Origin of the sequence: Enterococcus sp. FZMF, from assembly GCF_030263915.1 — a bacterium.
In the GTDB taxonomy this organism is placed as follows: domain Bacteria; phylum Bacillota; class Bacilli; order Lactobacillales; family Enterococcaceae; genus Enterococcus_D; species Enterococcus_D casseliflavus.
In genome coordinates this window covers 865,073-1,095,758 of sequence record NZ_CP127160.1, presented here as the reverse complement: position 1 = coordinate 1,095,758, position 230,686 = coordinate 865,073, and the positions used below count along the sequence as shown (strand labels likewise).

204 protein-coding genes, 1 tRNA gene, 3 pseudogenes and 2 other annotated features (2 of these 210 cut by a window edge) are annotated in these 230,686 nt (G+C 44.4%); of the genes and pseudogenes, 53 read left to right on the top strand and 155 right to left on the bottom strand.

Annotated features, from left to right (window positions below; translation table 11 throughout):
- The 6 genes from QN079_RS05265 to QN079_RS05240 all read right to left on the bottom strand — a co-directional run.
- Positions 1–919 carry the 5' portion of a homoserine O-succinyltransferase gene (locus QN079_RS05265; protein WP_010747802.1) on the bottom strand. It extends 50 nt beyond the left edge of the window, so the window shows 919 of its 969 coding nt (coding positions 1–919); it begins with the start codon at positions 917–919; its stop codon lies off the left edge, out of view.
- A 399-nt stretch (positions 920–1,318) separates the two neighbouring features.
- A complete protein-coding gene (locus QN079_RS05260) occupies positions 1,319–2,089 on the bottom strand; it encodes a C39 family peptidase (protein ID WP_010747801.1) in 771 nt (256 codons plus the stop codon).
- A 138-nt stretch (positions 2,090–2,227) separates the two neighbouring features.
- Positions 2,228–2,839 carry a hypothetical protein gene (locus QN079_RS05255; RefSeq protein ID WP_005225537.1) on the bottom strand — a complete coding sequence of 204 codons (612 nt, stop codon included), beginning with the start codon at positions 2,837–2,839 and terminating at the stop codon, positions 2,228–2,230.
- A gap of 118 nt (positions 2,840–2,957) precedes the next feature.
- Entirely contained in the window at positions 2,958–3,845 is an 888-nt protein-coding gene (gene rsmA / locus QN079_RS05250; RefSeq protein ID WP_005225536.1) for a 16S rRNA (adenine(1518)-N(6)/adenine(1519)-N(6))-dimethyltransferase RsmA, read from the bottom strand.
- A complete protein-coding gene (rnmV, locus tag QN079_RS05245) occupies positions 3,842–4,414 on the bottom strand; it encodes a ribonuclease M5 (RefSeq protein WP_034695433.1) in 573 nt (190 codons plus the stop codon). The genes rsmA and rnmV overlap by 4 nt, the downstream gene beginning before the upstream one ends.
- A complete protein-coding gene (locus QN079_RS05240; protein WP_010747799.1) occupies positions 4,407–5,177 on the bottom strand; it encodes a TatD family hydrolase in 771 nt (256 codons plus the stop codon). The genes rnmV and QN079_RS05240 overlap by 8 nt, the downstream gene beginning before the upstream one ends.
- Before the next feature lie 185 nt (positions 5,178–5,362).
- Between QN079_RS05240 and QN079_RS05235 the strand changes: the two genes are divergently transcribed.
- The 3 genes from QN079_RS05235 to QN079_RS05225 all read left to right on the top strand — a co-directional run bounded on the left by QN079_RS05235 (position 5,363) and on the right by QN079_RS05225 (position 7,421).
- On the top strand, positions 5,363–6,079 hold the full coding sequence (locus tag QN079_RS05235) for a hypothetical protein (RefSeq protein ID WP_010747798.1): 717 nt from the start codon (positions 5,363–5,365) through the stop codon (positions 6,077–6,079).
- Between the two features lie 173 nt (positions 6,080–6,252).
- The gene (locus QN079_RS05230) at positions 6,253–7,113 is read left to right on the top strand and encodes a metallophosphoesterase (RefSeq protein ID WP_010747797.1); all 861 of its coding nucleotides are present in this window, start codon (positions 6,253–6,255) and stop codon (positions 7,111–7,113) included.
- Positions 7,114–7,247: 134 nt separating this feature from the next.
- On the top strand, positions 7,248–7,421 hold the full coding sequence (locus QN079_RS05225; protein ID WP_010747796.1) for a hypothetical protein: 174 nt from the start codon (positions 7,248–7,250) through the stop codon (positions 7,419–7,421).
- 28 nt (positions 7,422–7,449) lie between these two features.
- Here QN079_RS05225 and QN079_RS05220 read toward each other — a convergent pair whose 3' ends face one another.
- Together QN079_RS05220 and QN079_RS05215 are read right to left on the bottom strand one after the other, a co-directional pair.
- Complete coding sequence (locus QN079_RS05220) at positions 7,450–9,207, bottom strand: metal ABC transporter permease subunit (protein WP_005225531.1); 1,758 nt, start codon at positions 9,205–9,207, stop codon at positions 7,450–7,452.
- 1 nt (position 9,208) lies between these two features.
- Positions 9,209–9,931 carry a metal ABC transporter ATP-binding protein gene (locus QN079_RS05215; RefSeq protein ID WP_010747795.1) on the bottom strand — a complete coding sequence of 241 codons (723 nt, stop codon included), beginning with the start codon at positions 9,929–9,931 and terminating at the stop codon, positions 9,209–9,211.
- Positions 9,932–10,505: 574 nt separating this feature from the next.
- Between QN079_RS05215 and QN079_RS05210 the strand changes: the two genes are divergently transcribed.
- Complete coding sequence (locus tag QN079_RS05210) at positions 10,506–12,014, top strand: flavocytochrome c (protein WP_289230486.1); 1,509 nt, start codon at positions 10,506–10,508, stop codon at positions 12,012–12,014.
- Between the two features lie 89 nt (positions 12,015–12,103).
- On the opposite strand, the gene QN079_RS05205 is transcribed toward QN079_RS05210, so the two are convergent.
- The 4 genes from QN079_RS05205 to ganS all read right to left on the bottom strand — a co-directional run bounded on the left by QN079_RS05205 (position 12,104) and on the right by ganS (position 17,684).
- Complete coding sequence (locus QN079_RS05205; RefSeq protein WP_010747792.1) at positions 12,104–14,170, bottom strand: beta-galactosidase; 2,067 nt, start codon at positions 14,168–14,170, stop codon at positions 12,104–12,106.
- A gap of 9 nt (positions 14,171–14,179) precedes the next feature.
- Entirely contained in the window at positions 14,180–15,034 is an 855-nt protein-coding gene (gene ganQ, locus QN079_RS05200) for a galactooligosaccharide ABC transporter permease GanQ (protein ID WP_010747791.1), read from the bottom strand.
- A 3-nt stretch (positions 15,035–15,037) separates the two neighbouring features.
- Positions 15,038–16,273: a carbohydrate ABC transporter permease gene (locus QN079_RS05195; protein ID WP_016608233.1), complete on the bottom strand. Its 1,236-nt coding sequence runs from the start codon at positions 16,271–16,273 to the stop codon at positions 15,038–15,040.
- 139 nt (positions 16,274–16,412) lie between these two features.
- Positions 16,413–17,684: a galactooligosaccharide ABC transporter substrate-binding protein GanS gene (gene ganS / locus QN079_RS05190; RefSeq protein ID WP_080646955.1), complete on the bottom strand. Its 1,272-nt coding sequence runs from the start codon at positions 17,682–17,684 to the stop codon at positions 16,413–16,415.
- A gap of 254 nt (positions 17,685–17,938) precedes the next feature.
- On the opposite strand from ganS, the gene QN079_RS05185 reads away from it, so the two are divergent.
- A complete protein-coding gene (locus tag QN079_RS05185) occupies positions 17,939–18,937 on the top strand; it encodes a LacI family DNA-binding transcriptional regulator (protein WP_010747788.1) in 999 nt (332 codons plus the stop codon).
- An 82-nt stretch (positions 18,938–19,019) separates the two neighbouring features.
- On the opposite strand, the gene QN079_RS05180 is transcribed toward QN079_RS05185, so the two are convergent.
- The 17 genes from QN079_RS05180 to QN079_RS05100 all read right to left on the bottom strand — a co-directional run bounded on the left by QN079_RS05180 (position 19,020) and on the right by QN079_RS05100 (position 40,018).
- A complete protein-coding gene (locus QN079_RS05180; protein ID WP_010747787.1) occupies positions 19,020–19,541 on the bottom strand; it encodes a GNAT family N-acetyltransferase in 522 nt (173 codons plus the stop codon).
- 17 nt (positions 19,542–19,558) lie between these two features.
- Positions 19,559–20,320 carry a YibE/F family protein gene (locus tag QN079_RS05175; protein ID WP_010747786.1) on the bottom strand — a complete coding sequence of 254 codons (762 nt, stop codon included), beginning with the start codon at positions 20,318–20,320 and terminating at the stop codon, positions 19,559–19,561.
- The gene (locus tag QN079_RS05170; protein WP_010747785.1) at positions 20,317–21,348 is read right to left on the bottom strand and encodes a YibE/F family protein; all 1,032 of its coding nucleotides are present in this window, start codon (positions 21,346–21,348) and stop codon (positions 20,317–20,319) included. Before QN079_RS05170 ends, QN079_RS05175 begins: the two co-directional genes overlap by 4 nt.
- Before the next feature lie 168 nt (positions 21,349–21,516).
- A complete protein-coding gene (locus QN079_RS05165; protein WP_010747784.1) occupies positions 21,517–22,476 on the bottom strand; it encodes a D-2-hydroxyacid dehydrogenase in 960 nt (319 codons plus the stop codon).
- Positions 22,473–23,804, bottom strand: coding sequence for an APC family permease (locus tag QN079_RS05160; RefSeq protein WP_010747783.1), 1,332 nt, complete (start codon positions 23,802–23,804; stop codon positions 22,473–22,475). Before QN079_RS05160 ends, QN079_RS05165 begins: the two co-directional genes overlap by 4 nt.
- Before the next feature lie 123 nt (positions 23,805–23,927).
- Positions 23,928–25,148, bottom strand: coding sequence for an MFS transporter (locus QN079_RS05155; RefSeq protein WP_289230485.1), 1,221 nt, complete (start codon positions 25,146–25,148; stop codon positions 23,928–23,930).
- Positions 25,149–25,336: 188 nt separating this feature from the next.
- A complete protein-coding gene (locus QN079_RS05150; protein ID WP_005225521.1) occupies positions 25,337–25,936 on the bottom strand; it encodes a YczE/YyaS/YitT family protein in 600 nt (199 codons plus the stop codon).
- A 107-nt stretch (positions 25,937–26,043) separates the two neighbouring features.
- Positions 26,044–27,528 (bottom strand): response regulator transcription factor, encoded by a 1,485-nt coding sequence (locus QN079_RS05145; RefSeq protein WP_005225520.1) that lies wholly within the window; start codon positions 27,526–27,528, stop codon positions 26,044–26,046.
- Entirely contained in the window at positions 27,521–29,269 is a 1,749-nt protein-coding gene (locus QN079_RS05140; RefSeq protein WP_289230484.1) for a sensor histidine kinase, read from the bottom strand. The genes QN079_RS05145 and QN079_RS05140 overlap by 8 nt, the downstream gene beginning before the upstream one ends.
- Positions 29,262–29,882: a DUF624 domain-containing protein gene (locus tag QN079_RS05135; RefSeq protein ID WP_010747780.1), complete on the bottom strand. Its 621-nt coding sequence runs from the start codon at positions 29,880–29,882 to the stop codon at positions 29,262–29,264. The genes QN079_RS05140 and QN079_RS05135 overlap by 8 nt, the downstream gene beginning before the upstream one ends.
- A gap of 278 nt (positions 29,883–30,160) precedes the next feature.
- The gene (locus tag QN079_RS05130; RefSeq protein WP_005225517.1) at positions 30,161–31,630 is read right to left on the bottom strand and encodes an ABC transporter substrate-binding protein; all 1,470 of its coding nucleotides are present in this window, start codon (positions 31,628–31,630) and stop codon (positions 30,161–30,163) included.
- Between the two features lie 27 nt (positions 31,631–31,657).
- Positions 31,658–32,578, bottom strand: a complete 921-nt coding sequence (locus QN079_RS05125; RefSeq protein WP_005225516.1) for a carbohydrate ABC transporter permease — start codon at positions 32,576–32,578, stop codon at positions 31,658–31,660.
- Positions 32,579–32,591: 13 nt separating this feature from the next.
- Complete coding sequence (locus tag QN079_RS05120) at positions 32,592–33,473, bottom strand: ABC transporter permease (protein WP_086294872.1); 882 nt, start codon at positions 33,471–33,473, stop codon at positions 32,592–32,594.
- A gap of 240 nt (positions 33,474–33,713) precedes the next feature.
- Positions 33,714–35,105, bottom strand: coding sequence for a 6-phospho-beta-glucosidase GmuD (gmuD, locus tag QN079_RS05115; protein ID WP_289230483.1), 1,392 nt, complete (start codon positions 35,103–35,105; stop codon positions 33,714–33,716).
- On the bottom strand, positions 35,098–35,973 hold the full coding sequence (locus QN079_RS05110; protein ID WP_005225513.1) for an ROK family protein: 876 nt from the start codon (positions 35,971–35,973) through the stop codon (positions 35,098–35,100). The genes gmuD and QN079_RS05110 overlap by 8 nt, the downstream gene beginning before the upstream one ends.
- A gap of 3 nt (positions 35,974–35,976) precedes the next feature.
- Positions 35,977–38,655, bottom strand: coding sequence for an alpha-mannosidase (locus QN079_RS05105; RefSeq protein WP_194185455.1), 2,679 nt, complete (start codon positions 38,653–38,655; stop codon positions 35,977–35,979).
- A 73-nt stretch (positions 38,656–38,728) separates the two neighbouring features.
- Positions 38,729–40,018, bottom strand: coding sequence for a glycoside hydrolase family 125 protein (locus QN079_RS05100; RefSeq protein ID WP_015509307.1), 1,290 nt, complete (start codon positions 40,016–40,018; stop codon positions 38,729–38,731).
- Between the two features lie 155 nt (positions 40,019–40,173).
- Here QN079_RS05100 and QN079_RS05095 point away from each other — a divergent pair, with 155 nt between their 5' ends.
- Positions 40,174–41,226: a GntR family transcriptional regulator gene (locus QN079_RS05095; protein WP_096741437.1), complete on the top strand. Its 1,053-nt coding sequence runs from the start codon at positions 40,174–40,176 to the stop codon at positions 41,224–41,226.
- A 5-nt stretch (positions 41,227–41,231) separates the two neighbouring features.
- A complete protein-coding gene (locus tag QN079_RS05090; RefSeq protein WP_096741438.1) occupies positions 41,232–43,382 on the top strand; it encodes a GH92 family glycosyl hydrolase in 2,151 nt (716 codons plus the stop codon).
- Positions 43,383–43,467: 85 nt separating this feature from the next.
- Here QN079_RS05090 and QN079_RS05085 read toward each other — a convergent pair whose 3' ends face one another.
- Positions 43,468–44,274 (bottom strand): Cof-type HAD-IIB family hydrolase, encoded by an 807-nt coding sequence (locus QN079_RS05085; protein ID WP_096741439.1) that lies wholly within the window; start codon positions 44,272–44,274, stop codon positions 43,468–43,470.
- Between the two features lie 172 nt (positions 44,275–44,446).
- On the opposite strand from QN079_RS05085, the gene QN079_RS05080 reads away from it, so the two are divergent.
- The 5 genes from QN079_RS05080 (at position 44,447) to QN079_RS05060 (ending at position 51,632) form a co-directional block, all read left to right on the top strand.
- Positions 44,447–45,442 (top strand): ROK family protein, encoded by a 996-nt coding sequence (locus tag QN079_RS05080; protein WP_096741440.1) that lies wholly within the window; start codon positions 44,447–44,449, stop codon positions 45,440–45,442.
- 37 nt (positions 45,443–45,479) lie between these two features.
- Complete coding sequence (locus QN079_RS05075; protein WP_289230482.1) at positions 45,480–47,321, top strand: FAD/NAD(P)-binding protein; 1,842 nt, start codon at positions 45,480–45,482, stop codon at positions 47,319–47,321.
- A gap of 191 nt (positions 47,322–47,512) precedes the next feature.
- The gene (locus tag QN079_RS05070) at positions 47,513–48,451 is read left to right on the top strand and encodes an AAA family ATPase (RefSeq protein ID WP_005225502.1); all 939 of its coding nucleotides are present in this window, start codon (positions 47,513–47,515) and stop codon (positions 48,449–48,451) included.
- Between the two features lie 2 nt (positions 48,452–48,453).
- Positions 48,454–49,497, top strand: a complete 1,044-nt coding sequence (locus tag QN079_RS05065; RefSeq protein WP_010747771.1) for a DUF58 domain-containing protein — start codon at positions 48,454–48,456, stop codon at positions 49,495–49,497.
- Positions 49,494–51,632 (top strand): transglutaminase-like domain-containing protein, encoded by a 2,139-nt coding sequence (locus QN079_RS05060; RefSeq protein ID WP_289230481.1) that lies wholly within the window; start codon positions 49,494–49,496, stop codon positions 51,630–51,632. Before QN079_RS05065 ends, QN079_RS05060 begins: the two co-directional genes overlap by 4 nt.
- A gap of 58 nt (positions 51,633–51,690) precedes the next feature.
- Here the strand turns inward: QN079_RS05060 and QN079_RS05055 are convergent, their stop codons facing one another.
- On the bottom strand, positions 51,691–54,342 hold the full coding sequence (locus QN079_RS05055; RefSeq protein WP_016608271.1) for a cation-translocating P-type ATPase: 2,652 nt from the start codon (positions 54,340–54,342) through the stop codon (positions 51,691–51,693).
- Between the two features lie 349 nt (positions 54,343–54,691).
- Here QN079_RS05055 and QN079_RS05050 point away from each other — a divergent pair, with 349 nt between their 5' ends.
- Positions 54,692–55,435: an NADPH-dependent oxidoreductase gene (locus tag QN079_RS05050; RefSeq protein ID WP_289230480.1), complete on the top strand. Its 744-nt coding sequence runs from the start codon at positions 54,692–54,694 to the stop codon at positions 55,433–55,435.
- Positions 55,436–55,554: 119 nt separating this feature from the next.
- Here the strand turns inward: QN079_RS05050 and QN079_RS05045 are convergent, their stop codons facing one another.
- On the bottom strand, positions 55,555–55,905 hold the full coding sequence (locus QN079_RS05045; protein WP_005225497.1) for a hypothetical protein: 351 nt from the start codon (positions 55,903–55,905) through the stop codon (positions 55,555–55,557).
- Positions 55,906–56,065: 160 nt separating this feature from the next.
- On the opposite strand from QN079_RS05045, the gene QN079_RS05040 reads away from it, so the two are divergent.
- Entirely contained in the window at positions 56,066–56,374 is a 309-nt protein-coding gene (locus QN079_RS05040; protein WP_008378984.1) for a DUF5960 family protein, read from the top strand.
- A 128-nt stretch (positions 56,375–56,502) separates the two neighbouring features.
- Positions 56,503–56,709 carry a glycine zipper domain-containing protein gene (locus QN079_RS05035; protein WP_015509297.1) on the top strand — a complete coding sequence of 69 codons (207 nt, stop codon included), beginning with the start codon at positions 56,503–56,505 and terminating at the stop codon, positions 56,707–56,709.
- A gap of 143 nt (positions 56,710–56,852) precedes the next feature.
- On the opposite strand, the gene QN079_RS05030 is transcribed toward QN079_RS05035, so the two are convergent.
- Entirely contained in the window at positions 56,853–57,146 is a 294-nt protein-coding gene (locus tag QN079_RS05030; RefSeq protein ID WP_005234725.1) for a hypothetical protein, read from the bottom strand.
- Between the two features lie 310 nt (positions 57,147–57,456).
- On the opposite strand from QN079_RS05030, the gene QN079_RS05025 reads away from it, so the two are divergent.
- The gene (locus tag QN079_RS05025) at positions 57,457–57,912 is read left to right on the top strand and encodes a type II toxin-antitoxin system HicB family antitoxin (RefSeq protein ID WP_081116579.1); all 456 of its coding nucleotides are present in this window, start codon (positions 57,457–57,459) and stop codon (positions 57,910–57,912) included.
- Positions 57,913–58,074: 162 nt separating this feature from the next.
- Here the strand turns inward: QN079_RS05025 and pepV are convergent, their stop codons facing one another.
- The gene (gene pepV / locus QN079_RS05020) at positions 58,075–59,499 is read right to left on the bottom strand and encodes a dipeptidase PepV (RefSeq protein WP_005225493.1); all 1,425 of its coding nucleotides are present in this window, start codon (positions 59,497–59,499) and stop codon (positions 58,075–58,077) included.
- 159 nt (positions 59,500–59,658) lie between these two features.
- On the opposite strand from pepV, the gene QN079_RS05015 reads away from it, so the two are divergent.
- A complete protein-coding gene (locus tag QN079_RS05015) occupies positions 59,659–60,495 on the top strand; it encodes an NAD(P)H-hydrate dehydratase (protein WP_034857687.1) in 837 nt (278 codons plus the stop codon).
- 74 nt (positions 60,496–60,569) lie between these two features.
- Here QN079_RS05015 and QN079_RS05010 read toward each other — a convergent pair whose 3' ends face one another.
- The 9 genes and pseudogenes from QN079_RS05010 to QN079_RS04970 all read right to left on the bottom strand — a co-directional run bounded on the left by QN079_RS05010 (position 60,570) and on the right by QN079_RS04970 (position 71,817).
- Complete coding sequence (locus QN079_RS05010) at positions 60,570–62,624, bottom strand: beta-galactosidase (RefSeq protein WP_225000974.1); 2,055 nt, start codon at positions 62,622–62,624, stop codon at positions 60,570–60,572.
- Position 62,625: 1 nt separating this feature from the next.
- Positions 62,626–64,857, bottom strand: a complete 2,232-nt coding sequence (locus tag QN079_RS05005) for an alpha-galactosidase (RefSeq protein WP_289230479.1) — start codon at positions 64,855–64,857, stop codon at positions 62,626–62,628.
- Positions 64,858–64,865: 8 nt separating this feature from the next.
- Positions 64,866–65,333 (bottom strand): annotated as a pseudogene (locus tag QN079_RS05000) (hypothetical protein).
- A gap of 52 nt (positions 65,334–65,385) precedes the next feature.
- A complete protein-coding gene (locus QN079_RS04995; protein ID WP_005234719.1) occupies positions 65,386–66,720 on the bottom strand; it encodes a PTS sugar transporter subunit IIC in 1,335 nt (444 codons plus the stop codon).
- 100 nt (positions 66,721–66,820) lie between these two features.
- Complete coding sequence (locus QN079_RS04990) at positions 66,821–67,855, bottom strand: LacI family DNA-binding transcriptional regulator (RefSeq protein WP_289230478.1); 1,035 nt, start codon at positions 67,853–67,855, stop codon at positions 66,821–66,823.
- A gap of 141 nt (positions 67,856–67,996) precedes the next feature.
- Positions 67,997–68,599, bottom strand: a complete 603-nt coding sequence (locus QN079_RS04985; protein WP_005225485.1) for a hypothetical protein — start codon at positions 68,597–68,599, stop codon at positions 67,997–67,999.
- Complete coding sequence (locus tag QN079_RS04980) at positions 68,596–69,456, bottom strand: carbohydrate ABC transporter permease (RefSeq protein ID WP_289230477.1); 861 nt, start codon at positions 69,454–69,456, stop codon at positions 68,596–68,598. The genes QN079_RS04985 and QN079_RS04980 overlap by 4 nt, the downstream gene beginning before the upstream one ends.
- Positions 69,456–70,367 carry a carbohydrate ABC transporter permease gene (locus QN079_RS04975; protein ID WP_005234717.1) on the bottom strand — a complete coding sequence of 304 codons (912 nt, stop codon included), beginning with the start codon at positions 70,365–70,367 and terminating at the stop codon, positions 69,456–69,458. Before QN079_RS04975 ends, QN079_RS04980 begins: the two co-directional genes overlap by 1 nt.
- 133 nt (positions 70,368–70,500) lie before the next feature.
- On the bottom strand, positions 70,501–71,817 hold the full coding sequence (locus QN079_RS04970) for an ABC transporter substrate-binding protein (protein ID WP_289230476.1): 1,317 nt from the start codon (positions 71,815–71,817) through the stop codon (positions 70,501–70,503).
- 243 nt (positions 71,818–72,060) lie between these two features.
- Here QN079_RS04970 and QN079_RS04965 point away from each other — a divergent pair, with 243 nt between their 5' ends.
- Positions 72,061–72,579: a cysteine hydrolase family protein gene (locus QN079_RS04965; protein WP_005225481.1), complete on the top strand. Its 519-nt coding sequence runs from the start codon at positions 72,061–72,063 to the stop codon at positions 72,577–72,579.
- Positions 72,580–72,634: 55 nt separating this feature from the next.
- Here the strand turns inward: QN079_RS04965 and QN079_RS04960 are convergent, their stop codons facing one another.
- Positions 72,635–72,919: a hypothetical protein gene (locus QN079_RS04960; protein WP_005225480.1), complete on the bottom strand. Its 285-nt coding sequence runs from the start codon at positions 72,917–72,919 to the stop codon at positions 72,635–72,637.
- A gap of 287 nt (positions 72,920–73,206) precedes the next feature.
- Between QN079_RS04960 and QN079_RS04955 the strand changes: the two genes are divergently transcribed.
- From QN079_RS04955 to QN079_RS04940, 4 genes are all read left to right on the top strand, one after another.
- Positions 73,207–74,340 (top strand): alcohol dehydrogenase catalytic domain-containing protein, encoded by a 1,134-nt coding sequence (locus tag QN079_RS04955; RefSeq protein ID WP_074534994.1) that lies wholly within the window; start codon positions 73,207–73,209, stop codon positions 74,338–74,340.
- Positions 74,341–74,359: 19 nt separating this feature from the next.
- Positions 74,360–74,704, top strand: coding sequence for a YrhK family protein (locus QN079_RS04950; RefSeq protein WP_034868385.1), 345 nt, complete (start codon positions 74,360–74,362; stop codon positions 74,702–74,704).
- Positions 74,694–74,948, top strand: a complete 255-nt coding sequence (locus QN079_RS04945) for a DUF378 domain-containing protein (RefSeq protein ID WP_016608286.1) — start codon at positions 74,694–74,696, stop codon at positions 74,946–74,948. Before QN079_RS04950 ends, QN079_RS04945 begins: the two co-directional genes overlap by 11 nt.
- 182 nt (positions 74,949–75,130) lie before the next feature.
- Complete coding sequence (locus QN079_RS04940; RefSeq protein WP_005225476.1) at positions 75,131–75,973, top strand: hypothetical protein; 843 nt, start codon at positions 75,131–75,133, stop codon at positions 75,971–75,973.
- 63 nt (positions 75,974–76,036) lie between these two features.
- On the opposite strand, the gene QN079_RS04935 is transcribed toward QN079_RS04940, so the two are convergent.
- The 3 genes from QN079_RS04935 to QN079_RS04925 form a co-directional block, all read right to left on the bottom strand.
- Complete coding sequence (locus QN079_RS04935) at positions 76,037–76,816, bottom strand: sulfite exporter TauE/SafE family protein (RefSeq protein WP_005225475.1); 780 nt, start codon at positions 76,814–76,816, stop codon at positions 76,037–76,039.
- Positions 76,817–76,915: 99 nt separating this feature from the next.
- Complete coding sequence (locus tag QN079_RS04930; protein ID WP_289230475.1) at positions 76,916–77,650, bottom strand: ABC transporter permease; 735 nt, start codon at positions 77,648–77,650, stop codon at positions 76,916–76,918.
- Positions 77,647–78,366 (bottom strand): ABC transporter ATP-binding protein, encoded by a 720-nt coding sequence (locus QN079_RS04925; protein WP_034868383.1) that lies wholly within the window; start codon positions 78,364–78,366, stop codon positions 77,647–77,649. The genes QN079_RS04930 and QN079_RS04925 overlap by 4 nt, the downstream gene beginning before the upstream one ends.
- Before the next feature lie 96 nt (positions 78,367–78,462).
- Here QN079_RS04925 and QN079_RS04920 point away from each other — a divergent pair, with 96 nt between their 5' ends.
- The 3 genes from QN079_RS04920 (at position 78,463) to QN079_RS04910 (ending at position 80,645) form a co-directional block, all read left to right on the top strand.
- The gene (locus tag QN079_RS04920) at positions 78,463–79,215 is read left to right on the top strand and encodes a polysaccharide deacetylase family protein (protein WP_301994509.1); all 753 of its coding nucleotides are present in this window, start codon (positions 78,463–78,465) and stop codon (positions 79,213–79,215) included.
- Positions 79,212–80,189 carry an ABC transporter substrate-binding protein gene (locus QN079_RS04915; protein ID WP_005225471.1) on the top strand — a complete coding sequence of 326 codons (978 nt, stop codon included), beginning with the start codon at positions 79,212–79,214 and terminating at the stop codon, positions 80,187–80,189. The genes QN079_RS04920 and QN079_RS04915 overlap by 4 nt, the downstream gene beginning before the upstream one ends.
- A gap of 111 nt (positions 80,190–80,300) precedes the next feature.
- Positions 80,301–80,645: an arsenic metallochaperone ArsD family protein gene (locus QN079_RS04910; RefSeq protein WP_231472398.1), complete on the top strand. Its 345-nt coding sequence runs from the start codon at positions 80,301–80,303 to the stop codon at positions 80,643–80,645.
- 56 nt (positions 80,646–80,701) lie between these two features.
- Here the strand turns inward: QN079_RS04910 and QN079_RS04905 are convergent, their stop codons facing one another.
- Positions 80,702–81,964 carry a PTS sugar transporter subunit IIC gene (locus tag QN079_RS04905; RefSeq protein WP_010747740.1) on the bottom strand — a complete coding sequence of 421 codons (1,263 nt, stop codon included), beginning with the start codon at positions 81,962–81,964 and terminating at the stop codon, positions 80,702–80,704.
- A 109-nt stretch (positions 81,965–82,073) separates the two neighbouring features.
- Entirely contained in the window at positions 82,074–82,730 is a 657-nt protein-coding gene (locus tag QN079_RS04900; RefSeq protein ID WP_034868378.1) for a YczE/YyaS/YitT family protein, read from the bottom strand.
- A 92-nt stretch (positions 82,731–82,822) separates the two neighbouring features.
- On the opposite strand from QN079_RS04900, the gene QN079_RS04895 reads away from it, so the two are divergent.
- Positions 82,823–83,494 (top strand): cyclic nucleotide-binding domain-containing protein, encoded by a 672-nt coding sequence (locus QN079_RS04895; protein WP_005225467.1) that lies wholly within the window; start codon positions 82,823–82,825, stop codon positions 83,492–83,494.
- Between the two features lie 121 nt (positions 83,495–83,615).
- On the opposite strand, the gene QN079_RS04890 is transcribed toward QN079_RS04895, so the two are convergent.
- The 3 genes from QN079_RS04890 to QN079_RS04880 form a co-directional block, all read right to left on the bottom strand.
- Positions 83,616–85,058: a glycoside hydrolase family 32 protein gene (locus QN079_RS04890; RefSeq protein WP_289230473.1), complete on the bottom strand. Its 1,443-nt coding sequence runs from the start codon at positions 85,056–85,058 to the stop codon at positions 83,616–83,618.
- A gap of 43 nt (positions 85,059–85,101) precedes the next feature.
- Positions 85,102–86,478: a PTS transporter subunit EIIC gene (locus QN079_RS04885; RefSeq protein WP_289230472.1), complete on the bottom strand. Its 1,377-nt coding sequence runs from the start codon at positions 86,476–86,478 to the stop codon at positions 85,102–85,104.
- Positions 86,479–86,624: 146 nt separating this feature from the next.
- Complete coding sequence (locus QN079_RS04880; protein ID WP_005225464.1) at positions 86,625–87,620, bottom strand: LacI family DNA-binding transcriptional regulator; 996 nt, start codon at positions 87,618–87,620, stop codon at positions 86,625–86,627.
- A 363-nt stretch (positions 87,621–87,983) separates the two neighbouring features.
- Between QN079_RS04880 and mazE the strand changes: the two genes are divergently transcribed.
- Positions 87,984–88,214 carry a type II toxin-antitoxin system PemI/MazE family antitoxin gene (gene mazE / locus QN079_RS04875; RefSeq protein ID WP_005225463.1) on the top strand — a complete coding sequence of 77 codons (231 nt, stop codon included), beginning with the start codon at positions 87,984–87,986 and terminating at the stop codon, positions 88,212–88,214.
- Positions 88,215–88,445: 231 nt separating this feature from the next.
- Here the strand turns inward: mazE and QN079_RS04870 are convergent, their stop codons facing one another.
- On the bottom strand, positions 88,446–89,756 hold the full coding sequence (locus QN079_RS04870; protein ID WP_081116571.1) for an NCS2 family permease: 1,311 nt from the start codon (positions 89,754–89,756) through the stop codon (positions 88,446–88,448).
- A gap of 160 nt (positions 89,757–89,916) precedes the next feature.
- A complete protein-coding gene (locus tag QN079_RS04865) occupies positions 89,917–90,516 on the bottom strand; it encodes an NUDIX hydrolase N-terminal domain-containing protein (RefSeq protein ID WP_005225461.1) in 600 nt (199 codons plus the stop codon).
- Between the two features lie 189 nt (positions 90,517–90,705).
- Between QN079_RS04865 and QN079_RS04860 the strand changes: the two genes are divergently transcribed.
- Positions 90,706–91,710: a DUF389 domain-containing protein gene (locus QN079_RS04860; protein ID WP_289230471.1), complete on the top strand. Its 1,005-nt coding sequence runs from the start codon at positions 90,706–90,708 to the stop codon at positions 91,708–91,710.
- A 43-nt stretch (positions 91,711–91,753) separates the two neighbouring features.
- Here QN079_RS04860 and QN079_RS04855 read toward each other — a convergent pair whose 3' ends face one another.
- From QN079_RS04855 to QN079_RS04765, 19 genes are all read right to left on the bottom strand, one after another.
- Positions 91,754–92,380, bottom strand: a complete 627-nt coding sequence (locus tag QN079_RS04855; RefSeq protein WP_081116570.1) for a P-loop nucleotide/nucleoside kinase family protein — start codon at positions 92,378–92,380, stop codon at positions 91,754–91,756.
- The gene (locus QN079_RS04850; RefSeq protein ID WP_005225458.1) at positions 92,381–93,247 is read right to left on the bottom strand and encodes a class II fructose-bisphosphate aldolase; all 867 of its coding nucleotides are present in this window, start codon (positions 93,245–93,247) and stop codon (positions 92,381–92,383) included.
- A 22-nt stretch (positions 93,248–93,269) separates the two neighbouring features.
- Entirely contained in the window at positions 93,270–93,662 is a 393-nt protein-coding gene (locus QN079_RS04845; protein WP_289230470.1) for a tetratricopeptide repeat protein, read from the bottom strand.
- 18 nt (positions 93,663–93,680) lie between these two features.
- Positions 93,681–94,970 (bottom strand): PTS sugar transporter subunit IIC, encoded by a 1,290-nt coding sequence (locus QN079_RS04840; RefSeq protein ID WP_005225456.1) that lies wholly within the window; start codon positions 94,968–94,970, stop codon positions 93,681–93,683.
- A gap of 31 nt (positions 94,971–95,001) precedes the next feature.
- On the bottom strand, positions 95,002–95,304 hold the full coding sequence (locus QN079_RS04835; protein ID WP_005225455.1) for a PTS sugar transporter subunit IIB: 303 nt from the start codon (positions 95,302–95,304) through the stop codon (positions 95,002–95,004).
- Between the two features lie 24 nt (positions 95,305–95,328).
- Positions 95,329–97,398: a BglG family transcription antiterminator gene (locus tag QN079_RS04830; RefSeq protein WP_289230469.1), complete on the bottom strand. Its 2,070-nt coding sequence runs from the start codon at positions 97,396–97,398 to the stop codon at positions 95,329–95,331.
- A gap of 236 nt (positions 97,399–97,634) precedes the next feature.
- The gene (locus tag QN079_RS04825; RefSeq protein WP_005225453.1) at positions 97,635–98,684 is read right to left on the bottom strand and encodes an FUSC family protein; all 1,050 of its coding nucleotides are present in this window, start codon (positions 98,682–98,684) and stop codon (positions 97,635–97,637) included.
- Between the two features lie 261 nt (positions 98,685–98,945).
- A complete protein-coding gene (locus QN079_RS04820; RefSeq protein WP_010747727.1) occupies positions 98,946–100,166 on the bottom strand; it encodes an NAD(P)H-dependent oxidoreductase in 1,221 nt (406 codons plus the stop codon).
- A 26-nt stretch (positions 100,167–100,192) separates the two neighbouring features.
- On the bottom strand, positions 100,193–100,798 hold the full coding sequence (locus tag QN079_RS04815) for an NADPH-dependent FMN reductase (protein WP_005225450.1): 606 nt from the start codon (positions 100,796–100,798) through the stop codon (positions 100,193–100,195).
- Between the two features lie 24 nt (positions 100,799–100,822).
- Entirely contained in the window at positions 100,823–101,761 is a 939-nt protein-coding gene (locus tag QN079_RS04810) for an FAD:protein FMN transferase (protein ID WP_010747726.1), read from the bottom strand.
- A gap of 201 nt (positions 101,762–101,962) precedes the next feature.
- On the bottom strand, positions 101,963–102,814 hold the full coding sequence (locus QN079_RS04805) for a helix-turn-helix domain-containing protein (RefSeq protein WP_010747725.1): 852 nt from the start codon (positions 102,812–102,814) through the stop codon (positions 101,963–101,965).
- Positions 102,815–102,880: 66 nt separating this feature from the next.
- On the bottom strand, positions 102,881–103,603 hold the full coding sequence (locus QN079_RS04800) for a deoxynucleoside kinase (protein WP_005225447.1): 723 nt from the start codon (positions 103,601–103,603) through the stop codon (positions 102,881–102,883).
- 15 nt (positions 103,604–103,618) lie between these two features.
- The gene (locus tag QN079_RS04795) at positions 103,619–104,059 is read right to left on the bottom strand and encodes a nucleoside 2-deoxyribosyltransferase (RefSeq protein ID WP_289230468.1); all 441 of its coding nucleotides are present in this window, start codon (positions 104,057–104,059) and stop codon (positions 103,619–103,621) included.
- Positions 104,056–104,634 (bottom strand): LOG family protein, encoded by a 579-nt coding sequence (locus tag QN079_RS04790; RefSeq protein ID WP_010747723.1) that lies wholly within the window; start codon positions 104,632–104,634, stop codon positions 104,056–104,058. Before QN079_RS04790 ends, QN079_RS04795 begins: the two co-directional genes overlap by 4 nt.
- A 323-nt stretch (positions 104,635–104,957) precedes the next feature.
- Positions 104,958–105,365: a helix-turn-helix domain-containing protein gene (locus QN079_RS04785; protein WP_005225444.1), complete on the bottom strand. Its 408-nt coding sequence runs from the start codon at positions 105,363–105,365 to the stop codon at positions 104,958–104,960.
- A 245-nt stretch (positions 105,366–105,610) separates the two neighbouring features.
- Entirely contained in the window at positions 105,611–106,834 is a 1,224-nt protein-coding gene (locus QN079_RS04780) for an amidohydrolase family protein (RefSeq protein ID WP_005225443.1), read from the bottom strand.
- A gap of 16 nt (positions 106,835–106,850) precedes the next feature.
- On the bottom strand, positions 106,851–108,212 hold the full coding sequence (locus QN079_RS04775; protein WP_005225442.1) for a hypothetical protein: 1,362 nt from the start codon (positions 108,210–108,212) through the stop codon (positions 106,851–106,853).
- A 349-nt stretch (positions 108,213–108,561) separates the two neighbouring features.
- Positions 108,562–109,485 (bottom strand): peptide-methionine (S)-S-oxide reductase MsrA, encoded by a 924-nt coding sequence (gene msrA, locus QN079_RS04770; protein WP_010747721.1) that lies wholly within the window; start codon positions 109,483–109,485, stop codon positions 108,562–108,564.
- Between the two features lie 324 nt (positions 109,486–109,809).
- Positions 109,810–110,355, bottom strand: coding sequence for a cysteine hydrolase family protein (locus QN079_RS04765; protein ID WP_005225439.1), 546 nt, complete (start codon positions 110,353–110,355; stop codon positions 109,810–109,812).
- Between the two features lie 120 nt (positions 110,356–110,475).
- On the opposite strand from QN079_RS04765, the gene QN079_RS04760 reads away from it, so the two are divergent.
- The gene (locus QN079_RS04760) at positions 110,476–110,883 is read left to right on the top strand and encodes an Lrp/AsnC family transcriptional regulator (RefSeq protein WP_010747719.1); all 408 of its coding nucleotides are present in this window, start codon (positions 110,476–110,478) and stop codon (positions 110,881–110,883) included.
- A gap of 224 nt (positions 110,884–111,107) precedes the next feature.
- Here the strand turns inward: QN079_RS04760 and QN079_RS04755 are convergent, their stop codons facing one another.
- From QN079_RS04755 to rlmH, 4 genes are all read right to left on the bottom strand, one after another.
- Entirely contained in the window at positions 111,108–112,481 is a 1,374-nt protein-coding gene (locus tag QN079_RS04755; protein WP_230209433.1) for a C40 family peptidase, read from the bottom strand.
- 569 nt (positions 112,482–113,050) lie between these two features.
- Positions 113,051–113,809: a type I methionyl aminopeptidase gene (gene map, locus QN079_RS04750; protein ID WP_005225436.1), complete on the bottom strand. Its 759-nt coding sequence runs from the start codon at positions 113,807–113,809 to the stop codon at positions 113,051–113,053.
- Positions 113,810–113,851: 42 nt separating this feature from the next.
- A complete protein-coding gene (gene truA, locus QN079_RS04745) occupies positions 113,852–114,589 on the bottom strand; it encodes a tRNA pseudouridine(38-40) synthase TruA (RefSeq protein WP_005225435.1) in 738 nt (245 codons plus the stop codon).
- A gap of 65 nt (positions 114,590–114,654) precedes the next feature.
- The gene (rlmH, locus tag QN079_RS04740; protein WP_010747717.1) at positions 114,655–115,134 is read right to left on the bottom strand and encodes a 23S rRNA (pseudouridine(1915)-N(3))-methyltransferase RlmH; all 480 of its coding nucleotides are present in this window, start codon (positions 115,132–115,134) and stop codon (positions 114,655–114,657) included.
- Positions 115,135–115,508: 374 nt separating this feature from the next.
- Here rlmH and QN079_RS04735 point away from each other — a divergent pair, with 374 nt between their 5' ends.
- Positions 115,509–116,813 (top strand): S1C family serine protease, encoded by a 1,305-nt coding sequence (locus QN079_RS04735; protein ID WP_010747716.1) that lies wholly within the window; start codon positions 115,509–115,511, stop codon positions 116,811–116,813.
- Between the two features lie 69 nt (positions 116,814–116,882).
- Here QN079_RS04735 and ytpR read toward each other — a convergent pair whose 3' ends face one another.
- The 4 genes from ytpR to pepA all read right to left on the bottom strand — a co-directional run bounded on the left by ytpR (position 116,883) and on the right by pepA (position 120,079).
- Positions 116,883–117,497, bottom strand: a complete 615-nt coding sequence (gene ytpR, locus QN079_RS04730) for a YtpR family tRNA-binding protein (protein ID WP_005225431.1) — start codon at positions 117,495–117,497, stop codon at positions 116,883–116,885.
- A 577-nt stretch (positions 117,498–118,074) separates the two neighbouring features.
- Positions 118,075–118,536, bottom strand: coding sequence for a universal stress protein (locus QN079_RS04725; RefSeq protein ID WP_005225429.1), 462 nt, complete (start codon positions 118,534–118,536; stop codon positions 118,075–118,077).
- 12 nt (positions 118,537–118,548) lie between these two features.
- A complete protein-coding gene (locus tag QN079_RS04720; protein ID WP_034857755.1) occupies positions 118,549–118,869 on the bottom strand; it encodes a thioredoxin family protein in 321 nt (106 codons plus the stop codon).
- Between the two features lie 133 nt (positions 118,870–119,002).
- Positions 119,003–120,079 (bottom strand): glutamyl aminopeptidase, encoded by a 1,077-nt coding sequence (gene pepA / locus QN079_RS04715; protein ID WP_060791847.1) that lies wholly within the window; start codon positions 120,077–120,079, stop codon positions 119,003–119,005.
- A 292-nt stretch (positions 120,080–120,371) separates the two neighbouring features.
- On the opposite strand from pepA, the gene QN079_RS04710 reads away from it, so the two are divergent.
- Entirely contained in the window at positions 120,372–120,716 is a 345-nt protein-coding gene (locus tag QN079_RS04710; RefSeq protein ID WP_005225425.1) for a peptidase, read from the top strand.
- 60 nt (positions 120,717–120,776) lie between these two features.
- On the opposite strand, the gene QN079_RS04705 is transcribed toward QN079_RS04710, so the two are convergent.
- The 3 genes from QN079_RS04705 to QN079_RS04695 form a co-directional block, all read right to left on the bottom strand.
- A complete protein-coding gene (locus QN079_RS04705; protein ID WP_289230467.1) occupies positions 120,777–121,811 on the bottom strand; it encodes a hypothetical protein in 1,035 nt (344 codons plus the stop codon).
- Positions 121,812–121,888: 77 nt separating this feature from the next.
- Positions 121,889–122,290: an Ohr family peroxiredoxin gene (locus QN079_RS04700; protein ID WP_005225423.1), complete on the bottom strand. Its 402-nt coding sequence runs from the start codon at positions 122,288–122,290 to the stop codon at positions 121,889–121,891.
- Between the two features lie 184 nt (positions 122,291–122,474).
- Positions 122,475–122,723 carry a GlsB/YeaQ/YmgE family stress response membrane protein gene (locus QN079_RS04695; RefSeq protein WP_005225422.1) on the bottom strand — a complete coding sequence of 83 codons (249 nt, stop codon included), beginning with the start codon at positions 122,721–122,723 and terminating at the stop codon, positions 122,475–122,477.
- Between the two features lie 406 nt (positions 122,724–123,129).
- Here QN079_RS04695 and QN079_RS04690 point away from each other — a divergent pair, with 406 nt between their 5' ends.
- The 3 genes from QN079_RS04690 (at position 123,130) to QN079_RS04680 (ending at position 126,195) form a co-directional block, all read left to right on the top strand.
- Positions 123,130–124,389, top strand: coding sequence for an ABC transporter substrate-binding protein (locus tag QN079_RS04690; protein ID WP_118214780.1), 1,260 nt, complete (start codon positions 123,130–123,132; stop codon positions 124,387–124,389).
- A gap of 92 nt (positions 124,390–124,481) precedes the next feature.
- Positions 124,482–125,354 carry a carbohydrate ABC transporter permease gene (locus QN079_RS04685; RefSeq protein WP_010747712.1) on the top strand — a complete coding sequence of 291 codons (873 nt, stop codon included), beginning with the start codon at positions 124,482–124,484 and terminating at the stop codon, positions 125,352–125,354.
- The gene (locus QN079_RS04680; RefSeq protein WP_010747711.1) at positions 125,344–126,195 is read left to right on the top strand and encodes a carbohydrate ABC transporter permease; all 852 of its coding nucleotides are present in this window, start codon (positions 125,344–125,346) and stop codon (positions 126,193–126,195) included. The genes QN079_RS04685 and QN079_RS04680 overlap by 11 nt, the downstream gene beginning before the upstream one ends.
- A 72-nt stretch (positions 126,196–126,267) precedes the next feature.
- Here the strand turns inward: QN079_RS04680 and QN079_RS04675 are convergent, their stop codons facing one another.
- Positions 126,268–127,209, bottom strand: a complete 942-nt coding sequence (locus QN079_RS04675) for a magnesium transporter CorA family protein (protein ID WP_060791764.1) — start codon at positions 127,207–127,209, stop codon at positions 126,268–126,270.
- 185 nt (positions 127,210–127,394) lie between these two features.
- Between QN079_RS04675 and QN079_RS04670 the strand changes: the two genes are divergently transcribed.
- Together QN079_RS04670 and QN079_RS04665 are read left to right on the top strand one after the other, a co-directional pair.
- The gene (locus QN079_RS04670) at positions 127,395–128,222 is read left to right on the top strand and encodes a manganese catalase (RefSeq protein WP_015509233.1); all 828 of its coding nucleotides are present in this window, start codon (positions 127,395–127,397) and stop codon (positions 128,220–128,222) included.
- 135 nt (positions 128,223–128,357) lie between these two features.
- Positions 128,358–129,197, top strand: coding sequence for an aldo/keto reductase (locus QN079_RS04665; RefSeq protein ID WP_289230466.1), 840 nt, complete (start codon positions 128,358–128,360; stop codon positions 129,195–129,197).
- A 349-nt stretch (positions 129,198–129,546) separates the two neighbouring features.
- On the opposite strand, the gene QN079_RS04660 is transcribed toward QN079_RS04665, so the two are convergent.
- The 7 genes from QN079_RS04660 to QN079_RS04630 all read right to left on the bottom strand — a co-directional run bounded on the left by QN079_RS04660 (position 129,547) and on the right by QN079_RS04630 (position 137,555).
- On the bottom strand, positions 129,547–131,076 hold the full coding sequence (locus QN079_RS04660; RefSeq protein WP_213337162.1) for a hypothetical protein: 1,530 nt from the start codon (positions 131,074–131,076) through the stop codon (positions 129,547–129,549).
- Positions 131,077–131,143: 67 nt separating this feature from the next.
- Complete coding sequence (locus QN079_RS04655) at positions 131,144–132,679, bottom strand: hypothetical protein (protein WP_289230465.1); 1,536 nt, start codon at positions 132,677–132,679, stop codon at positions 131,144–131,146.
- A 525-nt stretch (positions 132,680–133,204) separates the two neighbouring features.
- Positions 133,205–133,942 carry an SIS domain-containing protein gene (locus QN079_RS04650; RefSeq protein WP_005225415.1) on the bottom strand — a complete coding sequence of 246 codons (738 nt, stop codon included), beginning with the start codon at positions 133,940–133,942 and terminating at the stop codon, positions 133,205–133,207.
- The gene (gene ulaA / locus QN079_RS04645) at positions 133,943–135,193 is read right to left on the bottom strand and encodes a PTS ascorbate transporter subunit IIC (RefSeq protein ID WP_060791761.1); all 1,251 of its coding nucleotides are present in this window, start codon (positions 135,191–135,193) and stop codon (positions 133,943–133,945) included.
- 2 nt (positions 135,194–135,195) lie between these two features.
- Positions 135,196–135,477, bottom strand: coding sequence for a PTS sugar transporter subunit IIB (locus QN079_RS04640; RefSeq protein ID WP_005225413.1), 282 nt, complete (start codon positions 135,475–135,477; stop codon positions 135,196–135,198).
- Between the two features lie 12 nt (positions 135,478–135,489).
- Positions 135,490–135,918, bottom strand: coding sequence for a PTS sugar transporter subunit IIA (locus tag QN079_RS04635; protein WP_010747707.1), 429 nt, complete (start codon positions 135,916–135,918; stop codon positions 135,490–135,492).
- Positions 135,915–137,555 carry a BglG family transcription antiterminator gene (locus tag QN079_RS04630; protein WP_289230464.1) on the bottom strand — a complete coding sequence of 547 codons (1,641 nt, stop codon included), beginning with the start codon at positions 137,553–137,555 and terminating at the stop codon, positions 135,915–135,917. Before QN079_RS04630 ends, QN079_RS04635 begins: the two co-directional genes overlap by 4 nt.
- Positions 137,556–137,756: 201 nt before the next feature.
- On the opposite strand from QN079_RS04630, the gene ypfJ reads away from it, so the two are divergent.
- Positions 137,757–138,647: a KPN_02809 family neutral zinc metallopeptidase gene (gene ypfJ, locus QN079_RS04625; RefSeq protein WP_010747705.1), complete on the top strand. Its 891-nt coding sequence runs from the start codon at positions 137,757–137,759 to the stop codon at positions 138,645–138,647.
- A 284-nt stretch (positions 138,648–138,931) separates the two neighbouring features.
- Here the strand turns inward: ypfJ and QN079_RS04620 are convergent, their stop codons facing one another.
- The 6 genes and pseudogenes from QN079_RS04620 to QN079_RS04595 form a co-directional block, all read right to left on the bottom strand.
- Positions 138,932–139,747 (bottom strand): DUF2705 family protein, encoded by an 816-nt coding sequence (locus QN079_RS04620; RefSeq protein WP_016610651.1) that lies wholly within the window; start codon positions 139,745–139,747, stop codon positions 138,932–138,934.
- Entirely contained in the window at positions 139,744–140,628 is an 885-nt protein-coding gene (locus QN079_RS04615; protein WP_081116807.1) for an ABC transporter ATP-binding protein, read from the bottom strand. Before QN079_RS04615 ends, QN079_RS04620 begins: the two co-directional genes overlap by 4 nt.
- 442 nt (positions 140,629–141,070) lie before the next feature.
- Entirely contained in the window at positions 141,071–141,901 is an 831-nt protein-coding gene (locus QN079_RS04610; RefSeq protein ID WP_005225404.1) for an energy-coupling factor transporter transmembrane component T family protein, read from the bottom strand.
- A pseudogene (locus QN079_RS04605) lies at positions 141,891–143,601 on the bottom strand (ABC transporter ATP-binding protein). Before QN079_RS04605 ends, QN079_RS04610 begins: the two are co-directional and overlap by 11 nt.
- Positions 143,602–143,626: 25 nt before the next feature.
- Positions 143,627–144,181 carry an ECF-type riboflavin transporter substrate-binding protein gene (locus tag QN079_RS04600; protein ID WP_005225401.1) on the bottom strand — a complete coding sequence of 185 codons (555 nt, stop codon included), beginning with the start codon at positions 144,179–144,181 and terminating at the stop codon, positions 143,627–143,629.
- Entirely contained in the window at positions 144,178–145,026 is an 849-nt protein-coding gene (locus QN079_RS04595) for an SAM hydrolase/SAM-dependent halogenase family protein (RefSeq protein ID WP_005225399.1), read from the bottom strand. Before QN079_RS04595 ends, QN079_RS04600 begins: the two co-directional genes overlap by 4 nt.
- Before the next feature lie 91 nt (positions 145,027–145,117).
- Positions 145,118–145,357, bottom strand: a binding site (T-box leader).
- Positions 145,358–145,987: 630 nt separating this feature from the next.
- Between QN079_RS04595 and QN079_RS04590 the strand changes: the two genes are divergently transcribed.
- A tRNA-Leu gene (locus QN079_RS04590) sits at positions 145,988–146,069 on the top strand.
- Between the two features lie 93 nt (positions 146,070–146,162).
- Here the strand turns inward: QN079_RS04590 and QN079_RS04585 are convergent.
- Positions 146,163–147,815 carry a peptide ABC transporter substrate-binding protein gene (locus tag QN079_RS04585; protein ID WP_060791756.1) on the bottom strand — a complete coding sequence of 551 codons (1,653 nt, stop codon included), beginning with the start codon at positions 147,813–147,815 and terminating at the stop codon, positions 146,163–146,165.
- A gap of 561 nt (positions 147,816–148,376) precedes the next feature.
- Between QN079_RS04585 and QN079_RS04580 the strand changes: the two genes are divergently transcribed.
- A complete protein-coding gene (locus QN079_RS04580) occupies positions 148,377–148,829 on the top strand; it encodes a DIP1984 family protein (protein WP_289230463.1) in 453 nt (150 codons plus the stop codon).
- A 236-nt stretch (positions 148,830–149,065) separates the two neighbouring features.
- On the opposite strand, the gene QN079_RS04575 is transcribed toward QN079_RS04580, so the two are convergent.
- The 4 genes from QN079_RS04575 to QN079_RS04560 all read right to left on the bottom strand — a co-directional run bounded on the left by QN079_RS04575 (position 149,066) and on the right by QN079_RS04560 (position 152,334).
- Positions 149,066–149,782, bottom strand: coding sequence for an NADPH-dependent F420 reductase (locus QN079_RS04575; RefSeq protein ID WP_289230462.1), 717 nt, complete (start codon positions 149,780–149,782; stop codon positions 149,066–149,068).
- Positions 149,775–150,836: an LLM class flavin-dependent oxidoreductase gene (locus QN079_RS04570; RefSeq protein WP_289230723.1), complete on the bottom strand. Its 1,062-nt coding sequence runs from the start codon at positions 150,834–150,836 to the stop codon at positions 149,775–149,777. Before QN079_RS04570 ends, QN079_RS04575 begins: the two co-directional genes overlap by 8 nt.
- Before the next feature lie 152 nt (positions 150,837–150,988).
- Positions 150,989–151,351, bottom strand: a complete 363-nt coding sequence (locus tag QN079_RS04565; protein ID WP_010747697.1) for a TIGR02328 family protein — start codon at positions 151,349–151,351, stop codon at positions 150,989–150,991.
- Between the two features lie 14 nt (positions 151,352–151,365).
- Positions 151,366–152,334, bottom strand: a complete 969-nt coding sequence (locus QN079_RS04560; protein WP_060791754.1) for an NADP-dependent oxidoreductase — start codon at positions 152,332–152,334, stop codon at positions 151,366–151,368.
- Positions 152,335–152,601: 267 nt separating this feature from the next.
- On the opposite strand from QN079_RS04560, the gene QN079_RS04555 reads away from it, so the two are divergent.
- Complete coding sequence (locus QN079_RS04555; RefSeq protein ID WP_115232034.1) at positions 152,602–153,681, top strand: ABC transporter substrate-binding protein; 1,080 nt, start codon at positions 152,602–152,604, stop codon at positions 153,679–153,681.
- Positions 153,682–155,286 (top strand): amidohydrolase, encoded by a 1,605-nt coding sequence (locus tag QN079_RS04550; protein ID WP_289230461.1) that lies wholly within the window; start codon positions 153,682–153,684, stop codon positions 155,284–155,286. It abuts the gene before it with no gap.
- Positions 155,287–155,403: 117 nt separating this feature from the next.
- Here QN079_RS04550 and QN079_RS04545 read toward each other — a convergent pair whose 3' ends face one another.
- The 3 genes from QN079_RS04545 to QN079_RS04535 are packed head-to-tail and all read right to left on the bottom strand — an operon-like array spanning position 155,404 to position 157,799.
- Complete coding sequence (locus QN079_RS04545; RefSeq protein ID WP_289230460.1) at positions 155,404–156,834, bottom strand: glycoside hydrolase family 1 protein; 1,431 nt, start codon at positions 156,832–156,834, stop codon at positions 155,404–155,406.
- A gap of 28 nt (positions 156,835–156,862) precedes the next feature.
- Positions 156,863–157,525 carry a PTS sugar transporter subunit IIA gene (locus tag QN079_RS04540; protein ID WP_289230459.1) on the bottom strand — a complete coding sequence of 221 codons (663 nt, stop codon included), beginning with the start codon at positions 157,523–157,525 and terminating at the stop codon, positions 156,863–156,865.
- The gene (locus QN079_RS04535; RefSeq protein ID WP_289230458.1) at positions 157,413–157,799 is read right to left on the bottom strand and encodes a CAT RNA binding domain-containing protein; all 387 of its coding nucleotides are present in this window, start codon (positions 157,797–157,799) and stop codon (positions 157,413–157,415) included. Before QN079_RS04535 ends, QN079_RS04540 begins: the two co-directional genes overlap by 113 nt.
- Before the next feature lie 722 nt (positions 157,800–158,521).
- On the opposite strand from QN079_RS04535, the gene QN079_RS04530 reads away from it, so the two are divergent.
- Positions 158,522–158,668: a hypothetical protein gene (locus QN079_RS04530; protein ID WP_005234527.1), complete on the top strand. Its 147-nt coding sequence runs from the start codon at positions 158,522–158,524 to the stop codon at positions 158,666–158,668.
- A 218-nt stretch (positions 158,669–158,886) separates the two neighbouring features.
- Positions 158,887–159,471: an SOS response-associated peptidase gene (locus QN079_RS04525; protein WP_289230457.1), complete on the top strand. Its 585-nt coding sequence runs from the start codon at positions 158,887–158,889 to the stop codon at positions 159,469–159,471.
- A gap of 81 nt (positions 159,472–159,552) precedes the next feature.
- Here QN079_RS04525 and QN079_RS04520 read toward each other — a convergent pair whose 3' ends face one another.
- Positions 159,553–160,158: a short chain dehydrogenase gene (locus QN079_RS04520; protein ID WP_167823417.1), complete on the bottom strand. Its 606-nt coding sequence runs from the start codon at positions 160,156–160,158 to the stop codon at positions 159,553–159,555.
- Between the two features lie 201 nt (positions 160,159–160,359).
- Positions 160,360–160,591, top strand: a binding site (T-box leader).
- 49 nt (positions 160,592–160,640) lie between these two features.
- Here QN079_RS04520 and QN079_RS04515 point away from each other — a divergent pair.
- Positions 160,641–161,480 (top strand): MetQ/NlpA family ABC transporter substrate-binding protein, encoded by an 840-nt coding sequence (locus QN079_RS04515; RefSeq protein WP_289230456.1) that lies wholly within the window; start codon positions 160,641–160,643, stop codon positions 161,478–161,480.
- A gap of 135 nt (positions 161,481–161,615) precedes the next feature.
- Positions 161,616–162,527 (top strand): LysR family transcriptional regulator, encoded by a 912-nt coding sequence (locus QN079_RS04510; protein ID WP_289230455.1) that lies wholly within the window; start codon positions 161,616–161,618, stop codon positions 162,525–162,527.
- 137 nt (positions 162,528–162,664) lie between these two features.
- Here QN079_RS04510 and QN079_RS04505 read toward each other — a convergent pair whose 3' ends face one another.
- The 11 genes from QN079_RS04505 to QN079_RS04455 form a co-directional block, all read right to left on the bottom strand.
- Complete coding sequence (locus QN079_RS04505) at positions 162,665–164,413, bottom strand: ABC transporter ATP-binding protein (RefSeq protein WP_005225384.1); 1,749 nt, start codon at positions 164,411–164,413, stop codon at positions 162,665–162,667.
- Positions 164,397–166,151 (bottom strand): ABC transporter ATP-binding protein, encoded by a 1,755-nt coding sequence (locus QN079_RS04500; RefSeq protein ID WP_289230454.1) that lies wholly within the window; start codon positions 166,149–166,151, stop codon positions 164,397–164,399. Before QN079_RS04500 ends, QN079_RS04505 begins: the two co-directional genes overlap by 17 nt.
- Positions 166,152–166,613: 462 nt before the next feature.
- Complete coding sequence (locus tag QN079_RS04495; protein WP_223597431.1) at positions 166,614–168,257, bottom strand: peptide ABC transporter substrate-binding protein; 1,644 nt, start codon at positions 168,255–168,257, stop codon at positions 166,614–166,616.
- Positions 168,258–168,285: 28 nt separating this feature from the next.
- Positions 168,286–168,999: a gamma-glutamyl-gamma-aminobutyrate hydrolase family protein gene (locus QN079_RS04490; protein WP_289230453.1), complete on the bottom strand. Its 714-nt coding sequence runs from the start codon at positions 168,997–168,999 to the stop codon at positions 168,286–168,288.
- Positions 169,000–169,292: 293 nt separating this feature from the next.
- Positions 169,293–169,775, bottom strand: coding sequence for a single-stranded DNA-binding protein (ssb, locus tag QN079_RS04485; protein WP_034695396.1), 483 nt, complete (start codon positions 169,773–169,775; stop codon positions 169,293–169,295).
- 227 nt (positions 169,776–170,002) lie between these two features.
- Positions 170,003–171,064, bottom strand: coding sequence for an ureidoglycolate dehydrogenase (allD, locus tag QN079_RS04480; protein WP_289230452.1), 1,062 nt, complete (start codon positions 171,062–171,064; stop codon positions 170,003–170,005).
- A 48-nt stretch (positions 171,065–171,112) separates the two neighbouring features.
- Positions 171,113–172,330 (bottom strand): dicarboxylate/amino acid:cation symporter, encoded by a 1,218-nt coding sequence (locus QN079_RS04475; protein WP_015509197.1) that lies wholly within the window; start codon positions 172,328–172,330, stop codon positions 171,113–171,115.
- A 13-nt stretch (positions 172,331–172,343) separates the two neighbouring features.
- On the bottom strand, positions 172,344–173,276 hold the full coding sequence (gene arcC / locus QN079_RS04470; protein ID WP_289230451.1) for a carbamate kinase: 933 nt from the start codon (positions 173,274–173,276) through the stop codon (positions 172,344–172,346).
- Positions 173,273–174,523: an MFS transporter gene (locus QN079_RS04465; RefSeq protein ID WP_005225376.1), complete on the bottom strand. Its 1,251-nt coding sequence runs from the start codon at positions 174,521–174,523 to the stop codon at positions 173,273–173,275. The genes arcC (QN079_RS04470) and QN079_RS04465 overlap by 4 nt, the downstream gene beginning before the upstream one ends.
- A gap of 15 nt (positions 174,524–174,538) precedes the next feature.
- A complete protein-coding gene (locus QN079_RS04460; RefSeq protein WP_289230450.1) occupies positions 174,539–175,360 on the bottom strand; it encodes an oxamate carbamoyltransferase subunit AllH family protein in 822 nt (273 codons plus the stop codon).
- Positions 175,350–178,358 (bottom strand): bifunctional FdrA/YlbE family protein, encoded by a 3,009-nt coding sequence (locus tag QN079_RS04455; RefSeq protein ID WP_289230449.1) that lies wholly within the window; start codon positions 178,356–178,358, stop codon positions 175,350–175,352. Before QN079_RS04455 ends, QN079_RS04460 begins: the two co-directional genes overlap by 11 nt.
- A gap of 116 nt (positions 178,359–178,474) precedes the next feature.
- Here QN079_RS04455 and QN079_RS04450 point away from each other — a divergent pair, with 116 nt between their 5' ends.
- The 3 genes from QN079_RS04450 (at position 178,475) to QN079_RS04440 (ending at position 182,196) form a co-directional block, all read left to right on the top strand.
- Positions 178,475–180,052 (top strand): PucR family transcriptional regulator, encoded by a 1,578-nt coding sequence (locus tag QN079_RS04450; protein ID WP_005225373.1) that lies wholly within the window; start codon positions 178,475–178,477, stop codon positions 180,050–180,052.
- Positions 180,049–180,846 (top strand): alpha/beta hydrolase, encoded by a 798-nt coding sequence (locus tag QN079_RS04445; RefSeq protein ID WP_289230448.1) that lies wholly within the window; start codon positions 180,049–180,051, stop codon positions 180,844–180,846. The genes QN079_RS04450 and QN079_RS04445 overlap by 4 nt, the downstream gene beginning before the upstream one ends.
- Before the next feature lie 204 nt (positions 180,847–181,050).
- Positions 181,051–182,196 carry a cation:proton antiporter gene (locus tag QN079_RS04440; protein ID WP_060791741.1) on the top strand — a complete coding sequence of 382 codons (1,146 nt, stop codon included), beginning with the start codon at positions 181,051–181,053 and terminating at the stop codon, positions 182,194–182,196.
- Between the two features lie 156 nt (positions 182,197–182,352).
- On the opposite strand, the gene abc-f is transcribed toward QN079_RS04440, so the two are convergent.
- The 4 genes from abc-f to QN079_RS04420 all read right to left on the bottom strand — a co-directional run bounded on the left by abc-f (position 182,353) and on the right by QN079_RS04420 (position 188,085).
- A complete protein-coding gene (gene abc-f / locus QN079_RS04435; protein ID WP_289230447.1) occupies positions 182,353–183,822 on the bottom strand; it encodes a ribosomal protection-like ABC-F family protein in 1,470 nt (489 codons plus the stop codon).
- 359 nt (positions 183,823–184,181) lie between these two features.
- Positions 184,182–185,450 (bottom strand): dicarboxylate/amino acid:cation symporter, encoded by a 1,269-nt coding sequence (locus QN079_RS04430; RefSeq protein ID WP_289230446.1) that lies wholly within the window; start codon positions 185,448–185,450, stop codon positions 184,182–184,184.
- A gap of 18 nt (positions 185,451–185,468) precedes the next feature.
- Positions 185,469–186,719, bottom strand: coding sequence for an MFS transporter (locus QN079_RS04425; RefSeq protein ID WP_005225368.1), 1,251 nt, complete (start codon positions 186,717–186,719; stop codon positions 185,469–185,471).
- 151 nt (positions 186,720–186,870) lie between these two features.
- Positions 186,871–188,085 (bottom strand): pyridoxal-phosphate-dependent aminotransferase family protein, encoded by a 1,215-nt coding sequence (locus QN079_RS04420; protein WP_289230445.1) that lies wholly within the window; start codon positions 188,083–188,085, stop codon positions 186,871–186,873.
- Between the two features lie 130 nt (positions 188,086–188,215).
- On the opposite strand from QN079_RS04420, the gene QN079_RS04415 reads away from it, so the two are divergent.
- On the top strand, positions 188,216–189,847 hold the full coding sequence (locus QN079_RS04415) for a PucR family transcriptional regulator (RefSeq protein WP_289230444.1): 1,632 nt from the start codon (positions 188,216–188,218) through the stop codon (positions 189,845–189,847).
- 30 nt (positions 189,848–189,877) lie between these two features.
- On the opposite strand, the gene arcC (QN079_RS04410) is transcribed toward QN079_RS04415, so the two are convergent.
- The 7 genes from arcC (QN079_RS04410) to allC are packed head-to-tail and all read right to left on the bottom strand — an operon-like array spanning position 189,878 to position 197,846.
- Positions 189,878–190,813 carry a carbamate kinase gene (gene arcC / locus QN079_RS04410; RefSeq protein WP_289230443.1) on the bottom strand — a complete coding sequence of 312 codons (936 nt, stop codon included), beginning with the start codon at positions 190,811–190,813 and terminating at the stop codon, positions 189,878–189,880.
- A complete protein-coding gene (locus QN079_RS04405) occupies positions 190,786–191,649 on the bottom strand; it encodes an oxamate carbamoyltransferase subunit AllH family protein (RefSeq protein WP_289230442.1) in 864 nt (287 codons plus the stop codon). Before QN079_RS04405 ends, arcC (QN079_RS04410) begins: the two co-directional genes overlap by 28 nt.
- A 38-nt stretch (positions 191,650–191,687) precedes the next feature.
- Positions 191,688–192,950 (bottom strand): YlbE family protein, encoded by a 1,263-nt coding sequence (locus QN079_RS04400; protein ID WP_289230441.1) that lies wholly within the window; start codon positions 192,948–192,950, stop codon positions 191,688–191,690.
- Positions 192,951–192,962: 12 nt separating this feature from the next.
- Positions 192,963–194,717 (bottom strand): acyl-CoA synthetase FdrA, encoded by a 1,755-nt coding sequence (gene fdrA, locus QN079_RS04395; RefSeq protein ID WP_289230440.1) that lies wholly within the window; start codon positions 194,715–194,717, stop codon positions 192,963–192,965.
- Positions 194,718–194,725: 8 nt separating this feature from the next.
- Positions 194,726–195,802, bottom strand: a complete 1,077-nt coding sequence (allD, locus tag QN079_RS04390) for an ureidoglycolate dehydrogenase (RefSeq protein ID WP_270787767.1) — start codon at positions 195,800–195,802, stop codon at positions 194,726–194,728.
- A gap of 13 nt (positions 195,803–195,815) precedes the next feature.
- Positions 195,816–196,601: a (S)-ureidoglycine aminohydrolase gene (gene allE, locus QN079_RS04385; protein ID WP_289230439.1), complete on the bottom strand. Its 786-nt coding sequence runs from the start codon at positions 196,599–196,601 to the stop codon at positions 195,816–195,818.
- A 15-nt stretch (positions 196,602–196,616) separates the two neighbouring features.
- Complete coding sequence (gene allC / locus QN079_RS04380) at positions 196,617–197,846, bottom strand: allantoate deiminase (protein ID WP_005225359.1); 1,230 nt, start codon at positions 197,844–197,846, stop codon at positions 196,617–196,619.
- Between the two features lie 169 nt (positions 197,847–198,015).
- On the opposite strand from allC, the gene QN079_RS04375 reads away from it, so the two are divergent.
- Entirely contained in the window at positions 198,016–198,879 is an 864-nt protein-coding gene (locus QN079_RS04375) for an alpha/beta hydrolase (protein WP_289230438.1), read from the top strand.
- Between the two features lie 323 nt (positions 198,880–199,202).
- On the opposite strand, the gene fucO is transcribed toward QN079_RS04375, so the two are convergent.
- The 4 genes and pseudogenes from fucO to rhaB all read right to left on the bottom strand — a co-directional run bounded on the left by fucO (position 199,203) and on the right by rhaB (position 203,936).
- Positions 199,203–200,354, bottom strand: coding sequence for a lactaldehyde reductase (fucO, locus tag QN079_RS04370; RefSeq protein ID WP_156236000.1), 1,152 nt, complete (start codon positions 200,352–200,354; stop codon positions 199,203–199,205).
- Positions 200,355–200,438: 84 nt separating this feature from the next.
- A complete protein-coding gene (gene rhaD / locus QN079_RS04365; RefSeq protein ID WP_005234418.1) occupies positions 200,439–201,263 on the bottom strand; it encodes a rhamnulose-1-phosphate aldolase in 825 nt (274 codons plus the stop codon).
- A gap of 7 nt (positions 201,264–201,270) precedes the next feature.
- A pseudogene (gene rhaA, locus QN079_RS04360) lies at positions 201,271–202,524 on the bottom strand (L-rhamnose isomerase).
- Positions 202,521–203,936 carry a rhamnulokinase gene (rhaB, locus tag QN079_RS04355; RefSeq protein WP_416378619.1) on the bottom strand — a complete coding sequence of 472 codons (1,416 nt, stop codon included), beginning with the start codon at positions 203,934–203,936 and terminating at the stop codon, positions 202,521–202,523. The pseudogene rhaA and the gene rhaB overlap by 4 nt, the downstream one beginning before the upstream one ends.
- A 199-nt stretch (positions 203,937–204,135) precedes the next feature.
- On the opposite strand from rhaB, the gene QN079_RS04350 reads away from it, so the two are divergent.
- Complete coding sequence (locus tag QN079_RS04350) at positions 204,136–205,017, top strand: AraC family transcriptional regulator (RefSeq protein ID WP_289230437.1); 882 nt, start codon at positions 204,136–204,138, stop codon at positions 205,015–205,017.
- 192 nt (positions 205,018–205,209) lie between these two features.
- Here QN079_RS04350 and QN079_RS04345 read toward each other — a convergent pair whose 3' ends face one another.
- The 21 genes from QN079_RS04345 to QN079_RS04245 all read right to left on the bottom strand — a co-directional run bounded on the left by QN079_RS04345 (position 205,210) and on the right by QN079_RS04245 (position 225,289).
- On the bottom strand, positions 205,210–207,039 hold the full coding sequence (locus QN079_RS04345) for a glycosyltransferase family protein (RefSeq protein ID WP_289230436.1): 1,830 nt from the start codon (positions 207,037–207,039) through the stop codon (positions 205,210–205,212).
- A complete protein-coding gene (locus tag QN079_RS04340) occupies positions 207,014–209,278 on the bottom strand; it encodes a glycosyltransferase family 2 protein (RefSeq protein WP_087627056.1) in 2,265 nt (754 codons plus the stop codon). The genes QN079_RS04345 and QN079_RS04340 overlap by 26 nt, the downstream gene beginning before the upstream one ends.
- Positions 209,275–210,315 (bottom strand): bifunctional glycosyltransferase family 2/GtrA family protein, encoded by a 1,041-nt coding sequence (locus QN079_RS04335; RefSeq protein WP_289230435.1) that lies wholly within the window; start codon positions 210,313–210,315, stop codon positions 209,275–209,277. The genes QN079_RS04340 and QN079_RS04335 overlap by 4 nt, the downstream gene beginning before the upstream one ends.
- Before the next feature lie 59 nt (positions 210,316–210,374).
- Positions 210,375–211,427 (bottom strand): GGDEF domain-containing protein, encoded by a 1,053-nt coding sequence (locus QN079_RS04330; protein WP_289230434.1) that lies wholly within the window; start codon positions 211,425–211,427, stop codon positions 210,375–210,377.
- Positions 211,428–211,758: 331 nt separating this feature from the next.
- Positions 211,759–212,868 carry a GGDEF domain-containing protein gene (locus QN079_RS04325; RefSeq protein WP_015509170.1) on the bottom strand — a complete coding sequence of 370 codons (1,110 nt, stop codon included), beginning with the start codon at positions 212,866–212,868 and terminating at the stop codon, positions 211,759–211,761.
- A gap of 4 nt (positions 212,869–212,872) precedes the next feature.
- Positions 212,873–213,562: an EAL domain-containing protein gene (locus tag QN079_RS04320; protein ID WP_289230433.1), complete on the bottom strand. Its 690-nt coding sequence runs from the start codon at positions 213,560–213,562 to the stop codon at positions 212,873–212,875.
- 391 nt (positions 213,563–213,953) lie between these two features.
- Complete coding sequence (locus QN079_RS04315) at positions 213,954–214,361, bottom strand: NusG domain II-containing protein (protein ID WP_005237322.1); 408 nt, start codon at positions 214,359–214,361, stop codon at positions 213,954–213,956.
- Positions 214,362–214,386: 25 nt separating this feature from the next.
- Entirely contained in the window at positions 214,387–214,782 is a 396-nt protein-coding gene (locus QN079_RS04310; protein ID WP_015509167.1) for a hypothetical protein, read from the bottom strand.
- Positions 214,783–214,819: 37 nt separating this feature from the next.
- Complete coding sequence (gene rpmF / locus QN079_RS04305) at positions 214,820–214,990, bottom strand: 50S ribosomal protein L32 (protein ID WP_289230432.1); 171 nt, start codon at positions 214,988–214,990, stop codon at positions 214,820–214,822.
- Positions 214,991–215,019: 29 nt separating this feature from the next.
- Positions 215,020–215,154 (bottom strand): putative metal homeostasis protein, encoded by a 135-nt coding sequence (locus tag QN079_RS04300; RefSeq protein WP_005237325.1) that lies wholly within the window; start codon positions 215,152–215,154, stop codon positions 215,020–215,022.
- Between the two features lie 15 nt (positions 215,155–215,169).
- A complete protein-coding gene (rpsN, locus tag QN079_RS04295; protein WP_005225340.1) occupies positions 215,170–215,439 on the bottom strand; it encodes a 30S ribosomal protein S14 in 270 nt (89 codons plus the stop codon).
- A 16-nt stretch (positions 215,440–215,455) separates the two neighbouring features.
- Positions 215,456–215,608, bottom strand: coding sequence for a 50S ribosomal protein L33 (gene rpmG, locus QN079_RS04290; RefSeq protein WP_005225339.1), 153 nt, complete (start codon positions 215,606–215,608; stop codon positions 215,456–215,458).
- A gap of 300 nt (positions 215,609–215,908) precedes the next feature.
- Positions 215,909–217,888, bottom strand: coding sequence for a S9 family peptidase (locus QN079_RS04285; RefSeq protein WP_289230431.1), 1,980 nt, complete (start codon positions 217,886–217,888; stop codon positions 215,909–215,911).
- A gap of 90 nt (positions 217,889–217,978) precedes the next feature.
- Entirely contained in the window at positions 217,979–218,923 is a 945-nt protein-coding gene (locus QN079_RS04280) for a tocopherol cyclase family protein (RefSeq protein WP_289230430.1), read from the bottom strand.
- 241 nt (positions 218,924–219,164) lie between these two features.
- Positions 219,165–219,875 (bottom strand): DUF1129 domain-containing protein, encoded by a 711-nt coding sequence (locus tag QN079_RS04275; protein WP_289230429.1) that lies wholly within the window; start codon positions 219,873–219,875, stop codon positions 219,165–219,167.
- 6 nt (positions 219,876–219,881) lie between these two features.
- Positions 219,882–220,199 carry a PadR family transcriptional regulator gene (locus QN079_RS04270; protein WP_008377296.1) on the bottom strand — a complete coding sequence of 106 codons (318 nt, stop codon included), beginning with the start codon at positions 220,197–220,199 and terminating at the stop codon, positions 219,882–219,884.
- Positions 220,200–220,355: 156 nt separating this feature from the next.
- Positions 220,356–221,060, bottom strand: a complete 705-nt coding sequence (locus tag QN079_RS04265; RefSeq protein WP_289230428.1) for a DeoR/GlpR family DNA-binding transcription regulator — start codon at positions 221,058–221,060, stop codon at positions 220,356–220,358.
- 67 nt (positions 221,061–221,127) lie between these two features.
- Complete coding sequence (locus tag QN079_RS04260; protein WP_289230427.1) at positions 221,128–221,994, bottom strand: ketose-bisphosphate aldolase; 867 nt, start codon at positions 221,992–221,994, stop codon at positions 221,128–221,130.
- Between the two features lie 53 nt (positions 221,995–222,047).
- Positions 222,048–223,451, bottom strand: a complete 1,404-nt coding sequence (locus QN079_RS04255; protein ID WP_289230426.1) for a PTS fructose transporter subunit IIC — start codon at positions 223,449–223,451, stop codon at positions 222,048–222,050.
- Complete coding sequence (locus QN079_RS04250) at positions 223,448–223,930, bottom strand: PTS sugar transporter subunit IIA (protein WP_289230722.1); 483 nt, start codon at positions 223,928–223,930, stop codon at positions 223,448–223,450. The genes QN079_RS04255 and QN079_RS04250 overlap by 4 nt, the downstream gene beginning before the upstream one ends.
- A gap of 321 nt (positions 223,931–224,251) precedes the next feature.
- Positions 224,252–225,289 carry an NADH:flavin oxidoreductase/NADH oxidase gene (locus tag QN079_RS04245; protein ID WP_128488063.1) on the bottom strand — a complete coding sequence of 346 codons (1,038 nt, stop codon included), beginning with the start codon at positions 225,287–225,289 and terminating at the stop codon, positions 224,252–224,254.
- 262 nt (positions 225,290–225,551) lie between these two features.
- On the opposite strand from QN079_RS04245, the gene QN079_RS04240 reads away from it, so the two are divergent.
- Positions 225,552–227,693 (top strand): HelD family protein, encoded by a 2,142-nt coding sequence (locus QN079_RS04240; RefSeq protein ID WP_289230425.1) that lies wholly within the window; start codon positions 225,552–225,554, stop codon positions 227,691–227,693.
- A 160-nt stretch (positions 227,694–227,853) separates the two neighbouring features.
- Here QN079_RS04240 and QN079_RS04235 read toward each other — a convergent pair whose 3' ends face one another.
- Positions 227,854–229,230, bottom strand: a complete 1,377-nt coding sequence (locus QN079_RS04235) for a CHAP domain-containing protein (protein WP_060792881.1) — start codon at positions 229,228–229,230, stop codon at positions 227,854–227,856.
- Positions 229,231–229,621: 391 nt separating this feature from the next.
- Between QN079_RS04235 and QN079_RS04230 the strand changes: the two genes are divergently transcribed.
- A protein-coding gene (locus tag QN079_RS04230; protein ID WP_289230424.1) for a metallophosphoesterase crosses the window boundary here: on the top strand, positions 229,622–230,686 show its 5' portion. Its footprint extends 336 nt past the window's final position; only the first 1,065 of its 1,401 coding nucleotides appear in the window; its start codon is at positions 229,622–229,624; its stop codon lies off the right edge, out of view.

The window sequence follows — 230,686 nt, the reverse complement described above, 5'->3', positions numbered from 1 at the left end:
ATCCTTCTTTCGTCGGCGTGACGGACAGGTCATACGGCGTTCGCAAATAGGTTTCATTGATCCAATTGCTGAAAAACAAAGAGGCATGTCCCCGCCAACGGTTGGTAATCTTTCCGCCTAAACGGTCATAGGCAAAGTAATTTTTGGGCAATGCGGTAGCTAAGCCCCGTTCCATGTCTCGCAAGTACTCTTCATTCAAGGTCGTTGTGTGGTATTCAAAATGCCCTAGCAAGAAGGCATTTTTATGATCTTCTGATACGAAGATGGAAGGCCCTGTTTCAACACCCGCTGCCAATATTTCTAAAGGCGCTTGGGCGAGCTGGCCTTCATCGATGCCAGTATAGCGCGAATGGGGCGTATAAAAGACGTCGTCAAAACCGCGAACGAGCGGATGAAAATGCGTGACTGCTTGTTCGAAGACGCCGAACAACTTGCTTGGGTACAACACTTTGTCGATACCATAATGGTAATAAAGACCAGCTTGTGCCCCCCAACAAATATGCAGGACTGAAGTGCAATTCGTCTGGCTCCAATCCATGATCTCTTGCAGTTCTTGCCAATAATCAATGGCTTCAAAGGCCATTTTTTCAACAGGGGCACCAGTGATGATCAAGCCGTCGAATCGTTGGGACTGGATCACTGAGAATTCTTGATAGAACTTTTCCATGTGATCGACAGACGTGTTTTTACTTTCGTGGTACTTCATTTTCAGTAAAGTTACTTCAATTTGCAGCGGACTTTGGGAAAGCAGGCGCAGCAATTGATTTTCTGTGGCGATCTTTTTCGGCATTAGATTGACGATTGCGATCTTCAAGGGACGAATCTCTTGTTTCGCCGCTTTATGCTGCAGTAAGGCAAAGACATTTTCTTTTTGCAGGACCGCTGCAGCGGGTAGTTCTTTGGGAATAATGATCGGCATTGCTTCAACTCCTTACAGATAAATTTCTTGTTGAAAAGAAGGCGAATAGTTTCGGCTGTGAGAAACAAAAAAAGCCGCCCTTTTATCCTTACGGATAAAAGGGACGACTTGATGCGCGTTACCACCCTAATTCGTGCTATTCTCACAAATAACACCTCAACAGTACACTATGATACTTGGCGCTGTAACGGGCGCATGCCGTTTTGCTGGCGTGAACCAACAAAAAAACTCAGAGCTCATCTTCACTGATCACCGCATGTCTCCTTTTTCACCAACCGGAGTCTCTGTACCTTTGTTGATCTGCTACTCTTCTCTTCAACGTTATCGATTTCTTTGTTTAATTTTAAAAAATTATAATTGTTTTTTCATTTACTGTCAACGGCAAGTTAGGGGTTTTTCTTAGATTTCTTCTAAATATAAGTATTGCTGACCCATTTTTTCATAGATCGCTGCTAAGTCTTCTTTGCTGACTTCACGATCCTTATGTCCATAAGGGTCGTTGACATACATCGTCTCCCCATCGATGCCTGTGATCACCACCGAATGGATCAATGCCGTCACAAGGATTTCGCCATTTTGGGTATTCCATTGAAAGAAATCCGCATCGGTAGGTACTTGTAATTCTAACGTCGCAATCATCCAAACTGGTTTCCCAGATTGAAGTACTTTGACGATCTCATCAAAGCTTTTGTCTCGTCCACTAACAACTTCGTATTGCTCTTTTACAATCCTTTCGGCGACATCGGTGATCGGTTCTACGTCAACCCCCATCGCGCTATCACCGTCATAGATGTTTCCAACAAAGCCTTCTCGCGGATCTCCATGGTGATAATAATCCTCATAAAGCGGGACATACGCTAATTCTTCCGCCAATTGATTTTTATTGGTATCAAATCCGTAAAAATTCAAGAGCATCGATAAAGCCGTTACCTCACAGCCATTCCCTAACGCCACTTCATCGAATTGATTTTCTAACGGAACATCCAATTGAATAACCTCACTGTATTCAGGCTCTGGTGTTTGTTCTTCATCCGAAAGTGCTAGTGTCAATTCATCCTCTATCTTTTCAAAGGGGGACTGCCCGTTCTTACTGTCATAAAAAATCAGCAGAAAGAAGAGCATCAAGACGAACATACCTAAAAGTAACCGTTTTAACTTTTTCTTCTTCATCTACTTCCTCCTCTTGTATATTATAACTTATTTCTGTTTATTATTTCACTATAATAAACTTTTTAGGAAGGAGTATTTTCTTAATCTAAACACAAAAAAATAGACCCGTTTAGGCAGCGGGTCTATTCAAACTGGCGCTTATGCCGCTTTCTTCTGTTTCTGAATAAAGCGTCCTTTTGCTTTTGAAAACGAACGAATATCAAATTGTTTGCTTAAGGCACCTGCAACAAAATAAGCCAAATTGAAATCGATCAAGCTATGGATCAAACCGCCGATCCCCATCAAAACGAACAAGAAATAGTAGAAATTACCATCGAATGCGGTCCCTGGTACATTTCCTGTGAAGTAAAAGGCGGCAACGACTGCCATTTCTACGGCAGAATGGATCAATCCGATAATCAAGTTAAAGCTCTGAAATTTGATATTCAATAAAGAGGGTTTGCCATTTTTCAGTAAAATATCTGGGTGCTTCTGTAAATAAAAGGCACCGATGACGGCAAAAACAACATGGGACAATGCCCGTAAAGCAATGATTGGTGGCAGTGTTAAGAAAAAGCCAAAGGTCGTTCCTAAAGCTACCGCGATCGCCATCGCAGGTGAAAAGAACATCGCCACAAAGACGGGCACATGGCTAGCTAAGGTAAAAGATGCTGGTCCGATGACGATTTTGGGCATTACCATGGGAATGACGATCCCCATGCCGATCAACAATGCAGCGATCGTTAAATGGCGAATGGAATGATTTTTCATTTATACTCTCTCCTTCAATGTGTCATGACAGTTCTGTCTTGCTTATTCTACTGGTATTTCCACGAGGTGTCAAGACACAAAAAAACGAATGTTTATTCAACATCCGTTTTTATTGAAGTTATCCTTTACGCGCTTGCATTTCATTGCTTAATTTGGCAAATTCCGCTAACGACAGCGTTTCTCCACGTCGTTTCGGATCGATCCCACTTGCTTCTAAGCTGTCTGCCAACCACTGTTTGGTTGTTTCATCTTTTCCATAGCTATTTTGCAAATTGTTCCAAAGGGTTTTACGACGCAGCTGAAAGGCTGCTTTCGTTAATTTGAAAAACTCTTTTTCATCGGTGACTGCGACTGCTGGTTGTGATCGACGCGTCAATTTCAAAATAGCCGAATCAACATTCGGTTGGGGCACAAAAACGGTTTTCGGGACGATGAATGCCAGTTTTGCTTCCATGTAGTATTGCACAGCGATCGACAACGAGCCATAGGCTTTAGTCCCGGGAACTGCTGAGATTCGATCTGCCACTTCTTTTTGCATCATCACGACCATTTCATCTACTTTTACCTGAGACTCTAAAAAGTGCATCATAATTGGCGTAGTGATGTAGTAGGGCAAATTTGCGACAACTTTTAATGAAGCAGCCGTATCGCTGAATGCTGACTGAATGGTCGTTGCCAGATCTGCTTGCAAGACATCTTGATGAATGATTTTCACATTTTGATATGGCTGCATTGTGTCGGCTAACACTGGGATCAACCGATCATCAATTTCAAACGCCAACACTTGCTTGGCATGTTTTGCCAACTGTTCGGTCAGCGCACCGATTCCAGGACCAACCTCAATGACGTTTGTCGTCTCGTCGATGCCTGCAGTTTCTACGATTTTCCGTAAAATATTCGGTTCTGTTAAGAAGTTTTGCCCTAAACTTTTTTTAAAGGTAAAGCCATGTTTCGCTAAAATCTCTTTGGTTCTTGAGGGGGTTGCTATATCCCGTTCTTCCTTCACAATTCTTCCTCCACTATTTTCATTGCTTCTGCCAATTCTGCATCGGTGATACGAAACATTGCCAGCCGCTTCTCTAATTGTTTGCCGTTCGTATAGCCGATGCGTAAAAGATCCCCCAACCGCTCTCGTTTCTCTTTCGCTCCAGCCCCTGCGATCAAGCCATACGCTAACAACTGTTGCCGATCAATGGTCCCCTCATTGACTTCATTTGAAGCAATCGGGGTTACGACTTTTCGCAAGGCTTCTTTCAACGCTTCATGGCTGGCGTGTTCCACGCCTAAACTGCCCTTGCTTTTCGGTGCTGCCTGACTGCGCGGTAAAAAGGCATGCTTGGCATCAGGAACGACTTCCATAATGATTTTGCGGATCTTTTCTCCCGAAAAATCGGGATCGGTAAACACGATGACCCCTCGTGTCTCTTGGGCGTGCTCGATTTGATCAAGGATCGTGTCATCGATCGCCGAACCGATCGTCTCGATGGTATCTACATCGAACACTTCTTGCAATCGGCGGGTGTCGTCTTTGCCTTCGACGACAATGATTTCTTCGATTTTCGGTTTACTAGTCATTGATCCTAAACAAGCGATGGGCATTTTTTGTCGTGTAGGCCGCAACATCAGCCACCGCTTCTTGCCGCAGCTCCGCGATTTTATCCACTACATAATGAGTATAGCCCGGTTCATTGCGCTTGCCACGATAAGGAACAGGGGCTAAATACGGCGCGTCAGTCTCAACGAGCAGCCGATCTTGTGGCACGACTTGCGCAGCTTCTTGTACCTCCTTCGCCTTTTTGAAGGTCACGACACCACTAAAGGAAATATACATTCCTAGGTCCAAGAACTTTTTCGCCCATTCGCCGTCCCCACTAAAGCTGTGCATGATGCCGCCGATCGTTTGGACTTTTTCATCCTTTAAAATCGCATAGGTATCTTCTAAGGCTTCACGGGTATGAATACTGATGGGCAGCTGATGTTCACGGGCGATCGCCATTTGCCGACGAAAGACCTTTTCTTGAACTTCCTTCGGATCCTCCATCCAGTGATAGTCTAAACCGATTTCACCTAGGGCAACGACTTTTGGTTGTTCCAAGCGCTCTTGCAAATAGGTTTCCACTTGTGGGGTATAAGAACCAGCTTCGGTTGGGTGCCAACCGATAATACTGTAAATGCCAGGATATTCTTTGCTTAATGCTAACGATTTTTCAATCGTTGGCTGATCGAAACCGACGACCGCCATCTCCGTTACTCCTAGTTCTTGCGCACGGGCGACCGTTTCGGGAATGTCTTCGTTAAACTGTTCTGCATTCAAATGTGTATGAGAATCAAAAATCATGAAATCTCCTCCTTAGTCCTTCTATACTCTAGCATATTTTGACGGTTTAAGAAACGAATCCTCTTCGCTTTTTTCAGCAGTTTAAGAAAACTTTCAGCAAGCAAAAAAAATCCGCCCAAAGTTGGAGGACGCCGAAGCTGATTTTCTCTATACTGAGGGTAACGAAATCGTATGGAGGTGGAAATATGGAACGATCAAAAATTGATCCCGGCCGCTTTTTTTCTGGCCAAAAAGCAGCCACGAAAGGCACGTTAAAACATCAATATCATTACTATCGGCAGCAAAATGCCCATCAAGCATTCAACAGCGATTTTCAGCGAAATTTCCAGCATGATTTCCCGAATTTTGCTACCTGGCTAAAATTGCAGCAGCAGACACCACAAAAGAATCAAACAGCGACTTTTTCTCACTGGTTATTGGTTGGTTTCTTCGGACTTTTGACAGCAGCAAGTTTTTCGCAACAGCTCTTATTCCTACTTTTTGTCTTTGTCTTAGCCGCTCTCGTCAAAGGACCTGGCATGATCGTATGGGGCATCGTGTATTCCTTCTTAGTTAGTCTGTTCCCGCCATTGGGTATCGTTCTTTCTGGCTTATTTTTCTTACTGACCCTGCGTCAATTAACCAAAAACGTCACTTTCGTTTTGACTGCATTGTACTTTTACGGCTATCCCTTTATCATCACAGCCCTCCAACACTTTACGAATTGGGACCCTCAATGGCTGTGGGTCGGCAGTATCGGTTTTGCCTTGATCAGTGGCCATTTTGTCTTAAAGCAAAACTATCCCTTTGCTTCAAGTAAAAGTCTCGCATGGGCGATCATCTCCGTCCCTTATGATTGTGTCATGGCTTTGATCCCCGTCAAACACAAAGCACGCTTTAAACGTTTGGTGAAAATCAAATAATTACGATCTAGGATACAAAAGTCGGCTATTACAGCCTCTTTTGTATCTTTTTTTTATGGAAGAAACAAACGAAATACGATGGATATTTTTTGTTATTTTTGCTTTCGCATGATTGCTTTTTTTGTAAGAATCTACTATGCTAGAAACTAGCAAATCAAAAAAGGAGCCACGCCATGTACACCCTCATTCTTATTGCATTCCTCCTTACGGGCTTGCTAGTTTACTCCTTTATTATTGAACCGCATCTTCTCAAACAACGGCACTACCTCATAAAAAAAGACAAGCGCACCGTCTTAGATATTTCAAAGGCTTACGATCTTTATCAAGCAGAAAGCAATCTCGTGATCGCCCATATCAGCGACCTTCATTTTTCTCGTTGGTACAAACCACGGCGAATGAATCGCATCATTCGATCAACGATCCAAAACAAGCCGGATCTGATCATCATCACGGGGGATCTGATCGATAATTATAAAAAATGGCCGCATCGTTCAACCAAGCGACTGATCGAAAAGCTGAAAAAATTGCAAGCGCCTCTGGGTAAGATCGCAGTTATGGGGAACCATGACCATTTGAATGACGGGCATTACTTTGTTAAGGAAATATACCAGCATGCAGGGTTTACCTTACTTGATAATGAGTCGGTTTTTGGTTCTGATGACAAGACGTCGATGAATATTGTCGGTATCGATATAGAAAGTCCGAAAGTCAGTTTTACCTATGAAGCAACCTTAGCAGAATGGCAGCTGCTTTTGCTCCATGAACCCGATTATGTTTCTCGGATCACCAATCTGCCAAACTTCGACTTGATTCTTTCTGGCCATAGCCATGGCGGGCAGATTCGCTTGCCTTTTTATTATGCGAAAACCAAGGGCGCGTTGAAATATACCGATGGGCTCTACCTTTTAGGCAATGAGACCTTATTAAGTGTTTCCAGCGGGGTTGGTATGACCAAGATTCCCGCCCGACTCGGTGTCCCACCTGAGATCCTTTATTACCATTTAGAACCGCAACAGCAATTGAACGTTTCTTAACTGTTCATCGGTGCAATTGGGAAAAAATCAGCGACTCGTTTCAGCAAACGTTCGATTCGCTGATTTTCTTTTTTCGCCTACCGTGTTAAAATATACTAAATAAACACTTTTCAACAATTAGGAGGAACCAAAAAATGCTCATCTCGGGAACGCTTTGGTTTTTGATCGCCTTCTTCGCTTATACAGCCTATGTATACGGTCAGGGGTTGTACTTTCCTGTCATCGCTTTTCTTGCTGCTTTGATGGGCTGCGGATTTTATCTCTTTGCCTTTCTCCAGCACAAAAATACGACGAAAAAACATCCTTAGCCAGAACGAGCTAAGGATGTTTTTTGCATTATTGATTCAAGCCTTGATAAATCGTATCGAGATTCCACTTCATCATGTTATAGTAGCTGTCGCCTTCTTCTCCCGGCTCTGCAATCGAATCGGTAAAGACGGTTCCGAATATCGGAATACCTGCATCACGAGAAACACTTTGCATCGGACGAGTATTGACGCTGCTTTCGACAAACAAGGAAGCGACGGCTGAATTTTGCAGCTGATCCACTAAGTTCTTGATTTGCGCAGGGGTTCCTTCTTCTTCGGTATTGATTTCCCAGATATAGGCAGACGGTACACCGTAGGCTTTGGAGAAGTATTTGAAGGCTCCCTCACTGGTGACGATCAATTTCTTCTCTTCGGGAATCGATTGGAAGTTTTCCTTCGCTTGCTGATCCAGTTCTTCTAATGAAGCCAAGTAGCGTTCAAGGTTTTCTTCATAGAAAGAGCGATTGTCAGGGTCCTTTTCGCTCAAGCGTTGAGCAATGTTGCGGGCATAGATCATACCGTTTTCTAGATTTAACCAGGCATGAGGATCGGCTTTGCTGTGGTCTTCATCGTCAGAAAGATAAAGCACATCCACGCCATCACTGACGGCAAAGTAATCTTCATTTTCTACCTTATTGGCATTGTTCATCAATTTGGTAAACCAGCCATTGCCGCCAGTTTCTAGATTCAAGCCGTTGTAAAGGATAAGATCGGCATCGGTCGCTTTTCGAACATCTTCCACTAAAGGTTCATATTCATGGGGATCACGCCCCACTGGTACGATACTGTGAAGATCGATTCGATCACCGGCAATGTTTTCCGTAATATCAGCAATGATCGAATTGGTCGCTACTACTGAAAGTTTCCCTTCTGTTTGGGCCATCTGTCCGTTTTGCTGTGCCAAAAAGAAGCCACCAGCTACAGCTGCCGTTGCTAAAACCGCTGTCGCTGACCAGCGTTTGACTGGACTGGTCTTTTGTTTTGGTGAGAACAAAAAACCGATCACGAAAAAGGCTCCTGCGGTCAAAACGATACTTGATCCTGCGGCAATATTAAAGCTGTACCCGATAAACAAGCCAATAAATGAGGCGAAACCACCTAAAACCCCTGCGATGACCATCATATGCTTCAATTGTTTTGTATAAAGATAAGCTGTTGCTGCTGGAGTGACTAACAGAGCCACGATCAAGATCGTTCCGACGCTTTGCATCGCTGTCACTGAAACCAAAGTCAACAAGAACATCAATAAATAGTGATAGGCTTGCACTTTCATCCCAAAGGCCTTTGCCATCATCGGATCAAAAGACGTGATCAACAGTGGACGGAAGAAGAGGATGATCACTGCCAGCACAAGGATAGCGATAGCGATCGTCAGCCATTTGTCGCTGTCTTGCACCGCTAGCACATTCCCAAACAAAATGTGAAACAAATCAGTCGAACTATTTGCTACTCCAATCAAGATAACCCCTAAAGCTAGAAACGAACTAAAGGTGATACCGATCGCCGTATCGCTTTTGATCAAGCTGTTATTGGCGATATAGGTAATGATCATGGAAGCCAAGATCCCAAAGAAGATCGCCCCGACAAAAAAATGAACGCCGAAGATATAAGACAAGGCTACCCCTGGTAAGACCGCATGAGAGATTGCATCCCCCATCAAGGACATCCCTCGTAAGATAATAAAACAACCGATCACCCCTGCGACGATCCCGATCGCGACTGCCGTGATCAAGGCATTTTGCAAGAAATGATAGTTACTTAAACTCGTAAAAAAGCTTGTCAACATGTTAAACGCCTCCTTTCACGATGATCGCATCGCCAAATGTTTGCTTCAAATTGCTCTCGGTAAAGACTTCACTGACTGGTCCCGCAGCGATCAGGGTTTGATTGAGCAGAACCAAGTAATCAAAGTATTCGGTGATTTTCCCCAGATCATGGTGAACGATAAAAATCGTCTTGCCAGCATCTCGCAAGTTACGCAACAGGCCGACGATGATCGCTTCACTGGTGGCATCGATCCCTACAAAGGGCTCATCGAGGAAAATATAGTTGGCATCTTGCACCAACGTTCGAGCAATCAAGACCCGCTGAAACTGCCCGCCGGACAATTCCCCAATCTGACGTTCCGCAAAGGATTCCATTTCTACCGCTGCCAGAGCGGCTGTCACTTTCTGCCAATCGTTTGCCGACATCCTTTGGAACATGCCCATCTTAGGATACAACCCTAAAGATACGACTTCTTTGACTGTGATCGGAAACGTGTAATCAACCGCGGTCTTTTGTTCGACATAGGCAATTTCCTTTTGAAAGTCTTTTAACGCTTTTTTGTCGACACTCATGTTCCCACTGGAAGGGATCAATTTCAACGCCGCTTTAATCAGCGTCGACTTCCCCGCCCCATTTGGACCAATGATCCCTACGATCGACGGTTTTTCTACTTGAAACGACAAATCCGAGATCACTTGATGATCGCCATCATAGGCTGCGGATATTTCTGAAAAAGTAATCATTATTTCCACTCCATTTCCATAGTTAAGGATAGTTTATTTATTTTTTTAGGTAGACCTAACTTATTTTTATTATACAAGAAAGGATTTGTTTTGCAAGACAGTTCTCTTGATTTTTTTAAGAAACACCGCAGTTTCTTGGCAATGACTCTTGAAAACTAAGATTCTATCTTTATTTATTGAGTAAAAGTTGGTGCCCACAAACACGGATGCCATCAATTTCTCTCTATCTTTTGAGCGCAAAGCATTCGATTTATTCTTAATAAAAGAGATCATTCCTCGGCACCTCAGTGACGTACGTTTTTTCAATAACAGAAGAGAGGCGAATCAAAGCCTCTTCGCTTTCTCCCTTCATGATGAATACCAAACAAATCAAAGAATCAATAATTCTTCTATTTCCACAAATTCACGAATTCACTCTTTTTTATGATGACCAAGAAACCCTTTCATCTCGACTAAAACGCTTTATAAATTAAACTTTTCTAATTATTATGTGATTTTTCGAACAAAAGCTAAAAATAACATGACAACTATGTTAGTCTTTGATTTGGAAAAAGTTTTAGGAGGAATAAAAACAATGAAGAAAATTTTCCAAACACTATTAGTCCTAACCTCGTTAGCAACTTTGAGTGCTTGTGGCGCTGATTCACAAACAAGCAGCAGCTCAAGTACTGGTTCATCTGCTAATGAAGAAACAGATGCAACTTCTGCTGCATCTGGTCAAGAATACACAGACCCTAGCGAACTTGCAGACAGCTACGATGTCGTTATCGTCGGTGCAGGTGGCGCTGGAATGGCCGCTGCGATCCAAGCAAAAGAAGCTGGCGCAAACCCAGTTATTTTAGAAAAAATGCCAATTTCTGGTGGGAATACATTGAAATCTTCTGCAGGAATGAACGCTTCAGAAACCAAATTCCAAGAAGCAGAAGGCATCGAAGATTCAAACGATTTATTTTATGAAGAAACATTAGCTGGTGGTCACAACACCAATGATGAAGAATTGTTGCGCTACTTTGTGGATCATTCAGCAGAAGCAATCGATTGGTTAGATTCCATGGGTATCACTTTAGACAACTTAACAACGACTGGCGGGATGAGTGAAAAAAGGACGCACCGTCCATCGGATGGTTCTGCTGTTGGGGAATACTTAGTTGATGGCTTGATGCGCAACATCCATGAATTGGAAATCCCAATTTTTGTGAATGCCGATGTCAAAGAAATCAATGAAGAAGATGGTCAAGTCAACGGGGTGACCGTTGAAGTAGAAGGAACCGAACAAACCATTGATGCCAAAGCAGTTGTCGTTACAACAGGCGGTTTCGGTGCCAATTTCGACATGATCACCGAATACAAACCAGAATTGGCAGACTACGTGACAACGAACCAAGAGGGTTCGACTGGTGATGGGATCAAAATGATCGAAGCATTAGGTGGACAAACGGTTGATTTAGAGCAAATCCAAATCCACCCAACAGTGGATCAGTCTAAATCACTGTTGATCACTGAAGCTGTCCGTGGAGAAGGCGCGATCTTGGTCAATCAAGAAGGCGAACGGTTCTTCAATGAAATGGAAACACGAGACAAAGTCTCTGAAGCGATCATTGCCCTACCTGAAAAATCAGCAACGTTAGTTTTTGATGCAGGTGTCAAAGAACGCGTGACAGCCATTGATTTTTACGAGCAACAAGGGTTAGTCAAATCCGCTGACACGATCGAAGAATTAGCAAAAGAATTGGACATGCCAGAAGCAGCGCTTGCTGAAACGATCGCTACGTGGAACAGCAGTGTAGCTGCTGGTGAAGACGAAGCCTTTGGACGCAGCACAGCAATGGACAACGATTTGTCAACAGGACCTTACTATGCCATTGCCATCGCACCTGGTATCCACCACACGATGGGCGGCGTGAAGATCAACACCAACACAGAAGTGATCGCTACGGATAACGAGATCATTCCAGGTCTTTTTGCAGCCGGTGAAGTAACTGGTGGGTTGCATGGTGAAAACCGAATTGGCGGTAATGCCGTTGCCGATATCATCATCTTCGGACGCCAAGCAGGAACAAAAGCTGCCGAATTTGCGCAATAAAATTAAAACACTCTCTATAAAAAAGAAGTACTTACGTTTTTTTCATCAACGTAAGTACTTCTTTTTTCATATAATTGACACAATAGTTTTTATTGTTCTGGTGCTGTCACTTTGATAATCTGCACCTCATAAGGCGCCAACTGAAGCTTTTGGTTTGTCGTTTTTCCAGTAAGCAAATCGATTCCTGAAGTTGCTACCTCTACTTCTTGATTTTCTTCGGAAAAATTCATCACAAAATAATAGGTGGTCGGAGCGAGCTGCTCTTGCTGACTTTCTCTACTTTGAATCGACACGTTCGTTGAACCTTGACGGACCCACTCATTTTGTATGCGAAGCTGTTGTGTTACTTCTTGATAGAAGTCTTCCAAAAAGGCTTGATCCGTCCGTCCCCCAAGATAGTAGGCACTTCCTTCACCATAATCATTTACGGTCACTGCAGCTTGACCTTGATAAAAATCAGCACCGTAGACCCCTAACGTTTGGGCAGTGTTTGTTTGAACAACACTACAATAATCATGAATTTGGTACTGCTGCTCCTTCATTAAAAGCAGATTTTTTTGTTTCGGATATAACGTATCGATTTCTTTCACAGACACACCAAACAGTTCTTCTAACTCTTGGGGCCAGCCCCCTAAATAGGTCAAGTCCGTTTCATTTACGATCCCCGTCAAATAAGTGGAAACCAGCGTCCCGCCATTTTTCGTATACTGTTGAAACTTTTTCATAGTTTCTTTTGGTAAAAGGTAAAGCATCGGAGCGATGATCAATTGGTAAGAGTCAAAGTCATGGTCTTTCGTGATGACATCAACCGCGATGTCATGATCCCAAAAATAGCGATAATGCTCTTGCAACGTTTGTGGGTAGCGTTTGCTCTCCAAACCAAAACCTTGCGCATCATTGAGCGCCCAATTGTTATCCCAATCATAGATGATCGCCACTTTGGCTTTTTTGTGCAATCCTTTGATTTCTTTGATTTCTTCTAAGGCTTTTCCCACTTCTGCTACATCTTGAAAAACACGATTCTGTTCGTCGTTGTCATGGTCCACGACGGCCCCATGGAACTTCTCAGATGAGCCTCGAGATTTTCGCCATTGGAAATAAAGATTACTATCTGAACCGTGAGCAATAAATTGCATAGAAGACAACAGATGCATCCCAGGGCGTTTCGTGCGATTGACTGGATGCCAATTCACACCACTAGGGGTTGATTCCATGATCAAAAAGGGTTGCTTTTTCAAGCTACGGTACTGATCAGTGATAAACCCAACCTTACTTGCCAAATCAGCGGTCGTTCCCCAATCATTATGCCAAGCAGGATAACAATCCCAACTAATGACATCTACATGCTGGGCAAATTTTCCATAATCAAGGCTATAAAAGGGAATCAAATCTCGGGTATCTGCCATGAAATTCGTTGTGATCGGCACATCTGGAGACAAACGACGAATGTCTTTGATCTCATGTTCATAGAAATCAATGGTCTGATCGGTCACAAAACGATGCCAGTCTAGATTTAGTCCATGAACTTGCATTTCGCCGATCGGTGAAGGAGATTCGATTTGCGACCAATCGGTGATCGTATGGCTCCAGAAAGGTCCCCACCAGGCCTCATTCAAGGCTGCTAATGTTTGGTACTTCTGCTTGACCCACTGACGAAAGTTTTCTTGGCAAATGGGACAATGACAATCTCCAGAATACTCATTGGAAATATGCCACATCAATAGTGCTGGGTGATCGTGGTAGCGTTCAGCTAATTTCCGATTGATGATCGCCACTTTCTCACGATAGATCAGTGAAGAAAAGCAGTGATTGTGACGCCCGCCGTGTAACATTTTTTCCCGTTTTTCATTGGTCCGTAGAACTTCAGGGTATGCTTTAGACAACCAGGCAGGACGCGCGCCGCTTGGCGTCGCTAAAATGACGTTGCTGTTTCGTTCGGCGAGCTCATCCATGATTTTGTCTAACCATTCAAATTGAAACACCCCTTCTGCTGGCTCTAAGGCACTCCAAGCAAAAATACCAAGGGAAAATGTATTAGCATGAGCTTTTTCCATTAGTTCTAAATCTTTAGCTAAGATCTCGGGATAATTTAGCCACTGGTCAGGATTATAATCCCCACCATGTAAAAAGCGTTCTTCTAAGTTATATCTTGTCATCTTCTCTTCCTATCCTTTTGTGCCACCAGCGGTCAAACCGGAGACAAAATGTTTTTGTAATGCAATAAAGACGAGCGCGATCGGAATACTGATCAAAATAGCCCCTGCCGCAAAAGTTGTATAGCTGGCTCCCATTTTATCCGTGACTAATTTGTATAACCCGATGGGTAATGTATAGTACTCAGGATTACGTAAAATCACAGAAGACAGGGCAAAGTCTCCAAGTGGTCCAGTAAAGCCATTCATGGCAACGACTGCCAGCATTGGTCGTGATAAAGGAATCAAAATTTGCCAGAATATTCGCGTATTGCTTGCGCCATCTATCTTGGCACTCTCGTCTAAATCTAACGGGATCGAGTCAAAATACCCTTTCAATAAGTACGTGTTCATGGGAATCTGGCCCCCAACGTAAATCAAGATCAGCAACCAATGGCTATTGATCAAGCCGAGCATTTGCGCCAATACAAAAATTGCGATCAAGGCAGAGAACTGCGGAATCATTTGTAGTAGTAAGAACAGCATCAACCCATTTTTACGGCCTGTAAAACGAAATCGTGAAAAGGAATACGCCGTCATGGAGACAAAAATCAGTGACAAGAACATGGTGCATACACTGATTTTTAATGAATTCAAATACCATTGACTATAATAAAGCGAGTTGTCACCAGCAAACAATTTCGTGTAGTGACTTAATGTCGGACTCGTCGGAATCAAACTCGTACTTACTAAACTGTTCCCAGGATTAAAACTAGCACCGATCGTCCAAAGTAAAGGGTAGACGATCACTACTACCGTAAAAATCAGTACGAGATACGTCAAGGATAGGCGGACAAATTTTTGTTTCTTCATACTTGCTGCCTTCATATCTTATCCAACCTCCTTGAATGAATTTGTTCGGCGGAATTGCCATAAAGCAATCGCGATCACGACGATCGATAAGAGAATCGTCAACGCTGCTGCCAGTGCATATTGACTATTTTGCATCGTTAGCTTATAGATCCACGAAACCAAAATATCGGTACCACCAGCGGTCGAACCAGGAACTGCTGGTCCACCAGAATTAAACAGATAAATAATATTGAAATTGTTGAAGTTAAACGTATATTGCGTAATCAAAATCGGTGCCATTGCATAAAGCAGTAATGGCAATGTGATTCGGCGAAATTTTTGTAAAGCTGAAGCACCATCGATGGTCGCCGCCTCATACAAATCATCAGGAATGGATTGCAGCGTCCCTGTAGTCACGATAAAAATATACGGAAAGCCTAGCCAGCCTTGAATCAGTAGCAAAGCTAAGCGGGTCCAATTCGCACTCGTTAGCCAAGGAATCGGTGAAATCTGGAAGAAATTCAAAATCGAATGATTGATCGCACCAAAGGAATCATTGAACATTCCTGAAAACACCAAGATCGTAACAAATCCCGGAACTGCCCATGGGAGGATCAAAATCGTTCGAAAGAACTTTTTGAGTCGTAATTCTTTTTGATGCACCAGCACCGCTAAAAATATTCCGATAGAAACTTGTAACGTTGAGGCGATCAATGTCCAGATAACTGTCCAGCCCAGAACATTGAAGAAGGTACTACGCCAAATATCGACAGTAAAAATCTTCTTAAAGGTCTCTAATCCCACCCAATCTGCTAAATTGGCAGGTGCAGAATGATACAGATCATAGTTTGTAAAAGCTAACGCGATACTAAAGAGAATCGGAAAAATAACAGAAAACACGAGTAAGAAAAATGCTGGGCTACTCATTAAATAAGGATAGCCTTCTCTTAATAGTGCCTGGTAGCTTTCACGGATAGAGTTGACTGGTAGCTCATTGTCTCTTAATTCACCGTTTTTATAGGCATCACGGATGTTTAAATAATAGAACAACAGACCAAAACCGATGACGATCAAGGCAACTAATCCTTCTGCTAATAAAAAGATGGAATTGTCTCTCGGCACTTCCACGCCTAATGTCACGATGCCCCAAAGTCCCATATTAAATAAATCTTTAAAGACGACAAGATACATAGCAAAAAAGAAGAAAAATAAAGCGCCTTTGATTTTTTGCCGATTATAAAATTGACCGAATCCTGGTATGATCGAGAATAGCATTGCTCGTTTTGCATACGACTGCGTGTTTTTCACATTTTCGCCCCCTGTAAGAAAAAGCCGCTGACAAACGTTTCGTTCGGCCTTACTTGATTCCTAGTGATGAATGACCACCCGAAACGTTTGTCCTTAAGACGACTTTCTAGTTTTGAATTGCCGCAATGGCTGATTTGATCTGATCGACTGCTTGTGGTAAAGCTGTTTTCGGTTCAGCCTTTCCAGTAGCAATAGTTTGCAATGCGGCATCCATTGGTTCCCATACTGAATTCATTTCAGTGATCCCAGGCGTTAGTTCTGCGTGTTGGGACTGAGCGGCAATGGCTGCAGCACTTTCACTTTCTTGAACTGCTGGATCATCTGCCAATGAAGCAACCGCTGGTACTTCCTGTGTTTTTTCATAACGAACTTTTGAATTTTCTTCATTGCTGATAAATTTGACGAATGCTTCAGCTAATTCAGGGTTTTGGGAATAGCTACTTACGTTGTAGCTTTTGACACCGATAAAGGAGCCCATATGTTCACCATTGCCTAATAATGGCAATTCTTTCACACCATAGTCGATGCCCGCTTCTTTATATGGAGACAAGTTCCATGGTCCCGAGATGACAGCGGCAGCTTTTCCTTCCGTAAATAAAGAGTCCAACACATTGATTCCTTGTTCGCCGACCAATCCCGATGGAAAAACACCTGCATCATAAAACTGTTGGATATAGTCTGCCCCTTCGATCGCGCCTTCATTAGCTAATCCAATATCTTCAGGGTCATAGGATCCATCGGCATTCTCGCCAAAAACATAACCGCCATAACCGCTCAATACACCTTGTGCGTAATAAATTTGATCCCATAATGCCAGTAACCCATAACTGTCAGCATCTAAGACAGACTTGGAATACTCCAGCCACTCATCCGTTGTCTGTGGCAAGTCTTCTTCGGAAATTAGTTCTTTGTTATAATACAAAATTTGTGTTTCAACCGCTTTTGGTAAGCCGTAGACTTTTCCGTCAACGATTTGCGATTGCATTGCTGATTCTGTATACAGATCTTGTAGCGTTTGATCGACTGTTAATTCTTTCAACAAACCTTCAGTAACGGCTGTACCGATTTGATCGCCAGGAATCGTGATGACATCCGCACCTGTACCAGCGGGTCCATCCAATCGTAAATCTTCGATCTGTCCACCATAGGCTTTTTCGACCACTTTGATCGTCACATCGTGTTCTTCTTCAAATTGTTTGACTGCCTCTTCAATCCCAGCTGATTTTGCTTGGTCTTCCCAGACCAATAGATCATAGTCCTTATCGCTGCCACTATTTGCTGCAGTACTATCTGTCCCTTCACTTTGTGGACCGCAAGCACCCAATCCTAAAGCTGCTACACTTAAAAAAAGAACTCGAGACATTTTTTTCATCATCATTTCTCCACCTTTTCTTTATTTTGCAAACGCTATCTTCTCGTTTATAATAAATTATTTTACTTAATATGTAAATAGTTTTACTAAATTAATTTCTTCAACGGAGTAAATAAACGAATAAAATCAAGGTTTATCTCACAAATATTTTTTCAAAATACCACCACGCTCTGAACTTTCACTATGCAGTAAATATATTTAGTAAATTCATTTACTTGGTAAAGCTGTTAGCGTATACTAGAAGAAAGAGGTGAACAAGATTGGTTACAATAAAAAAAATTGCCGAGCAATCAGGCTTTTCACAAGCGACTGTTTCCCGATTATTGAAAGGCGACGAATCGTTGTCGATCGCAGCCGATACGCGTCAAAAAATTATTCATACCGCTTTATCACTAGGTTATGATCGCTCAAAAATAAAGACAACACTAGAAAAAATCGCCGTCCTTTTCTGGCTGACAGAACAAGAAGAGCTGCAAGATGTCTATTTTCGACAATTGCGTATCTCTTTAGAAAAATATGCGAAAATCAACAATTTGGAAATTCAACTGATCACCCATGAAGATGATGTTTTAGAAATACTGCAAGAAGTCGCCGGATTTATTGGGATTGGCTCTTTCACTGAGAAAGAAACGCAGCAGTTCAAATCCGTTTGCCCCTATGGCGTCCTTTTGGAAATCAACCCCTGTCCAGAGCTGTTCGATACGGTCAAACCTGATACTGATCGAATGACGCAACTGGCGATCGATCTATTTTTAACAAAAGGATACCGAAAGATCGGCTTTATTGGTGGTGCTTATCTAAATCCTGATACCCAACGTGCAGAAATGGATAGTCGCGAGGTCATCTTCCGTCAAACGCTGGCTCGTCGAGATGCGCTCGATGAGGCGTTCTTATTTAGTGGTGGCAATTTTTCCGTTGAAACCGGCTATCGTTTGGCGAAAAAAATGGTGGAATCCCTTGGTGACAATTTGCCAGAGGCGCTCTTTGTGGCTTCTGACACCATCGCAGTTGGTGTGCTCCAAGCGTTAAATGAACGATCCATCATCATTCCTGATCGCTTGGAATTAATCAGTATCAACGACAATGAGATCGCAAAATTTGTGGCTCCCCCTCTAACAACGTTTAAAATTGATGTGGAGGAAATCGCCAAAACCGCGATCGATTTATTGGTGGATCAGATCGTTCATCCTCGAGCGATCACCAAAACAGTCCTTTTAGGGGCTGAACTCATCGAACGAAAAAGCTTTACGCAAGCATAAAAAACGCCCCTAGAAAGTTTGAAAAAGCTAACTTTCTAAGGGCGTTTCATTGTCTAAATCGAAAAAAGCATTCTTTCGTTTTTCACATCTCTTTCGCCACAGCATACACAAGATGCGGCATGTCAACTTGCCGATAGTGTTTGACAAAGCGATCCACCAGCTTCATTCCATTGCGCAATGCCACATTCATGGAGGCTTGATTGGTCTCACGAATGATCGAATAAACAATGGCGGCATTCAGCGTTGCAAAAGCATAGTCTTTACAAGCCTGGGCGGCTTCTGTGGCAAACCCATGATGCCAGAAGTTCTTTTGAAACAAGTACCCAATTTCTAAAACGGCTTCTCCCTTGACGTCTTGCCATGTCAACCCGCATTGACCGATCGCTTGCCCGGATGCTTTCTCAATCACTAGCCACAAGCCAATGTGATCGTTCTGATAGTGTTGCAGCTGTTTGTCGATCCAACCAGTGACTTCTTGTTCACTGAAGGGTCCTTCATAGGCAATCATGACTTCTGGATCTTGCAAAATCTTTTCAATCGCTGGTCGATCGTCATGACTCATTTCTCGCAGCATTAATCGCTTAGTTTCAATTAGTGGTTCCATGGTGGTTGCGCTCCTTCCTATTCCATTCGGTTTCTTTTCAAAAAATACCAACTTGCTGCCCATGCGGTGATGGGTAAAATAATCACCGCTGCCAGACCCGTGACCAAACAAACGACCAATTCTGAGACGAACGCCTTCGAATTGAGCATTTCACCAAAGGAGATCGACAAATCTTGAAACCACGCAATCAACGCCAGATTACTTCCCATAAAGGCAAACAATAAGGTATTGATCGTTGAAGACAATACGTCTGATACCACGGTCATACTACTTTTACTTAATGCCTTGATCGAGACTTGCGGGTTTGCTTGAAAAAGTTCATAGGTCGCAGTGCTGATTGCCATACTCCCATCTGCCACCGCCCCCGAAAAACTCATCAAAATGATCGCAGCCATCAATGCCTTAAAATCGATGGCTACATCAAAGGAATACATCGCCAACTCATCCAGTTCCTCTGCCGAAAACCCATGCAGATTCATTGCAGAGAGCACAAGCGGAAATAGTAGTAGAAAAAGCCCTAGAAAGACCAACACACAGACAAAGGCAATTTTGGTTTTCTGATTGACGCCATTCACGAAAAACAAGGTGATCGCCGCCACGGCTAAAAAGGCAACACAAGCCGCTGGTATGATCGGTGCCCCTCGGTCAATCAGGACCAGAAGCGCTAGAAAGACAGCCACATTCATAAACAGACCAGTGACTTGAAACAGCCCTTCGATCCGAAAAACAGCGAAAGTCAGCAAGAGAAAAAGCAAGATCAACACAAACAAAACATTCATCCTGCTTTCCTCCTTTGTAGTTCAAAGCAAAGGAGCGTCAACGGTACCGATAAAACCAGCGCAAAGCCGCCGCATAATGTACGCACTATTTCTAAAGAAAGATGCATCGGCAATGCTTGCGACAGCAGCCAGCCATTTGCTAGGTAAAACAATAGCGCTGGCATACTCCCACTTAAATAAGCAAACAACAAGACATTGATCATCGAAGAAGTCGTATCTTGCGCGATGGACCGACCGATCGCTAATCGTTCCTTGCGGCTAGTCTGGGGATTGATGCGCTGGATCTCATCTAGACTGGCAATCAGCATGACAATATTGTCCATGCTGGCACCAATCGCGCCAATCAGCAGACTCCCTAGATAGACACTGCGATACGGACGGGTCAGAAACGACATTTCTTCATAGCGCAACCCATGATCTTGCAAAAGATCCATGGCGAACCGACAGAGAAAAAACGCCAAGAGGACGCTGGCTAACGAGGCAATGATTTTGCGGCTGTCGATCGTACGAAAGCCATAGGAAATCCCCATCGTCAAAACCAATGAGACGATCGTAAAAACGATCATCAAAAAGACCAATGAAAAGGAGCTGTTGCCTTTGTGAAACCAAAGAAAAAGGAGCAGCAAGCCAGTATTCACAAAGATACTAAGTAAAGCCCGCAAGCCCTTTTTGCCACCAATTGCGACTACTGCCATCAGGAATAAGGCAAGAAAGAAAAAGAGATACCCATCCCTTTTTTGTGCTTGTACCTGCCAGCCATCCCCTTCTTTTTGCAAAAGCAGCTGTTGTCCGGTCTGATACAACGGATGAATCGCACCGTTGGGGGTGTATTGCGTAGTGACTGTCCGTAGTACCCCAGCTTCTTCTCCGTTACGAACGATCCCTTGGATCTGCTGCTGGTCGGCGGTGACTTGAACCGTTTGTACTTCTATGATCGGCTGTGCATAAAAGCGGCTGCTTTGGGTTTGGATCAGCCAGCTCAAGACCAGCACGCTAACAAAGGCCGCTAGATAATAATACTTTTTCAAGATCGTCTCCTTTCATTTTCAGCAAAAAAAGACTTAGACAACCCCCCAGTCCTACGACCGATCACCTTGTAAGGCTGGATGACTGGTCGAAATGGTTACTGTGTCGGCGAGACTAACTGCTTTGCTAGTCGCCTGTTTTGTCAAAGTCCTTTTACTTGCTCGTTTTGCTTACACGACATTTTGCGGTGTACCTGCTTTAAAGCCGCTTAAGTTCGCCACAGCAATCCCCATCAAACGACGCCGCGTTTCGACGGGTGCCCAAGCGATATGCGGTGTCAAATAGCAATTTGGCGCCTGTAATAAGGGATTGTCAGCTGCGATCGGTTCTTTTGAAACGACATCTGCCGCCAAGGCTGCGATCTGCCCTGTTTGCAGCGCTTCAGCAACTGCCGCTTCATCGATCAAGCCGCCACGGGCGGTATTGATCAGGATCGCAGAAGATTTCATTTGTGCCAATGCTGTGCGATCGATCATTTTTTCTGTCTCAGGAAACTGCGGAACATGAAGGCTGATGATATCTGCTTCTTGATACAATTCCGCCAGCGAAACTTGTTTTGCCCAATTTGCTTGTGCTGGTTTTGGTCGATGATTAAAGTAGATCACCTTCAGCTGAAACGCATGAGCGATCGTGGCAACTGCTTGAGCAATCGCACCATATCCAATCAGCCCAATCGTTTTGCCTGCCAATTCCATCAATGGTGTCTGCCAATAAGAAAAATCTTTGCTGGTTTGCCAGTCGCCCTGATGCACGGAACAATTATGGTGTCCCACTTGATTCGTCACTTCCAGCAGCAAAGCAAAGGTCGCTTGTGCTACTGCATTGGTACTGTAGCTAGGAATATTGGTCACGGTGATTCCCTGTTCCTTCGCTGCTGCCAAATCAACGACATTGTATCCAGTTGCCAAGACCCCAATGTAGGTCAATTGCGGACATGCTTTGAGCACATCTGCGGTGATCGGTGTTTTATTTGTCAAAATTGCTTCGGCATCGCCGATTCGCTCAATAATTTCTTGTTTATCTGTATACGAGGTACGATCATACACCGTCACCTCTCCTAATTCTTCAAACCCTTGCCAAGACAAATCTCCTGGATTCAACGCATAGCCATCAAGTACAACGATCTTCATTCTTTCGCTCCTCTCGCTTTTCCTTTTGCTTTTCCATAAAAAACGGGAATTCCTAGTAGCGTCACGCCAATTCCCACGACTGCTAACCACGTGTCAGTGATCAAGGTCATAATCAAGATAAAACAGCCACCTAAGATCGCAATCAAGGGAATGATTGGATAGAAGGGAACTTTATACGGACGCTTCATCTGCGGTTCTGTTTTTCGCAAACGAAAAACTCCTACAAACAATAATACACTAAAGAACCACATAACAAAAACCAGCATATCGGTCAAGAGATCAAAGGTGCCTAAAAGCATCATGATACATGCGATCCCCAACTGTAAAAAGGCCGCCGCATAAGGTGCATTGGTGGTTTTACTTAAGGTCGCAAAGGTCTTGCTGAAAGGAATCTCATCTTCCAACGCCATGGCATACGGGACCCGCAAGCCAGTCATTGTATAGCCGTTCAATGCGCCATACACAGAGATCAGGATACCGATCGTGACCAGTTTTCCGCCAAAGCTACCAAACAAGGCCATCGCAGTTTCTGAAGCACTGTTCAAATTACCAGCGATTTGATCGATCGGCAATGTTTTTAAAAAGGCAACATTGATCAACACATACACCAAGGTAACAAAACTCAACCCAAAGATGATGGCTTTTGGTAAATCTTTTTCGGGTCGCTTCATTTCCCCAGCGACATTACCGACTCCCATCCAGCCGTCATAAGCAAAAAGGGTTGCTAAGAGGGCACTACTGATGCCAGCTGCAAGCGATCCTTGAGTATTGGAAGAAAAATCCACCAATGAGACCGATACTTGCCCTGGTGTCAACAGGCCCGCCACGATGATCACCGCAATCGGAATCAGCTTGACTGCTAACGTGACGGACTGGACTTGAGCAGCGGCTTTTGTTCCCAAAAGATTGATCAAGGTCACACTCGTTCCGGTCAAAATCGATAAAGGAAGCAAATAATTGCTGGGTAGATGAAATAAGTTCAAACACTGGGTCGCAAAAATAATACTTAAAGCCGCCACGTTTGCTGGAAAGTAAATGATACTTTGTGCCCAGCCTAATAAAAAGGAGGGTAATTTCCCATAAATTCTTTCAATATATCGAATGGGTCCGCCAGTCTCAGGAATCGCCGTCGCTAACTCCGCCACCGTCAAACCGCCGCAAATCGTTAGAAAGCCGGCAAGCAGCCAGACCAACAAGGTCAAACCGGTGGATTGGGTCTGCTGGACCACAGCCGCTGCTTTGAAAAACACGCCGGCGCCGATCACCGTTCCCATTACTGTCGATAATGCCCCAAAAAAACTGATTTCTTTTTTCAATTGACTTTTCACAACATCACTTCCTTTTTAAATGAATAAGTCAAAGTATAGCGGATAGAAACTATATTGACTAGAGGAATTTCAGAAAACAAAAAGCAAATACCATGAAAAGACGGCATTTGCTCCAAAATTTTTTTATTCTTTTGTGGATTCTTGAAAAACCAGCAACGGAAGCTGTCGTTTTTTGTGCATTTGTTGAACCAAATAAATTCCTGCCAGCAAGATGATCGGGAAAACGATCGCCCCTAAAATCCCAACCTGTAACTGTTGTCCCGTCCATTCGACGATACTGCCGACGACAGCGGGTCCGATTGAACACCCTAAATCTCCTGCTAATGCCAAATAAGCAAATAGCGCCGTTCCGCCGTTGCGAATGTATTGCGCAGAAAGACTAAAGACCCCTGGCCACATGATCCCTACGGCAAAACCGCTTAAGCCGCAGCCAAGGAACCCGATCAATGGCAATGAAGCAAAGCCGATCATCATATACGCCAGTAGGCAAAGCAAAACACTCAAAAACATAAAGCGTTTCAAATCGATGCGTTCCCCAAACTTGCCGTAAAGCAAGCGGGAGATCCCCATCATCAAGGCAAAAACCATTGGCCCTGCTAAATCGCCTAGCGTCTTACTAACGCCTAAGCCCTGTTCGGCAAAGGTCGATGCCCATTGGCTGACTGCTTGTTCGCTGGCTCCAGCACAGACCATCATCACCAGAAACAGCCAAAAGCTTTTCAAGGAAAAGAGCTGCCGAGTGGTCAACCCTCGTTCTCCTTCGGCAACGATTGGCGCCAACGGGACTTTGGTAAAGAAAAACAAATTGACCAACGGGATCAGTGCCCAGATGATCGCCAAAATCGGCCACTGTTGAATACCGAACACCATGAAGAACGCCGTTGAGAACAAAACGACCCCCACGTACCCCCAGCAATAAAACGAGTGCAGCATGCTCATCGTTTTTTCCTTATGTTCCGTTGGACAGGCTTCAACGATGGGACTGACTAAGACTTCCAGCAAGCCACCGCCAATGGCATACAACAAAACCGCTGCTAACAATCCGCTAAACGGGGTCGGAAACCATAAGGGAAAAACGGCTAGACCAATCAAGCCGATCGCTGCAAAAAAATGCGCGGCTACGATCGACACTCGATAGCCGATGCGGTCTACAAAAAAGATTGCTGCAAAATCGACGGCTAACTGGATCAAAAAGTTAAAACTAACCAGCAAAGTAATCTGGCTGATCGGTAGCTGGTATTGGCTTTGAAAGGTCAAAAATAATAAGGGGGCAAAATTATTGATGACGGCTTGAACGATGTACCCTACAAAGCAAGCCGCAATCGTCGAACGATAACTTTTCATTTTCACTTCTCCTTTACTCGTCTTATCAGTATACCAAGTCCAATAGGACAGTAACCATGGAGAAAACACTTTTTTTACCCAGAGAATCTTAAGGAAATCAGGATTTTTCTTCCCTCAGATAATTCCCTTAAATGGTAGCAGCAAAAAAGCTGTCCTTACAGACAGCTTTTTCCGACTTATTTTCAAGGCTAGGCGTTTTTCTTCCGAGCAGCGATGGTTTTCATGGTGGCTTCAAAGATTGGGCCAATAAAGACGATACACAAGAGAGTACCTAACCCAACACTGGCGCCTAGCGCAAAACCGATCAAGACCATGGCTGCATCCAAGCCGATACGGATCGTTTTTTGCGTCAATTTGCTTCGTTTGTAGATCAAGGCAGTCAAGGCTTCTAACGCCGCTGATCCTTTGTTGGAAGAAACGTAGATACCAGCGCCGATCCCAAATAAGATCGGTGCAGCGAAAATAGCGATCCAAGGATAAAAAGGCAAATGAATCGATACTTTGTCCATCACTGGTTCAAAGATCCCGATCAACAGGCCTAAGCCGATCCCGTTGATAAAACTGCCAATGCCTAATTCGGCACGATCAAAGACTGCAACAATCAACAAAACAATAATATTAAAACACAAACTGGCAATCCAAAAAGGGACATCGACGAAATTCAAAATTCCTAGTAAAAACGTACTGATCGTATCATATCCTTGATGGGCGGTGATCAATAAGGAAATGGCCAACGCAATCAGCCCGGTACCTATCAAAACTTGTGCAAATTTTTTGGTTTCTTTCACAACATCACGCTCTCTTCTTTATTTTTCCTCTCTTAGTTTACCGTGAAAGCGTCACAATTACTATCATTTAATCACAAAAACCAGATTTTTTTTGAAGAAATCTAAATTCAATCAAGAGATTCATAATGCTGTTCATAGGTATCGCGAAACTCTTTGGGGGTCAGACCATTCAATTTCTTAAACATTTTGGAAAAATAATTGGTATTGTTGTAACCAATACGATCGCCGATCTCACTGATCGTGGCTTTCGAATGAAGCAGCAGCTGCTGGGCTTGCTTGATCCGCACCAGATTGACGTACTGATTAAAACTCATTTCCGTTTCTTTCTTAAAGAGCTGCCCTAAATAAACGACACTGACATGCAGTTCTTCAGCCGCTGATTTGACCGTCAAATCATGGGTATAGCCTTCTTCGATCAACTGGATCGTCTTTTGAACGATCTCTGAATAGCGTTTTTGCGGCGGCTGCGATTTCGCCAACTCCAGCACATCATCAAAGAGCTGCCGCAAATCTGCCAGTGTATTAGACTCACGAATCCGCGCCAAAATTTGTTCATGGTTTTCATGAGAAAGTACTGGTAACTGCCGATAAATATCATTGAACAACAAGAACGAAACATAGCGAACATGCTCAGGGTCTGCTTGGGTTTGTTCCAAAATAGCGAACATTTTATCCAGCTCATGTTGGATCGTTTTGACATCCCCAATGGTCAGTGCTTTGTTAAAAGACAGAAACGGGAGTTCTTCGTTTCGCTCTAAAATATCCACGTGGATCGTCTGTTCTTGTAAGAACAGATCTGGGTAGAAGGCTTGCAGTGACTGAACCTGCTTGATTTTTTCATAGGCTTTATACAAATTCTCCCACTCGTTGATGGTCTCGCTCATAATCAACTGCCAGTCAGTACTATTGAGCTGCTGTGCCAGTGCTTTTAGATCAGCGTTGATTTGCTGCCTTGGTCCAGCAGCAGTAATGATCACTTGGTTTTCATCTAATCGCCCTGGTAAGATCAATGGCTGATCGTGTTGCTGAAAAAACGTCGTGATTTTTTGTAAGATCTCAGCAGTCCCATTGAACTGCAAAACGGTAAAGGGTGCTGCTAGTGGCACCCGCTGTTGCGCCAGCAAATGGAGGTACTCGCTTTCGTTCAATTCATCATTCAACCAAAGCAGCAGGCTTGATTCTTGATACAGTTCTTTTTCTGCCAACAGTTTTTGCTGCTCCTCTAACTCAGCTGCAATCGCTTGTACACTGCTGCGTAGTTCTTCTTTGTTAACAGGTTTGACGAGATAATTACGCACACCTAACGCCATGCCTTGTTTGACAAAGGCAAACTCCTGATAGCCTGACAGAATGATCGAGAAAAATCGATTCCCAAACGCTTGTGCTTGACGGATCATATCGATGCCGTTCATTTCTGGCATCCGAATATCCGTGATCAGCAAATCAACGGAATGCTCTTGCAAGTACTCGAGGGCTTCACTAGCACTTTTCGCTGTATGCACCACTTCAAAGCCCAATTCTTGCCAAGGCAAGATCATTTGCAGCCCCTGCAAGATCATGTATTCATCATCAACGAACATTGCTTTATACATCTGTCTCATGCCCCCTTTGCAAACGTTTCTCATCTAAGCGGATCTTGACCGTAAACCCAGCACCTGCCTGAGACGTAACGTCCATTTGATAGGCGCCGTTGAACATGCCCCGCAACCGTTCGTGAACATTTTTGATCCCGATCGAGGTTTGGGCTCCGATCTCCTGATTTTGCAGTTCTTCTTGGATCATCGCCAACTGCTGTGCATCTGCGCCTTTGCCGTTGTCTTTGACCTCAATCACGATCTGTTCGACTTCTTTATAAGCCTTGATACTGATGGCATTATCATTGCGCTGATAATCGATGCCGTGAACAAAATAGTTTTCGACAAGCGGCTGCAGCGTGAACTTCGGCAATTCCAACTGTTCTAATGCCGAATCGATGGTTACATGATAGGCGATCTTATCTGGGTAGCGCATCTGAAACAAGTAGACATATTTTTCACAAAAATCGATTTCTTCTTTTAAGGTCTTCGTCTTTTCTTGCGTCGTATTGTTCCGTAGCAGTGCCGAAAAGGCATAGACGACATCCGCCAGCTCTTCTTGGTTGCGACTCAAGGCATACATTCGAATGTATTCTAACGTATTATACAGAAAATGCGGATTGATCTGTGCTTGCAGCGCCCGCATATCGGCGTCTTGCTGCTTGATCTCTAACGTGTAGATGTCTTTGATATACTCGTTGATACTGTAAGTCATTTGATTGATGGCTTCTGCGATTTCTTTCAGCTCTTGTTGGACATTGGCGGTATCGATCCGCTTATCAAAATTTCCTTGACTGACTTCTTTCGTCGCATAGACGATCTGCTGTACTTGCGAGGTATAGCGCTTGAAGGTCCGATGGAGCACCCATAGAACCAATAAGAGAATCCCAATCCCAAAGCTAAAAATCCAAATGGCGCTGGAAAAAATATCCCGCCAGATCACACCTTTTGACAACAAGATCAGTGACAACTCTCCGCTGACGGTCGTTTGTTTTTTGATATAAAAGTCTTTCGACAGAGTGTCGTGAATAGTTCCATGAGCCACCGCCTGATCAATTTTCGCTAAGGTCTGCTTGCTAAGGTTTGCGGCATCCTTGTATAGCCGCTGACCATTGGAGGTATACAAAAAACTGTTGATACCATGCGCTTGGTTGTCTTCTTGTCGATTGGCTAAGACATCGTCTGAGTGAAAAATCACGTAGACTTGCCCTAACGGTTGCGCATAATTACTTGGTTGGGCGATCGAACGAACAAAAAACAGACGATTTTTCAAATCGATCTGCTTGCCGCTGCGTTTTTCTCCATAAGGGGTATCTGGGGTTGCCACTAGTGTCTCATTGCTTTCATCTAGTTGAATAATGATCTCTTCGATACTAGGATGATTACGGATCAAGCGATAGAGGATGTTTGGCAAATACACACTTTGTCCCGTCTGGCGAAAAATATCATTACTATAGGAAAAATAGTCTGGCAATGAAAGCTGTAAATAATTGCGCAGCGATTCAAAAGCAGTATCCGAACTGGTAAATTCGCCTAATACCGCTGAGACGACCGCGTTTTGATCCTGCACGTATGCATCCAGCTGCATACTGGTTGCTTCCACGAGGCGTTCGCTGCTATTGAAGCGGTCTGCCCCAGTATATGCCGTCAGAACCAGCATGATAATAATCGAGATGATCACCAAAAGGACGCTATACAACTGCATCAACTGATTGATCAAAAAGTCATGTTTAAACAAACGAAAGCGCTGCTTAGTCATGTGCCAAGTCCCGATCAATGACGGTTTTTTCCTGACTGATCGCCACGTGGCACCACAAAATCAATAGACTGAAGGTTCCAAAGAGCAAGAGCCCTTTCATCATCCAAGTAAAAGCGAAAATACTGGCAATCCCCACTAACAATTTTAGAAAGGTCGCCATATGAAGAAACAGACACACGAAGGACAATTTCAGGTTATTCCACAGGGAAATCTCATAGGATGTGTCAAAAACCACACTTAGTAAGTACAGTAAGATACTCAATCCGCTGACGACAACTAAAACAAAAGAGATCATCAGCCAAATCAAGCCTTGGATCTGGGTAGCTAAATACAAGTTATACACTAAGAAACCTGACAGTAGGAAGAAAAGATAAAACTGTTTATTGGCTTTGACAAAGACGCTGCGCCAAATGCGCCATGCGCTGCGAAAGCTTTGATGCTCATAATTTAGTCCGTCTTCATGGATCAAGGTACTAATGGTATGAAACGCTGGACCGATCCCTAAGATTCCGCCACCTGCCAATGTCAATACGACGAAAAACAAATTCAACTTCACGATCGCCCAAATCAAGCGAAAGCCCTTGACCAACCCACTATTTGCTGTTTCTTCCATTTAAAATTCCTCCCTTATTTGTTCCCTATCGAAAATGTAGCATGATTTTAGCTTCCTACTCAAGCTACCTGAGAATCTTTTAATGCTATGTACGTTTTAGAGGCACTATGCTTGCTGCTTGAAGGTTAAAAAACAAAAGTAACGTTATTTTTTCATCAAAGATTTCGCTACTTACTTTAAAGAAAAAGCAGCCAGAAGCTAGACGTGGGAACCATTGGTCCTGATGCGTTTAGCCTCCGGCTTACTTGATCTATTGATTGGTGAGCGGCGCCTGTTGCTTATTCTTGGCTTGCACGATACTCATCAAATTGTTTTTGCATTTCATCGCGGACCTTCTCCCAGCCAGCGGTTTTTAATTCTTCGTTTAGTTTCGGAACATTTTCTTCTGGATCGATCGTTCCCGTTGCTAAACTTGCTTTGTAACGGTTCATGACATTGGCGATATTCGTGATTTCTGTTTTCACATTATCAGTCTTGAAGTTGAACCCTAAGATTGGTGATGCTTCAGCGTTAGCAATATTTTCATCACGCTCTTTGATCATATCGTCTGTGATGGATTCTTGTGTATAAAGGATCATGTTGTTCCCAGTGTTCCAAGCAGCCATCCGGGTATTTGGCAAGTAGCCATCAAGGAGACGGATTTTGTTATCTTCGCCCTCGATTTTTTCCCATGCTTCGCCTTCGACACCCCAAACCAATCCATTCAACAATTCAGGATCGCTGTTCAACAAGCCCAACACTTCCACTGCTTTTTCTTTGTTTTTCGAAACATTCGCTACGACAAAGTTTGCCATTTGCGCTTGGCCTGTTGATTTCAATTGTTTCGTGATTGGACGTGAAACCAATTCATGACCTGCGGCATTGCTTAAGATCGTATCGCCGTAATCCATTGGTCCTTGGGTTTCTTCACGCATGAACCATGTGTTGCCTTCTAATGGGTAACCAGTCGTATTAGTGGCTGCATCAGTTGGGATCAAGCCTTCGTTATACCATTTGTGCATCAATTTCAAGTTTTCCATTTGTTCATCATCTTCGTATTGATTGATGATCTTCGTTGTATCGCCGTCCAATTTAACAGCAAATGGGTAATCTTTCCCGATTACATAATCATAGTTTCCAGAAACATTAAAGGTTTGTCCGATCGCAAACGGTGCGATGTTTGGTTCTTCTTCTTTAAACTTCTTCAACACGTCTTCGGCATCTGCATAAGATTCGATCCCGCTAATATCCAAATCATATTTATCTAAATACTCTTTATTGAAGGTCAAGACTTGTTGGGCATAAATATTGCCGTTGACTGGAAAGGCATATAATTTTCCGTCGATCGTATTGCCTTTGATATAAGATTCGTCTAATTGATCATACGCTTCTTTGGCATATTTTGGTGCTAACTCCGTCAAATCTGCATACGCGCCTTTTTGCGCATTCGCAACATAGTTTGAGGCAAAGGAAATATCGTAGTTTTCACCCGATGAAATGATGGTACTCATTTTTTGATCCCAATCACCCCAGCCGATATACTGCAGATCGATGCGAGCGTTGGTTTTTTCTTCAATGCGTTTATTGGCGATCTCCATTAATTGATCAAAGTTTTCTGGCTTGTCCCCGACTTGATACATCAATAAAGTCGTTACGCCGTCTGCATTGTTTTCTGAATCGGATGTTGCGCCGTTCGACCCACAGGCAGCCATTCCCAAAGTTGCCGCTGCGGCCATCCCAGCAAAAGCTGTTTTTTTCCACAAATTCATTTTTGTTTCCTCCCTATACTTATTTGATTATTCTTTGACGCCACCAATTGTCAGACCACCGACAAAATACCGTTGGAAGAATGGATAGGTGATCGCAATCGGTAAGGTTGCAACAACAACGATTGCCATGCGAGCAGTTTCGCTTGGCAAAGCGGCCAAACCACCTTGGATCTGGGCAGCCATACCAGAGCTTTTGGCTAGATAGTCCAAGTTGCTTTGAATCCGCATCAAAAGTGCTTGTAACGGAACTAAAGAGTCTTTTTGAATATACAACAATGCATTGAACCAGTCATTCCAATAGCCAAGAGCGGCAAATAGACTGATCGTTGCGATCCCTGGAACGGCTAACGGCAACACGATGGACAGAAAAATCTTCATTTCGCTGGCACCGTCGATGCGCGCAGATTCTATAATACTATCTGGTACCGTCTTTTTAAAGAAGGTCCGCATAACAAGGATATTAAAAGGCCCTAAGGCAAGGGGTAAAATCAACGCCCAAATCGTGTCTTTCAATTGGATCAAGTTGACCATCACTAAGTAATTGGCAACCATCCCTGGCGCAAACAACATGGTGATCAAAGCGAAGATCGTAAAGAAACGACGGAATGGAAAATTTGAGCGAGAGATGACATAGGCATATAGCGAAGTCATCGTTGCATTGACGAAGGTACCAAAAACAGTGATAAAAATAGATACGCCAAATGCTTGGAAAATTTTGCTGCTCATTTGTCCGCTAAACAGGTAGGTATACGCTGCGAACGAAAATTCTTGTGGCCAAAAGCGATAGCCGTTTTCTGCCAAAGAGGTTTCACTGGTCAATGAGATCGCGATCACAAAGAGAAACGGCAAGACACAGGAAATCGCGAACAGACCGATCACGATATTAAAAATCAGGTTGACCGTTGGGTTAAAGGAGCGGATCTCGACTTTCGTTACTTTTTTCTTCATTTATCCATCCTCCTTAGAATAATGCTGAATCTGGTTCTAGTTTACGAACAACCAAATTCGCTGTTAGTAATAGTAATGCCCCAACCACTGACTGATAAAGGCCGGCAGCTGCGGTCATCCCGAAGTCGCCTGTGGCAGTCAGTCCATTATAAATGTACGTATCTAAAACGGAGGTGACTTGGTACAACGCCCCAGAGTTTCGTGGGACTTGATAGAAAAGTCCGAAGTCGGCACGGAAGATCCCACCGATGTTCAAAATCAACAAAACAGAAATCATTGGAATCAGCTGTGGCAACGTCACATTTTTGATCTGCTGCCATTTGCTGGCGCCATCGACCATCGCGGCTTCGTAATACGTCTGATCGATCCCGACCACTGACGCATAATAGATGATGCTGTTGTAGCCTAAGCTCTTCCAGACATTCATAAAGACGAAAATAAACGGCCACCATTTCGGATCAGCATACCAGTTGATTCCTTCACCGCCCATACCCGTGATCCATTGGTTAATGATCCCTTTGTCTGGACTCAAAAAGGCATAGACAAAGTACGAAATAACCACCCAAGAAAGGAAGTACGGCAACAGGGACATCGTGTGATACACTTTTACCAAGCGCTTATTGCGCAGCTCACTCATAATAATGGCAAAGGCAATCGCAAAGAATAGGTTGAATGCTAAAAATACGATATTGTAGAGTAGGGTATTTCTAGTGATCAGCCAAGCATCATTGGATGCAAATAAAAATTTAAAGTTATCAAAGCCGACCCATGGGCTTTGTTTCAAACTGGCAAAAAAGCCGTCTGGTGAAATGTGGAAATCTTTGAACGCCACCACATTTGCGAATACAGGTATATAGAAAAAAAAGATAAACCAGACAACACCTGGCAAAGCCATCAATATCAATGCTTTGTATTGCCAGACATTCCTCCAAAACCCCTTTTTCTTCACATCTCATCATCTCCTTCATGCTACTAGAATAACGCTTTCATCCCTAAAAAATAAGGAACAAACTAAAGATAAAATGAAACAAATTAAAGGTCTTTGTTTATATTTTGTTTTTATTCTCTAAAAACCTGAAAAACGTCCTACCTTTTGCAAGATAGGACGCTTCATTGATTTGTTTTTTATGAATGATCAGTCGACAAAGCCGTTTTGTAGAATCACTTCGTGGAACCACTCACCAGACTTTTTGATGGTCCGTTTTTGGGTAGCCAAATCGACAGCAATAAACCCGTAACGATTTTTGAATTCATTCAGCCAAGACCAATTGTCCATGCAGGTCCACATGTGATACCCGCGGCACTGGCTGCCTTCTTGGATCGCTTGGTGAACATACCGCAAATGATCTTTGATAAAGGTGATACGGTACTCATCTTGGATCTGACCGCTGGCATCGATAAAGCGTGTTTCATCTTCGACCCCCATGCCGTTTTCTGAAATATAACAGGGGATATTGCCGTAGTTGTCTCGTAGGTTGATCAAGGTATCATAGATGCCTCGTTCATAGATCTCCCAGCCTCGATGGGGATTGATTTTCTTTTCTGGCCAATCATACACATCGAAGTAATCTTCTGGCATTGGTGTGTCCGCTGTTTTGGCAGAACGCTTTTGCTGCACCCGCCGTGGCTGATAATAGTTGACCCCCAAGAGATCGACCGTGTTTTCTTTAATGATCTGCAAATCTTCTGCTCTGGTTTCTGGCATGATCGCCAACTCGTTTAAGACAGCGATCAATTCTACAGGAAAGGTGCCTTTGACCGCTGGATCTAAGAAGGATCGGTTAAAAAAGGCATCTGCCAGTTGCGCCGCTTGGACATCTTTTTCATCGTTCGGATCTTTCGGATAAGTCGGTGTCAAATTCAAGATGATGCCGATTTCGCCTGATTGCTGAGATTGACGGAAGCGTTGGATCGCTAAGGCGCTGGTGAGTGCTTCATGGTAGCCGACTTGCACCGCATGTGCCAAGTTGATTTCTGCTGGGTAATGCTGTTGATACAAATACCCCATCTCCACTGGCACGATCGGTTCATTTTGCGTGAACCAATGACGGACTTGATCACCGAACAACTCAAAACACAAAGCAGCATAATCTGCAAATGCTGTGACAGTCTCGCGATTGAGCCAGCCGCCTTCTTTTTGCAGTGCCATCGGCATATCAAAATGATACAAATTGATGAAGGGTTCGATGCCATTTTCGATCAAAGTGGCGAAGTACTCGCGATAAAACGCCACCGCTTGTTGATTGACCGCCCCTCTTCCTTCTGGCAGCAAGCGACTCCACTGGATCGAGGTTCGAAAAGAATTAAAGCCGATCTCTTTCATCAACGCCACATCTTCTGGGTAACGCTGCAGCAGCTGGACGGTATCTTTTGGTCCCCGTTTTTGATAAAAACGTTCTGGCTCCGTTGCGTACCAATAGTCCCAAATCGAATCACCTTTGCCATCATCGGCCGTTCGTCCTTCAGTTTGCGGACCGCTGGCAGCAGCTCCCCACCAAAAATCTTTAGGAAAATACAGGTTAGTCATGGGCAGTCACCTGCTCTTTGCCTAACAAGAGACAGCCGATAATCCCGCTTTTGTTCGGCAAGCCCCAAGTGACGATGTAGTCTTCCACTGGTGGTGTCTCCATATAGCCTGCCATTTGTTTTTGGAAGGCTTGTTGGATTTGAGCGAGTAGATGCGGCTGATTCATGACCCCACCGCCTAAAATGATTTTCTCAGGTGCTAAGGTCAACGTGATATTGACCAGCGCTTGCCCTAGATAAAAGGCCTGCAACCCCCAAATCTCGTGCGCTTGCGGCAAGTCTTGTCCTTTGATCCCCGTACGTCCTTCTAAAGAAGGCCCTGCGGCTAATCCTTCCAGACAGTCGCCGTGATACGGGCATGTACCAGCATACGTATCTTCACTGTGACGTTTGACATAGGTATGACCGATTTCTGGATGACCGATCCCCTCGAAAATCTTTCCTTCACGAACGACTCCTGCGCCAATGCCGGTTCCTACTGTCAAATAGACACAGCTGTCTTTGCCTTGCGCCGCTCCTTGGCGTAATTCCCCATAAGCGGCAGCATTGACATCTGTTGTCCAAGCAAATGCTGTCTCTGGGTAGCGCTTCTTCAATGCACCGAGAAAATCGAACTGCTGCCAGCCCTGTTTCGGCGTCGCTAGTATGTGGCCATAGGTCGCTTGGGTTGGATCGATCCCGATCGGACCAAAGGAACCGACCCCTAATGACACGAGATCGTAGGGATCGAAAAAGGCAAAGATCGCCGCTAACGTTTCCTCCGGTGTTGTCGTTGGGATCGACTCTTGGGCGATGATCGTCAACTGTTCATCGGCAACGGCACAAATCATTTTTGTGCCGCCGGCTTCAATTCCTCCATAAACCATCATTTCTCACTCCTTTACTCCAATGGTACGAATTTCATATGGGTGTAATTGCTGATTGACGGTCGATGCTTGTTCTTCCTCTAAAAGGTTCAACAGACAGAGCGTCGCCTGCTCTTTTTGCACGTGAAAGGCAGTGGCTCGATCCGCCAAATTATAGCCCCGCAAAACGATCTGCTGGTCTTGGCGATTGCGTTTTAAAGCGGTGATAGCTACCGTCGTTCCATGAGCTTCCATGTATTGGTTGCTGCTGGCTAGCTTGCCTTGATGCTTGTCGGTCTGACTTGCCGTCCAAGGAACTTGGGCAGCTTGTGCTTGGCGATACGTTTCATAACGTTCTTCAGGAGCCCCATGACAGGCTACACCGTATTCAAAGGTGTGGCTGCCTAAGCATTGCGCTTCTGGTGTTGGGAAGTAGCCCCAATCGCCTAGCTCTCCCGTACAGCGCAACAAGGTCAAGCAGATCTGATCCTTCACGATTTCATATTCGTTCAAACCAAAATTAGAAACCGTCATGCCGCCAGTTTCATCATGCAAGTTGACAAAGGCGTGCTGATGCTGCGGATTTGTTGGGTTTTCCCAATGACTGGAAACCTGATTCGGCCGTTTTACGACTTCATAAATGCTGTCAGCTTCATGGAAATCCGTGATGATCCCTGTTGGGAATAACACCCGCAGTCGGTGATCTTTGCTTTGGTTGTTGACGGTGGTTTTAAATGCCAGGCGGTTGCTGGTTCGTTCTAAGCGAATCTCCGTCTCGATCTTGAATGCAACCAATTCTTGACTCCGCTGTGCCTTACGGAAACGGAAATCGACAACTGCTTTTTGTTCTTCTAACAAACGGTCATCTGCTGAAACGGGAATCTGCAATTCTTGCGTCAGTCGCACGATCCCCACCAGTGGATCGTTTTGTTCGATCGTCACGTGATGCGGAAATTGTGTCGATAAGATTGCTTGATCCCCTTCTGGTTGTTTGAAGATGTACTCATTGGCGATATCCCCCACATCCTCGAAAACCAGTAAATTGCGATACGTTTTTTGGGTTGCTTTGTCTGTAATCGTCAAGCTGCCGTTTTCAGTAATGACGGCTTCCAAATGTGCGTTGGCAAGTTTGCGCCCTCCTTCTGAAACGATCGGGGCGCTCTCTACTGGCGTAGCGGCTTTTTCTACTAGGGCAAAGGTCTGCCATGAAAATTCTGGCAACTGGTTTGCTTCAACTTGGACCTTGACAAAGCGTTTCATGAAAGGAATCCGAAAAGCATCTTTAGGCAATTCATAGTCAAAAAGGACCTCTTCTTCACTGATAATCGCAGCAACAGGGTTCCCCTGTTCATCGATCACCGAATAAGAACCTTTTGGCTTCGCCAACAATTCGTGGTAAAGCTTGCTTGGCAATCCTTCACGGAATGTTTTACGCTCAAGTTCGATCACGACTTCCACTAAACCAGAACGGGTGCTGCCAGTGGTGTTGAAGACCACGAAAGGGCGACTCTCCTCAGGAAACTGGCTCGTGTCGATGGCGGCTACTAAATTGCGTAACGCTTCATCTGCCACGAACTTGCCGATTTCATTGGCTTTTTCAAAGCGCGGCATCATTTCTCGGTGTACTTCGTCCACTGAACAGCCGCAGATACTGTCGTGAGGATGATTTTGCATCAGGGTTTTCCACGCATGATCCAACATATCGTGAGGATAGCTGCCGTTTGCTTCATAAGCCATAGTTGCTAATGGCTCCGCAACATTTTCTAATTGGCGGGAAACCTTTGTATTCCATTGTTTTAGATAAACTCGGGAAGAGGCGGTATTGGCTAAAGTATACCAACCATCGGTTTCTTGACTGGTCAATTCACCTGTGACAGTTCCTAGGTCATCTGGCAGATCTGCTTGCACCGCTTCAAGGTATTCGGTAAAGCTGGCGTGTTTGAATTCATACTCTGGGAATAGCTCGTTGGCTGTACGAATCGCTGCCGAAATGTCTTTTTGGACGGGTTGATGATCGACCCCATTCATCATTAAGTAATGATTGGTGGCACCAAATTTTTCTACATCTTGCAGTTTTTGTGTCCAAAAAGCTTTGGCTTCTGCTTTATCCACTGGAATCTCATTGCCATTGGAGTACCAGTTGGCAAAAAGTAGACCAAAGATTTGACTGCCATCTGGACCTTCCCAATGCATTTCAGAATATTGGGAAGTAAATTGATCATCGGGTAAAACTTCGTTGTCAAAGCCGATCGGTTTGACGCCACGCCCAAATGCAGCACTTTCAAGATTGGCTTGCAGCATCATTTGCGGAGTTTGTCCCATATTGCCGAAAGTATCTGGGAAATACCCCAACATAACGGGGGTGCCCCACTTTTTGCTTTCTGCCATTCCAATCAGCATATTACGGGTATTTGATTCGGCACTGATCAAAAAGTCATCTTGCAAAATATAAAACGGACCGATCTGTAATTTCCCTTGTTTGATGGCCGCTTTGACCGCCTCGCGTTTTTCAGGCCGCACTTCTAAATAGTCATCCAAGATGATCGTCTGTCCATCTAGATGGAAGCTGTGGAACTCAGGGTCATTTTCAATTAATTCTAAAAGATCATCCATCAATTCCACTAGCCGCATGTGATGCTGTTCGTAAGGCATGTACCATTCCCGATCCCAGTGGCTGTGTGAGATGATATAAACTTGTTTCTTCATTGATTTTTACTCCTCGCTGTTTGCGTCGTTGGACTGCTTTTTGTGTCACTCGAATGGTGATGGGTCGTGCTGCTTATTTTTCCACTCGGATATCGAAATAATCCATAACCAATTCACAAAACATCATGTTCGCCCACGAGAACCATTCTCTCGTGTATTGCGAAGGATCATCGACATCGAACCCTTCATGCATCAAATTTGTACCCGCATCTGTCGCCACTAACTGATCCAAAATTCGTTTCTTTTCTTCTTTGTCAGTGGTGGTCATCCCTTCCATTGCCATGGCGATCGGCCACACATAATTTTCTGGCGTATGAGAGCTACCAATGCCTTTGGCGTATTTCCCTTCATAGAAATACGGATTTTCACTGCTCAACAACGTTTTACGGGTTTGAAGATAAAGGGGATCTTCCATGCTGCCATACCCCAAGTAAGGGGCGGCGATCAAATTCGGCACATTGCTGTCATCCATCAGGGTGCCATTGCCGAATCCATCCACTTCATAGGCGTAGACTTCTTCGCCAGCTTGGTTCGTGGTCAACCCATATGCTTTAATCCCTGCTTCGATATCTGCTTGCAATTTTTTCGCTTGTGCCACGATCGCTGCATCTTCTAAAACCGTCGTAAAGATTTCTTGGATATAGCCTAAGACCACCACCGCAAACATATTGGAGGGAATCAAATAGCCGTATTTGCAGGCATCATCACTTGGTCGAAAGCCTGACCAAGTCAAGCCGACGGGTTTCACTGGTGCGCCTTTGCCGTCATGAGTCAAGGTATCTTCTTTTCGCCAGGTATCCCGTTCAAAGCGATATGGAGACTCCTCATGGTTTTGTTCTGTCACAAACACCTCCAAGGCTTTTTTGATGCCTGTTACAAAATCATCATTGAACTGATCGGTTCTGCCTGTGTTTTTATATAGCAGATAGGCCAGTTGGATCGGATAACACAAAGAGTCGATCTCATATTTGCGTTCCCAGATCCAATCGTTCATTTCTGTATCGTCTGTTTGGTGGCCAGCGCCATTGGCTGATTCGTTAAAGGCATTTGCGTAAGGATCGATCGTAATATAGTAGAATTGCTTTTTAACTAACCCGCTGATCATGCTTGCTAAGTCTTCATCTTCTTTGGCGATCACCAAATACGGACGAACTTGTGCAGTGGAATCTCGCAGCCACATGGCTGGAATGTCCCCCGTCAGTAAAAAGGTCGTGCCATCCTCATGACGCTTGACCGTCGTTAATAGTGTATTGGCAAAGGCTGCGTTAAAATTTTTCGCCCAATCGGCATGCGTTTCTCCGCATAGATCCGTAATCGTTTCCATAAATGTTGCTACTGAAGTTGGTATTTCTTTATAAACCATTCCATCACCTTCCCTGATTTGATATATCAATTTACGAACCTAGTATATCATGAATTAATTGAATGTCTAGCGCTTTTTCAAAATAATTAAAGGGTTTTCATTTTTATTGGTTTATGGTATGCTAACAAATATGATATATCAAAAGGGGTTTTCTTATGAAACAACCATTATATAAAAAAATTTACGCGGAGCTTCACGAAGCCATCGTTGAAGGGCGATTAGCGCCTGGCAGTCGTGTCCCTACTGAAAAAGAACTATCTGAACAATACCAAGTCAGTCGGATCACCTCTAAAAGAGCCTTGACGGAACTGGAACAAAATCAGCTGATCTATCGCGTGCAAGGCAGCGGCAGCTTTGTCCGAGAATTGAAGGAAAAAAAAGCGACTGGACGAATTTTGTTTGTCTTGCCCTTTGCCAATGATCTCTCTTTAGGAAACTTTACCGAAGGCATTTACCCCGTGATGCAAGAACACGGCTTTGAACTTTTGATGACACCAGTGGATTATTTGGAAAAAACGACGGCAGCTGAGCTGATGCAAGAATTCGACGGCCTGATCTATTACGCCAGCAATACGTTTTCTTACTATGACTTGCTGTTCGAATGTGCTGAAAAGCACTTTCCTATCGTGACCTTAGATAAAAAGCTGCATGAGTTTGATTTTCCAGCGGTGATGCCAGATAACTTTCAAGGCGGACAGCTAGCCACGGAGCATTTACTTGCGTTGGGGCATCAACGGATCGCTTATATTTTTGGTGATACCCATCATCCGCAATCCGTCCGTCAGCGTTATCTAGGTTACATCGATGCGCTGAAAAAAGCCCAAAGAACCTTTCGCACCAAGCTCGACGACACGGCTGCCAGCATCGCGAATGCGCTTGCCTACTTGGAAGAACATCAGGTCACGGCAGCCGTCTGTGAAAATGACTTGATCGCCATTGAATTGATGCGTGCTTTGCGCCAAGCAGATTTGCACGTCCCTGCCAACATTTCCCTAGTTGGTTTCGATAATATCCAAGCCGCAGCCCTCGTTGATCCAGCACTAACGACTATCGGGCAGAATTTTGCCGAGATGGGGCGCTTGGCAGGAAACCAAGTGATTGAGAAAATCAACGCTGCGAAGGCAGCAACCCCAGTACCAACGGAGACGACCACCCATCTAGTGGCGGTTTCTTTGATCAAAAGAGAATCAACCCAATTAAAGGAGTGAACCAAGTGAACGTATCAATGATCGACACACGACACGGAACAGACAACCAATATAGTTTTTCCCACGGCAACTGCCTGCCTTATACAGGGGTTCCTTTTGGCATGAACTACTTTGCCCCGCAAACCAGCGATCAACGCGGCAGTTGGTGGTTTCATCCAGAAGATCGAACCTTTCAGGGCTTTCGCCTCACCCATCAGCCTAGCCCATGGATGGGGGATTTCAGCCATCTGACGATGCTGCCGATAAACGGCACGCTTTCTGAAAATACCCTTTTCCATGCGCAAAGCTCGTATCGTCCCGAAGAAAGCACCTTTAATCCAGCCTTTCTTAAAATCAAGACGCAGCGGTATTTAACAACAACGACTTTGATCCCCAGTATGTATGGCGGTGTGCTGACTATTGAAAACTGCGGGGATCAGCCAGGTCTTGGCTTGTCACTGCCGGGTGACTATGTCTTAGAACAGGTGGATGAACAAACAGTGGCTGGTCAACTGATCGTATTTTCAGGGTGCGAAGATGAACGCTTCACCTTCCATTTCGTCTATCGTTTTGAAACACCCACCACGGCGATCGAAGGTGCCTTGACAGGCAAAGAAGCCTTCGTCGTTCTCCGCTTTGATGATTGCCAAACACAGACGATCCGTTTTGCGACCTCGTTTCTCAGTCGCGAACAAGCTTGTTTGAACTTGCAACGGGAACAGCAATGGGCTCCTGACGATTATCTGGCTTCTGTCCAACAGCAATGGAATCATTTTTTGCAAAAAATCGAGATTGAGCATCACGATCAAACACAAGTTTCTACTTTTTATCATAATTTTTATCGCTTATTCTTGTTTCCTCAAACCTTCTTCGAAATCGACCAAGAGGGCTGCAAAATGCATTGGGATACCTTGGCAAAAGCAATCAAACCAGGACCACTGTATACAAACAACGGCTTTTGGGATACGTATAAAACTGTCTACCCGCTCTTTTCACTCTTGGCTGTCGAACAATTGGAAGACATGCTGGAAGGCTTTTTGAACAGTTATCGCGAAAGCGGCTTTTTACCAAAATGGCTATCGCCAGATGAGCGTGGATTGATGCCAGGGACGCTGATCGATGCCGTGATCGCTGATGCCGCAGTAAAAGGCATTCGTCCTGATTTGATGCCCGAATTTTTAGCAGCGATGAAAAAAGGCGCCACCGTCCAAAGTGAAAATCCCAATTATGGTCGGCGCGGCACGACGGACTATTTGACTTATGGGTATGTGCCATTGACGCATCATGAATCGGTCAATCACACCCTTGATTATTGTTACAGTGATTTTTGTATTTCACAAGTCGCGCAACAGCTGGGTGACGAGCAAGCAGACTATTATCAGCAGCAATCGCAAAACTACCGCAACATTTTCGATCAGGAAACTGGCTTTATGCGGGCAAAAGATCCCGATGGTGCCTTTCGTCCAGAATTCAGTGACATACGCTGGGGCTTAGACTATGCAGAAGGCAGTGCGTGGCAAAGCAGTTTTGCTGTTTACCATGATTTCGCTGGCTTGATCGCCGAACACGGCGGCAAAGCGGCCTTTGAAGCAAAACTGATCGACTTGTGCAATCAAGAACCTCGCTATACGACAGAAGGCTACGGCTTTGAGATCCATGAAATGAGCGAGATGGCTGCACTCGATTTTGGTCAGCTGGCGATCTCCAATCAACCAAGCTTCCACTATCCGTATCTATTCAGCTATTTGGGCAAACCAGAAATGGCACAGCCCTTGATCAAGCAGCTATTGACACAATGCTTCAATTACTCGCCCAAAGGCTTTCCTGGCGATGAAGACAACGGTAGCATGGCTGGTTGGTACATTTTCAACTCCTTGGGCTTTTATCCAGTCACACCAGGGACGGGGGAATATGTCATCGGCATGCCATTATTTGATCAAGCAACACTACATCTTGCTTCAGGCAAAGACTTAGTGATCAAGAGCACGCCCAATGCGCCGCAACAGCTCTTCGTGGATAAAATCACATTGAACGAAGAACCCTTCGAGCGATTGTTTTTCACCCACCAAGAATTGACTGCCGGTGGTACATTGAACTTCCAGCTAGGTATCGTCCCTCGCAGCAAAGAGTGGTCAGCCGATGCCTATCCTTATAGCGTCAGTCAACCACATGCATAACGAAAAAACCGCGCCTTAGCAACAGGCAGCACTCTACTTTCAGTCAAATGAAAGTACGTGCTATCCCTGCTAGGGAGCGGTTTTTTTATTGGTTCATTTGTAGCGGTAACAGACGTTCGATGGTTTTCAGCACGCCATTTTCATCGTTTGACTTGGTCACAAACGCTGCCGCTGCCTTGACTTCCTCAAAGGCATTGCTCATGGCGAAACTAAACGTGCCAGCTGCCATCAACTCCAAATCGTTCAAGCCATCGCCGAAGACCATAGTCTCTTCTGGTGTGACGTGCAGCAATTCTTGCAAGTGTGCCACAGTCGTTCCTTTGTGGACGCCTTGATTGGTGATATCGATCCAAGCGGCTTCCGAAGCCACGATGTAGGCGTCGTTTGTAAACTCACCTAACTGTTGGACATGCTTAAAGCAACGTAGTTTGGGATCAAAAATAGTGAGCTTCACAAAATCTTCGGTGATGGTTTGATAATCCGTCACCGTTTTGACCACCCGATAAGAGCCGCGAACTTTCTGGGCATCTGCTTCATTGGTCGTTTCCGCAATGTATGCCGCAGTCGGTGTACAGGCGATGATCACATGATCTTGCGCAATCGCAGCGAGCTTCGCAATGATCCGCCGCCCTAATTCGTTTGGCAGCAGTGATTCAAAGATGTATTCGCCTTGATGTTTGATGCGGGTCGCGCTATCCCCAAGAATCCAAACATCCGCTGCTGCTTCACCAAACAGTTCTTCCACTCGTTCACACTGTTTGCCGGTACACGCAGCAAAAGCAACACCCGCTTCTTTCATTTGTTGGCTGACTTGTTCATAATAAGGCCGATCAAAACTGCCTTGGCTGTTCAAAAATGTACCGTCTAAATCTGTGATGACTAATTTGATCATACGTTTCTCTTCCCCTCTACCTCGTGTCCTCTTTATGGCGAACCACTTAATTAACATTGTTAATTAAGTATACTTATTTTCAAGTTTTCCGTCAAGTCAGTCTTTTAAAAACTTTACATCGTTCCATCCCGTCGGTATACTTAATTAAATCACTTCATTAAGGAGAACACCTATGGCTTCTACCACCCATTCCATTCGCCAGCAAAACAAACAGCTGGTTTTAAAAACCTTATTTCAAAACGGGGCATTATTCGCCTCCGATTTAGTAAAGAAAACCGGCATCAGCATGGTCACCACTAACTCATTATTAAAAGAATTGTTGGCAGAGGGGGAAATCACTAAAGGTCCGCTGGAGCAAAAAGAGCTAGGGCGCCCTGCTGTGACCTATCAGCTCAACCAAGACCGAGGTCATTCTCTTTTGCTTAGCTTTATTGATCACGATGGTTCCTTGGCTCTTTGGTCCATGCTGATCGACCGCAAGGGGAAGGTTTTGGCAAAACACGACCAGCCGTTTCCTGATGTTGCCCCTCATCGCTTTCAAGAATGTGTAACGAACGAGCTAGCATTATTTCCCTCTGTGGAACAGATCGCCCTCTTTTTACCAGGAAAAATCAGTGGAGGAACCGTGACTTCCAGCTGGTATGAAAAATTCAATGGCTGGCACCTGGCAGCCCTCGTGGCAGAGGTCACTGCACTGCCCTTCTACTGTCAAAACGATGCCCATATTTTAACGATCGGCTATTGCATCGCCCAACAGATCTCTTTGCAGCAAACCATCGTCGGCATGTACAATCCCGAAAAAAGCATGCCTGGTATCACGCTCCTGGTCAATGGTGCACTTTTAGAAGGAAAAGACGCCCTAGCGGGAGAGGCAAAGTTTTTGCCCGGCTACTTGGATCAAGGGGCACCGCAAGACCGCACGGCTTTGGTTCAGCGCCTGACAAGCTTACTGCCATTTTACAATGCAGCTTTTGCCCCCCACTGTATTATTTTAGCCAGCAGTGATGCAGTAAAAACCGATCTCTTAGACGCGATCCAAAAAAATCCATTGCTGCAGCAACAACCCAATCAGCCTGCTTTCCATTATATCGATGCCATCGAGGAAGCCATGGTGCTAGGCATGCACTGGCTGATTTTCCGCAAGACACCTTTTGACTTAGCCCGTTGATGACACAAAGACCATAGAATAATTGAGGCGGTGTGATATGAAAATAGCTATCATTGGTGCTGGTCCTCGTGGACTTTCACTTTCAGAACGACTGATCGCTCATAGCAAACAAAACAAACAAGCCATCGACTTGCTGCTGTTTGATCCCTTTCTTCCTGGGGCAGTTTGGCGCACGGACCAATCGGCGGATCTGCTATTGAATTCTGTAACCAGTCAAGTCACCCTTTTCACGGATGACACATTAAGCACCGGCGGTCCCGTGGTCAAAGGACCTACCTTATACGAATGGGCAGTGACAGAAGGGAAACATTTCGCAGCCACGCATGCTCCTGAGCTCGTTACGGAATGCACAGCACTTGATTCACTTGATCCTAACGGGCATTGCTCGCGGGCGTTATATGGCCTCTATCAGCAGTGGTTTTATCAGCAGCTATTAAAAGAGCTGCCTGAATCCATTACCGTCAACCATCTGTCAGACAATGTCAGCTCCTTGACCCCTCTTTCCAAAAATCGCTACCAGTTGACGACGGCTCACCAAACATTTCTTGTTGATGCCGTCGTCTTAGCTACAGGCCATTCACAAGCCCAACTGTCAGCAGCAGAACAACGATTGGCGGCGGCCGCAGAAAATAATGGCTGGTTTTATGCACCGCCAGCCAATGCGGCAGATACGGATCTAACGGCGGTGAAAGCTGGCGAACCTGTGATTTTACGGGGACTAGGACTTGCCTTTTACGATTACGTCACCCGCTTGACCAGCGGTCGGGGCGGCACCTTCGTCAAAGTCAATGGATCCCTCGTCTATCAACCTTCTGGTGAAGAACCACAAATCATCGCAGGTTCTCGTCGGGGTGTCCCATATCATCCTCGTGGCCGCAATCAAAAAACACCGACGCAGCAGCGAAAGCCCGTTTTTTTGACCCCTGAACGCCTCGCTGCTTGGCAAGCAGCCAAAACGGTTGCTGGCAAGACCCTACTCTTCTATTTAAAAAAAGAGGCAGAACTCGTCTATTATCAGACGCTGCTTTTAGAAAAACAGCTGCTGGACAAAGATCAGCTTGCCGCTTTTACCGCCGCCTTTGTTGCCTCTGAAGGAGCTGAAGACTTGCTGAAAAAATGGCAGCTTCCTACGACGGAGTGGTGGTCATGGCAACAACTAGCCGACCCCTTTGCTCAGAAAAAGCAACAGTCGTTGCAAGACTTTTTCATTGCACTATTACGTACCCAAATCCAAGATGCCGAAAAAGGCAATCTAACAGGACCTATCAGCAGTGCCTTGGAAGTCTTTAAAGATCTGCGGGACCCGATTCGGTTTGTTCTCGATCATCAGCTAATGCCAGTACAAGACTTGAAAACACTCTTTTGGCAGTCTTTCGTTCCCTTGAACAGCTTTTTATCGATCGGACCGCCAGTTCAGCGACTGCAGGAACTGGTGGCATTGATGGAAGCGGGAGTGGTGACCTTACTAGGTCCTGACATGACTGTTGAGATCGAGGAGGCTTACTGTACGTATTCAAAGCGATTTGACGACACACGCTATCACGCGACGCAACTAATTGAGGCTCGCATTCCATCGACAGCGATTCGTCGAACCAACAATTCCTTGTTGCGGCAACTGCTAAACGATCGGATTATTCACCCGCACCAGTTGGCGATCCCCAATGAGGTGCCTTTTGAGACGGGTGCGATCGCCATCGATCCTGAGACCAATCAGATCCTCGGACCAGATGACCGCCCTTACCCTACCCTCTATTGTTTTGGGATTCCCACAGAAGGCATCCACTGGCTGACGGCTGCCACTGCTCAGCCAGGAACCGATGCTTGGAATTTACGGCAGGCGGACCAGATCGCCGCTGACCTCTTGCACCACACCTTCTAGTCGCTTCTGTTCTATCAAACGCAAACTTCCGAGGAAACGCTTCGGAAGTTTTTTGTTTTTCTTTCGCAAATCCGCAGAAAGGATTTCTCTTTTTTGAATATTCTTGAAATTTTCTTTAATTGTTACACGAAAATTGCGACAGTCCTAGAAAACCGTTACAATGGAAGAAACGAACGTAGGGAGGTTATCAGATGACCGCTGAATTACAAAAAATAGATGCCTTGATCGCAGAAGTGGAAAAAGTGATTTTAGGCAAACGAGATGTGATCCAATTTACCGTGGCTGCGCTGCTTGCTGGCGGACACGTTTTATTCGAAGATATCCCTGGTGTTGGGAAAACGATGTTGGTCAAATCGTTAGCCAAAGCCATTCAAAGTGACTACAAACGGGTACAGTTTACCCCAGACCTTTTACCTAACGATGTGTTAGGTGTGTCGATTTTTAATTCCCAAAGCCACCAGTTCGAGTTTCGTCCTGGCCCGATCTTCACCTCCGTCCTCTTGGCAGATGAGATCAACCGAACCACACCAAGGACGCAAGCCTCACTCTTAGAAGCCATGTCAGAAAATCATGTCACCATCGACAATCAAACGTACCCATTGAGTCCCCACTTTTTTGTTTTAGCCACGCAAAATCCAATCGAGTATGAAGGAACGTATCCTTTGCCTGAAGCCCAATTGGATCGTTTTTTGTTCCGCCTGCATATCGGTTACCCAGATTTTCAAGATGAGCTCGCCCTCTTGACTGGAAAACGACAGCAAAGCTTGGATCAGATCCAAACCATTTTACATGCTGATGAAGTGACTGCTTTAAAAGCGATGGTCGATGACGTGTATGTCGATGAGCGGGTCGCCCGTTACGCATTGCAGCTGGTTCAAGCGAGCCGTCAGCATAATGCCATTGACCTTGGTATCAGCCCTCGTGGTGGGATCGCCTTCTTAAAAGGGGCAAAAGCGTTAGCGTTGACGGAAGGTCGGACCTTTGTCACGCCGCAAGACTTGCAGCGAATTTTACCAGCAGTCTTCGGTCATCGTTTATTACTGAAAGGTGGCGTTCATGCCAGCACGGAGACCCTTTCAGACTTGATGAAACAGATGATCCAACGAGTGCCTGTCCCAACGAGGAGATAGCGATGAAGAAAAAGAAGCTTGAACGCCTGCTGCGCCTCCTGTTGTTTAGCGCTGCCTATTTTCTGCTGCTGGCTTATTGTGTGATCTTCAATAATAATGCTGGCTGGAGCCTTTGGTTTTTACTGACTTTGTTATTGTTGCTTGATGCAGTATTCTTGCTCCCCTCCCTCAAGAAGGTCCAAATCATTTTAGAAGAATCGATCCAAGCTGAAACACACACAGCGATCACCTTACCGCTGCAAGTCTTCAAGTATCGCCCGACGCTGCTGCCGCTGGTCGATTTCACCTTAAAATTTGACGATCGTTTCAAGGAAAGTCATCACAGCGCCTTTTATCGAGGCAATCTGATTCGGCTGCAGCTGCCTTGGACCCCAAAGGAGCGAGGCATCTATGAAGAATTGCCCGTTCAATTGTACAGCCATGATCTCTTTGGCTTTTTTGAAAAAAGCTACGCTGCAGTTGCGAAACAATCGATTTTGATCCTGCCTAAATTGGCGCCAGAAGCCGTTACCCTGCTGCCATTTTTTAAACAGCAAGTCCGCAGCCAAACCCACGGGGAACCCAATTTTTCTATTCGACAGTTCCGTCAATACCAGTTAGGGGATTCCTTAAAAAATATCGATTGGAAATTATCCAGCAAACAACAGGAATTGATCTATCGCGAACGAGAACATGAAGAAGAACAAGACATCGTTCTGCTCTTTTGGGGAGAAGATCATCCTGCTTTTGAAGAGACTTTATCACTGTTTTATTCGATCCACCATTTCTCGCAAAATCAACGACTTTTTCAGCCGCTCTTGATTGGTGACGGATTGACTTCTCCTTACCAAACGGATGCCGCTGCCTATGCCCAGATCCTTCCCTTCGAGAAAGTTCCTGAAGGGGTACCGCTTTTGACTGGCAGCCATCTTGTCTTCATTACCCCGGTTTTTACCCCACAACTGGAAGACTACCTCAGTCAGTTGGAAGCAAAAAACAGCTGCCAAGTGTTTACCTACGCTGATTTAATGAGGCAGTTGAATAAACTTGAGGAGGCGGTAGGATGAGATTTATTAAGAAAGCGCTGATTGGTCTTCTGACCTTTCTCAGTCTATCACTGGTGATCTTGCCGTTTATCGCAGTTTATGACCTTGGCAATCAGTTCACCCTTTTAACTTATGCCTTTAGTGTCTGTTTGATTTTGACCGTGGTGCCGAAAGTCCGTTACAGTTTGCCTTTGCTGGCAGCCGCTTGGCTGATCGTCTTGTATCGGATCTTTCCTTATGGGACTGCCTTTTCTTTTGATTGGCTGCTGCGTTTTTGGCTAGACCTGCACCGTGCCTTTCAAGAGATCCTCAGCGGTGAAGTCGGCTATATCACCGAACTGGCGGCGGTGACATTGATTGTTAGTTGGGTTTTGTTTTTAGCGATCTTACCGATCGCTTATCAACGCTTTTTCTTGATTTACGCTACCATGATCGGCTACTTGCTAACAGTCGTGATTTTTAATCAATTTGATCTGACGTGGCATTTGATGGGTATTTTTCTTTGTGCCTTGGCTTCTTCACTGATCCAGCGCAGCGTCTTTCAATCCAGTCAAACGATCGCTCCCTGGTTCGCTGTGATGCTATTGATTGGTGGACTAGCCGTCACTGCTGTCTACTTGCCGCAAACGAGCCTGCGGGAACAGTTGGCAGCCCGTTCCACGCCTATACGGACAAATCTGAATCAGCTGGGTTTTTATCAATTTATTGAAGAACATGGCACGCCCAGCGGCTCTCGCACTGGATTCAGTGAAAACGACCGTCAATTAGGCGGACCACTACTGGATGATGCGACGATTTTATTTGAAGCGCAACAAGAAACCCCGCATTACTGGCGGGTGGAAAGCAAAGATTTTTATTCTGGTAAGGGCTGGATCAGTACGAGCCGCGAAGAGGCTCGCTTAGAAGCAGAGGGCGTCACGATCGCGGATCAAAGCTATCAGCAAGCCTATCTTGAGAACGAATCCGTTCGGGTCCAATTTCAAAACCATGGAGACTATGTCCCATTGCCCTATGGACGCAGCACGTTGTCCCTTGAAAACGGTGCTCGCGGATTTCAGATCAGCGACGCCATCCAGCGGGTCGATCTCATTGATCCACTCCCAGACACCACCTTGACCCTCGATTGGGACCATCCAGACTTTGCCGCAGAAAATCTCCAAAATCTGCCTTTGATCTATCCGGATTCTCTGATCGATTATATCCAGTTACCCGATTCTTTGCCGCAGCGGGTACGAGATCTCGCAGCTGAGATCACCACTGAAAGCAACAGTCTGTTTGATCAAGTCACGGCGGTTGAAAGCTATTTGAAAGATCCGCTCGTATTCCGCTATTCCAAAACCGATGCCGTCGTGCCTGCAGAAGAGCAAGATTATGTTGATCAATTTTTATTTGAATCACAAGTCGGCTACTGCGACAATTTTTCCACGGCAATGGTCGTGCTACTACGGAGTTTAGAGATCCCTGCTCGCTGGGCAAAAGGCTTTTCTCCTGGATCTCCTGCAACAGAAAACGGCATTACTACCTATACCGTTCGCAACTTGAATGCCCACTCATGGGTGGAAGTCTACTTTGACGGCTACGGTTGGGTACCTTTTGAACCGACCCCTAGTTTCCAAAATCCAGATCGTCCCGTGTTGACTCAAGAATCTACTAAATCCGAAGAAACACCGACCGCTAGCAGCGAAACAACACCATCGAGCAGCAGGGAAACAGAAAGCAGCGAAACCACGACCAGCAGTTCTGCAACAGCCGCGGTTTCCGATGACGTTTGGTTGACTGAGGAGTTGAAACAAACGCTGCGCAATGGCTTCTTTGGAGGCTTAGCTATCCTAGGACTTGGCCTACTTTTCTATTTCCGCCATTCGTTTTTCCGTATTCATTTATGGTTGATCTGCCGCTTTACCAAACAGCCGCTAGTTGCTGCCTATCCTTTGTTTTTACGGCAAACGACGAAAGTTCTGTACCGTAACGAGGCGGAGCCGTTGATCGATTATGCCCAACGACTCGAAGCATTCTATCCACTGTTCCATGGTGATTTTATCCGCTTGACGCAGCAATACGAAGCCTACCTTTACAGCCAAGAACAGCCGGCTGGTCAAGAAGCCTTCTTGAAGCAAGTCGCTGCCCAAATCAGTCAGCTGAAAAAAATCAACTAAGCAGTGAGGATAAACGACAAAAAAACGTATCGATCAAACGATCGATACGTTTTTTGCTTTAGGCGTTTCCTTGACGTTTTTGAACGGCAATAATAATCAGTTTCGTGATTTCCATCAAAACAACTGCCACAGCAGCCATTGCGATACATAGACCGACATGTCCTAAAGTGAAGGTTGCTGGAATCGCAAAGACTTCACGGATGCCAGGAATCAAGGTAATGCTGTATAGTCCACCACAAACGACGATCGCCAACCACACCATTTTATTGGCAAAAAGGCCAGCTTGCCAAGCAGTCTCAGTGTTTGAGCGTGCTGGTAATGTTTGCAATGTTCGGCTCCAGATAAGTGTTGAGAAGGCCATCGCTACACCTAATTCAGGTGATTGGTTCATTCCTAACCATTGTGCCAAAATCACGACAGCGGCAATCAAAATACCACGATACGTTACTGAGATCAATGTTTTTCCAGTGAAGATACCAGCATTTGGATCTCTTGGCTGGCGCTGCATGATCGTTGGTTCGGCTTTTTCCATTCCTAGAGCAATCGCTGGTAATGAGTCGTTGACTAGGTTGATAAAGAGCAGCTGCAAGGCAGTAAATGGATTGTCCCAACCCATCACTAAGGCAAAGACGATCGCAATGATCGCACCTAAGTTTCCAGCAAACAAATACGAAATAGCTTTTTTGATGTTGTCAAAGACGTTTCGGCCAACTTCTACGGCACGAATGATCGAGGCAAAGTTGTCATCCGTCAAGACCATCGCCGCTGCGTCTTTGGCAACGTCCGTTCCGGTTCCCATTGCGATCCCGATATCCGCTTGTTTCAAGGCGGGTGCATCATTGACCCCATCCCCGGTCATGGCAGAGATCTTGCCTTTGTCTTGCCAAGCCCGCACGATACGGATTTTGTTTTCTGGCGAAACACGAGCATAGACTGTGATTTTGTCTAATTGATCCGCTAGTTCGGTTTCAGAAAGAGCATCCAATTCCGTACCGGTCAAGGCTAAGTCGCCCTCGGCTGAAATACCGATCTCTTGTGCAATCGCCACGGCTGTCGTTTTGTGGTCCCCTGTGATCATTACTGTTTTGATACCAGCAGATTTAGCATCCGCTACGGCTTGTTTGACTTCTTTACGAGGAGGATCGATCATCGCCATCAAACCAACCAAAATCAGCTCGTTTTCATCTTCAAGTGTCAATTCTCGTGATTGGGCATCGGTCAATGGACGGTAAGCAAACGCCAAGACCCGTAATGCCCGTTTTGAGAATTCTTCGTTTTGATGTTGTAATTTCTGCTTGATTTCATCTGTTAAAGGCACGACTTGATCATCGATCAAGACTTTGGTACTGCGCCCAAAGACGATGTCTGGCCCACCTTTGGTCAACAATAAATGTTCGCCATCGATCTCATGTAAGGTAGACATCAATTTACGATCAGAATCGAAAGGCAATTCTTGCAAACGAGGAAACTGTTGACGAATTGCCCGATAAGGCTGATTTAGTTTCTCACTGTAATCCAGAAAAGCAATTTCAGTAGGGTCTCCTAGCTTCGCCCCATCTTCACTGATGGCAGCATCATTGGCCAAGACACTGATCTCTACTAAGCGTTTTTCAGGCAATGTCCAGGTGGTTGGCTCATCGGAGAACGTGCCCGTTTGCCCATTTGGTAAATAGTAGTCAACAACGGTCATTTTGTTTTGGGTCAAAGTCCCGGTCTTATCGGTACAAACGATACTCGTTGAACCCAATGTTTCAACCGCTGGTAGTTTTCGAATGATGGCATGACGCTTCGCCATTTGTTTTGTTCCGATCGAAAGAACGATCGTCACGATCGATTGCAAGGCTTCTGGAATCGCTGCAACGGCTACGGCTACCGCAAACATAAAGGCGTTGACTAAGTCTTGTGTCATATCACCTGTTCCGTCACCTAAGAACAACCGTGCGACTTGAACCCCTAAAATAATCAATGAAAGGACTAAGATCGCCAAGCTCAGTTTTTTACTGAAGCTGTCTAATCCTCTTTGCAATGGTGTTTTGTGTTCAACTGTACTTTCCAATAAGCCAGCCACTTGACCGATTTCCGTCACATTACCAGTCGCAGTTACGATAAACCGACCACGTCCATAAGTGACGATCGTTCCACTGAAGACCATGTTGTCACGGTCGCCGATCGGTGCGGTACGATCGATCACCCCTAATTCTTTTTCCGCTGGCGTTGATTCCCCAGTCAGCATTCCTTCATCGACCTTCAAAGAACCCTCTTCGATCAATCGACCATCTGCTGGTACATAGTCCCCAGCTTCTAAAATAACGATATCGCCGACAACCAATTCTTTCGCCAGCACACTTTGTTCTTTGCCATCCCGAATGACGTTAGCATCTGGTGCCGACAGGCTTTTCAAAGCGTCTAACGACCCTTCGGCTTTTTTCGTTTGAATCACACTGACGACGGAATTCAACAAGAGTACTGCGAAGATAACGATCGACTCAACGTGGGCACCCATAACCATTTGGATGATTGCCACGATCAGCAAGACGATCACCATCGCATCTTTGAAGGTATCTAAGAATAAGGCAAAGCTAGATTTCTTAGGTGCTTCCTTCAGCTGGTTCAAGCCATTTTCTAACCGCTTGGCTGCCTCTTGCTGCGTCAACCCCTCTGGACTGCTCTGGACCTCTGCCATAATTTCCGAGATTTCTTTTTGATACATTTCTTTCGCCAATTTTTTTGCCCCTTTTAATTTTATTTTCCTTAGGCACTCTGCTAGAAAAAAAGAGACCTAAGACAAGTATACGCTTGTCTTAGGTCTCACCATTTCAAATAATACCAGAAAGCTGTCGCCAGCTTACTTACTGTTGATATTATCGCAGCTTGCGCCACCGGTTACTCCCCTAAGGAATAATAATAAGAATGTATCATTATCATAACGGAAACTTTTGTGCTTGGCAACTATAAAACATCAATTTGAAAATTTTTTGAAAACATTCTTTTTGTTCCCATTCCTTTTTTTCTGTTACACTAAGGAAGAAAGAAATTTGTACGTTACAGGAGGAAAAACGATGGATCTTTTTGATACTTTTACCCGCCACAGCTCTGTCCGAGATTTTCAACCCCGCCCACTATCAAAGGAACTCAAGCAAAAATTAGTAACGGTTGCCCAGAGCGGTTCCAGTTCGAACTTTGTTCAAGCCTATTCGATCATTGAGGTCAGTGATCCTGAAAAACTGGCTGCCATCGAAGAAATTGCCGGTGCCCCAAATTACATCACTCGAACGGGCGTCTTCTATCTTTTTGTCGCCGACTTACATAAACACCAGCAGCTGCTGACCCAAGCAGGGGTGCCTGATACCCACTTAACCACGATGGAACCATTTATTGTGTCTGTCGTTGATACGACCATCGCTACCCAAAACATGGTAGCTTCCGCTGAAGCGCAAGACTTAGGAATTTGTTACATCGGCGGCATCCGCAATGATTTGCCTCGTATCGCAGAACTTGTCGGCTTACCAAAATTGACGTTTCCGTTATTCGGTTTAACGATCGGCTATCCGCAACACAGAAATGAGCCGAAAGTCCGCTTGCCCCAAGAAGCGATCGTAAGTGTCGATCAGTATCAACCGCTGACGCAGGAGCAAACAGCCCAGTACAATCAAACGACAGAAGCCTATTATGCACAGCGCAGCAGCAATCAACAGCAAACCAATTGGCAAACGAAAATGACGGAATTTTTCCGTGAACCGCGACGTCCAGATGTTGCGGCCTTTATGAAACAACAAGGCTTCTCAGACCACTTCGGCGAATGAGGACACTAATTACCACGGGAAAATAAAAAACGATCTTTGGCAAGGAATCTTGTCAGGATCGTTTTTTGCTTAGTGTAAAAAATCAGGTTCAGGCGGCTCTTGTATCTTTGTCATGCTAATCAACGTGCGGCTTCTTGTGCGGCTTCGTTGACGGCAACTGCCTGCTCACATTTTTCCATTAATGCTACTAACGCTTTATCTAACACTGCTTCATTTTCGGAGGTTCGCTGACTGATTTGCGTCATAGGCTGCGCCGCAAGATCCAGCAAATAGGTAGGGATTGCTTCTTTTTCAGCAAAAGTGCCCTTGATCAGCGGCTGGTAGACAGACTCGCCACAGGGTCCGGTTTTGATAAAGGCTAGTTCGAACTGCGCCTTCCCTGACAAACGCAACCGATAGACCCCTTCTTTGGTCAGCAGTTTTTCATCGGCAAAGCGTGCCTGTAATCGTGCGAAACGTTCGTAATCCATGGTATCTGCTCCTTTTTGATTCCTTCTTTTCTCTAGTGTAGCAAATTTCTTGTTAGCATAACATCTTTTTCATAGAGAACGCCTCCTTTTTCCTCGCTTGGTAATTTTTCACTTTACAAACAGAACAAACGTTCGTATAATTCGAGTGAGGTGAATGTGTATGCCAGCTGCAAAAATTGCTTATGCAAAACAAGAAACCTATGCATTTGAAAAACACTATTATGAATTGGTAAACTTTCCCACACCAGTGGCGCTTTTGTTTGATGAATTCGCACTGACGATGGAGCGCAATCAAAAATCGTATATTGCGATCCCCGCGCGCTATTCCGTCTTAAAGGTTCCGCTCGTCTTTGTTTTTCGACTAGAGACTAAGGATGCGCCTGTTTATTATTATGAGCACGTACTCGCTGAAAATAAGATCATTCGCCGCTACAACCCCGAGCGTAACTATTTGCCCGGCGGAAGATAGACCAATGGTTCAACCCGTTTGCCATACTTAGCGGTTGCACTCTCCTGATGCATATCACTGAGCAGCAGTTCGAATATTTGTCATCCAAACGAAACCCCTCTATACTAAAAAGAAAGGGGTTTTTCACAATGACGAAAAAACCGCCGCAAACGTCTGAAGAAAAGGAAGCCGCTTCTAACAATATGGGACTGGGGATCGGTGTCGGAATGGCATTAGGTGCTGCGTTTGGGATGCTGTTTTTTGACAATCTAGCATTAGGCATGGGTTTAGGCATCGCACTAGGTGTAGCGATCGGTGCGGGCATGGATCAAAAAAGCAGTAAAGACAAGAAATAGCTGCAGCAAGGAGCTGTGTTTATCTGTCACAGCTTGCTGCCCAGTAAATACCAAAAAAGCCTAGGTTCTGCACTTGTTGTGCAGGACCTAGGCTTTTTTGCTACTTCGAGCAATATTCTCGAAAGCAGCTGCTTCACAGTTGGTTACAACAGATTTCTTTTCGCCATTTCTGCGCGATACAGTTCATAGACCGCATCACTTTGCTTTGCATGGCTGCGGTAAAAGAGCCCATAAGAGAAAATCGCTTGGAAATTGCTTCCTTGATTTGCTCGTGCTACAGCGTGGTACAAATTCGCCAACTGCTGATCAGACATCTTCCCGCTTTTGATTCGTTTGGCAACTGCTTTTTGGGAAAGGGTAAATAAAATCGTCGTAAATACTTGATAAACCACCCAAATCGCCAGAATAACCAAAATAAATTTCACTAAATCAGGCATCACTTTTCAACTCCTTACAAAAAGTAAATCATTCGGATGATTTGATGTCAATAACAAAATATAACATTTTCATTAATAATAGACACAAAGATTTTTAAATTACCACAAAAGATGATGTTCTTTCAATCATCAGAATTTCTGAATTGATACTCTCCTCTTAAAAAAATATTGCCTATTGTTCAGTATTTATGACACTGGTACAATAAAAAAGCAACAACTCTTGCTTAAGACTACTAGGTACTAGTGAAAAATAAGAGCGCTACCATTGCAATCAGATCTGTAGAGAATCGCGAAAAAGGAGTTGTACACTATGTTAGCAAGTTACCCTGCATTGTTTTATTACACCGATACAGACGAAAGCGAAGTGAAGTATTTTATTTCTTTTCCTGATTTTCCTGAGCAAGTCGGCACTCAAGGCTTAGACATCGCCGATGCTTTATTCATGGCATCCGATTGGCTCGGAATCGTTTTGGCAGATTGTATTGAAAATAATCGGGAGATTCCGCTCTCTACCCCCATTAATTGTTTATCACTGGAAGCGAATAATCCGTTTATAGACGATTTAGATTTTGAATTCGATTACGACAAAGAAAAATCATTTCTATCGATGGTCCTTGTTGATGTTTCAGAATATTTAGAGAATCAAACCTTCGTCGAGAAAAAACTGGCGATTCCTCAATGGGCGGATAAACTAGGACGAACTATGCATTTAGATTTTTCAGAAATCCTCACTGACGCAATCCTAAAGAAAAAATGTAAAGACTAATTGCTTCTACACCTCATCACTATGAGGTGTTTTTTACTACTCATCCCCCTGTTCCATACTAAAAAAGTGCGGCATTCTCTCACATGAAAAAGATACGAGAATGCCGCACGAAACGTTCAATTGTATTTATTTAGCGAGTGAACAGACCCAATCAATCTCTCTTTATTTCGCCAAACGGTAGATAGCATCTGCATAGATCACCGCTGCGTTGAATAGGTCATCCAAGCTCATGAATTCATTGGCTTGGTGCATGGTGTCAACATAGCCAGGGAACATTGCGCCATAAGCAACGCCGCGTTTCAATAGACGGCCGTATGTGCCGCCGCCGATGATTTGTTCGAAGCCTTTTTCGCCAGTATGTTCTTCATAAACCGCCAATAAAGTTTCTACCAATGGATCATCTGCTGGCACGTAGTGAGGTTCCATGTTGCGGTCATTGCGGGTAACGGTTGCCCCTTCCATACCGACGGTGCGTTCCACACCGATTTCAAGTCCTTCCGCAGTTACGCCTTTAGGATAACGGAAGTTCAATGCGATAAAGTTGTCTGCTTGCGTTCCTGCTTGGTTCGCTTTAAAAGCAAATAAACCAGCATTCATAGTCAATTTACCCATTTTTTCATCTTCGTACGCCACACCTAATTTTTCACCGTAGAAATCTTCATGGACATAGGCTGCTGCTGCATGGATGAATTGTTTTGCGCCGCCGCCAAAGGCATAGTTATCTAAGAAGACTGCTAAGAAAGTCCCCGCATTGATTCCTGATTGTGGGCTGGCACCATGAGCACCTTTACCGACTAATTCGATCGTCACTTGTTCATTTTCTGTTTCAATCGTCCCCGTCACTGGATTGGCTTCAACGTAATCGAAAAAGGCTTTTTCGATCGCTAATGCTTCTTCTGTTGATGGAGCAATGAAGCTTGCTGTTGCCGTTCCTGGTACCATATTTTCTCGCAAGCCAGCAGTAAAGCTTTGCAGCGTGAAGTCTCCTTCATTGTTGCCTTGGAAATGGATCCCTAATGTCACATTTCCTTTTTCTCCATTAATGATTGGGAAATTGGCATCTGGTGAGAAGCCAAAATCAGGCTTTTCTTCATGCTCAAAGTAGTAATCCATATCTGCCCAGCCGCTTTCTTCATCAGAACCAACGACAAAACGGATTTTTTTCGATAATGGCAAGCCCAATTCTTTGATGATCTTCATCCCATAATAGGCAGCCATTGAAGGACCTTTATCATCAGAAGAACCACGAGCATAGATTTTGTTGTCATTGATGACTGGATCATAAGGATCGGTTGACCAGCCGTCACCTGCAGGAACAACATCCATGTGGCCGAAGATCCCTAATGTTTCGTCTCCTTCACCAAATTCGATGTGACCAGCGTAGTTATCGACGTTTTTGACTGTGAAGCCATCACGTTCGCCATAAGCTAGCATGTGTAGCAACGCATCACGAGGTCCAGGACCAAATGGCGCATCCGCAGTCGCTTTATCATCTTCTCTTTCACTTTTCACTTTCAATAGATCAATCAAGTCGTTCAGCAAATCGTCTTTGCGGGCTTCGACCTCTTTTTTCCAATCGATTGTCATAGTGTTCCCTCCATTTCTGTTCTCGCTATTTATGATAACACTCTTAAACCAAAAAAGGAAAAAAAATTGCGCCTTTTTCCATGGGTCTTTTCTATGAAATTTCTAGGAAACAGGTATAATAAATATAACTCGATTTTGATTAACGAAAGGAGTCATTGCATGGAGCAACTTGATTCTGCAATTTTATCCAAAGTGATCCAACAGCGCCCGACAAAAAGCCACAAAGGCACTTTTGGCCGAGCCGTTTTAGTAGGGGGCAACCGCCAATTCGGTGGGGCGATCTTAATGGCTGCGCAAGCCTGTGTGTATGGGGGAACTGGTTTGACCACCGTGATCTCCGATGGCGTCAACCGAACCGCCCTGCACGCCCGCTTGCCTGAAGCGATGTTTGTCGATTGGCAGCAAACAGAACTGATCGATACGGTCACCGAATCGGCGGACGTCCTACTGATTGGTCCTGGATTAGGCGAAGGAAAAAGCAATTTTGATCTGCTGCAGCGGATCGTTTCTGCCCAAAAAGAACACCAATGGTTGGTGATCGATGGTTCGGCGATCAATTTGGCTGCCAAATATCCGCTGATCATCCCCTTTCCTGAACAAGTCGTCTTCACGCCGCATCAGATGGAATGGCAACGGCTCAGCGGACTGGCAATTGCCGACCAGACAGAAGAAAACAACCAGCAAGCCCAACAAAAACTCGGAAGTCTGGTAGTCTTAAAAAGCCATCGCACACAAATTTACGGCAGCAACATCGCCCAAAATCCCCTCGGAACACCCGCAATGGCGACTGGTGGGATGGGTGATACGCTGGCAGGCATGATCACCAGCTTTTTGGCACAGTTTGAAAAAACAGAGGAAACGATCCAAGCGGCTGTCTATCTCCATAGCCTGATTGGCGAAGCATTGGCAAAAGAGCACTATGTCGTTTTGCCGACACAAATCAGTGCCGCATTGCCTCAATGGATGAAAAAGCACCAAGCATCCGATCCAGAATGATTTCTGATAAACCATTCATCAAAAAAACGTCCCTTTCTGCATTTGTCGAAAGGGACGTTTTTTCCAATGGTCAGCTAATTGTTAAAATAAACCACTCGCACTTCATACGGCGCCAAGGTTGCTGTTTGAGGGACTGCTTGATTGGTCTCTAAATCAACGACTTCTTTGATCAAGTGTAGTGTCTGCTCTTTCTCAGAAAAATTCATGATGAAAAAGTACGTTCGTTCTGGACTGATCCTGCCTTGGATCGAGACTGCAGGATTGGCATGCGCGATCCTTTCCTCTGCCAAGGACAGCTCACGGACCAAAGAGGCATAAAACTGTTCGAAAAAGTCATAGTTGGTGCGAGCCGCCAGATAGTAGGCGGTGCCGGCACCAAAGGTATGTTTGGTGATCGCAGGTGTTCCTTGGTAAAAATCCGCTTGATACTCCCCTAGTACCTCCGCTGTTTCGGCTTCGATGATTGCAGAATAGTCCCGTGTTTCAAAGGGCTGTCCTTGAAAAACCAACTGATTGTGTTCAGTGTCAAAAAGAGTTTCCAGCTCCAACACGTTGATGCCTAATAATGCTCGCAACGGCTGTGGCAAGCCCCCCAGATACAACAAGTCGGTTTCATTGACCATGCCGCTAAAGTAACTGGAAATCAAGGTACCACCGGCTTGTGTATACTGGCAAAGTTTTGCCATCGTCTCTGATGTCATCAAGTAAAGCATTGGAGCGATCACCAACTGATAGTCAGAAAAATCTTGCTCTGGCGTCAAAATATCGACAGCGATGTCTTGTTCCCAGAAATAACGATAATGCTCCTGCAACGTTTGCGGATACCGTCTGGTTGGTCGACCAAACCCGCCGCCTCGCTTCAATGCCCAGTTGCTTTCCCAGTCAAAAAGGATCGCCACTGCTTTTTTTCTTGTGGTTCCTTGAATCTCTTTGATTTTTTCCAAGCGCTTGCCGTAAGCCGCAACTTCTTTGAAGACCCGATTCTCCGTGGAATCATCATGTCCCACGACTGCTCCATGGAATTTTTCTGAATTGCCGCGGGATTGGCGCCATTGAAAATACAAGGTACTATCTGAGCCGTGAGCGATCTGCTGCATGGCACTCAACTGATGGACACCAGGCTTTTTCGCTTTATTAAAGGAATGCCAGTTAACAAAACTCGGCGTGCATTCCATCACTAAAAAGGGCTGTTTCTTCAATGACCAGTATTGATCATGTACATAGGCGGATTTCATCGCTGTCGCTGCCAAGGATTCAAAGTTGTTGTTCCAATCAGGGTAACTATCCCAGCTAACGATGTCCACATGACGAGCGAACTTGCTGTAGTCAATGCCTTCTAAAGGAATAAAATCTTGGGTAGCATGTCCTTCCGCCATAAAATTCGTCGTCACAGGAATGTCCGGTGTCAGCTGACGGATCGGCGCACATTCATGCAAATAAAAATCGATCGTCCTATCTGTGACAAATCGTTTCCAATCAAGATCCATGCCATGCACTTTGTGTTCCCCTAAAGGTGAAGGCGGTAAAACCTGCGACCAATCAGAGTACGTACCGCCCCAAAAAGAAGTCCACCAGGCATGATTCAACGTGGCTAAATCACCATATTTTTTTTGCAGCCAGCTGCGCCAGTTTTCCTGACAATAGGAGCAAAAGCATTCCCCAGAGTACTCATTGGAAATATGCCACATGGCTAATGCCGGATGCTTGCCGTACCGTTTTGCCAACTGCTGATTGATTTGCGTCACCTTTTCCCGATAGATCGGTGAAGAGTAACAGTGATTGTGGCGAAACCCATGGGTATGTTTTTGCCCTTGGGCGTTGGTCCGATTGACTTCGGGATACTTTTGGCTCAGCCATTGAGGACGCCCACCGCTAGGAGTGGCCAAAATGACTTTGCCGCCGATGCCATGGATCTGATCAAACACACGATCCAACCAGTCAAACTGATAAACGCCTTCTTGCGGCTCTAAGGCACTCCAAGCAAACACCCCTAATGTGACAGTGTTGACATGGGCTTGCTGCATATAAGCAAGGTCCTTTTGCAAGATTTCTGGATAAGCCAGCCATTGATCGGGGTTGTAATCCCCGCCATGCATAAACTGCTGATCAAACAATTGATTGCTCATCATTCTACTCCTTTTTAGCTTGTAACTGGTAGACAAATGATTGAAAATCGCCAGTGACTTGCGCTGTTCCATGGTTGACGGCATTAAACTGATAGGGTTTACGCAACCCTAATTGCCTTAACAGCTGACCAGAGACAGTTTCGCCATTGACCTGATACACCTGTTGGGCATTAAGAAAGGCTGCGGGCAAAAAGTCTTCCGCCGTCGGATTGGCTTGTGCCAACACGCGAAAGAAAGCAATCAATGCTTCTTCGTTTTGCGGATCATACACTGCCCAAGTCGTTTCATTGGCATGGTCCAACTGCTGCAGCTGGTAAAAAGTGCCAAAGGTCAGCAATTGCCGCTGTTTTTTATAAAAGACGATTTGGGATTTGATTGCCTGCTTTTCAGCGTCAGACAAATGAAAGAGATCGAGTTCATACCCCAAAGGCCCAAACATTGCGACGGTTTGCCGAAAGTCTAAAGACGTTGCCCGGCCGACTTGGTGGTTTGGTGCCGCCGACACGTGATTGCTGAAGGAGGACAAAGGATACCCTAACAACGTTCCGCTTTGGATGGCTAAACGTTCCACTGCATCACTATCATCACTAGGCCAAATCTGCGGACTGTAAAATAAGATCCCTAAATCGTATCTGCCCCCGCCGCCAGCACAGCCTTCAATCAAAAGGGTCGGAAACGCCGCTAAGATTTTTTCATATAAGCGATAAAGACCTAAAATGTAGCGATGATAAAACTCCGTCTGAGAAATTCCCTGTTCCGCTAAATAGGGAGAGTAAGCTTCCGTGATATTGCGGTTCATATCCCATTTGATGTAATCCAGCTTGGTTTCAAGGATCACTTTTTGCATCGCTTCGAAAATCGCCTCGACCACTGCTGGATTGGCAAAATCCAACACGTATTGCCCGCGCCCCACAGAGATCCGCTCATAAGGATGCTTGACTACCCACTCAGGGTGCTCTTGGTACAACTGACTATCTGGCGAAACCATTTCTGGTTCAAACCAAATCCCCAGTTGCAGCTGCATGGCATGAATTTTCTCAGCAAAAGAACCGATTCCTTTTGGAAATTTGGCAGGGTCCGCCACCCAATCGCCTAATGAACTGCGGTCGTCGTTGCGTTTTCCAAACCAACCATCATCCAGCACAAAGCACTCCATCCCTAACGCCTTGCTTTCTAGGGCTAAGGTCAACAGCTTTTCTTCATTAAAATCAAAATAAGTCGCTTCCCAATTATTAAAGACGATCGGCCGCTGCCGCTTTTGCCAATAAGGGGCAATCACATGCTTTTCGATAAATTGGGCGGATTCTTGACTCAAGCCATTCAGACCAGCAGCGGTGAAGGTGAAGAGGCATTCTGGGGCTTCAAAAGTTTCTCCTTGTGAAAGCTGCCAGCTGAAATGCTCAGGATGTATCCCCAACATCAATCGAACGTTGTCCCACTCATCCATTTCCGCTTGCGCTAAAAAGTTGCCAGAATAAATCAGGTTGGCACCATAGACGTGACCAGTGTCATTGGTGGCTTGCTGTTCTTTTAAGGCGACAAAAGGATTGTGCTGATGACCAGACGCTCCTTTTAACGAGCCGACACTGATCGTCCCTTGGGTCAAAGGGACCGTCTTGATATGCCGTTCTTTCAGCCATGCGCCTGAAAGATGCAGCAGTTCAAAATCGCGATTTTTCAGCTCCAAGACACCACTCAAAAAGCGCTGGATGGTTCTCGGCTTGCTCCCCGTATTGGTCAGTGTTTGCTGCCGCGTGATGGTTCCTGATCCTTTGAAGATCGTATAGGTGAGCGCCATTTCCAGCTGTCGCTCTTGATCTACTAATTCAAAGACGATGCTTTGGCTTTCATCGGCAGAAGCAAAGCTGGCTGGTTGCGCCAGCTTTCGTTCTTTGCCCTCAAAACAGTGAAAAGCCACAAGTTTAAAATCAACATAAAGAGGGGTTTCTTCCTCAAAAACCGACACTGCCCCTTCTCGAAAATCAGAAGTCCCATACGTTGGCAATTCTTGAAAACGGTCCGCCAAAGTAAAAAGATTGTCTGCTTCAAAAAATTTGACGGTTCCTGCCGATTTATTCTCTTTTTTCTCAAGGTACGCTTGATCAAACGGCGCCAGTGTGCCTAGAGATGGCCCAAAATAGACATGACCCAGTTGCTGATTTGGTAACACATTTATGATATAACTGATTTTTTCATTGTATAAGTGAAAGAGTTGTTCATTCCTAATTTCTATCATTGCTATCCTCAATTTTCCTCATTTTTTTCATTTGTCCCTGCTCGTTGACAAGCTGCTTCAAGATAACGCAAGCGTTTTTTGACGCCGCGATTGAAAAAGAATTTGTAAAACAGCGCCGCCAGCATAAAACTTTAGGTTGTTTTCTGCTGCTCAAAACGGCTTTGTTCCGAATACGTGACTTGCAGCTTCCCTTTTCGTCCTGGTGCAAAACTGTACCGTTGATCGATCACTCCTTCTTCATGGGTCGTACGAAGCCACAGCTCATCCGCGGCAATTTTTTTGACCGTCATGACGGCAGGTACCAACCGCGGGGCGGTTTTGGTTTGGATCATCGTTTCAATACGGCAGCCTTCCCCGAACGGTTCTTGGGCTTGTTTGGCTAGAAAGAATTTCTCTTGTTCCGCCAATAACACACGGGAAAAGTCCGTAGGTGTGGTATTCATTTGATAACTGCAAGACAATGTATCGGTTCTCATCACAAATTCCTTTCTAAAGGGTGCGCTATTGCATTCCTTTCCGTTTCTGGGCTTATCTTTCTTCTACTCTTTGATTGATCATTTCAGATGCCGCTTGTTCATTTAATGCCGCTTCTGCTTTTTCTTCTTTCAAGTACCCGCGATCCATTACGATCAAGAATGGCACCCAAATCAAGGTCATTACGGCAACCGTCACTAACTGTAAGATTGCGCCGGCAACAGAACCCGTGCCTAACCAACCAGATAAGAAAACAGGGGTCGTCCAAACCACCGTTGCTCCAATTGGTCGTGGCACCAAGCCTGCGGCGATCGCAAAGTAAGAAATCGTCGTACTGGCTAATGGCGCTAAGATCCATGGGACAAAAGCGATCGGGTTCAAGACGATCGGCAAACCAAAGGTCATCGGTTCAGATACGTTGAAAACAGATGGAGCGATCACCGTCTTCATTAATTTTTTCATCCGAATCGAACGAGCGATAAAGAATGCCATCGTAATCGAGATCCCCAGCTGCATTCCTTGATTGACGAACACGCCCATAAACGTAGTGTTAATGATATGGGGCAATTGTTCCGCCCCTGCTTTGTAAGCTTCATAGTTTTCGATCGCTAACGCATTCATGATTGGATCGATCACCGCATTGACCACTAGTGTTCCGTGAATCCCAAACCACCAGAAGAATTGGGTGAACAAGACGGCGATCAGTACTGCTGGCAACGTACCGCCTAAGCCCATTAATGGTTTTTGCAAAATCTCATAAACGAAATCAACGGCATTGCCCCATGAAGTAAAGGTGAACAAGTAGCGAATCAAATTGAAAAGGAACAACGGTGCCGCACCAGGAATGATGGCGACAAAGGATTCTGCGATCATTGGCGGAACCGAATCTGGCATTTTGATCGTCAGCCCAGCCGCACTGATTTTGCAATAGATCTGCGTAGCGATAATGGCCGTGATGATTCCGACAAACATTCCCTCAGCCCCTAATTTCGACAAGGGGATCACTGTACCTAACTCTTCGGATGAGCCAAAAGGCAGCAGCATCAAAAACGAAGACAGTGAGATGGCACCCGCAAATAATTTGGCTTGTCCATACTTGCCAGCCAACTGATAGCCGATCCCAAAAACAACGAAAATAGCGGTGATACTCATGGTTGCATTTCCGATAGGACCAAAAAAGTCGTTTAGAAACGTGATGAATCCCTCTGGAAGTTTTTCCGAGAGTCCGAAAGTAGCAGGCAGATTTTGAATAATAATCATAATTGACGCAAACATTGTTGCAGGAAAAGCGACCATAAACCCATCACGAAGACTTAACAAGTATTTGTTGTTGGCAATGATCTGAGCAAAAGGCACCATCTTTTCGGCTAATTTATCAATAAACTTCATTTCGTTTTCTCCTTTATTTTCAACTGTAAACGTTTACTACAATCAGTATAGTTGTTTAGTTAATGTTTACACAACCCCTAAAATAAAAAAAGATCAGACGTCACTGATCTTTTTCGGCAATCGATTCTCTAATGATCAATTCACTGCCACAAACGACGCGAACAGGCATCGTTCGCACCCCAAGGATTTTATTTTTCGCTAATTCGACACTCATCTGCCCCATCTCTTCAGCTTTCATCTTGACGGAAGACAGTGCGGGCGTCATAAATTGCGCCATTTCGATATCATCAAAACTAACGACTGACACATCTTTAGGAATCGATAGCCCCGCTTCAGCGAGTGCCTTGTAAACCCCGACAGCCATAGGATCGCTGGCAACGACGATCGCTGTGGGGCGAGGATTCATTTGCGCGATCTGCTGACCAAAATGCAAACCAGTCTCTGGTGACCATTTCCCCTGCAGCACGGTTGTGAACTTTTCCAATTTATTGAGCAGCATCCATTGGCGGTAGTTTTCTGCTCGAATCTCTTGTTCATCGTAAACGACTTCGCCAGAAATCGTCACTCGGCTGGCAACACCGCCCACAAAGGCAATATTCTCATGGCCCTTCTCTTTTAACAACGTGAGGATCTGGTGAGTCTTTTGGGCAAAATCGGTTTGGATGCAATCGTAGCTGGGTGCTTCACTATAATTATCCACCAGGATAATATTGGCATTTTGCTGACTGATCTCTGCCAAAGCATCGCTGGTCATCTCTCCAATAATAATGACTGCGCCATACTTCGCCAATTGTACCAAATCTTTTTGAGGCTCCCGCATGGAAAAGGCCCGAATCGTTTTTAAGCGCCACTTCGCCGCTTCCTTTTCGATCCCCTTGCGGATCATCATAAAATACGGATCGTTTCTTTCCGACTCTCGATCGTGGCGGGTAATGATGGCAATCGTGTTTTGGTCGCCGACTTCACGGGAATGGGGTTGATTTTTTTCTTTTGAATAATTCATTTGGTTGGCGATCTCAATGACTCGCTGACGCGTGTGTTCATTGATACTGAAGGTTTCATCATTGTTAAGGATTCTAGAAACACTTGCTACCGACACCCCGGCTAATTTCGCGATATCTCTCATACTTGCCATAGCTGCACCTCATCTGTTTACTGTTTACTAAATTTACATTCAGCATAGGCATAATTTTTGACCCTGTCAACCTTCTTTTCACAAAAAAACCGAAACTCCTTAGCTTTTCACTAAGGAAGTTTCGGGATACCCATTTGTTTTCTATTTGAGCGCTTGGTCACAGAGCACGACATTGACCAAATACAAGGTGCTGATCCCTAAGACCAATAAGTAGACAGGACCAAACAGCAAAAAGGTCAAGACAAGCGTCACTGTTGCTAAAAGATGCGCCAGTACTCGTTTGGGTGAACGAGCAAACTGATAAAAACTATAAAACAATGAGCTGGGCTGCTGCGGATAGGTGTGAAGCAGCCTCGTTTGATAAAGTAAGACCAAGCAAAACAAGCCAAAGGTGAACGCTAACGCGTAACTAGCGATCTGAAACAGCGGGTGCTGCAAACGGCTAAAGATAAAGCTGTCCGCCAAAAGCAGCAGGAAGAATAGACTGAGCAAACGGTCTTGCCCTTTTCTTGTTGTCCACTGTTGATGAAATGCCTGCTGAAAACGAGCTTTGCTGCTTGCCTCCAAGCCATCGTTACGCAGTTCCGTCAACGTCTCGATCAATGCTCGACTAGCGGTGGTACTCGTGATCAAAGGCAAGGAATACAACAGCCACATGCCTTGTAAAACCAGTAAATGCGGAAGCCAGTTGATGCCAGTCAACAGCGCTTGGTTTAAGCGTTGCGGGGTAACTTTTGTTCTCATCCTTTGGAACCTCTCGTCAGATCCATTCCCTCAATAAAGTAACGTTGAGCGAGGAAGAACAGCAAGATCGTCGGCAATAGCACAAGCGTTGCTCCTGCCATCAAGTAGTTCCACTGGGTCGTTGATTGGTTTTGGAAAACTTGCAGGCCAATCTGCAGCGTGTACTTTTCTTGGTTTTGAATATACAGTAATGGTCCTAAGAAATCATTCCACGCCCCATTGAAGGAGTTGATGGCAATCGTGATCAGCGCGGGTTTCGTCAATGGGATCATTAGATGGCTCCAAATATAAAGATGATTGGCGCCATCGATCTTAGCGGCTTCGATCAATTCATTGTTGACGGACAAGTAAAACTGCCGCATCAAGAAAATGTTAAAGGCGTTGCCGAAAAACGCTGGAACGATCAGCGGCAGATAGGTGCCGACCCAGCCGATTTTGGAAAACAAGACATATTGCGGGATCATCGTCACAAAGCCAGGAATCATCATGGTAGACAAGACGAGGGCAAAGATCAGATTTTTTCCTGGAAAGGCCAATTTTGCAAACCCATAAGCAATGAAGGAATTTGATAAGACATTCCCGAAGACTACTAAGACAGTAATGAATAAGGTGTTTTTTGCATACTGCCAAAAAGGAAAGGCGTTGATGGTCTCCAAATAATTGCCAAGATTGATTTCTTCTGGGAAAAAGGTCGGCGGGTAACGCACGATCTCCTCCATCGGTTTCAATGACGTAAAGACCATCCACAGCAAAGGAATCAGCAGCACGATCCCGATGATCGACATCACCACATAGCTGATGATTTTCTTGACTCGCTGTTGGCTTGATTTGCTTCGCGTTTTTGTCGTCATTTCCATTAGCTGCCACCTCCGGTATAGTGAACCCAGCGTGGTGCCAGCTTGAGATTGATAAAGGTCAAGACTAAGACGATCAAGAACAAGATCATCGACATTGCCATCGCATAACCCATATCAAAGGCAACAAATGCTTTGTTCCACATATGCAAATTATAGAATAGCAGCGAATTCGCCGGACCGCCGGTACCATTTTTGGTCATCACGTATGCTTCTTGGAAAATTTGAAAAGAACCGATCGTTGAAGTAATCACATCATAGAAGATGATCGGCGTGATCAAAGGAATCGTAATATTTTTGAATTTCGCCCAAACCCCCGCTCCATCGATCTCAGCCGATTCGTACAGCGTCGGCGAAATATTTTGCAAAGTAGCTAGATACAAGAGCATCGCGCCCCCTGAACTCCAAATCTTCATCAAAATCAACGCTGGTTTCGTCCATTCTGGATCAAACAGCCATGCCGGACCTTTGATATTGAACCAGCTCAAGAAGGTATTGATCAATCCTGCGGAAGGAGATAATAATTGCATCCATAAGACGTAGACGGCAACCCCTGAAAGGATCGCTGGTAAGTAAAAGGTCGTTCGGAAAAAACTGATTCCGCGGATTTTTTGATTCAGTAAAGTGGCTAGAAAAACACTGAATAACGTTGTTAAGGGAACATTGAAGAGTACAAAATACGCCGTGTTATAAAGAGATTTCCAAAACAGGGTATCTTGCGTAAACATGCGGGTAAAGTTCTTAAAGCCGATAAAATTCATTTTTGAAGTCAGATTGTAATCGGTAAAGCTTCCTACGAAGGAAAACAGCATGGGCCCTAACATAAACACCACGAACCCAAGCAAAAATGGTGCTACGAAGAAGTAGCCCCAAAGAGCTTCTTGCCGTTTACTTTTTGAACGCTTCTTTGGCATTCCTTCCACTCCATTCTATTTTTACTCATTGTTTGTTCAAGAAAACATGTCCGCTTCGCAAAGCAGAAAGCAAAGCCCAGTCTGCTAACCGACTGGACTTTCCTTCTTTTTTTAAAAACGCTCGTTTTGAGGTTTATTTGTTTTGCTCAACAAGATCTTCCACCGCTTTTTGCGCATCTGCCAACCCTTCAGCCGGTGTTTTGCTGCCTAGCATGATTTGGTCGATCTGTTCATTGACAAGACTACTGAAGTCAGGCGCTGTCAATGGCACAGGCGTGATCACCCTATTGGCAAAGTTTTCATCCGCCATTTGGTAGATCATTTGGCCGTTTTCATCTAGATTGTCGTTGTTGACCAAGTTTTCGTTGGCTGTCCGATTCGCCATGATATCAAAGCTCTTCTCACCAAATTTCTCTTGAACTTCTGGTGTCGACAAGTATTTGATAAACTCATAGGACGCTTCAGGATCTTTGGCACCGTATGGCACTTCTAGGACGAACCCGCCGCCCCATGACCAGTGACCAGAGCCGCTTTCTTTTTCAGGAATTTGAATGACCCCAAATTCAAAGTCATCTGGTGCATTTTCCGCCAAACTTGAGTAGTAGTTGATGTTTTGCGCACGCATCGCCACTAATCCAGAAATGAATGGATCGGCAACCCCTGAACCAAATTCAGCTTCTAAGCGATTGATGGTATCTTGACCATAATACTCTTGCCAGTCTAAGATCCATTCCAACGCTTCCACTTTGTTGTCTGTATCGATTTTGACGTTCTCATCCTTGTCAAACCAGCTGACGCCATCGTCGGCATTCAACGCCCACACGTCAGCGCCTAGATTCCACAATGGGTAAAAGCCGATCCGCTCAAAGTCATCACCGTTTTTGACATCTAATTTACGAGCAACTGTTTCTAACTCCTCCCACGTTTGTGGCAGTTGCTCTTCACTGATACCAGCCTCTTTAAAGAGTGTCTTATTGTAGAAAATCACTTGCGTATCTGTATTGAAAGGAACGGCATAGGCATCCCCTTCGTATTCCACTGTATCCCATAATTGCGGATAAAATTCATCAGAAAAGCCCTCTTCGATATACTCACTTAAATTCGTTGCTTGCTGCGCTTCTGCCCGCTGAGCAACAGAATTGATATCTTGTACAATAACATCAGGCGGATTGCCAGCAGTGATCGACGACAGTGATTTTGTCCAAATATCGCCCCAAGGCTGGTAGCTGTATTTGACCTCGATTTTATCTTGTGACGCATTAAAATCATCAATAATTTCTTCAATTACTTCTTGTCTTGCACCAGACCCCCAGAAGGACCAAAAGTCCAACGTCGTTTTGCCATCTGCTGACTCATTCCCCGAGGAAACAGCGGTTTCACTGTTGCCGCATCCTGCCGCCAGTACACCAACTGAAAAAAGCAAAGTCCCCATATAAAATAACTTTCTCATTTAACCTAACCTACTTTCATTTATTTTTAATGTACTATATTAAAAGCTATCACTACTTCTTCTTTTCAGAAAACAAAAAGCATCGTGATTCGAATAAAAAAATAACGTTTTTACCGTTTCTCGACAAGAAGAGCGTTTTCTTTGAAAATATAAAAAAAGTGGGGCATCATAGAAATAGCACCTATTTTTCAACCTCACGTCAGACCATTTGAAAAACGATGTTTATAGAAAGGGAGTAACCACATGCTAGTCATTGTCGATATGCAAAACCAAATTCTCGATGAAGAGAACGAAGCGTATGTACCAGATGGCGCCGCTCTCGTCAAACGAATCGCCAAGCGCCTAGAACAAGCGCGGGCGAATGGGGAGTACATTTTACACACCCGCGACATTCCAATCGAAGTCAAAGGAACGCCTGATGAAGAAGCAGATGCCCTGCAGCTGATCCCAGAACTTAAGCCTCTCGAAAATGAAAAAGTCGTCAAGAAATACTATTACAGTATTCCACCTGAGGTCTTGATCGACATTAAGAAAAATCTATTTGAACCTGGAGAAGAAAAGAAAATCGAAATCACTGGTGTTGAAACCAACATCTGTGTCCTTTCCAATACCATCGAGATCCAAAGCGCCTTTCCTGACGCTGATTTTACTATCAATAAAACATTAGTCGCTGGTAAAAACCACGAGTCACAAGGACTCGACATCTTACGAGACTTCAATGTCGAAATCATTGATGGCACAAAACAAACCAATGACCAATAGGTAACGAAAGCTCCCTGTTCAAGGAACAGAGAGCTTTTTCAATTTGATTATTCATTTAATTCATTGAGCCATCTAATAGCTCGGTCGGAATTTCAATCCGAACCTCATTTTCAGTCTGACAGTTTGGACATATGAAGGTTCCTTCGATGGCTTCCTTCACTTCCCCGTAAGCATAATGAATAGCGATTTCATCTTCTGCCAATTCATTCGTTTCCAACGGTGGTACCATGGTTAATTGCCCCTCGCTGTCTTCTTGTAAATGAACGACCAGCTTCCCATCAAAGTTTTCATTGCAATTGGTGCAGGAAGCCTTTCCTCGAATCGTTAGATCCATGATCATCCCTCCTCATTTCTTGTCACTGGTTGATGCAGGTTTCGTTAGATACTCGTAACGCATGCACGCTTCACTTTAATAGTGTCACGCTTTCACTTTTTTAGCAAATCATCTGTTTTTCTTTTTTTAAACCATTGATGAAGAAAAAACAAATCAACCGTTTTGAGCGTTTTCGTTGTAAAATCGTTAAAATCCTTGCAGAATTAAATTATCTGTTACTAAAAAGTAAAAACGTGTTGTTGAAAAAATTAGTGATTGTCCGAACTTATCTGAACAAACAAGGAGGAAAAATGATGCAAGCAGTAACCTGGCAAGGAAATCAAAAAATGGACGTTCGTCGTGTAGAAGATCCAACGATTTTAGAACCGACGGATGCGATCATCCGAATCACCGCAACCGCAATCTGCGGCTCTGATCTCCACCTTTACCACCATGGCGGCTCGGTCTTGGAAGAAGGCTATGTCGTTGGTCACGAACCAATGGGTATTGTTGAAGAAGTTGGCAGTCAAGTACAGAAACTAAAAAAAGGCGACCGTGTCGTCATCCCCTTCAATATCGGGTGCGGCCATTGCCACTTTTGTCAAAATGAAATGGAAAGTCAATGCGACAATTCTTCAGAAGATACATTGTATGGCGGCTTATTCGGTTTCGGAAAAATGAACGGTAACCACTGGGGCGGTCAAGCCGAATTCTTGCGCGTACCTTTCGCAGATTTCACCTCGTTTATCGTACCTGAATCAACGATCCCTGATGAAAAAGTATTGTTTTTATCTGACATCTTACCTACAGCGTATTGGAGTGTCCAAAATGCTGGCGTCAAAAAGGATGATACCGTGATCGTCTTAGGCTCAGGCCCAGTTGGGTTGTTTGCCCAAAAATTTGCCGTGATGGCAGGCGCTAAGCGGGTGATTGCCGTGGACCCTGTTGCTCATCGCTTAGAAAAAGCCAGCAGCTACAATCAAGTCGAAACATTCCAATTGGATGATTTGGCTACTAGTGCTGATGAACTGTATGAGCTGACCAAAGGTGGCGCTGATGTGATCATCGACTGTGTTGGGATGGATGGTTTAGAACCCGTCAAAGAAAAAGCCAAAAACTTAGTCAGCTTGCAAAGTGGAACGATCTCACCGATCCAGATGGCCGCCAAAGCAGTCAAAAAATTTGGTACCGTCCAAATTACTGGTGTTTACATGACACCAGCTTCTTCTTATCCATTGCAAGAATTCTTTATGCGCAACATCGATGTCAAACACGGGCAAGCACCTGTGATCCATTTGATGCCAAAAATTTATGACATGATTGCGGACGGCTTGTTTGACCCGTCACAGATCATCACCCACACGATGCCTTTAGCAGATGCTGCCAAAGCGTATGAGATTTTTGACAAAAAAGAAGACAAGAACATCAAAGTTGTCTTGAAACCTTAGCACAAATAAAGGAGCAGTGATGGCACCTATGCCAAAAATCAAACGGAGTGAACATCAATTCGATCCGGGAAAAGAAGAAGATGTGATCATCAAGGCAAGTCGCTTTCGCATCTATTTTCAAAATCGCTACATGTTGATCTCACTTACGAATGATATTTTGACGGGCTTGTTTTATATTTTCGGGAGTATCGTTTCATTAACTAGTTTGCCTGCGATATACGGAACGATCGCCTATTTGATCGGCGGAGTCTTTTTGACCATTCGCCCGCTGATTAAAATCGTTCGCCATGTCTATATTTATAATGAGCGCAATCAAGACGGCGAGAAAGAAAAAGATGTCACCATCACCGACGATGAACGTTGATGGGACGACAACTAGAGAGGAGTTTCCTATGTTAAAAACATTTGATGGGATCGCACTGACCTTATTGATCATCGGCGGTATCAATTGGCTGCTGGTCGGCGCCTTCGAGTTTGACCTTGTCGCAGCGATCACCGGCGGCAGCACGTCGATCATTGCCCGCGTCATTTATATTCTAGTTGGGATCAGTGCATTGTATAGCCTGAAATTCTTTCCAGCTATCGCCCGCCAACAAACCCTCGACTAAATGAAAATAAAACCTGCATCTGCGATGTCCTGACCCCAAAAAAGTTAGATTTTTGGTCTAACGTTTTGAGGTCGCATCTGTGGATGCAGTTTTTTTGTCTACAATCATTGAAAAAAAACACCAGTTGTACTACTCTTGTATTTAACCTACTATTTTCAAAAAAAATAAAAAGGACGTGACTCATGACCCCACCTACTAGACCCTCGCTGATACGTCGGATACTCGGTCGGATGCTTTTGCTATTGATTTTCTTATTTATTTTAAGTATTATTGGCGGAATCATTGTTTTAAATAACCTCACCATCGCGGAAAATTGGTTTGGTCTGAATGAATACCAAGTCGTTGAAACCAGGCATCAGATCATTCGTTTGTTCCCCTATTTTTGGGTAGCAGGGATCCTGCTGGTCTTTTTGATCGGTCTGATCATCGGCATCAAGAAACGCAAAAAATCGCCATTCTATTGGTTATTCTCATTGCTCTTGCTGCCAGTGATTCTCTTTTGTATTGGCGTAGTTTCCACCTTTTTACCTGTAGACCGCCAACTCTTTCGAGAAGAAGCCAGTGCCAAAGAAATTATGGCTGCGCTGCCGAATCAATCCTCACTCAAGGACAAAGAGCTGCAACTGGTCAGCTATAGTTTTCACATCCGCAATGTCCCGCTAAAAAGCGGCATTTATGCAGTTGCGCGAGTGATCAATCCAAACACAGGCCTGCAAGACGAGTATTGGTATTACCCAGAAAATCTGTTGACCAAATGGAAAAAAGACGACGATACGATCGAGCTTTCGATGGAAGATACCATTGCCTTTGATGCCATCGATTGGGGCGTCATTCCCAAGATCATCAAGGATTCTGAGGCACGAGCAGCTCAGCTGGATCACTATGTTCCTGGCGTCAGCATCGTCATTTTAAACGGCTTCCAAGGCGAATGGACTTGGACCGTTGGTTTAAATGGGATTCGTAATCGCACCGAGATCAATTATGTTTATGATCTCAAAGGAAATTATCAATCCGAATGGCAATAAAACAAGCGGTACCTATCTTCGTGGATAGGTGCCGCTTTTTCATAGTTAAGCAAGCCGATTGAATTAGAAAAATAGTTGCATGCCATTGTAAATATTGATCAGCAAAACCAAAACGATCACTGTTTGAAAAACCAGTGTCACCCGCTGGGGCGAAAGGACATTGCTAGCCTTTGCCCCGATGAGTCCCCCAACAATGGCTGCCGGAATGACAAACCATAAAACCTTGAGGTCATATAGACCAAAACCTGTCGAAAAAGCGATCGTCAAAATTTTTGCCAGCTGTGAGAAAAAAATCGTACAAATGGAATAAATCGTCGCCTCTTTGATCGGCATGGCAAACAGCAGCATCAATAAAGAAACATTGATGGGTCCGCCGCCGATCCCCAGCAAACTGGCTAGAAAGCCAAGAATCAAGCCGCAAGCTGCATACCAGCCGACTTTTTTCAACGCAAACCCGCGCCAGTTATATTTTGTATACAAAAAAGCAAACAATAGTGTCAGCACAGTCACAAGGATTTGGATCAGCTGAACCATCTTGTCGTCTCGAAAGACCAGCAATAACCGTTCAAAGGCAACATTTCCTAAGATACCACCTAACACAGCGCCGCCAGAAACCCACAAGGCAATCGACCAATTGATTTTCCGTCCACTGGCTAATTGTCTAGCTGTCGAAACGATGGACATCGTGAAGACCGCTGTCGCCGAGTAAAAAGAGATCGCAGCAACAGAATGGGCACCGATAAAATCGAAAATCGGTTTGATCAATACACCACCACCCATACCCGAAACAGCGCCTACTGCATTCGCCAAAACAATGACAATAAAATAGATAAACCCTATCACTCGCTCACTCCTTAGTATTGCGATCAACTTCGTTTTTCTTGCTCGATCGCTCTTTCTTATCAATAAATACTATCATACAATGGAGCAACCATTCATTTTCTAAGATTGTCGGTAACGGCACACCACTTTTTCCAACCAATCGATACTGGCAAAAAGCAGATAGCCCATCAAAGCAATCAGGAGGATACCCGAAAGCATTTGTGGGTAGTCCATTTTTGACCACGCACTTAAGATCAGGTAGCCGACACCATACGTCGTGTTATAGTTTTCGGCAAAAAAGAGGGAAGCCAACGCGATCCCGATACTGACCCGCACACTGGCAAAAAGCGCGGGCATGAGCGCGGGCAAAATAACGAAGCGCAAGACATGGCGCCATTGATTGGTATAATTTTTCATGACTTGAAAATACGCTGGCTGGATCTTTGTGACTGCATCACGAATCGAGACAATCACTTGAATGACGATCACCGCAAAAATCAAGAGAATTTTTGAGAGATTGCCTAAGCCAAAGAAAATCATAAAGACGGGTAAAAACGCAACTTTAGGAATCGGATATAAAAAGTAAAGCAGTGGACCAAGCCGCCGATCCACTCTTTGGGATCGCCCAATCAAGATTCCTAACGGCACACCGACTAGCAACGCCCCGCTCAACGCCGCAAATACCCGCAGCAAACTGGCACCTGTGTGGATCAGTAAGACTTCTCGCAGTGCCCAAAAACGTTCGGCCGTTTCTAAAGGATTAGGCAGTGAGCGATTGTTGGTCACCCAGCTTACACCCCACCAAACCACGACAAACGAACAGAAGCCCCAAGCAAAAGATTTGATGGTTTTCATTGCCTCGCCTCCCTCATTTGTTCTTTCAACTGCAAGACGACTTCATAAAATGCCAATGAGTCTCGTTCTTGCTGGCTGCCGTAAAAAGGATTACTGATCGGCGTAACCCCCTGATCTTTTAGCAGTAAAATCGTCTGCCCCAAAAACACTGCCTCTTCTGGATCGTGGGTCACCACGATCAAGCTGTTTTGTCTGCGCTGCTGTTGGGCAGCGATCATGGCTTGGGCGTTTGCTTTGGTTTCTTGGTCCAGCGAAGCAGTCGGCTCATCCAATAATAAAACATCGGGCTGTGTGATCAGTCCCCGCCCCATGGCGGTCCGCTGTTTTTGACCGCCGCTAAGCTGATGCGGATAGCGGTCCTGCACCTGCGTCAATCCCAACTCAGCCAAACAGCTGGCGACCCGTTTTTTACGGCGCTCACTAGGGGTTTGGTTGATAATCAGCGGCATTTCCAGTGCTTGGTAGACTGTTTGCCAAGGAAACAAATGCAGTTCTTGGAAAACGACCTCGATGTTGTCAGGGGAACAGCCTTGGTAAGTGATCGTGCCCGATTGCGGTCGCTGCAACCCTTTGACCAAGGATAAAAGCGTGCTTTTGCCAATGCCCGATTCTCCCAGCAGCACATAGGTCACGCCTTGTTCAAAACAAAACGAAAGGTTTTTAAAAATGGCGGTATCTCCATAGGTAAAGGAAACGGAATCGAATAGAATACTCATCAGAGAATAAACTTCTTTCTTCAAATTATTTGTGTTGGTTTTCACATTTTATGCTATACTATTTTTTGCGTGATTGACAAGAAAGGATGGTTTATGATGTTTCAGACCCTCGTATTTCATGAAATACGTCCCGAAGCAGAACTTTATGATCAGGTCCGCCCGATCAAAGTCGCAGACGGGTATCAAGATGCCTTGCCTCTGCCCTTATTCAATAGCACTTCTCATTTTAAACAACAAATCGACTTTTTGAAAGCAGAAAATTACCATACGTTGACCCTTGCAGAAGTCAAAGATTTTTATTTCCGGCAGCAGCCGCTACCAGAAAAATCCGTGTTGCTGACCTTTGACGACTGCTATCAATCGATGAAAGAATATGCCTACCCACTGTTGAAAGAAGCTGGTTTCAAGGCAACAGCCTTTGTCGTGACTGGCTGGCTTTTTGATGCCCCTCAGCCTTACGAGCCAGAAGTTTCGCGGACATTGAGCAGCGCCGAATTAGCCGAAATGAGCGATGTCTTCGAATATACCAACCATACCGATCATTTTCACGAACGCAAGGACCAGCAAGGGCGTTCGATGTGGGAAACACCAGCAGCCTTTGCGCAAGACTTACGAAGCTGCAATCAGCACGTGGCCATCAAGGATGTTTTTGCCTATCCCTTTGGCTTTTATGATCCGCAGACGATCGCTACCTTGGAAAAGGAAGGCTTCGTTCTAGCATTTACCACCAAACCAGGTATCAACACGGCACAAACCAAGCCAATGGAACTCCATCGGGCAGTCATCCCGTTCTCACTACCAATGGCTGCTTTTGAACAACGATTTAGAAACGAGGAAATGAACCAATGAAAAAAACGATTTTAGCAAGTATCCTAGCACTATTCGCTGTTGGCGCTGCCGCCTGCGGTAACACTGGCGAAACAGCAAGTACCAGCAATTCCAGCACTAGCAGTACAGAAGCTGCGGTCACAGATCAAACATTGACGATCGGGGTGTTACCAGCTGAATCAGCGATTCCGATCATTCTAGCAAAAGAAGAAGGCTTTTTCGAAAAGCAAGGATTGACTGTAGAACTCAAATCCTTCACTTCCCCGAATGACCGCAATGTGGCGGTGCAGGCAGGCGAGCTGGATGGTACGATCAGCGATGTCATGACAGAAGCGACCTTTAAGCAAAACGGCATCGATATGACGATCACTTCTGATATTTTGGAAAACTTCAAGATTCTCGCTTCACCGAATTCAGGGATCACTGAGATGAAAGGGTTAGCGGATAAAAAAATCACCCTTGTACCGAATTTCATTTTAGAATACATCATGGACCAATTTGCACAGGAAAATGATTTTACCTATGACATCGTGGATATCGCTTCTTTTTCTGCCCGTTCCGAAGCATTGCTCAATGACCAAGTCGATGGCGCAGTTTATACGGAACCGCAAGCCAGCATGTTGGCTGCCCAAGGGGCGATTGTTTTAGGCAGCTCTAAAGATGCTGGCATCAAAGGCGGCACACTACAATTTATGGACGAAGTTATCCAAAATCGCCCGCAAGACCTAAAAGCATTCTACACTGCTTACAACGAAGCCATCGATTACATGAATGCTCATTCAGCAAAAGACTATGCCGACATCTTGGCAGACTATCAATTTCCCGATGCTATGAGTACTTACTTAGATAGCCAGGAAGACTATCCGTATGCCCAGGCAGTGCCGCAAGAGCAATTCGACGCAATCATTGCTTGGACGAAAGACAAGGGTCAAATCGACCAAGCGTATTCTTACAACGAGTTGACCAATTTCGATTTTTTACCCGCTGACGAATAAGAAACAACAAAAAAGACGCATTTGAGTCTTTTTTTGTTGTTTCACTTCTTTTTGATACTCTTTTTTGCTCGTGGCAAGAAATTCAGGTATACTTTTGACAAATCAGCTGCCATGAAAGGATTTGATGCAATGCCAACGATCGCTGTTTATGCCGACCAGAAAGAAGATACTTGGGAAGCACACTTGACTCACCAGTTAAAAATAAATGAAGAAAGGACCCAGGCTCATCAAACATTCCATAACGAACCTTTAACGATCGACGAATATTTTTTTGCAGAAGATCCTGCCCCTTTTTATACGAATCAAGCCGTCAAGCAGCAATTAGCAAGCAATGGCCGCAGCTGTCTGCCACTCGTGTATGTCAACGATCAGCTATTTTGCCAAGGTCGCTTGCCAACGATCCGTGAATGGGAACAATTGACGAAATCTGGGATCACTGTGCAATTTGATGAGTAGCAGCCACTGTTTTCTTTGCCAGACAAAACAACGCACCACGTGCCAATCATAAGCGTTTAGTTCTCCCCCTTCGCGGCAACTGCGTCGGTAACGCCTTTTTCTTCTTCTGTTAAACTTCGTTCGCTGATTTTAAAGAATGGATAGTAGATCGCCACACTAATCAGTAAGGAAGCGATACTCCAAAGAACAGCAGGGATATTGCCGCCGGTTGCAAGGTAAGTATTGATAAAGGGCGGTGTGGTCCACGGTGGATTGAACATGATTCGCCCAATGACATTGGTGACCGACAAGAAATACGTTCCGACACATAATACAAGGGGTGTCAGGATGAAAGGAATCATCATAATAGGGTTCATCACGATCGGAAACCCAAAAATGATTGGCTCATTGATACAAAAAATAGCAGAGGGCAAAGCCATCTTCCCTAGGGAACGATAGGCTTTTTTCTTTGAAACTAACATGTTGATGATCAGCCCCAGTGTTGAACCAGTGCCTCCATAGCACAAAAACATGATATAAAACCCGCCTGCAAAAATGTTCGGTAACGGTTCGCCTGCAGTGTAGGCTTCGGTATTGGCTGCTAATAAAGCTAGAAAAATCGGATCGCCGATACTCCCCATCACATTGCTGCCATGAATCCCTAAACACCAAAGCAACAAAATCAAAAAGGTATACAACAGCATCCCAGGCAATGTGTTTAGACCAACTGCCAGCGGTGAAAAGATGGCTTGCACGAATTGATTGACATTAAATTCCAACAAGACCCGAATCACCCAGGCACCAGTGATGATGGCAGCTCCAGGAAGCAAGACCGAAAAACTCTTGGCAACTGCGGGCGGCACTTCTGCTGGCATCCGAATCACTAAGCGGTGCTTGAGAAAAAAGCGATGGATCACTACTGTCGCAATCGCCGTGACGATTCCTGTAAACAGACCAGACGCCCCCAAAGAAGCTGGATCGATCGTCCATTCTTCCCCCGCCTGCAGCAGCAAAAACGCGCAGACTGCCAACACGACTGAACCGATCCGATCGATCTCATACGAAGCCGCCAAATAGTAGGCGATCCCGATACAAGCGGCCAGTCCCAAAATTCCAAATGTAAAATTGCTGGCGGCACCTAGTTTGACGCCAAATTCCCCGACAAACTCGGTCCAGCCAGGAAAAGGCAGATTGGCTAAAATCAAAAAGAGACTGCCGATTATCGTCAGCGGCATCGTGACGGCGACTCCGTTGCGCACGGCAACTAAAAACCGATTTTCACTGATCCTAACCAATTTTGGTGCAAAATTTTCCTGAAACCCTTCAATCAACCGATTCATCCTGTCTCCTCCTACTAAATATCTCGCTTTTTTAATAAGAGTAGCATAAAAAAAGCTTTCTGCATTTTTAGAACACTCGACGCCTTCCCGATTCCAAGAATACTGCTGGCTAACTGTTTCTTTGCCAAATGGGTAAAGCCCCTGCCAAATCACGTTCCTTCGACCAAGCAATGGCACCTGAGAGCAAAAAGAAACTAATGACGGTCCCTTCCCTCACCGCTAGCGGCAAGCCCAAACTGATCGCTAGCAAGAGTGCCCCCGAAATACAGACTGCATCAACGCCATAACGGTACTGCTTAAATGTCCAACGACTGCGTTGCGCCAGCAAATGACACCAGTACTCGATTGGAAATTTCAAGACCTGCAACCGTAGGACTTGTCCCGTCGCCGTTCCAGAAATCAAGATCCCACCGATCAAAGCAGCTAGTTGGCTCCAATAATTCGTCAAGTGCAGCGATGCCAAGAAGTAGTAAACAAAGCCATTGATCAAATAGCCGAATGCCAGCAAAGCAAAAAACATAATCAAGTACTCACTGCCTTTTTGTTTGAGGGACGTCTGCCGCCGATCCAATAGCCAACAGGCAGCTAAAAAGCTCAAATTGATGGCTGTTGTGATGGTGCCGACTTTGATTCCTGACATCGTTGCCAGCGTAACATTCAAGGCATTAAAACTACTGACCCCAACGCTTGCTTTAATGGTCAAGCTGATCCCGAATGCACTCAGCCCATAAAAAATTCCTGATCCTATCCATTGCTTTTTATTCATTTTTTCTCCCACACTTTCTTTTTTGCTTTTCTAAGTATGTGCTATACTGACTAAAAACAAATAGGAGATTTCTCCTAGTTTGGAGGAAAAAAGTGAAAAAAACCGCTTATGCCTTGGCAATAAAGCAGGTACCAATCAAAGAAAGCTGCCCCTTGCCGATTCCTGAGGAGATTTTACAACAAAGTGCCCTCTGGACCTTTGATCATCGAGAAGCGATCCAAAAAGAAACGGTGCCGATGTCGGTCTTTTTCGTCCTATTGACTGGCAAAGCCAAGATCATTCAAACGCAAGAAAACGGCAAACGTGCCTTGCTGCAGTTTCTCCATCCTGGTGATTGCATTGGCGATCTCACGTTGATTGGCGCCGAAACAGTACCGAAAACCGTGGTTGCGATCGGTGAAACAACATGTCTGGGCATTCCGATGCAAGCAGCAGCTCACGGGCTCATGCAAGACCTGGCTTTCGTACAAACACTAGGCAAAACTATCGGTGAAAAATTGCTGCTGCGTATGGATCATTTTTCCGTCAATCAAACCTATCCCTTAGCTTGGCGCCTTGCCCATCTACTGTTGGAAGCTTCGATCGATGATCTTTTTCAAGAAAAATTAACGGAGACCGCAGAATACTTAGGCGTGAGCTATCGCCATTTGACGTATACCTTAAAAGATTTCAAAACGCAAAAACTAGTCACAAAAACTGCAGACGGCTATCGGATCGATGCACCTGCGCTGCAGACCTTTATCCAAAACCAACAAAAGCAGTAACAAGCGAATAACGACAGCAAAATAGTTGGTATGATGCCCCCCTAAAAGCCAGAGAAAAAGCTGACTCTTGGGGGTGCAACAAGAAAAACCAACTGTTTGCTGTCGTTTTCGGATCGTTGCTTTATTTTTTCGCCAATGCCCAAGTATTGACACAAACCGTGCCGGTTCCGCTGAGAGCGATCGCCTCGGTCCGTTTGGGATACACGCGAGAGGTCAAACAATATTGCCCGCCATTTAGGAAGATCTCAATCGAAGACGTATCGACAAAAATCTGCAGCTGCGTCAGTTCATCAAACTTGACACTGCGCTGTTTACGACCGTAGCCAGAAACGCCATGATGGATCGTGAAGACACCAGCTTCATAAGCCAAAGTCGTATCTTGCAAAAGTCCAAGCTGGAACTGCTGCAATGGGACTTCCGCCGTAACTTGCAACTCATATGCCAATTCATCGAAAGACAAGTGCTGCGGTTTCTCTGAAAGCACAATTTTTTGGCTGACTTGCTTGTCTCGCAATTTTTGGAATTCTGGCAAAGGTTCTTGATACAACTGGTCATTTTTGACCGAAAGCTGTCTTGGCAGCGTTGCGGCATGCTGCCAGCCGCGAGGGATCGTAGGATTGCTGTATTCAGGACTGGTATCCCCTAGCCCCATCCAGCCCCACAAGATCCGACGTTTCTGCTCATCTTTAAAGGTTTGCGGGGCATAGAAGTCAAACCCATAATCAAGTTCACGAAACGCAGAAGTTTCTTTGAACGTCAGGGTTTCCCAATCCACCTCACCAATCAGATACCCTGATTGATGAATATTTTGGTAGGCATGTTCTTTGGCTGCCAAGCCTTGCGGTGAGAAGACCAACACATCTTTGCCATCTAAATGGAAGTAGTCTGGGCATTCCCACATGTAGCCTAGAGCATAGTCCTCACCGAAAAAGATTCCTCGATAGGTCCATTCATTTAAATCCGTCGATTCATAAATCAAAATTTTGCCTTCGTTTTCCAACGTACGCGCGCCTAGCAGCATATAGTAGTTATCTTCGTGGGCAAAAACCTTTGGGTCACGAATATGATCGGTAAATCCCTCAGGGTAGTCCTCATGAGGAATCACGACTTCTTGCTTTTCGACGGTATAGCCGTCTTTGCTGATTACATGGACCGTGTTTTGTTCTCGTCCACTAAAGGTATAGTCATGATCACCAGGATGTTTGACATTCCCAGTATAGAAGAAATGGATCGCGTCATTCTCGATAAAGGCAGAGCCCGAGTAGACCCCGTCTTTGTCATAGTCGTGTTCGGGAGAAAGAAACAGCGCTTCTTCTTGAAACGTGACATAATCCGTCGACGTTTTGTGTCCCCAGTGGGGTGGTTCCCCGCCATGGGGCGTTTGCGGTACATATTGATGGTAAAAATGAACCACGCCTTTGAATTGGCAAAGACCGTTCGGGTCGTTCATCCATCCTGTTTCTGGCATCAAATGATAGTTCAAGCGCCACGCATCAGCACTGATTTTTTCTGCTAATTCGCTTTGGGTTTGGGCAAGCTGTGCCCAGTATTCCTTCGTTAACAATGTGGTACCTCTTTTCTCTTGCCGATGAGCAGCAAGGGATTATTTATTGGTTCAACTCTTTGACTAGCGGTTTGCGCTGCAATTGGACACCAGCAAAACCGACACCAAAGGCAATCAAAATCACGACAACGTATTTCAGCATGGCATCGAAATCTCCAGTATACAACAATAGACCTGGAATAAAAGTGATGCCCATCCCAGTAGCAGCTAATTGGAAGACATACGTCGCAAACCCGCCGACTGCGCCCCCCAGCATGCCTGCGCCAAAAATCCGCATCGAGCGTAAGTTGACCCCAAATAGTAAAGGTTCAGTGATCCCAAATAAGGTTGGAACCGCCGCACTGATGGCATTTGAGCGTTTGACTTTGTTTTTATAAATAAATGCCGCAGCAATCGCAGCCCCAAATTGTCCCGCCATACTTGCTGTACCTAAGACTTGTAGGACGTTTTCGCCTGTCGTATTCAATAACCCTAACTCAATAATACTTAACGAATGGTGCAATCCAGTGATTACGATCACTTGCTGAACCCCTCCGTAAATGATATAACCGATGCCCAATGGTGCTTGCACCAAGTAAACGATACTGTTGATGACTGCTCTTTCAGCTACTTGCAAGATTGGTCCTAACGCAAACAAAATCAAACCTAAAGTAATGACAATCGTTAAGAATGGTGTCACGATCAAGTCCATCATTTGCGGAACAAATTTACGGAACCATTTTTCTAGCTTAGAAACTAAGATCCCGACAATAATTGCTGGAAAAATCGACCCTTGATACCCAGAGATCGATAAACCGAATAAGTGCAATGGCTCTGCATCCCCGCTGGCAACTGCCCAAGCGTTCGGCAATTGCGGTGCCACCATCATCAATCCTACCACGATCCCGATGATCGGATTACCGCCGAATTTTTTCGTCGCACTATAGGCGATCAAAACAGGTAAAAAGGCAAACGCTGTATCCGTTAACATTTCAAACATAGCTAACCAGTCAGCACTATAAGTGACCCCCAACTCGGTCAATAATCCCCGAATCCCCATCAAAAGCCCCGTAGTTACCAAAGCTGGAATCAATGGCACCAAGACATCTGACAACGTGCGGACAACTTTTTGGACGGGTGACAGATTCGAATAGACATCATCTTTGAAGCCAGCTTTATCACCGGAGGCGTCATTGCCCATTTCTGCTGCGAAGGCTTGATAAACTTCATTGACTTTTCCTGTTCCAAAAATGAACTGATGCTGTCCCGTGTTGAAAAAATAGCCCTTGCTGCCCTCAACTGCTTCCGCTTTGTCTTTATCTACTAACTGATCGTCTTTCAAAATCAAGCGCAAACGTGTGGCACAGTGTTCAAAGTTTTTGACATTTTCTTTGCCGCCAACAGCTTCTAACACATGGTCGATCGTTTTTTGTTCCTTCATTTTTCCCACTCCTTTGATCGTCGGTCCATTTGTGGAACCGGTTCTACATTTGTAGATTAACAGAAACCGTTTGCAATTGCAAGCAAAGAAAATAAAAAAACAGAACGCCGCAACTGGACGTCCTGTTTTCTCTAAAAATGTTTGCTTTATTGCTCCTGCTTGTCACGCTTGGTAGTCGACTGTTTGACCACTAATTGATTCGGTAATTCGATCACCTCAGGAACCTCTTCCCCTTGTGTCAGTTTTTGGATCGTTAAGACGGCATCGATGCCTAATTGGACATAGGGATATTGGGTCGTTGTGATGGTCGGATAGACATAATCCGTCGAATCATAGCCGCCAAATCCGTTCAAGGAAAAGTCTTGCGGCACTTGATACCCTAGTTCATGGGCGGCTTTCAATACAGCAACAGCAATATTGTCGGTAGCACAGGCGATGTACGTTGCCGATTGATCTTTCAAGAACATAAGGGCTTTTTGGTACGTTTCTCTTCTTGAAAAGGACGTTTCGATAAAGTCGACTTTGACGTTGGGCGTTTGTGCCAAGACATCAAGAAATCCTTTTTTCCGCAAGACACCTACCGCATAATCATTTTCGCTGACACCAACAAATAAATAACGTCGGTGGCCAGCGCTGACTGCATATTCTGCCATGGTTTTGCCAGCTTGATAATCTTCATGGACGATGGAATGAATGCCAGCTAACTGTTGGCCTAACAATAAAACAGGCATAGGAACCTCTGCCAGCACCGCTTGTAGCTGCGGCGTGATTTTGCGCGCAAACAGGATCATCCCTGCTACTTTTTGTTTGACTAGCATTTCGATATTTTCTAATTCCCGTTCATCGCTTTGATCAGAGTTGGTGATCAGCATTTGATAGCCGTTTTCCCGTGCCGTCGTATCGATCCCTTTCAACACATCATTTGTCGATGGTGAATTCAGTCGAGGAATGATCACGCCCAGCAATTTCGTGTCTTGGGCTTTCAGCGAACGAGCAAATGTATTGGGGCGATAGCCAGTTTCAGCAATGATCTGATCAATTTTTTTGCGCTTTTCTTCACTGATATAACCATTGTTCAGATAGCGGGAAACCGTACTTTTCGCTACTCCCGCCTTTTCAGCAATGTCCTTGATCGTTGTCATGATTTCCCACCTTTGCGTTTTCTTTTATTATAACAATAACTGAAAGAAAAGCGCAGGTTTTGCGTGAAAATTGTTGGGTTGGGCGGTTTTGGAATGAAGCTTCACTTTTTCGTTGCTTTAATCCCCTGGTCCTTGGTATGCCATAAATGATCCATCTAAAAAACTTCGTAATTCTGCTAAAATCTAACATCTATTTTTCTGAGATGTTCATCCATCTTTTCAAACAATATTTCATTGCGGTTTCTTATCTATCTTATGTAAAGTGCGTTTTGAACTTTTGATGTGTTCAAAATACATTAAATCTCACTGTTGTCTTCTCCTTCCATAGTATTGCAAGGGTTACTATCTCTAAGAGGTGATACTATGCTTATTACTAAATCAAGCCTACAAGGCAATTCCATCGTCGTTACGCTTCCTTCTGATAACGGAAAAAATCCGCCTGAAAACCAAGAATATATTGTTGTCTACCCAGAGGATGGGACGATCATTCTTGTTCCTAAAATTGAAGATCCTTTTAATGGTGGAGTGGAATCAGAGTTTTATGAAAAAGATGCGTGGGAAGACCTTTCATCTGAAGGGAGAATGATTTTTTAGTAACTAATGTTCAAACATACATTTCCAAAAAGCGACTATCGCTTGGATCGACTTTGCCCCTTCGGCTGGAAAGGAAATTCAAAAAAAGACGTCCTGGCTTAGATATTTAACCGTTATTCAATTCTGAACATTTTTATAGCAAGCGACATATAATAAAAACCAGCTAAGCCACGCTTAACTGGTTTTTTATTAGTTGAAATCCTATCCTAAGTTTACATTAAAACGTCTCTCTCACACATTCAAAATCCACATAAACCCAAGAAAGACAAAGAACAAGCCGTACATGATTGGTGAGACTTCTTTGCCGCGTTTGGCTGCTAACATGGTGATTGGGTAAAAGATGAAACCCAAGGCGATCCCATCGGAGATGCTATAGGTCAACGGCATGCCTAGTAGAATCAAGAAGGCTGGGATTGCGATTTCCATTTCGTGCCATTTGATTTCTCGTAGCGATTGTGCCATCAGCACGCCTACGACGATCAGTGCTGGTGCCGTCACTTGGGAAGTAACAACGGATAGCAATGGTGAAAAGAACAAGCCGAACAAGAAGAAAATTCCAGTCGTCACGGCAGTCAAGCCAGAGCGACCGCCCACGGCGATCCCAGCGGAGGATTCGACATATGCGCCTACTGGTGAGGTCCCTAATAAAGAACCAGCGAGCATGGCGGTGGAGTCAGAAGCAAGTGCTTTGCCGACCCGCGGCATTTTGTTGTCTTTCATAAAGCCCGCTTGATTGGCAAGTCCCACCAAGGTGCCTGCCGTATCAAAGAAAGTGACGAGTAAGAAAGTCAGTACTACGACCCACATTTGCAGGGAGTTGATGTCTCCTACATGGTTTAGCGCCACTAAGAATGTGGAAGAAATACTCGGTGCAGCAGAAACGATACTGGATGGTGCTTGGATCAAGCCAGTCAAAAGACCTAAAACAGTTGTTGCGGCCATCCCGATAAAAATTCCACCAGGAACTCTGCGAACCATCAAGACGGCAGTGATCACTAAACCAAAAATCGTCAGCCACGTCGTACCGACACTCAATGACCCTAGTGCCACAAGGGTCGAATCATCGGAAACGATGATCCCACCTTCGCTCAATCCCAAAAAGGCGATGAACAGACCGATCCCACCAGAGATGGCATATTTTAAATCAGCAGGAATCGCATCAATGATCAGCTCCCGTAATTTGAAGATCGTGATCACGATGAAAATCAGTGATGCCACAAACACACCCGCTAATGCTGTTTGCCATGGAACCCCCATTCCAATACAGACTGAATAAGAAAAGAAGGCGTTGATCCCTAATGCGGGTGCCGTAGCGATCGGGTATTTTGCTAAAACTCCCATCAAGATACAGCCCAATGCGCTGGCTAACGCCGTTGCCGTAAAGACGGCACCTTCGTCCATCCCAGATGCCCCAAGGACCGTTGGATTGACGAATAAAATATAGGCCATCGAGATAAAGGTGGTAAAACCAGCTAAGATTTCTCGTTTAACCGTTGTTTGTAAGGCATCCAGCCCAAAAAAGGAATTGATTTGATTCTTCATTTTTACTCCTCCAGCAATCAAGCAAAGGTATCGCCATTGCTTGATTTTTTATAATGAAAACGACGAAATCAATCATAAACCAACTTTATCTGCAAGTAAATATTATCCAGTTAAAAAAACCAATAAAACGCTTTTTCCAACATCTTACCCTTAGCTGTTTTTAATCAACGTGTAACGACTTCTCATTCACCAATTGCTCCAGTTGTTCCTTGGTGGTGCGCTTGATGGAAAGCTTCGGCAGCTCCTTCAACGAAAAGTAATCGCTGTTGGAGGTTTCACTGTTTTTGATGAAGTCCCCTGCCAAAACATCACAGACAAAGACCAGCTTATAGTATTGAAACACTTGCGGAATGTCTGGTCTTAGATTCGTATCAAAAATTGCTCGCAGCTCCTTGACCTCAACGAGTAAGCCAGTTTCTTCCAGCACTTCTTTTTTGATGTTTTCCCGTGGCGTCAAGCCAATTTCTGCATAGCCTCCTGGCAGTGACCATTCTTTCGTCAGGCTGTCTTCCACCAGCAAGATTTTTTCGTCTTTTTGGATCAATGCTCGTACATCGACTTTGGGCGTAGGATAGCCCTCATTTTTTTCTGTTAAAAGAGTCAACGCAGCTGCGTCTTGATCCACGACGGTACTCATCAAATGCAATGCCAACTCTTTGATCTCTTGGTAACGTTCCTTATCGTAGACATCTTTGCCATAGTACAAACCTGCTTCAGCGATCGATAACAGGCGTTTGTATTGCGCAAAATAATCTTTCATCCATTCCCCACCTTTTCCATTTATCTGATATGCTTCTTATTCTAGAGGAAATCGGCGGTTTTGCAAAAGATTGGCAACCCAATCATTGAATTCTCGTTGCTGCCATCGCCTGATAAACGCAGATTTTTGTAAAATCAGCCGATTTAAGGGACAATGAAAAGAGCCGAACGATTTTTCTCAGAAAGGATGATGAATGTGAACTTAACGCCTGATTTAGTTTCCAAAGAACAATTGATTGGAAAAATTCAAAAAGATATGGACCAAACGATGCTCGTCTATGCACTTTTAGTTTGTGCAACGCTGATTGCTTCGATTGGTTTGAACTACAACTCTACGACAACGATTATCGGGGCGATGTTGATTTCGCCACTTTTAAATGGGATCAACGGGATCGGCTTTGGTTTAGGTCTTTCCCACTTGCGCTTAGTCAAAAAAGGGCTGCTGGTCTTTAGCATCCAAGTCATCATCGTACTTATCATCTCATTCGCCTTTTTCTTACTCACGCCTGTCAAAGACACAACACCTGAGATCATCACCCAAACGTCTGCGACGATTTGGGATATTTGCGTCGCATTGATCGGTGGTTCCGCACTGGCTTTTGCCAAAGTCAGGGGCCGCGACAACGATGTTATTATCGGCGTCTCCATCGGGACGTCCCTGATTTTGCCGCTTTGTGTAACGGGTTATGGGCTGTCGATCAAAGACTATTCGATTTCATGGGAATCTGCTCAACTCTTTTTCACCAATTCCTTTTTGATTTGTTTTTCCTTGTTCATTACCATCTGGCTGTTGCAGTATGGGGATTTCCGTCACCAAAAATGGTGGAAGTTTGCCGTGGTTGCCTTACCGATCACGATCATTGGGAGTTTCTTCGTTTATACGACGATCCAAACGACCATCGTGGAATACCATGCCAAGCGTTTTGTAGAAGCCAAACTGGGGGAACATTATTTGCTGGAGCAAACACTTAATGAGCAGAAACAATCCCTTGAATTAAAACTCGTCGGTGAACCACTCTCGAAACAAGCGGTCGCGCAGCTTGAAGCAAGTCTTGAAAACTATGCTTTGCCCGACTACCAGCTCAAGGTCAATGTCTATTCTGCCAATAAAGAGGGGCAATTTGATGCCAAAGTATTAGCCGAAATCCTCCAAGTCCAAAACCAAGGAACTTCGAAATTTTTGGGCTTAGACTAAAAAAACAGGCGCTGCCCTTTTCAGGTGTAGCGCCTGTTTTTCTTCAATTTAAGTCATTGAGTTGTTCAGCGATTCTCTCGATCAACGGGCGATAATCCACTTGCTCGTAATCTTCCACATTGACTTCGATAAGCGCTCCTAACTGAAAGTCATCGTAACGGCGATCAGTGATGATTTGCCGAAACGCTTCTTTGGTTATATGGTTGGTTGCAGCTTGTCTATCTTCCAGTACATCCCCGTAATGGTACCGTTCCATGATGAAACTTAAATGACGGTCATCCGCTCGATCACGTAAGAAGCGTCTTTCCCATAAGGTTTCAAAAGAAGCAGTCAAGCGAATGGTCAAGCACTCATAACCATAGCTTTGGGCGAGAAAAGTTAGCAATGGCTTCTGTTTTTCACTAAAAGGGTATTCCGAGACCACCAAGCGTTTTCCTAAAGACATGTACAAGCCCAATGCCTGATAGTAAAAAGGCCAAACATACTGCTTTTCGATCTGGGCTTTTTCTGCCAATGAATCAAAGCCGAGGGATTCGGCATAGCACTCTTTGATTTCATCTGGCGTAAGAGCGAAAAGATCAGGAAAACGTGTCTTCAACAGATCCAGTAAATAACTTTTTCCAGTTCCAGGGCTGCCTGCCAATAAAACAAGCATCTTTTTGCGTACCATCTATTTGCCGATCGCAGTCGGCGCTTTCGTATTCATGAAAAGGCCGATCTTATGCTTGACGATTTCTTTGATGGCTTCATTGGATGGGATCACGTTGTGGCGCAAAGATTTGTTGACTTCCGTTGCCCCAAAATTTTCTTTCGCAATCTTCGTCCAGTTCACCAACAATTCAGTACCTACATTAAACTTACGAATGCCGTTATTGATCAATTCGGGATAATCTTCTTCTTTGACGCCAGTTCCTCCATGAATGACTAGCGGCACGTCGACGACTGCATGGATCTCCTTCAATAACTCAACATTCACTTCGGTTTTGGAACGGAATTGGCCGTGATTGGTTCCGATAGCGATGGCTAGCGCATCGACGCCAGTAGCAGCGACAAATTCTACCGCATTTTCTGGGCGTGTGAAGACTTTATCGTCTTCTTCCACATGAATGCCTTCTTCTGTGCCGCCGATCGTTCCTAGTTCTCCTTCGACGGACACCCCATGGGCATGGGCGTATTCTACGACTGCGCGCGTTTTCAAAATGTTTTCTTTGAAGGGCAAATGCGAGCCATCATACATCACCGAGCTATAGCCGCTATCAATCGCTGCTTTGATCTCATCGAAATCTCTGGCATGGTCCAAATGCAAGACAGCGTCCACTAGCTCGTGATCGGCAATCGTTTTGACGACATTGACCAAGACATCATAGCCAATGTATTTCGCTGTATCGATACTTGTTTGAATGATGATGGGTGCCCCCATCTCTTTGGCTGCCCGCAGCATACTTGGCAGCATTTCTAAATTATGGGTATTAAAAGCCCCCACTGTAAAATTCAATGCTTCTGCTGTTTTCGTTACTTCTTTTAATGTTGTATACATCCTTGATTCCACCTCGTCTAGTTTAATTGCCGCTGATCGTAAGTTGTTTGGCGATTTGCCGCATTTCTTCCATTTTGTCCATGTAATAGTCGATCTTTGCATCGTCGCCGTTTCGTGCGGCGGCGGCACGCTGAGCATTGTAAAGGGACATCAGTTTTTTGTAGCCGTCCCCGATCGATTTTTTCGCCTGCAAGCTTTTTTCCAATGCGTCGATCGCTTCTTCTGTGCGGGAAAGTTTTGCCTGCGCTAAGCCTAACGCTTCATACAATTTTGCTTGTTCGTCGATGTCGGTTTCTGCTTGCAACTGACTTTCTAGATTTGCAATAAGCGCTTCTGCCTCTTGGCTTTCTTCAGCGATCAAAGGAACCGCTGGTGTTTCTGTGGGCTTTTTTTCTTTTTTGAAAAAAGAGAACATGCGTCTTCCTCCTAGCGATTAAAAGTTTTTCAATAAGGGACTGATGATCCAAGCATATAGCAAGGCTGCCGTGACGGTATCCACATCAGTTGCCGTAGCGTTAACAAAGCCCATTTGATTGAAGATCGTTACAAGTAGGGCTGGCAGTAACGTAATGAAGAAGCCGTGAAAGATCCCTCCGATGATCGCCCCTCGACGTCCACCGACCGCATTGCCGAAGATCCCAGCGGTACCGCCTGCAAAGAAGTTCGTCAGCATCCCCGGCAAGATCATCGCCAAGCCAAAGACTGGTAAAACGAACATGGCGATGACTGTCCCAATCGTTGTAGTAATGAAGCCTAAAATAACTGCATTGGGGCTATATGGGAAGAACACTGGGCAATCGAGTGCTGGTTTTGCATCAGGCACCAATTTCATGGCGATCCCACGAAACGCAGGGACGATCTCGCCTAAGAGCAACCGAACGCCTGCTAACAAAACATAGACCCCAACCACGAATTGAATGGCTTGTAAGAAGGCATGCATGATGTAATTTTGATCACCAGAGAGCGTAGAAGCAAAGGTTTCTCCAGCAAACAAGACCGTCACGATATACAGTGGAACCATCACGACCATGACAGAAAGATAGGTATCTTGTAAAAATTCAAAAGAACGTGGCAGTTTGATGTCTTCGATCGATTTTTTCTTCTCGCCTCTTTCTCCAAACAGATAGGCAACGCCTGCTTCAAAGAGGTAGCCGATCGTACAGAAATGTCCGAGAGCAATGTCGTCTGACCCAGTGACTTTGCGGATGATGGGCTGAGCCATCGCTGGCATCGCTACGGCAAAGATCGCCCCAATCACCCCACCGACAAGAATCAAGACAACGCCGCGTAAACCAGCGAAATAGCCAAAGACCGTCGTCATGGTCGCCATCCATAAAATGGCTTGACCCGTTAAGAAAATATATTTCCATTTTGTAAAGCGTGCCAATAAAATATTAAAAACAAAGATAGCTAAAAATGTCAGCGCTATGTCCCGACCCAAGCCCAACTCATTCATCGCTTGCCCGTTGATGGCTTCGATGGAAGGAATTATGCCTTGCATGTCGAATCCTTCTGTGAAAATCTCGCCGAAATAGGTCAAACTACCGACGATGATGCTAGAACCAGCGCTTAAAACCTGGAAGCCCAATAGCGTCTTCAAACTTCCTGAAATGACTTGACCTGCTGACTTTTTCTGAAGCAGCAGCCCTAACATCGCGATCAAAGCGATCGTGATCGATGCCTGCGTTAAAATATTATCAATGATAAAATTGATGATGCCCATTTTTTCAAACTCCCTTCGTCATGCCTCTTCCTTACAGTGCACCTTTTTCCGTTAATACCGGGGTGATTTTTTCTTCGATTTCTGGTTTTGAAACGATGTTGCGTAAATAAATGATTGCGGTTGTCGGGTCCAAGGCAAACTTTTCAAATTGCGTTCGGAAATTCTCTGCCGTAATGATGATGTCTGGTTTCATTGATACCGCTGATGAGATATCGACATGATCCAATTTCGCCTCCACTCCTAATTTCGTTAAGACATCTTCTGTTGACATCTGAGCCGCAAAGCTGCTGCCAAGACCTGCACCGCATACGAATAAGATCGATAATTTGTTCATGATTTTTTCCCCTTTTCTTGTTTTTTATGAAAATAGCAATGATTGAAAAGCTTCAATCGTGGAACAAGCCAGCAACTGCGTGACTTTTTTTTCATCATTGATCAATTCGATCAATTCCTTCATGATGGCAAGATGAGAGTAAGAGTCCACCGCAGCCAAGCAAAAAATGATTTTGACAGGGTCCATTTCTGGGTTCCCAAATGCGACTGGCGGCACCAAGGTGAGGACACTCACACCCAACTGCTGGGCGCCATCTTCTGGTCGGGCATGCGCCAGCGCCAAATGTTTACCAATGACGATATAAGGACCGTATTCCTTCACCGCAGCAACCATTGCCTCGATATAGTGTTTTTCGATGATCTGTTCTTTTAATAGTGGCTGCGCCGAGCGTTCAATGGCTTCTTCCCAATTTTGAACAGGAACATTTAATTGAATATGACTAGCGGATAAAACATCTTTTAACATTGGCTGAATCTCCCTTGCATTAATGGCTAATTGATTTTGTTCAAACAAGTGTGTCAATTTGCGATAGGCGGCAGCATCGACCGTCCCACCGCTTTCTTCAATGACTGTAAGCAATTGATTGAAGAACAGCGTGGCATTTTTTTGGTCAAAGGCGATCCGCTTGAATTGTTCATTGTTTTTTAAGAAACGGCGGATCACTTGGTGATTTTCTTCATTGATGATCGGTGGGATCAGTAATACCGGCTTTTCTCGATAATCGATCTCATAGGTTGAAAAAACCAGATCCACATCGAATTTCGTGATCAAATTGACTTCTTGTGAATTCAAGACTGCCGCAACTTCTACTTCTGGAAACTTCTCCTTGAGGCTGGCTGCCAGCAGATTGCCGGTTGCCATTCCATGGTTACAGACGACGACCGCCTTATAGATCGTAATAATCTCGTGGTTCAATGAACTTAGGGCTGTAGAAAAATGGATCACGAGAAATGTCAGTTCATCTTCCGATAGTGGTTGACCGACGATCTCTTCGATCGTAGGAGCGAACCCCTTGACGGCTTGGTAGATTTGTCCATAATTTTTGCGAACGGTCTCTTTGATCGGATTGGGTACTTGAATACCGCTCTTGGCTCGAACGATCAGCGCTGCCATATGTTTATACAATCCCTCTAACAACTCTTCTTCCTTTTTACTAAAAGGGATCTTGGTTTGGCATTCCACAAATTGGATCAGCTGCAGCGACAAGAGTTGCGCATGCGCCCATTCGATGGAATTGGACAAATCTTTAAAATTCAGTGATTCGATGATGAAAGAAAGATAGTTGACTTCGATTTCTGGTGGCTCAATCGAAAAGGTTTCAGCGATCGCCTGGATATAGGCTGACCCTTGGAGCTGATTGCTGGAAGTAGACCAGTTCATGCGAGTGATAAATTCCTTCATTCTGATACGCATCAGCCAAATGGCGGTAAACAATAAAATTTGGCTGCTATACAACTCATTTTGATTTGGCGGCAACACTGCTTGCATCACTAGTTGGATCTGTTTGATTTCTTTTTGCGGCAAATAGCGATAAAGCAATTTCGTAAAGACTAAATCTGGGGTCTGTTTATCAAGTGGCAACCTACCGATCCGCTGATTGATGATGTCAAAAATCATCGTCCGAATCGCTCGTTCCGATCCATTCAACCGCAGTCCTTTTTTTCCTAGGCTGATGATCTCAATGCCATATTTATTGATGTCCGCCCGCAAACGGCGCATGTCTTCATCCATGCTGCTTTTTGATATCTGGTACGCTTCTTCTTTTTTATTCAACACCAGGATCTCTTTTGAAAAGGTCAGATGCAGCAGCAGATCAAAACGACGCTCTTCACGGGTCATATATTCCGACTGTTGTGCGTGTAATGCCTGCCAAACGATGGCTTGCTGTTTCGAGGTCAGTTTCAAAAGGATGCCCTTTCCTCGAAGGGTTTGGATCGGTCCGATGTGTAAGTCAGCAAGAAACGTGTTGATCTCATTCAAATCATTGCGGATCGTCCGCCCACTGGCTGCGGTCTCTTCTGCCAGTTGCTCAATGGATAGTGGATAATCAGTCACCAACAGGCGATGCAAAACATCTACGATTCGTTTTTTCACAACTTTCTCTCCTTCTCTGATTTGAGTATATGATTTCGCTTACAACAAAAAAAGTAGATGTTTCTGCCACTTTAGTTTGCAAAAATGTAAACGCTTCTATTTCAAAATAGGAACCTTTGCTCGATTATTTCATATTTCCCTTATTTTTCCTATCCGATGGAGATAACGTTTAGATAGAGGATCAAAGGCAAAAAAAAGCAAGAGCTACAGCTCTTGCTTATCGATGATGGTGCATTCTATTGTGTTTGATCCGTCGTGTCTTCTGGCTTACTTCCCAGCGCTTGCTCCATTTGCTTTACTGCCCAATCCATTAGAAAGATCAACAGCATTGCCAGCACACTGCCGATCAATGCCCCTGAAAAACGCAATGGGATCAATTTCAGCGGCGTAAAACTAGTACCGATGGTCATTAACAGCAGGACTTGCGGATTGGTAAAAAAATTAGCAACGGTATAATTGACTGGCATAAAAAACTCCGTCAATATGTTTAGAATGATCAATACCACTGCGATCGCTTCAAGGGGCATATGCAAGGACATCAATAAGAAACCCAGCAGCAGCCCCACGATTCCTCCCAGTACCCTACCAATCGTGCGATTTTTGATTTTTTCCATATGTTCTCCTGCCAAGACGGCAGCAGCAGAAATCAAGATCCAATAGCCGTTGCTGTCCCGCAACAGATAGGCAATGTAGGTCGCAATGAACAATATCAAAGAAAAGTGCAGCGCCTTGATGACCATTTCTGGTTGCTGAGATAATGCTAGCGAATATTTCTCGTGCAAGCTCAGTTGTTGAAAGGCCGTTTTTTCTTCTTTCAACGGCAGCTGTTCAGCCAAAGAAATCACCAGTCCAGCAAGCAGCGAGCCTGCGATGCCATAAAGCAAATAGGAACTGTGGTGCAAGATCTCTCCAAGGTGCGCTGCGTGAAAATTAAAGCCGGTGGCATAAAGCATCAACACGAAGAAATAATCGGGCTTGGGGATCCGCATCACTTTTGACAACAAAAACGCAGAAAACGATAACGCACCGATGATAAAAGGTGCGCTCCAAGGAATCAGTGCTGTCCCAGCGCCTAAAATAAATGCCAGCAGCAGCGCAGCGCCGTGGGTCAAAATGGCGCGCAGATTATAAAAAAGGGTCCGATGTTGAAAAGCCAAGTAGGAAAAAGCCCCCATCGCCCCCACAGAACTTATCAAAGGGTCCTGAACGAGGATCCCTATAAACAAAGGAACCGCCATCGCAAACCCTGATCCTAACGGACGCAAGACTTTTCGTTTGTCTTTCATGCAATTCCTCCTATCAAAAAATATGTACGATGATACAGCCGTTTTATAAGCAACGTCCTAAACTAGTATACGAAGCAAAAGATGAATATGCAAATTTTTTTCAGAAACTTTGTGAAATCCTCGCAACGATGTCCTTGATCAATTCAATCGCTCATAGAAAACCGTTCATTCATGAAAAAGCAGCAAAAAGAGAAGCATTCGCTTGGCAACTGATTGCAAGCGAATGCTTCTAGCGATTCCTTTTCTCCCTTTAGACAACCCTTATTTCACTGAAGCACTGGTGACCGCATCTGCTGCAGGTGCGTCATGAGTGCTGGCACTAGTGACCGCATCGGTCGGTTCTTGGCGCACAGAAGCACTGGAAATGGCGTCTTCATTGCCGACAAGTTTTTGACCGGTTTGTTGCAAATACCATTCGATGATTGGCTTGAAATCAAGGATGTATTCGTTGATCCCCGCATATTCGCCGTTTTCATCGTGCATCGCTTGATAATTGTGGACGATGTATTTTTCTGGCACCTGTTTCGGCACATGGACCCGAACCGCGTCGGTTGCCCCACTGCGCAGCTGTTGGATCACCCACTCAACATTTTTGAAGGATTTTTCAGGATGGCATTTTGCTAATGGATTGCCGACTTGTCCTGGCACACGTGCTGCCAGCATATTTTGGGCTTCTTCCCGCAGATTGTAATACAAGAATTGGTTGTTGCTATCGGCAAATGTCAATTCCATCGGCATCGAATCTAAGAAGTAATTAATCTGATCGACTGTCAGCAAGCCGCGATTTAGTTTGACGTAGGTATTGCCAGAAACGGCACCGACTGCTTCAGCGGCTTTTTCCAGCCATTGATCATCATACATATCCACTCCTTCCACGGTGGTTGCGATTTTCCCTGTGGCGTAGAGGTCTTCGGGCGGCAATTGTTTGGGACCCGCTAAGGCAGAAACGACTTTGATAAATTGCAAGAAGCTGTTGATCGTCGCATCTAAAAAAGCAACCGTTCGGGCATCGATCAAATCACCCGCTTCATCGAAAGCTTCTTTGGCTTTGCCCAACAAAAACTCATTCCCTGGCATCACTAAAGCATTGACTCCCGGTGCGTCCAAAATTTGGCGCAGATGTAGCTGGGCCCTTGAAGTTCCTTGATCATAGTAAGAGGCACCCACGATCATTACTGGTTTGTTTTCCAGAGAATGGATCTTGAATGAAAGCCATTCTAGCAAGCTTTTCAGTCCTGCCGTCACGGTATGGTTGTGCTCTGGTGTAGCAATGATCACACCGTCTGCCATCAATAATTGCCGATTCAAACGCTGGATGGCTGGGCTTTGGGTTTGATCTTCCTCTTGATTAAAGAGAGGAAAGTCTTTGATCTCTACAAGTTCTAACGTGAATTCCTTTTTGTATTGCTTTTTGATAAAGTTCAGCAGCTGACGATTGGTGGAGACTTCAGCGGCTGATCCGACGATTCCGATCAATTTCATTGTCTTTACGCTCCTATCTTTTGCGGTTAGATGGTTTCCCATGAAAATTCAGCAGCTTCTTTTTGATTGGCGGCATGGGCGTGCTGCAACTGGCTGGTAATTTTTACAAATAAAAGAAAATCGTTGAACAGTCCTTGCAGTTTTTGGGTCTGCTCTTCATCGATCAAGTTGCCTTGCTCGTCAAACGCTTGCAGCGAATGACCTAAGAGAAATTCAGAGCTAGGCATGATCCGTGCTTTTAACTCTGGAGAATCCAGAATCTGTCTTAGATGGGCTTGGGCACGAGAAGAACCTAACGTCCCATAAGAAGCACCAGTGATCATCACTGGCTTGTCAACAAAAGGGAAAATTCCATAGGACAACCAGTTCAGGGCATTGATCAACGCTGCGGGTACGGCATGATCGTATTCTGGTGTACTGATGATCACACCGTCTGCTGCCGCGATTTTTTCGGCAAGCTGGGTTACTTGTACGGGCAACTCCTTTGATTCTGGTTTGTTGAACATTGGAAGATCTTTGATCTCGACTAGTTCGATCTCTGCCTCATTGGCAAACATTTTTTTCATAAATTGCAACAACGTGCGATTGGTGGAACGAGTGGCATTGGTTCCTACGAATCCGATAAATTTCATCCTGTCTCTTCCTTTCTGGTTGGGCTATCTTAAAAGTCTTGCCTGAATGCCTTTAGAGGCAATGACTTCATTTTCTTTGGTTACGATGATTCCTTCGATTTCTGGCTGCTGCTGAATCTCTTGCAAAACAACTGGAATGGGCTTGCCAAACAAGCGCGAAGTCCAGATTTCCCCCAGTAACGATGTCGCTGCAACGATCGTGATGCTCAAATACCCACATTCGATGGGAAAGCCACTCTGAGGATCAATCAAATGATGATACGTTCCTTCAGCGGTGGTCAAGACCCGCTCATAGATCCCCGAAGTGACGACGGTTTGGTCCTTGATTGGCAGAATGCCCAAGGTGTCTGCCCGACCGCCTTTGGGATCTCGGATCCCGATCCGCCAATGCCCGTCCGAATGATTTGGTGCAGCGCCGAAACAGACAATATTTCCGCCTAAGTTGATCAATCCATACGCTGCTCCACGGGCTTGGCAATGGGTGCGTAACTTATCAGCGATGTAGCCTTTTGCTAATGCTCCGAGGTCGATCCTCATTCCAGCTTTTTTCAAAAAAACCTTGCCTGCTGCCAATTGGATCTGTTGCGGGTCTGTTAGCGCAAGCAATTCTTTGACCTGCGTCTTTGATACGATGCGGGCATCTTCAAACCCGATGCGCCATGCTTGGACCAGTGGACCGATGGCAATATTCAGCTGACTGTGGGGAGCACAGCTATGATGTTTGCCGATTTCGATCAGCTGGTACAATTCTGGATCAAGCACAAGCCCCTTTTGTCCTGCTAACTGATTCAGCTGATTCAATTCCGATCGCGGATCATTGGCACTAAAGCGATGGTCGTATACTTTCAGTTGGGTCTCCAGCTCGTCCAGTACACTTTCTGGTTTTGTATGAGCAACTTTTAACTCAATGGACGTGCCCATCCGCTGAATCGCGCGAGCGGCTTCTCTCACTGCTGTCTTCATAAAATCCCTTCTCCTAAAAACGATATACCTCAAATTATGTTAGTTTTTTCACAATTAAAGAATACTCCCGATATATTTTTTTGTCAACACGATTATATATTTTTTTATATAAAGAAAATTCAAAAAAGCAGTCCCTTCGTCGAAAGGACTGCTAGTTATCAAGCATTTGCGCAACAAAACTTTTTTGTCGAAAATATATTTTTAATCAATCGTTTCTTCGACCGCTTTTAAATGCGCCAATAATTTTACATTTTTATTGATTTTGGCATACGCTCGTGCATCGTGTAACATTTCCAAAATTGTTTCTTTCGGCTGTTGTTCACGAATGGCATTTTCGGTCAGTTGGGCTGCCGCGCGAGCCAAGTAGTAGGTCAAATGATTGTCGGAACAAATCGCCAACACATAATTCAACAAGGTATCACTAGTTTCCAAATCATCGACTTTCGCATAAAAGACGCCGCAATGAAAGACGATGTTCAACACCCGCCACGTGTCTTCGATCGTTTTGATCGGATAGGTATAAATTTTCTCAAAGACCTTCGTCACATAAAACTCAGCCTTTGCCCATTCTTCTTCTCTGGCATACACCAAACCGATCCCAGTATACGCTAAGAGATCAAACAATTCCTCCGCCGTTTCATTCATCAATAACTGATCGAATTGAAACAAGACATCGGTAATCGCAGCTTCATTAAAAATCATTTCAAAGCCTTTTAAATAATCATATTGCGCTTTTAATGCTGGTTCATCGATCAGCTTCACTTCGATTTGACTTAGCAATGCAGCCAACTGTTCATACTCGCTCGTGATCAAGTAGAATTCGGCTTTTGCCAATTCTTCTTTGATTTTGGTCGTTGCGACATTCATGGAAGAAAACAAGTCGACCAATGGCAAGCCGATCCGATTACACAATTTGATCAAAATTTTGAGGGACGGTACCTGACCGTTGTTTTCAAATTTACTCAAAGTGGCTTGCGTACAGATTCCTTCCGAAAGTTCTTGCTGCGAGAAGCCCGCCTGTTTCCTCGCTTCAATAAATCGTTCAACATTCATCGCCTTGCTCCCTCCCATTGTCGATAAGACACTTGTTTTTTCCCTAAGCTGTCCTCAACTGCTGGGTCAGCTTGTCACAGAAGCTGCGTTTTTCTTAGAAAAATCACCTTTTGCGATGGCTTTGTCCGTACAATAGTGGCCTTTGCCATGGGTCTGACGGACTTCCGCCAGTTTTTCTTGGATCATCTCGAGGATCACCATGAGGTTGTCTTCATTGGCAACAAAGTCCAATTGATCCCCATCAATTTGCATTTTCGGACAAACGTCAAAGTTTTCATACCATTCATCGTACCGCTGATTTAATTCTTTGTAATAGTCGTACAATGTCGGATCGTTGGCAATTTGTTCATAGGAACGACCACGTTTGTTGATCCGTTCAATCATTGTATCCAATGAAACCTTGATATGAACCATTAGATCTGGATGCTTCAACGGCGCTGATTCTTCCAATTCCCGCAGCATCGTGTTCAACAGGTTATCGTATTGTTCGACTTCCATCGGTGCGATGCGACCTAGATCCGCATTTAGATGAAACATCAAGCTATCCTCATAGATGGAGCGGTCAATGACATTGTCATCATTGGACAAAGCTTCCCGCATCCCTAAAAAGCTTTTGTTTAAGAAAAAAATCTGCAATAAAAAGGCGTATCGTTCTGGATTGGAATAAAACAATGGCAGAACATCGTTGTCCTCCACGTTTTCATAGAAAGGCTTCGACGCCATTTCCTTCGATAAAAAATCAGTCAAACTGCTTTTTCCTGCCCCGATCGTTCCTGCGATTAGTAACACATTCATCATCCTTTATTAAATATAGTCACCGACAAAGGCTCGGTGCGCCATCGCTTCAAAATCATACGCTGTTCGTGCCGCCAGATCAGTCAAATACGCTTGCACCGACTCCGTCAACATCAGATTGACCGCCGCGGCTTTTTCCTGAAAAGCGATTACTGGTTTATTTCGTACGTGTGCTGCGCCGATTTCAAAGGCTGTTACCGGATCGGCGATCCCTTCATGGTCATCCAAAACGGCAACGACGACGTCGGCCCGTGTCAATTCCAGCATGTCTTTTTCAAAAACTTCTCTCGCCCATTCCGGTGTATAGGGTTCAGATGAACTTTCTTGATACAAGCGCGGCGCATAGACCGCCAAGGGCTGCGGGTCTTCAGCTAAACAGCTTTCTACTTGCTTGAGTCGTGCGATTGGTTCGTTTGAAAAAAACGGTCCCGCTAAATAGACATGCTTCATCCTGCCAAGCACTCCTTTTTTGAACCCTTCGCCGCCAATCGCTGGATCAACGTCTCAACGTCAGATAGGACAAAGAGCGTTTCCGACAGTTCAGCCCAAGCAAAGCTGGAAGCTTCAAACATAGTTAGCAGCGGCTTCAGTCCATCCTTCAAGCCTTCGTTCATTAACACACCTATGGGCTTGACTGGCAATTTCCCAAGAGTCATAAAAGAGCATACTGATGACAACTCCTCTAGTGTACCAAATCCACCAGGTAATACAAGGTAGGCATCGCTCATTTCCAGCAATTGTTGCGTTTGTTCCTCCCTCGTATCCGTATAGAACTCGGTGTATGTGCTTGATCCAGTGATGATTGGCGGCAAATCTTCTGCAAAGGAACCTGATGGATAGATCCCCGTCACTGCGCCTTCTTTTTCAAAGACCCCTTTCACGATCTCCCTCATCAAGCCAGCCAAAGGGCCGCAATAAACCAACTCGATGTGATTTTTTGCTAAGGCATTGCCGATGGCACGAGCGGTCTTTGCCAACTTTTCCGCATTTTCTAAACGGGTGCCGCAATATACAGTTACTCTCAAAAACAACAGCTCCTTTTTCACTACACCTGCTATTTTACACAATCTCTTAAAAAAGTAAATACTACATATTGTGCTTCATTTAGATAAAAATCGATCTATTCACTATATATTGTATATAGCCTTCTGCATCTTTTCGCTTACCCTTAATCGTTACAAATCTTGAAAATAGCAGAAAAGAAAAAGTAGAATCAGCTTCCATCGATTGCCTCATCCCTCTTTCATCCCACAAAAAAAAACACGACGCAGCTAGGATCGTGTTTTTTTATCCATCGCTTTTTTTTCTCTTGTCCAAGCAAAATTTAGCAAAAAACTGTATAAAAAAATTATTTGTCGTCGGTGGCTGCTTTCAGCTTTTTCAAATCCTCTTGCTCGACAAAAAAGGTCACTTCTCCTGTTTCTAAATCGACGGATGCTTTGACTTCAACCCCTCGTGGGAAAAACTTGCTGGCATCAGTCTCAATTTTCAAACGCATCGTTCCGTCTTTCAATCCAGCACCATAGGTCATCGTACGAAAATTCTTTTTCATTCCTGCTCGCTCCTTTTTTAATAGCTCATCGACACTGCACCCATAAAGGGTACTCAGTTTCAATAAATTCAAACTGTCTGGTACCGTCTTGCCGGTTTCCCAATTTGAGATCGATGTGCGGGTCACTAAAATTTTTGTTGCTACTTCTTCTTGGCTCATTTGCTGTGTGACTCGATGGTTCTTTAGTGCTTCCCCAATCGTCATCTTGGCCTCCTTCTCCTACCTTAACGCAGACCTGCTGTGGTTTCTGCTCAAATCCATTGATATCATGGCGTTGTCAAACAGTTTTGACAGGATTTTCTTAAACGAACTCTCCGTGATAGCGGTTTTCTTTCTATCATAGATGAAAAAAGAACAAATGACTAGAAAATGATTTTTTTATTTCGACTATATTACGACAAAAAAGTAGCACGAATAAATCGTACTACTTGAGAAAACATGATCTGTTGTTAACGGTGGATCGTCACTTCTTTTTTGACTTCCACGGTGATGCGGCCATTTTTGATGACCATCAAACGTTCAGGAATATCGATCAGCACATCGGCTTTTTTCTGGGTATCTAAAAGAATCAAATCTGCGCGGTTGCCAACAGCGATTCCATAGTCTTTGATATTTAACGCTTTTGCGGTATTGGTCGTAATCATTGGCAAGACTGTCGGCAAGTCATCGGCGCCGCCTAAGTGTGCCACTGGCACAGCCAGCATAGCGATTTGGATCAAATCCCCATTGCCATAGGGCGTAAAGGCGTTTCGGATATTGTTGCTGCCTAAGCAAATATTTACACCAGCATCACGTAACTTGCGAATCGGTGTCACGGCACGACGAACATTGTAAGCATCGTTTCTGGCACCTAAATGCAAGTCGGTCGCAGGCAACGGCATCACATTGATTTGGGCTTTGACCATCAAATCGATGACTTCTGCCAGCTGATCCGGTTCCATGGCGTGCAGCGCAGTCAAATGTCCTACTGATACCCGACCTTGGTAGCCTTCTGCGATGGTTTTTTCACACAGATAGACGATCGATGTATCGTCTGCTTCGTCAGCAAAATCTTGATGCAAGTCAATGTCTTTATCAAATCGTTTGGCGATCTCAAAGATCAAGTCGATGTGCTCATTGGCTGGCGCATCATTGTAAGGAATCCCGCCAACGACATCGGCGCCTTTCTCCATCGCTTCGATCATCATCTTATCCGTCCCTGGGGCCTTAAAAATCCCTTCTTGCGGAAAGGCAACGACCTGAATATCGATCAAGTCGCGGTATTCTTCTTTTAAGCGCATAATGGTATCAAAACCAGTGAAGCCTTGCGCCGGATCAAATTCGGCATGGGTGCGAACAGCAGTCGTGCCGTGCAGGATCAGCATTTCTAATGCGCGTTTCGCCCGATCATAAATGTCTTCTTCGGTAAAGGTCGGTTTGAGCTTTGCCGTAACTTGGATCGCTTCTTGCAATGTTCCTGAATTATTGGGCTCACGATCGGCGATCAAGGCTTTGTCTAAGTGGATATGGCTTTCGATCAATCCAGGGATCACCACTTTGCCTTTCGCCTCAATCGTTGTTGCTGCTGATTCTTCAATGTTGGGTGCAACTGCGGTGATTTTTCCTTCTGAAATTGCAATGTCTACTAATTCTGCATCGTCTTCAAGACGTGCTTGCTTGATCAATAAATCCATGTTTTCCTCCTATCCATCAGCCAAACACTAAGCCGATGACTAATAATAATACGGCTGCTAAACTCAACCACTTCACGTTTCCTTTGACTACATCCAGAATCGGAATTTGGAAACCAGAAGATAAAGCTTGCATCGTAATGTTGACAAAACTCATTTGACTGCCGAGGCCAACCCCCATCGTTACAAAGCCAAGAGCTAAGACTGGGAAGCCTAATGAAACGGCAACTGGTAGCACGAGTGTTAAAACGGAGCCGACATAGGCACCTGCGGGAATCCCAATCAAGACACCCGTCAAGATCGCCACGGGAACGACGATCGCTGCGGGGGCATTTTGTGCCGCACCTGCAATTACAGCAAACGTCCCAGTTTCAGCGATCACGTTGATGAAGGCTAAAAAGATCCCCACTTGGAACAAGCGGGTCAAAATATACGTGGATCCGTCCACCATCGCTTCCACCGATTGATTCATGGAAAAGTCGGTACAAACAAAAATCAACGCTAACGTGACCACCATATAAACTAGCGGTGTAAAGAGGACAAAGCCGATCAGGTCATTGATCAACGGTCCAAAGATGACCGCAAAAAGCAAGAAGATCGCAGGCAGTGTCGTTTTGAATAACTCGCCATTGCTTTTGTTTTCGTACTCTTGGTTGGCTGATTCTTTGAAGCCCAGATGACGACGCTTGGTCCCGAAGAATGCCAATAAAATCGCCAAACCAACGAATAACAACCAAAATGGGCGCATTTGATCGACATAAGAAGCGACACTAAAACCGCCTAGTTCAGACACGATACTAGATTCCAAAGAGGCAGGAGAAGTCGTAAAGGAGACCGCTGCCGCTAACGACATCGCTGCGATCAATTCGGGTACCACCCCAACTGCCGCAAATGCTAACGGTGCGATCACCATCGCACTCCCGCCGCCGATTCCAGACATATAAGTCGCTGCTGCCAATAAGATGACAATAAAACCAGCCACATATTCCACTTTTCCTTTGGTTCCTCTTTTGGCTAAGGTTAAGGCCGCCGTATAACTGCCCGCTTTGAAGACCGCCATCGCTACAGCGGAATTGATGATTGGCACCGTAATACTCAACATCGTCGGAATAGCTTCCAACAGTTGCGAATTGGCTTCAGCTAAACTGATCCCGCCAATAATCATCGCCAAGATCCCAGCAATCAAGCCAGCAATGATCATATCTACTTTTTTAAAGAGCAAAACCAGCACTAACACTAATGGAATCAGTACTAGAAATGCTTTAACTCCTGTTGGTGCGACGATCTCATTGATCGCTTCTGCCGCAAACACTGTTCTTTCTGAAAAGATAAAAAGAATGAGAGCCATAAACAGTGAGACGAACGTTCCCTTTTTTTTCATCACATTTCTCCTAACTTATATGAACCTTCATATAATAAATGTTGTGTTGCTATGGGGTGTTGCCGATTGATTTTTCCGCTGATTTTTCTCTGGTGTTTCCCACCTTCTTTCCTCGAAGAAAGGAATCAAGCAAAAGACACCTGCTTTTTCGACCTTTTTCGCCACTTTTTCTTTCTCTATTATAATTCTTGTTGTTAACGCTTTCTTTGGACATTATTCTAAAATAAATCTACGTTTTTTATCCAATTGGCTAAAAGCGCAGAAAAAAGCGCGGCTTGTGGAGAAAAGAGCCTTCATTTGATTCTTTTCCCCTTTTCTCGGAGCCCCGCTTTTTTTAGTGATCCTCTGTTTATGATCGTTTTTTTCCTCGGTTTGTCCAGCGTTTCAGCCGATAAAAAAGCATCAGTTGTTTGCGCGCTCGCTTGATCCGCTGGTAGCGCTTTGGCTGTTTCTTGTAAAATGCTTGATGGTAGTTTTCCGCTGGCCAAAACTGCGTGGCCTTGCGGATCTCGGTCACGATGGGTTGCTGATAATAACCAGATTGGGCTAGTTCCTTTTTGGCTTCTTGCGCAAGCACTTCCTGTTCAGCAGTCGTATAGAAAATGATTGGGCGATAAAAATTGCCGCGATCTTGAAATTGTCCGAAAGCATCTGTCGGGTCTGTCACTTGCCAGTACAACTGCAACAAGTCCTGATAGGTGATGATTTTGGGATCAAAAACGATCTCTACCGCTTCGACATGCCCTGTTGTTCCGCTTAGTACTTGATCATACGTCGGATTCGGGACTGTTCCCCCAGTATACCCCGACAAGACGGAAAGAATGCCCGGCTGGTCTTCAAAAGGCTCTACCATACACCAAAAGCAGCCGCCAGCAAAAATAGCCACTTCTTGTGCTTTTTCACCTGTTTCGTTCGGCTCCACGGAAACTTCTACTGGTTGGACTTTGCTTGTTTCTTCATTCCTTGCCTTTTTCGGTGCTGACTGGCTGATTGTTTGATAAAACTCTGCGACATTCGGGGTCAGATTGTTTCTCAGTGCCAAAGGACGCAACGACGCTTCTAGTTTTTCCAAAACCCGCTTGGTCTGTTGGTCTTCAAGGCTATTTGACGATTCTTTTTCGTGTTTGCCTGCTTTTTGTTTGGTCGCCAGCTGAGTTTCCAGTGTATTTTTTGCTTGCACCAGTTGTTCTCGTTCCCACTGTCTTGTGCCAGGATGCAAGATCAAATTATAGATTTCTGACAGCCACGCCATCGTTTTTTGCTTCATCACCATTGCCCCTTTGCCTCATGAAGGAGCGACTTTCGCTCCTTGTTTGGTTGCACTGTACCATAGTTTCGCCGATTCGCCCAATTTGATGCCCAAAAAACGTTCGAGAAAAATCCTCGAACGTTTTTAGCTTTTGTATGGGTTGGTGCGTAATTGGTTCGCATGCATCCTCTGAAGAATCAGCTCAGTAGAATTGGTGGGTACGCAACTGGGCATTCATTTTTTTAGAAACATTGAAGCGGAATGAGTTAGGATCACCAATTTCAAAGAGTGATCAAGAACCACTCAATGCAAATGAACGTTGCCTTTGTTGGTAAATACGCAATTTTTCTACAATCCGTTTAAATAGTCATCGGTTTTCATCACCGTAGAGAAGGTTTCCAAGGCCGATAAAAACGCTCGTTGAACAGCTTCCGCAGGAATTTCGTGTGCTTCAAATGTTAATGCTTTCGTTGCCGTGGCATCAGAAATCAGTATGGGCTGATAACCGAGTTCTTTACTAGCTCTTGTGGTTGAATCGATGCACATATGCGTCATCATCCCAGTGATGATAACTTGTTGGACACCTAAAGAGTCTAACGTTTCTTTTAAATTTGTTTCAATGAACGAGTTAGGAAAGTGCTTTTCGATAATAATAGAAGAATGCGTTGTTTTTAACTGTTCATGCAGCCGTACGCCTTTGGTCCCTCGTTCAAAAAAATCAGCCGCTTCTTGATCGTTGATGTGTTGGATATAGATGATCGGGAGTTGCTTTTCGATAAAAGACGCTTCTAGTTTATTTATGTTTGCAAGCGCCTGTTCAGGGGAATGAAGGGCCATTCTTCCTTCTTTAAAATAGTCATTTTGGACATCAATAATTACTAAAGCTTTTTTCATAGAATCACCATTTCTTTTCTTATTTGTTATAATCCAGTATAAATACATATGACCCTACAACAAAGCGTCTCTTGAAAAAGATAAAGTCAATTTACTTTCATTATGAAAGGAGGAACCCTTATGGACATCATCGATGAACAAATCCTAGCTATCCTGAAACACAACAGCAAATTATCGAATAAAGAAATCGGCGAAATGGTCCACCTGACGGGACAAGCTGTAGGCAATCGGATCCTGAAATTGCAAGATGAAGGAATCATTCAGCGATTTAGTATTGTAGTAAACTATCCAAGTACGCAATACATCCGGTTTTTTATGGATTCAAATCGCTATACAGATTTTGAAGCCTTCGTGAATCAATATAAAGAAATTGAAGTCTTTCATAAAGTTTCAGGTCAAGCTTGTTATCTCTTGGTCAGTCATTTTACAGATGTAACCTTCCCTTTGTTTATAGAGAGTCTCTCAAAATGGGGCAGGTATAGTGTAGAAACCTTTGTTGCTGATAAACTCAATCATGGGGATGATTGATGTGCTTGCTAAAGGGTTGTTGAATAAAGCTTTCACTGGAGCGGTGAGAGGGATAAGAAAAAGGGGCAAAACGATTTGAGTTTTTTGCTTTTAAATGAATTGTTCGAAATTCATTGTCCTAATTATATTAATTAAACTTGAGAAAGCAAAAAGCGAATCAAGTGTGGATTCGCTTTTTGCTTTCATCTAGGATAATAAAAAATATTGATAATTTTTGCGAGAACTTATTTAACACTTGTACCTTGAGTGTTAACATATCCAATCCATGTATTTGTATTATCATATAAGGAATAGAAGGTCTTTCCATTTCCTAATGTATATTTTACTTTAGCAGTGTAACTATTACCATACAACTGACCTGCTTCGAATTTTTTACTAGTCCAATAAAAATTGTTCCACATAGGATAGTTTTTGCTAGTAATCTGTACTCCTATGTTAATATTTTCAGTTCTTAAATCTTCAGTAGCATCAGAATTAATATAACCTATCCATGTGTCGCCTTGATATATAGAATAAAATATCTTTCCATTTGACAGAGTATATTTATATTTTGCTTTATAGACCAGACCACTCGAATAATTTTCTGTACTTCCTAATTTACTCGTCCAATATAGGTTTCCCCAAATCGGATAATTCTTCGTCGCACTGACAAATTTATCAATATTTTCAGCCTTCAAATCAATAACCGCTTCAGCATTGATATAACCAAACCATTGATCACCACGATAGAGAGAATAAAACTTTTTACCATTTGTTAAAGTATAACTAACAGATGTATAGTACACTGGATTATCGGCGAAATCAGAAGTATCGCCTAGTTTACTAGTCCAATAGAGATTTCCCCATCTTGGATAATTTTTAGTTGCCATAATATTTTTATTCTCGCTTGTAGCGGTTAATTCTTCAACTGCTACAGTATTAATAAATCCTACAAAGGAATCTCCACGATATAGTTCATAAAACGTTCTACCATCACTAAAAGAGATTTGATTTTTCGCATAATAAACTAAACCATCTTGAAAATTAGAAGTATTTCCATTTTGAGAAGTAAATTCTAAGTTGTTCCATATTGGATAATTACTGACCGCCATAACCGTTTTTCCATAAGGCACTGTTTGGTATTCTGATAGATCCATCCGGATGGCAAATGATGGATAGAAACTGTCCCAGATTGGAGATAATTCAACCGTTCTTCCAAAAGTTGGAGCATGAATATACTGATTATTTCCAATATAAATGGCAGTATGACTCGTTTTCCCTCTACTTCCCCAAAAAAGTAAGTCACCTGGTTTAGCCTCAGAGATAGGAATTTGCTTTCCAGCATACTCTTGCTCCCACGTCAATTTTCCGACATCTTTTCCTGTAACTTGATTAAAAACATAATAAACTAAGCCAGAACAATCAAATTTGTCAGGTCCCAATCTATCAGGATTTGTTTGAGTATATGGTTTACCTATATGTTTTTTTGCTTCTGCTACAATTTGCTCTCTTTGACTCAAATTACCGCCTGATAATGAACGAGATACGACCTCTCTTGTTAGTTGATTATTTTGAGAATTAATTTCATTGATGAATTCTACATATTCTTCATATGTCATAACTGAACTACGATTATCCTTTGAATAGTCTTCAAAAGTCACCTGCCCATCGTCAAACTCATCTGCTTGTACAGATTGGAATGTGAAATTATGAACAAAAAAAACAACCAATTCCTAATAATAAAATACCCCATACACGTTTTTTCACTTTATCTCTCCTTTATATTTTTATCTTAAAAGTATATCACGGTTTTTTCAGTAAATAAAGGCTATAAAGAGATAAATATAGATGAATAAAAACTTCTAAATTTAACGATTCTGATTTTTCCGAGAATTTTTTTCGTTCTCTCAAAACTATAACGATATTTTAAAAAGGAAATAACAAAAAAATACTTCGATACTGACTCTTCTTATATCCAGCTTTTATATCTTTTAATGTTTACTCCAAAAAGCTTCTACTGGAAGTAGTTTGATTGTTTCATAATCATTTCCTAAAAAGACCTACTTTTCTTCCTATTTGAATGTGCTATACCCTAGCTTCGCAACTTCGACAAGTAAATGCAAAAAATCGTTCGTGTAGAAACACTCGAACGATTTTCGTATTTTCTTCTATTCTATCGACCTTGTGTTCACGTTTCTTCCTTTTGCAACGTCATGATAATAGGACCTTCTTTGGTGATGGCGATCGAATGTTCATATTGGGCACAATAACTGCCGTCAATGGTGCGTGCTGTCCAGCCGTTCGGGTCCATCTTCATGCGCCAAGTGCCTGTCGTGATCATCGGTTCGATGGTGATCGTCATACCTTCTTTCAACCGAATTCCTTTGCCAGGTAACCCGAAATGAGGAAAGAATGGTTCTTCATGAATGGTTGGGCCAATGCCGTGAGCAATAAAGTCCCGCACGACACCATACCCTTTTTCTTCAGCGAAGCTTTGGATCGCATAACCAATATCGCCAACTCGGTTGCCGACCTGTGCTTGCTCGATTCCTCTCATCAAGGCTTCTTTCGTGACTTCCATCAGTGCTTGATGTTCTGGTGAAATCTCTCCTACCGCATACGTCCAACAGCTGTCAGAGATTGCCCCTTTGTAATCGACACAAAAATCGACTTTAATGACATCGCCTGATTTTAAAACATATTCTGAAGGGAAACCATGACAAATCTCTTCATTGACACTGATACACGTCGCAAATTCATAGCCTTCAAACCCGATTTGCGCGGCTGTTGCCCCTGCAGCTTCTATCTGTTGATGGACAAAGGCGTTGATTTGGTTCGTGGTGATACCGGGAACGATTTTCTCTCGTAGCTGTTCGTGAATACTTGCCAAGATACGACCAGAAGTTTTCATTTGTTCGATCTCTCGTGGGGATTTTAATGTGATCAATAGATGATCTCCTTTCCTTAAATAGCCATTACCATGTTTCTTTTAATAATACACCTCATCTAGAAATAAGCCATGAGAAGGCACTGTTTCACCAGCTGCTTGTCGTACTTTATCGGCTAACACTTGATCGATCACTTCTGGTGGCAGTGTGCCATCGCCAATGGCAATCAGTGTGCCTGTCAAGATTCGGACCATTTTATGCAAAAAGCCGTTGCCTTTGAAGGTAAACCGCAATAGGTCGCCTTCTGGTGTGATGGTGATTTCATCGATCGTGCGCACCGTTGATTTTTTTGATTTTTTCAATGCAGAAAAGCCGATAAAATCATGGGTGCCGATCAACTTCTCAGCCGCTTGCTGCATTTTTTCCAAATCAAGGGGCTGCGGGCAATGAAAACTAGTATTGCGAGCAAAGACCGATGGGATCGCGTTGTTCCAAACATAATAGCTATATTGCTTGCCTTTGGCGTGATAGCGTGCATGGAAGCGCTCAGGCACCTCTTCAATCTTGTTGACGACGATGTCTTGCGGCAAATAGCGGTTAAAGAACTGCTGCATCTCTGGCAAACTCATTTGATGGGTCGTCTTGAAATTCGCCACTTGTCCTCGAGCATGCGTGCCCGCATCGGTTCTGCCAGAACCGACGATCTCAATTTCTTCTCCCGTCAATAATTTGATGACCCCTTCAACTTTTTCTTGGATTGTTTTTTCAGAATCTCCTAGTCGTTGCCACCCTAAGTAGCGCTTGCCGTCATATTCAATCGTTAATTTGATATTTCGCATGGTTGTTGCTCCTTTTTACCGGTAGTACCGGTGGATAATTTTTTCTATTATATTGCTTGAGATATTTACTTATGATACGGCGCCCCCGTATTGATTCGATACGCGCGATAGATTTGCTCCAATAAGATCAGTTTCATGAGTTGGTGGGGGTAGGTCATTTTGCCAAAAGAGATCTTGGCATCACTGCGGGTCATGACTTCTTGGCTTAAGCCTAGGGAGCCGCCGATGACGAAGGTCAGTTGGCTTTTTCCTTGGATGCCGAGCTGATCGATTTGTTTGGCGAAGGCTTCGCTGGTGGGGTTAGTGCCTTCGATCGCTAAGGCAAAGACATATTCGGTGTCTTTGATTTTGGCTAAAATGCGCTGCCCTTCTTTTTCTTTGATTTGCAGCATTTGGGCTTCACTCAAGGTTTCTGGTGCTTTTTCATCCGATACTTCGACAAACTCAAGCTTTGCGTATGCCCCCAATCGCTTGGCGTACTCGTTGATTCCTTGAACGAGGTACTTTTCTTTTAATTTTCCTACCGTGACGACTTTGATTTTCATAGGTTCCTCCTCGTTATCCCCTTATTTTATGAAAATGTGGACAATGCTATCCACAACCTTTTACACACTTTGACTTTCTTTGAAATTCTTCTATTCCTATCTATAAAACCGCGACACTTCAAGGGTTTCTTCATCCACCCAACCAAAGCTTTCAAGTTTGTCCACACACTGTGGATAAACAGACCTTTGCTTCTCCCCAGATTCCCCTGCTATTTTTATTCAAAAATGAACGGGTTTTGCGAAGAAAATTTCATCGTTTGAAACAGATTCTTACGCAACTTCTTCATATTTTTTTCAAAATCTCTTAGTAGACTAATCTCAGATAGAAGGAATATACTGATTATAACGAATTATTCATTAAGGGGGAAATAGTAATGGCAAGAAAATATGTCACACCAGGCAAGAAAACTTCTCCTGGTTTATTAAAACGATTAGGTATTGGGATTTTAGGCGGTATGGTCGGCGGTTTATTGACCTTCGGCGGTCTGTATCTGGCAATGGGTTCCTCTTTGACTTCAACACCAGAAACCACGACCAACAGCGGGGTCCAAGATTCTAACGGACAAACCCAAGTATCCAATGTAAAACTTGATGTGACTAGCGATGTCACTGAGGCAGTTGAAAAAGTACAAGATTCTGTCGTTTCCATCATTAATCTACAACAAAGTCAAAGCAACGACTGGAACAGCCTCTTTGGTCAGCAAGGCGGACAAAGTGAAGGCGATAGCCAAAGCGACGACGACAGTGCTTTAGAAGCTTCTTCTGAAGGGAGTGGAGTCATCTACAAAATCGATGGCGACGATGCCTATGTTGTAACCAACAACCACGTCGTAGAAGGTCAAGACGGTTTGGAAGTTGTTTTAGCAGACGGTACGAAAGTTAAAGCTGAATTGGTCGGTACTGACGCTTACACAGACTTAGCTGTATTGAAAATCTCTTCAGAGCATGTGACGACTGCCGCAACATTTGGTGATTCAAGTGCCTTGAAAGTCGGCGAACCAGCCATCGCGATCGGTTCACCTCTCGGCTCTGACTACGCAAACTCTGTGACACAAGGGATCGTTTCTTCCTTGAATCGTCAAGTAACAAGCCAAAACGAATCTGGTGGTACGATCAGCATCAATGCGATCCAAACGGATGCTGCGATCAACCCAGGGAACTCAGGTGGTCCACTGATCAACGTTGATGGTCAAGTGATTGGGATCAACTCAAGTAAAATCGCCAGCACCTCTGGCTCTGCTTCAGGTGTTAGTGTGGAAGGGATGGGCTTTGCGATCCCAAGTAACGATGTCGTTGAAATCATCAATCAACTAGAAGCAGACGGCAAAGTGGTTCGCCCTGCACTAGGGATCCAAACGATCGATTTAGGTTCCATCACATCACAACAACAAGAACAAATCTTGAAAGTTCCTTCATCCGTAACTTCTGGCGTTGTGATCTACTCAGTCAACAATGCAACACCAGCAGAACAAGCAGGATTGCAACAATATGACGTTATCACGAAGATCGATGACACAGAAGTCAGCACAACAACGGATCTGCAATCTGCGTTGTACAAACACAAAGTCGGTGACACGATCACTGTAACCTTCTATCGTGGCGATGAAGAAAAAACGGCAGAAGTAAAACTTTCCGTTGATACGTCGATCAACGAACAATCAACAGACAGCAGCAACTAATCACCAAAACCAATCGAAACAATCAAAAAATGAACTGCCGCAAAAACAGGAAGCGGCAGTTCATTTTTTTTAGGCTTTACCGACTGGAAAAGCTTCACCTACAACGGCATCTTGAGGCAGCTCAAGGATGCCTTTTTTCATTGGTGCACCTTCTAAATGCAGTTCTTTAGCAGAGCAGATCATTCCGAAGCTTTCTACGCCACGAAGCGTCCCCGGCCAAATCATCAAGCCATCTGGCATCATTGCCCCAGGTTTTGCGACAACGACTTTCAAGCCTTTACGGATATTGGCAGCACCACAGACGATTTGCAAGACTTCCCCATCCCCGACTTCTGTTTCCGTGATAGACAGATGGTCGCTGTCTGGATGTTCCACACAAGATTTCACATAGCCAACGACGATTTTTGGTTCTGTATCTGCTGGCAGTTCTTCGCTGAATCCTGCTTCTTTGATCATGGTGTTTAATTGTTGGATTTGTTCTTTCGTCAACGTCACTTGGCCACGGCCTTCGATCGTCATCACTTCTGAGATCGCAAAAAAGTTCCAGCCGACGATCGTGCCTTCTTCATTTTTGATTTGGGCAACGTTGCCTTTGCGTTCGACGGTTTGTTCTAATCCTTTATCATCTGCTGTGATGGCAAGCAGTGTATCACTAACATATTCTTTGTTATAAGCAAAAATCACGTTTTTTCCTCCTTAGGTACTTACACATTCCGCCCATAATCTTAACAAATTTTTCGGCATCCGTCATGGAATTTCTTTGTTTTCCTTGAAATTCTACTTATTTTCAAAGACAAAAAACGCCTGAGAACCAACTTCTGCTGGCTGGCTTAGGTTGAAAATTGGCGAAGGAGCAGAACCCGCGGCTTCTCAAGAACTTGCTGGTAGAATACTTTCTACGAAAGAAGGCAACAACAATAAGTTTTCCAAAAACTGTATACAGGAAAAAACTAAGAACCAGCTGCGGCTTATTAGCTAAAACGCTGCTTTACTAACGAGCCAATAAACGCTGGTTCTAAAAACTTCTGTTTGGCACTACTACCTATATAACAAGACAACAGCGAAAGATGTCTTCCCTCAAAATGAGCACAAAAAAACCTGAGAACCAGCTGCAGCTCATCAGCGAAAGACGGTGCTTTGCTAACAAGTGAAACATCGCTGGTTCTCAGGAACTTTCTTTTAACCCTTGTCTTCTTTTGCTGCCATCTTCTTTAAGGAAAAGAACTCGGCAACGACAAGCTTATTTTTTCAAAAAATGACCTTAGGCTTTTGTTTCTTCAGGCGATACGATCAGCACGTCGCACCGGGCTTCACGGATAACGAAGCTGGCGACACTCCCCATCATGAAGCGTTCCACGGCGTTCAGCCCAGATTGCCCCACCATGATCAAATCGATGTCGTATTGGTCTGGTAATTGAGTGGCAAGGGCGTCTTTGATGGAGCCGTAAGCGACGATGCCTTCTACTAGATCAAAATCTACTGATTTTGCGTAGGCTTTGCAGTCGTCGATCAGATTTTTCGCCGTATCTTTTTCTTGTTCCAAGATCGAACTATCCAAAGGTGCATAGCCCATCATGGTCGGCACTTGCTGGTCGATGATCGTTGCGGCATAGACCTTCCCTTGATTTCGACGAGCGACTTCCACTGCTTTTTTGAAGGCAGACATCGCTTGATCTGAACCGTCGATCCCTACTAAAATGTTTTGATATCTTTGTGCTTCCATCTTTTTCCCCTCCTATGCTGATTGTACGCTGGTTAAAAAGGCTTCGATCTCTTCTTTGGTTTTGCGATCCTTGTTGACTAACCGTCCCAGCTCCTTGCCGTCTTCGATAACGACGAGGCTAGGAATACCAAAAATGTTCCATTCAACCGCTACATCCATGTATTCATCACGGTCGACTTCGATAAATTGAAGCTCTGGAAAGTCCGCTTCGATCTCAGGCAATTGCGGTTTGATGTATCGACAATCGCCACACCAATCGGCGGTGAAAAAGAAGACATTTTTGCCTTTCTCCACATATGTTGCTAACTCTGCTAAATCTTTTGGAATAATCAAATGCTCACCACTTTCTTTTCTTTCAGTATACACCTTTCTTTCAGGGACTACCAACTGACATGCTGATCTTGCAAAGCCCTGCAGAAAAAAAGAGACAACGGATGGCTGTCTCTTTGCTTTCGTTCGTTCTCGCTTATTGTCCTGCCAATATCGTATCAACAGTGGAACGATCCAATCCTTTCAAGACTTGAATCACCATTTCCCGTGCCGCTTCAAAATCAGCGATACTGAATAATGTTTGGTGAGTATGGATGTAACGTCCAGGAACACCGATGACTGAACTTGGGATCCCTTCATTTGCCATGTGTGCCGCACCAGCGTCGGTACCGCCTTTTGAAACAAAGTATTGGTACGGAATGTTGTTGGTTTCTGCTGTATCCAACAAGAATTCTTTCATCCGTGGCAACATGATCATGCCTGGATCATAGATTCGCATCAAAGTACCGGCCCCTAGATGACCAAAGGTACCATTTTTGGTGACTGTGTCATCTGCTGGCGAGCAATCGACCGCAAAGAATAAGTCTGGTTTGAATTTCGTCACAGACGGACGAGAACCTCGTAAGCCGACTTCTTCTTGAACATTGGCACCAGCAATCAGCGTATGGCCTAACGTTTCCTCTTTCAAGGCTTCAAGTGCTTCTAATACGACTGCACAGCCGTAACGGTTGTCCCAAGCTTTCGAGATGATGTTTTTCCCATTGGCTGTTTTGATGGTTTCCACTTGTGGGACGATCGTATCGCCAGGACGTACACCAAAGCTTTCTGCTTCTTCTTTTGATTCAAACCCAGCATCAAACAAAATATCTGTGACTTCGACATTTTTTTGACCGCTGCTTCCTCGCAACAAATGTGGCGGTACTGAAGAAGAAACACATGGATAATCGCCTTTCGCTGTTTTCAATGTAAAGCGTTGGGCAGAAACCACATAAGGGTTCCATCCGCCTAAAGGAGTGACTTTGAATAAGCCGCGATCGGTGATCGTCGTCAATAAGAAACCAACTTCATCCATGTGAGCAGCTACCATCACTCGTGGTGCATCTGCTTCTTGGTGGTGACGCAAACCGAAAATGCCGCCTAAGCCGTCTTGTTGGATCTCGTCCACCAAGGGGGTCATCGCTTCACGCATATACGCCCGCACGTCGTGTTCAAACCCGCTGGTTCCTTGTAACTCCGTTAGTTCTTTGATGCGTTGAAATGTTTTTTCTTCCATGATCATTCGAGAAACACGTATCGGTTGTTTGCTGCCCTAAAGAAACAAAGCTGCTTTTTTTGAAAAAGCAACGCTTGCTGTTGCTGTGTTTTCCAGCAATTTTTGGGTGAAACAACGGATGTGCTCTCTTCCTCCTTATTCCTACTGATATTCTTTATTATAGCGCAAATTTCTATTGTTGGTTATTTTTCTTATAGAATATTTCTAAACTATGGTAAACTATTGTTAAGAGAACCTGTGCTTTCACCGAGATCAAAACATTCGGGAAAACTTACTTTAGGAGGGACATTAGATGGAGAATGAGCATCCATTGCATTATTTTAAAAATGGACTGACCATCGGTTTAGGTCTTGGCTTTGCAGGAGGGATTTTTTCAACGATCTGGTTGAAGAAAAGGCAAGCCATGAATGCCGATGATGTCTTAGACAATATAAAAGCAGCATTTATCAAAGAAGGACCGATCGAAGGTTCTTGGATCAATTTCGAAAAACAACCTTTGCGCAAATTTGCGATCACTTCCCAAGGTTATACTGGCGGCATCACCCGCACCGAAGACGGGCAGCTTGTCACCTATGAATTTTTGGCAGATGCTCATACAGGCACCGTCTTAGATATCCAACGAGCAATCGTGGACTAATCACTGCACTTACGACCAGCTTCTTAAGAGGCTGGTCTTTTTTCTTTTTAAGCAGTGCTTTTACTGGAGCAAGGTCGCAAGATCCAATACTACGACTTCATCGATGCTGCCGCCTTTTTGCCGATACGCCCATGCCCCACTTTCAAACAAGCAGTACAGCTGTCCTTTTTCTACCACGATCTGTTCAAGGTAATGGGGAAACTTGATGCGCCGCAACGCATGTTTGCGGGTCAGCACCGTTGCATCCTTTGAAAAGACCCATAACTCCGCCGACCCGGGTCCAAAGGAACGTGCCAGCAACATGTATTCCGTGGTAAAGGCGATACTTTGGACTTTCGTGGTGGTGACCCTTCTCTTACGCGGCTTGATGCGAGGAGGCGTTTTGCGACCGCTGGCTGAAAGAACAGGCAGCGGATAATTCGCCACCACGCCCCCTTGTTTCAAGGCAAAGGTCCCTGAGACAAGTTCACCGCTATCGGCTGCCAAATAGGAGCTGTGAGTGATGCCTACCAATTCGATGATTTGCTGATAAGCGATAGGCTGATTGGTTGCCAAGGAATCATCTTCCAGCAGTGCTTGTAGAGAAACACACGCCACGCGCCCCATTCCTTTCCCTGTAATGGTTAGCCACAGCATTTGCGTTGCTCGATCAAAGACTAGCCCACCGACATGGGGGCGTTTTGGCAGAACCACCGTTTTCAGATGCCGCCCGCTCGTTCTTTCTATTATATAAAGCTGTGAGTGATGTTCCTGCTGCGAACAATACGCTGAGAGGAACAAATAGTCCTCTGAAACGGCCAACCCTTGCGGGGTCATTGCTTCACACTGATCCGCATGCTTGTGCAGCCTCGTTTCTGCTTTCGCCGTTGCCGTCGTTGCCACTGCGGCAGTGGCTTCTTTTAAACCTGGAACCAAAAGGACTGCTTCCCTGTTTGCCCCGGCTGCCAGCCACGCTTGCCGCACGCTGGGATAACGCTTCAGTTGAGCTGCCAGTGCTTGGTTGTGGCGCGCCTGTCGGTGCTTTTTTAGCCAGTACACCACAAAAAGGCCAACCACAAACACGCCCAAAAGCAGCAAGCTCTCTGTTTGTCTCATTGATTGGCCTCCTTGATGAATTCCCTCTTGTCGGCTGATTTACCAACCGCTTATTGTTTGTCTATTCGTAATACTGCTTAGACTACTTGAACTTCGACATCAATGTTGCCGCGAGTGGCACGAGAATACGGACAAAAATCGTGGGCTTCTTCTGCGATTTTCTCTGCCTCGGCTTTTTCAACGCCTGGTAACGATACCTCTAAAATCACGCCGATTTGGTAACTGCCGTCCTCATGCTGATACAAAGACACTCTTGCTTTAACTTCGGATTCGGATTCGATGTTATGCTCTTTCAGCATATGCTGTACGGCACCGTTGAAGCATGAAGCATAGCCTGCGGCAAATAATTGCTCTGGATTGGTCCCTTCACTATGAAGACCTGGCTTGTCGATTTTCAGGTGAAAACTACCGTTTGGTGCTTCGACCTCTCCGACACGTCCGCCTCGATTGATCATCGCTGTTTCATATTGCTTTTTCATTGAACCTCTTCCTTTCTTTTTTTGACCTACTTCAAGTGTAACGACAATTTTCTAATCTGACAAAGGGATTGCTTATGCATCCTTTTAAAAAACAAAAAAGGCAAACCCAGAAACTCTGGATTTGCCTGTCTATTCAAGGTAGTTCCTACCCGAAATAAATGAATGAAAACAATTGCTGAATGGACTAGCCGTTTGAACGTCCTAAGAAGAATGAAACAACAGCAACTACAATAACCGCACCAATAATTGATGGGACGATTGCCATTCCAGCAAGTGATGGACCCCAAGAACCTAAGATCGCTTGTCCAATAGCTGAACCTACTAAACCTGCAACGATGTTGGCGATCCAACCCATTGATCCACCTTTATTTGTGATAGCTCCGGCGATCAAACCGATAATAGCTCCTACGATTAATACCCATAACCAATGCATATTTTTCTCCTTCTTTCTTTTAAGTAGTTATTACACATATTATGTTACGCTTAATCCCCGTTTTAGACAAAAGATTTGCACTCAATTTGCAAAAATAATTTTCAAACCTTGTTATGTTAACGTTTATCAGCACTTCTTAATTATCGTTGTAAGAGCTTTAATTCGTTTTTTTTAGTATTGGTGCATTTTTTGAAATCGTTTTATTTTGTATTTTGCATCTTATCCGCTAAACTGAGGGAGAACCACTCTTATTTTGTCAGATAATTGGCACTTTTCACTCCTCGATCAGTCCTAGGACTGCTATCTTTTCAGTACATCAGCTATTTTTCATTGGGGGACGTTTCGATCGTTTTCGATTGGAAACGTTTTTTTGAACAAAAATCATTCAATAAAGGAGAGGAACAAAATGAACAAAAAAATAGGGTACTCAGTTTTGTCTTTGGCGGCAGTGATGTTAGGGGTCGCTGGCTGCGGCAGTGGTGACAGTGCCAGCGAGAACAAGCAGATTCGTATGTTCGTTTCTGGAGATACCAGTGAAGGCGGCGCTTATTCGAAAATGGCGGAAAAATACAAGGAAGAAACTGGTGTGACTGTCGAAGTCACCGACGTGCCTTATGCAGACTTGCTGACAAAAATCACCAAAGCTGTTCAAGCGGATGATGCGCCAGAAGTCGTAAGGGTTTCTACTGTTCAACCTGACTGGAATGACTATCTGATGGATCTATCAGACATCGCCAGTGAGGCAAAAACATTGGAATCGATGACGATCAAAGATGAAGCAGATGTCGTCAAAGCACTCCCTTCTGATGTCACTGCCACTGGGTTGTTTATCAATACGGATTTGTTTGACGAAGCTGGTGTGACCTACCCCACTTCGGAAGAGGACATTTGGACTTGGGATGAATTTTTAACTGCGATCAATGAAGTCGTTGAAAAAACCGATGCCAAATACGGCATGGTCATGGACGCGTCGGATCACCGTTTACGGGCTTTCACCTATCAATACGGAGGACAAGATTTCTTTTTAGATGACAGCGGTGATTCTTATACGACCGATGATGCTACGAAAGCGGCTTTGCAAAAATTTGTTGATTTGAACAATGAGGAAGTGATGCCAAAATCGGTTTGGACCTCTGGAGAAGATGCTTCTGCTATGTTCAAGAGCGGCCGTGTTCCAGCTTACTTTTCTGGCAGCTGGCAGATCGTTGATTTTTCTACCAACATCAGCAACTTTAACTGGCAATCCACCTATTCTCCTTATGAAGAGACCCGCGCGGTCAATATGGGCGGCAACTTCATTACTGGCTTCAACAATAGTAAAAACAGTGAAGAAGGCGAAAAATTCATCAAATGGTTGTACGAAGAAGAAAATTACAAACAGCTTTGTACCTATGCTGGCTACTTACCTGCGGTGGAAGATTTGACGGTCGACTATGAACAAGGCCAGGATGCTTATGAAATCTACAACCAAGAGATCGCAGCTGCTGCTCAACCAATCAGCAGCAAGCAAACTACCGATCAAGTGACGATGAGTATGAAAGGCTACACTGGATTGACAGGGGCTTACCGTGATGCCATCGTGCAAGTATTAAATGATGAAATTACATTAGATGAGGCAATCGACAAGACGATCAAAGATTACAATGATGGGTTTTTGAAGAAATAAACAGACGTTCAACCACAAAGAACCCATAGTCTGGCTTTTTGCAGACTGCGGGTTCTTTGTTGCTGATACGATCGTCGGAGGAGGAATTTTCTGTGAGTACTTTACAAAAAAACAAATGGCCGTTGCTATTCACTGGCGCAAGCATCATTTTGTTCATTATCTTCTTTTTGATTCCAGCACTCTTAGGACTTTATTACTCGTTAACCGACTATAAAGGCTTTGCGACAGCCAATTTTATCGGCTTGGCGAATTATCAAGAATTGTTTCAAGACGCCAGCTTCTATAAAGCACTATTTCGTACATTTCGTTATGTGATCATTCTGGTCCCAAGTATCTATGTCGTTTCTCTCGCCGTCGCTTTGATGTTGAACAGTCAGCTGGCGAAAGGCAAATTTTTCGCAAAGATCATTTTTTTCTTACCATGGACCATCTCTGGGATCATCGCTGGGGTTATCTGGAAATGGCTGTTTGGTGAAAACTTTGGCTTTATCAACTTTATTCTAGAGCAAGCGGGACAACAAACTGTCCCGTGGTTTACCGACTCGAATGCTGCTTTTTCTGTCATTATTTTGGCTGCCATCTGGGGCGGGACTGCCTTTAACATGCTGCAATTTACTGCAGCTTTGAAAAATATCCCTCGCTCATTGTATGAAGCTGCCGAGATCGACGGCGCCAGCTTTGGGCACAAATTACGCTACATCACCTTGCCTATGCTGCGGCCGACTTCCTTTATGGTCATCTTATTGGCTTCGATCGGCGCTATGAAAGAGTTCGCCCTCGTGCAATCGCTGACCAATGGTGGTCCAGGAACCGACAACATGTTGATCGTGCAATATATCTATACGACTGGGTTTGACAAAATGCGGGTCGGCTATGCCAGTGCTGCCTCCATGGTACTTTTCGTGATTCTTTTACTGTTAGGCTTAGCACAAATGAAGATTGGAGGCGGCAAGAATGACATCTAAGACCATCAAAACCAAACGACCGGTCACAAGAAAGTCAGCGATGTTTTTTTTAACGTTGGCACTGATCATCACTTCCCTGCTGTACCTTTTTCCACTGCTTTGGTTCTTATTGAGTGCCTTTAAACCAGGGACCGAACTATTTGCTTATCCCTTGAAAATCATTCCTGAAAATCCAACCATTCAAAACTTTATTGATGCTTGGACAACATTGGATTTCTTTCGTTACTTCAATAATACGTTGATTTCAGCGGTGGTCACCACTTTATTGACGATCCTAGTCAGCGCCGCCTGTGGCTATGCCTTTGCAAAATATGATGCGAAATGGCTGCGTTTTTTCTTCATCTGTATCATCGCCACCACCATGCTGCCGACGGAAGTTATCATGAACCCAACGTTTTCTGTCATTCGTTCACTAGGCTTATATGATAACTTATTGGGGATCATCATCCCTTCCATCAATACAGCAACAGGTATCTTTATGTTTCGGACCTTTTTCGTCTCCGTTCCTGACGATCTGATTGAATCAGCCCGTATCGATGGCGCTTCGGATGGGATGATCTTTTTGAAAATCATGCTGCCGATTGCCCGACCAATCATTATGACACTGGGGATCTTTTCCTTCCAGTGGCGGTGGAATGATTATATCTGGCCCTTGATCGTCTTGAATGATCCGAAAAAATATACCTTGCAAGTGGCGATCCGCAGCTTGGTGGGCGCGGAAAATATCAATTGGACGATTTTGATCGCTGCCTCGGTAATTTCCATTTTGCCTTTGCTGCTGGTCTTCCTCGCCTTTCAGCGCTGGATTCTCGACAGCAATTTAGACAGCGGACTAAAATAAAAAAAGTGCCTACTGCTTCGTCGCACCTTTCTCCTTTTATGGATGAACGGTGCCACAGAGCAGCGGCGCTTTTTATTTTGAAAAGTCTTTTCGTGACAAGTAGACGGCAGTTAAAATGCCGACTAAAATAGCCAAGCCAAAGACGACAATCGTACCGATCGCATTGTCTTTTCCTGGCAGTCCCCCGGTGTTGATCCCCCATAGCCCCGCGATCAAGGACGGCACTGCCACCACTAATGCCGCAGAATCTAAGTATTTCATCAGATGGTTTAGATTGTTGTCCATCATATCGGAGAACAAGCCACCGATGGTTTCTAACAAGTCGCGATAGATGGTGACCATTTTCATGGCAAATTTCTGCCGCAGCTTGATGTCATAAACGAGTGCTTCATTATCCAAACGATCCAAAAATTCTTTGCGATCCATCAATCGATCGACAGTATGGTTTTGGTCCCGCAAGGTGTGATCAAGATAGACCATATCTCGCTCGGTATCGGCTAAGTTAAACAATTCCTTGTTTTCCGTCGTTTTACGGGCTGCTTGATCCAAATCATCGATTTGCTTCTTCATCTCCTGCAAACCTTTGATGTAATGGGTGTAGATCATCAACGTGGCATAAGCAACAATATCTTCATACCGCTGGATATCTTGCTCATGCTTTTCGATCAATCGTTTGATCAGATTGGATTGTTCAGATACGTAGGTGATCAACAAATCCTTGGTGTAGATAAAAGTCACAGGCTCAAGACGGTCTTCGATCCGATCTTGTGTCACTTCCGACAAATCGATCAAAGTATAGAGAATCGGATGATTTAACTTGGTGTTGCGCAAGTATTCCAAACGTGACACTTCTTCCGGTTCATTGGCGCCAATAAAAATATCTTCAGGCAGTTGATACTTATCTAACAAGTGTCGTTGTTCCTCTGGATCTGTGCCAGAAACCACTAGCCAATTGTAATCCTCCTCCGAAGATTTCCTTATTTTTCGGTCTTCCATTTTGTAATACTGAAACATGGTGACTCGCTCCTTTTCTAATTCTCTCTTAATTTAACTATCTAACGCTTCAGGCTTTTTGTCAAAATAAATGGCTTTTCTTTTCGATGCTTTTTTCATTTTGGCAAAGTGCGTTTTATTAGACGAACCTTTCGATTCATGAGAAACTTTTTATGGGCCCAATAAAAAATTTTAGGAGGAATCGTATGTTTCGTCATCAGAAAGAATTACAGTTTGAAGCTAAGCCAGAAAAACCAAATCCGTTAGTTGCGAAATACCTTCAAGAATTAATCGGTGGACAATATGGAGAGATGAGTGTTGCCATGCAATACTTATTCCAAGGATGGAGCTGCCGTGGGGAAGAAAAATACAAAGACATGTTGATGGATATCGCTACTGAAGAGCTTGGACACGTTGAAATGTTAGCAACGATGGTTGCACGTCTACTGGAAGGTGCGCCTGTGGAAGATCAAGAAGCGGCCATGAAAAAAGACCCAACGATCGGTGCGATCATTTCTGGAATGAATCCGCAACATGCCATCGTTGCAGGCTTAGGACCACGTCCTGCTGATAGCGTTGGCAATCCATGGTCAGGTGCGTATATCATTGCTAGTGGCAACTTACTTGCTGATTTCCGTGCCAACTTAAATGCGGAATCACAAGGTCGTCTGCAAGTAGCACGCATTTATGAAATGATCGATGACCGTGGGGTCAAAGATTTACTTTCGGTCTTATTAGCACGTGATAGCTACCACCAAAATCAATGGGCAGCTGCTGTCAAAGAACTGGAAGAAAATGAAGGAACGATTTTAGTGCCAAGTACTTTTGATCGCAAAAACGAACGCTTAGACATCGCTTATGATTTCTATAACTTCTCAGAAGGCGATCAAAGCAAAGAAGGTCCTTGGGCAAAAGGCAAAGCCCTCGACGGTGAAGGCGAGTATCAATGGTTAGCTGAACCAAAAGTCGAAGGAGAAGCGCCAAAACTCGATCAAGTCACACCTAAGATGTATGGCACACCACCTAAAAAATAACTTGATCAAAAAGAGCAATTGTTTCTGAAACAGAAACCGTTGCTCTTTTTTCTTTGTCTGTTTGAGCAAGTTGGTTACGTTCCTGTCAAAAAAGCGTTAGAGTAGAATGTAGAGAAGAAAAGGAGGAATCATTTTATGAAAGCACCTTTACTGACATTAAACGACGGCAATTTACGCCCCGCAGTGGGCATCGGTACCTATCAGATCCGAGGTGGCGAAGGATTGAGCCAGCTGCAAGCAGCGATCGCCGACGGGTATCGCTTCATCGATTCTTCAACCAATTATGACAATGAAGGCATTGTCGGCAAAGCGATCCGTCGCTCGGGTATCCCACGTTCAGAATTTTATATCACCTCAAAATTACCAGGAAAATACCATGGCTATGATGATGCCCTAACCAGCATTCAAGAATCCCTTGCTCGCATGGGACTCGACTACTTCGATGCCTTTTTGATCCACTGGCCATTACCAAAACGCGGCAAATATGTCGAAGCTTGGCAAGCCTTAGTGACCGCCCAAAAATTAGGCTTGATCCGTTCCATCGGCGTTTCCAATTTTGAACCAGAACATTTGGATGCCATCATTGAAGCAACTGGTGTGGCTCCTGCACTAAATCAAATTGAGATCCATCCTTACTGGGTCCAAGAACGAATGGTCGCAGAAAACAAAAAACGCGGCATCGTAACGGAAGCTTGGAGCCCATTAGGTCGTGGCAGCGATGCCCTGAAAGAACCACTGATCACTGAATTAGCTGAAAAATACCAAAAATCAGCTGGTCAAATCATCTTGCGCTGGCATGTGGATCGTGGCATTTTGCCCCTTCCAAAATCAAGAAACCTCGCCCATCAACGAGAAAATCTTGCGATCTTCGACTTTGAACTTACTGAAGATGAAATCAATCAAATCAATCAGTTAAACAAAGCAGACGGCCGCATCGATGGTCAAGACCCAAATGAGTATGAAGAATTTGAATAAACAATTTCAACTGAAAAAAACACCATAGCTATCTCTTGGCAGACAGAACCTCTCAAAAATCAGCGACCAGCTGCTTTTGAGAGGTTTTTATGTAACCAAGGCTCCAGTGGTTAGCTTTGCGTGGATCAAAGTCGTACGATCAAAATATTCTTTTTGGCAGAAATTCCCTTGCTAGCACTTCGATTTTCTTAAAGGTGACAAGCGTCAGCTATGCGTTCATCACAGCTTTTAATCGAATGTCGGTTTCTCGAAAGAAGGTTGTCCTTCACTGTTTCGACACTTAAAGACAACAACGTTTCCCTGTTTTCCTTCAGCTTGAAAGGACTTTCCACATGCCCATCAGTGAACGTTACCCCCAAAACTCGTGTTTCTTGCGAGGAGGTCTTTTTCGGTAAATGAAGATGGCGAAACTCAGAATGCCACAAAATAGACCGGCACCTCCTAGTAGTTTCACGATAGTCGGCAGCCCTCTTAAGCCCATATCTGCCATTGAAGAAACTGTGCCATTTTCATTAATCCTTCCCCAAAATTGGTATATTTGTTGTTCTAAGTGATTTAATCGCCTATCAAGAGGTTTTCTTTCGTATTCAGGAGTTGTGTCATAACGTGGTGTTTTTATGTCTGCCAATACAGCTAAACGTGCTTCTGCAAAAATGTTGGGGTGCTCTGCCAATAGTTTTTGGGCTTTTTTTATCAATTCTCTAGGTGTCCCATCAGCAACCTTTACTCGGAAAAGAGAATAACTAGAAGGATTTCTTTCCAAGCGAATCCCATCTATTGCTGTAATTGTTTCATCAATCTTGTTTTCAATCAGTTTTTTACTAAGGTAAGTCTCTGGAAACGTTTCAGCATTCAAAAAAGATGTTTCTTCATGCAATTGAAAGCTCAACACATTGTTTTGGTACCTTCTCAAAAACAATCCAGGAACAAAACCAACTCGCACCATTTCAGGTTTTAACTCAAAGGAGCGGTTGACAGATTCTTCCTCACTAGGCAATAAGTCTGATGTGGCTAAAGCTATCTCTTGGATCTTTCCATCAGCGATAAATCCATAGGATTCTGAGATTGACTTCTGTATAATCCTTTCAAGCTCTTCATAAGAAGTTCCCTTCAAACGAATTGTTGCAAAATCATTTTTATCTGGACCGGATAGAAGTTCACCACCAAAATATGAAAGTTCATAAAGCAATTTGTCTAAAACCGTTTCATGGTTTGACCCGAATTCTTGATTAAAGCGCTCCCTATCCAGTTGAAAATGGAGCCGATTGTTAATGAAGGTCACTTCTTCACCGGAATACTCTTCCGTCGTTACATCAGCGATAGTCGGCGACGGTGGTTCGGGATTTTCGGATAACCAAAATGACTGCTCTATGGGATAATAAGTCCTTTTGTTACTACTATCGACGGCGACCAATTCAAATTTACTTTCCTGTTGGTCACTAGAAAGAAAAAGCCTCGCCTCACCAAATGTTCGCTCCGTGAACTTTGGCTCTCCTATCGCTCTTTGATACAAATGCCGATCATATTCACCGTTCACATTGACATAGACTTCTTTCAGCATTTCCCCCTCACTTGGTGTCACTGCATAAATCAATTCAAAAAAGGGAACCATTAGTTCTGAATTGGGAAGTTCCGTGACGATTTCCAACAATGGTTCAGTGAGCGGCTCTGTAGGTTCTGGGGTAATCCTTTCGCTGTTGAGGATGTCGGCTATGACGCCTTGGGACTGGTCGGTTGGTCCTTCGGCTGCTAATACTTGCCAACTGGTCATATGATAGATGGCAAGAGCAAAGAAACACAGACTAAAGATTTTATAGATGGGAAAGATATTTTCAAAAAATTTCTCTTCGGTTGAATTTATTTGCGCAGCGACTTGCATTCACTTTGCTCCTTTCTTCTTTGGAGGTAACAGAATTCTATTAGAATTTAAGAATGGCCAACGAGAATCAGTTTTTACCTGATTGTCTATTACTTTTCCATCTTTCTGCCCTTTGACAAGCAAAAAGTTCAAATATAAACACAATAAAGCCGATAGAACCAAATCCTATCACTAACGCCATGCTGACAGTCACGCCGTGCCAACCCATACTCGTTAACGACGAAACTGTGCCATTCGGGTTGATGATTGCCCAGATAGGGTAGTTCCGTTCTTCAAAGGTGCTCATAACACGCCATCGTGGTAAATAAACATCTGACACATTATGAAGTTTCTGAATTTCTCTGATTATTAAATTTGCTTCCGAAAATATCTCTGGATAATCAGTTAGTAGTTGCTGCCCTTTTTTTACTAAATTCCTTGGGGTATTTCCTGCAACGCCTACTTCCACATAAGGATAGGAAGGTCGATTTTCTTCTAAACGAACGCCGCCAATCGTTGCAACAGCTTCATCGATTTTTTCTTTTATCAGTGCCTTGCTAAGATAAGTTTCAGGAAACGACTCTGGATTTAAAAAAGCGGATTCCTCATGAAATTTGAACAATATCACATTGTCCTGATACCTTCGGAAAAACAAACCAGGTACCCAGCCGATTTTAAGCATCTCTGGTTTGAATTCTACAGAACGATTGACAGGTTCCTCTGTTTTTGGGAGATGTTCAGCTGCTGCTAAATTGATTTCCTCTCTCCTCCCATTGGCAATCACATCACGCGTGAAAAGATTCAAATCAGAAATAAGTCTGTCCAGTTCCTCATACGAGGTTTGCTTCAACTGGATCACTACTCGATCATTTCTGTCTGGTCCAGCAATCAGTACCATATCGTAGTAGGAAAATTCATCAAGAACAAAGTCAAGCATCGTTTCGAACCCTTCATCATTTTTTTGCGTATAAGTCTCATGGTTCAATTGGAGATGGAGCCGGTTATTAATAAAGGTCACTTCTTTCCCATAATAATCTTCCGTCGTTACATCAGCGATAGTCGGCGACGGTGGTTCGGGATTTTCGGATAACCAAAATGAATGCTCAATGGGATAATAAGTCATTTTGTTACTGCTATCGACGGCGACCAATTCAAATCGGCTCTCCTGTTCATCGGTAGAAAGAAAGAGACGAGCTTCACCAAATGTTCGCTCTGTGACCTTCGGCTCCCCTATCGCTCTTTGATACAAATGTCGATCGTATTCGCCGTTTACATTGACATAGACTTCTTCCAGCGTTTGCCCCGCACTTGGTGTCACTGCATAAATCAATTCAATAAAGGGAATCATTAATTCTGAATCAGGAAGTTCTGTGACGATTTCCAGCAATGGTTCAGTGAGCGGAACTGTGGGTTCTTTAGTATTCCTTTCGCTGTTAAGGATGGCGGCTAAGGTGCCTTCTATCTGAATTGAATCAGTATCTGAAACTTCGGCTGCTTTTACAGGTAAAACTAAAAAGTGATAGATGGTGAAATAGATAAATAAAATACAAAGAATGATACATAAGGGATCTGCTCTATCAGCCTCTTTCTTATTCATTGCGGTTATGCGTTTATCTGATTGCATTCAATTCACTCCTTACATCTAAGGTTTTCGAAGTTTATGAAAAATGTCCATCAAATGATTATTTCTTCATTAGTTAAAATCAGCTAATTGTTGGAAGTTAGAGATATGGAAGAATTCACCACCTGTTACTCTTACAATGTTGTCTTTTTTCGATCTTCCTCTCTACCTACTCCATAAGCTGCTCCTTTCTAATCAACGGTTTGTAGATTTTTTATTCATTATTTGTTGTCTTGCTGTAGCTCCCAAGCTAATTATACCGAGCGGGAAGTTAAACAACAATCGTTTTTGTAGTATTTTATTCATATTTTAGCTAACATTTTATATATTTTTATTTTTAAAGACCATTATTAAGTAAAAATACACAATTCCAGTTTAAGCCTTCTTTGCTTGAATCGCTTTTTCATCCCTATGCTCCGGTCCTTTTCTAACAAGTAACTACAAAAAAGACATTCTCTCGCAAGGAGAAAATGTCTTGAATGGTTTCTTTGACCGTCTTACTTCGCTAAGGAACGACTAACTCTTGACTTACAGCTGATAATGGATCGCTTCTTGGTACTTTTCAAACAGGGACTGGTTCAATTCATCCCCGCCATCTAGGTTCGCTGAATAAAAAATCGGCGGATAGTCGACACCGGCTTCTTTTAGTTTTTGGCAAACTTCAACGATGATCGCATTTAAGATCGTTGCGCCGACTACGGTGGATGTGGGGCCGACTTTTTGTTCGACGTCAGGAATCGTACACGCTGCATCGCCAATCTCCCCATGATTGTCGATGACGATATCCGCCGTTTCAAACAAACGCAAGCCTGAAGTATGGCGGCTGGTGACTGTTTTCGAATAGGTAAGATTCGTTAATGCGATGATCTTGACCCCCTTTTCTTTGGCATGAAGCGCCATATCGATGATAACTGGGTTTCGCCCAGACACCGAATGCAAGATCAGCACATCACCTGCTGTAAAGGGTTGGGTCGCCGCCAAGGCACTACCGTAGCCTTCTAAGCGCTCCATTTTACTAGTGAAGGTGATTGGGCTGCGATCAAGCATCAGTTCTCTTCCAAAGATCGCATTGATGGTCATCATGCCACCTGCTCGATAATACATCTCTTCAGCTAAGATCCCAGCGTGACTTGCGCCAAAAATGTAGATGGCTTTTTTGGTCAAGTTGGCTTGCGTCAGTAATTCAATGGCTTGCTCAATCGCTGGTGCTTCTTTTTCTTCTACAATAGACAATAGTTCTTTTGCTTTTTCAAAGTATTGAAACATTTAAAACCCTCCAAACAGCTTGCCGATCAATTCACCAAGGATGCCCCATAGAGATAAATCGTTCCCACCGAAAATCAAGATCCAGTTTTGAATCGTCGTTGAGAACATCGCTGCAGAGATCCCAACGAGTGCTACCATAACGACAGAAGCTGTGATCGTACCAATAATGGCACCTCGCAAGCCCCCTTGCCCTTCGCCGATCACCGCAGCACCGCCACATTCAAAGAAGCTGGTGATGACTAAAGGAACGATCAAAATGCCAAAGACGTTGGTCGTATTGGCAATGACCACTAAAATCGTTGAGGTGATCATCGCCACGATAAAGCCGATGATTACAGCATTTGGACGATAGTTGAACAAGATGGGCACATCAAAAGCTGGTTTCGCTCCAGGAACGACTTTTTCTGCGATCCCTTGAAAGGCGGGAATGATTTGGTTGATCAATAGACGTACCCCATACAACATGATCAATAGTCCTGCACCGAAGTTCAAGCCAGCATCAACCGCAAACATCACCAAGTTGCCCCCTTCAGGAACTAATACGGGCGCAATCAAACCGATAACGATATTCATCAAAAACATCACTAACGCGCCAGTAATCGATATTTCACGGAAAAACGAGAGATTTTCTGGCACTTTCAAATCTTCCGTCGATTTTTCTTTGTTTCCGACCCGTTTTGCAACAAAGCCTGAAACCAATGACAAGATCCCCGTTGGATGACCGATCAAGAATGAATCATCGCCTGTGGCATCCCACACATATTTACGCATGATCCATGGCATGAAGGACCAGTAACAAGCAGATAGAACCGCCCCTAAAATCAACAATGGGATTCCGGTAAGTCCGCCTTCAACGCCCCCAGCGACGATGACAAATGGGAACCACCACAACATGTGACCGGTGAGGAAAATCGTCTTCACAGGTGTAAAGCGAGCAATCAATAAATGAATGACAAGTCCGAAAAACATCGCTAAACCAACTGTTCCGCCGTATTCTGCCGTAAAGGTGATGTCAGAGAGTCCATCTGACACAGCAACGCCTAATTGGGTTTGAACCGCTGCATTGATCGGTGCGATCGTTCCCACCAACATATTTACCCCAGCCGTCAATGCCACCATCCCGAAGGAAGCTGTTAAGGTTCCTTTGACGACTTCTGCAAAAGGTTTTCTTTGTACCAATAACCCAATCATGGCAATGATCCCCAGTAGGACTGGCGGATTTTTTAAAATATAATCCGTGACAAAATTCATGATTATCCCTCTCTTTCAGCTAAAAATTTTTCCATTTGCTGTTTGACTTCTTCTTTATCCATATACTTTTTGATTGGATAAACGGGTGCTTTCACGGATGCTTTTAACTCATTCAATAATTCATTACTCGTAAAATAAACATCTGCTGGTGTCGCTTTTGCCGTCGATAAATCAGTATTCTCGGCAGTTGCCGTCAACCCTAACTCTTTGATTACCTTGTCGATCGTCATCTTCAATACCATTGAGCTTCCTACACCAAATCCACATACTGCTAAAATTTTCATATCCTTTTCCTCCTATTGGAATAATTGACAAATTTGTTCCCAATCGCCATTTAATATCACGTTGTATTTTTCTTCATCCATAAAGATCGCCATGATCTCTTTCAAGCTTTCTAGATGGCTTTGACTATCTGCGGCGGCTAAGACAAGAAATATCCGCACCGGTTTGCCCTCAAGATCGATGGGCTGTTTCGTTACTAAAAGGCTCATACTTTGTTCCAAAACCCCTTCTCCAGGACGGGCATGCATCAGCGCAAAGTAATCCGCCAACACCATGTAAGGACCATTTTCTTCCACACTTTGAATCATCGCTTCGATGTAAGCTGACGTAATCAGCGCTTCATCCAGCAAGGGCTGGCTGGCTAATTTTACGGCTGAGCGCCAATCTGTCACTGTCTCATCCGTTTGTATATGCTTTTCAGGCAAAGAATCCTTCACTTTCATTCTGATTTAACCTCCAACATTTTTGATAGGAACCATTCTTTGTTTTCGATTCCTTGCATGATCAATTTCATCATTGGTTCCACCTTTTGCGTCTCATCCTCTCGGATCATCAATAAAATAATGATGTCGGCTTTTTGGTTGCCCCATTCTACTGGCTGATCCAAAAGCAAAATCGAGATGGCTGTTTTTTCGACATAATTTGGATTGCCATGAGGGATGGCAAAGCCATTATCTAAATAGGTTGATTGTAGCTGCTCTCTTTCAATGACGGATTGCTGAAACTGCGCTTTTCGTTTTTCATCACTAAAAGGGGTTTGTTCGATCAGAAAATTGATGGCTTCTGTTTTGCTGGCAAATCGCTCGAAAAAGACGGTTGGCTGGATCATCGATTGGGCTTGAAGAAGTAAACCATTTTGATCGACCACCGCCTCATTATCGATGACTAAATCGATGTAGTGATTCATGATCCGCTTCATGTCGCGATTGGTCACCATAGGCGAGATCCGCACCACAGGTTTTTGAATCCCGACAAGATCGATGGTTGAAATAATAAAATCGATCGCCGAGATGTCCATCTGCTTTAATTTTTCAACTGAAACGGTTTCGATACTGTCGATCTCTGGCAGAATGCGACGAATTTTCGCAGAGACAAACGAGCTAGTGCCGACGCCATTGGGACAGACAAAAATGATTTTATTCATGCGGCGCATTCGCTCGATCGCTGCTTGAAAATGGATTGTGACAAATCCGATCTCATCATCAGAGATCCCCACTTGATACGCTCTCAAAAAATCATGGAGCGAGAACCAGACCACGCCATACAAGGCAGGATAGTTTTGCTTGATTTCCTCTAACAAAGGGTTGACGACTGTGGTTTGCGCTTCGATCCGCAACAGCAGTTGATACAGATGGATCGTCACATCTTCTTCCAATCGATTGTCTTGGGTCAAGTCGGTGCCTAAGCCTTCGCTGATTTTTTGAATCAAGTTGCGCACTTTTCCCCGAAAGACGAAAGGAACTTTTTCACTTTTCATAAAAAATTTCAAGCCGCTACCGACAATCAGGTAGGTTAGATATTGCACTTCTTTTGGTGAAAATTGATAAATGTGCTGTTCTTCGATTTCTTTCAGTAGCTCATAGACTAACGGATATTTGTCGAACTCCAAAAACAGTTTCCCCACTTGGCGATTTTCTTCAATCACTAAGTTTTCCGCATGACTCGCCCGTTCGATCAGCAGCACGATGGAAAGGACGATACTTTGGATGTAGCTGTCGGGCATTTCCACTTGTTTTTCCATTAACGCTCGACGAAACGCCTGATTTACTTCCTGGTATTTCGCAGGTTCCACCAACAAGGAAAACGCCGCTGGTTGATCCAGCATCATTAAGCAAAAGCGTTTGAGCACCCGATGGATCTGGGATTCACTTCCTTCAAAAAATGTACCTGAATTATCAAATCTCAGGCGCAAGCTTTCTTTTTGAAACAGTTCTTTTAAATAAGAAATATCTTTTGCAATACTGCTGCGGGAAACGAAATAATCCTCTGCTAACTGCTGATAGCTGAGGTGCTCGCCAGCAATCAACCGTTTAAAAATCAAAATCCTTCGTTCCGATGTCCCCGAATAATTCATTTTCATACGCTCACCCTCTACCTCTATTTTATTGCTACTGTACCAAATTAGAAGGCTAATTGTTAGATTAAAGAATGATTAAAAGGAGTGTACACTTTGATTTTCAAGGCTCCTGCAGGCATTTTATAACAATTTCAAGGCGCTTTTTTTCACAATCTGCCGCCTTTCTCTTATAATTAAGCTAGGATTTATATAGGAGGAGATAACATGAAATGGCGTGGGGGTAGACAAAGCAGAAATGTCGATGATCGAACGGGGCGATCATCTGGCTCAGGCGGGATGCTGGCTGCTGGTGGCGGGATCGGTACGGTGATCATCGCTGTTTTATTTTTCCTGTTTAGCGGTGGTGATTTAAATTCGCTGCCGGATGTCTTGGGTGGCAGCGGTCAAGCAGCCAATTACCAGACAGAAAATGTGGGCACCAGTGAGTACACGGAGGAAAAAGAGTTTTCCGCAGTCGTATTCGGCTATTTAGAAGATTATTGGCAAGACGTTTTTCAAGAGCGGCAAGAAACCTATCAAGACCCGACACTCGTATTATTTACGGGAAGCGTGCAGTCGGCATGCGGCTATGCCACGTCACAGGTTGGTCCGTTTTATTGCCCAGCAGATGAGAATGTGTACCTTGATCTTAGCTTTGCCAATGAGCTTTCCGATAAATATGGCGCAAGCGGCGACTTCGCAATGGCCTATGTCATCGCCCATGAAGTCGGTCATCATGTGCAAAATGAGCTGGGGATCACCCAACAATTGGACAAAATCCGCCAGCAAGTTTCAGAAAAGGAATACAATCAGTACAGCGTTCGTTTGGAACTGCAAGCTGACTACTTAGCTGGTACTTTTGCGAAATACTTGCAAGGCGAAACCTATCAAGGACAACCGATCTTAGAAGCTGGCGACATTCAAGAAGCAATCACAGCTGCCAATGCCATCGGGGATGATACGCTGCAAAAAGAATACCAAGGCTATGTTGTTCCAGATAGTTTTACGCACGGCACATCGCAGCAACGCGTGGACTGGTTTAACCGTGGCTATCGTTATGGTGACTTAGCACATGGCGACACCTTTAATGTCGATAGCCTTGACTTGAGCAAGTAGCTTCAATTAAAAAATCACTCCGAAACAGCATGAACCGCCTGCTGCTTCGGAGTGATTTTAGGTTCTTGTTGCCCCTTCAAGCCTTTTGGTGAAGGGACGCTTTACGCTTTCTTAACTTTCGCAATGATTTTTTCGCAAAAACGTGCCTGCTTCGTCATACTTTTTTCACATTTCGAGACTATTATATAAGCATACCAACAAACAACCCTAACACTTTTTCATTTTTACTCCTTTGCCTGTCAGTCCCCGCTGACAGGCTCTTTTTTGTCTTTTGATTGATATACTCAGACCTGCAAGTCTTTACGCTCATAACGGGAAAAGGTGCCAAAGAAACAGATGATACCGATCAGCAGTACCCAAAGGACTGATGTCGCGCCGTTATCCATGAGTTGGACGGGTAATGCCATCCGCACAGGTGAAAGTCCTGCCAGCCATTCCAATTTATCGTAGAGTTCCCCCACGATGCCGAGCAAATACAGACCGAACACGCAGCCTAAGCCGACGCTGGCGGTTTGTTTGCTGGAACGCAAGATCGTGGATAAAAAGAAACCTAGACAGAGGAAAAAGACTAAGACACCGTACTCGGCAACGAAGATTTTGCTGATTTCTTCTATAAAAGCGGACAGGTCATCTTCAGGTAGTTTGAACAAAGCAAATGAGGCCAGACTACTGCCATAAGCAATCAGCCAAAAGCCAGTCAGCAACAACAATCGAGCGAGGAACTTCCACCCAACGATTTCTCTGCGGCTAATAGGCTGAGCGTATAAATACTCGATCGTTCCTTCTGATTCTTCAGTGATCAGACTGTTCAAGCCTAAAAGCATCCCATAAATACACGCAGCGATAAATAAGTATTGAAAGTAGTACCCGAAAAAGCCTGTCGGGGAAACCAAGCTTGAGGGTCCTGTCAGTTGGATGTTAAAGATGCCTAGTAATTCTGGGCTGAAAGAGCCCAACATCTGGTCTAACGACGTTTTCATTTCTGGCGTGATCATTTGAGGATAGATAGCCGTAAATGCAAAAATGATTGCTGCAAAAAGGATCGCCCAGACTAGCCAGCCTTTGAAGGTATTTTTAAGATCGATTTTCATTAAAGTCATTTTTGAGAACCTCCTTCATACAGGAGCATAAATTGCTGTTCAAGGGTTGGGTGTTCGATCGTGAACTCTTTAATGGCAGGATTGGTTAAAAAATGTGCCAGCTGATTCATGTCCCCTTGATAGAAAAAACGCAAGCTGTGTGATTCCTGAGCAAGAACCTGTACGTTTTCCAAGCCGGCTAATGAGAGGCTACCCTCATTCGTGAGCGTTACAACTTTGCCGAAATTTTCTTCCTCACTCAGTTCTTTCACGGTGATGATCTGTCCTTCACGAATAAAGGCGGTCCGATGGGCATAGGTCTGAATTTCATGCAAATCATGGCTAGATAGAAAAATCGTCATCCCCTGTTTGTTTCTTCTAAGGAGCTCTTCAAACAGCCGTTTTTGGATCAAGGGATCTAAGCCATTGGTCGGCTCATCTAAAATCAACATTCTCGGTTGTGCAATCAAGGCGCTCGCAAGCCCGACTTTTTTCTTGTTCCCTAAAGAAAGTTCTGCGATCGATTTGTTTGGATCAATTTGAAAAAGCTCCATCAACTCCTGAATCTCTTTTTTTGGCTGCTTGACTTGATGAAAATCCGCCGTAAATGCCAGTAGTTCTGCTGTCGTCATTTTTGAATAAAACCGTACATCACTGGAAACATACCCAGTAAACGTTTTGATCTCTTTGGCTGCTTGTTGGCAATCTCGTCCAAAAATCGCCGCCTGTCCTGCATCTGGTTTGATAAAATTCAACAATACTTTGATGGTCGTTGATTTTCCCGCACCATTTGGTCCAATAAAGCCAAAAATCTCTCCTTCTGCCACTTGCAATGATACGTTCTCGATGGCGTACTTCTTGTTGTATTGTTTGCTTAGTCCGTTGATCGTAATGGCATCCATCCTGTCCCCTCCTTGTACTGCTTTGATGCCATCAGTGTAGCCTTATTTGGCGTTTCCGTCAATCAAAGATCTAAAAGGCTTCCGCTGGAATGTTTTACGAAAATCATCAACAGATTGACACACTTCTATTGCTTTCTCTTCCTATTTTTTTCACATTTTCCCGTTACTATAAATACATACCAACAAACAACCCTAACACTTTTTCATTTTTACTCCTATCCCGCCAGTCCCCGCTGGCGGGCTCCTTTTTTTTGCGGCAAAAAAACGCAGACCTAGCAGCAACTGACTTTAGCAAATGTAGCACTCGCTAAAGTCAATTGACTGACTATCCTGCGTTTTTTGGCTCGATCATTTCTGGGACGGATGAATCAATTCTGAATCATCCGTCCCACTTTCATTATTGACAATGCGTCCGTTTTTTTAGTTTTCATGGGGTGATTTGTTAACGAAACGGATTGTAGAAACGTCCGCCATTAAGTACCATCAAGGACAATCCGAGCGCCACGATCAAGCAAACGACAGCAATCGCCAAAAGATCTTTGCCTTGGATCGGCTTAGCTTTCAGCCAGGTACGCTGCTTATGTTTGCCAAACCTTCTTAGCTCCATGGCAGCAGAAATATGGTCGATCCGTTCCAAGCTGGAAAAAATCAAAGGAATCGCGATCGCGACATTGCCTGCCACTCGCTTGCGCAAAGGTGCTTTTTTAGAAAGCTCCACGCCCCGTGCTTGCTGCGCTTTGGCAATGGTCCGAAAATCATCTTGAATATCGGGAATGTAACGCAAAGCCAGTGCGACTGCATAGGCGATCTTGTAGGAAATCCCGATGCGGTTGATGCTGGACGCTAACTCACTAGGATTGGTGGTAAACAGGAAAATCAATCCTGGCGGAATCGTGACAAAATATTTGATCAATAGATTCAACTCATAAAACACTTGCTCTTGGGTCAATGTATACCGACCGATCCCTTCGAAAATCACGTGGCGCGTACCGTAGATCTCCACCCCGTATTCTGGTGCGAAAAGATAGACCGCCACCAAATTCAAAAGCGAAAAGAAGATGATAAATTTTAATACAAAAGCGATATCTCGGTAGCGAATTCCAGCACTGGCAAATAGAAAGACCGAAAACAATGCCAGTCCAATGAGAAAGCGCGTATCATAAGAAATCATCCCGATGACGGATAGCAGCAAAAAACAAATCAGTTTTGCAGCACCGCTTAATTGGTGAATCCACGTTTTGCGGTCAAGATAGCCGATTAGATTACTCTCCATCGTGTCCCTCCTTCTCGCTGGCAATGAAGGCGGCAGTAAAAGCGGCGGGATCTGTCAGCTGGTTAAGGGTCGCCAGTGTATACAAGCTGGTTTCTTTGAGGTTTGCGGCACTCACCACTTGTTTGTCTGCTAAGACAACTTCTGGCGGAGCGTCCAGCAAAATCGTTCCTTTTGTCAAAACGATCGTCCGCTGTGTATACTCCAACATCAAATGCATATCGTGGGTGATCATAACGATCGTTAATCCCCGCTGGTTCAACTCCTGTAAAAATTGCATCATTTCGGTGTAATGGCGATAGTCTTGTCCCGCTGTCGGCTCATCCAATAAAATGAGTTCAGGATCTAAGACGAGGATCGCTGCAATGGCGGCTCGGCGTTTTTGCCCATGACTTAGTGCCGACAATGGCCATGAACGAAACGGATAAAGACCACAAATTTTCAAGGTCTGATGAACTTTTTCTGTAATTTCAGCCTCTGGAACGTTTCGGTTGCGCAAGCCTAAGGCAACTTCGTCAAACAGGAAGTTTTTTGACAGCATTTGATTGCTGTTTTGCAACACATACCCGATTTTTTGCGCTCGTTCTTTGATGGAATCATTGCCCATGTTCGTTCCTTGCCAAAGCAACTTGCCAGAAGTCGGAGTTAAAAAAGCCGGTAATCAAATGGGACAAGGTCGATTTTCCTGCGCCATTATGCCCGACCAAACTAATCATTTCTCCTTGATGGATGGTAAAATCCAGTGCTTGCAAAATGGGTTTGCCCACTTGGTAGGAAAACGATAGATTCTTCGCTTCCAACAACGGCGGCTGGTGGCTAGGAAGCGCCGGTTTCGGAAATTTTTCTTGAAACTGAGTCAGTTTTTCGGCAATCTCAGGTGATGCAAATGCTTCTACCGCGACCAAATCAGCAGCGTCGGTCACGGGAACCCCCGCTTTTTTTAAAGCAGCTAAATACAGCGGTTCACGAATGCCGACTTGCTGCAGCATATCCGTTTTTAATAGTTCATTCGGTGTACTGTCGGCAAGGATGCGGCCTTCTTCCATCACGATGATGCGATCGACAGCTGCGGCTAACACTTCTTCTAAGCGATGTTCAATGATGATGGTGGTAAAACGCTTCTCTTGATACAGCTGGTCGATCATTTTGATGGCTTCCACACCTGTTTGCGGATCCAAGTTGGCTAGCGGCTCATCAAACAGTAGAATCGGTGTTTCATCGATCAAAACACCTGCCATTGAAACACGTTGCTTTTGGCCACCCGATAATTCCTGCGGTTTTTTCGCCAAATGATCCATTAAGTCAGTCTTTTCTGCCCAAAAACGCAGCGCCTCTTGCATCACTGCTTGACTGCGCTGATCGTTTTCCAATGAAAACACGATATCTTCTGCTACGGTCAAGCCTACAAATTGGCTATCGGTGTCTTGCAGCACCGTGCCGACGGTCAAAGACAGCTCATAGATGGAAGCTTGCCCAAAGGCATTGGTACCGATTGTCAATTCTCCAGTACTACTGCCTTTGTCGTTTTGCGGGATCAAACCGTTCAAACATTTTCCTAATGTACTTTTGCCAGAACCGCTGGCACCGACGATCAGGACTTTTTCTCCTTCATAGATCGTTAGATCGATGTTTTTCAAGGTCGGTTCCGCTTGTGCATCATATTGGAAAGAAAAATTCGTAAATTGAATGATTTTTTGTTTCATTTTTAGCCTTCACACATTTCTTTGGTTAGGATTCCTTACTCAAGCTGCCTTTTTTGGTTTTGGTTTGGGCATAGGCTTTTAGCAGGATCACTCCGATTATCCCAGTTACGACTGCATTGGTCAATCCCGCAATGACTCCTTGCGTAAAGACTTTGTTCGCTGGTTCGCCATAGATCAAAATATCCCCGATCGGGGCAATGATCACCCAGACGACCAAATTTGCGATCGTTTCACCGATCAAGAAGGTCCGAATTTCTTTAGCGCCAAAGGTTCCTTGCTGGATTGGAATCCAACGAGTCAAAAGTCCAAAGAACACCCCTAAGATCCCAGAGGCGGCGATCCAAGACCACCATGGACCATAAGTCGTTAAATCTCCTAGAGCATGACCGATAAAACCTGCTAAACCAGCCACGATCGGACCGTAGACAACGCCTAATAGCGCCAAGAAAGGATAGGCTGTGGCGATATCTGTATTTGGGAAACCCGTCGGAATCGTGACGAAACGTTTTAAGACGAAAAAGACCGCAGCACCGATACCGATTGCAACAATGTGTTTTACTGTAAATTTTGATTGATTCATTTTTCATTTCTCCTTTTTTTAAGGGTAATTTTCCAATTCGTGCCAGTCCCTATTTTATAGGTTTCAGCAAATGAAGCCAAGTTGAGCCCTAAACCGATATTCAGCAAGGAATTGACATATAAGACGGGTTCTTGTTCTGCCACTTGCGCAAAGGAGCGTCCGAAACGCACTTCTTCTTGATAACGCAGGGTATCTTGGTAGTAGATACTGACGAGCAGCGACTCATTGTATTGGACCTGCCATTGCTTAAAGAACGTGTGGGGAATATTCGTCCACAACGAACCAAAGCGGATATCGAGAATATCGATCGTCCCTGTGATCGTTTCAGCTGTTTGGCTTGGCTTTTCAATGGCAAAAACTTGGATCGCTTCTTTAGGTTCAGGTGTTCCTAGCTCTTCAAAGCTGATGGCGCCGCTGGCGAGCCGAGCGGCATTATACATATAAACATCCCGACCATGAAACGTATGGCTTTCGGCTGATCCTGCCAAGCGCTCAGTTGCCTCATTGATCACCCGAAGTTCAGCGATTCCGATATAAGTCGCTAAATAGGTCAGGGTGCCGTTATCTGGTGTCAAAACCAACTGCCCGGTCGCCAGCTTGGCAACCACACTTCGTCGATCAGACCCTACGCCAGGATCGACCACTGAAACAAAGACGGTTCCTGCTGGCCAATAGGTGACGCTTTGTAGCAGGCGATAGCTGGCGTCATGAATGTTGTATGGCTCGATCTCATGAGTCAAATCCGCAATGACCAGCTCTGGTGCCACTTGATAGGCTACCCCGTACATCGCATTGACCGCTCCATCTTGCAAACCAAAATCGGTTTGAACCACTAATTTGTGCATTTTCTCTCCTCCCAACAACCTTTCTCCTTTTCAACAAAACCTTCGCATGAAACAGCTGACCCTACAGACACAAAAAAAGCCCTTAGCCAAAGCTAAGGGCATCACCTGCGGTACCACCTTAATCTGTAAAACCTTCACAGGCCTCACCTCATTCAGTACCCGAAAACACTCGGAGACTGTCGCTTGTTAACGGGGCAACCGTATTTTCCTAATTAGTCAGAAAATCCGCTCCAAAGTCATTTTCAAATCATTTGTTGTCGTTCCTTCTCACCTGCTGGAACTCTCTGCTAGACAACGCCCGTGATTCTACTTTCTTTTTCATCGCGTTTGCATTTTGTTTCATTAAAATTATCAAAGCTTGTGCCTTTTGTCAATTCTCTTTTAAGAAAAAATTCAAACAGAAGCCATAATTTGTCAAAAGATTCACGCAATTTCTAAATTTCACTCGAAAATTCTTCATATTTTCTCGGTATGATACCTGTATACCAACAAACAACCCTAACACTTTTTCATTTTTTACTCCTTCCCGCCAGTCCCCGCTGGCGGGCTCCTTTTTGCCTTCTGACCGTTTTAGATGGTTTCACTTTTTCTTGGCGATTTCTTCTCAGAATTCTGTTTGATTCGTCAACTTTTTTTCACATTTTCCCGCTATTATAAATACATACCAACAAACAACCCTAACACTTTTTCATTTTTACTCCTTCCCGCCAGTCCCCGCTGGCGGGCTCCTTTTTGCCTTCTGACTGTTCTAGATGGTTTCACTTTTTCTTGGCGATTTCTTCTCAGAATTCTGTTTGATTCGTCAACTTTTTTTCACATTTTCCCGCTATTATAAATGCATACCAACGAACAACCCTAACACTTTTTCATTTTTACTCCTTCCCGCCAGTCCCCGCTGGCGGGCTCCTTTTTGTGAGATTGGACTTGATTTTCTTCCTAGAAAGGATTATCTTTATCTTATGCGGAAGTGGCGGAATGGCAGACGCGCACGCTTCAGGCGCGTGTGAGTTTATCTCGTGTGGGTTCAACTCCCATCTTCCGCATTTAGCAGTTCAGCTTTCTGAACTGCTTTTTTTGTTGCAAAACGCGCATGTTCATCGAATAAACATGCGCGTTTCATTCAACTATTTTTCCCCTTATTCACTAACATAGGCGGTGCGGAAAAAGAAATGCGCACCATAAGCTGGGAATTGGATGTCTTTAACATTTGATTTGATCAAATAATTTGAAGCACTTTGGTAAAGAGGGACTTGCGCAGCATCTTGTTCCAACAAAATTTCTTCTGCCGCTTTGTAATCTTCAAAATATTGATCGGGGTCATTGGCATGAACGGTGCGCGCATCTTCCGTCAACGCCGTATATTCTTCATTGACATAGCCGCCGTAATTAAAGGAAGCGCCGTTTTTGTATAAGATAAAGAACATATCCATGTCACTGCTTCCAGCGATCCAGCCAGAAACGGAAAGCTCATAATCACTATTTGCTCTTGATTGATTTAAGCTGGCACGTGGCTGTTTGTTGATGGAGATCGACAAGCCTGGCAAGTTTTCTTGCAGTTGGCTTTGCAAGTACTCCCCGATTTTTTGACCATTGTCATCATCTGTCACTAATAAACGCAGCGTCGTACTTTCACCAATTTCCGCTTGGGCTTTTTCCCACTCTTCCTTGGCAGCCTCTAAATCATACAGATTATAATCACCGCTATATGCTCGAAAATCTTCGCCAGTATTTGGATTCGCAGCTAAGCCAGTAGGGATCAATCCATTTAAAACTTTCGCTCCATCGTTCAACACATTATCCACGAGACTTTCTTTGTCGATCGCCAACGCGATTGCTTTACGCACATGAACATTTGCTAAGGCATCGTTGGCGGTTTTATTGAAGTCTAAGAAAAAGTTCGCCACATCGTTTTGCGTAACTAGTTCTTCATTGTCCCCGTATTGTTGGACGTAGATCCCGCTGATTTTTTGCAAATCAAGGTCGCCGCTTTCAAACAATTGGATCCCCGTATTTTCTTCTTTGATGGTGGAGCCTTTGATTTCCTCCAATTGAACGACATCAGCATCGTAGTATTGGTCGTTTTTCACTAGCGTCCACTCGTCTCCTGTCTGTTGCCAATCGGTTAAAGTAAAGGGACCAGAATACAACAAATCTTCACTTGTCCGGGCATAGGTCTCGCCTTTTTCTTCAACAAAGGCTTGATTTTGCGGTGCCAACCAGCCGATGGAAATCAAGGATAAAAACGAAGGCTGCGGCTGCTCCAACTGTACGATAAAGGTCGCGTCATCTGGGGTTTCCAGACCAATCGTTTCTACGTCTGCATTGCCTTCACGAATGTCTTTACTATTGACTACATTATCCAACAAATAGGCGTTTGGTCCCATCGTTGCTGGATCAACTAACTTTTTCCACGCATAAGCAAAGTCAGCAGAAGTGATCGCTTCGCCATTGCTCCACTTCGCATCGTCTCGCAAAGTAAAGGTATAGGTTTTGCCATCTTCACTGATTTCGACTCCTTCTGCCAAGCCTGGAACTGGTTCACTGTTTTCATCGAAACGGTAGAGCCCTTCGAATAAATGTTGTACGATGGTAAACGTTGCTTTATCCGTCGTTTGGGTCGTATCGAGAGTCGTCAGCTCAGCTGGTAGACTCACCGCAATCGCTTGATTCGGCGCACCGTTAGTTTCAGCCTCTGATCCCTCGGTATTTCCTGTTGTCGTGCAGCCAGAAAGGGTCAACCCAATCACTCCTGCTGCAACCAATAAACGCTTCTTCCAGATCATTTTCATTCTTCCTCCTATGTGATTGCGCAACCAACGCAAGTGTTTTTCATGACAGCAAAAAACGCATTCAACGATAAAAAGAAAAAACCTCATCCCTTTGCTTATCAACTTTGACAAACAAAGGGACGAGATTTTCGTGTTACCACCCTTTTTCGCACCATTCTCACAAATGGCACCTCAACAGTACGCTAAGATACTTGGCACGGTAACGGCTGCTTTCCGTCTGATTTGCGTGAACAAATCAGATCACTCAGAGCTCATCTTCACTTTTTTTCTGCTGCCCTTTCTCACCATCCGGGTTCTCTTCTAACAGATTCCAAAGCTACTCTTCTCTTCATCGTCTTTCTTTTTATCTAAAAAACAGGTAAATGACGTTTTTTTGTCTATTTCATGATTGTTTTAAAGTATACTATTGGTGTTTTTGGAAGTCAACAAGAATTGCGAATATTCAGTTTTTTATGATTTTTCTATCAGAGCTTGTTTTGCGTCTTGCTTGCCTTTCGTCACGTTCTTCTCTAGGATAAGAACTAGATAAGCCTTCTCATTTGTAAAAAGGAGTGTGCCAAAATGAAATTAGCAGAAGCGTTACTTTTAAGACGAGATTTGAACAATCGTCTGTTTCAATTGCGCAACGAAATCTCTAGCAGTGTGTTAGTCCAAGAAGGCGATACCTTGGATCGTAGTATCACAGAATTGTTCAAGGAATACGATGAGATCAATCAACAGTATTCAGAATTAGTCGTAGCCATCAATCGGAAAAATGCGACTGCCTCTTTAGCAGATAGTGCGTTATTGCTGATGGAAGCACTAGAACAGCGAGAACAGCTGCGCCGCAAGCATGCACTGCTTACGCAAGCACTGGATGAAACCAAAGCAGCTCCCCGAATGGGTCGCAACGAAATTCGACTGGTGCGCACGATCGATACAAAAACGCTAACGGAGCAATTGAATACGACCGCCAAACAGCTGCGAGAATTAGATGGAAAGATCCAACAAACCAACTGGCTAGTCGTTCTTTAACAAACATGGGTGGGTGTCAAAGGCGAGCACAAAGCAGGTACAGGCTAATATGTACACTATGGAACGTCTGGCAGAGACGTAAACGTAACAACCACTGCTTACGAATCACAATCGTAACAATCACATTGTATTTTTTAGCGACCACGTGCTGATTTGACTGGATGGGAAAAACCCTCTTCTTTTTTTGAGAAGAGGGTTGTTTTTATCGTATCCAGCCGTACGTGGAGCCGGCTCTTTTACTGAGGAACCTGCTGCTTGTTACTCACAGCGGAAGGACGCGCCAGAAACGCTTGCCCTTTCTCACTGCTCCAAAACGCCTTCATCAATGCCGTCAATCCCTCTTTGGTTTGATTGGCACCAAAGAAAGGACTGCCGGGTTCTAACATGATGCCATTAGCTAAAGCACCGATAGGAAAGGGATCAAAGCCGAAGGCAGCAACGATTTCTGCTATCTGATCGAGGGCGGTTTGGTCATCACCAGCAATGGCGATGGCTTTTTTGGCAGTTCCTTGAGCAGCCGTTCTCGTCAGCAAGGATTCCTCTTGGATATCGTGGTACCCCATATGATTGAATCCTTTGACTACTTTACTTTGGGAAAAATAGCGTTGCACACGTTCCGAAGAAGTCTGCTCGATGGATGAGTATTCTATTTCTTTGCCATCGACTTCCCACCAATAATTCATGGCATCGATCACTAGCTTGCCAGCCAAAGCTTCTGCTGGCAGCTGTTGGTACTTACTCAATGGGATTGCCAAAAGGATCGTTTGGGCTTCTGTCATCACCTCAACGGCATTTTTTGCGATCGCTCCCGGAGCCAACACAGAAACGGACAAGGCGATTTTTTCTGCTGGCTTCGTACTGGCGATCAAGACCCGATAGCCCGCCTGGGCACCAAGATTTGCGAGTGCTAAGCCTAACTTGCCTGCGCCTAAAATACCGATGGTTTTAGGCATTGCTATCACCTGCTGCCAACAATTCTTTCACCCGTGGAATCACTTTGGTTCCATACAATTCAATCGTTTTGAAAATGTCTTTTTGCAGCTGTCCGCCAGTACCGTAAACCAGATCAAAGCGTTCTACACCGACTTGCGGCATCATACGGGCGATTTTTTGCGCTACGGTTTCTGGACTGCCTACATAGTAAGATCCATGTTCGACTTCAAAGTCAAAGCGCTCTTTGCTCATGGCTGGCCAGCCGCGATCAAGACCGATTTTGTCCATGCTCTTTTTGATGTAGTTCCAGCCGATTTCATAGGCTTCTTCGTCGGTGTCGGCGATCACACCATGGGAGTGCATGCCGATTGGCAAAATCGGTTGCCCCAATTGCTGCGCTGCCTTTTTATACAGATCAACATAGGGCGCAAAACGAGCAGGCTCGCCACCGATGATCGCTAACATAACGGGAAACCCATAACGGACGGCACGAATGATCGATTCAGGGGTTCCACCGACACCTACATAGGTATCTAATTGGTGTCCCTCGATTTTTGGAAAAACGTCGGCATTTTTTAAGGATTGCGTGAACTTGCCTTCCCAAGTTAATGGTTTGCCTTTTCTCAGTTCACTAAACATCGCTGTTTTTTCTTCAAATAGTTCTTCATAATCTTGCAAGTCATAGCCGAATAGAGGGAATGATTCAGTAAAAGATCCTCGTCCCAGCATGATTTGTGCACGACCGTTCGACAACGCGTCAACGGTCGCAAACCGTTCGTAGACCCGCACGGGATCATCCGAACTCAAGACAGTTACACCGGTACCTAATTTGATGGTATTGGTAACCATCGCTAAAGCCGCTAGTACCGTATCAGGACTTGAGATCGAATATTCTTCCCGATGGTGCTCCCCTAAGGCAATGACATCGATGCCGACTTCATCGGCTAATTTCCCTTCTGCCACGATATTGCGCAACGATTCGCTATAACTGATCCGTTCTTTCGTTGTATCATCAAAGGCTAGATCGCCAAACGTATCTAACCCAAATTCAAGATTTCTGTGATTGATGGTCATTTTCTTTTCCTCATTTCTCATTACTGATTCTCTGTTCTCACTATAACAAGGAACAAAAAAAGTTGCGAACAATATGCTTACTTTTTGTAAGTTGCCAATTTTAAAGCAAAAAAACACTTTCCCGAACAAAAATTCAGGAAAGTGTTTGGTCTTTAAAGATAGATCCCTTTACTATGGAGATTCACTAAGCATTCTTCCAAGTATGCTTCATCATGTTCTGGATAGATCGGCGTAGTCAAAGGAACAGCTTGAACGGAGGGTTCCAGCGGCAGATTTTTGCCACGATACGCTGGATCGTACCATTCAGGTGCTGGCCGATAGCCTCGATAGGTCATTTCATCCAGCACTAACTGATGGTATTGAAACAATTTATAGGGCGGATGGGTAAAAACGTAATCGACGGTTGCGTGCTTCTTACCCCAGCCTAGCCCCCGTAAGGCTGCTGCTTCACGATGCTGGCCTAACAGCTGCTGCCGAGGCAAAGCAGGTATCAGCGCTTCATGCCATAAGCGCATCGGTTCAGCCTCCTTTATTCTGCGTCCTGGCTGATGAAATTGTCTTGATTTTCAATAACGATCTTGCCGACTGCATGGTGTGTCTCACTCAATGCGTGGGCATCGTAAATTCCTTGTGCCGTCAATGGGAAGGTTGCACCGATGACACTGTTGACTTTTTCTGCTTCGATCAGCTCTGTCAATTCTGCCAATTGTTTGCCGTTGGTTCGTAACCAAATTGCTTTGGCGAAGATGTCTTTTTCTTTTGCCAAGTCTTCGTCTTCAATACTCAAAATTGAGATCAGACGGCCCTTAGGTTTTAAGACAGTGAAACTTTTCTTCTGGGTGTCGCCCCCCATCGTATCAAAGACCAAATCGATGTCTTGCAAGACTTCTTCAAAATCTGTCGTATGGTAATCGATGATCTCATCGGCACCAAGTTTTTGCAATAACTCATGGTTACGAGGACTAGCCGTCGTGATGACGTAAGCGCCAGCTGCTTTTGCTAGTTGGATCGCATAGGTACCAACTCCGCCTGCTCCGGCATGGATCAAGACTTTTTCCCCTTCTTTTAAACGACCGTGTTCAAACAACGCTTGGTAAGCAGTCAAACCAGCTAATGGCACTGCAGCTGCTTCTGCGTAGTTTTGGTTTTCTGGTTTGATCGCTGCTAACTCAGCATCCACGATGGCGTAATCAGCATACGTCCCAAAACGAGTCGTTTCAGGGCGGGCATAGATCGCATCACCAACTTTGAATTCTGTCACGTCAGCACCTATTTCTACGATATCCCCTGCGACATCCCAGCCTAAAATAATTGGGAAGTCCCACGGAAACATTTGTTTTAAATAGCCTTCTCTTAATTTCCAATCGATCGGGTTGATGGATGTTGCGGCAACTTTGACTAATAATTGATTTGCTTTTAATTCTGGTAATTGGACCGTTGCTTCTTTTAATTGGTCTTTTCCACCATAGGCTTCAATAACGACAGCACGTGTTTCCATTGATGCTTCACTCCTTACATTCATTCTTCATCAAAGAGAGGTTCCTGTTTTTCCATCCCTTGATTTCTCACTTCCCTAGCTTAGGCAAAAGGAGGGAATTTGACAAATGATATGTTTGGAAACTGCCCCAGCCACCTGGCCGTTCCTCCTTCAAAGCCTTGAAAGAAACGGGTTTATTTTTTCTTCATTTTTTTATTGCCTTTTCTTTAAAAATCAATTACGCTACTCAAGAAATACGAAATTGTAGAGAAAGAAGGAATTGATGAATTGAAAAGGTTGTGGGTATTTTTTGGCGGTGTGATCGGCATCACCGCGTTGCTGTTTTTAGGTGCTTCGGTGTTAACGAAAGAATCGGGGGCAGCAACGTCGTCCGACAAAAATACAGTGATTATTTACAATTGGGGCGAATATATTGACCCCGAATTGATCAAAACATTCGAAACTGAGACTGGTTACTCAGTGATTTATAATACATTTGACTCCAACGAAGCGATGGAAACGAAAATCAAACAAGGCGGCTCGCGCTATGATTTGGTTTTCCCTAGCGAATCGATCATTCCGAAAATGATCGAAGAAGGATTGTTAGTGCCTTTAGACCATCAGAAATTGACGGGAACGGAAGATCTGTCGCCTTTTTTGATGGATCAAGCCTTTGATCCTGACAATACCTACTCAATCCCCTATTTTTGGGGCACGATCGGAATCATGGCAAATACTGAAGAAGTTGATGTTTCTTCGATCCATGGCTGGAGTGATTTATGGGACCCTGCATTTAAAAATGATGTATTGATGGTGGATGGTGCTCGCGAAACCTTAGGAATCGCGTTACAGACGCTCGGTCTTTCCCAAAATGAAAAAGACCCGACCAAGGTCGCCAAAGCCTTGAAGAAGCTGGAAAGTATCCGTCCCAACGTCAAAGCAGTTTTGACCGACGAGATCAAAACCTTGATGATCAACAACGATGCCCCTTTAGGAATCGGGTATTCGGGCGATGCCGCTTATGTGATGGCGGAAAATCCTGCCGTCACCTATATCGTTCCCAATGATGGCGGTGCGATTTGGACAGACAATTTTGCGATCCCGAAAACCGTTGGCAATCTTGAGGGAGCCTACGCCTTCATCAATTTTATGCTACGACCAGAAAATGCCGCACAAAATGCCGAATACGTGGGCTACGCCACGCCGAGTGAATCGGCCAAAGCCATGCTGCCAGCAGAACTGACTGCTGACAAGGCTTTCTACCCTGAGCCAAGTGCGATGGAACAAATGGAACATTATGAATACTTAGGAAAAGAAGCGGTTGAGCTTTACAACGACCTTTTCCTTGAATGGAAGTTGGGATTATAATTGTCACTATTACTAAAATCTGAACACATCTTTGATTCCAAAACGAAAACGACTTTTGCGGGCTTTCTCCTGATAGAAGACCAGAAAATCACGGCTGTAGGTCCTCTTTCAGCGCTGCCAACACTTGCTGAAGACACCCAGGTCATTGATCTCAAAGAACAAATGATCATCCCAGGCTTTATTGATGCTCATGTTCATTTTTATCTTTCCGCATTACTCCATCAAGGGGCACTGACCCATCTTACGGGAGTGACAGAAGAAGCCGTTGCCCAGCAAGTGCCCGCCTTGCCCATCACCCATGGATGGAAAATCGGCATCGGCTGGTTCAGCAGTGATTTCGGTCAGCAAGTCTACCCGACGAAAGATTCGATCGACAACTATTGTGCAGACACGCCTGTCATGCTAATTTCCGGTGATGCCCACAGTATTTGGTTGAATAGCCAAGGGATCGCTGCTTTAGGGATCACACCTGAGAACTTACCAGCAGGGATCAGCGGGGAGGCACTGCTTGACGAAAACAGCGGACAATTAAGCGGCTGCTTTTTAGAAGCGATCGCCATTCATTATTTAGCAAAGGTCTTACAGTCATTTCAGGCACAAAGCCCTGCTGCCTTTCTGACCTATATGAAGCAGCTCAATCAATACGGCATTACGACGATCGGTGATGTTGCCTTGACAGGAGAAAGCTGGGACGATTTGGTTTACCCCACTCTTTATCGGCAAACAGAAGCAGAAGCGACCTTGCGCACTGTCTTTTATCCAGCCATGCGAGAAGACATCACGCAACTGAAAGAAACTTACCGTACTTATCGCTCCGAAAAAGTACAAATGGGCGGTGTCAAACAATTTTTTGATGGCGTGACGAGTACGCACACGGCTTTTTTAAAAAGGGAATATGAAACACCGTATTTTGCTGGTGATGTCGGGATGCCCTTGATCGATGTTCAACGGATGCGCCGCTTTATTTTACAAGCCAACCAGCAAGACTGGCCGATGCGCATCCATACCATCGGTGATGAAGCGATTCGACAAGCACTCCTCTTTTATCAAGAAAGTGCTGCTGCTCACCCGCTTTCTAAAGGCAAAGCCAATACTTTGGAACACTTGGAAGTGATGGATGCCGCTGATCTGCCACTAGTTCGCCAAGAACAACTAGTACTCTCCGTACAGCCTAGCCATTTATTAGTCGGTTATGAGACCCTCGATGAAGAAGTAGGCCCTCAGCGTGCCAGTCAAATGTTTCCTTTTCAGTCCTTTCTAGAGCAAGGCGCAACCTTGGCTTTTGGGACTGATACGCCAGTCGTGATCGACGTGACTCCTTTAGACTCGCTGTATTATGCGGTTGCTCGGCAGGAAAAAAACGGCCAGCCAGCAGGCGGATTGATGCCACAAGAAAAAATCTCCATCGCCGATGCCCTCTATGCCCACACCGCAGGCGCCGCTAAAGCCTTGAGTCGGCAAGATATCGGGCGATTAGAAGTTGGCTGTTTAGCCGATCTTTGTATTTTGTCCCAAAACATCTTGCCTTTGACTGCCGAAGAATTGCTTCAAACGACTGTTGAAGCGACCGTATTTGATGGGCGGTTTGTTTATTGGGGCAATTGACATGAACCACCGATAGGGACCACGCGTGAGCTACGCGTGGTTTTTGTTTTGTATACGCTGAAATTGATGCGCAAAAAAACTCCAGCACTTGTTCACCGCAAGTACTGGAGTATTTAATCATAAGCCGTTTTGTTCAATCACTTGTTGATACCAATAGAAACTGTCTTTTTTCTTTCTATCTAAAGTCCCTGTCCCGTCGTCATATTTATCCACAAAAATGATGCCATACCTTTTTTTCATTTCTCCTGTAGAAGCACTGACAATATCAACGGCACTCCAAATCGTGTAACCAATCAACTCGACACCATCATCGATGGCTTTCTCCATTTCAGCAATATGCTTTTCTAAATAATCGATACGATAATCATCATGAATCTGTCCATCTTCAGCAACAGTTTCTGAAACCCCGATCCCATTTTCCACGATCATCAATGGCAGTTGGTAGCGATCATAAATATCATTCAACGCAATTCTCAATCCTACTGGATCAATCATCGCATTCCATTCCGTCTGCTCTAGATAAGGATTATTTACGCCTGAGCCGCCAATCATACTGTGTCCATTTTTGGTAACTTTCTCATCTGCAGAGACACAAAGTGTTAAATAGTAACTAAACGTGTAGTAATCCACTGTTCCCTTAGCTAGGATCGCTTGATCTTCTGGTGCAAACTCGATTGTAAAGCCATGATCAGCAAAATATTTCTTTGCATAATAAGGATATTTCCCTGTGACCTGCACATCGCCACAAAACTTCGAGTGCATATTTTCTTCTTGTTTGGCTAGTAATACATCATTTGGATGGCTGGTATAAGGATAGCGTGGCATATAAGAAATCATACAGCCGATTTTCAGATCTGGATAGTGTTCATGTCCGTAAGCGACAACCTTTGCACTGGCAACAAATTGATGATGCAGGGCTTGGTATCGTTGCTGTAGATTATCCGGCTGATTGATAAATTCAGATTCACCAACTTGCAGTCCCAGTGATAAAAAGTTTCCGATACTTAAAGTCGCCGTGTTGATTTCATTAAAAGTGATCCAATAGTTTACTTTTTCGTGATAGCGTTCAAACAACACCGCCGCATATCTCGCATAAAAGTCGATCACTTCACGACTCGCCCAACCATTGTATTCTTGGCTCAAATATGCGGGAACATCAAAATGAGCAATGGTTACAATTGGTTCGATCCCGTACTTCCGACACTCGTCAAACACACGGTCATAAAAGGCCAGTCCTTCTTCATTCGGTTCAGCGTCGTTGCCCTTGGGAAAAATCCGTGTCCAGTTGATAGACATGCGGAAAGCTTTAAATCCAGCTTCTGCAAACAATGCAATATCTTCTTGATAATGATGATAAAAATCAGTTGCTTCGTGGCTCGGATACAACAACTCTTCTTCAATTTTCGCTGTGATTTTCCGAGAAGTCGTATGGCTGCCACCACTGATCAAGTCAGCACAAGCGAGCCCTTTTCCGCCCTCATTATAACCGCCTTCATATTGGTTTGCCGCCGAAGCGCCGCCCCATAAAAAATGTTTTGGGAAACTCATTGCTGTCATCCTTTCTTCTTTCTAATGGTTAAAAAATGGCTAATAACTGATCGCCAGCTTGAATTTCTTGATGTTGGGCAAGTGCCACAACATCTAAGAAGTCTGCCGTATTAGTAACAGTGATCATAACGGTATCTTCATACCCTGCCTGAGCGATTTTTTCTGAATCAAAATGCAATAACGTTTCTCCCACTGTGATTAGATCACCTTCATTGACTAGTCGTTCAAAGGCACTTCCTTGCATATTCACCGTATCGATACCGATATGGATCAGTAGTTCAATCCCCTCGGTACTGGTAAGTCCAATCGCATGATTTCCTGGAAAAACGGCAGAAACCTGTCCCGTAAATGGTGCTATCACCTGTTGATCGTGTGGCTTAACAGCAATTCCTTTACCTAATGCCAATGAAGCAAACGCCTGATCATTGGTTTCTGTCAATGGAACAGCAGTCCCTTTTAAAGGTGATAATACAATTTTTTCAATCGCTGGTTGTTCTTTCTTCGTTTCAGAAGAAACATCAGTTGCTTCGGGTGTCGCATCTTGCGCTCCAGATTTTACTGCTTGTGGCTGATTATTGTTAGGAAAATCTGCATCTTTGACCATGAGCCAGGTATAGGCAAAGGCAATCGCAAAAGTAATCAACGAGCCGATCAGCGCATGAAACACACTGCTGTATGATGGAAGCGCCACAAATGAAGCTGACTGCTAAGCGATAATTCTGTTTGGCATAAGCCACGATTTTAGCAACGATCGCTACGTATTTCGGATCGCATTTTCCTAATTGATAGCTAAAATGTTCCAGCATTGCATGGGTATCCAATACAAAAATCTTTTCAAAATCTTGTTCTTCTACATCATCTCCTACCTTCTTATTGAAGCTGATGCCTGTAGAAAATCCGATAATTTCATTGCTGCCTTTCTTTAGTAAGACAACATTATTATTTAAAAACTTCTTTATTTTCATGATTTCCTCCACCTTAAAAACACTAAAAAACCTCATACTCCACCCTTGGTGGAATATGAGGTTTGCCTTCTTACAGTAACACGCCTCTTGGTCACAGCACTTCTGTAACCGTTATCTAATTACATCGGTATCATAGCACTTCAAAAAAAACTTGTCAATCGCTTCCTTAAAATTTTTCACACGATCGGTTAAGCCCCCGTTGAGCTTCTCACAAAAGCTGCCTTTGTCAGACGGACATTTCAAGAACAACTTTTGCTTTTTTATTCCCCAAAAACCAGTAACTTACCAACACAATAAACAACAAGCTTCGTGCTTATATAGCGCTTGAGTCATCGTTTCTTTCTACAAATCATTTTTTGAGGGGAAAATGTATCAATAACACGCAAAAAACGAAAATAGCTTCTATTCTCTACTTTTGACACATATCTTAGTTATTCCTCGATTGGTCTATTTGTTGAAATGTCAAAACATAATAGTTTTCATTCTTTGTCCTTATATGCTAGAAAGCAAGTAGCAGAAATTTTATACGTTTCCGTTCCTTCGTCTTTCCTTCAAACACGAATTGGTCTATTCCACTCTCCTCCCTTTCTCCTTCAATCGTTTCTTAAACCTTTGAATAAATTCTTAATAAAATAACTAACAAAAAATAAACTTTTACTATATCTCTTGAATGTAAGCGGTAAATTTGTTATTATTACCAAGGATAAGGAGGTGTTTATCTATTGTATGCGATTAAAATCTTTCATGGTTATCTAACCGCCGAAGGAAAAAGAACACGGGACAAAACAATTGCATTGACCTATACTTGCAGAGAAGATGCTGAACGTTTCGCAAATAAAATCGGCGGGAGAGTTAAAAAAATTGGCTAACCAACTAGAATAAAAAAGGCTGTCAACCTCAGTAGGTGACTGCCTTTTTTTGTTATCTGATTTCCAGCAAATCAAGCGATACTCCTGATTTTTTACATATGTTTAAGATCCTTTTCTTGTTGAATCGAGAAGTGAAGCAAGTTAGTTGGTTTTGACGCCTTGAGTCTTTATACTGAAACAAAGGCACCAGCCAATCCAAAAAAAGGAGTGACCCGTCCATGTGCGGCCGATACTTATTTGACCCAACAACTGGCGAATTGTCAGAATATTATCAAGAAGCCGCGACGAAAGCCCGCAAGCGCCAACAGACTGTCGCTGTCAATGATGTTTTCCCTTCCAATCATGTCGTAACCATCGGTGCAAATCAACAACAACAAGTTGTAGCTGGTGTGACAAGGTGGGGCTTTACCGGCTTTAAAAAAGGGCATTTGATGATCAATGCCCGTTCTGAGACCGTTGAAGAAAAACCGACTTTTCGCAAACCTTTCCAAGAGCATCGCTGTGTCTTTCCGATGTCTGGTTTCTATGAATGGAATCATGAAAAGGAAAAGTTTCTCTTTTCGCAAGATCACGTGATTTATGCCGCTGGTTTTTATCGCATCCTTCAAAAAGAGGATCAAATCGAAACCGAATCAATCATTCTAACGACTGCCGCGAACGATTCTGTTGAACCAGTCCATGATCGAATGCCTCTGTTCTTAGAAAAAGAAGCGATTGCTTCTTGGATCAATGACTTGGCTTTTGCTCGCCAACAACTCAAAGCAGAAATGCCCAAGCTGAAAACTCAATTGCTCTCTTCTTAACTGCTTGCTGCTTCTTTTTCAGCAGAACAAAAACCGCCAAGTCAGCTTTGATTTGGCGGTTTTTCCTACTTCTGCTTTTTCTTAATAAACGGTGAAGGTTTTGCCAGTCATGATCCCAAAGACTGCTTTTTGATACGCTGCAAAAACAGGTGCGTCACCAACGGGAATAAAGCCTTTGAAAGAATCGGCGAAGGTTTCCCAAGAGCCCACAAGTGCATTGGGACTGACTGCATTGATTCGTACCCCATGACCGATCTCAAAAGCCGCCGATGCCACGAAGGCTTCTAAACCGCCGTTGACCAGTGCTGAAGGCGTGCCCATTGGGATAAATTCGTCTTTGATAATTCCAGAAGTCAGTGTGATACTGCCACCTTCATTGAGAAAATGCTGGCCAATCAACGCAAGGTTGACTTGTCCTTGCAGCTTCGAAGCCACCGACTGTTGAATATCTGCTGGCGTCAATTCCTCAAAGGGTTTAAACACTGTACTTCCCGCAGCGGAAACAATGGCATCCACTTTTCCAGTAGCTGCAAATAGCTGGCTGACACTGGCTGCATCCGCAATTTCGACTTGATAATCGCCGCTGCTACGGCTAGCCGTGATCAGCTCCACCTCTGGCAGTTGCTGAAAGCCTTCAACTAAAAGCTGCCCAAGTGTGCCGGTATGTCCAATCAAAAGTAATTTCATTTGCTCGCCTCTTTTTTTGTTTTGTGCTTCGATTCTAACCCAACCAAGCGATTTCGACCATTCATCTGCTTTTCCTGCCTTATTGGTCTATTCTTATCCTTCCCCATTTGTTCCCCTACTACCTGCGTAGTGATTGGAATCACCTATCACGAAAGCAATTGACAACTTTCTCATCTTGTTCTAAGATACTACTAATTTCATACACATGCAGTGAGAAGAAGAGTACGATCCCCCCTTTCTTTCAAGAGAGCTCGGAACTGGTGGAAACGAGTAAGGAAGACGATCCGAAGATGACCTTTGAGCATTCGTGGACGAACAATCCCCGACGGAGAAAGCCCGATAGCGCAATGCAGTTTATTTGATGAACTGACTGAGGTTTTTTGTTTCAGCAAAAAACAAATGAAGGTGGTACCGCGAAATGATCGTCCTTCCCAAAGAATTGTCTTTGGGAAGGTTTTTTTTATAAAAAAGGAGGAAGAGGTATGAAACGAAGGATTCGATTAGGTATGGGCATTGGTCTGTTATCCTTGGTCTTATTTACGGGCTGTGGCAACCAAGAAGAAGTGACCGGAAATGTCGAAGAACAGCAGACAGAAATCAGAGTTGGTACGACACCAGGACCTTACAGCGAGCTGTTTCTTCAGGGAATCAAACCGATTTTAGAAGAAGCTGGCTATACCGTGACCGATATTGGCTTTACTGGGGTGTTGGAAGCAGACATTGCACTGAACGATGGCGAAATCGACTTAAACGTGGATCAGCATACCGCCTATTTAGAGAACTTTAATGAAAACACGGGTGCCGATTTGGTGGGTATCACACCGATCCCTACCGTTCCAGCTGGCTTGTATCCTGGCAGAAAGGACAATTTAGCAGCGATTGAAGCAAACGATACCATCGGGATTCCCAATGATCCGTCAAACAGCGCCCGTGCCCTGTTGCTGCTGCAAAAAGCTGGCTGGATCGAACTTGACCCCGAAGTGGCGCCCATTGACGCGACGTTAAGAACCATTACTGACAATCCTTATAACCTGGATATCGTCGAGATGGATTCTGCGCAAATCCCCCGCAGCTTAGCAGACTTAGACTATGCGGTGATTCCCGGCAGCATCGTTTATAGTGCTGGAATTGCTGCAGAGGAAAGTTTATTAAGTGAAGACATTTTGCAAGAGTATGAACTGGTGGCAACGGTCAAAGAAGCCAACCAAGACAGTGATTGGGCACAGGCAGTGGTGGCAGCATATCGTTCTGAAGCCTTTAAAGAACTGCTGGCAGAAGAGAATCAAACGGGCTATTGGTTTATTCCTGAAGAATTGCAATAACCGCTTCACAAGTAGCAATAAGCAGCAACTGTCTTCTTATTTTTTAAGAAGCTTCTATTATAGAAGGAAAAGAACTGACTACTATTGATTGGTGGACCCTTTTTCCGTCTGAATCTTTGTAAAGGAGGTCAAAAATTGAATATTCAACAAATGCGGATCGTGCAAGCGATCGCTGACCATGGAAGTTTTCGTGAAGCAGCCAAACGGCTGTATCTCTCACAGCCAAGTCTTTCCCAAGCCGTGAAAGAGTTGGAAGCAGAATTGGAGGTCCAGCTTTTCGAGCGTACGAATCAAGGTGCCCGCTTGACTGCCGAAGGCTCGGAATTTCTAGACCATGCCCAGCCGATCTTGAGTCAAGTAGCGCAGCTGCAAACGCGTTTTTCCAGCAAGCAAGCAGCGAGTCAAACCTTCGCCATCGCAAGCCAGCACTATGATTTCACGGCTGGAATTTTCAGTGAACTGCTACAGGAATTTCCCGACTGTCGCCAGTTTCGCCTATTAGAAACCACGACCTTAAAAGTGATCACGGACGTGCAGCAATATCGAAGTGAATTTGGGGTTCTTTATTTGAATGAGCAAAACCAAGCAGGATTGGAAAGACTGTTACAAGGCGCCCAATTGTCCTTCGAGGCGTTGGGACGGTTTCGCCCCCATGTCTTTTTACGAGCGACTCATCCCTTGACAGAAAAAACGCGGCTTTCCTTAAAGGATCTCGCCCCCTATCCGCAAGTACGCTTTTTGCAAGAAGATGAACGCTATTCGTTCTTTTCCGAAGATTTGATCGACTTTGCTCAAAGCCCTCAAGTGGTGCATGTCAGCGATCGAGGCACAATGGTCCAGCTATTACAGCAGACGAATCTTTATGGAACCGGCTCGGGGATCGTTGCCCAACCAGAACGCCAAGGCTTGGCTTTTCTTCCTTTGATCGACGCGTCCGAGGGTGAGATCATCCTCATTAAAAAGAACGATCGCCCATTATCAGTGATCGGCGAGCGTTTCTTAACAAAATTACGACAACACCTTGCCGCTTTTCCTACTGATATATAAGCGAAGGCCTCCTCTTCCTACTCCCCATAGATGATTGGCTGCACCTTCGCATTATATAAAAAATCCTTGAGCCACTTCCCATGCAGGAGGCTCAAGGATTTTCTTTTACGGTTACTGTTGTCGGCAATCACCGCTGATTACAGCTGCTCTGCCTGCATTTGATACATTTGCTGATAGATTCCTTGCCCTTGGACAAGACTCGCATGGGTTCCCCGTTCCACGATCTTCCCTTGGTCTAGGACCAAGATTTGATCGGCTTGTTTGATCGTTGACAAACGGTGAGCGATCATGAAGGTCGTCCGTCCTTTTTGCAAGACGGTCATCGCCTTTTGAATGATGGACTCTGTTTCAGTGTCCACATGGCTCGTCGCTTCATCCAGAATCAAGATTTTTGGATCAAACACCAGCGCACGGGCGAAACTGATCAGCTGGCGTTCTCCACTAGAAAACTCATTGCCTTTTTCAACGACTGGATGATGGATGCCTTTTTCGTAGCGGCTCAAAAGGTAGTCAGCGCCGACTTGCTTCAAGGCATCGATAATCATCGCTTCGGTGATCGTTGGATCGTTCATCCCGATGTTGCTGGCGATCGTTCCAGTAAATAGATAGGGATCTTGCATGACGATCGCCATTGAATCTCTTAAACTATGACGATCATAATCAGCGATCACTTGTCCATCCACAACGATTTTTCCCTGCTGCGGATCATAAAAACGGAACAACAGGTTCAAAATACTCGATTTTCCAGAACCAGTATGACCAACTAAAGCAATGGTCTCTCCTGCGGCAACGTCAAAGTTGATATCGTGCAAGATCGCTTGCTCAGGGTCGTAGCCAAAGGTCACTTGTTGGAAAGAAACATCGCCATTCGTGACAGTCAGCTGCTCACTTTGTTGTTTTTCAACCGGCTGATCAGCAAACTCAAAGACCCGCTGTCCAGCAGCTAATGATTGCTGCACATTGGTGATGGTTTGGACAAGCCCTTCGATGGGATCATACAGGCGGTTGATGTAATCAATAAAGGCATACAGCAATCCTGCTGAGATCGCCAAGCGGCCATCAAGGAAAAAGGCGGCCAAGGTCGTGATCAAAATCAAGATCGTTGAATTTCGCAACAAGTTGCCTAATCCCCAAGCGATACTTGAATCGAGCAAGAGGTATTTACGTCCAGTTTTGAACCATTTCTCTACTGTTTCATTAAATTCTTTCTGCAACTGATTTTCTCGTTGGAAGGCTTGGATGATCGCCATTCCTTGGACAAATTCATTCAACTGTCCACTGATTTGTGAGATGTATTCCCGCATTGCTAAATTGTAACGAGAAGCATATTTGGTATAAAAATGCTGCCAGATTCCTAAAATCGGGATCAAAATCAGCATCGCTGCTCCTAAGGTGCGGTTCAAAAGAAACAATGCAATAAACGCACCAATGATTTGGATGATGTTGCTTAACAAGTTACTGATCACGATCACGTAGAAATTCGACCGCAAGACTTCGGTGTCATTCGTGATTCGTGCAACGACTTTACCTGCTGGGATCTGGTCAAAGTAAGAAACCGGTAATTTGTGCATATGGTCAAAAAGCTGATCCCGCATTTTTTTGACGATACTGTTGGACATTTTTCGCAATTGCAGCAAGCTGATATAACGAAAGAGGGAACCAATCAAATTGACCAGCAAATACCCAGCGAGCAATTGGATCAAAAGCATCGTGTCTAAATTGCTACTGTTAACCGCTGGTGTCATCACTCGGTCGATCAGCTGCTTGGCAATCAGTGGGGAAGTCAGTTCGAGCGCTGCAGCCAGCAACAGCAAGATCGCACCCACGGTAAATTGTTTTTTATAATAGCTCAAATACGTGAGCAAACGTTTAATCGTCGAGAACACTCGTATCGTCCTCCTTTAACTGTTGATGATAATACTGCTCTTGGTACCAGCCTGGCGTTTCGATCAACTCCTGATGGGTACCACGCTGTGTGATCCGTCCGTCTTCTAAGACGATGATTTGATCCGCTTCGGTGATGGCGGACAATCGATGGGTCACGATGATGGAGGTCGGTGCCTGCTTCATCGTTTTCAAATTCGTGATGATGGCTTGTTCCGTTTTGGCATCAACTGCCGAAAGGGCATCATCCAGTAAGAGGACTTCACTGTTTCGTAAAAACGCCCGTGCTAAGGACAAGCGTTGTTTTTGTCCACCAGAAAGGGAAACGCCTTTCTCACCGACGACCGTTTCGAGCCCTTCTGGCATCCGCTTGATGTCTTCGCTAAAGCAAGCAGCTTCCAGTGCTTCCCACAATACTTCTTCGGAAGCGTCTGGCTGTCCGAATAACAAGTTCTCGCGAATCGTTCGTGAAAACAAGGTATGTTCTTGCGGTACTTCTGCAAAGTGGTTCCGCACTGCTGTTGTTTGATAGGCCGTCAACGGCTGCTCGTTGATCAAGGGGACTTGATCAGAGTATGGATAGCGGTGACCAAATTGTCTTAGCAGCGTCGTTTTTCCGCTGCCGGTCTTCCCAACGATCCCTAAGACTTCTCCACGAGTGATCGTCAAATCCAGTCCTTCTAACACATAACGAGCTGCTTGCGGGTATTGGAAATGATATGCTTCAAAACGGATCGTATTGATGGCTTGCAGGTCGGCTTCACCTGGCGTTTCTAATTCATCTCCCGTCTGCAGCACTTCATTGATCCGACGCCAGGATGCGGCACCTTGCTGCATCACATTCACAAGATCTCCTGCTGAGATCATCGGCCAAACGACCATTGTCAAGTACACTTGGAAAGAGACCATTGCACCGATGGTGATCGTTTGGTTGGCAACAAGAAACGCCCCCACACCAAAACTCATCACGAAACTGATCGCTAAGATGATGGTAATCAGCGGCCCAAAACGGGAATCGATCTCAGAAACGATATTGTTTTTCGCTCGTGTTTCCAGTGTTTTCTTTTGAAACTGTTCCGTGGTGGCTCCTTCTAGTCCATAAGCTCGGACGACCCGAATGCCATCAATGATCTCCAGCACTTCACTGTTCATCTCAGAAACAGAATTCTGCGCCTCCGTAAACGCCTTATCGACTTGCGAGCCCCATTTGAAAATGTAATAGGCTAAAAGCGGCATTGGAATCAAGGCAATCAAGGTCAGTAGCCAAGAAACCGTCCCAGCCATCATCGCTACGATAAAGCTTAGATACAAACTAGTATTTAAGAAAACCATCAGTCCATACCCAATGGTCATCCCCATCACTTGGACATCGTCACTGGAACGAGTCATTAAATCACCTGTTCGGAAACGGTGGTAAAACGGCGCCCCCATTTTGAGAAAGTGGCTCATCAATTGTTCCCGTAATTGTTTTTGCAAATCGTAGGAACCAATAAATAAATTAAACGTCCAAACAAATTCCGCCAAATATCCTAACAAGATAGCTCCCGCGAAGAGGCTCACATATTGGATCAGTACGGAGTAATCAAAATTATCTTGAATCAACGCATCGATGAACAAGCGCAGAATATAGATCGGTGCGACATACATCGCACTAGCGATCACCATAAAGACGAATACAAAGGTATAGCGCACCTTATGTTCTTTAAAATACGTTTTTAATTGTTTTAATACATACTTCATGTTTTATCCCTCACATTCTAAAAAAGCACACAAAAAAGCTCTGTCCCTTCGGAAAAAGGACAGAGCATAAACGTCGTTATTATAGACATTATCTGTACACTAATGGTTACCGAATGAGGGATTCACTTTATTCAATTTGGTTGTTTTTTTATCAAATACTTTTTGCATCGTAATCCCTCCTTCTCTTTTTATTTTTGCTGACTACACCTAACACTTTACAGATAAGTTTCTGAGAATGCAACAACTTTTATTAATTTTTTTTCAAAAAGATTGACTTTTCTAAAAAGGCGTTTCTCAATTTCTCACTTTTCAACAACTTTTTTTTGAAAACGAATTCTCTATTTATCCTAAGCGCTGCAAGGAATTTGGCAAAATAAAAAAACAGATTCTCCTCTCTTCAACAAGCGTTGTTTGGTCAGCACACTTGGTTGAAAAAAGTTCCTCTGTTTTCTTACTTCCTGTTTATTCTGTGACAGATGCTAGGCGATAGGATACTGTTCGTCCAAAAGGAAACACTTGCACCCCTTGCAAACGATCTGTTTTCAAATACGCTACCGCTCCTTGATATAACGGCAAGACGGCTGTATCTTCAACGATCAATTGTTTCTCGAGTTCTTTTAATAAGTCCCAACGGGCAGCTGGGTCGTTTGCTAAAGTCGTCCGTGCTTCTTGTAACCCTTGATCGTACCTTTCACTAGCATACCCAGAGGTATTCAAGCCACCTGTCGAATCATAAAATTCTAAGAAGTTGATCGGGTCCGCGTAATCTGGTGTCCAAGTCCCGAAGACGAGATCAAATTCACCTTGGGATTGCAAGTCCAAGCGGTTTTGTAAAGGAATCGACTTGGCATCGATGGTTAATCCAGGCAAATTAGTTTCTAACTGTCCTTGGACAAATTCGATGGTTTTCTTGGCTGCTGCTGTATCTGCTGACAACAGTTCCAAAGTGATCTCGTCTTGTCCCAACTCTTCTTTGGCTTGTGCCCAAAGCGCTTGTGCGGCTGTGAGATCATACGGCAGTAAATCGCCATTTTCTTCACGAAAATCTTGGTCTGTTTCAGGATCTTTGGCAAAGTTGCTTGGCACAAAGCCGTTCAATGCAGTGGATCCATCGCCTAAGATATTTTCAGCAAATGCCTCTTTGTCGATGGCTTGTAAAATCGCCTGACGTACCTTGACATTGCCTGTGACTTCTCGTTTTTGGTTGGCACTTAAATACCCCACCAGCGCCTTTGGCACATAGTTGGCTTGAGCTGAGTTTTGGTATTGCTGCGCGTACGTATCCGTTAAGGTGGTGTAGTCCAGTTCTCCTGTTTCAAAAAGGCTGACACCAGTTGCCGTTTCCTTCACTACTTGTACGTCGATCTTGGTCAATTGGACATTCTCAGCATCCCAATAATCAGGATTTTTCGTTAACGTCCATGATTCGTTAGTCCCGTTCCACCCTTCGATCAAGAATGGGCCATTGCCGACAAAATTTTCCGCTGACAACCCATAATCGGCGCCTTTTTCTTCAGCAAACGCTTGGTTTTTTGGCATAAAAGGTGTCCCGACCAGAATCTGATCCAAATACGAGATTGGACTTGCCAATGTCAGCTCTAACGTCTGCTGGTCCAATGCTTTGGCTCCTAACTCACTGACCTCAGCATCTCCTTGACGCACTTGACTGCCATTTTTCAACACATCCATTTGATTGCTGCTGCTAGAACCGTTCTCTGGATTGGCAACATATTGAAAGGCGTAGACAAAATCATCCGCTGTAACAGGATCGCCATTGCTCCATTTTGCATCACGAATGGTGAAGGTATAAACCAGTCCATCTTCTGATACCGTAGGCTCTTCAGCGGCCATCGCAAGCTCAGGATCCCCCTCTTGATCCAGACGGTATAACCCTTCTACCACTTGTCCGATCATATCGGAACTGTTGACATCCGTGTATTGCCCGCTATCAAGGGTCGATAAGGCGCCCGCGGTTGACACTTGAATCTCTTGCGCAACAGCGCCTTGCTCCTCTTGCGATCCAGAATCCGTCGTGGGACTCGTGGTACTGCAGGCACTTAAAACCAATACTGTGAAAGCAGTGATACCAATCATTTTCTTTTTCATTTTTCTCCTCCTTGCGTGACCCTCTTTCTTACAACACATCAACGACATACTTGAAAACCGCTTGTTCTTGTAAAAGCGCATCATAGGCAAAGTCAGGATGCCACTGAACCGCCAACAAGCGCTGATCCACGTGTTCAATGCCTTCAATGATGCCATCAGGACTCCAAGCTGTCTTTTGCAATGGACGAGCCAATCGATCCACCGCTTGATGATGAAAGGAATTGACCTTTGTTTTTTGACCGTATACACGAGCCAACATGCTTTTTTCAGCCGTCGCGATGGCATGGGTCGGCACTTCTTTCGGAATCGGCGCCTGCATATGAATGATCTCACTGAAGGTACTGATGTCTTGCTGCAGCGTGCCCCCAAAGGCCACGTTGACCAGCTGCATCCCCCGACAAACCGCAAAAATTGGTTTCTTTTGCAGCAGTGCTTCATCGATCAGCGCCAGTTCAAACTCATCCCGTGCCAACAAAAAGCCGCTTCCAGTTGCCTGATGGGCCTCCTGCCCATAAAACTTGGGTGAAACATCTTGTCCACCAGCTAATACCAGTTTATCGATCTGTGAAACATAGTCCTTGGCTATAGCTGGCTCACTGATTGGCAAGAGCAATGGCAGTCCGCCCGCTTGCTGGATCGCTCGCACATACCCTAATGGTGTGTAGGCGATCGGCAAATGATGCAGCACATCGCCAGCATCTTGCACTTCATTCGCAGCGATCCCTATAATTGGTTTGCCCATCGACATCCCTCCCTGATTAACGATTTTTTCAGAAAAAAGCGGCATCTAGCAGTTGAACAAGGCAAGCGCCGCTTTTTCCCTCAAGATATGTTTCAACTATTCTAAACCAATCGGCACTTTTTGTGAAACACTATTTTCACTTTCGCGATCATTTATTACAATCACCATTCTATTTAACCGCCTCTTTGATTCGCAATAAAGAACACCGCTAGTCAGATATAATTGAATTTTACCAACGCTTTCTCTACGTAAAAAAACATGCGAGAAGCCGTTGCTTTCCGCATGTTTCGTCATTAAAATAATCGATTGTCTTTTAAAAACTCCAGCATCTGTGTTTTTAGGGGATCTTTTTCATTGCGGATCGACTTTGTTTGCGTCGTTTCATCAAGTGTCGATGGTCGCTTTTTAGGAAAAGGCGTCGCTGGTTCTTCTGCTAACTCTAAAATTTGAAAGGTATCCACCACCACTTCTGCCGCACAAAATCTTTGCCCTTCTGCTGTTTCATACGGACACCCTTGCAAGTGTCCGTTGATTTTGATACTTGCTCCTTTTTGAGTATACCGTAAAAAGGTCTCTGCCTGTTTCCCATGAACGACACAAGCAAACCATTCATGATGTACTTCTTCACTGTTTTGCCATTGAGATACAATGACAAGATCAAAACGTACGCCCTGATCGTCCGCCGCATCAAACGCTTCTTTACTAGGCATCGCTGCGATTTTCCCAGTAAGAACCACTTTATTCATTGCCACGCTGCATCCTCGCTTTTCTCTCATTTCTTGAGTGATCTAAACTTATGCGACCTATTCTACCATATTCCAAAAAACAAGCAATCAAAGGGCGAATGGCTTAAGAAATGCTTTGAAAAAAATGAACCAACTCAAAGAATTCGTCTGCTCCTGTCAAAAAGCTGCGATTTTTTGACGGAAAAATTCTCTTTGCTCCACACAGCAAAAAAACAGTTGGTTCAATCCCCTATGAACCAACCGTCTTCTGCAGATCTTTATTTAGCAAAGGAATCTTGACTACCATAGCGATCAAAATGGAGGGTTTCGCTTTCAAGATAATCAATGATCGCTTTGGGGATCAGGACCCCTTCTTGCTGAGCTTTTTCAAAGTGTATTTGGCTGATCTCTCCAGGATAGTAGACTTGTGATTGCCCTTTTACTGGCGGGATTGCATGCAGCTCAGTCACCATCTGATCGACGCTTTGCTTGAAGGTTTCGGTGTCCGTAAAACGAGACGGATCGATCACAAGAAGGAATTGTCCTAAGCGGCGTTTTTCCGTCAAATCCGCATACATGGAGGAGACCTGTTTACCAAAAGCCAAGCCCAGCATCGAGCCGGCTAAAATATCCACCATCATCATCAAGCCATACCCTTTGGCACCAGCGATAGGCAATAATCCTTGGACTGCATAGGGATCGGTGGTAGGCAAGCCTTGCTCGTCTACGGCCCAAGTATCGGGGATCTGCTGTTTCTTCGAGCGAGCGTCCAAAATTTTGCCCCACGCTTGAACCGTTGTCGCCATATCAAAAACCACCGGCGGATGATTGGCTCGTGGTGCTGCAAACGCGATTGGATTGGTGCCAAAATAGTTTTCGGTCCCACCAAAAGGCACCGCCATCGGATCCGATTGACACATGGCGATCGCCACTAAGTCGGCTTCAGCAGCCTGTTTGACGTAATACGCCATCGTTCCGCTATGGCTGGTCTGCTCGATTCCTACTGCAGCGATCCCTGCTTCTTTCGCCAGATGAATGGCGATCGCAATCGCTTCGTTGCACACATAATGCCCCATGCCGTTATCTCCGTGAAAAATTCCAGTAGCGGCGCCTGTTTTTTCAAAAGACATGTTTGGTTCTAGCGTGATGCCGCCTTTTACTAAGCGCTCGGCATAGTAGTCCATCCGCACGGCACCATGAGAATGGATCCCGCAAGCATCCGCAAAGGTCAAATGCGCCGCTGTTTCACTGGCAGCGGCTTCTGGCAAACCAGCAGCCAAGAGTTTCTTTTTCATCAATGCTTCTAATTCCAGCAGAGAACGTCTGCTCATTTCTTCCATCTTTTCTCCTCCTTAGAAAAAGAGAAGCACGCTTGTCAACGGCTTCTCTTATTGATTAAACACGCGATGATCGAGTTCATCAGCAGACTTAGCGATCAAAAGCGCTGAATAGACGTCTGAGTTCACGTTCAAGATCGTCCGCAGCATACCAACAAACCATTCGACACCAGCAAATAGCGCAATGCTTTCGATTGGTAAACCGAGCTGAGGAACAATGATTGCCAAGGAAACTAACCCCGCTCCGGGAACAACTGCATTGGCTAAAGAAACGAAAGTCGCAGTGACAGCTACCGTCACCATTTGGATCCCGTCAAAGTTGATTTGATACATTTGGGCGATCGTCATGACTGTAATCGCCATATGCATCGCTGACCCATTGCTGTTCAAAGACATCCCTAACGGCAATACCAAATTGGTGATGCGGCTACTGAGTCCTAATTTATTCTGGGATTCTTCCATAGCGATCGGCAGCGTGATGGCAGAGGAGGTTGTCGCCAATGCCATGACCGACATATTTTTCATATTTTTGATCAATCGTAACGGATTGATCCGACAATACACGGTCAACAAGACTAGCCACAGCCCAAGGAACGTGACGGTGGCTAGACCGTAGACAAGCAAATAGCTGCCTAATGGCAAAATGATCTGCAAGCCCAGGGAGCTGATCGTTGAAGCGATCAAAGCAAAAATACCGATTGGTGCCACGATCATCACGTAACGAATGATGGCAATGACGACCTCATTCAGATCCACGATCAACCCATAAAGAGCTGACTCAGGTTTCTTTTGCATAAAGCGATTGAGGGCAACACCAAAAAATAACCCAAAAACGATGATTTGAATAATTGACCCTTTACTCAACGCATCGAAAATATTCGTGGGAATAAAGTTGATCACTGTCTCTGATATAGAAATTTCTTGTGCTTGCAGAGGTTCGCCGGCAGCTTGTGAAAAGTCGATCCCTTTGCCTGGAGCAAAGAAGAGCGCCATCAGCACGCCCCATGCAGCAGCGAATAAGGAGGAAATCCCAAAGACAGCGATCGTTTTTCCACCCAAACGAGTGAGTTCTTTCGGGGCAATCCCCCCAACTGCTTGAATGATTTGGCCAACGATCAATAATGGGATCGCCATTTGCATCAGACGCAAGAAAAGGTCGCCCAAAATTTTTAGGAACGAAGCGGCTTGCCCAAAGAACAAACCGCAAAGAATCCCTAGAAGAACGGCAATAACGATCTGCGTCACCATCGGTAGTTTTTTTGCTTTCACTTTGATCCCCTCTTTATTTTCGAAGTATGGTTCCTGTATGCTGATCCAGTTCAGCTAACTTTTCGATTGAGGTAATAATCGCGGTTCTGGCTGCATCTTCTTCGACAAAATCAATCGCAGCTTCTATTTTTGGCAACATACTGCCCGCTGCAAAATGGCCTTCCTCGATGTAGCCCTTGGCTTGTGCCACACTGATTTCCCCTAAGGCTTGCTGATTCGGCTGGTTGTAATTGATGTAGATATTGTCGACACCAGTCAAAATGATCAGGCGATCGGCCTGCACGTCTTTTGCTAAGACACTAGCGGTAAAGTCTTTGTCGTTGACGGCTTCCACGCCAGTAAACCCATTGTCGTTGCGAACGACAGGTACGCCACCACCACCGGCGCAAATCGTGATCACACCAGCATCGACCAATGTTTTGATGGCTTCTTTTTCAACGATTTCTTGCGGTTTCGGGGATGGAACCACTTTCCGGTAACCACGCCCAGCATCTTCTTGATATACCCCGCCATTGGCTGCCATCGCAGCATTGGCTTCCTCTTCACTATAAAAAGGTCCGACTGGTTTGGAAGGTTTCTCAAAGGATGGATCTGCTGGATCGACACGAACTTGGGTGACTAATGAGATCACCGATGGATGTGCTTGTCGTGTGGCAAACTCATTGATCAAGGCATTTTGCAGCCAATATCCGATACTTCCTTGGGTCATCGCCACGCAGCTGTCTAATTTCAATTGGGGATTTTTTTCACTTTCCCCTGCTTTTTGCTGCAACAGTAAGTTGCCGACTTGTGGTCCATTGCCGTGACAAACAATGACTTTTTCCCCTTTTTCGACAAAATCGGCAATATAACGTGCTGCTTGCGCAACAACTGCTTTTTGTCCTTCATCACTAGGTTCTTTATCTAAAATAGCATTGCCGCCTAACGCGATCACATTCAAACTCATTTTATGCTCTCCTTCTGATTTTCCTTTGCTAATACGGCAAAAACACCTAATCCGATCAGCAGTAATAGACAAGACAGGTAAAACCCGACCTGCATCGATCCTAAAGAATCGGCTAAAAAGCCAGTAACATAAGGTGCTAAGATCGACCCCGACATCCCGATAAAGTTATAGGCACTCAAGGTCGTTCCTAAGGCGCCTTTTGGTGCGTTTTTCGTCACAAAGGTCACGACGATTGGATCAAGCGCCAGCTTGCCAGTCAATCCATACAAAATCAAAACAGTGATCAATAAGGTACGATCCGTTACAAAGGCAATGGCAAATACGGAAAGGGTCGCCAATGGGACCAATAAATAGACTAATTTTTTCGTTGCGCCTGTTTTATCATTCAATCGAGCAAAAATCAACGCACCTGGAATTGATGCCCATGGGACTAAGGAAGCAATAAAGCCGACACTCGCCCCTTCAAAACCACGCTCGGCAATCAAGAATTGCGGCAGCCAAGTAATGATCACAAAGTTTGCATAAATGCTGGTAAAGCATAGAACAAAGGCTGCCACGAGATTGCGGTTTGAAAAAATCTGCTTCAAGGAAATCTTTTCTTTCGGCCCTTCTTCTTTTATTTCTTGTCCTTCATCTTCTGGACGAATCACTTTTTCTTTCAAAACAAAATAGAACAAGACACCGACGATCAAGGTCGGAATTGCCATTAGGAAGAAGGGTTGGCTCCAATGGCCCCCGTTATCCAAGACCAATTTACTAGAAAGCAAGTACCCGCCAGACGTTCCAAACGCCATCCCACTGTTGATAATGGCATTTCCGACGGTTCGTTTGTTGTCGGGAATCGCTTCGGTAGACAATGCGTATTGCGGACCGTAATAGGCACCTTGACCAATCCCTGCAATGGCACGAATCACTAAGAACAAAACAAAGCTTGTGGCTAGCCCACTGAAGTACGTAGTCACCGCCAATAAAACAAAGCCTAGAGCGATCACCAATTTACGACCGATTTTGTCGCCGATGATCCCAAAAGGAATTTGCGCAACGGCATAAGTCAAAAAGAAAATACTATTGGCAAGTCCTAGTTGTGTGTTACTTAAATTGAATTCTTCACCGATCACACCCATGATTGGATTGAAGATCGTCCGTGTGGCGTACATTAAAATCCAGCCGACAAAGAAAATAGCAACGACTTTTTTCCAGTAAGAATTGCTTACTTTGACCGCATCTTTCTGGTTACTGATTTCCATGATTTCTCCCCTTTTCTATTCTTTCTCCTCAAGTGACAATGACTCCAACGCTAACAACAACCCAAAGCTAAGATCTTTGCCTGACGAATGACCGATGGACATCAGCTGCTGCACATCGTTTTCCAGCACCTGCGGGTTTTTACTTTTTACGTCTTGGAATAATTGCAGCATTACCGAATTGACATACCCTTGACTGGCACTTTGAATATAAGCAAGGCTGACATCCGTCGTAGACAGCGGTTTTGCCAATGCTTGTGCTAACGCGTCGGCTTCTGGCTGTTGCAAGGCATAGAGCATCGCTTGATAGGCAACGAGAAGATCATCGCCGCTAGGTGTCAATCCTTTGCCGCGACCAATCAGGTGGTCAATGATTGGTTCCCAATCTGAGACAGGCTGCCGCAATGCCGCAAACACTGCTTGGGTTTTCTCATCTTCTGGCAACCCAATCTTGGTTTCTAGTTTTTGTTGAAGCAGGATTTCTTTCAAAAGCTGCAATTCCGCAGAGGTGAAGGATAACTCCTTCACCTGCAGCGAAACCAATTCTTTCTCCTCTAATGAAAGAGAAAATGTTCCTTTTGTGCTGTAAAAGGTCAGACCATGCTCTCGGACTTGCACGCGATTGCCGACTTCGATCAAAGGCAAGACTTGTTCAAACAATGCATCGGGTAAAAAGACCCCGAAGCCAGTCAAATAGTTGCGATAGTTGTTGATATTGACCAGCTGCTGCCCGATCATCACATTGAATGAACGATCAAACACGCTATGCACCCGACCGGTACGACCGAATCGTTGCAGTGGGTCTAGATAATCACTGATTTTGATTTTCTCAGTCAACATCGATCCCCAGATCCTTCGCATAAGCCGTCAAGGCATTTTCAAAACAGCCTAACGGTGCACGCACCGTGCCTGCGCCGACTTGACCGACACCTGCTTCTTTATGGGCGATCCCAGTATTGATGATTGGGGTGATGCCTGTTTCAACGACTTTGCGGATGTCGATCCCCAAACAAGTCCCTTGGAAGTCCCATGTTGGGATCGAGAAGGTCGGATTATGACCGAAACAGATTTTTGCCATTTCGTTGGAAGTTTCCAGCGCATCCTCAAAGCCCCCAGCGCCGACAAAGCGTGTTACCCCTGGTGCGGCTACCATCGCCATTGCTCCAACGCCGACGGTTTCAGTAATGGCACTGTCCCCAATATCAGGATTGCCATCTGCTTCGGTAAACCCAGTAAAGTACAATCCTTTCGGCGTATTAACTGGTGCAGTATGCCATTGGTCTTCTGTTTGGGCGACACGAACCCCAAAGTTAACACCGTTTCTCGTCATGGTGGTCACGATCGTTCCTTTGGCATCGACACGGGCACCGTCAACGATGGCTTTCCCGGTTGCCATCATGATATTCAAGAAGAACTGATCGGTATCTGCTAAGAACTTGATCACTTCATATTTTTGCTTTTCATCGATCTCTGTTTGGATGATCAACGGCGCGATTTCTTTCAAAAAGTTCAATGATGCTGCAATATTTCGTTGATGGAATTCATCCCCCATTGTGATCGACCGGGCAATCAATACATTCAAGTTGATGCCTTCTTCTGTTAATTGCAATGCCTTGGCAATGGTTGGTCCTAAGACGTCTTTGATCCAATCCAAACGATCGATGACTTCTTGTGAATAGGCACCAAATCGTAAGACTTTACCGATCCCTTCATTCAAAATACAGTAGGCTTTGTTGCCGACAAGGCGGTTTTCAACCACAAAGACAGGCATATTCCCAGAAGTGATTCCCCCCATTGGTCCAACTGCCTGGACATGGTGACATGGCATAAAGCGGACTTCCCCACTTTCGAGTAAGCGGCGGGCTTCGTCTTCATCCTTCGCCCAGCGTTCAAACAAGGCAGCGCCGATACAAGACCCTTGCATCGGTCCCGTCATTTCCGACCATTGGATCGGCGGTCCTGCATGCAGCAAGGTTTTCTGGCTTTCGTTTAATTCAGCGATCACTGATTTAGCTGGAACGACATCAATCAAGAATGGTTGGGCATTTTTGATTTTATCCGTCACTGCTTGGTTTTCAGCTGTGATTTTTTCGTCAAATTCTTCTAACGCGTCTAAAATGCGGATCATTTTCTTGTTGCCGTTGGCACGAGGACGCCAGTTAAATTGTTCTGTTTTCCCGCCATATTGCAGGATCGATTCATTGAAGCTTTGCAAGCCAACATTGATGATCCGTGGTTTGGTGGTCAACAGCTCCATCACTTTCTCGCTAACTGTCGGCACCTCAACTTTGCTACCAGTATAGTCATTGACCGCTTTGTCTGCTTCAGAAAGAGTCGCCCCTTTTAAGGCGAGGGCTAATTGCACTGCTTGAGCATTGCTTGGTGCCACATAGACGCCAGCTGCTTTCAAACGGTTGACTGCTTCTTGATAGTTTTGCGGATCTTTTTCAGTTCCGCAGACGGTAGCAACAAAGTACAACGCGCGATCGGCTGCTTGGGCTGTTTGCTGTGCAGCTTCGATGGCTGGTAACAAAGCTCCTACCATATCTGCATGTGCGCCGTAACCTAACACCACATCAAATAAAATGACCCCGGTTTGCTCATCTTGCGCATAGTCTTCGATTTTTTTGATGCGCACTTCAGGATCGATCATTGGGTGCGGTTTGCCTTGGGTATAGATATCATCACCAAGGTCGATCACATCATAACCGTGGGAATGCAAGATATAGCCTTCTTGTTTTACAAGGCCTTCTAGATTCAAGGCTTCGGAGATCAGCATTCCTGCTTCGGCAGCTAATGTACCGCCAGAATAAAGACCTTTGACCACTTTGTCTTCAGCGAGTTTGGGCACATCTGGGGTTGCCACGCGTTCAAAATAGTTCCCTTTGACGGGTTCTTCATTGGCAAGATCAACAGCGATGCGCGCTGTTTCTTCCAGAGTATGTGCCAAATAGACTTTTCCTTCATGGGCTTCTGGTTTTTCTCCTAAGAAAATCGCTACCACTGGTTTGCTGATACTTTGCAGCAATTGAACGACTTCATCCCGCACTTCTTTTGCAGGTGGTTTCGAGATCACGCAAATCACATCTGTCGGTTCATGATTTTCTAAAGCAACGATGGCATCTTTGACAGTGATCGCCCCAACTTTGTCGCTTAAGTCACGTCCGCCGGTCCCAATGGCATGAACGACACCACCGCCTAATCGGTCAATGATCGTCGTCACTTCTTGAATCCCCGTACCAGAGGCACCAACGACGCCGATGTTTCCTGGTGCCACGACATTCGTGAAGGCAATCGGAATGCTGGAAATAATACCGGTCCCACAGTCTGGCCCCATCATCAATAAGCCTTTTTCATGAGCCAGCTTTTTCAAACGCACTTCATCTTCGATAGAGACATTGTCCGTAAACGAGAAAACATGCAAATCATTTTTCAACGCTTTTTCCATCTCAGCTGCGCCATATTCCCCAGGAATACTAAATAATGCAACATTGGCGTCCGGCATTGCGCTCAAGGCTTCTTGCCATGAAGCCGCCGCTGGCGTTTCTTTGCCTTGATCTTTTGCTGAAAGATCAGCTAAAAATGAATCGATTGCTGGCATTACTTGATCCATGATCTGTTCGTTTTGGCTATCGACCACGATCATCATATCGTTAGGTGATGCACCTTCTGCCTCTTTAGAAAGCAAGCCAGTGTTATTTAATATGTCTTTGTTTGCATCCGTCCCCATCATGATTTGACTCATTTCGACATCGCCTAGATCATTGATCGTATTCGTCAGCAGCATTAAGTTAATGGAATCTTGGTAGTTATTCTTTAAGATTACTGTGTGCAGCATTTGTTCTCCTCCTTTTCTTATACTCTCATTCTAACGAGCCTTGTTTGCGTTTTCATTGGATAAAGTTCTAAAAAAATGCTATACTTTTTATCCAAAAGAGAAAAAAGGAGCGTTTTATGAAATTAAAAGAATTGGTTGAACTGCCGCTTTTTGAAAAAAGTAAAGTCCTGACTGGCTCCATTGGTTTAACAAATTCCGTTGGTTCCGTCATGGTGCTGGAAGCGATGGACATTGAGAAGTGGAGCAAAGCCCATCAATTGATTTTGACTTCTTTTTATGCCTTCAAAGACCAATCCCCTGAGGAACTGCGTGTTTTTTTTGAAAAAATGCAGCAAATCGGTGTCAGCGGTTTAGTGATCAAAGTGGATCGCTTGATCCCTATGATTCCAGATTGGGTGATCGAACTTAGCTTTGCTTATCAGATCCCTTTGATCAAAGTGCAGCAAGAAGTCAGCTATGAAGCCATCATGCTAGCGGTTTACGAACCATTGCTGAATCACCAAACCCAGCTGCTGCGTACCTATTACGAGGTTCGCCAGCGCTTCATGAAAGTTGAGCGCAACCACTCTTCTTTCGATCAGATCATGCAGGAGTTCTATCAATTGATCGAAAAGCCTTGTTCGTTGCGCATCCCCCATTTAGATGTGCATGTGTCCGTCGGTCAATCCTTTAAGAATTTCGTGGTGACCAAACAAGAACCCATGAAAACCATCGAGTTTACCAAGAACCACTACGAATATTTGGAATTATTTTCTCATGAGAACAATCAATATGTGACTGCCATAAAAGTAGAGATCATCAATCCTTACAATGATCTGTGTACCTTGATCGTTTATCAGAAAGATTCGCAGATCCCTGAGGCAAAAGTCATGATCATTGAAAATGTGATCGACGTCATTTATGAACGCCTCCAAATGGAGTATTTGTTGAAGAAAGAACGCTACAATCGCATGAACAATCTGGCCGATGCGATCTTACAAAACACTCCTAGTAATTTGGCTGAGCTGGATCTTTTGTTAGAAGAAGCGCAACTGGATCGCTACGATTTCTACCAAGGCATTGCCTTTGCTTCCAACAGCTTTAAAGATAAGGAGCGTAAGTCCGTCGTTTTGCACAAGCTACGGGCGTTGAAAACACCCCACGTCTTTTTTGAACACCACAATTATTTGGTGATCCTCTATAATTTCCAATCGATCGCCCATCAGGTGACGAAACAGATGCTGCAGACACATTTTGATGATGCCCTGTTAGCCGATGAACATGGCTGCTTGGTGGTCAGCGAAGTCTTGCGCAAGGAACAGATCAAAGAGATCCTGCCAGAGTGTTTGGATGCGATCCGCTTCAATCGGCAGTTTTATTTGGCCCCGATCATTGCCTATAGCGACTTAGGTATCTTTAGTTCCTTTATCAAGGAGAACCAACTGGAAAAGCTGCAGCAAAGCATTCCCCCGAAGCTGTATCAACTTTCGGAAGAAAATGAGGAGCTGTTCAAAACGCTGTATACCTTTTTTATCACGAATCGCAATTACAAAAATACGGCTGAAACCTTGTTTCTTCATGCCAAAACGATTCGCTATCGGCTAAGCAAAATCGAACAGCTACTAGAGATCGATCTGACAAGTCCGATCCAATTAGTCAATTACGAGATCGGCACCTATTTATTAGAGCTTCAGAAAAGGAGTCAAGCAAAATGAAAAAAGAATGGCAATTGACCACCGGTGCTTCGGTGTCCCTTTATCCTGCTTCGGAGAAATACGTGATTTACTTTCACGGCGGCGGTTTTGTTTATGGAACCCGTCAAGACATTCCCGCATCACTGATCGCACTATTTCAAGAGCAGCAATACAGCGTCCTCACAGTCGATTATTTACTGGCGCCCAATTCCTCGTTAGCGGAGATTTTGGCGCTGAACTGGCAAAATTTTCAAGAATTGCAAGCAACTGTGCTTAAAGATAACCCGTTTTGTTTCTGCGGACGCTCAGCTGGCGGTTATTTGATGCTGGCGCTGACCCAGCAATTACTGAAGGAACAACAGAGATTGCCTGAAAAACTGGTCAATTTTTATGGGTATACCGATCTTTCTTTTATTGAAAACAAACGAGTCTTGCAGCAGCCGCTCTTAAGCAAAGAGCAAGTCCCTTCTTTGAATCAAACCGAGATTGTTTGGGATGATCCGCAGTTTCAGCGCTATTTGCCTTATGTTTATTGGGTTCAAAAGCAAGAACTCACCACGATCTATGGTCTAACAGCTGAAGCTCTTTCTGACTATGCCATTGATCCTGAGCTGCTTGCTCAATTTCCTCCAATTTTCAGCAGTGCCAGCAGTACCGATGAGGAAGTTCCTTTTCGTTACAGTAAAGGCTTGAAGAAAGTGCCTAAAAGCAAATTTGTCCCTGTCTATGATTTGCCCCACGACTTTTTGAAAAACGTCGAGGAGCCGCAAGTCCAAATGGTGTTTCAGCTGCTCGCCCGTTGGCTCAAACAATAATTTGATACAAGTAAAGTGAAAATAATGTTTTTTTATTTCGACGAGTGCACAGAAAAACTCTGATTGCCTTCGCTTCCTCCTTATCTCAAAAAACGTGTGGTTTAATGAAACTCTTTTAATAAAAAAAGGCTTGATACAGGCTCAATTCAAGAGAGAATGCTATACTAAAGGGGAGTATGTTATAGGAAAGAAGGATGAGGTTTTATGCATTTTGTCGGGATTTTGTGTTTGATCCTAATCACGACGACCCTCTTCTCGCATCTGGCGAGACGGATGGGCGTTCCTGCTGTTATCGGGCAGTTGTTAGCGGGGGTTTTATTAGGAGGCGCAGGACTCAATTGGGTCCATCCAGATATTCTGGTTCATGATTTTTCAGAGATTGGTGTTATTTTGCTGATGTTTTTAGCGGGACTGGAAAGTGATATTTCTTTATTGAAACGCTATTTTCGTCCTGGGATGCTCGTTGCCCTTTTGGGGATCGTGTTCCCAATGCTCTTCGGGTATGCCACGGGGGTCGGTTTTCAAAGCAGTCCCACAGAAGCGTTCTTTTTCGGGATCGTATTAGCTGCCACCTCAGTCAGTATTTCTGTCGAAGTATTGAAAGAGTTGAATGTGGTGAATACGAAAGAAGGGTCGACGATTCTTGGTGCTTCCGTCGTGGATGATATTTTGGTCGTGTTGGTTTTGAGTCTTAGCCTTTCCTTTTTAGGCGGCGAAAGCAGCCAAGCAACACCACTGCCGGTCACCTTATTGGTAGAATTGATTTATTTTGTGTTGATTTTTCTATTAGTGAAATGGATCGCTCCGTTCTTATTGGCACTTGCAGAAAAGCTATTTGCAAATTCCGCAGTGATCATCATGTCACTGATCATCTGCTTAGGAATGGCGTATCTTGCTGACCTCGTTGGGTTAAGCTCTGTCATTGGTGCCTTCTTCGCAGGGATCGCTGTCAGTCAAACGAAGGTTCGTGAGGAAGTGGAACACAGTGTCGAAGCATTAGGTTATGCCGTCTTCATTCCGGTGTTCTTTGTCAGCGTTGGCTTAGAAGTTGATTTTTCCCGCTTAAATGAGCAATTATTCTTTATTCTTGCCTTTACCGTGGTCGCGATCTTGACCAAACTGGTCGGCGGCTATGTCGGGGCGAAAATCGCGAAATTCTCGAACAACAGTGCTTGGATGGTGGGAGCTGGAATGATTTCCCGAGGTGAAATGGCATTGATCATTTTGCAGATTGGTCAACAAAACCAATTGATTTCGTCCGCATTGTATTCCCCTTTGGTGATCGTTGTCTTGTTGAGTACCTTGATCTCTCCCCTGATCTTAAAATACTTTACGAAAAAGATTTATTAAGCGATGTAGCAACAGTTAGGCGATACCGATGATTGCGAAAAAAACAGCACGGGTTTTGTAGTGACCGCTCAACGGCCGATTGTTGATCGAACGTTGGGCGGTCGCTTCCTTTCCCGCGCTGTTTTTCTTTATACAGTTATAAAAGCGACAATGCTGCTAGTTACTGGAAACCAATGTTAATTTTCCATGATCGATTTGATACACGTCATCCGCGACGGCATCGATAAACGCTTGATCGTGCGATGTGAACAAAACCATGCCTCGATAGCTGCGAATCAATTGTTCCAAGACGGTGATTGTCGGCAGATCAATAAAGTTCGTCGGTTCATCAAGTATCAAGACATTGGCAGGTTGAGTAAAGATGCGTGCGAGCTCGACCCGTGTCGCTTCTCCGCCGCTTAGCACATTGACTGGCTTCATCACGTCAATCTGGCTAAATCCCAGATTGTGTAAAATACTGCGGACCAGTGGTTCCTGATAGTCTGTTTGAGCCATCAATTCCGTCAAAAGCGGGGTGGTGCTGTTTTTTCGATAGCCCATTTGCTCGTAGACCGCAAAGACGATTTTCGGTGATACATAGATTCCCTCTCCGCCTGCGATGATTTCTTTTAGTAAAGTCGACTTTCCCGAACCGTTCGGACCCACGATAGCGATTTTCTTCCCGGCAGCAAACTGGAAACTGCTGCTGTCTAGCAAACGTTTCGCCCCTCTTTGAATGGTTACTTGCTCCCCACGAATCGGTCGTTTATTATGCAGCTCCACTGCAGGGACTACTGGAAAACGAATCACCTGCTGCCGGGCGACGCCCTTCACTTCTTCCAACTGATCCAAGCGGCTTTCCATGGCTTTGACTGTTTTTTGCAATGACTTTTGCACCGTCTCTTTTTGTTTTGATGACGACAAACGGTCTGGTCGGATGTTCTGCTGTCGCTTTTTTTCAGAAATACGACTGCTCTTGATCGCTTGTTCTTTTTTCTTTTGGATTGCTTGGGTCAACTGCTGTTTTTGTTGCTGATACTGCGCAGCCTCCCAGGCAATACGCTGTGCCGCTTGCTCTTTTTGCTGTCGGTAACTGTCATAATTGCCAGCATACTCGGTGACTTTTCCTTGATCGACTTCCCAGATTTTCGTTGCCAGCTGATTCAATAGATACCGATCATGACTGACCACGATCAGGGTGCCATAATAATACTGCAGTTCATCAATCAAGACTTGAATTCCTTGCTGGTCCAAGTGGGTCGTTGGCTCATCGAGCAAAAGTCCTAACTGATAGGAAGATAACGTTTGTGCCAACCGGTATTTGGTCTCCTCCCCGCCGCTTAGTGTCGCCAATTCATTTGTTGGGATCGAAAAACGACCGAACAGCGCCCAGTCAAGGGCCTCCGTCTTTTCAGTCACCTCAGCGATTTGTGGGAAATAGTGAAACGAATTTTCTTTTTGGATCGTTCCTGAATCAGGATCGACGACTCCCGCAATCAACTTCAGTAAGGTAGACTTGCCTTGCCCGTTTGCGCCCACGATCCCGATACGATCCGTTTGATAGGCGCTCAGTTTTTCAATGTTCAGTACTTCTTTGGACCCATAATTTTTGATTAGATTGTTTATTTTTACACTTAATTGTTCCATCAGTCTGTCCTTCCCGTCTAGGAAAACGCAAGCACAAAAAAAGGGCATAGCCTACCGCTATACCCTGATTTTAATAAGAAATTGGAAAAAAGAGGACACTCATCCCTTGAAATCACGATTGCCTAGACTTTTGAAATAGATTTAAATTAGCTATTCAAAAGGTCAATCCACAATTTCATCGATGCTGTCATGTTTTTTCCTCCTCTTTTTGTCGTAGTTGTCTGTTGAACGACGAGCGGAAAATCAGCCGCTACTGGTTACCGTTTACGGTATTTCAGGAAGCTTCTTTCGTCTATCAACGAATCAATCGTAACACGTTTTCAAAAAAGAGTAAAGTTTCATCACAAGAATGATTGGTCTTATACGCCATCGGTGATTTTTTCTGCTAATTTGACCGAGGCTTTTTCACCATTGAAGACTGCATGATCCAGTTCTCCTTCATCATGAGCAACGATCAACGCCACCGTGACGTCAGGGTCAACATTCAAGAGGGTCCGAAACATCCCAGAAAACCAATCGATCCCAGCCAGTAAGGCGATGCTTTCATTAGGCAGTCCTAACATAGGTAAAACCGTAGCCAGTGTGACTAATCCGCCGCCTGGAACGACGATCGTTCCCAAGCATGCCAACGAGGACAACAAGACCACTTGCAAAAGATCCCCCCAGCTCAATTGGATCTGGTACGCCTGAGCAACGGTTATGATTGCCAAGGCTAAAAATAAGGAGAGCCCATTGCTATTTAAGGTCATGCCCAGAGGCATCACGAGCTTATTGATTCGGTCACTGATCCCAAATCGTTCTTTGCCATCTTCGATTTGAAACGGTAATGAAACAGCAGAAGAGGTGGTCGTAAAGGAAACCACCGATAGGCGCCACATGTTCTTTATCAAACGAAACAAGGAAACTTTGCAATAGAGTGACGTCAAGAGAAACCAAAGAAACAAAAAGAGCAAAGATGCTGCTGCTAACGTCAATAAAAAACTGGCTAACATTCCCAACACACGAATACCGGTATCTTCTACTAAGGAAGCAACAAGGCCAAAAATCCCGATCGGCGCCAACTTCATGATCATGCTGACCATTTTTATCAAAATATTATTAAAACTGCTGATCATATCTAGAAACTGCTGATTCTTTTTTTCATGCTTGATCAAGCTCAAGGCAAGGCCAAAGAAGAGCGAAAAAATAATCACTTGGATCATATTCTGCTCCACCATGGCTTGAATAATGTTCAGTGGAACAAAGTTTAAGATGACTTCTTCCATGCTGCTGGTACTTAATGCGGTTTCTGTACTTTGCAGCAGGGACTGATCAAGGCCTGCGCCAGGCTTGAGGATCAAGGCGAACAAGAGACCGAAAATAGCGGCGACGAGGGTCGATCCAGTAAACCAAAGGAAGACTTTCCCGCCAATCCCACCTAATTCTTTTGGATCAAGTCCCCCCACCGCTTCAATCACCGAGCCCATGACCAGCACGACCACAGACATTTGAATCAGTCGCAAGAAGAAGTCCCCGACTAGCTGCATTTGATCACCTAACCCGGGAAAGGAAACGCCCCAAAAAATCCCCAATACCGTTGCAATCATGATTTGGTTGGTCAAACTGATTTTTAAGGATCGTTTTTTCATCTGTTGTGCCTCACTTTTCTACTTGGCTGTTTTCTTAGAGTTTACAGTCAAGAATAAGAATGTACCACCGATCAACAAAATAATTGCGATATAAAAGCCCATTACTTTTGACCCTGTTGCATCCGAGATCGATCCGGTCAATGTTGGTGCGATAACGGAAGACATCATGCCGAAAAAGTTGAAAACCCCTAATGTCGTACCGACCCCAACTTTGGGTGCATTTTCCCCTAGCCAAGAAATGATGATTGGTTCAACCGCTAATTTCCCAAGGAACCCGTACAAGATCAACGCGATCATTAAGAAGGTCGAATTTGTCGCTTGCACCGTTACTAATAACATCAACGCCGCCAATACTTCTAAAATAACGATAAAAGTTACTTTTTTATGCATGTATTTGTCTGCCAAGCGGCTAAAGAACAATGCCCCAGGAATGGAAGCAAATGCTACTAATGAAGAAGAGAAACCGATCGCGACTCCTTGGAAGCCTCGTTCTGTTCCTAAGAAGTTTGGTAGCCAAGTAACCGTCATATAGTAGGCATAACACGTCGCAAAATATAACACATAAGTAAAGAGCATCCGCAGTGAGAACAAGGTCGAAAGGGAAACTTTTTCTTTCGGCTGATCCGTTGTTTCTTCTTCAGCTGCTGCTTGGCTCTCCAAGAAAGCCACGTCTTCTTTGTTGCTGCGGATCACCAATGCAAAAGCGATCGTCATACAAACGATCAAGAAAGCGGATAAATACATCATTGTTTGCCAAGGCATGTTCATCTGAATAACGATAAAGCTTGATAAGATCATCCCAAACCCTGAACCAACGGCAGAACCACTATTGACGATCGCTGTTGAGAAGCTCTTCTTTTCTTTCGGAATGTTCTGTGAGGTCAAAGAATACGCTGAACCGTAAAATGACCCACAGCCGATCCCTGCTAAAAAGCTACCGGTATAGATCATGGAGATTGAAGAGGCTTGTGAAATCAGTAAAGCTGCCAGTGCAAATACCACGAATCCTGGAAGCAGAACTGTTTTCTTCCCAATCTTATCCACCAAAAAGCCGGCAGGGATCTGCATAATCACATAGCCGAAAAAGTAAAAGCTGGCAATCGATCCTAATGCTGTATCAGAAATATTGCCGCCAAGTGACTCATTGATTTGCGGATAGACTGGCGATAACGCAGCGCGATAAATCCAGATAGTGACCCAGCCTGAACACATTAAGATAATAATTTGTTTCCAGTAGGCAAGCCCACCACGTTCTTTATTGATTTCCATTTTTTTCCCTCCATCAGTTACACAAGTAAAGTTTGTGAAGCACGCCAACGAAAGCGCTTTAAGATAGTCTTAGTGTACGTTTTTTTGCCGACGATTGCATTTGTCATTTTTCACAAAGCGCTTTCAGTCGTTGTGCATTTGTGCTAAAAATTTACGTCGTTTTTTGGTAGTAATTTAACGCAGCGATGAGCGCTTTGCCAGCAGAAATTGGTGCTCGCTGGTACAATAGTGCCCCTTCTAACGCGGCTAGGACATGTAAAATATTTTCTTTGCGGCTGCTGTAGCCCATATTTCCAATCCGCCAGATTTTTCCTTTTAGATCACCAAATGAACTAGCAATCTCTACACCAAAGGAGTGAAGCATCTCTTCTCGGACAGCTTCGCCATCAACACCTTCTGGAATAAAGATAGGGGTAACTGTCGGCATTTTGGTTGATTTTTCGCCATAAATCGACAGCCCCATCGCCTCCAGTCCAGCGACCAACGCGCCTTCATTCGTCAAATGACGTTGATAGGCTGCATCGAGGCCTTCGTTTAGCAGCATCCGTAATCCTTCATGAAGCGCATAGATCATACTCGTCGCTTCTGTGTGATGGTTGATTCGCTCTGTGTTCCAGTAGCGTTGCAGTTGACTCAAATCCAGGTAATTGCACATAATGTGCCGCTTGTTTCGATCCGTTTTACTCAAGCCTAATTCTTTTTGGTAACGAGCATTAAGGACGGCTTCGACTCGCTCGTTGTAGGTCACTAATGAAAGACCAGACGGCACGCTTAAACACTTCTGTGTACCGGCAATCGCTAAATCGACACACCAATCATCGACTGACAGGGCCACGCCACCATAAGTCGCCACCATGTCAACGACAAAGAAAATATCTTTTGCGCGACAATACTGTCCGATTTCTGCTAACGGCTGCATTTGCCCGTTGGCGGTTTCCCCGTGGACCATCGCCACGATCTTGGGTTGAAATGCGTCGATTTCTTTGATGACCTCTGCGGGTGCAAAAGGAGCCGTCCACTCTTTTTCTACATATTTGACTTGTGCTTGAGCACGTTCACAGATTTCTCCCAGTAAGAAAGCAAAGCGCCCATAGGCTGGGATCAAGACTTTGTCCCCTGGTTCGATCAAAGCGATCAGCGCCGCTTCTAAACCAGCTCGGGAAGTCCCGTCAATGGCAAATGCCTCTTTGTTTTTGGTTCCAAACGGTTGTTTGATCATTTCTTTGACCTCATCCATGATCGCCAAAAAATTCGGATCAAACTGCCCCAAAATGCGATTGGTCATTGCTTGTAGAACAGCTGGATGGGCTTCTACAGGCCCAGGTGTCATGATCGTACGTTGTGCGATCGTTAACTCTTTATACATCTTTTTCCCTCATTTCTCTTTTTGATTTCACTGTCCAACGCCTTGTCAACGTTTCCAAGTTTGTTGTACAATAAAGCTAAAAAAGGACATGTTTTTGTTTGTTTTGTTCAGTTCCAAAAGGAGTTTCTCTATGAAGTTAGTTGCTGAATTGCTTGCTATACCTCGCTTTTCCAATTTGCGTTTATTGACAGATCCCCTGACTGCGGAAATTCCCGTCGACAGTATCGAAATCACCGAGACCCCCGATATCGCCCACTATATTCCTGAGCATACCTTTATCTTAAGCACGGCGATGGTTTATAAAGATAATCAAGGAGCGCTTCTAGAGCTGATCGATTCTCTCGTAGCCAAAAATGCCGCTGGATTAGGCATCAAGATCGGTCGTTTTTTGGATGTCATCGATCCTGAAGTCATCGCCTACGCCGATAGCTTGGGTTTCCCCATCGTAGAAGTACCTGCCACGATGCCGCTGGGTCGTTTGATGCACCAGCTTTTGAATTTGCTATGGAACACCAAAACCGAGCAGCTGAGTTATGCCTTAGACATTCAAAAACGGTTCTCTGCTTCCTTGATGAAGGATGTCAGCATCGCTCGCTTTATCGCTGATTTTGGCCAAATGGTCAATACACCGATCATTTTGTTGAATCCTTTTAAACAAGTGATTGCCCACTCCAAGCATTTCACCCGCATGTCAAAACCCGCGGAGTATTACATCCATCAATTAGGACAAACGAAAGGGGTTTTTACTGGTGAAAAAAGCGGGGCGATCCCTATCAAAGATCTTCATGAAAAAACGTCACAAATTTCTTATTATGCTATTGAAACCTCCACTTATTTCCCACATTATTTAGTCATTTTGAATCCTGAGGCGATTCCTTATCCTGTCTCGGATTTTGCGCTGGAACAAGCAGCCTTGGTCTTGTCGTTTATGCTTTACAAGAACCAAAAAGTGCAAGAATCTTTTGAAGATTTAAAAAGTGACTTTTTAACACGGATGATCGAATACCAGCAATCCACCAAGCAAGAACAAAAGGATTGGTTAGATCTCGGAAAGACTTACGGTTTGGTCAAAGCCCGCCATTATCGTGTCATCTATGGTGCCTGCGAACCAACCAAAGAAACCAAAGGCAAAGACAAATACTTAAAAGAAGAAAGTGACTTGGTTTATCAGTGGTTTAGTGAACAACTGCCTTATCGCATCAAAGATGTTTGTCTCTTTAGCTTAAAGGGCAGCAATCACTTTGCGATTTTCGTGCAGCACAAGTGTGATGCCTTAGAAGACCATTTGATCGAGACCGCCAATGCTTTGACCAATCGGTTGCCATTTCGAATGGCCTTTGGGGTAGGGAGTGTCTGTGAAAGTATCAATGATTTAGCCAGCTCCTACATCGAAGCAAAGACTGCGTATGAAGAACGAAGAGGCCAACATGATTCGTCCATCGTCTCTTTCTACCATCAACGGGGAATGCGGAGTCTATTTGAAAAAATGAGTCCTGAAGATATCCATTATTTCTGCCGTACGATTCTTAAAGAATTGGCGTTTCCGCAAGAAGATGCCACCATCGAATTGCGCAAAACCTTACGGGCTTACTTGGATTATCAATGTGAGATCACCCGCACCGCCAAAGCCTTGTTCGTTCATCGCAACACGATCAAATACCGCATCGAACAGTGCCAAAAGCTACTAGGAAAAAACGTGCATGATCCTAGCATCAGCCTGGATCTGCGGTTAGCCCTTGAGCTGTCGGAAGAAGGCGACTAATAGGCGAATCAAGCAGTTGGATCGCTGGTGTTACCCAGCGATCCTTGTGCCTGCTTCACCTAACAATGCTAAGTCCGCTTCTTCCAATGAGCAGATGATTGCTGTTTTTCCTTGTTTGGCAAATGCAATCGCCGCTTCCATTTTCGGCCCCATACTACCTTCTGCAAAATGCCCCGCATCAAAATATGCTTGCGCTTCACTTACAGATAAGCCCGTTAATTTTTCTTGCTCCGGTGTTCCGTAATTGATATAAACGTTGTTGACGTCGGTCAGCATCATAAATACATCGGCATCCACTTGTTCTGCCAGTTTTTTCCCAGTTCTATCTTTATCGATGACTGCTTCGATCCCTTTCAAGCCTTCCGCTTGTTTTACGACTGGAATCCCACCGCCGCCACCAGCGATCACGATGGTATTTTGATTCAATAAATGAACCATTGATTCCACGCCGTGGATCGTCACAGGTTGTGGAGATGGCACGACGCGACGGTACCCACGTCCAGCATCTTCTTCCATCACCCAATGTTTTTCCTCAGCCATCTTTTTTGCTTCTTCTTCTGAGTAGAACAAGCCGATCGGCTTCGTTGGCTTTTCAAACGCGGGATCATCCGCTGCCACTTCCACTTGGGTCAATAAGGTCACGACATTGCTGGCCAGTTCTTCTTGCTCGATTTTATTTTTGATGCTTTGCTCCATTAAATAACCGATAAAGCCTTGTGACTCTGCATTGCAGACATCCAGTGGAAAAGGCGGCACGACTTCTTTGGCTTCTTCATTTTGTCGTAAAATATTGCCGACTTGCGGACCATTGCCGTGCGTCACGACGATTTGATGGTCAAGCTTCTCGATTTTAGCGATCTGTTCTGCACTTAACTGGATATTTGCAAGCTGTGTCTCAACGGTCGCTGGTTGATTCGGTTTTAAAATTGCATTGCCCCCTAGAGCGATGACCACTCGTTTTGCCATATGAATTCCTCATTTCTATTGTTTTGAAATTGATCGATACTGCGAGCAAACCCTGCCAAAAAGTCGGCCCCCGAGGTATGACCGATCGCTAGTATCTCTTTGATTACTTGGGAAAAAGCCGCTGAATCGGTACACCTGGTCAAGGATAATGCCGATTGATTGAATGCGCCTGTCAACGCATGCAGAAGATAGTGTTTACTGACGTCAGTCGTTAAATCATTGACTGTCAACAGCCTTCTTTGTAGATAAGCCACCAAGCGGGTATCTTCTTGCCCCATCACTCGGCGAGCCAGTAAATGACCAACTAGCATATCATCGCCTGTGGGGGTCAATCCGACACCCCGTCCGACTAAATAAGCGACTGCTTGCCGTTGTTCCTTAAATAAAGGCGTGCATAGCTGATCGATTGCGTCATAAAACGGATGATTGCTGCGGATGGTTTCTGAAACAGCTTCTTGAATCCCCGTCTTTTCCGTGACGTTTTGAAGGGTTGACCAAAACAGTTCTCGATCGAATGGGACTGTGCCAGCTGGAAAGGTGGTTGTAAATTTGGCTGCCTTTTGAAAAGACAGACGATGATGCGGAAAATGGATCACCCGTTGCTGAACCAAAAGAGTGGTACCAGCAACTAAGCCTGTCGCCAACGCTGCATAATCGTCGGCAGCTAAAATCATCCCTTTGGGCACGCGAGCCGCTTGTTTGGAGACACAGATCAGCTGATCCTGACGAGGATCTTGTAGATTGAAACTATGCTGAAACACACTGTGAACGAGCCAGTTGCCATTGATAAATGCGGGTTCAAATAAAGCTTGGTCGATCCATTTTGCCTGTATCATCGCTAAATTGCTCCTTTTTCACATTTTCAGTCCCTGATTTATTCTTCAAATCCTAATTTTTTTGCATAAGCCAAGACAGCTTTTTCAAAGCAATCCATTGGTGGTGTCACTGTCCCGGCACCAATTTGTCCCCGTCCAGCTTGTTTGTTGGCGATCCCTGTATTGATCACCGGTAAGATCCCTGTTTCCACGACTTTCCGAGCATCGATCCCTAAACAGATTCCTTTGAAGTCCCATGTAGGAACGGGAAAATTCGGATTGGTATCAATGGAGATCTCTAACATCTCATTGCTGGTTTTCAACGCATCGTGAAATCCACCAGAACCAACGAAGCGTGTCACAGCTGGGGCAGCAATCATTGCCATTCCCCCAACACCAAAGGTTTCCGTAATGGCACTGTCGCCCATATCTGGAGAGACATCTTCTTCACTGAATCCTGAGAAATACAGCCCTTTTGGTGTATTGACAGGTCCAGTAAACCACTCATCTCCCATGCCAGAAATACGGATACCGAATTCATGCCCGTTGCGACACATTGCGGTCACAACCGTGCCTTCTTCAATCGTCCGGGCGCCATCAAGCACCGCTTTTGAAGAAGCCATCATGATATTCAAGAAGAACTGATCCGTGTCTGCTAGAAACTGAATGACTTCTGGTTTTTCTTTTTCAAATCCTTCCAGAGTAACGATCGCTGGTGCTACTTCTTTTAAGAACGCCAACGAAGCAGCGATATTCCGTTGATGGAACTCATCCCCCATGGCGATTGCTTTTGCGACTAAAACATTGATGTTCAAGCCATCGGGTTTTGTTTGTAGTGCAGCACTTAAAACTGGTGCTAACGTATTTTTCATCCAATGCAAGCGATCAATGACTTCTTGAGAATAGGCGCCAAATCGTAAAACTGCCCCGATCCCTTCGTTCATCGTACAATATGCTCGGTTGCCGTCAGTTTTGTTTTCCACTACGAGCACTGGCATATTGGCAGAGGTGATGCCCCCCATTGGGCCAACCGCTTGCACGTGGTGACAAGGAATCAGTTGAACTTCCCCAGATGCTAATAAATGACGTACCTCTTCTTCCGTTTCGCCCCAGCCTTCAAAAAGCCCCGCACCAACACAAGCACCTTGAATCGGATCGATCATCTGATCGTAGCGGATCGGTGGTCCTGCATGCAATAGGACTTTTCCTTCACCTAACTCTGGAATGACACTGACTGCTGGAACGACATCCAGCAAAAAAGGCGAACCGGCAACGATCTTGGCAATAACGGCTTGGTTTGCTTCTTCAATAGTTTCGTACACGATAACTTCCTCCTACTCTGATAGTGACACTTGTGCTAAGAAACGTAAGGCTTTTTGTAACGTTACGTTTCCACCAGCAATTGGCTGCCAGTCATATTGAACGACTTGACCGTGATGCGCCTGAATTGCTTCCGCAAAGCTACGCAATCCTACATTGATGAACGCGTCATTCGCTAACAATTCGCGGCTCTTGTCAGATGGCTCTGGCAACGCATCGGCAGTTGTCACTGCTTTTGGCAACAGCTTACGACTAATTGGGGAAAAGGGGTGACCGAGCATTGCTAAAGCTTTTTTGACTGCTTGGGCATTGCTTTGACACAAAATCACGCCAGCTGCGGTTAAAATCTCTGCTTGCTCGTTGCTATCTTGGGGATCTAAATCAGTTCCGACGATCGTAGCGATCACCGCTAACTCCCGGCCAGCTGCTTGCGCTGCTTCCTTCAACGATTTGATGGTCGGTGCCAATTCACTCGCCATATCTTGATGAGAGCCGTACCCTAAAACGATATCTAACAAAATCACTGCCGTTTCAGGATCTTCTCCGGCTTGCTTCAACAGTTCGATCCGCTTTGTTGGGTCGATCATCGGATGGGGCTTGCCTTGCGTATAAATGTCATCACCTAAATCGATGATCTCATGGCCAGCTGCTTTTAAGATGTACCCTTCCTGATGGGCATCTTCTTGTTCTAGATTTAATCCTGCTTTGACTAGCATCGCTGCTTCGTACGCCAATGTTCCGCCAGAATAGTAAGCTTTGATTTTTTGCTGTTCAGGTCCAAAAGCTCCAGCTGCCGTTTCCTCTTTTACTGGCTCTAATCCAATCTGTTCTTGACGTAGCAGCTGCACAGCTAATTGTGCCGCTTCTTCCAGCGTGTAAGCTCGGTAAAGATTTTCTTCGTGGTCCGTTGGCTCTTCCCCAAGAAAAATCGTGACTGCAGGTTTTGTTCCTCTTCTTAATAATGCCAACACTTCATCGCGGACACGTGGTGCAGGTGGTTTGGAGATCACCACGATCACTTCCGTATCATGATCGTGTTCCAAGGCAAGAATGCTGTCTTTCATGGTGATCCCACCGACGGCTTCTTTGAGATCTCGTCCACCGGTTCCGATGGCTTGTGTCACACCAGCACCCAATTTATGAATGATGGTGGTGACTTCTTGGATGCCCGTACCCGAAGCGCCGACAACACCGATTTTCCCTTTACGGACGGCATTCGTGAAGGCTACTGGTATCCCATTGAGAATCCCTGTGCCACAATCTGGTCCCATTAAAAGAAGTCCTTGTTCATGAGCCATTTTCTTTAGTCGAACTTCCTCTTCCAATGAAACATTATCACTGAAACAAAAAACATGTTTGCCCGCTGCTAATGCGGTTTCAATTTCTGGTGCTGCCATAGTACCAGGAATCGATAAGACAGCGACCTTCGCATCTTTTCCAAGATCTAAGGCTTTTTCCCAAGTTTTGACGCTTTGGGTTTCTTCTCCTGCGCTATTGCTTTGGTCCGATAAGAATGCATCGATTTCTGACAGGACTGTTTCGATGATTTCTTCCTCTTCAATGTCTAAAACGAGCACCATATCGTTGGATGTCGCATTGTTCATCTCCTCGGTATAAAGACCACCCGTCTTGAAGATATCCTTATTGGCAGGTGTCCCCATCATGACCGAAGCGTTGTTGATCCCTTCGATCGTCAGTAAACGATTGGTCAAAAGCATTAAAACAATGGAATCTTGGTAATTGTTTTTTTGAATAATAGTGTGTAACATGGGTCTCCTCACTTTCCTGTTCCTGTCTGTGCAAAGGCATCTGACCCAGAATACTGGTCAAAATGAACCGTGTCGCTAATGAGATAGCAATAAATGTTCTTTTCGATAGGAATGCCTTCTGCCATATATTTTTCATAGGTTAGTTGATTGATCTCGCCTGGATAATAGACTTGCTGGAACTGTTCAGCAGCCGGTATGGCGTGCAGCTCTTCGATCATCGTTTCGACTGACTCTTTAAATGTCTCTAAATCTGTAAAGCGTTGCGGATCGATCAGCAAAATAAACTGCCCTAAGTCGCGACCTTTCGTCAGATCGTTGTACATAGAGGAAACATGCTTGCCAAAAGGCAGCCCAAGGAGCATTCCAGACAAGATATCCACCATCATCATCAACCCAAAGCCTTTTGGTCCTGAGATTGGCAATAACCCATGAACATGATGAGGATTCGTCGTTGGCTTGCCATGGGCATCAACGGCCCATGTTGCTGGAATCTCTTTATCTTTGGAACGAGCATCTAAAATTTTGCCCCACGCTTGGACTGTCGTTGCCATATCAAAGACCACCGGCGCACCATGCTTTCGCGGTGCCGCAAAGGCAATCGGATTGGTACCAAAATAATTTTCTTTGCCGCCAAAAGGAACCACCATTGAATCCGATTGGCACATAGATAATGCAATCAAGTCAGCTTCTGCGGCTTTTTTGACATAATAGGATAGTGCCCCACTATGACTCGTTTTCCGCACACCAACCGCCGCGATCCCAGAACGTTTGGCCATCTCAATGGCATGCTTTGTCGCTTCTAATACGACGACCTGCCCTGCGCCATTTTGCCCGTGAACGATCCCGCTGCTCGGTCCAGTCTCTTCAAACGTGATCTGCGGGGTGCGATTCATCCCACCTTTAGCGATCCGCTCTGCGTAATAGTCTACCCGCACAGCCCCGTGAGAGTGGATCCCGCTGGCATCGGCAAAGACCAAATGCTCTGCAACGATGGCTGCGTGCTCTTCAGACAAACCAGCAGCCGCTAATTTGTTTTGGATCAATTGCTGTAACTCTTGTGACTGTACAATAACCGTTTCTTCCATCTTCTAAACTCCTTTAAATTTCCGGATCGCGGTTGCAATCTTTGGAATAAATATAGGTCAATGGTTCGTCACGGCCAACACCATAGGCCGCTTGCTGTACATAGGCACTCATGAAAATGTAGTCGCCTTTTTCCACTGGGAACCACTCATTATCTAAGTTATACATCCCTTTACCTGACAGTAAGTACGCCCCATGTTCTTGGTAATGGGTCTCAATGTAGCCATGACTTGCCCCTGGTTCAAAGGAAAGGATATGGATATTCATGTCAAAGCCCAGCTCTTTTGGCAGGAAATCCCAAAGTAGGACGTCTGCCATCCCTTCGTATTGGATCGGTGTCAACTCTGAAAGATTCCCCACTACTTTGTAGGCTTGGTGATTTTCTAGCGATTGGTAACGCTTCTTATACAAGAACACTTCTGTCGCTTCTTCTTGGAGATTTTTCATATACAGTTTTTCTCCAGCAGGCAGATAGATATAGCCTCCGTCCGTCAATTTATGGGTTTCTTTGCCATCACTTACTTCCAGTTTGCCCGAGATGACATACAAGAAACTCTCGATCTCTGGACCGCCGAAGCCCAATTGGTTGGCGCCATCTTTTTTGAATGAAATGATGTAATCGACAAAAGACGCCCCTAATTTTGGTGTGCCGAGTATCGAACATTCACAGTTTTCGAATCCTGGAATGACATTATTCACTAGCCCATCATGCGGCAAGATCGCAAAATTATTTTTTCTAATGACTGCTCGTGATTGCAGCAATCCATCTAAATAGCCCGTATTATTATTTTTATATCCCATGTGTGTCCCTGCTTTCTATTCTTTGTATGCTAGCTCGTAAAGGGAAGCTGCTAAAACTTCAACCCCAGCTACTAAATCTTCGATAGTCGTTGCTTCGGCTGGGTTGTGGCTAATCCCATCAATACTTGGTACAAACAGCATCGCAGTTGGAAAATGTGGTGCAATGATTTGGGAATCATGCCCCGCCCCACTATGCATGACTTTGTAGCGTTTGCCAGTTTGCTTCACCGCTTGTTCCACCGTGGCAACGATCGTCTCGTCCATCGGCACAGGGCGTTCATCCATCCATAGATCCATCTCCACTGTCAGGTCGTGCTCTTTGGCGATCGCTTGAATGATCTGTTCTGCTTCAGCAGTAAAGGCATCCAATAGCTGCCCATCGGTATGGCGACAATCCATCGTAAACAACACTTCACCAGGAACCACGTTGACCGTATTCGGTTTTGGCTCAACTTTACCGAATGTCACTACTAATGGATCCCCAAGCTCTAAGCCACGGTCGATCACTGCGGCACACATTTTGGCAAAACCATACACAGCATCTTGGCGATAGCCCATCGGTGTGGTTCCTGCATGATTGGCTTGTCCTTTTAAAACAAAGGTGTAGCGCTTTTGACCAGCGATACTATTGACGACACCGATCTGCAAATTTTCTTTTTCTAAAACACTGCCTTGTTCGATATGGATTTCCACGAAGGCTTTGATGTCTGATCGAACCGGTTCTTGTGGGTCGCGAAAATCAAAGCCTTGGCGTTGCATCTCTGCCACGAAGCGATTGCCTTCAAAATCTGCGATTGCTTCAACATCGGCTTTTTTGGCCTCTCCGACAAAGTTTTTACTTCCCCAAAAAACGGTTGGAAAACGACTGCCTTCTTCTTCTGCCATTGAGATGACTTCCAAGGAGCGTAGAGGTTGCCCATAGGTCTCTTTTAAATACTTGATCGCTAAAGCAGCAGCAACGACCCCGTATTGACCGTCTAATGTGCCACCGTTAACGACGGTATCGATATGTGACCCTGAAAGAATCGTTTCTTCTGGGTACTGGCTGCCTTCCATTCTGCCGAAGAGATTGCCGACTGCATCATAGGACGTCGTTAAGCCAGTTTCTTTTAATTGTTTTTCTACAAATGATTGCGCTTCTTTCCATGAATCGGTATAAAGCAGTCTAGTCATTCCTCCAGTTGGATCACTCCCAATCTGAGATAGTGCATCGATCATTGCCGCTACTTCTTTTTTCAACTCCATTGTTCTGCCTCCTTTGATTTATACGGTTATTGTAAGCGTGTTACTGAAGGACATCATTGTTCACTTTCGACAAAACCGTTTCTATTTTTAGTCATAACGCTGTTTTTTAAACCGCTTCCTTCTCCTATACTCTTCCTTATACTATCGAAGAAGAGAAAGGAAGAAAACAATGGTTTATCCTAAAAATGCCTTTGCGCAAACAGAAAAAATCCAATTTGACACCTATGGCACTTTGCCGTTAGAAGTGACGATCCTAAAAGCAGCGCAGCCTCGGATCAGCCTTTTGTATTTTCATGGTGGTGGCTTCCTCTATGGTCAGCGGGAAGACCTTCCGCAGGATTATGTCCACCAATTGCTGGCTGCCGGTGTTAGCCTTTACCTGTTCGATTATCCACTGGCTCCCGAAGTAGCGCTACACGATATCTACCTTCATGCAAAAAAGGCAGTGGAGTGGTTTTTGGCCGAAGGCTGGCAGTTCAGCGGCGTTGGTACAAATGAGTACGTTTTGTTCGGTCGCTCCGCCGGCGGTTTTTTAGCGACCTTACTGACCGCACGCACAAAGCACTCGGAGCAAAAGGGCTTGATCCGATTTTACGGTTACCAAGAGTTGTTTTGTAAAGAATTTTTGCAGCCGGCACGCTTTTACACACAATTTCCGAAAGTCCCACCACTCGCCGCTGAAGCCATGATCGAAAGCCAACCCATCACCCACGGCACGTTAGAAAAACGATTCCCTTTGTACCTTTCCGCCCGTCAATATGGCAACTGGCAGCGTTATTTAGGGAATCGGGAACAGCTAGCAGCCTTGGCGATCCCTGCTGCCGCTTACCTAGACTTTCCTCCTTGCTTTGTCGTTCATTGCAAAAAAGATCCAGATGTTCCCTTCAGCGCATCCGATGCTTTCGCTGCACAAGTCCCCCATGCCAAAACACTTTGGCTCGACTTAGATCAGCATGACTTTGATCGGACACCAAATGCGAGCGCTGATGAGTGCTATCGAGAGATGATTGGATGGCTGACTAACCAATTCTGAAACTCTCAGCTCTTGATAGGTGATGATTTTGAAGCGATCAGTACGCTGTGATCTTGCGTACAGCAAAAAAGTGACCATTAGAGAACCAACTCTAATGATCACTTTTTTTGATTTGATTACTAGTATATGGGCACAACGATTTCTTCAAAAATCTAACGCTTTGCCTCGCAATTTTACTGAAATCTTCAGAATAAAACAGCGAGATGATCTTCTCAAAAGAAAGGATCATCACGCTGTTAAAATAGCAACTGATCAGCAGATCGTTGTTAAGGGAAACTTGCAGAAGTATCTTTCATTTCTTCGATCTCGTACCTTTAACAAGATTACATCAACGAACGATAAAGCTCAATAATTTCTTCTAAAGTCGTATCCCGCGGGTTGCCTGGTGTGCAGACATCGTTCAAGGCATCTTTGGCGATGGCTGGGATATCTTCTTCTTTGACGCCTAATTCAGAAATGGTCGCTGGAATGCCCACATCTTTGCTTAACTGATCGATTGCTTGGCAAGCAGCATCGCGGACGTCTTCAAGTGACATCGTTTCTGCCCCTTCAATGCCTAAAACGATCGCGATCTCACGGTATTTTTCACCCGTAAAGTCTTTGTTGTATTTCATGATGGTTGGCAACAAGGACGCGCACGCTACTCCGTGAGGAATGTTGTACCAAGCGGATAATGGATGGGCCATGCCGTGGACTAAGCCCAAGCCGACGTTTGAAAAGCCCATACCGGCAATGTATTGTCCTAACGCCATCGCTTCTCGTCCTGCTTGATCGCCATTCACGGAATCTCGCAATGAGCGTCCGATGATCTCGATTGCTTTGATGTGCAGCATATCAGTCATTTCCCAAGCGCCTTTGGTGATGAAGCCTTCGATGGCGTGGGTCATGGCATCCATTCCCGTTGCGGCTGCCAAGCTCTTAGGCATCCCCATCATCATATCGCTGTCCACAAAGGCTACCAGAGGAATATCGTGAGGATCTACACAAACAAATTTCCGATGATTTTCTTCATCTGTAATCACATAGTTGATCGTTACTTCGGCTGCAGTCCCAGAAGTTGTCGGTACCGCTAAAATCGGCAAGCATGGATGTTTCGTGTCTGCCACGCCTTCTAAACTAATCACATCGGAAAATTCAGGATTCGTAGCAATGATCGCGATCGCTTTTGCCGTATCGATCGGTGAACCACCGCCAATCGCAATGATACAATCGGCTTGGGCTTCTTGGACAAACGCTAAGCCGTCTTTGACATTTTGGATCGTTGGGTTCGGCACAATCCCATCATATAACGCATAATCGACACCTGCTTCATCCAATAATTTCGTCACTTTGGTCGCAACTTCAAATTTCACCAAATCTTTGTCGGTGATCACTGCCGCTTTTTTAAACCCACGTGCCTTGAATTCGGTCGGTACGTTCTCGATCGCTCCTTTTCCAAAATACGATGTTTCATTCAAAATCATTCTATTTGCCATTCTTCCTACCTCCATTTGTTTGTTTATTCACAATATATTTTAAATAGAAAAGACTGAAAGCCTTTTCTATTCTTCTACCGTTGATTATACCTCAAGATAGCCTGCTCGGGGAGTGACTTTGAAAGCGTCAGCCAGTTTTTTCAGATTTTCATCTGTAATGGTTTGTAAAATTGGGCCTTGCGCTTTGACATAGGTGTACACTTCCGCAGCTTTCTCTGCCGTTTCAATCAAGCCAAAGACTTCGTCCATATCTTTGCCAGCGCCATAGATGCCATGTTGTGGCCAAAGAACCAAACGGGTCTCTTTCATTTTAGCAGCCGTTGCTTCGCCGATCTCATTCGTTCCTGGGACCATCCAAGGAATGATGGAAACACCTTCTGGGAAGACCACCAAGCACTCCGTACACATTTGCCACAAGGTCCGCGTGAAACTGCGTTCATCCAACTCATGGGTAAAACTCATGGCTAAAAGATGAGATGCGTGATTATGCATGATGATTCGGTTTTCTGGATCGACCGACAAGCGTGCGATATGACTCATGAAATGACTTGGCAGTTCACTCGTTGGCACCGCACCATTTTCCAAGCCCCAAAGCAATTCCAATGTTTGCCCATCTTCTTTGACTCGGATCACACCAAGGTTTTCCGCTGGATGTGCCGCTACATTTTTAAAGTATTTTCCTGAACCTGTCACGATAAAGTACTTGCCAGCTAGTGCCGTGGCATCAAAAATCATGGGAATTTCCCGCAAGACGCTTTGCGGATCGATGAAAGGCAAGATCTCTTCTTCTGTTAATAAGTAAGAAATATTGCCACCATTGCGCTCATCCCACCCTAAACGGTAAAGATTTGCTGTCGTTTCCATCATTTCTTGTACAAAATTCGCTTGTAAAATATCAATCTTTTTCATCGTTCTCCTACTTTCTGGCTTTTAAGACGGTTTCTTCATAGGCTTTCACTTCTGATAGCCATTCCAGACCTGCTGGTACCCCTTGGCTTTCACAGAAGTAATTCCAAACATCTGCATACGGATAGTCTTTTAATTCTTCCGTCATGGCTAAACGAGTGGTGAAATCACCTGACAATTCGATTGCTTTTAGTTCTTCGATCGGTTCTAGCATCGCTTTTAGCAACGCTTTTTGAGTATTGCGCGTCCCGATCACCCACGCAGCGACCCGATTGATCGTCGCATCAAAGAAATCTAACCCAATGTTGGTTTTTGGCAATAAGTCATTGCGAACCAATTCGCGGCCAATCTCTTGCAATTCATCATCCATGATCACGACATGATCACTATCCCAGCGTACAGGACGGCTGACATGCAGCAAAATGCCTTTGCTGAATAGTGCCAATGAAGACAATTTATTGGAGATCACTTCGGTTGGATGGAAATGTCCAGCATCCAAACAAATCAATTTATCGCGCGTCAAGCCATAGCCCATATAAAATTCATGAGAGCCGACGGTGTAGGCTTCGGCACCAAGACCAAACAACTTGCTTTCCACGGCATCTACCGTGTATTCCGCTGGCAATTCTTCAGCAAAAATCTCATCTAATGCTGTCATCAAGCGTTCCCGTGGTGTAAAACGATCGATCGGGTTGTCTTTGTAGCCATCTGGCACCCAGAAATTATTGACACAGACTTGCCCAGTTTCTTTCCCCATATAAGCAGCGATTTGACGAGAACGTTTGCCGTGTTCGATCCAGAACTGACGAACTTCTTCATCTGGTGAAGCAAGGGTAAAGCCATCTTTGAACATGGGATGTGAGAAAAAGGTTGGATTGAAGTCTAAACCTAAGCCTTGTTCCTTCGCCCAAGCAACCCATTTTTCAAAATGTTTCGGCTCCAATTCATTTAGATCCACTGCTTCCTCGGTGTCTAAATAGATGGCGTGAAGGTTCAATTTGTGTTTTCCAGGAATCAAAGAGTAGGCTTTTTCTAAATCTTGGCGCAACTCCTCTGGGGTATGGGCAGCACCAGGATAATTCCCCGTTACAGAGATCCCACCAGACAATGCTTCATCACTCAAAAATCCTTGGACATCGTCCCCTTGCCAAACATGCATCGAGATTTTCACATCGGCTAATTTTTTCAAAACCGCATCCGTGTCGACGCCTAATTTGGCATATGCTGTCTTAGCTTCTTCATAACGCTGTTAAATCGTTGTCATTTTTTTCCTACTCCTTCTATAAAACGTTGATAGTTGCTTAAAATCTTGTGATCAAAAGGCTGTGGTTCATGAACACTGCAAGGAAATGAGTGTTTGACCGCGCGGCGTGCTTCAGCCAGCGACGTGAAGATGCCAGCACTCATCATCTGCATTAAAAGATTACCGATCGCCGTTGCTTCACTTGGGCCAGCTTCGATCGTCAGCTGCGCAGCATCAGCCGTCAGTTGATTTAAAAAGCGATTGTTGGAACCGCCCCCCACGATATGCAGTTTTTGCAGCTTGCTCGTCGTACCTGTCAGCTGTTCCAGCTTTTGTAATTCACTGGCATAGCAAAGCGCTAAGTTATCATACACACAGCGAGCCAGTTCCCCTGCGGTTTCTGGAACTTTCTGCTGGGTTTCTCGACAATACGCTTGCAGTTCAGTAATCATGTTTTCTGGATTCAAAAAACGAGGATCATTGACATCGACAAACTGTTGAAAAGCAGGCGTTGCTTGCGCCAATTCCGCCAATTCTGCATAGGAATATTGATAGTCTTGCTGCCGAGCCACTTCTTGGATCAGCCACATGCCCATGATGTTTTTTAAAAAGCGAATCGTGTTGTGGGCACCCCATTCGTTCGTATAATTTTCATCAAAGGCGGCAAGGGAAACATTGGGTACTTTGGTTTCGATCCCCAGCAATGACCAAGTCCCGCTGCTGATGTAGCCCCAATCTGCCCCCTCTCCAGGTGTACCGATGATCGCTGATGCCGTATCATGACTAGCGACAGTGACAAAGGTCGCTTGTGGCAAATCATAGGCTGGAAACTTCTGTGTTTGCAGTGCGCCTAAAACCGTTCCAGCATCAACCAATGTTGGGAATAGTCCTTCTGTTACGCCGATCTCAGCTAACAATTCTGCATCCCATGTTTGGGTGTTGGCATTTAGAAGCTGCATCGTCGAAGCATTGGTTTTTTCCGTGACCATCTTGCCAGTAAAAACGTAGCCCAAGTAGTCTGGAATCAGCAGCAGCTTGTCGGCTTTTTGCAGCAGTTGCGCTTCTTCTGCGGCTAACTGAAAAATCGTGTTAAAGGGCTGCAGCTGAATGCCTGTTTTCTCATACAGTTTTTGCAAAGAATAGCGCTGACCAAAAGCTGCGATCGCATCATTGGTGCGACTATCTCGATAAGCGACTGGGTCGCCTAAACGTTCGCCTGCTTGATCGATCAAACAGTAATCCACTGCCCAGGTGTCGATTCCGACGAAGCAGTCATTGATACCTGCTTGTTTCACTTTTTGCAGTCCTACTAAAATCTCTTGGATCAAATAATCGATCGCCCAACGGTCAAAGCCTTCATGAGGACGAAAGCCGTTTTTAAAGCGATGGATCTCTTCTAAAGTGATCTGCTCATTTTCCCAACGGCTCAGCATCAAACGACCGCTTGATGCACCGATATCGATTGCGATAAATGTGTTCACTGGTCTCCACCTTTCATTATCTTGTTTAAAAATAAATCGATTACAATTCACTGATTCATTCTTGTTTACTCAATTTTAGCTTGACAATCAACGAGTTTCATCACACAATTTTGATAAAGACTTGCACAATCTTGGTAAAAAGGAGGATCCGATGGATTACTGGGAAAAAGCCAACCACTCATGGTCAACCGATTCACTGCGTTACATCAATACTTCAACCCAAAAGCAGCGTGAACTTTTCTATTACATTCAAGAAATCGGCTATTTCAAAGCCAGCAAACCTTACTTTACAGAACGAGAGAACCTGCCTTCTTATTTGATCAAGTATACATTGTCCGGCTGCGGTGAATTGCGCTACAAAGGAAAAAGCTATCAATTGAAAGCAGGTGATGTGTTTTTTATCGACTGTCTAAACTATCAGTACTACCGCACCGTTAGTCAAGAGCCCTGGGAAATGGACTGGATCCATCTATATGGCGCCAACGTCGCAGCGTTTTATGAGGAATTCCTCAAAAATGGCAGTCCAGTTTTTCACACCAATCCTGCCAGCAGTCGTCAAAATCCGATCCATTTGGTCTTACAAGATTTATTGATGTTACAGCCAGAACCAAATGCGAAAACTGCCTTCCAAAGCTCTGTTTTGATCCATCAGCTGCTCAATGAACTGCTCCTGCAAAAATATCATCTCGACTTTTCGGATAGTGAAATCCCGCCTTATATTTTGCAGATTCGTGACCAGCTAGAAGAAGATTTCCGTCAAGGGATCACCTTGGAATCTTTGGAGGAAAGGTATCATATCAATAAGTATCAAATCGTCAAGGAGTTTTCCAAATATATGGGCTTGCCCCCCATCGAGTACCAGATCAGCAAACGCATCTCTTATTCGAAAGACCTTTTGCGCTATTCTCGGCTTTCCATCAAAGAGATCTCATTGGCGATCGGCATCGAAAACACCGCCTATTTCAGCCGTTTATTCAAGAAAAAAGTCGGCATTTCACCTAGTGATTATCGACAGACGGAGAATGGACGGTAGGACTGGTTCTTATTAAAAAAGCACTTACTACCATGTGTAGAAAGTACGACCGCAAAAGTTTAACTTTTTAGGGCCTATACGCATGTCAGCCGTTCCTTTTATTGATGTGCATTCCGTATAAATCAACCTTCAGACACCACAAAAGCCGATCCTCTCTAGAGTAGGATCGGCTTTTTTGTGTATAATCTTCATTTAACGCCCCAACACCTCCGCCACCGAATATACGCCTGGGGCAAAGGTCTTGCCTGTTAGCTTCTTCGTCATGGCATTAAAGGTATAGTGCTCTTCTAAGACGACGACTTCATCGTATTGCTTTAATAGCGAGCGAAATTCTGCATCGGATAAGAGGAAATTCTCTCGGCCATCGACATTAGGTGAAAACAAGTAATATTTTCCGACATAGCCAACTAAGTAGCTATCTATTGCTTCTTTGTTAGTACTGACCACCAAATATTTTTTCTCGTTTAGGTCAAAGTGATCGCCAGTAACGGCTGAAGATTGTGCTGGAATCGAAGCAGCATATTCACGATTGGTATAACGCATGCCATTATTCTCTGAAAGGATCAGCAATGTCGCAAAAAATAGCAGAATCAAGGTACTGTATTGATAGATTTTTTTCGTGGTCAAGCTGGCAAAACTACGGTAGTTTCGCCGATCGATCGCTTGTTCATGATACAAATGATCAATGCCTCGGACCATGAAAAAGGTCATTAATCCAAGTGCTAAAATCACGATACTTGAGGCATAGCGATCGAACCCTGCCAAAGACAATGCTTCATCAGTGGGCATCGAGAACAAGAACATGGCATAGATTCCTAAATAATACCCCCCAATGATACCATCGATCAACAGCAGTTCTTTGAAAAATGGATTGCGTTTTTTCATGATAAATCGGACAAATAGCCAACTGCCCAACAGGATGACCTGGATCAAGAGAATCCCTTGCGTGGAGATCGTCGCAACATCCGTGATCGTTTTGACAAAAACATCCGTTATCTGCTGCAGTATCTGAGAATCCTTTTCGCCAAAAATCTGTTTATAAGCGGTCACGCTGACTTCATGCTTCGATTTAGGAAAATTCGCTTTGACATGCAGGTTCCAAAGAATCGCCGGCAGGACAGATAGCCCAATGGCAGCTAATCCTACAATCATCATGCCCAGCCGTTGCCGCCAACGAACTGATGCCTGCCACAAGCAGACTAGTAAATAGCCACCTAAAATCAGCAGAAAAAAGACGGCGCTATTTTTGACCAAATCAAGAGAGGCGCCAATCAAAAGAAAGAAACCGATCGACGGTAGTACGTTGCCTTTTAAAGCGAATAAGCCAGCGATGCCAGCTAAAGTCAACACTGGCAGGATAAAGTCCACTAACAAATTATTCATTCGTATCGCAATATTAAAATAATTGAAAACCGCCATACTGGTGAAGATCAGGGCAAAAGCCAGCTTTCTTTTCGGATCACGAATAATCGCAAAGAAACTATACAGACTACAGAAAATCAAAATCAATTGACCAATCAGCAAGACATTCTCATGATAGCCAACAATGATCGCTGTATAAGTAACAAACAGCGAGCTACCTAAAGGATAGGAAGTAAAACTGATGATGGCATCGGCTGCCGTTGGCAATTGTCCCTGCGTATAAAGGAATTTAACGATCGTCGCCCAATGGGAGAAGTTGTCATAGTGGGTCAAATGACTGTGAAGCAAGGTTAAAACGAACAAAGCAAAATAGCCGTAAAACCACAGCAGGATGGGCTCTTGCAAGCCCCAACGTACCTGATAGCGCTCCTGCCAAAAACGCCAAACGCATAATAGTAAACCAAGACCAAATAAAACCCATGCCCCCCGGATCAACCATCCTTTTGGACCATATGCGACAAAGGAGAGAACGAGGATCGGCAAACAGCAAGCAGCGATCCAGCTGATGTGTTTGGGAAAATGGCAAACTCGTACAAAAAGATAGGCATAGCCAGCTAATGATAAACCAAAAAGACTAAATCGCAGCAGGATCTCGATCATCATCTTCCTCCTTTCTCAGCAAGCTGTCTACCCATTCTTGAAAGGCTGCTGTAAAACGCAGCTCGGAAAGATTGCTTACTTGATAAATCACTTGATTTTCTGTTGGTTGAAGCGTTGCTTTTTCAGCGTGAAGCACAAGATTACTGATCGGCAAGGTTAGACGGGCAGGCATCTCGACTTCTTCTGTTTTTACCAACGTGAGCTGGTCAAAACCAAACGTTGTGACCGTATAGGCTCCTTCTTCAAAGACCCATTCTTGATCAATCGACAGGACAGGCACTCGTTGAGGCGGCAATGGCTTTTCTTTGGCTTGCAGCAGATGCTTACCGAGATTTTCAAAAAGACTGTCAAAGAAGGTCATCCACGGGTCACGCAGAACTGGCAGGCTTTGATTGAAGCCATCATAAATGATCTGCAAATAAGCTAAGTAGTCTTTTTCTGATAATTGGTGTAAAGCAACCCCATAGACCCAGCGATCCTTGCCTGAAAAAACGCGGACGACGTTTCCCGTCATCTCTGCTTGGTAGCCATTACGGGTGATTTTAAACGTCAGCTGCGCATCTGGCGGAAAATAAAGAGGAACGTCAGAAACAAAGGACAAGCCGTTTTCTGAGATATTTTCTGTCATCAAAGAATAGCTGGCGTCTTGGTCGGAAACTTCAACAGGATAATGGGCTCTGAACCGTTCCGTCGTTCGGTAAATCGGGCGACCGAGATAAAATAAGACCGCAAAGGTTAAGTTAAAGAAATGGGTCAGCAACCAGAAAGTCAACACGCTGCCATAGAAAATCTCTGAGCCGAATTTGCCGTAATTAAACTTCACTAAGCCGATAATCGTCAAAATCAACAGCAACAAATGCGGCACCACAAACAACAAGTCTTTTTTAGACTGAGTTGCTGCTTTATTGGTCACTTTGAAACGGGTCTCTTTGATGCCAATGGCTTGTAAAAAGACAGGAATCACTAGGTAAGGTGCAAAAATCGTTTCCTGGATCTCGCCCCAGCGCTGCGTTCGAATATCACTGCTCAAATCCTGCATCGCCAAATGCAAGAACGTATAGCTTGGCAGCCAAAACAGCAGCAAGACCCAAAAGTTGGTCTCTACGACCCTTACATTAAAGACAGTGTACAAAATCGGCGCGAAAATAAACAGCAACCGACGTAAAAACGACCACCAATACAAATAACTGTTTAGGAAAACCATTTTTTGCGCCAAAGACAACGTCTTGTTCTTAAAAAGATGGAGATTGTGGACACTTTGGACCACTCCTCTTCCCCAGCGAATCCGCTGCTTTAAAGCACTTGGGATATCAATGGGAGAAAGACCGCTGGCCATGGGCTGCAGTGTTGATAAACTGCGGTAACCTTGGCAATTGATCAAGGCGCCTAATTCAAAATCCTCCGTGATCGTGTCCGTCGGAAATCCGCCAGCGGCTTCGATCGCTTCTCGTGCGATCACCGTATTGGATCCTGTATAAATAGCTGTATCATGGGCGTTGTTCAAAACATTGACTTCTCTGGAAAAGAAGTCCTGCTCGTTAGGGATCGCCGCTTCTGAAAAAAGATTGTACTGAAAAAGATCCGCATTGTAAAAGCTTTGAGGTGTTTGGACAAAGCCCAACGGTTTGATGGTCTGATCTTTGCGTCGTTCCTGCTGATTTGCCACAAAATATGGCACTGTTTCCAGCAAAAAATCTGAGTAAGGGATCATATCTGCATCAAAGGTCGCCACTAGCGGCGAATTGGTTTTTGACAATGCATGATTGAGATTGCCTGACTTGGCATGCTGATTGCCTGTCAATCCGATATAGCCGATGCCAAATTTATCTGCCAGTGCTTTGACCTCTGGACGGTTGGTGTCATCTGACAAGTAGATGTGAACTTTTTTGGGATCGGGGTATTTCATATGAACTGCCGCATTGACCGTTTTTAATAAAAGCGGCACTTCTTCATTATGGGTCGCAATCAACACATCGATCGCTGGATAGTCGGCTTCTGGCACGATCGGTTTTTCAAAAGGCTTTGCTTTGTTTTTGTTCCAAATCAACAGCAAGCCCGTAAAGTTCGATACGATCTCACTGCCCCAAAGCAGCAAACCAAACAGCAGGGCAAACCAAGACTCGTGCCATGGCAATGTATACAGCCCCCGCCATGATAAATAGATCAGCGAAAAGACAAACGCCAGAAAGTAAACGACTTTTTTCGCCCAAGGCAAACGTTTTTGTTCCACCTCAATCACTCCTTAAAGATGACATTTTTTTGCACATGGTAACTAAAGAAAAAGAGCAGGCAATCGACGCCTATTTTTAACAACACAGAATCCCCGATCGGCAGGATCAAATAGATCAGGTAGACGAGGAAAGAGGACAGCAAAATCTGTACGATCACTAATAAAAAATACTGCAGCATACTGTTCTTTGTCCGTTGACCAAAAACAAGCTCGCGATTGATGTAGTAATTGACGATCGCGGAAATCAAGCGGGCACCCAACGAAGCGATCACGATGGAGGACAGATCGATGACAGACAAGAAATGGATCAATAACGCATAGGCGATCACATCGACAAAAAAGGAGACCACAGATGAAAACAAATACTTCAAAAAGACGCTATAGATAGCGACGGAATCTGCCAAGACCCGAAAATGGGAAGAGGCATTTTCTTCAATATAGATGGTGGCGATCGGTTGCGAGAGAATCGGCCACCCCCGTTTCTGGGCTTCGATCAGCATCCGCGTTTCATAATCAAAGCGCTCACCTGAGATCGCCAACAAATCTGTCATGAATTTCCGAGGGAAAACCCTTAAGCCCGTCTGCGAATCCTCGATGGCAAGACCAGTCGCTAAACGTAGGATATTTCGGGTCAAAATGTTGCCGAACTTACTCCGCAAGGGCACTTCTTTGCCAAAGGATCGGGTCCCTAAAATAATACTGTCGGGATGGGCTTGGGCCTTTGCTAAGCAAGCCATCATATCGGTATACTCATGCTGCCCATCCGAATCAATGGTCACCATAAATTCAACAGCTGGCTGGTTTGTCAGCACTTCAGTGAGGGCGGTTTTGATGGCTGCGCCTTTTCCAAGATTCTTTGGATGGGTCAAAACCTGACAGCCAAACTGCTGTGCCAATGCCGAAAAGACAGGTTGATAAGCTACCCCACTGCCATCATCCACGACCAAAATCGGCAGGTGCTGGTTATGCAAACGAATTTTCTCCACCAGAGCCAGCAGTTTGTGGTCAGGTTCTAGCGAAGGAATCATGATTAAACTATTTTCCATATGCGTTCCTCATTTAGGGTAGTATTTTTGAAAATAAAAAAGAAAAGAAGCCAACTCCATCAGTAAAGACAGAGTTGGTCGCGACCGCTGCGCTTGGCTCGATACAATGCTTGATCGGCACGTTCTTGTGTTTGCTGTAGCAACTCGCCCTTTTGCCGTTGTGCGATCCCAATCGACAACGTGATGCTGACCGAATCGCCTGCATCCAAGATGATCTCTTGGTAACGGATGCGCTTTTGGATTTTTTCGAGGAGATAAGCAGCAGCCTGTGCGTCTCCTTGGATCAAGATCGCAAACTCTTCCCCACCGATGCGATAGACCGGGTTGCTCGCCGTACAGTAGGTCGAAAAAATACGAGCGATTTCTTGCAAAATCACATCCCCAGCACGGTGTCCGTAACGGTCATTGTAATTTTTGAAATGATCGATATCGATCAAAGCGATCGATAAGTCCACCTCGGTCGTGTCTAGGCGTTGGCGGTCATCTTGAAATTTACGAAAGTTGTTCAACTGCGTAAGGTCATCGATTTTGACCAATGCCAAAATGCGCTGCATATCATTTACTATCGAGTAAAGGAAAAACGCCAATGTATAAGCCAGAATGCCATAAATTATATAAATTAGGGTCGTTTTTTGAATATCACCCGTCAGATAAAAACCAAAAAGAAAGGAGATAGCGATCAAGTAGGTAATTGATAGGAACAACTCTTGTTTGTCAGTAAATCGCCGTTTGGCCCAGGCATGCAGAAATGTCAGTGTCACTATCAAAAAAAACGTAAGATATAAGTTCAACCAAGACGATTTTGATACTTCAAACAAGAAACGCCCTAACGCTAGATTGACCATCGTCGGTACGGTCATCTTCCACCCCAGATATTTCATGGAAAAAGCGTAAAGCAAAAAGCGCAGGTCAAATCGCGTTTCGTATACGACGTAAGAGAAATTCATCATCAGCATCCCTACCACGGTTTCACAAGCAATCGCAGCTGCGATCTGTTTCGCTTTGAACGTCCCTTGGCCAACGAATCCGTCACTGATTTTGAATAACAAATAAATATTGATGATAATTGCGCCTAAATTTGCGAGTGTATTGACAACCAGCGTATTTGCCATTTCCTGTGCTTCCTTTCTAAAAAAAGAACCCTTACTTGCTGATTCGACGGGACAATTCCAGAAACATTTCATTGGAAAAGCGGACAAAGCATCAAGTAAGAATCACTATTTATTATTGACAGTTTTTATCACTCTCGATTTAGAATAATTTACCAGAAATTATACATAGTTTCAATCTTTTTGTTGATATACGAAGATTCTCAAGATAAATAAAAAAAGCAAAATGTATATTTTTTAAATAAATAACATTATTTCTTTATTATTACTAACTTTTTGTGCATAAAGATTTAATTCTTTGTGAATTTGTGCAAATCATTTTTTCATTATTTTTTTACGTCTCAGGTAAGGTGCACACCCGATTTCGACCACTTTGTTTTGCGAGATAGAGTGCTTGATCGGCTCTTTCGACGGCTGCCAAGATATCGCCATGACAAACGGTGCTCGCTTCAACGCCGCAAGACAAAGACATCGTCCCTTTTTCAAAATTGGCGACAGGAAACATACTGCTGGAAATGGTTTGACACAGCGTCGTCATCGCAGCTACGGTCTTTTCTTTGACATCCCCTTCGATCACGACACAGAACTCTTCGCCGCCATAACGATAAAAGGAAAAGGTCTCGGCAAAATGCGCCTCTAAAAAAGTAGTCGTCCGTGTGGCAAAGGTTCTCAACAGCTCATTTCCAGCGATATGACCATAACGGTCGTTGACCTTTTTGAAGTGATCGAGATCGATCATGGCGATCGTCACAGTCTTTTTCTGTGAAACGGCTTGAAGCAGATCGTGGTTATAGGTCCCATAGTTGAAGCAGCCGGTCAACGCATCGATCTTACTATTCGCCAACTCTGCCAGTACTTGATACTCTTCGCCTTCAATCAACCGATGCAGCCACATAAAGCCGCCCAACAGCACAAAAGAACCAACAAGTACTGCCAACATCGCTTCCCAGTCATAGGTCGTCGTATGATGGACCAACATCGAAAAACGCGGTGAGAGCAGACAGGTCAAAAAATACATCAAATAAAATTGCTGTTGCGGACGCAGCGGCTTGATTTTTGATAAGAGAAAATCAAGGACAAAGACGCCGACACCTAAGAGCGGTAAATAAAAGGCTTTGCCAATGTCAGAAAAACCGACAAACAGTAAATAGAACACGACCATACACGGCGTTATCAAAATCAAGATCTTGCCACGATCACCATAGAAAAAATGACTCGCAATAAAAGCAGTTGTGTATTGATAACAGATAAACCCAACTGAATTCATTGAGAAAGAAAGAATAAAATACAAATGCGTAAACGTCAGAATACCAATAATAAAATACTTAAATGGACGAGAAACCGATATTTTTTGCACACTTCGTACAAAAACATCTGCGGTCACCAGTAAACTGGCAATCATCAGCGGCAAACCAAACGCCAAGAGCACGCCTCGTTCTAACATTCCATCACAATCGCTCTCCTTTAGACCATAAATATCCTTGTTGTAAATGAACCCCCATCTCAAGCAGCTGCACCATCTTATCGCGGGTCTCGATGCCTTCAACGATCAACTCAAGCTGATACTTTTTGGCGACCTTCAACCAACAGGTCAAGAAACTAAACCCGATCTCCTCATCGAGCTGAATAAACGGCAGTAGTGAAAATTTCAAACAATCCACATTTTCAAGATTGGCAAAGACCAATGACAGGGTATTTTGGCCACAGCCAATGTCATCGACAGCGATCACATAGCCATAGGCTTTGATTTTTGCAAGGGCAGTAGACAAATCAAAAGAATCATGCTGACCTTTTACAGGATGCTCTGTTAATTCGATCTGCAACTGCTCTTTGTGGGCAGTCATCCCCTCAAAAAAAGTCCACGTTGACTGCCACAGCAGCTGTTGTGGATGAATATTGACACTAAAGCGGGTTTTCGGCTTTTTTTGGCACAACCGTTGCAGCTCCTGGGCATACCCCCCCATCAACTGCTGATTGCCGCTTTCAGATTGAATCATTGCGCTGAATTCTTGTTGCGGAAAGCGGTTGTTTTTCTCACTGCGCAGCAAGACCTCATAGCCGTTCACCTCTTGCTGACTTAGCGATTCTACCTGCATGATTGGTTGACATAACAGATAAAATTGTCTGTGTTTTCCCAAATTGTTTCATTTCCCATCTTCGTTAAGCCCCCATCTAGTAAAGTTATCACTTCCGAAAATTGGTCATATTCGTATCATCGCTCGTTCATAGTCCTTAGAAAAAGAAGCTTCAAAGGAACTGACTTGCCTAAGTATACCAAATAGAGCCGCAGTTCCCCAACTATTTTAGATGATTGGGCAGAATTTTTGTGAACGATTGGACAGAGATTGTAGCTTTCACCCATAGTTCCTCTTTCTTCTGACAGTTGGAATTCTGCGCTTTTCTTGTATCAAAAACGCTGTTTCTGGCTGACTTACACGTTGATCGATTGGCGTTTTTGACAGCTTCTTCTGCTCATCCTCATAAAAAAGCCAGCTGAACAGGAATTGTTCAGCTGGCTTCCTTTTTCTGTTAATAAATTAAATAGTCAGAGGCACCGGCTTGCTTGATCTCGATCACCAGCTTATGAGGCAGGCAAATGCTCGTCTGCCCATTGCGATAGATCCAGCTGGTTTTGACAGCAATCTGGTCGGGACTATTGTCTTCACGAACTCGGATCGCGCCATCTTTGATCTCGACGATATTGTACTGACCTTCTGCTGGATAGTAGGTTTTTTCCATCGCATCGATTTCTTCTAAGTTAAAACGGTCAACCTCTTCCCCGTTGATCCGCACGATTGCATACCGATCGCCGGTATCACTTTGAGCTTGTGCTTCAAATAGAAAAAGCGGTAAAAAAGAGCCGACAACTAACAGAACAAACAGCAGATAATCATAGGGCTTTAAAAGTTTTAAAAATGGCTGGATCGTCTTTTTCATCACATGTACGCCTTTCACGGTTCATTCACTGTTGCTTTTTAGAAGGTAATCGCTCTTCAAAAAAAGCAGTTAGGTCGATGATCTCTTCCTCTGTGAAGGTTTCTTGCTCCCATTGGGCAAGAATTTGTTCTTGCAAAGCCAAATCCATTTCCCAAAAATGCTCGATCTTCTTGAAATGCTTTGAGTCAAAGGAACGAAACACGGGGTAGATCATCAAAAATTCTTCAAAGGTAAGATCCCAGTCCTCAGTATAATCTTTAACGACCCCTTCTGACAAGGCTTTTTCCGTCGGATCGCCGTTTTCTTTGATCAAGCCCGCTTCGTAAAAATGGCGATAGATTGCCTCTTTGGTGATCTCTGGATGAAATTTTTTACTGTGACGATAGGCTTCTTCAATCAATGACGGATAGATGATCTCCATTTTCCCCCTGCTTTCTGGACGGCGTCATAAGACGCCGTTAATTCTTTTCGATCGGGTGCTGCGATTTATATTCTGCTAAAGATACATGGTGGCTGCGCTTGAAGGTTCCTGTTGTCCCATCAAACGAAATCGCTGGTGCTTTGACGCCATAGTGGGTCCGGCGCTTATTCTTTTTTGCTTTTGATGTTTTTCTTGCAGGTACTGCCATGTCATTTCCAACTTTCTTTCACTTTCTCATTATGCACGCAGCTGCAATGCATTTTTTCGTTTATTTCGCTTAAATTCATGAATGATCTTTAATGCGCGTTTCCTTGTTTTGATGTTCGGGCTCTTTAAACGTCGATACGCACTAGACAAGTCCGTTTTTTCCATATTGACTCCTTTCTGTTACCAGCTTGCTTTTGTAACGCCGGGAATTTCTCCGAGATGTGCATGCTTACGGAAATTGATCCGTGACATGCCGAATTTATTCATGTAGCCGCGCGGACGACCATCGATCATATCCCGTTTCTTCAAACGAGTCGGATTCGAATCCTTCGGTAGTTTGGCCAATGCTTGGGTATCTCCTTGTGCTTTTAGTTCTTGACGTACTGCTCGGTATTGTTCGATGAGTTGTACTTGTTTGTTGTATTTTGCAATTTTTGATTTTTTTGCCATTCAGTTATTTTCCTTCCTATTTCTTGATTTCACGAAAAATCGCTCTGCGCCGCAACTTTGGTGAATATTTTTTTAATTCTAAACGTTCCGGCGTATTGCGCTGGTTCTTATTGGTCAAATAAAGTCTTTCCCCTGTCTCCACACATGCCAAAATAATATTGTTTCTCATAATAACCAGCTCCTTTCTCTTGCGTCACACCAAAAGAACACTTAAAGTGTAACCATTACGTTTTGTATCTTATCACACTAAAACACAGGAAGCAAGCAAAACTATTTCTTCTTTTTGTTATTTAACACGTGAAGAAAACGTCATATGAATTTGTTTTCAACCGTCACTGTCATTGACGGCAAGATATCAGGACCCTGTAGCTTTTGATCCCGCAAAAAAATCACCTGATCTTTAAGGAATCACTGGTCGGTCTTTTCAAGCAGCCCAAGTCGTGATTCTTTGTCAGGTGATTTCATTCGGTTAATTTACTGATTGGTTCTCATGTGATGCAAGCCATTCACTAATCGCCTGCAAGCGTTCTATCCGCAGGTTCGGTAAGCCATTGCGCGACAAACCATGAGAGGATTGAGGAAACAGCATCAGCTTCGTATCGACGCCTTGACGTTGCAATGCCATGTAAAACTGCTGTCCTTGTTCTTGCGGACATCGCAAATCATTTTCCCCATGCAGGACTAGCGTAGGTGTCTTAACTTGGCTGGCATAGGCCAAAGGCGACATCTTCCAAAGTCCTTCGGTCTGATCAAGTTCCCGCAACAATTGGAATTTGACAAAAGCTGGTCCAATGTCGCTCGTCCCATAAAAGCTGATCCAATTTGAGATCGAGCGTTGCGTAACGGCCGCACAAAAACGATCGGTATGGCCAACGATCCAGTTGGTCATAAAGCCGCCATAACTGCCGCCAGCCACGTGAATGGTGTTCGTATCGATTTCTGGATGGTTTGCCAACACGGCATCCACCCCCAACAGCAAGTCTTGATAATCTTTATTGCCATAATCACCTAAAATCGATTTGACAAACGCCTGACCGTATCCTTGCCCGCCACGAGGGTTCAACAAGATGACCCCATAGCCATTAGCGGCATGGACTTGCATCTCATGGAAAAATGTTTCCCCATAGCAGACCTGCGGACCGCCATGAATGTACAAAATCGCTGGATGATTCTCCTTTGTTTCGGTCGGGGGCAAATACCAGCCTTGAATTTGCCAATCATCTGCTCCTTCGTACCAAAACGCTTCGGGTTTACTGATCGCTAATTGTGACATAATTGCTTGGTTAGGATCATAGAGATCGGTTACTTTACCACTTGTTAAGTCAATCAGTGCTAAGCGACTAGGGATCGTTGGCGTCGCATAAGCAACAGCAAGTTTGGCTTCTGAATAGATCGCCGCATCGAGGATATCCATTTTTTCATCAAGCAGTTTGGTCCATTCTCCTTGGGTCGTGGCACGGTACAATTGTAGCTTGCCATGTTCTGTTACGGGTACAAGGAATGTGTCATCCGTCAACCAGGTGATCGCTACGCCACGATTTTTTTGTTGAAAATCACTGATGATCGCATTGCCAAAGGCAACATCTAACTCCTTGGAAAGATTTTTGACTGCTTTCGTTTTTAAGTCGATCAAAAACAAATCATCCAAGGTCACAAATCCGTAAGAGAGATCATTGCCTAATAGTAATAGCTGATCATTGCGCGCAGCAGCAAAAGTGTAGGTTCCTTCTGGCAGAATGTTTTCTAAACTTTCTGCCTTTTTCGTCTGGCTATCAAGGAGATAAACCTTCGAGCCATAGTCCCATTCATCTTCTTCCTCTTTGTCAAAGGTGAGGAACAACGTCTTCTGATCATCCGCGATGCCAGAAAAAACAAAGGGAGAATCATGCTCAAAAATCAGTTCCGTTTCTTGTGTCGCGATCGTTTTTTTGATGATCGAATGTTTTTTTTCTTTTAAAAAGCCGACGCCATCCGCCAAATAATTGACTTTCGTAGTAGCTTTTACTTCTGGAAATTCCTTTTGCTTGTCCGTCTTTTCTGTGTCGTCTTGATTCTCTGAGAGCGGCTCTTCTTGTGCCAGCTTATAATAGACCGCCGTTGCGTCTTGCTTCCAAAAATAGTCCCCCAGATCCTTCTCAGTGACAAGTGCTTGTGGCTTGCCGCCGGATACTGGCATCGTCCATAACGTACTTTCACCTTTCTTTGGATCGGTCGTCACAAAACTGAGCCTTTGCTCATCTGGCGAGACCTTTAGGTTGTTGTGGGTCGTCGCTTCGTTTCCCCACTCACGCCGTTCGTTGGTCTTTGCGTCAATACTATAAATCGCTGAATCATACGTATTGGTCTCTTGGTTGACTGCCGTTTCCAAGTAAAAAACCTGATTTTGCCCCACTGCAGGCTGCGCAATCGTTTTCAGTTCAAACAGTGTCTCATTCGTTATTTTTTCCATCCGTTTCCCTCCAAAGATACGTGTTTTCGCAGTTACTATCTACTAGTATATCAAAAGAAACGAATTTTTCTGCTTTTTTCCCGCCTTTTTTTAATAGTGAAATCCTCGCAGATTCGCTACTTCTTCAAAACCAGCCAACGTTCCCGTCTGCCGCAAGATCTCCTGCCCATTTTCTAAAAGGGTCAAGGCAATTTCCGTACTGGCGCTTTCGCGAATGATCCGATTCATTTGCCCAATAGAAGGTGCTAACAACGAATGGCCTTCTTTCGTCAACACTTCGATCGTCAGCAGCCACTGTTTTTGTTTGAGCTGGATCACTAAACGGTCTTCCGTACGTTTGACATCATGAATCTTTGCACCATGATAAGTAGCAAAACGATATTCTTGGCTGCCGACTTGCAGAACACAAATCGTTCCCAAAAAAGCAAAACCAGCAAAGGGAATGTCGGCTGCGGAGAAAAAGAACCGAACATCTGGTGCATCAAAACTGTTGCACTGAACCCAGATATAAGCTGCTGGAAAGGAGGTTCCCCAGTCTTTTTCCAAATAACCGATCCCGTTCGAAAAATCGATTGGTTCTTCGTTCCAGTACAGCGTACCTTCTAAGGTATGACTCATGCTCAAGACACCGTGGTAGCACTCCATAAATGACAGATACGAAAAAGGCCCCATGATACTCGGCGCATAACGCGTCCGCTGAATCGGTTTGTGGTCGTTGTATTTTACTGCTCCTTGTACTTGGAGATCGTTATTTTTTAAAGAAACTTGAATGCCTGCTTCACTAAAGATATTGTCACCAATCGTTACTTTTCGCTCCTCTTCTGAAACCTGAAAATCAGTTTCTGGAAAGGAGAAGTAATGCGCGCCCTCATGATTGATCACTTGAATGAACACTTCTTTGGTACCGTCTTCTTGAATCGAAAGACCAGGAATAAAAGCATAGACTTCTTCACCAATTTGGTGCTTATGGTACCAGCCTTCAAAAAAAGCGGTCTGCTTGTCGTGGCCGTGAAAGAACCGATCTGTTGTCAACATCTTGATTTCCCTCCGTTTCTTTTTTAAGTGTAGCATGAAGCAGAAAGATTCCTCAGGATAATGCTTTTGACCATGTAAAAAAGTCAGAAACAAGCAACACACTTGTTTCTGGCTTTGCTTATTGCTTTTTCATCACTCGACGGGTCCACCAGAGAAAAATAAGAAACCCTACAACGAGCAGTGTCAAAAGTCCGCCGGTCATCCACGATGTATCCCCAATGTGATAAAATGCCATGGCTTTTTACAGGCAACCAAGCAACACAAATACCCCCAGTAGAAAAACGATCGGATAAAAAGCTTTTTCTTTGCGTGATACAACAAAAACGATCGCCGCTACCAGCAAACTGCCAACCAATACTACATCAAAAGGAAATGCGATCGTCAGGAGCCACCAGTTTGGGGTCAGCAGATTGATCAACAGTGAAAGACCAATCCAGCCACTCACAACGAGCCAAAGGGAGCCGAAACGAATCACCTTGCTTGTGCCCTTCTTTTGATAGATGGTTTTGCTGATGATCGCAAAAATCCCGATGACCGCTACCACAGTTACCAATCCTGTTAAAAGATAATCCAGCAGGTTAAGAACCAGTGGTCCTTGATTTGTAAAATCAGCTATAAACTTGATCCCCCAACTGATACCAACCGCTAGATATGCCAATTTGAGACGCTCTTTGAGATTGCTCTTTGGCGTGTTTGCCAACAGTTCATCTGCCACCCCTTTCGGATCATTGCCAAAATAGTGTTGCGCCTCTTCTCCATGAGTTTGTGCTTCTAATAAATCCATTGCAATCGCGTATACCTGCTCTGTGACTTTATGCTCATCGTAAAAAAGGCTGGAAAGTAAGAGGTAGCTTCGAAAATCATCAAAAAATTGGCGATTTTTCTCATTGAATTGTTGCTCGATCAGATTGGTTTGCTCTCGCCAATAGGTCGTCTCTTGTTTATTTGCCATGTTTCCTCACTCCTTAAATAATCCTTCGACTTTCTTCATTAGGTTCGTCCATTGTTCTCTAAATTGTGCCAAATAGTCTATGCCTTTCGGGGTGATCGAGAAATACTTGCGATCAGGTCCTTCAGGTGATTTTTTCATCTCAGAGGTAATAAGTTCTTGTTTTTCCAACTTCTGCAGCAAAGGATAGATCGTGCCGCCAACGATCGTTTCAAAGCCTCTTTGCTTCAGTTCCTGTACCAGTTCATAACCATAAATCTCTTTTTGAGCAATCACTTGCAAAACACACCCTTCCAAAACCCCTTTTAGCAATTGCGTCTCTTTCACGATTTCCCTCCTTTGGTTCCCTTTATCTAGTTTGTTATACAAACTAGTGTTGTACCTAGTATACGTGTTCCTCACTAGTTTGTAAAGCATACTAGTAGTGGAAATAAAAACGGCCTTTTAAATAAGACCGTTTTTGACAAACTCGATGCTTTTTTTCTAGATGACAATATCGATATCCTCGGGTAAGAGGCTCTTGTAAAAATATACTTTATTCCGCTTTGATTCTAAAACCATTAGAATAATTTTTTCGGTGCAGTCTTTCAATACCTGTTTAAATACTGCTTCCCCTTCAGTATTCTCAGTGGCTCCTTTTTCTTCATCGTATCCCCTACAAGAGAGAAGCGCAAGATCAAAATGATAGGTCCTGAGCTGGTTGACTGCTGTAACTGAATTAACGGTAAACTTTTTGTTCGTTACCGTCCCGCCAACGATGGTCACCTCAGCAGCAGTATGTTCCGATAGTAGTGCGGCAGTTAGCACACTATTGGTTACCACTCGTAACCCATGAATTTTTTTCAGGTAAGGGATCAGGTACAAAGCTGTGCTAGAACTGTCTACGAAAATGGTCATATCGTCCTCAATATACGTCACTGCACGTTCTGCAATTCTGCGTTTTTCTTCATCATTGACATAATTCCCCACTTTTGTCAGATAAGCCGCATCGACCTTCTCTGAATCGATCAGCATAGCACCACCTCGGGTACGTCTGATTTGTTCTTCGTTTTCCAGTTCAATCAGATCGCGTTTGATCGTAGCATCACTATAATGTAAGAATTCAACTAATTCCCCCAGAGAAGCAAATTTCGTTTCATTTAAATACATCATGATTTTCTGCTTACGCTCATCTTTTGCTTTCCCCATACATAAACTCCTTTTAAAAAAGAAATTCCCACCAATTTAATCCTGTGCCAATCAATCATTTCCTATATTATCTCTGATAAAAACTTGCTTTGTCAACCGTATTCAGCAGTGTCAATTTATGGCGTACAACAGTTTTCACATCTTCTATTGGTTGTACATATACTTGATTTGGTTCATACATAGCAGGGTTTTCCGTCAATACTTTTCTGACTGAATCAAAAAATACGGATTTCAAATCAGAACTAAGATTTACTTTGCATACGCCATATTTTACAGACTCTCGCACTTCATGATCTGGGTTTCCTGACCCACCATGCAATACAAATGGTAAAGCAATACGATCGTTCAACTTTTTCAACAAATCGATGTTCAACTTAGGGGTGATATTTTTTGGATACAACCCATGAGCCGTTCCGATCGCAATGGCAAGGGTGTCAATGCCGGTAGCACGTACAAAGTCTTCGGCTTGGTCGACATCTGTGTAAATAATTTCTGCAGCTCCCCCTTCTGCGGAGCCGTTGTTCCCAATCGTACCAATTTCTGCTTCAACGCTGACACCAACCGTATGTGCCAGTTCAACAACTTCTTTCGTGATTTTTTTATTTTCTTCGTAATCGGCTAATGATGCATCGATCATCACCGAGGTATAGCCATTACGGATCGCCCGCATGACATCGTAGATTGATCCCCCGTGATCCAAATGAATAACGACTGGTACCTTACTTTTTAATGCGTACTCCCGCACTGTCGCTATGAAACAATCTCCTAAGTATCCGATCTCATCAGGATGAATTTCTAAAATGACTGGTGCATCCTGTGCCTCAACTTCTTCCATGATTGCTTTTAACATATCAAAACTGCAAATATTAAATGCTGGAACAGCAAATTTATGTTCTTTTGCTACAGCAAGTAATTCTTTCATTGTCATTAACATTGTGACATTCCTCTTTTCTTTTGATTCGTTTCGCTTCAACCTATAAATAGTTTCTAAATCAGTTTTCCTTCATCGGTTGGTTGGCGTTCCATTTCACTTCTAGATTTTTTCAGAAATCCTAACATCAATGCTGTAACCACCGTTCCAGAAACGATTGCCACGACATACATCAATGGATTGTTCAATACATTGGGAATCGGTAAGATCCAGATACCCCCATGTGGAGCTAATGAAGTTACACCGGCGCCCATTGATATTGCAGCAGCGGTTGCTGAACCTGCCATCAAACTAGGTATTACTCGTAATGGGTCTGCGACAGCGAATGGAATCGCACCTTCAGTAATATAAGATAATCCCAAAACCCAGCAAGACTGAGCGGAAGTTCGTTCTTCTTGAGTAAATTTTTGCTTAAACAAGATAGAAGCTAAGGCAATGCCTAGAGGCGGTGTCATCCCGGCAGCCATACAAGCCGCAATTGGTGCATTAACTCCTGCCGACATCAAACCAATACTAAAGGTTGAAATCGATTTATTGATGGGACCGCCCATATCAGCTGCCATCATAATGCCTATCAGTAAGCCGAATACCACACCACTCGTAGAACCAAGTCCATTAAGCCAATTCGTCAAAGCATCCAATACATAAGAGATTGGTTTATCAATGAAATAAAACATGGCAAAGCCAGTCACAGCAACTGAGATCAAAGGAACAATAATCAACTGATAGAGTGCGGCAAATGATTTTGCTACTGTTACTTTATTCGCTAAACAATCCGTAGCATACCCAGCGAGTAAACCACCAACCATCCCACCTAAGAAACCAGATCCTCCACTTGCCGCCATCGTTCCCGCAACCAAACCAGCGGCAAAGCCCGGTCTACCTGCAACGGAAGTGGCAATTCCTGCTGCAAGTGCAGGAACCATCAATGCAAAAGCCGTATTCCCACCAATCGTGCTTAAAACTTCGGCAATTTGATTGTATGAAGGATCGCTAGGATCAGCTGCATTGATCCCAAAAGCAAAACTAAACGCAATTAAAATTCCACCGGCAATAACCAAAGGCAACATGTAATTAACGCCATTCATGAAATGATTATAAATGCCAGCTTTCTTTCCAGATTCGTTTGAAGCATGCTCGGCTTGGGCAATCGTGGTCACTTCTACCCCATCTATTGCCTCTTGAATTACTTTTTCTGGTTCTCTGATTGCTCTTGCGGTTGACACTCTTTTAACTTTTTTTCCAGCAAATCGGTCGGTCTGCACTTCTTTGTCAACCGCTAAAATGACAACCTCTGCCTGTTGAATTTCTTCTGTACTCAAAATGTTTTCGACTTTTACACCTTGTGTCTCGATTTTGATTGTATATCCCAATGATTTTGCCGTTTTTTCCAGTTTTTCAGCAGCCATATACGTATGCGCAATTCCAGTCGGACAAGCAGAAATACCGACAATTTTCATACAGGTTCCCTCTTTTCTGATTGATTTGATTGAATATTGTTAATAATATCTGAGGCGTCTTCTGCCTTTTTTACTGCATTTCGAAATCCTTCGTGCATCAATAATCGTGCGAGATTGCTTAAGATGATTAAATGATCGTCAGTACTCTTTTCAGGTACTGCGATGACAAAAGAATAGGTGACTGCCGTTCCGTCAATTGCTTGATAATCAGTAATTGGACTCGACTTTACGAAGGCGATTGCGGGTCTTAGCACTGCCTTACTTTTTGTATGAGGAATACCAAAATGATCCTCAATCCCAGTAGAGGTTTGTTTCTCGCGACGAAATAAATCGTTTTTGTACTTCTTTATATTACTGATAACTCCTGAGGACTCGAATAAAACAGATGCTTGAGTAAACAATTCTTCTTTTGACCGAATTTGTTCATCAAATAAAATGAATCGTTCATCAATCAGTTGACCGATATCCAATTTCAACACCTCCATTTTTTTGTAATCGTTTTCGAAAACTTGCCTAAACTATACCATCGTGAACTAAACAGTTCAATGCTATGAGCTATTTAATGCAAATAGACGAAAAAAAGTGGGATAAGTTCATAAAAATGATCTATAAAAGTCAAAAAAAAGAACAAAGAACGACAAATCATCGTCCATTGCTCTCTTATTTCGATTAATACCTAACCTATACTAAAAAATTTTTTAAAAGAAGAACCGTAAGTAAATCTCTACTTTTCTTCCATTTCCGATATCTACACTTACAAGTCATTCTTTCGAATCAACTCTCATGTAATAAAACATGAATCAACGCTTCACCCCGCGTTGATAGGAATCATTGTATGCTTGAAAAGACTTATCGTGAAGTTTCGCCGCTGCATCTGCCAACCAGTTGACATTTCTGATCAATGCGCGGCCTTGTAAAACCAAATCTACTTGATTGGTTTGCAAAAGATATTCGCAAAGATCAGGATTATCCAATAAACCGACTGCTGCTACGGGAATATCGACCACTTGCTTGATAGCTGCAGCAAAGGGCACTTGATAGCCATCATAGATCGGAATATTAGGCTTTTTATCCACCACACCGCCTGTGGAACAGTCAAGACAATCAATGCCATCTGCTTGAAGCCATTGGGCCACTTGCTGCCAATCTTCCAACGAATTTTGGCGTCCTGGTTCTTCATAGTCTGTCAATGACAAGCGCATCCACAAGGACCCAGAAAAGACTGCTCGAACTGCTTGTACCGTTTCTTTTACAAAGCGATACCGATTCTCTAAGGAACCACCATACAGGTCGGTGCGTTGATTGACGAGAGGCGAAAGAAATTGATCCATCAAGTAGCCATGAGCCCCATGAAGTTCGATCATCGTGACACCCGCATTGGCTGCTCGTTGGGCAGCCTGAACAAAACTATCTTGCACCCGTTTGATTTCCGACAGGGTCATTTCTGACGGTAACGGGTAGCGCTCGTTAAAGGCAACGGCACTTGGTGCCAAAGGATTGCTGGCATCAACTGCTTTTCGTCCTGCATGGCTTAGTTGGATGCCTACTTGCGCATCGAACCCATGCAGCAGTTCCACCAATTTCGTCAGCTCTGTTTGCTGCTCTTCATTCCATAACCCTAGATCATTGTTTGTGATTCGTCCGTCTGGTTCAACGGCAGTCGCTTCAATAATGATCAAGCCGACTTTGCTTAATGCTCGTGCCCCGTAGTGAACAAAATGAAAAGGCTCCGCAACACCGTCTTCTTTTTTTACTTCATACATACACATCGGCGACATAACGACGCGGTTGGCCAATGCTAAATTCGCTAGCTTCACTGGTGACAATAATTTGGACATGCTGACACTCCCTCAACGATTTTTCGCTTTGTATTTTCTCTATATTCAGTATAAACAGCCCCTTCAAAAACACAAGCAATGACCCTTTTTCCCATTTTTAAAACAAAAAAATAGACGCATTCTGCTTGCTCCCATGACATTGGAACAATCAGCTGCCTCTTCCCACTATTATTATACCGCATCCAGAGTCAAAAAAATAGACTAGTATTTTTGGTGGATGCTCGTATAATTGAGATACTTTGGAGAATGGATGTGAGTCTGAATGAACGACCTAAAGGCTGAAAAGAAGCATCTCGCAGACACGTACCAGCAATTGCTGACACGAAAGACAATGCTGAGCAGCTTCTTGACTGAAGGCAGAAAAAAAGATCGCCTTGCGATGCAAAGCATCGGCGAAGAGATTCGCTTAAACTTTGATAATTTTGCTGACCGTTTAGATACTTTTGCTGCCATCGAAAGTAAGAACCGTGAGATCGACCAAATGAACGCCGCTCTTCAATCTGCTGAACGTGAATTAGCTGCCATCGACCGTCTACTGGATAGTCCCTACTTTGGTAAAATCTCCCTACAGTTTGAAGATGAGGAAACGATAGAAGATTTTTACATTGGGATCAATGGTTTTGTTAATGAAAATAAGGAAGGGTTGATCTATGATTGGCGCGCCCCAATTGCCGAATTGTTCTATGCCAAACGCTTGGGCCCGGTCTCTTATCAAGTGAACAATCAGACGATTTCTGTCGCTCTTGAACATCGCCGACAATTTATTATCGAAAAAGATCAATTGAAGCAAGCCTTTGATACCTCCGTCGCGATTCAAGATGAAGTGTTACTGGCAGCCCTTGAAGCCAATAATAGCCAAAAAATGCAAGATATCACTGCTTCGATCCAACACGAACAAAACGTCATCATCCGTGACTTAGCGCATAAAAACCTACTGGTCAACGGTGTTGCTGGAAGCGGAAAAACGTCTGCTGTCATGCAGCGAATCGCCTTTTTGCTGTACCATTTTCGTGAAGAGATGACCGCTGAGAATGTCTTGATCCTCTCCCCGAACTCTCGGTTTATTGATTATATTTCGCAAGTGCTGCCTTCCCTCGGTGAAAAAAATCCATTGACGCTGACCATGCGGCAGTTTTGCCAAGCATTTCCTAGCGTTGACTTAGAATCGGAAGAGGCGTATTTTGACCGCATCCAGCAAACACCCAGTGAAGCAATCGACCTTTTGCGCAGTGCGGACTTTAGTCGCTTTCTTCAATCCTTGAGCAAACAGCTGCCAGAAGAACTTGTGCTTCAGTTTAAACCAATCAAAAGAAAAAACGTCGTCCTTTTTTCTGAAGAAACGATCGACACTTTCTTCCAAGAGACACCAAAACAGGCATCCTTGCGCGATCGCATCCAAGCAGTCAAAAAGAAATTGGCTTACGCTTGGGAGGATCGACTGCAAAAAAATGCCTTAGCAGCAAATGTTCACGACCAAGTTCGTTCTTTGACTGAAGCCGAACAGCGCTCCCTATTAGGGAGAGTTTTAAAGGATGATTCAGAAAAAACAATTCAGAAAGCAGCCATTCGCCTCCTGAAGAAAAAATACGCAACGGTTTCCAAACAAATAAAAAACCTTACTTGGTTTGATACAAAACGATTGTTAGCAGACAGTGCCGACTATTTTACTCACGGACAGATCACTTTGACGCAAACAACAGATAGTTTGGATTATACCGTTTGTCTATTGCTGATTCGTCATTTGCTCGCCGAAAAACAACCTGTCCCTGCGTTACGCTATCTATTTATCGATGAAGTCCAAGATTATACGCCAGCACAAATTCAGTTTCTATTATGTCTTTTTCCTATGACCGCTTTTACCCTCGTGGGGGATCAGCAACAGGCGATCTTTACAAGTGCCATCACCGTATCAGAAATCCAAACGTTGTTTCAACAACAGGCGAAATCCCTCGAAACGTATCAGCTGACTACGAGTTATCGGTCTAGCGGTGCAATCACGCGGTTATTTGCCCAAATGCTACCAAAAGAAACCAATTTAAACATCTCTGCCGTTCGACCAGAAGGAAAGTTGCCACAGTTTTATGCCAATCTGCCTGACGTTGCGTTAGTAGACATAGTAAAGGAACTTAAGCAGCCAGTAACGATCATCACCAAAGATAGTCGATCCAGTGAGGAGCTCAAACAGTTCTTCGATAAACAGGCCGTGTCATTTCATGGAACGGTTTTACCGATTCATCTTGCCAAAGGATTGGAATTTAAGCAGGTCCTCTTATATGATGTCTCAGAAGAAAATTATCATACCGATCAAGACCGGCGGATTCTCTACACGGCGATTTCTCGTGCAATGGAAGAACTGGTGGTAACTTCAAAAGGAACCTTTTCGCCGTTTCTCCCTCCTTGCTAGTAGAACGAAAAACCTCCTATTTTCTATAGAATCTTGATAAGATTTGAGAGAACCCTGTCTTGCCTCTCTGAGTAGTTCTCTTATCTGACTGATTTAGAAAGCTATCGATCAAATAAAAAAGCATCAACGCGATTACGTTGATGCTTTGCTTTTGAATTGATTAGCGATGGATGTAAGTATATCCAGATGCGCTCATTGTTGCAGTGTTTGGTCCACCAGGACTGTCAAAGCCCATTCCGCCTTGAGAGATTGTGATGGTATTGTTTGATGGGTTGTATGATTCAACATAGGCTACGTGTCCATAAGTTGGATCAGCAGTCCATTCGCCACCAACTGATTGACCAGCGGCAAAGACTACAACGGCACCGGCTGCTGGTGTACCATTGACAGTGTATCCATCAGCTGCAGCTGACGCACCCCATTGTGCACCATTACCCCAGTAAGTACCTACCCAAGGAGCGCGGTTTTTCACGTACCAAGTACATTGACCCCAAGCATACATGTTACCTGAGCTTGAATGATCTTTTCCACCGCCAGTAGAAATACTTCCTGTAGAATTATTGTTTGATGAAGAGTTTGAATCTGAGTTACTTGAGCTTGAATTGCTTGAACCAGTGTTTGAAGAGCCTGCGTTCGATGAACTTGAGCTGTTAGAACTGCTGGTATTGCTTGAGCTTGTGTTGCTTGAAGAACTACTTGTTGCTGTTTCAGTAGAAGCTGTTGTATTCTCTGTCGTGCTTTCAGTTGATTGAGCAGCAGCTTCTTGTTGTGCTTCTTTCAAAGCAGCAGCTTGTCTTTCTTCTTCTGCTTTTTGAGCAGCAGCAGCTTCTTGTTGTTCTTTCAAGATACGTGCTTTTTCAGCTTCCGCTTCTTGTTTTTTCTTATTCAATGCATCTTTGTCTTTTTCAGCAGTCGCTTGTTCTGCTGCTAAGTTTGCTTTCAAGACATTTAAGTCAGCTTGTTTTGCTGCGATGGCATCTCTTTGTTGGCTAAGTTCTGCTTGGTTCGCAGCAACTTCTTGGATCTTGCTTTCGTTTTCTTTGACTTTGTCTTCAACATCTTGTTTGTCTTGTTTTTGTTGTTCAACTAAATCATTGTTTGCATTGACGATCGTTGTCATCGCTTGTACGCGACCGATAACATCCGTTAAAGAATCTGCTTCTAAAACAGCATCAATGAAATTGGTGCTTTGACCGTTAACTTGTACATCACGGGCTTGCTTTTGGATTGCTTCTTCACGTTTGGCAATACGCAATTTCAATGTTGCGATTTTGTCTTGCAATTTCTCAGCTTCTTGACCTAACTCAACTTGTTTCGCTTCTAATGAAGCAACTTTTGCACTCACTGTTTCAATTTCTGCTTCTAGAGAATCGATTTGTGATTGGGCGTCAGCTTGCTGACCTTTAAGAGAATTGATTTTTTGGTCTTGCTGCTCGATTTGATCATCAATGGAATCTGCAAATGCTAATGCAGGTGCTGCAACTGCTGTTAATGTTAGTGAACACACCATTAATGCTGATAACAAACTATTCTTCACTCGTTTTTCCTCCGACTAGCTGGTTGATTTGACAGATGAACTGCCTTTATAAAAACTTAATTTTGTCTAAGAAAGTTTAATGTTCGATTTAACGACAAATGAATTCTACCATAATGATATGACACACAGATAAAGGAAATGTTACAAAAATGTTTCAATCTAACACTCCCTTTATCTCAACGATAAATAACATGACAATTAAAGACCGTTAAATCAACGTTTCTGAATAAATTACCGCATTTTCTTTTCATTTTCATCATCTAAAATAAATTCAATTCATGTTATCTTTATCAAAATTAAGGCTAATTATTCAAGGATTATAACTTGATCACGATTATTTTATTAAGAAAAACTATGAAAACAAGAAATCATTCAAAAAAAGACCATTTATGTGACAAGTTCCCTATTCCTTTCTATAATAAATAAAACAAGCGAGGAGGGAATCGCGATTCGTACACACAAAAAATGGTTTTGGCCATTGGCACTACTTACACTTTTTGTCACCTGTTTCCTGTTATTCTTTCAATTTCGTAAGGTGCATGAAGCCGATACTCCATTGCAACAGGCGAGCAACAGTGAGTTTTGGCTCTTAAGTGATATTCATTTTCTTTCCTCCACGCTCCATGATAACGGCGCAGCCTTTCAGACCTTCACAAAGGGAGCTGCTGGCAAAGAGATGACGTATCAAGAACAATCGATCGAGGCCTTCACCGCTCAAGCCTTAAAAGAGAAACCCACGGGAATTATTTTGACCGGTGATATGACGCTCAATGGCGAGAAAGCAAGTGCTCAAGAGTTGGCAAGATTGCTTGAACCATTGCAAGAAGCTGACATTATGGTTTTAGCATTACCTGGCAACCACGAGATTTACAATGGTTGGGCGCGAGCATTTAAAGGTGAAAAGGAATACTACGCAGATCAAATCAGTCCTGAGGATTTTCAAACGATTTTTGCTGAAGGTTACGAAAAAGCCAACAGTATCGACAAGTCTTCCCTTAGCTACAGCATTCAGTTAAACGACAAGTATCGTCTCTTTTTGCTCGATTCATGTATCTACGATTCTGAGGTTAATTGGGATGATCCTACTACGAATGGTGAGTTGAAACCGGCTACTCTAACTTGGTTGGAGGAGCAATTAACCCTGACGAAAGAAGCGGAGCAAGTACCACTGGTCTTTTTGCACCATAACTTGTTCGGTCATAATGAACTCTTACAAGACGGTTATGTTCTTGACAACGCCTCTGAGACTGTCGCTTTGTTGGAACGCTTCAACGTGCCAGCCGTTTTCTCTGGTCATATCCACATTCAAGACATTAACGAAGGGAATGATTCGCTTTATGAAGCAGTCACTGGGTCTTATTCAACGGCAGAATTAGGCTACGGCGTCCTTTCTCTTTCTGACAAGGAAATCAACTACGAAGCACGCCAGATTGATCTCGATGCTTGGGCGGCTGAA

Coding starts and splice junctions, on each gene's coding strand:
- QN079_RS04985 (WP_005225485.1), bottom strand. CDS start 68,599: ATGAGAACAAAAGTTACCCCGCAACGCTTAAACCAAGCGCTGTTGACT.
- QN079_RS04670 (WP_015509233.1), top strand. CDS start 127,395: ATGTTTCGTCATCAGAAAGAATTACAGTTTGAAGCTAAGCCAGAAAAA.
- QN079_RS05210 (WP_289230486.1), top strand. CDS start 10,506: ATGAAGAAAATTTTCCAAACACTATTAGTCCTAACCTCGTTAGCAACT.
- QN079_RS05165 (WP_010747784.1), bottom strand. CDS start 22,476: ATGAAGATCGTTGTACTTGATGGCTATGCGTTGAATCCAGGAGATTTG.
- QN079_RS04995 (WP_005234719.1), bottom strand. CDS start 66,720: ATGAAGTTTATTGATAAATTAGCCGAAAAGATGGTGCCTTTTGCTCAG.
- QN079_RS04950 (WP_034868385.1), top strand. CDS start 74,360: ATGGCACCTATGCCAAAAATCAAACGGAGTGAACATCAATTCGATCCG.
- QN079_RS04425 (WP_005225368.1), bottom strand. CDS start 186,719: ATGGAAATCAATAAAGAACGTGGTGGGCTTGCCTACTGGAAACAAATT.
- QN079_RS04930 (WP_289230475.1), bottom strand. CDS start 77,650: ATGAAAACCATCAAATCTTTTGCTTGGGGCTTCTGTTCGTTTGTCGTG.
- QN079_RS04610 (WP_005225404.1), bottom strand. CDS start 141,901: ATGGAGAGTAATCTAATCGGCTATCTTGACCGCAAAACGTGGATTCAC.
- QN079_RS05260 (WP_010747801.1), bottom strand. CDS start 2,089: ATGAAGAAGAAAAAGTTAAAACGGTTACTTTTAGGTATGTTCGTCTTG.
- QN079_RS05015 (WP_034857687.1), top strand. CDS start 59,659: ATGGAGCAACTTGATTCTGCAATTTTATCCAAAGTGATCCAACAGCGC.
- QN079_RS04255 (WP_289230426.1), bottom strand. CDS start 223,451: ATGAAAATTGTCGGTATTTCTGCTTGTCCGACTGGAATTGCGCATACG.
- QN079_RS04855 (WP_081116570.1), bottom strand. CDS start 92,380: ATGGTACGCAAAAAGATGCTTGTTTTATTGGCAGGCAGCCCTGGAACT.
- allD (WP_289230452.1), bottom strand. CDS start 171,064: ATGGAAGAAATGAGCAGACGTTCTCTGCTGGAATTAGAAGCATTGATG.
- gmuD (WP_289230483.1), bottom strand. CDS start 35,105: ATGACTAACCTGTATTTTCCTAAAGATTTTTGGTGGGGAGCTGCTGCC.
- QN079_RS04840 (WP_005225456.1), bottom strand. CDS start 94,970: ATGGGCATCATCAATTTTATCATTGATAATATTTTAACGCAGGCATCG.
- rhaD (WP_005234418.1), bottom strand. CDS start 201,263: ATGAAAAAGATTGATATTTTACAAGCGAATTTTGTACAAGAAATGATG.
- ganQ (WP_010747791.1), bottom strand. CDS start 15,034: ATGAAGGCAGCAAGTATGAAGAAACAAAAATTTGTCCGCCTATCCTTG.
- QN079_RS05085 (WP_096741439.1), bottom strand. CDS start 44,274: ATGATCAAATTAGTCATCACAGATTTAGACGGTACATTTTTGAACAGC.
- QN079_RS04335 (WP_289230435.1), bottom strand. CDS start 210,315: ATGGAAAATAGTTTAATCATGATTCCTTCGCTAGAACCTGACCACAAA.
- QN079_RS05040 (WP_008378984.1), top strand. CDS start 56,066: ATGCCAGCTGCAAAAATTGCTTATGCAAAACAAGAAACCTATGCATTT.
- QN079_RS05050 (WP_289230480.1), top strand. CDS start 54,692: ATGGATCTTTTTGATACTTTTACCCGCCACAGCTCTGTCCGAGATTTT.
- QN079_RS04585 (WP_060791756.1), bottom strand. CDS start 147,815: ATGAAAATGATCTGGAAGAAGCGTTTATTGGTTGCAGCAGGAGTGATT.
- QN079_RS05030 (WP_005234725.1), bottom strand. CDS start 57,146: ATGCCTGATTTAGTGAAATTTATTTTGGTTATTCTGGCGATTTGGGTG.
- QN079_RS04980 (WP_289230477.1), bottom strand. CDS start 69,456: ATGGAAATGACGACAAAAACGCGAAGCAAATCAAGCCAACAGCGAGTC.
- QN079_RS04440 (WP_060791741.1), top strand. CDS start 181,051: ATGCATTTTGTCGGGATTTTGTGTTTGATCCTAATCACGACGACCCTC.
- QN079_RS05100 (WP_015509307.1), bottom strand. CDS start 40,018: ATGGTTTATAAAGAAATACCAACTTCAGTAGCAACATTTATGGAAACG.
- QN079_RS04825 (WP_005225453.1), bottom strand. CDS start 98,684: ATGAAAGACAAACGAAAAGTCTTGCGTCCGTTAGGATCAGGGTTTGCG.
- QN079_RS04565 (WP_010747697.1), bottom strand. CDS start 151,351: ATGCGCTTATGGCATGAAGCGCTGATACCTGCTTTGCCTCGGCAGCAG.
- QN079_RS05240 (WP_010747799.1), bottom strand. CDS start 5,177: ATGATTTTTGATTCTCATACACATTTGAATGCAGAACAGTTTAACGAA.
- QN079_RS04620 (WP_016610651.1), bottom strand. CDS start 139,747: ATGACTTTAATGAAAATCGATCTTAAAAATACCTTCAAAGGCTGGCTA.
- allE (WP_289230439.1), bottom strand. CDS start 196,601: ATGGGATATAAAAATAATAATACGGGCTATTTAGATGGATTGCTGCAA.
- QN079_RS04420 (WP_289230445.1), bottom strand. CDS start 188,085: ATGTATAAAGAGTTAACGATCGCACAACGTACGATCATGACACCTGGG.
- QN079_RS05255 (WP_005225537.1), bottom strand. CDS start 2,839: ATGAAAAATCATTCCATTCGCCATTTAACGATCGCTGCATTGTTGATC.
- ypfJ (WP_010747705.1), top strand. CDS start 137,757: ATGAAATGGCGTGGGGGTAGACAAAGCAGAAATGTCGATGATCGAACG.
- QN079_RS04870 (WP_081116571.1), bottom strand. CDS start 89,756: ATGAAGAATCAAATCAATTCCTTTTTTGGGCTGGATGCCTTACAAACA.
- QN079_RS04735 (WP_010747716.1), top strand. CDS start 115,509: ATGGCAAGAAAATATGTCACACCAGGCAAGAAAACTTCTCCTGGTTTA.
- QN079_RS04900 (WP_034868378.1), bottom strand. CDS start 82,730: ATGAATAAAAAGCAATGGATAGGATCAGGAATTTTTTATGGGCTGAGT.
- QN079_RS04835 (WP_005225455.1), bottom strand. CDS start 95,304: ATGAACAAATTATCGATCTTATTCGTATGCGGTGCAGGTCTTGGCAGC.
- QN079_RS04710 (WP_005225425.1), top strand. CDS start 120,372: ATGGAGAATGAGCATCCATTGCATTATTTTAAAAATGGACTGACCATC.
- ganS (WP_080646955.1), bottom strand. CDS start 17,684: ATGATGATGAAAAAAATGTCTCGAGTTCTTTTTTTAAGTGTAGCAGCT.
- QN079_RS04445 (WP_289230448.1), top strand. CDS start 180,049: ATGAAAAAAGAATGGCAATTGACCACCGGTGCTTCGGTGTCCCTTTAT.
- QN079_RS04285 (WP_289230431.1), bottom strand. CDS start 217,888: ATGGAAAAAATAACGAATGAGACACTGTTTGAACTGAAAACGATTGCG.
- QN079_RS04595 (WP_005225399.1), bottom strand. CDS start 145,026: ATGCACAAATTAGTGGTTCAAACCGATTTTGGTTTGCAAGATGGAGCG.
- QN079_RS04765 (WP_005225439.1), bottom strand. CDS start 110,355: ATGAAAAAAGCTTTAGTAATTATTGATGTCCAAAATGACTATTTTAAA.
- QN079_RS04865 (WP_005225461.1), bottom strand. CDS start 90,516: ATGAAAGATTATTTTGCGCAATACAAACGCCTGTTATCGATCGCTGAA.
- QN079_RS05145 (WP_005225520.1), bottom strand. CDS start 27,528: ATGTATAAAGCAATGTTCGTTGATGATGAATACATGATCTTGCAGGGG.
- QN079_RS04725 (WP_005225429.1), bottom strand. CDS start 118,536: ATGGAAGCACAAAGATATCAAAACATTTTAGTAGGGATCGACGGTTCA.
- QN079_RS05225 (WP_010747796.1), top strand. CDS start 7,248: ATGCTCATCTCGGGAACGCTTTGGTTTTTGATCGCCTTCTTCGCTTAT.
- QN079_RS04375 (WP_289230438.1), top strand. CDS start 198,016: ATGGTTTATCCTAAAAATGCCTTTGCGCAAACAGAAAAAATCCAATTT.
- QN079_RS04275 (WP_289230429.1), bottom strand. CDS start 219,875: ATGGCAAATAAACAAGAGACGACCTATTGGCGAGAGCAAACCAATCTG.
- QN079_RS04560 (WP_060791754.1), bottom strand. CDS start 152,334: ATGGAAACACGTGCTGTCGTTATTGAAGCCTATGGTGGAAAAGACCAA.
- QN079_RS04755 (WP_230209433.1), bottom strand. CDS start 112,481: ATGACATATGAAGAATATGTAGAATTCATCAATGAAATTAATTCTCAA.
- QN079_RS05045 (WP_005225497.1), bottom strand. CDS start 55,905: ATGGATTACGAACGTTTCGCACGATTACAGGCACGCTTTGCCGATGAA.
- QN079_RS04910 (WP_231472398.1), top strand. CDS start 80,301: ATGAAAGGATTTGATGCAATGCCAACGATCGCTGTTTATGCCGACCAG.
- QN079_RS04495 (WP_223597431.1), bottom strand. CDS start 168,257: ATGAAAAAGAAAATGATTGGTATCACTGCTTTCACAGTATTGGTTTTA.
- QN079_RS04655 (WP_289230465.1), bottom strand. CDS start 132,679: ATGCAATCAGATAAACGCATAACCGCAATGAATAAGAAAGAGGCTGAT.
- QN079_RS05025 (WP_081116579.1), top strand. CDS start 57,457: ATGTTAGCAAGTTACCCTGCATTGTTTTATTACACCGATACAGACGAA.
- rpmG (WP_005225339.1), bottom strand. CDS start 215,608: ATGAGAAACAATATTATTTTGGCATGTGTGGAGACAGGGGAAAGACTT.
- QN079_RS04675 (WP_060791764.1), bottom strand. CDS start 127,209: ATGTTTCAGTATTACAAAATGGAAGACCGAAAAATAAGGAAATCTTCG.
- QN079_RS05120 (WP_086294872.1), bottom strand. CDS start 33,473: ATGGCTTTGCCAGGTGTTGTCTGGTTTATCTTTTTTTTCTATATACCT.
- QN079_RS04850 (WP_005225458.1), bottom strand. CDS start 93,247: ATGTATACAACATTAAAAGAAGTAACGAAAACAGCAGAAGCATTGAAT.
- QN079_RS04580 (WP_289230463.1), top strand. CDS start 148,377: ATGAAATTAGCAGAAGCGTTACTTTTAAGACGAGATTTGAACAATCGT.
- rnmV (WP_034695433.1), bottom strand. CDS start 4,414: ATGACTAGTAAACCGAAAATCGAAGAAATCATTGTCGTCGAAGGCAAA.
- QN079_RS04810 (WP_010747726.1), bottom strand. CDS start 101,761: ATGAAGACAGCAGTGAGAGAAGCCGCTCGCGCGATTCAGCGGATGGGC.
- QN079_RS04680 (WP_010747711.1), top strand. CDS start 125,344: ATGACATCTAAGACCATCAAAACCAAACGACCGGTCACAAGAAAGTCA.
- QN079_RS04520 (WP_167823417.1), bottom strand. CDS start 160,158: ATGAAATTACTTTTGATTGGACATACCGGCACACTTGGGCAGCTTTTA.
- QN079_RS04570 (WP_289230723.1), bottom strand. CDS start 150,836: ATGACCATCAATCACAGAAATCTTGAATTTGGGTTAGATACGTTTGGC.
- abc-f (WP_289230447.1), bottom strand. CDS start 183,822: ATGGAACAATTAAGTGTAAAAATAAACAATCTAATCAAAAATTATGGG.
- QN079_RS04430 (WP_289230446.1), bottom strand. CDS start 185,450: ATGAAAAAACGATCCTTAAAAATCAGTTTGACCAACCAAATCATGATT.
- ssb (WP_034695396.1), bottom strand. CDS start 169,775: ATGAGAGAAAAGCGAGGATGCAGCGTGGCAATGAATAAAGTGGTTCTT.
- QN079_RS04345 (WP_289230436.1), bottom strand. CDS start 207,039: ATGATCGAGATCCTGCTGCGATTTAGTCTTTTTGGTTTATCATTAGCT.
- QN079_RS04965 (WP_005225481.1), top strand. CDS start 72,061: ATGCTAGTCATTGTCGATATGCAAAACCAAATTCTCGATGAAGAGAAC.
- QN079_RS04640 (WP_005225413.1), bottom strand. CDS start 135,477: ATGAAAATTTTAGCAGTATGTGGATTTGGTGTAGGAAGCTCAATGGTA.
- QN079_RS04925 (WP_034868383.1), bottom strand. CDS start 78,366: ATGAGTATTCTATTCGATTCCGTTTCCTTTACCTATGGAGATACCGCC.
- QN079_RS04500 (WP_289230454.1), bottom strand. CDS start 166,151: ATGAAGTATGTATTAAAACAATTAAAAACGTATTTTAAAGAACATAAG.
- mazE (WP_005225463.1), top strand. CDS start 87,984: ATGCTTATTACTAAATCAAGCCTACAAGGCAATTCCATCGTCGTTACG.
- QN079_RS05055 (WP_016608271.1), bottom strand. CDS start 54,342: ATGTATCAAAAAGAAATCTCGGAAATTATGGCAGAGGTCCAGAGCAGT.
- QN079_RS04515 (WP_289230456.1), top strand. CDS start 160,641: ATGAAACGAAGGATTCGATTAGGTATGGGCATTGGTCTGTTATCCTTG.
- QN079_RS04315 (WP_005237322.1), bottom strand. CDS start 214,361: ATGAAAAAGACGATCCAGCCATTTTTAAAACTTTTAAAGCCCTATGAT.
- QN079_RS05155 (WP_289230485.1), bottom strand. CDS start 25,148: ATGAAAAGTTATCGTTCGACGATTGCGGCTTGCTTTGTAGGGTACATC.
- QN079_RS04635 (WP_010747707.1), bottom strand. CDS start 135,918: ATGAAAGTGAAGGATTCTTTGCCTGAAAAGCATATACAAACGGATGAG.
- QN079_RS04705 (WP_289230467.1), bottom strand. CDS start 121,811: ATGAGACAAACAGAGAGCTTGCTGCTTTTGGGCGTGTTTGTGGTTGGC.
- rlmH (WP_010747717.1), bottom strand. CDS start 115,134: ATGAAAATCAAAGTCGTCACGGTAGGAAAATTAAAAGAAAAGTACCTC.
- QN079_RS04775 (WP_005225442.1), bottom strand. CDS start 108,212: ATGAAAAAAAAGGGAACGTTCGTCTCACTGTTTATGGCTCTCATTCTT.
- QN079_RS04280 (WP_289230430.1), bottom strand. CDS start 218,923: ATGTTGACAACAGATCGGTTCTTTCACGGCCACGACAAGCAGACCGCT.
- QN079_RS05215 (WP_010747795.1), bottom strand. CDS start 9,931: ATGATTACTTTTTCAGAAATATCCGCAGCCTATGATGGCGATCATCAA.
- QN079_RS04805 (WP_010747725.1), bottom strand. CDS start 102,814: ATGAATGTTGAACGATTTATTGAAGCGAGGAAACAGGCGGGCTTCTCG.
- QN079_RS04650 (WP_005225415.1), bottom strand. CDS start 133,942: ATGTTTCAATACTTTGAAAAAGCAAAAGAACTATTGTCTATTGTAGAA.
- QN079_RS04795 (WP_289230468.1), bottom strand. CDS start 104,059: ATGAAGCATGTCTATTTAGCGGGACCGTTTTTTTCAAACGAACCAATC.
- ulaA (WP_060791761.1), bottom strand. CDS start 135,193: ATGAATTTTGTCACGGATTATATTTTAAAAAATCCGCCAGTCCTACTG.
- QN079_RS05205 (WP_010747792.1), bottom strand. CDS start 14,170: ATGACAAGATATAACTTAGAAGAACGCTTTTTACATGGTGGGGATTAT.
- QN079_RS04300 (WP_005237325.1), bottom strand. CDS start 215,154: ATGGAAAAAACGGACTTGTCTAGTGCGTATCGACGTTTAAAGAGCCCG.
- QN079_RS04665 (WP_289230466.1), top strand. CDS start 128,358: ATGAAAGCACCTTTACTGACATTAAACGACGGCAATTTACGCCCCGCA.
- QN079_RS04885 (WP_289230472.1), bottom strand. CDS start 86,478: ATGAAGGAACAAAAAACGATCGACCATGTGTTAGAAGCTGTTGGCGGC.
- QN079_RS04940 (WP_005225476.1), top strand. CDS start 75,131: ATGACCCCACCTACTAGACCCTCGCTGATACGTCGGATACTCGGTCGG.
- QN079_RS04240 (WP_289230425.1), top strand. CDS start 225,552: ATGAACGACCTAAAGGCTGAAAAGAAGCATCTCGCAGACACGTACCAG.
- rpsN (WP_005225340.1), bottom strand. CDS start 215,439: ATGGCAAAAAAATCAAAAATTGCAAAATACAACAAACAAGTACAACTC.
- QN079_RS05060 (WP_289230481.1), top strand. CDS start 49,494: ATGAGATTTATTAAGAAAGCGCTGATTGGTCTTCTGACCTTTCTCAGT.
- QN079_RS04325 (WP_015509170.1), bottom strand. CDS start 212,868: ATGTTAGAACGAGGCGTGCTCTTGGCGTTTGGTTTGCCGCTGATGATT.
- QN079_RS04975 (WP_005234717.1), bottom strand. CDS start 70,367: ATGCCAAAGAAGCGTTCAAAAAGTAAACGGCAAGAAGCTCTTTGGGGC.
- fdrA (WP_289230440.1), bottom strand. CDS start 194,717: ATGTTACACACTATTATTCAAAAAAACAATTACCAAGATTCCATTGTT.
- QN079_RS05130 (WP_005225517.1), bottom strand. CDS start 31,630: ATGAATTTGTGGAAAAAAACAGCTTTTGCTGGGATGGCCGCAGCGGCA.
- allC (WP_005225359.1), bottom strand. CDS start 197,846: ATGGAGTTGAAAAAAGAAGTAGCGGCAATGATCGATGCACTATCTCAG.
- QN079_RS04920 (WP_301994509.1), top strand. CDS start 78,463: ATGTTTCAGACCCTCGTATTTCATGAAATACGTCCCGAAGCAGAACTT.
- QN079_RS05235 (WP_010747798.1), top strand. CDS start 5,363: ATGGAACGATCAAAAATTGATCCCGGCCGCTTTTTTTCTGGCCAAAAA.
- QN079_RS05075 (WP_289230482.1), top strand. CDS start 45,480: ATGAAAATAGCTATCATTGGTGCTGGTCCTCGTGGACTTTCACTTTCA.
- QN079_RS04415 (WP_289230444.1), top strand. CDS start 188,216: ATGAAGTTAGTTGCTGAATTGCTTGCTATACCTCGCTTTTCCAATTTG.
- QN079_RS05195 (WP_016608233.1), bottom strand. CDS start 16,273: ATGCTATTCTCGATCATACCAGGATTCGGTCAATTTTATAATCGGCAA.
- QN079_RS05135 (WP_010747780.1), bottom strand. CDS start 29,882: ATGGAAGAAACAGCAAATAGTGGGTTGGTCAAGGGCTTTCGCTTGATT.
- truA (WP_005225435.1), bottom strand. CDS start 114,589: ATGCGAAATATCAAATTAACGATTGAATATGACGGCAAGCGCTACTTA.
- QN079_RS05105 (WP_194185455.1), bottom strand. CDS start 38,655: ATGAAGAAACAAGTTTATATCATCTCACACAGCCACTGGGATCGGGAA.
- QN079_RS04820 (WP_010747727.1), bottom strand. CDS start 100,166: ATGAAATTGATCGGAATCGTCGGATCAGCCGCTGAAGTCTCCACCAAT.
- QN079_RS04955 (WP_074534994.1), top strand. CDS start 73,207: ATGCAAGCAGTAACCTGGCAAGGAAATCAAAAAATGGACGTTCGTCGT.
- QN079_RS04960 (WP_005225480.1), bottom strand. CDS start 72,919: ATGATCATGGATCTAACGATTCGAGGAAAGGCTTCCTGCACCAATTGC.
- msrA (WP_010747721.1), bottom strand. CDS start 109,485: ATGGTGATGAAGCAAAAAACGATGGCGTGGCTGTCAGAAATCTATAAT.
- QN079_RS04880 (WP_005225464.1), bottom strand. CDS start 87,620: ATGACAACGATCAAGGACATTGCTGAAAAGGCGGGAGTAGCGAAAAGT.
- QN079_RS04260 (WP_289230427.1), bottom strand. CDS start 221,994: ATGTTAATGACAATGAAAGAATTACTTGCTGTAGCAAAAGAACATAAA.
- QN079_RS04860 (WP_289230471.1), top strand. CDS start 90,706: ATGAATGTGAACTTAACGCCTGATTTAGTTTCCAAAGAACAATTGATT.
- QN079_RS04630 (WP_289230464.1), bottom strand. CDS start 137,555: ATGAAAATGAATTATTCGGGGACATCGGAACGAAGGATTTTGATTTTT.
- QN079_RS04690 (WP_118214780.1), top strand. CDS start 123,130: ATGAACAAAAAAATAGGGTACTCAGTTTTGTCTTTGGCGGCAGTGATG.
- QN079_RS04815 (WP_005225450.1), bottom strand. CDS start 100,798: ATGAAATTTATCGGATTCGTAGGAACCAATGCCACTCGTTCCACCAAT.
- arcC (WP_289230443.1), bottom strand. CDS start 190,813: ATGGCAAAACGAGTGGTCATCGCTCTAGGGGGCAATGCAATTTTAAAA.
- QN079_RS05080 (WP_096741440.1), top strand. CDS start 44,447: ATGGCTTCTACCACCCATTCCATTCGCCAGCAAAACAAACAGCTGGTT.
- QN079_RS05110 (WP_005225513.1), bottom strand. CDS start 35,973: ATGATGGTTTATGGAGGAATTGAAGCCGGCGGCACAAAAATGATTTGT.
- QN079_RS04845 (WP_289230470.1), bottom strand. CDS start 93,662: ATGTTCTCTTTTTTCAAAAAAGAAAAAAAGCCCACAGAAACACCAGCG.
- pepA (WP_060791847.1), bottom strand. CDS start 120,079: ATGGAAGAAAAAACATTTCAACGCATCAAAGAACTAACGGAGTTACAA.
- QN079_RS04460 (WP_289230450.1), bottom strand. CDS start 175,360: ATGTTGACTGAGAAAATCAAAATCAGTGATTATCTAGACCCACTGCAA.
- QN079_RS05010 (WP_225000974.1), bottom strand. CDS start 62,624: ATGATGAGCAATCAATTGTTTGATCAGCAGTTTATGCATGGCGGGGAT.
- QN079_RS04330 (WP_289230434.1), bottom strand. CDS start 211,427: ATGGCAAATACGCTGGTTGTCAATACACTCGCAAATTTAGGCGCAATT.
- QN079_RS04990 (WP_289230478.1), bottom strand. CDS start 67,855: ATGGCAAGTATGAGAGATATCGCGAAATTAGCCGGGGTGTCGGTAGCA.
- QN079_RS04915 (WP_005225471.1), top strand. CDS start 79,212: ATGAAAAAAACGATTTTAGCAAGTATCCTAGCACTATTCGCTGTTGGC.
- QN079_RS05035 (WP_015509297.1), top strand. CDS start 56,503: ATGACGAAAAAACCGCCGCAAACGTCTGAAGAAAAGGAAGCCGCTTCT.
- allD (WP_270787767.1), bottom strand. CDS start 195,802: ATGGAAGAAACGGTTATTGTACAGTCACAAGAGTTACAGCAATTGATC.
- QN079_RS04575 (WP_289230462.1), bottom strand. CDS start 149,782: ATGCCTAAAACCATCGGTATTTTAGGCGCAGGCAAGTTAGGCTTAGCA.
- QN079_RS04905 (WP_010747740.1), bottom strand. CDS start 81,964: ATGAATCGGTTGATTGAAGGGTTTCAGGAAAATTTTGCACCAAAATTG.
- QN079_RS04310 (WP_015509167.1), bottom strand. CDS start 214,782: ATGGAGATCATCTATCCGTCATTGATTGAAGAAGCCTATCGTCACAGT.
- arcC (WP_289230451.1), bottom strand. CDS start 173,276: ATGAGTTTGAATGTGATCGCGTTAGGCGGCAATGCTATTTTAGATAAA.
- QN079_RS04490 (WP_289230453.1), bottom strand. CDS start 168,999: ATGGGCAAACCAATTATAGGGATCGCTGCGAATGAAGTGCAAGATGCT.
- QN079_RS04615 (WP_081116807.1), bottom strand. CDS start 140,628: ATGGATGCCATTACGATCAACGGACTAAGCAAACAATACAACAAGAAG.
- pepV (WP_005225493.1), bottom strand. CDS start 59,499: ATGACAATCGATTGGAAAAAAGAGGTCGAAGCCCGCAAAGACGATTTG.
- QN079_RS04660 (WP_213337162.1), bottom strand. CDS start 131,076: ATGCAAGTCGCTGCGCAAATAAATTCAACCGAAGAGAAATTTTTTGAA.
- QN079_RS04600 (WP_005225401.1), bottom strand. CDS start 144,181: ATGAATCAATCAAAATTTACAGTAAAACACATTGTTGCAATCGGTATC.
- QN079_RS04780 (WP_005225443.1), bottom strand. CDS start 106,834: ATGGATTTATTGATCAAGCAAGCACGTCTTGAAGACGATGCAGAATTA.
- QN079_RS04545 (WP_289230460.1), bottom strand. CDS start 156,834: ATGAGTTTCCCAAAACATTTTTTATGGGGCGGCGCTTCGGCGGCAAAC.
- QN079_RS04785 (WP_005225444.1), bottom strand. CDS start 105,365: ATGACGATTGGGGAAGCACTAAAGAACCATCGAGTCACACAGCAAATG.
- QN079_RS05070 (WP_005225502.1), top strand. CDS start 47,513: ATGACCGCTGAATTACAAAAAATAGATGCCTTGATCGCAGAAGTGGAA.
- QN079_RS04535 (WP_289230458.1), bottom strand. CDS start 157,799: ATGAAAATAAAGAAGTTTTTAAATAATAATGTTGTCTTACTAAAGAAA.
- QN079_RS05220 (WP_005225531.1), bottom strand. CDS start 9,207: ATGTTGACAAGCTTTTTTACGAGTTTAAGTAACTATCATTTCTTGCAA.
- QN079_RS04700 (WP_005225423.1), bottom strand. CDS start 122,290: ATGAAAAAGCAATATGAAACAGCGATGATCAATCGAGGCGGACGTGTC.
- QN079_RS04465 (WP_005225376.1), bottom strand. CDS start 174,523: ATGGAAATCAGTAACCAGAAAGATGCGGTCAAAGTAAGCAATTCTTAC.
- QN079_RS05230 (WP_010747797.1), top strand. CDS start 6,253: ATGTACACCCTCATTCTTATTGCATTCCTCCTTACGGGCTTGCTAGTT.
- QN079_RS04970 (WP_289230476.1), bottom strand. CDS start 71,817: ATGAGAAAGTTATTTTATATGGGGACTTTGCTTTTTTCAGTTGGTGTA.
- rpmF (WP_289230432.1), bottom strand. CDS start 214,990: ATGGCAGTACCTGCAAGAAAAACATCAAAAGCAAAAAAGAATAAGCGC.
- QN079_RS04245 (WP_128488063.1), bottom strand. CDS start 225,289: ATGTCCAAATTATTGTCACCAGTGAAGCTAGCGAATTTAGCATTGGCC.
- QN079_RS04945 (WP_016608286.1), top strand. CDS start 74,694: ATGAACGTTGATGGGACGACAACTAGAGAGGAGTTTCCTATGTTAAAA.
- QN079_RS05140 (WP_289230484.1), bottom strand. CDS start 29,269: ATGACTAAGCAGCGCTTTCGTTTGTTTAAACATGACTTTTTGATCAAT.
- rhaB (WP_416378619.1), bottom strand. CDS start 203,936: ATGCTGAGCCGTTGGGAAAATGAGCAGATCACTTTAGAAGAGATCCAT.
- QN079_RS04350 (WP_289230437.1), top strand. CDS start 204,136: ATGGATTACTGGGAAAAAGCCAACCACTCATGGTCAACCGATTCACTG.
- QN079_RS05180 (WP_010747787.1), bottom strand. CDS start 19,541: ATGGAACCACTAATTGAAACTAAGCGATTAATGCTGCGAGAAATGAGT.
- QN079_RS05095 (WP_096741437.1), top strand. CDS start 40,174: ATGAAACAACCATTATATAAAAAAATTTACGCGGAGCTTCACGAAGCC.
- QN079_RS04525 (WP_289230457.1), top strand. CDS start 158,887: ATGTGCGGCCGATACTTATTTGACCCAACAACTGGCGAATTGTCAGAA.
- QN079_RS04455 (WP_289230449.1), bottom strand. CDS start 178,358: ATGCTGCACACAGTAATCTTAAAGAATAACTACCAAGATTCCATTAAC.
- QN079_RS04450 (WP_005225373.1), top strand. CDS start 178,475: ATGAAATTAAAAGAATTGGTTGAACTGCCGCTTTTTGAAAAAAGTAAA.
- QN079_RS05005 (WP_289230479.1), bottom strand. CDS start 64,857: ATGATAGAAATTAGGAATGAACAACTCTTTCACTTATACAATGAAAAA.
- QN079_RS04405 (WP_289230442.1), bottom strand. CDS start 191,649: ATGATACAGGCAAAATGGATCGACCAAGCTTTATTTGAACCCGCATTT.
- QN079_RS04695 (WP_005225422.1), bottom strand. CDS start 122,723: ATGCATTGGTTATGGGTATTAATCGTAGGAGCTATTATCGGTTTGATC.
- QN079_RS05175 (WP_010747786.1), bottom strand. CDS start 20,320: ATGAATGTTTTGTTTGTGTTGATCTTGCTTTTTCTCTTGCTGACTTTC.
- QN079_RS04265 (WP_289230428.1), bottom strand. CDS start 221,060: ATGGGGAAAGCAAAAGATGAGCGTAAGCAGAAAATCATGATGTATTTA.
- fucO (WP_156236000.1), bottom strand. CDS start 200,354: ATGGCAAATAGAATGATTTTGAATGAAACATCGTATTTTGGAAAAGGA.
- QN079_RS05065 (WP_010747771.1), top strand. CDS start 48,454: ATGAAGAAAAAGAAGCTTGAACGCCTGCTGCGCCTCCTGTTGTTTAGC.
- QN079_RS04760 (WP_010747719.1), top strand. CDS start 110,476: ATGGACATCATCGATGAACAAATCCTAGCTATCCTGAAACACAACAGC.
- QN079_RS05125 (WP_005225516.1), bottom strand. CDS start 32,578: ATGAAGAAAAAAGTAACGAAAGTCGAGATCCGCTCCTTTAACCCAACG.